Source organism: Vreelandella boliviensis LC1 (genome assembly GCF_000236035.1).
Classification (GTDB): Bacteria; Pseudomonadota; Gammaproteobacteria; order Pseudomonadales; family Halomonadaceae; genus Vreelandella; species Vreelandella boliviensis.
Window position 1 is genome coordinate 62,397 of the sequence record NZ_JH393257.1, and the last position, 189,839, is coordinate 252,235.

The following is a 189,839-nucleotide window of genomic DNA, read 5'->3' on the forward strand; positions in this document are numbered from 1 at the left end:
TAATCACAATTAAAAAAGGACGCTGGAAATGCTTCACACTCAACGTGGCTACGGCGGCAGCTGTGTCGCCCCTCATCACCTGGCCGCCAGTGCCGGGCGCGATGTGCTTAAACAAGGCGGTAACGCGGTAGAGGCCATGGTCGCTGCTGCCGCGGCCATTGCCGTGGTTTATCCGCATATGAACGCCCTGGGTGGCGATGGCTTTTGGTTGATTCATGAACCGGGTAAAGCCCCTATTGCCATTGACGCCTGCGGCCCGGCGGCTGGGCTAGCCGATGCAGGTTTCTTTGCGGGTGAAACGCAGATTCCCGAGCGCGGCCCTAAAGCTGCTCTGACCATGGCCGGTACCATTGGCGGCTGGCATGAAGCGCTGAACGTGGCATCAGCATGGGGTAAGCAACTGCCTCTCACCACGCTGCTGGCCGATGCCATTCATCATGCCGAAGCGGGTATTTCGGTCACCCAAAGCCAGGAAGCACTCACCGCCAAGCACGTTGAGCGCCTGTCTCAAAGTCCTGGCTTTAGTGACGCCCTGCTGCTTAACGGCCAGGTGCCCCGTGAAGGCGAACGGCTGCGCCAGCCACGCTTGGCCGCGACCCTTAAGCGCTTGGCGGAAGCGGGGTTAGATGACTTCTATCGCGGCGAGCTGGCCGCCAGTATGGCGCGGGATTTAGAGGCCGTCGGCAGCCCGCTGCGGTTGGCAGACTTTCATGCCTACCGCGCCCAGCAAGTCACACCGCTGGAAGTAACGCTGCAAGATGCCACGCTGTATAACCTTCCCGCACCAACCCAAGGCATGGCCTCATTAATGATTCTGGGCATCTATGAGCGTTTAAAGGCCGCCGAGCCAAACGGTTTTGACCATCTGCATGGGCTGATTGAAGCGACCAAACGCGCCTTTATCCTGCGCGACCAAAACGTCACTGATCCCGTCCGCGTACCCACACCGCTGCAGTCGTTGCTTAGCGAAGAGAATATTGGCCGTGAGGCGGCTCAAATCGACCCACACCACGCCCTGCCCTGGCCTCACGAACCTGCCCCCGGCGACACGATTTGGATGGGCACCGTGGATAGCGAAGGACGTTCGGTGAGCTTTATTCAGAGCATCTACTGGGAGTTTGGCAGCGGCGTAGTACTGCCAGAAAGCGGTGTGCTGTGGCAAAACCGCGGCATCAGTTTTTCGCTTAACCCCGACGACCTGCGCGGCTTAGCCCCTGGTCGCAAACCTTTCCACACCCTTAACCCAGCGCTGGCCAAATTTAACGATGGCCGCACCATGGTCTACGGCACCATGGGCGGTGAAGGCCAGCCGCAAACCCAAGCGGCGGTATTTTCACGCTATGCAATGCACGGCATGCCGCTGCAGCAGGCGATCACGGCTCCCCGTTGGCTGCTGGGTCGCACCTGGGGTGAAACCAGCACTAACTTGAAACTCGAAGCGCGTTTTGACGACACATTAGTGATCGCCCTGGCGACAGCAGGACATGATGTGGAAGTGCTGCCCGAGGCGTTTAGCGACACCATGGGCCATGCGGGCGGTATTGTGCACCACCCGGATGGGTTAATAGAGAGCGCCCACGACCCGCGCAGTAACGGCGGCGCGGCAAGCGTGTAAATACACCTTTGGGGTTTCGTATATGCTGAACTTGGGCAGGCGACTCGCTGTCACTCTGGGGAGTGTTAAGCTAGCCTGCTTAATAAGCCTCTGAAGAGTGGCAAACCAGAGGGAAAGGAGAGAACCCCATGGCGAAAATAGAAAAATCCCCTGACGAGTGGCAACAGCAACTAACCCCCGAGCAGTACCGCGTAGCGCGTGAGAAAGGCACTGAACGCCCGTTTACCGGCGATTATCAGGTGCGCGATGCGCAGGGTATTTACCACTGCATCTGCTGTCATGCGCCGCTGTTTGAGAATGAGCATAAGTTTGACGCTGGCTGCGGCTGGCCAAGCTTTGATCGGCCGCTGGGCACCCGCTGCGTTGAGGAACATACCGATACCACTCATGGTATGCAGCGCACCGAGGTTGTCTGTTCCCACTGCGATGCTCACCTGGGTCATGTCTTCCCTGACGGGCCGCCAGACACCACCGGATTGCGCTACTGCATTAACTCAGTGTCGTTGGAATTCCACCCCGACGAGTAATTGTCGCTAAACACTTTAATAAACACGCTCAAAAACGCTCTCAGAAAACCAGCAAGGCGGGCGCCATCTGCTAGAATGGCAGCCCGCTTTTTTGTGCCGCTTTTTTGTACTTGCAGGAGAAACCCATGCTCGGCTGGTTCCCCGGACATATGAACAAGGCCCGCCGCCAGATTGCGGAGGTGCTGCCAGAGATAGACGTCGTGATCGAGGTACTCGACGCGCGCCTGCCCTACTCCAGCGCCAACCCGATGCTGGCCGAGCTAACGCGCCATAAGCCGGTGCTGAAAATTCTCTCCCGCGCCGATCTCGCCGACCCAGAGCGAACGGCCGAGTGGGTCGCTTATTTCGATGCCCAAGAGAATATGCGCGCCTTAGCGGTGACTACCACTAATACCCGTGAACTCAAGAAAATCCCTAAGCTATGCCATGAACTGGCCGGTGCGGTGCGCGCCGACCGGGATGTGCGCGTAATGGTGATGGGCATTCCTAACGTGGGTAAATCCACGCTGATTAACGGCTTGGCCGGGCGGAAAATCGCCAAAACCGGCAACGAGCCAGCGGTAACCAAACGCCAGCAAAAAGTGCGTATCGATGGGCGTGTGGCGCTTACCGACACCCCCGGCGTGCTGTGGCCCAAAATTGAAGACCAGGCCAGCGCCTATCGTCTCGCTGCCACCGGCGCCATTCGCGATACCGCTATCGAGTACGCCGATGTGGCGATTGTCACCAGTGCCGAGCTGGCCAAGCGCTACCCCGAAGCGCTCACCGAGCGTTATAAGCTCAAAGAGCTGCCGCCTTATGCCGCGCCGGATATTCCCCACGATATTGATGCAGATGGCCCGAAAAAGCCCGATTTTCTTGCCATTGCAGGCTTCGATGGCAACGCCATCTTAAAAGATATTGCTGCCCGCCGAGGCGGCCTGCGCCCCGGCGGCGCGGTGGATCTGCATCGTGGCGCGGAAGTGCTGCTTCACGAACTGCGCGATGGCAAGCTGGGTAGGCTAACGCTTGAAACTCCTGCGGATATTCCGCCGCCGCCCGTGCAAAACGACGAAGACAATCAAGGTCTTTCCGACGCATAATGGACTAAGTGCTCTTTAGCCGACGAAGGCTTGTGGACGCTGTTTTTAAATACGCATGTTTTTGGACACTTTTGGGCCGCTAGCCACTTTTTTTTGGACAGAAACCTCATGGATACCCCGCAGTCGCAGGAATCACAACCGTTGAAGAAATCTCATAAGTTGCACAATGTCTGCTACGACATTCGCGGCCCGGTACTCGACCATGCCAAGCGCTTGGAAGAGGAAGGCCAGCGAATTCTCAAGCTGAACATCGGCAACCCTGCACCCTTTGGTTTTGAGGCGCCGGAAGAGATTCTCCAGGATGTGATGCGCAACCTGCCCACCGCCCAGGGCTACTGCGACTCCAAGGGGCTCTATTCCGCGCGTAAGGCGATTATGCAGGAGTGCCAGCGCAAGCAGATCCCCGGCGTGGGTATTGAGGATATCTTTATCGGCAACGGTGTTTCTGAGCTGATCGTCATGGCCATGCAGGCGCTGCTCAACGACGGTGATGAAGTGCTCATTCCCGCACCGGACTACCCGCTCTGGACGGCGGCCGCTCACCTTTCCGGTGGCCATGCGGTGCACTACCTGTGCGATGAGCAGGCCGACTGGACGCCCGACATGGCGGACATTCGCGCCAAAATTACCAGCCACACTCGCGCCATTGTGCTGATCAACCCCAATAACCCGACCGGCGCGGTGTATCCGCCTGCCGTGGTGAAAGAGGTGCTGGCGATCGCCAAGCAGCACAACCTGGTGGTGTTCTCTGATGAGATTTACGACAAGATCCTATACGACGGCGTCGAACATACTGCCACCGGTGCATTGGCAGACGATGACCAGTTAGTCATCACCATGAACGGTCTCTCCAAAAGCTATCGCTGCGCCGGGTTTCGCTCGGGGTGGATGATTATTTCCGGCACCCTGGCCAAGCTAAACGCTCAGGACTATATCCAGGGGCTGAATATGCTGGCCTCCATGCGGCTATGTGCCAACGTACCTGCCCAACACGCGATTCAAACCGCGCTGGGGGGTTATCAGTCGATCAATGACCTGATCCTGCCCGGCGGGCGGCTGCTGGCCCAGCGCGATATTACGGTAGAGAAGCTGAACGCTATTCCCGGGGTCTCCTGCGTGAAGCCCAAAGGCGCCCTCTACGCGTTTCCGCGCCTCGACCCTAAAGTGTTCAATATCAAAGACGATCAGCAGATGGTGTTGGATTTACTGCTGCAGGAAAAAATATTGCTGGTACAGGGCACGGCCTTTAACTGGCCCGAGCCGGACCATGTGCGCATCGTGACGCTGCCCTGGGCCGACCAATTAGGTGATGCACTCGACCGCTTTGCCAATTTCTTATCGCGCTACCGGCAGTAGCTTTGGTAATAGCTCTGGCAATTAAAGCAATCCATTGATACCGCCATGACTTGAAACTGCCATGAACAGCACGTATCTAAGCCATTAATCTAGCCATGCTTCGATAAACTTTAAGGGAGAACCTGCACCATGATGCGAATTCTGCTGTTTTTAGGCACCAACATAGCGGTTTTGCTGGTCGCCAGTATTACTCTGCGCCTGCTAGGCGTAGAGGGCTATCTGCGCGGCCAGGGCATCAACTTCACCAGCCTACTGATTTTCTGCTTTATTTTCGGTATGGCGGGCTCCATCATCTCGCTGTTTATCTCCAAATGGATGGCCAAGCGCAGCACCGGCACGGTGATTATCGAAACGCCTTCCAACTCCACCGAACAGTGGCTGCTGGACACGGTCGCTGAGCTCTCCCGCGAGGCAGGCATCAAAACCCCGGAAGTGGGTATCTTCCCGGCGCAACAGTCCAACGCTTTTGCCACTGGCTGGAACAAAGACGATGCGCTGGTGGCCGTTTCGGCAGGCTTAATGAACCGTATGCGCCCAGAAGAAGTGCGCGCGGTACTGGCCCACGAAATTGGTCACGTTGCTAACGGCGATATGGTAACGCTGGCACTGATTCAGGGCGTGGTGAACACCTTTGTCATGTTCTTTGCCCGGGTGGTGGCTCACTTAGTCGATAACTTCCTAAAAAGCCGCAGCGGTGGCGAAGGTGGTTTGGGCTTTATGGGCTACTTCGCGGTGGTGATTGTGGCAGAAATCGTGTTTGGCATTCTGGCTTCGGCTATTGTTGCGTGGTTCTCGCGCTACCGCGAATACCGTGCCGACGAAGCAGGTGCACGCTTGGCGGGCACTAATGCCATGGTCAGCGCGCTGGCGCGCTTGAAAACCGAAACTGAAATGCCCGACCAAATGCCAGACACGCTGCGCGCCATGGCCATCACCAAAGGCCAAACGCGCTCTCTGGTAGAAAAGCTATTTGCCAGCCACCCGCCCCTGGATGAGCGCATCCGCGCACTGAAAGAAGCCGCTTATCGTCAGTAATTTTTTAGCAGTGCTATACGTTTAAGGCCCGCATCTGCGGGCCTTATTGTTTTCCACAGTAAAATTTCTCTTTGCTCAGTGAAGTTGTTCAAAGACTTCCGGATGTTGTTCAACAATACGTAAAAGTGCAACCGCCGGGCCCTGTGGCTCTCTTCGACCTTGCTCCCAATCTTGAAGAGTACGTATGCTTACCCCCATAAGACCTGCAAATGCTGATTGTGTCAGTTTCAGTTTTAGCCGAATCATTTTTGGCGGTGAGGGCTCTGCTAACTGATTAGTTCGCAGAGCTACGTTGCCTTTCTTGAACTGCTTAATTTCATTAATACCGTCGAGAATCTCTGCCCCAAGATTTCTATCAATCATTTTTGATGGCCTCCGCGATTTGCTTGAGCGTATGCCCAGAAATACTGGCGCGCTCCGATTTGCTATACAGCGTAAGCATCCATATTTCGTGGTCAGACTTCTTCCAGTAGTAGATAGCTCTAATACCACCGCTCTTTCCAGAACCTTCTGATGCCCAACGTACCTTACGCACACCACCCGAACCTTTTATGAGATCGCCCGCATCCGGCTTCTGCAATAGATACGTTTGCAGCCCATGATATTCCTCATCCGTAAGGTAGCTCGGTAATAGCTTGGTGAAGGTAGACGTTTCGATAAATAACATCACTAAAATATACGGCTTTGCCGTATAAACATCAAGTTTTAGCAAAAAAGTTGCTATGCCTAATTCGCTAGTAAATTAAGAGCACTGTGAGCTATCTCGGGGTTGTTTTTTCATGTCATTGCGAGCGTAGCGAAGCAATCTGGGGAATGTGCCTCCGCGGGTGCAGATTGCCGCGTCGCTTCGCTCCTCGCAATGACAAGAGAGGGCTCCTCGTCACGATAAGGGACGGGGCATCTGGCAATGACGATAGTCAGAGACCCTCACTATGACCGCAGGGAAAACCCTGCCCCACGCAATACGCCTTCTAGTCCAATCGCCTCCCCTGATAGCTGCACGTTGAGCGTGGCGAATTCGCGCCGCAGCGGATAGTTGGCGCGGCAGTCATCAAAGCCTTTGCGCATGCCGTGCTGCAGCGTTTGGCGCTCTAGCGCATCGTGGTCGCGGCGTACGTCGTAAACTGCTCGCATGCAGAGCCGCAGGGCGTCTTCCGGGGGGAGTGCGTGCTGCAAATGCAGCGACGCCAGCGCAGGGGGTGGGCAAATATCTGCAAACGTTAGCTCGATTGGCTGGCCACAGTGGCGGGCCAGCGCTTGCTGAATCATCCAGGTGCCGCGTAGCTTGCCGTCCAGGCTATGCCCGGCAATATGCGGTGTTGCTAGAGAGACCAGATCACGCAAGCCTGCATCGATATTGGGTTCTTCCTCCCACACATCCAATATGGCACTGATATCGCCCTTGCCCGCAAGGCGGCTACGCAGCGCTAAACCATCCACGCAGTCGCCACGCCCGGCATTCAGAACAACGCAACCCGGCACCAGCTCTTCGATGCGCTGGGCGTTGAGTAGTTGGTAAGAGGCGTGAGGGCCTTCGCGGGTCAGCGGCGTATGCAGGCAGAGCACATCACAGCGTTCAATGAGGGCGTCTAGAGAGTGAAATCCTCTCACCCCCTCCTCCTCAGCCCGGGGCGGGTCACAGAGCAGCGTTGCCACGCCCATGGCAGTTAGCCGCGCCTGCAGTCGGCTGCCCACATTGCCCGCGCCCACAATTCCCACGGTACGCTCGCTAAGCAGCCAGCCGTCGCGTTCAGCCAGCGTCAGCAAGCTGCTTAATACGTAGTCGACCACCGCTTCGGCATTGCAGCCAGGCGCACTGGCGAAAGCGATATCGCGTTTAGCGAGCACCGCCTGATCGATATGATCGGTGCCGATGGTGCAAGTGCCGACAAAACCCACGGGGCTGTTGGCGAGCAAGGCGTCGTTAACCTGGGTAATCGAGCGCACGATTAGCGCGTCGGCGTCTTGTAAATGGGCTGACGTAATCTCGCGCCCTGGCACGCGGATGAGCGTGCCGTAATGGCCGAAACAGAGTTCTGCGGCGGGGATATTGGCGTCGACGACAAGTTTCATAGGCGTTTGGGTATCCGGGCTTTACAATACGCCCGCGACGGCTGATGGGCAGGCGTGTTTAAAGGCTATCTAAGGAGAATGTTGTGATCGTACGCTGGGAAACCAACCATGACTATGTGTTGGTTCATATTCACCAGGATATGTTTGGTGACTGGATTTTCAGCCGCGCCTGGGGCCAAATCGGTACCCAATTTGGCGGCCTGAAACATCAGCTAGCCGATACGCTGGATCAAGCCCATATGTGGCTGGAGGATGAGGCCACCATCCAGTCTTCGCGGGGTTTTCGCAAGGTGCTGGAGGTGGCCGACCATACCCCGGAAGGTCAGGAGGCCATGCGTCAACTTTCGCTGCTGGACGTGATTTAACCGCGCACTTTAAGCCATGCACTTTTAGCCATGCACTTTTAGCCTAAGAAACGCCGCCCGTCACGTTCATGGGCGCCTTTGGGCGGTGTGCTTTCTGGCGGCGCGGTAAACGCCGCCAGCGCGGCTTCATCCAGCCAGCCGCGTTCGCGCAGCCAAGCACTTAAGCGCTCCAGCTCAAAACCACGATCCAGCTCCTTACCGTCACTGTCCATCAACACCGGGATACGCACGCCGTAGCGCTCAACCAGCGCATCATCGTCACTAATCTCGATATGGTGCAGCCACACCTTTTGATTCGCCAGTGCGGCCACCAGAGCCTCTAACTGGCTGCACAGGTGGCAGCCCATGGTCGTGTAAAGCGATAGCTGAATCATACTGAAGCTCTCTTCATACTATGGCTCTCTTCATACTATGGCTCTCCTATGACGCCTTATGGCGAAGTAGAAACACATGGTGCAAGTTGGTGCGCCGCTGGAAATCGGGGTCGAAGCTACGCCCGGTAATGTCCTCTACCGCAAATTGCTCGCTGAGCGCTTCATCCAGTTTAAAGCGCCGCTGGTTATTAGAAAACACTAACGTTCCACCGGGTGCTAATCGCGCCATGGCGAGCTCCACAAGCCGCGGGTGATCACGCTGCACGTCGAGCGTATCGCGCATTTTCTTCGAGTTAGAGAACGTCGGCGGATCCATAAAGATCAGATCAAACTCGGCGTTGGCGGTTTCCAGCCAGCGGAAACAGTCGTCGCGCACTACCCGGTGAAGACGAGTATCAAGCTTATTCAACGCAAAGTTGTCCTTGGCCCACTCTAGATAGGTGTTGGACATATCCACGCTGACACTGTCGCTGGCCCCGCCTAATGCCGCCTGCACAGTCGCCGTGGCGGTGTAACAGAACAGGTTTAAAAAGCGCTTGCCGCTGGCCATCTCGCCCAGCATGCGCCGCACCGGGCGGTGGTCAAGAAATAGCCCGGTATCCAAGTAGTCACGCAGATTCACCCATAGTCGTGCGGCGCCTTCCTGCACCTCGAAACGCTCGCCGCTGGCGGCACGCTTCTGGTACTGGGCGTTGCCTGTTTGGCGTTCGCGGCGCTTGATATAGATCTTACTGGCGTCAACGTTGAGCGCCTCGGGCATAACTTCCAAGGCATCGTACAAGCGCTTTTGCGCCTGAGCCGGGTTGACCGAGCTGGGCGCTGCGTACTCTTGCACATGCACGCGGTCACCATAGCGATCCACCGCCAGGGCATACTCTGGCATATCGGCGTCATACACCCGATAGCTGGTTTCGCCGCTCTGCTTTAGCCACTTTTTCAAGCGCTTCTGATTTTTAATCAGTCGATTGGCAAACATCTGCGCATTGTCTGAGCCTTTCGGGGCTGATGTTTGAGGTGCTTCTTGGCGATCTTCCGTTGTCGGCTCTGCGCTACTCCCAACATTGGACAGGGACTCCTCGCTAATGGCAGGCGGTTGCTCGGTGCCACCAATCTCCATGAGCAGTAGCTTGGCATCCAAGGCGCCGTTTTTGAGCGCGTACTGTTTGTGCGCACGCATACCTAGCCGGTGGCCTAGATCTGGGTTGCCGGTAAATACCGCCAACGTCCAGCCGGGGAATAGCGCTTTGGCTTTCTCACCCAGCTGGGCGTAGAGACGCACCAGTTCCGGCAACTCGCCCAGACGCTCGCCGTAGGGAGGATTGGTGATCAGCAGGCCGCGTTCGGCGGTGAGCGTTTCCGGCCGGGTAAGCTGCGCCAGGCTCTGGCCATGCAGAGTTATCAAGGCTGGGATGCCCGCGCGCATGGCATTGGACTTCGCCGCCGTAAGCGCCGCTGGGCTCTGGTCAAAGCCGAGTAGTTGAGCCTTGCAGCGTTTGCGACCTATCGACGCGCGCGCTTCGGCTTCGCGCTTCTGTTCCCGCCACGCTTCGTCATCGTGCCCTGCCCAGCCGTGAAAGCCGAAACGTTCACGGTTCAGGTTCGGTGCCTGATCGGCGGCCATCATGGCGGCTTCGATCAGTAGCGTGCCTGCACCACAAAGCGGATCGATTAGCGGCTCACCGGCTTTTAAGCGCTCGGGCCAACCTGCACGCACCAAGAGCGCTGCGGCCAAATTCTCTTTTAGTGGCGCATGACCTACATCCCGGCGATAACCCCGGCGATGCAAACTCTCGCCTGAGAGATCCAGGCCAATGGTTAGGTTCATCCGGTGCAAGTGGGCGTAGATGCGCAAATGCGGCGTTTTGGTATCGACGTTGGGGCGTTCCTGCCCGGCCAGTTGGAGTGCATCAACCACGCCGTCCTTAACAGTTTGCGCGCCAAAGCGGGTGTGGCGAATATGTTCGCTGCGGCCGTGAAAATCGACCGCCAGCGTATTGCCCGGTGCCAAGTGCTGAGTCCAGGCAATGCGGGCGACCACATCACGCACCTGCTCGGCGGTGTCGATCATCGACTCGCGCACTAGGGTTAAAATAACCCGGTTGGCCAATCGCGACCACAGGCATACGCGGTAGGCGACGGCTTGGCTGGCGGTGAAATACACACCGGCCACCGTGGTTTTGCCCGGCGTGGCGCCCAGTGCCACTAGTTCATCGTGGAGCAGGCCTTCAATGCCTTTCGGGCAAGTGGCTAGCAGACTCAGGGGGGCGTTTTGATTCGACTCGGTCATGATAATAGCGGCGCGTAAGGGCGCGAAATTCCTATATATAGCGAATGAGTTTACGTTTTATGACAATTTGGTAGTCGACAGATGACACTATCATGGTCTAACAATAAGAGAGTAGCTACTGAAAAACGCATGCGTTGCCTGTCAGGGTCGGTTTAAAACTCGACTTATGATTTGAAAGAGATCGCCGTTCGACCCGTTCAGCTCGTGAGTGCTAGACATTTGAGTTGAGGCGGCGTCTCGCTCTTGAAGCAAGCTCTCGGAATAGCGATGTTTTCGGGCATTCTTTGTGACTACTTTCGAAAACATCCTATTTCTTATCAAAGGCTTTCGTGAAACAAAGACTTTCGAGAAAAGAGGTTAGCCAATGAAACGGCAAAAACGTGATCGCTTCCAGCGGGCTTATGTCCACGGTTACAAAGCGGGTGTATCAGGTCGTTCTCGTGATGACTGCCCCAGTCAAGATATCAATTTACGCGAATACTGGATGAGCGGTTGGCGTGAAGGTCGCGGCGACCAGTGGGATGGGATGACCGGCATCTCGGGCATCCATAAAAACCCCCTAGTCATGGCCTAACGTTTTAGTTTTCAATGTTTAAAGAAATAATTTAAACGCGAGGTTTTCAGTGAGCCCACTTTTTTAAGTGGGCTTTTTAGCGGCTGGCGTTTCAGTAGCTAAAGTCTTCAACGCTCTGGCGCACTCCCCCACCAGTTTCGGGCCTTGGTAGATCAAGCCGGAGTAGAGCTGTACTAAATCCGCTCCAGCGGCGATCTTGGCCTCGGCGGCAGCGGCACTATCGATACCGCCTACGCCAATAATCGGAAGCCGTGGGAGATGCTCACGCAGTTGGCGAATAACGCGATTGGATGCCTCAAAAACTGGTTTCCCAGAGAGCCCACCGGCCTCATCCGCATGCGGATCGCCCTGCACGGCTTCACGGGAAACCGTGGTATTGGTGGCAATCACACCATCTAGGGCGTTGCGCTCAATACTTCCCGCCATCAGCGCTACCTCTTCAGCGCTCATATCCGGGGCGATTTTAATCAGCAGCGGTACGTTGTGGCCCGCCTGGGCATTGAGTTCCGTGGCTCGTGCTCGAATCGGCCCCAATAGCGCATCCAGTTGCTCACCAAACTGTAGGCTGCGCAGCCCAGGGGTATTCGGAGAAGAGACATTAACGGCAATGTAGTCCGCATAAGGGTGCACCGCGTCTAAACACAGCAGGTAATCATCCAGGGCGTGCTCTACCGAGGTGGTGAGGTTCTTTCCGATATTGATGCCCACTATGCCGCTGTAGTGGCGCTGTTTAACCTGCTGGACCAGATGCTCAACCCCTTTATTGTTAAAGCCAAAGCGGTTGATGATCGCCTCATGCTGCGCTAAACGAAACAGCCGGGGCTTAGGGTTGCCTGGCTGCGGTTTAGGCGTGACGGTACCCACCTCGACAAAACCAAAGCCCAGCGCGCCCAGAGCATCCAGGTGGTCAGCGTTCTTGTCCAACCCGGCAGCTAAGCCTACTCGATTGGCAAACCGCAGCCCCATCAGCTCGACAGGATCATTGACCGACTTACCAAATAGCCGCGTCACCCCACCGGCACGATGCAGTGCATCCAACGCGCCCAGCGCCATACCGTGGGACGTTTCTGGATCAACGCAGAAGAACAGCGAGCGAGCGAGGTTATACATGACAAGTCTCTTGAAGCAGGGTCAAAATGGACGCGGTGCGAAAACGGGCATCAGTATAACGCAATAAAGCGCGCCCTGGTGGAGAACCAGGACACGCTTTAACTAAGGAGACTCGCTATAACAGAGCGAGCTAACTAGCGGGGTTATGCTTCGCTATCGCTCTCAGCGAGATCTACCAGCTCGCGTACCGCGACGGCGAAGAGCGCAAAGCCAACTTCACTGCCACCACGCACCTCTTCGACAAGACGACACCAGCGACGATGCAGATCAGCATGCTGGTCTAGCCACTGAGCTACCCGCTCCGGGGTATCGCGACTGCCAGCATCGAGCTTCAGCACGCTGGTAGTCAGCGCAAGCTGCTGACGTTCAATATCGTCACGGAAGGTTTCCCGTGCTTGGGCCTGCCAGGCGTCGCGCACTTCCAGCTGTGTTACCTGCTGAATCATCCACGGCAGTTCAAGGCGGCTGCCAATTTCGTACAGCACCTCCGCCACACGCTGCGGTTTTTCATTCGTCAGGCGCGCCGCTTGGATAATACCTAGCCCAGCGTAGAGGCTTGATGAAGCCGCCACGGTGGATGCCAAGGCCTCCGGCACACCCGCTTCCAGCAGCTCATCACGGCGGCTATTCCAAACGCCAAGCTCCTCACCGCCGAGCAGCTCACCAATACCTTCCTGCAACTGCGCCAAGCGTGGAGCGAAGTACTCGATGGTATCCTGCGTCGAGAGCCCCAAGTGCTGACGCACAAACCAGCGTGTGGCACGGCGGATCAAGCGCATCAGGTCGAGCATCATCGAGTACTGAATGTGGTTCGGTACCTGATTATCGAGGGCTTCAATTTGCGCCCATAGACCGGGCAAGTTAAAGCTGTCACGGGCCACAATATAGGCGCGTGCGATATCGGCGCGTCCCGCTCCGGTGGAGTCCATCAGGCGGCGTACAAAGACGATACCCATATGATCAACCAGATCGTTGGCTACCTGGGTGGCGACGATTTCGCGCTTAAGACGGTGCTCGTACATCTCGTCTTTAAAGCGCTCGACCAGCACTGATGGGAACAGCCGCTCCAGATGACGATGAATATAGTGATTGTCCGGCACCTCTGAGGCGATCAAGTCGCCCTTCAAGGTACTCTTGGCGTAGGAGATCAGCACTGAAAGCTCCGGCAGACGCATGCCTTGGCCGCTGCTGGCGCGCTCTTTTAACACCTCATCGGTGGGCAGGAATTCCAGCTCACGATCAATCTGGCCTGTGGCTTCCAGCTCGCTGATAAAGCGGCGGTAAGGGCCCATCGAATAATCTGACAGGATGGCCGACAGATCCAACGCCTGGCTCTGGCGGTAGTTATCCAGAATGACCAGATCTCCCACCTCATCGGTCATTTCCGACAGCAGCTGATTGCGCTGCTTATCGGTCATGTCGCCGCGCTTAACCACTTCATCGATCAGAATTTTTATATTGACCTCGTGGTCGGAGCAGTTCACCCCACCGGCGTTGTCAATAAAGTCGGTGTAAACGCGCACGCCTTTGGCGGCGGCTTCCATACGTCCGCGCTGTGTCAAGCCAAGGTTACCGCCCTCGCCGACCACACGGCAATTCAAGTCGTTGCCGTTAATACGCAGAATGTCGTTAGCTTTGTCGCCCACATCGGCATCGGTTTCGTCGGAGCCCTTCACGTAGGTACCAATACCGCCGTTCCAGAGCAAATCCACCTTGGATTTGATCATGGCGCGGATCAGTTCATTAGGCGACAGGCGCTCTTCCTTGATCCCAAATACCTGCTGCATTTCCGGCGTGATGGCAATCGACTTGGCGCTACGGCTGAAGATACCACCACCGGCGGAGATAAGTTCCTGGCTGTAGTCTTCCCAACTGGAACGTGGCAGTGCAAACAACCGTTTGCGCTCGGCGAAAGAGGCTTCGGCATCCGGGTTGGGGTCGACAAAGATATGCAGGTGGTTGAAGGCGCCAACCAGTTGAATCTTGTCGGAGAGCAGCATGCCGTTACCAAACACATCACCGGCCATATCACCGATTCCCACCACACTAAACAGATCGCGTTGGGTATCCACGTCGAGATTTTTGAAGTGCCGTTTAACGGATTCCCAAGCACCACGCGCAGTGATACCCATTTTCTTATGGTCGTAGCCGTTAGCGCCACCTGAGGCGAATGCATCGCCCAACCAGTGACCATACTCAATGGAAATTTCGTTGGCGATATCCGAGAAGGTGGCGGTGCCTTTGTCGGCAGCTACCACTAGGTAAGCGTCATCCTCATCGTGACGAACAACATTTTTCGGCGGCACTACATCGCCACCCACCAGGTTGTCAGTCACATCCAGCAGCGCACGGATAAAAATCTGGTAGCAGGCAATGCCCTCTTTCTGGACGACGTCGCGGCTGGCATTTTCCGGCATGCGCTTACACACAAAACCGCCTTTAGCGCCGACTGGGACGATAACAGCGTTCTTCACCTGCTGCGCTTTCACCAGACCCAGCACTTCGGTGCGATAATCTTCAAACCGATCCGACCAGCGCAGGCCACCGCGGGCAACCTTACCACCGCGCAGGTGCACACCCTCTACCCGCGGCGAGCAGACAAAAATCTCAAACATCGGCCGCGGCTTGGGCATACCGGTAACCTTGGAGGGTTCAAGCTTATAGGCAATGTAATCCTTAAAGCGACCACCCTCGGCGAGCTGGTAGTAGTTGGTACGCAGTGTGGCGAGGATTAATTCCATAAAGCGGCGCAGCAGCTGGTCGTCGTTGAGGCTGGCCACCCCCTCCAAGCGCTCATTTAAGCTCGCGATGCACTCGTCGGTGGCGTGGCTCTGCTGCTCAGGATCAAAGCGCAGGCGGAATAGTTCAACCAGTTCGCGGGTAATGGCCGGATAATTGGACAGCGTGGCAGCAATATAATCCTGAGACATGCCGAAGCGGATCTGTTTCAGATAGCGGGCATAACCGCGCAGCATTGCCACTTCGCGCCAATCCAGCCCAGCGCCGATAATCAGCCGGTTAAACGCATCGTTGTCAGCTTCGCCGGTCCAGATGCGCTTAAAGGCTTCGGTAAAGACATCGCGCATATCGCCCAGGCTGACATCCGCACCGCTGTGCTCAAGCTCGAAATCGTGGATCCAGTAGCGCTGTTCGGGGGCGTTAATATCGTAGGGGCGCTCACCAATCACTCGCAGGCCGAGATTTTCCATCATCGGCAGTACGTCAGAGAGTGGTATCTGCGATTCACGGTGGAACAGTTTCAGGTTAACGCCGCCGCCCTGCTCTTCCAGCGGGCGGTAGAGTGAAAGCGATAAATCATCGCCATTATTCAATGTCAGCAGGTGCTGAACATCAAACACTGCGGTACGCGCGGAAAAGTCTTCACGGTAGCTGGCCGAGAACGCCTCGCGGAACTGATCCATCAGGTTGTTGGCGCGCTCTTCACCGAAGCCTTCGATCATGGCGCTCTGCAGCTCGTCGCGCCAACTGCGCGACAGCCGTGACACTTTGCTCTCCAAACGCTTGAGGTCGTAGTCGCTGGGCGCGTCACCATTAAAGCGCAGAATCAATTGAATACGCGCCAGGACCGATTCGGATAAATAGGTGTTGAAGTCGCCAAAGTGGGCGTCTAACTCGTCGCACAGCACGTTTTGAATCCGCTGACGCAAATCCGTGGAGAACACGTCGCGGGGTACAAACACCAAGCAGGAGTAGAACTTGCCGCTGATATCAGCACGGATAAACAAACGCACCTGGCGGCGCTCACGGATATTGAGGATGCCCAGCGCAGTGCTGGCCAGTGACTCAGTATCGATCTGGAACAGGTCATCGCGGGGGTAGACTTCCAGCACCTGGAGCAACTGCTTGCCGTTGTGGCCTTGCGGGTTGAACCCAGCGATGTCCATCACGGCTTTAAGCTTGCGGCGCAGCAGCGGAATATTGCGCGGCGATTCGTTATACACCGTAGAAGTGAACAGACCAAAGAAGCGCCGTTCGCCAATCACATTGCCGTCGTCGTCGTAACGGTCAACGGTGATGTAGTCTGGATAGGTAGGACGGTGCACCCGGGAGTGATGGGCGCTTTTGGCAAACGACAGTAGCTGCGGTACCAGTACATAGTCGTTGTACTCATCCACCCCCTCTTCGGTGCGAATGCGTTCGCAGTAGCGCGGTTGATCCAGACGGAATACACCCAGCACGCTATCAGCATCGCGCTGCAGCTTGCTGCCTTCGAGCAGGTACTCGTCATAACCCAGGAAAGTGAAGTTATCTTTGAGCATCCACTCTAAAAAGGCAATCGCTTCTTCGTGGTCATCAGGGTCAATTTGTGGTGGGCAGTTCTTTTCAAGCTCTTGAATTGAAGCGGTAATTTGCGAGCACATGGCGTCGTAATCGCCGACGGCGGTGCGTACATCACGAAGCACGTCATCTAGATTGCTTTCAATTTTCTCAAGCAACGCCATGTCGGTGTGCCGATCAACCTCAATCACAATCAGTGACTCGCGTGCTTCAGGCGCGTTTTCTGCTCTGGGCGAGGCTAGCGCCTGCAACTGATGGCGATCATCACGGGCGACCGCCAGCACGGCGTTTTGAATGGCGTGCACGGTCAAACCGCGGCGGTTGAGTTCGATACGCACCGAATCGACCAAAAACGGCATATCTTCGTGCAGAACGGCGACAAAGGTATGCGTCGACTGCCAGCCGTGCTCTTCAAAATCTGGGTTAAATACCCGTACCTTGGGGCTTTGCGGGTCGTGGTGCTGCAAAAACTGCCAGATCGACAGCGTTGCGCCATACAGATCGTCCAGGCGACGATCCACTAGGTCTTCCACCGGCACGGTGGCATAAAAGTGCCGAGCAAAAGCTTCCACCGTGGCGGCGCGAGCGGGGTCTAACCGCGCGTGTAGCCGCTCCTGGAGCTGCTTCAAAAGATCTTGCCGACTCTCTTCAATCGCAACGTAGTGCATCCATCACCTCGACTGCCTAGGCCATTAAACGGCCAAAAAACGAAGGACAATAGGCCTTTAGGCCAACATAACGGCTAGCTTACGCTACCTATCGTCGTGTCCCTAATCACCTAACGTGTTGTTCATGACGCATACCGTTTACGCATTAGGTCGTATGCTGACTAGTATTTTTCACCCCAGCCTAGCGCCGCTTTAACAGCACCCCACATTCACAGTGGTCGGTAAACGGAAACTGGTCAAATAGCGCAAAGCGTTCTATCCGATGGGTGTTGGTCAGTATGGCCATGTTTTCAGCTAACGTAGCTGGGTTGCATGAAATATAGACGATCTGAGCGTATTCGCTGAGCTGCTCACAGCTCTGCTCGTCTAGACCGGCACGGGGCGGGTCTACCAGCACGGTGGAAAAATCGTAACCTTCCAACGCCATTTCCGCCACACGGCGCCCAGCTTTTTCGCCCTTCAGCGCCAGCGAAAACTCCTCTGCTGACATGCGACCAATTTGCGCGTTCGTTACCCCATTGGCTTCCAGGTTGACGTTGGCACTGGCCACCGACGTGCGGGAAATTTCTGTGGCCAGCACGCGGCGGAAGTTATTAGCCAGGGCAATGGTAAAATTGCCGTTCCCACAGTAAAGCTCGACCAGATCTTTCTGTAAGCCTTCCTCTTGCTGGCCGGCGGTTACTTCCCGTGCCCAGCTGAGCATTTTTTGGCAGATATGTGCATTGGGCTGGGTAAAGCTATTTTCGACCTGCTGGTAGTGCAGCGTGTGGCCATCCACCTCTAGCCGCTCCCAGACGTGGTCGCGGGTAAGCACGATGCGCTGCTTGCGTGAGCGGCCAATAATCATGATGCCTAATTCAGCCTCCAGCGCGCGGGCCTCACGCTCCCACTCCTCCCCTAGCGGGCGGTGGTAAATCAGCGTGACGAGCGCCTCACCTGAAAGGGTGGTTAAAAACTCGACCTGAAACAGCTTGCGGCGCAGTTCATCAGATTTAAGGCAGGCTTCACGTAGCTGCGGCATTAGCTGATTGATTCGTTCACTGGCGACTGCGTACTGATCTAACCGAATCACCCGCTTGTTCTTCGGGTTCTCTGGGTCTACCTCGAACATGGCGTAGAAGAGATCATTCTCTGCATGCCAAATACGAAATTCACAGCGCTGGCGGTAGTAGCCCGGCGGCGATTCAAACACCTCTAACGTCGGTGGCTTAAAAGCGGCAAAGGTACTTTCCAGGTAGTCGCGTTTGGCGGCTAGCTGCTCAGCGTAGCGTTCGGGTTCTACAACGGGGATAGCCAAGGCTGCTCCTCTTAAATTCGATCAGAAATAGTAGCGGTCAATAGTGTTCAGGCGCCCACGTTAAGCAACTGGGGCGCATTAAATCCGTAGCGGGCCAAACCAGCAGTCAGGTTAGCTGCTGAGGCGGTGGTATAGCAGCGGCCGTCCTGCTGCTCGCTATTTAGCTCATCGACTACTTGCGCAACCCGACGGGCAATCGCATCGCCGGAGTCGATCCAATGCAGCGGCACGGGAGCAAGCTGCGTCAGCCAGGGCTTTAGCAGTGGAAAATGAGTGCAACCCAGTACTACGGTATCTAGGTCTGGGGTATCTAGCTCTGGGGTATCTAGCTCTGGGGTATCTAGGCCTGGGGTATCTAGCGTCCGACAACCCGCAGATAAAGAATAGACCGGTGATGAAGGCGCAACAGCGTGCCATAACGGCGCCAGCGCCGCCTGCATGCGATCAATATTGGGGGTGGCACCTGCTAGGTATGCTTCCGCCTCAACGACCAAGGCATCGGCGGCGACACGGGTAATCACACAGTCGTTGGCAAAGCTATCAATCAAGCGCTGGGTGTAGGGCCGCCCTACCGTGGCTTTGGTGGCCAATAGCCCGATATGGCGTGTCCGGCTAATCGCCGCAGCAGGTTTGATAGCGGGCACGGTGCCCACAACCGGAATCGCTAACCGCTCGCGTAAATTTTCCAGCGCCAGGGTACTCGCGGTATTGCAGGCGACAACCAAAACACTCGGCTGGCACGCTGCCACAGCGGCGCGACACACCGCCACAATGCGGTCGGTCAGGGCTGCGTCTTCGCGTAGCCCATAGGGCAACCAAGCGTTGTCACAGGCATAGCACAGGGCAGCCTCTGGGTAGTGTTGGCGCAACGACTGCGCCACAGACAGGCCGCCGACACCGGAATCAAAAATTAACACGGGGCCTTTCATGATTCTGCCAATAAAAAACGGAGCCGCTAGTTTAGCATGCTCCGCTGTTTTATTGATTACCGTTGGGGCCAGTTGTCCACTAGCGCGCTATACCGCGGGCACGTTGGCTCCTCGCAGCTCGGCATAAAGTTCAGGGTAGTCTTGCTGCAGGCGCTCTAACTCCTGCTCTGCGCCTTCGGGGAGCGCCTGACGAAGCTCTTCCATATCTTCCTGACTAAAATGCTCGTCAATCAGCGGGAACAGCCCCTCGCGTTCGTGACGTAGATAGGCACGATGCGCTTCCAAATAAGCCTTTAAATCGTCGGCGAAGCGATCCATCGGTATGATGTTATCCATTAACACCATGTCAATGTCGTTGGAGAGGCGCTGCAGGCGCGGCTTTAGCTCACGGTAGTCATTAGCCATCTGCTCGGTGAGTTCAAGGTGCTCAGGCGCCTTGGTTTGCAGCCGTTCGACGCAGACGCGCTCAAGGGGTGCTGCAAAACCATCCATATAGGACAATATATAGTCAACCACCTCGCGCATAAGCTGGAAGTTGGGCCGCTCACCCTGAACAAGGGTTTTCTGCTTGAGCTGCAGCACATGGAGCATTCTCGCCATGTTGGCATGATCTAGACGCAGTTGGTTTAACATCGAACTGTCTCCTTTATGTTGTCATGCCTACCGTCGAGCCTTAGTAGTTGACGGCATGCGATAATAAGCGCGTGGGGGTTATCATAGACAATGCCCCTCTAGCGTTATCCTAGCAAGTGTATCTTTCTGATAGATTACGCCAAAGGTAGTTCGCTCAGGCGCGGTTTACCACTAACACTTTTTGGCGATTTATTGTTCAACGCACTGATTTGCAACGGAAGCTTACATGGATCTTTTTGATAGCGCACAGGCGACACCGGCTGACGACGCCCCGTTAGCCTTTCGTATGCGTCCACGCCAGTTGGATGATTACGTGGGCCAGCAGGCGCTGGTGGGGCCAGATAAACCCCTACGCCGCATGGCGGAATCAGGTGTCGTGCGCTCAATGATTCTTTGGGGGCCGCCAGGGGTTGGCAAAACCACGCTGGCAGAACTATTAGCCAGGGCTTCCCAGGCTCATCTAGAGCAGCTCAGCGCGGTGATGGCCGGGGTGAAAGAGATTCGCGCCGTGGTGGAGCGTGCCCAACAGACATCATCTTCGGTTATCCTCTTTCTAGATGAGATTCATCGCCTCAACAAGAGCCAGCAGGACGCCCTACTGCCCCATGTCGAGTCGGGCCTGTTGACACTGATTGGTGCCACCACCGAAAACCCCTCCTTCGAAGTCAATTCGGCGCTACTTTCCCGCGCGCGGGTTTACGTGCTGAAATCCCTCACTCAGGAGGAACTGATCACGGTGATGCGCCAAGCCCTCAACGACGTTGAGCGAGGGCTGGGCAAGCGCGATATTCAAGTTGATGATGAGGTGTTAACCGCCCTGGCACACGCCAGCGCAGGCGATGCCCGCCGAGCGCTGGGGCTTTTGGAGACCGCCTGCGATTTCGCTACACAGGAAACGGGCCACGAAGTGCTGCACAAAGAGGTGCTCGCCGATGTGATCGGTCATCAGGCCAGCGCTTTCGATAAGCAGGGTGACGCTTATTACGACCTGCTTTCGGCCATTCATAAATCGATACGCTCTTCGCGCCCCAATGCCGCATTGCTGTATATGGCGCGCTTTATGCAGGGCGGCGGCGACCCGCTGGACGTAGTGCGCAGGCTGACTGCTATTGCATCAGAAGATGTCGGCAATGCCGACCCCCGCGCCCTACCGCTGGTGATTGCCGCCTGGGATGCCTACCTGCGCTTGGGTGATTACGAAGGGCAGCGGGCGATTGCCCACGCGGCGATTCATTTGGCAGTGGCGCCCAAGAGCAACCGCATTGACCGCGCCTGGAGTGAAGCGAAGCAGTACGTGCGCCAGCAGCCCCAGGTTGAGGTGCCAACTTACCTGCGCAATGCGCCCACGAAGCTGATGGAGCAGTTGGGCCATGGCGAAGGGTATCGCTATGCTCACAGCGAGCCAGACGGCTACCCGGCAGGTAGCGCCCACGACTGCTGGCCTGAAGAGCTGCCTAAAACCACCTTCTTCAAGCCGAGTTCGTTTGGTCAGGAGAAGCGCTTTGGGGAAATCATGGCATGGCGGGAAAATCTTGACCAGGAAGCAGATCAGGCGCCCTAAGGCGCCTGATCTGATGGTTCACTCTACCGCTTGCTTACAGCACTTATTTACAGTGCTTATTTACAGTTCTTAATTAGAGCTCTTCGCGGATAACATCGGTGCCCTCGGGGATCTCGAAGTCGAACATGCCCCGCTCAATATTGCCATTGAGGGTAATATTGCTAAAGGTAATAGAGGTACGCTGCCCCGTGCTGTCCATCATCCACAGCTCAGTTAACGTGTCGGCATCGAACACCATACTTAACTCTTCGAACAGCGTATCGGCAGAGATAGGCACCAGGGTAAAGACATCTTCGCCCCCGTCCTGCTCGTAGAAAACCTCATAGCTTTCGGTTAAATCGCCCACGCTTCCCGACAGCAATAACGCAGGGGTATGGGTGACCCGGTCATCCATCTCTTGAACGGTGACTTGTTCAAGGTCGGGATCGTACATATACACATCTTCGCCGTCGGAAACCACGGTTTGAGAGTACGGCGCTTCCACTTCCCAACGCAGCATACCGGGGCGGGATAACCACATCTCGCCGCGCGCGCTTTGTAGACGCTCGCCGCTGCCATCAAGAATCTGCTGCTCAAAGGTCGCTTGATAGCGCTCAAGTGGATCCAGCCGCTCGGTCAAACGTTCAGCAGCATCCTCCGCCCAAGCGGGAGCACCAAATGTTAACCCCAAGGCGCTGGCCGCAAATGCCAGTTGTGGCGCACCCATTGATGACGGACGTTTTGTTTGCGTATCGCGCATATGATCTCCCTAGGCAACCGTTGCCAAATAACTGTTGTTCAGAACTGTTGCTCAAAACTGTTGCTCAAAACTGTTGCTCAAAAATCATGCAGTGAGGCAGTAAGGTCGGCTTAACCGTCCATGTGTCATTAAGACGTGCAAAGCGCCGCAGGGTTTCACCTGCGGCGCTACTTTCACGCTTATTGCATAATTGCGCCTTACACCAAGCGGTTAGTGGCCCACCGGGGGCGGAGCAAGCACTTCCCGGGCACCGTTAGAGCCCATGGCGGTCACTACGCCAGCGCCCTCCATGGCCTCCACCAGGCGAGCGGCCCGGTTATAGCCAATCTTAAAGCGGCGTTGCACTGCAGAAATCGAGGCTTTGCGCGTTTCGGTAACAAACTGAATGGCTTCATCGTAGAGCGCGTCCTGTTCCGCATCATCGCCATCTCCCCCATCCGCCTCAAGACCGGTTAAGGCATCGGCGGATACGCCACCAGAAAGAATCTCTTCGATATATTCAGGTGCGCCGCGGCGCTTCCAGTCATCGACCACCCGGTGAACTTCGTCATCATCCACAAAGGCACCGTGGATGCGGTTAGGTGGCCCAGAGCCTGCGGGCAGATAGAGCATATCACCATGGCCCAACAGGCTTTCAGCGCCGCCCTGGTCAAGAATGGTGCGCGAATCAATTCTGGATGAGACCTGAAACGCCATCCGCGAAGGGATGTTGGCTTTGATAAGGCCCGTCACAACGTCCACCGAGGGGCGCTGGGTAGCCAGAATCAAATGGATACCCGCGGCACGCGCCTTTTGCGCTAGGCGGGCGATCAGCTCTTCCACCTTTTTGCCGACGATCATAAACATATCGGCAAATTCGTCGATGACCACGACGATATAGGGTAGTTTTTCCAACACTGGATGGGGTTGATGCACTTCCCAGGGCTGCGGTTCCCAGAGCGGGTCGGCCACTTGAGCACCGGCGCGCTCCGCTTCATCCAAACGGCCATTGAAGCCCGCTATGTTGCGCACTCCCATGGCTGCCATCAGCTTGTAGCGACGCTCCATTTCGGCAACACACCAGCGCAGGCTGTTGGCCGCCTCTTTCATGTCGGTAACCACGGGTGCCAGCAGGTGGGGAATGCCGTCATACACTGACAGCTCGAGCATTTTCGGGTCGACCATGATGAGCTTTAGCTCACTCGGCTTGGCTTTGAGCAGCATCGAGATCAACATGGCGTTAACGCCCACCGATTTACCCGACCCGGTAGTACCAGCTACTAACAAGTGTGGCATCTTACCCAGGTTGGCGACTACAGGGCTGCCGCCAATATCCTGACCAAGCGCCATGGTCAGCGGCGAGGTCTCTTGCTGGTAGCGGTCAGAATCGATGACTTCGCGCAGGCGGATCATGGCACGGTTGGGGTTAGGTATTTCAATCCCGACCGTGGGGCGCCCCGGGATCACCTCGACCACGCGCACGCTTTTCACCATCAGTGAGCGCGCCAGGTCTTTAGAAAGATTACTGATTTTAGACACTTTGACGCCCGCGGCGGGCTTGATTTCAAAGCGCGTGATCACCGGGCCAGGCCAGGTATCCACTACTTCTGCCTTTACGCCATACTCGCGCAGCCGTACTTCCAGCAACTCGGCCATATCAGCCAACTGTTCGTCACTGTAATTGGGTTGATACGGCTCTGCCGGAGTCAGCAGCTGCAGGCTCGGCACGTCGCCTTCAGGCTCGTCCAACGTCTCAAAAGCAGGCCGTTGGCTTTGCAAATGTTCCACGGTCCACAGGGCGGGGCCTTCATCCGCCTCTGGCGTGCTTGCGTCGGGCTCGAAGCTGGGTTCTTGGCGTGCTGCTGGGGTTGGCGTGGGCGGAGGAGTGGCCATTGCGTGCGCTTCGCCATCGCGGTCTTGCGCATACAGCTCGTCGTCCATCTCTTCATCGTCCCACACCGGCTCAGGCACTACCTCCGCTACACGCTCAGGTCGACGTGCTGGCTCAGGCGCGGAGACGCGCTCTGGGCGCCAAGCAGTATCAGCTTCGCCGTTATGTGGCTCATCAACACGTGGCTCGGCCTTGTCGTTGCTGGGGTCAGCGGTGAGTGATGGCTCACTGCGACGCTCAACGGGCGCTTCGTCGTTGGCAAAGAAGCTACTGGCGGCAGGCGCCGGCGGCTCTTCTTGACGAGTCGCACGCAGCGGGAAGGAGGCGTCAGCTTCATCGGGCTCATCATCAGACGTATGCGCTTGAACCTCAGGCGCTGCCGACGGTGCCTCTGACTGGACAAAGGCATTTTCTCGCGGCGCCGGGGTGGCCGTCGTTTCTGTCTCTTCTGCCGTTTTAACCGCTGGCGGCACTGTTGCAGGCGCTGTGACCTCTGGCTCCGTAGGCGTCGTTGAGATAGGCGTCGTTGAGATAGGCGTCGTTGAGATAGCTGCGGGTGTTTTAGCAGGTACGTGCTTATTGCTTGAAAACGCCGCGGCTTCCCAGGGAATTGATGTATCCGTAGTTTCACTGTTGGAAAGTGGCACAGAGAAGCCTGGCTCACGGCGTTCGCGGCCACTGGGACTTTTGCCTACCGGCTCTGCAGCGGGCTTCACCTGTGCCGGTGCAGCTTCGGCCGCTACTGGAGACTTATCTACTGGAAACTTACTTACTGGAGACTCAGCTTCAGGTGCTTGAGGTTTGGGGGCAGGCTTGGCAGCTTTAGCAGCCGCTCGCTGAGCAGCGCGCATACGGCGCGCTTGACGACGTGCCGATAACCAGGCACCCAGGCGACATAGTCGTTTGCCGAGTTCATCTGCCACTTGCAACCACGACATACCGCTAAACAGCGGAAAGCCGCTTAAAATTAACGCCGCGGCGATTAACCCAACGCCACCACTGCCCACTAAAGGCCTTAATGCACCGACCAGGCCTTCGCCCAAAATACCGCCGGAAGCATAGGGCAGCATGCTCTCAGGGTGATAAAAATGTAGCGCCCCTAACATGGTGGTGCCAAAAATAAGTAGCACTAAGCCACCCGCATGGACAGCAATAGCCACCGGGTCGAGCTCAAAACGCACCTGGCGTGAGCGAATCAGCCACCAAGCGGCAAAGCCGAACATACCCGGCCACCACAACGCACTGGCGCCAAGTAGTGAATAGAGTACGTCCGCTAACCAGGCGCCTACTTGCCCCATCCAGTTACCCACGTCGGTCTCTGGGCCCTGATAAGACCAACCAGGATCAGAGGGTTGGTAACTAAATAGCGCTAATAATAAGAAAACACACAGCGCCAGCAGTATCACCACTACGCCTTCGCGCACGGAGCCTTGTAAGCGCAGGCCAAAACGACGAGCCTTATCCTTTGCGGCGTTAACGCGCGCAGATGAAGCCGATGATGGTGTTTGACGCGCGCTACGCTGCGTTCGCTTGTTGACTGCTTTATTCACTTTCAAGCGACTCTCCCTTTACACCTCAATGGCGTCTTTAATCCACTTGCGAGTTTGCATGATACCGAGCATCCTTCCGCCGTCACAGAGGCTATCGTATAGAGTTCAGTACAAGAACGTCGTAACAGGAGCAAGTAATGCTACCTTGGCTTTCCTCGCAACATCCTAACTTCCCAACTACCTCTAGGGCCCTGGCCTCCCCCAATGGCCTGCTGGCCGCCGGTGGGGAGCTCTCGCCCGTTTGGCTGGTAGAAGCCTATCGGCAGGGCATATTTCCCTGGTTCAGCGACGACGACCCCATTTTGTGGTGGAGTCCAGACCCGCGCATGATACTCCTACCTGAGCAATTTAAGCAGCGTCGTAGCCTTACTAAACGATTACGCCATGGTGGCTTTCATATCACCCTGGATCAACACTTCGACCAGGTGATTCAGGCCTGCGCCGCTCCGCGTGGTGAAGAGGCGGGCACCTGGATCACCGACGAGATGCGCGAGGCCTACGGCCTGCTGCACGCCCTGGGCATTGCCCATAGCATCGAAGTCCATCAACACGGCCAATTGGTGGGCGGGCTGTATGGCGTCGCCATGGGCCCGGTGTTTTTTGGCGAGTCGATGTTCTCACTCGTCCCAGATGCCTCGAAGGTAGCGCTTGCCCATCTCGCCCGGGCCATGCGTGAACATGGTGGTAAACTCATTGACTGCCAAATGCACACGCCCCATCTGGCAAGCCTGGGCGCTATTACAGTCGCTCGCGAGGCATTCATCAACTATCTTAAAAACTGGTTACCCGATAAGGCGTTTACGTTAACCACATTACCCACTGAGGCACCCACTGTACCCGCATCGCTCTGGCTTAACGCGATTGCCGCCGAGAGTAATGTATAGCGATGAATTTATTCTGTTTTACCCAGGAGGCAAGCTGTGAGTAGTAACACTCCGCGTCGGCCGGTAAGGGATTTGCGCTTTTTCCTTACCGTGCCGCACGCCTGTAGCTATTTGCCTGGCAGGGAAGCGACAACACTGTTTCTCGACCCTCAGGAGTCGCCCGTCCCTGGCGTATATGACTCGTTGGCGCTGCTAGGGTTTCGTCGTAGTGGGCGTCATCTTTACCGCCCTCACTGTGAGGGTTGCAATGCCTGCCGCTCAGTGCGCATTCCGGTTGAACAGTTTGCGGCTAACCGCACTCAACGTAAAATTTGGCGCCGCAACGCCGATATTAATGTGCGTGTTGTGGCCGCTCACTTTGCATCAACCCACTACACTCTTTACGCCAATTACATTCGCCAGCGCCATGCCGACGGTGATATGTACCCCCCCAGTCGCGAACAGTACCGTACCTTTCTCACCCTCGATGAGCCCTATGCCCATCTAATGGAGATGTACCTTGACGACGAATTGATCGGTGTCGCTGCCTTTGACCAACTGGAGCATGGGCTCTCGGCAATCTACACCTTCTTTGCCGTTAGCGAGGCCCTGGATAAGCGTTCGCTAGGCACCTTTGCTATTCTTAAGCTCATTGAACTCAGCCGAGAAAAAGCGCTGCCGCACCTTTATTTAGGGTATTGGATCGAAGAGTGCCGTAAGATGCGCTACAAGCAGGCTTTCGCACCATTGGAAATACTCGATGGGCGCCATTGGCGGTCGTTAATTCGCTAAACATGCCAGCTTTTTTGCCTTGACGGCGGGCTTACGGCACAATATAGCGCTGTTTCTTGAGCGCCCACCTTGCGGCACTCAAATTCTGACCGATTATTACATTACTAACTCATCAGTGAGGACATGCCTATATGGCACGCGAAGATCATATTGAAATGGAAGGCGTTATCGTCGATACCCTTCCGAACACCATGTTTCGGGTTGAGCTGGAAAACGGTCACGTTGTTACCGCTCATATCTCCGGCAAAATGCGCAAAAACTATATCCGCATTCTGACCGGCGACAAGGTAAAAGTAGAGCTGACACCGTACGACCTGTCCAAAGGCCGTATCGTTTACCGTTCGCGCTAAGTCGTTGCACCGTTAACGCGCTCGACTGATCTCAACTGTTGCTAAAACTTAGTTTCTGAAAATTAGTTTCTGAAAATTAGTTTCTAAAACTTAGCTCCTGCAACTACAGCGCCGTTCAGCGTCCATGGCGGTTCACTGAAAATGACAACGCCCCGTCAATGACAGGGCGATGCGTTTTTATGCATATAGCATGAGCTTTAATGAGACAGCTTTTAGCGCGGCTTAGCGCCCTTTTCAGGGCGCATCTGCCATTTCAGTCTCTGTGGAAAGGTGCAGCTCGCCCTCTTCCAGGCTGACGTGAACAATACCGCCCTGGTCCGCCAATTCGCCAAACAGAATCATCTCGGCTAATGGCTTCTTCAGCTTCTCTTGGATCAGGCGCGCCATGGGACGTGCGCCCATGTCAGGATCATAGCCTTTATCAGCCAGCCAATCCCGCGCCATGTCGTCCACATCCAGCTGAACACGCTTCTCATCCAGTTGTGCCTGCAGCTCGATCAAGAACTTGTCGACGACATTGCGTACCACTGAAACCGGCAGCGCGTGGAACTGAATGATGCCATCCAGGCGGTTGCGGAATTCCGGCGAGAAGGTGCGACGGATCACTTCCATGGCATCGGTGGAGTGGTCTTGATGCTGGAAGCCAATCGAACGGCGCGACGCCTGCTCTGCACCTGCGTTAGAGGTCATGATCAGGATAACGTGGCGGAAGTCCGCTTCACGGCCATTGTTATCCGTTAAGCGTCCGTGATCCATGACCTGCAGCAGCAGGTTAAAGACTTCCGGGTGCGCTTTCTCAATCTCATCCAACAGCAGCACACAGTGCGGCTGCTTGGTGACCGCTTCAGTCAGCAGACCACCCTGGTCGTAACCGACGTAGCCCGGAGGGGCACCGATCAAGCGCGATACGGTGTGACGCTCCATGTACTCAGACATGTCAAAGCGCACCAGCTCGATGCCCATGATATGCGCAAGCTGTTTGGCCACTTCGGTTTTACCCACACCCGTGGGGCCTGCAAACAGGAAGCTACCGACGGGCTTGTCAGGGGATTTAAGCCCAGCCCGAGACAGCTTAATGGCTGCAGAGAGACTATCAATCGCTTCATCCTGACCGAACACCAGCATTTTCAGGTCGCGATCCAGCTTCTCAAGCAGCTTGCGGTCGGAGCTTGAAACACTCTTCGGCGGAATACGCGCGATAGACGCCACCACGGCTTCAACTTGCTCGACATCGATCGTTTTGGCACGCACTTCCGGCGGCAACAGACGCTGGTGCGCCCCTGCCTCGTCGATTACATCAATCGCTTTGTCGGGCAGGAAGCGGTCATTGATGTAGCGATCCGCTAAGCGTGCTGCGCTTTCAAGCGCGCCATCGGTGTACTTCAGCTCATGGTGCTCTTCAAAGCGTGAACGCAACCCTTTGAGAATCTTGATGGTGTCGTCCACCGACGGCGCCATCACATCGACTTTTTGGAAGCGCCGCGCCAGAGCACGATCTTTCTCAAAGATGCCGCGGAATTCTTGGAACGTGGTCGACCCAATGCAGCGCAACTCGCCCGAGGAGAGCAGTGGTTTGAGTAGGTTAGACGCATCCATCACGCCGCCTGACGCCGCACCGGCACCAATGACGGTGTGAATCTCATCGATAAAGAGTACCGCGTTAGGCTGCTTGCGCAGCTCGCTCAGCAGACTTTTAAGACGTTTTTCAAAATCACCGCGATACTTGGTACCGGCCAGTAGCGCACCCATGTCCAGTGAGTAGACCACTGCATCGGCAATAACATCGGGAACGTCTTCTTCAACGATACGCTTGGCGAGGCCTTCGGCCACCGCGGTTTTACCCACGCCCGCTTCGCCGACTAACAGCGGGTTATTTTTGCGCCGCCGGGCCAGAATTTGCACCACGCGCTCAAGTTCTTGATCACGACCAATCAGCGGATCAATTTTACCCAGTCGCGCTTGCTCGTTCAGGTTGGTCGCGTAGCCAGTGAGAGGATGCGCAGCGCCCTCACTACCCCCCTCTTCCGCGTCTTCACTCTCTGATGAAGAGGGCGAGGGAGACGGCCCGTGGCCAGCCACCTTGGAGATACCATGGGCGATATAGTTAACCGCATCGACCCGTGCAACGCTCTGCTGCTTAAGGAAGTAAACCGCCTGGCTTTCTTGCTCGGAGAATATCGCTACCAGTACATTGGCGCCGGATACTTCGCTTTTACCAGATGACTGAACGTGGAAAACCGCCCGCTGCAAAACACGCTGAAAACCAAGCGTCGGCTGGGTCTCGCGATCTCCCTGGCCTTCTGGGATCAGTGGCGTGGTCGAGTTAATAAAATCCTGCAGATCGGACCGCAGCTTGTCGAGGTTAGCCCCGCAGGCCTTCAGTACGTCTACCGCTGAGGCATTATCTAGCAACGCTAGCAGCAGGTGCTCAACGGTCATAAACTCATGGCGCTTTGAACGCGCCACGGTGAAGGCCGTGTTCAGGGTCATTTCAAGTTCTTTGCTCAGCATGGCAGTCCCCTTTTCGCTACTACCTAGGGCGTATCGCCACCTAGGGCTTGCGTCGGATCAGTTTAATCGACCGGCACTCTCAACATCGGGTACAAATGGCACGGTTGCAAGCCTCACCACCAATTATTTCTCAACGCTTTTAATTGGCAGCCTCAATATCACTTATCAACGGATGCTCACACTCACGGGCGTATTCGTTTACCTGATAGCTTTTTGTTTCAGCTATATCGCGCGTAAACACGCCACAAGTGCCCTTTCCTTGGGTATGTACTGCGAGCATGATCTGAACGGCCGTCTCGCTATCCAAATTGAAAAAATCTTGCAGCACTTCAATAACAAATTCCATCGGTGTGTAATCGTCATTGTGAAGCACCACCTTATAAAGCGGTGGTTGCGCCAGCGCCGGTTCTGCTGACTGCACCGCAATATCACCATCTTCATCGGGCATATTTGGCCGCGTCATTCCCGCTTGCACGGGTAATACGGCTAAGCATGAACTATCTAGGTTGGGCATAAGCAGCACGGTTGGTTGTCTCGACACTGACCGTTGGAGGCGTCTAAATGAAGTTGTCTACTTTTCAGACGCTGCCGATCAGCAAGGGTTCATGGAAAACACAAAATTAACATATAAGATAAGCCAAAAAACCCTCGCCCACTACGGTAGGCGAGGGATATCACAGCGTTTGTATGCGCCTTGCCCAGTGGCTGCGCAGGCTGTTTATGAAGCGCCTGTTTTTAAAACCCTAGCCGTTGGCTACCATAGCAAGCGCTTCGTTGAGCGTTTTGCTCGGGCGCATGACTTGGCTAGCCAACTCGCCATTAGGGTGATAATAACCCTTAAGATCAACGGGTTGCCCTTGAACACTGTTGAGTTCATCGATAATGGTAGTTTCGTTGGCTTTCAGCGTTTCCACAAGGCGGGCAAAGCGTGTTTTCAGTTCAGCGTCTTGATCTTGAGCTGCCAATGCTTCTGCCCAGTAGAGCGCCAGGTAGAAATGGCTTCCGCGGTTGTCCAACTCACCCACTTTACGTGAAGGTGATTTGTTGCTTTCGAGAAACTGGCCGTTAGCTTCATCCAGCGCTTTCGCCAGCAGCTTAGCACGGTCATTGCTAAAGCGTTTGGCGAGGTGCTCTAAAGAGGCAACCAGCGCCAGAAACTCGCCAAGGCTGTCCCAACGTAGGTGATTCTCTTCAAGCAACTGCTGAACGTGCTTAGGCGCGGAACCACCAGCACCGGTTTCAAACAGGCCACCGCCATCCATCAGGGGAACGATAGATAACATTTTGGCACTGGTGCCTAACTCAAGAATCGGGAATAAATCCGTCAGGTAATCGCGCAGGATGTTGCCCGTCACAGAGATAGTATCGAGGCCACGAATCACACGCTCCAGGGTGTAACGCATTGCCCGAACCTGAGACATGATATGGATCTCGAGTCCATCCGTGTCATGATCCTTGAGGTACGTTTTGACCTTTTTGATCAGCTCGTTCTCGTGCGGACGGTAAGGGTCAAGCCAGAACACCGTCGGCATACCAGAATCACGGCAGCGCTCTACCGCCAACTTGACCCAGTCGCGAATCGGCGCGTCCTTCACTTGGCACATCCGCCAGATATCGCCCTGCTCCACGTTTTGGGTCAACAGCACTTCGCCAGTGTCCAGATCGGTGATATTAGCAACACCGTCTTCCGAAATTTCAAAGGTTTTGTCGTGGGAGCCGTACTCTTCAGCTTTTTGCGCCATCAAGCCAACGTTGGGTACGGTGCCCATCGTCGCCGGATCAAAAGCACCGTGCCATTTACAGAAATTGATCATTTCCTGATAAATTCGCGCGAACGTGGACTCCGGCATAACGGCCTTGACGTCCTTAAGACGACCGTCACCGCCGTACATCTTGCCCCCGGCACGAATCATCGCCGGCATCGAAGCGTCCACAATCACATCGCTGGGCGAGTGGAAGTTGGTGATGCCACGAGCCGAATCGACCATCGCCAACTCTGGGCGCTTTTCATGGCAGGCATGCAAGTCGCTGATGATTTCATCACGCTGTGATTCTGACAACGTCTCTATTTTTTCGTAAAGATTGGCGATGCCATTGTTAACATCGACCCCCAGTTCTTTGAACAACTCACCGTGTTTATCAAAGGCGTCTTTGTAAAAAATCTTGATACAGTGGCCAAACACAATCGGGTGCGAGACCTTCATCATCGTCGCTTTTACGTGCAACGAGAACATGACGCCAGATTCACGAGCATCTTCTATTTCCCGCTCGTAGAATTCGAGCAATGCCTTTTTGCTCATGAACATACTGTCGATGATCTCGCCTTCGAGTAGCGGGATATTCGACTTGAGCACCTGGGTCTGGCCACTCTTGGTGGTCAGTTCCATCTTCACATTGCGCGCACGATCCAGCGTTATCGACTTCTCACCGTCGTAGAAATCGCCCTTATGCATGTGGGAAACGTGGCTGCGTGAAGCCTGACTCCACTCCCCCATCGAGTGAGGATACTTGCGCGCGTACTCTTTGACGGCCTTCGGCGCACGACGGTCAGAGTTACCTTCGCGCAACACTGGGTTAACCGCGCTACCTTTGACTTTGTCGTAGCGCGCTTTGATATCTTTCTCTTCGTCACTGCTTGGCTCGTCAGGGTACTCGGGGAGAGGGTAGCCCTGCTCTTGCAGTTCTTTAATCACTGCGCGCAGCTGCGGCATGGAAGCGCTGATATTGGGCAACTTGATGATATTGGCTTCTGGAACCTTAGCCAGCGCACCTAGTTCGGCCAGGTGGTCCTCGATACGCTGCTCTTCAGTCAAGTAATCGGGAAATAAAGACAGAACGCGAGCAGCCAGGGAGATATCCCGGGTTTCCACTTCGATACCAGCAGCGTCGGTGAAGGCGTCAATAATCGGTAGCAAAGAATATGTTGCGAGCGCAGGCGCCTCGTCGGTGAGCGTGTAAATGATCTTCGGCGTTTTAGACATTTTGCGTTAACCTCTTTTTTCTATCGCTGTGATTATAAAGACCCTGAGCGACGCGACTCATTCAACGAGAGACCATGCCGCGAAGCAGGCTGGGCCGTTTTATTTGGCTTTTCCTGACTTTCTCGTTATGTGGCTTTCTCAACTATCAATCGATGGCTGTTGAGGATGCTTGTTGAGAGCGTCGTTGAGCGTGTTGTTAAGACAGTTTTTAAAAGTATACCAGCGCTGCATTTTAATCACATGTGAGATTGTCGACAAATCAAGGGCAACCCCCTAAAGAGATTATGAGCACTTTATATTTACTGCATAAGCCCTATCGTATGCTCTCTCAGTTTACCGATAAACAAGGGCGTGCCACATTAGCCGATGTTATTACTGTGCCGGACGTATACGCCGCAGGGCGGCTAGATTATGACTCTGAAGGCCTGCTGCTGCTCAGCGATGATGGCGAATTGATTCACCGCATATCTCACCCGCGCCATAAGCAGCCCAAAACTTACTGGGTCCAGGTGGAAGGCGATATTAGTGAGGCAGCGCTGAAATCACTGCGCCAGGGAATTACGCTGAAAGATGGCCCAACGCAGCCAGCCAAGGCACGCCAGATAGCCCCACCCGCTAGCGCACCACGCCAACCGCCCATCGACCCTAAGCGCCACCCGTCGACTAGCTGGCTGGAGCTCACCATCAGCGAAGGCCGTAACCGCCAAGTGCGGCGTATGACCGCCCATGTCGGCTTTCCTACTCTACGCTTGATTCGCACCGCCATTGGCCCCTGGCAGTTGGATGGATTAGCCCCCGGTGAATGGCGCACAGAAACCCTACACGCCCCCCGGCCAACTGATAAGCACCCCAATCGGCGAAAAGCTCCGCGAAAAGATCAGCGAGCGCGGCCCGCCGCAAAACACAGGAAACCCTAATGAGCCTTATTCGCAGCACGGCAGCCTGTGTCATTCAGCAGGGTGAGCGCTTCTTGATGGTGGAAGAGCAGCGCGGCGGCCCGCAGAGCGTGTTTAACCAGCCAGCCGGGCATATAGAAACCGGCGAAGGCCCCATCACCGCCATTCTGCGCGAGGTATTGGAGGAGACTGCTTGGCAGGTATCGCTCACCGGCTATCTGGGCCTGTACGTTTTTCATACCGGCGATGGGCAAACGTTTCATAGCCACGGTTTTGTTGCCGAGCCGCTTCATCAGCTCGGTCGCGCCATTGATCCCGAGATATTCGCTACTCACTGGCTCACAGTTGAGCAAATACGCTCGTTGGATCAACAGTCACGCCTGCGCAGCCCGCTAGTACTCAAACGTATTGAGGACGCACTCGGCGGCCCTTGTTACCCGCTTGCAGTGATTCGCGAGTGAAGCACTCGAAGCCATTACCCCCCATCGTGTATAATCCTCGCCCAATTGCACACTGTTCTTTTGCACACCGCTTTTTTGCACACTACTTCTACTGAGGATGCCTATGTCATCCAATACCGAGTCATCCAGCACTGGCTCAACCATTACCGAGCCCTCTGCTAACGGCAAAGTGATTGTCGGTATGTCCGGCGGCGTAGACTCGTCCGTTTCTGCCCTTCTCCTCATGCAGCAAGGCTATGAGGTAGAAGGCCTGTTTATGAAAAACTGGGATGAAGACGACGGCACCGAGTACTGTACGGCCAAAGAGGACCTCGCCGACGCTGAGGCGGTCTGCGCCAAACTGGGCATTAAACTGCATACTGCCAACTTTGCCGCGGAGTATTGGGACAATGTATTTGAGCACTTTTTAGCTGAATACAAAGCAGGCCGCACGCCCAACCCGGATATTCTGTGTAACCGGGAGATCAAGTTTAAGGTGTTCCTCGAGTACGCCGAAATGCTGGGTGCCGACAAAATCGCCACCGGTCACTATGTTCGGCAAGGCATGCGAAATGGCCGCCCGCGCCTACTTAAAGGCCTGGATGGCAATAAAGATCAAAGCTACTTCCTGCATGCGGTACCGGAAGCTGCTATTGCCCGCACCCTGTTCCCCGTTGGTGAGTTGGAAAAACCCGCTGTGCGTGCCTTAGCTGAACAGCACGAACTGATTACCGCCAAGAAAAAAGACTCCACCGGGATCTGCTTTATCGGCGAGCGGCGCTTTCGCGACTTCCTTCAGCAGTACCTGCCCGCCCAGCCCGGCACCATTGAAACGCCAGATGGCGATGTGATTGGCGAACATATGGGGCTGATGTACTACACCCTGGGCCAGCGCCAGGGCCTAGGCATTGGTGGGCTTGCCAACTACTCCGAAGAACCCTGGTACGTGGCGGCAAAAGATCTTGATCGCAATGTGCTGGTCGCGGTGCAGGGTAAGCATGATCAGCTGCTCTACTCCGATACGTTGACTACAGAGGCCATGGACTGGGTAGCGGGCGAGCCGCCGGTTCAGCAGGGTCGCTTTACCGCCAAGACGCGCTATCGGCAAAGCGACTGCGACTGTGAAATGCGCGCTCTGCCCGACGGCGGTGTAGAGGTTACCTTCGACGACCCACAGTGGGCGGTAACCCCAGGCCAGTCGCTGGTCCTTTACGATGGCGACATTTGCTTAGGCGGTGGTGTGATTCGCGCTACCTGGAAGAAAGCCGCGGAGGCCGCTGCATGAGTCCAATCACCCCGATTCATCGTGCCCCCGACTCCCCGGCCGCTCGCCAAGCGCTTGCCCTAGCGGGCGTGTTTCAAGCCGCCAGTCTGGTTGACGAACTCGCCCGCACCGGTCAAGTCGACCCGCGCGCCTGGGAAACGCTGATTGAAGCCACCGTGGATACCAACCCGGAGAACTTCGAAGCGATCTATGGCGGGCACCCCAATAATCTTCGCCGCGGCCTGGATACGTTAGAAGCCCTGGTGGGGCGTAAGCAGGCGAATCCGGTAGTGCTGCGTTACGGCTTTTCGCTGTTAATGCTGATGAACAAACTGCGCACCAATAACGACATGATGGATTCGCTGGGCCAAAAGCTAACCCGCATTCAGGGTCAGGCCGAACACTTCGGCCCCACTCATGAAAACGTGGTCGCCAGCCTAGGGGAAGCTTACCAGGAGACGATCTCCACGTTTAAAACCCGTATCGTGGTGCAGGGCGACCCTTCGTTACTGCAGAGCCGCATGATGCCCGAGCGTGTGCGCGCCTGTTTAATGGCCGGCATTCGCTTTGGGCTATTGTGGCACCAGCAAGGCGGGCGGCGCTGGAAGCTGGTATTCCAGCGCAAAGCGCTACGCCGGGCGCTGGACAGCCTTAGTTAAGCCACTATCCAATCGATTAACCTGCTCTCGACTAATTTTCTTTCGAACTCCCTGGAAACGATGCCATGCAACTCTCCGCTTTAACCGCCCTCTCTCCCGTTGACGGCCGCTACGCCTCTAAAGCCGCCGCCCTGCGCGAACACTTCAGTGAATTCGGCCTGATCCGCGCCCGTGTGATTGTGGAAGTTCGCTGGCTACAGCGCCTGGCTGAGCACGCACAAATTATCGAAGTGCCGAGGCTGTCCGCTGAAGCGACCGCGTTTCTAGAGCAGTTGATTCGTGAATTTTCGCTCGAAGATGCCGAGCGCATCAAAGAGATCGAGCGCACCACCAACCACGACGTCAAAGCGGTGGAGTATTTCCTCAAAGAGAAAATTGCCAATCAAGCCGAGCTGCATGCAGTCACCGAGTTTATTCACTTTGCCTGCACCAGCGAAGATATCAACAACCTCTCATACGGTGTGATGCTAAGCGACGGCCTAAACGCCATGCTGCCCACCATGCACGAGGTCGCCGACGAAATAGCCAAACTGGCGATTGCCCACGCCGCCCAGCCGATGCTGTCGCGTACTCACGGTCAAACGGCTACCCCAACCACGCTGGGCAAAGAGATGGCTAACGTGGCGTATCGTTTAAAGCGCCAGCTTAAACAGATTGAAGCGGTAGAAGTGCTGGGTAAGATCAACGGCGCCGTGGGCAATTACAACGCCCACCTGACCACCTACCCAGAGATCGACTGGGAAGCCAACGCCCGCACCTTTGTGGAAGGCTTAGGATTGACCTTTAACCCCTACACTACCCAGATCGAACCTCACGACTACATCGCTGAATTGTTTGATGCCATTTGCCGCTTCAATACCATCCTGATCGACTTCGATCGCGACGTATGGGGCTATATCTCTCTGGGCTACTTCAAGCAGCGCACGGTTGAGGGCGAAATTGGTTCCTCGACCATGCCGCATAAAGTGAACCCGATTGATTTTGAAAACTCCGAGGGCAACCTGGGCCTGGCCAATGCGGTGCTTAGCCACCTCGCCCAGAAATTGCCCATCTCGCGCTGGCAGCGCGATCTAACGGACTCCACCGTGCTGCGTAATCTGGGCGTAGGCTTGGCGTATGGTCTGATCGCTTACCATGCCAGCCTGAAAGGTATCAGCAAGCTGGAAGCCAATCCCGAGCGTTTAGACGCTGACCTGGATAACAGCTGGGAAGTGCTCGCCGAGCCCATCCAAACGGTGATGCGCCGCTACGGCATTGAGAAGCCTTACGAAAAACTCAAGCAGTTGACCCGTGGCAAACGTATTGACCAAGCGGGCTTTGCGGCGTTTATTGATACGCTTGAACTGCCCAGCGAGGTCAAAACCGAATTGAAGGCGCTCTCACCGGCCAACTATATTGGTAATGCCCAGGCCCAGGCCCAGGCGCTGACACAACAGCTAAACTCTTTATAACAACATTTTATAAAGACATTTAATAACGCCATTTTACTAACGTCAGGGCATGCCATGAAACATCACGATAAGCCGTTAACCCTGCTGGGCGACCTTACCGCCGCAGACTTTCTGGCCAATTATTGGCAGCAAAAGCCGCTGCTGATCCGTGGCGCGATGCCAGATTTCATCAGCCCTATTGAGGCTGACGAGCTGGCCGGTCTCGCCTGCGAGCCTGGCGTAGAAGCACGCCTAGTCGAAGAAGAAGGCCCGGATGGCCCTTGGCAGGTCTCCCACGGTCCCTTTGATGAAGCCACCTTTGAACGGCTACCGGAAAACAATTGGAGTCTGCTGGTACAGGCAGTTGATCACTATGTGCCCGCAGTGGCAGCGCTGTTGGACGAATTTGACTTCCTGCCCCGCTGGCGGCTGGATGACGTGATGATCAGCTACGCGCCTCCTGGCGGCAATGTGGGCGCGCATATCGATCAGTACGATGTCTTTTTACTCCAGGCCAGTGGCCACCGCCGCTGGCAGCTAGGTGGCAAACTGACCGATGATGCGCCGATTATCCAAGGCATCGATCTGCGCATTCTGAAGGAGTTCACCGTAGAACCCGACTCCGACTGGGTGCTTGACCCAGGCGACATGCTTTATCTCCCTCCCGGCTGGGCGCATCACGGCATTAGCCAGAGCGATGACTGCATGACCATTTCGGTTGGTTTTCGCGCACCTTCCGCCGACGAGGCAATCACCTCCTACGCAGACTATTTGGGCGAGCAGCTTCCCGCCTCCCAGCGTTACAGCGATGCGGGCATGACGCCTGCGCAGCAGCTCGGTGAATTGGACGACGCGGCCGTTGAACGCATGCGTCAGCTGATTATATCCACGCTGGATAACCCTACTCAGGTCGCCCAATGGTTTGGCCGGGTGATGACCCAGCCAAAATATGTCGATCAAGTGGTGCCGCTTGAAACGCCGATGGACGAAGCAGCGCTTGTTGCTCAACTACAAGATGGCGATCCGCTCTATCATATGCCTGGCTCACGCTTTGCTTGGCGTAGTGATGCCAGCGGCACCACGCTATTTGTCGATGGCGATGGCCACGCCTGCTCGGCTGAGTTAGCTAAGCGACTTGCCGACACCACCCCGCTCTACGCCGAAGACCTTGAGCTTGACGGTGCCGCTGCGCTATTCACGCAGTTGGTCAATACCGGTAGCCTGGGCTTTATGAGCGATGAAGGTGATGACGACGAGGAGTACTAATGGCGATTACCCACATTAGTACGGGTGACTGGGAAACGCTTGGTTCGACGGCCAGCGAAATCCGGCGCAGAGTGTTTATCGATGAACAGAGCGTGCCCCTGGAAGAGGAGTGGGATGGCCTGGATCCCGAGTGCGTGCACTTTCTAGCCACGCTTGACGGCCAGCCGGTAGGCACCGCACGCCTACTGCCCGATGCCCATATTGGCCGTGTCGCAGTGCTTGCCGATGCCCGCGGTACTGGCATTGGCGTGCTGCTGATGCAAGCCGCCATTGAAGCAGCCCGCTATGCGGGTCACGCCCAAGTGGCACTCAGCGCTCAGGTACATGCTCTGGCGTTTTATGAGCGGTTAGGCTTCGTCGCCCACGGCGATGAGTTTCTGGATGCAGGCATCCCCCATAGAGAAATGACGCTTTCGCTCGTGTAATAAGCTATCTTGATTGATCTCTAGCACTGCCTCGGCAGTGCTTTTTTATGCCTTCCTGACGAAAAACCACTACACAAACCCACCGTTTTCGCACCTTCCTGTAGTCGGGTTACAACGACCTGTGCCCCCAAGTGCCAATTGTTCATTGAGCCATCCTCGTAGATAGTTGTTGCATTGCAGCGCTATGGCGATGGGGTGAATGCTTCAAGCCCACGACGCTGTATCAGATGCACTTAGCTCTTATGTCTCTAGCACCCAATACGATTGGCTTAGAGACGATTGGCTTAAAGACAAAAACGCGAAATTCAATGATGCTGAACACACCTTCGCAGGTGCAGCATTAGCAAGCACTGATTGGCGAAACACCATCAGCATTTAAGAACTGCTATCACAACCGAAGAGGGTAAGCTCATGACAGGACTGCTCGACGATATCAAAGCAATGGCCCAGCTACGCGAAGCACAAGGCGGCAAATGGGAAGCCATCAAACCTGAGTATGCCGCCCGTATGCGTGCTCAAAACCGTTTTCACACCGGCCTGGACATTGCTCGCTACACCGCCAAAGTCATGCGCGAAGATATGGCTGCTTACGATGCTGATACCGCACAGTACACCCAGTCACTGGGCTGCTGGCACGGCTTTATTGGTCAGCAAAAACTTATCTCGATCAAAAAGCACTTTGGTACCACCAAACGTAGTTACCTCTACCTGTCAGGCTGGATGGTTGCCGCGCTGCGCTCCGAATTCGGCCCACTGCCCGACCAGTCAATGCACGAAAAAACCTCCGTCGCGGATTTGATCGAAGAGCTCTACACCTTCCTAAAGCAAGCCGATGCATGGGAACTTAACCACCTGTTCCGCGCCCTGGACGAAGCCAAAGAGGCTGGCAACAGCGGCAAAGAGCAGGAACTGATCAGCAAAATTGATAATTACGAAACCCATATCGTCCCGATCATTGCTGACATCGACGCTGGCTTTGGTAACGCAGAAGCCACTTACCTGCTAGCCAAGAAGTTTATTCAAGCGGGTGCTTGCTGTATCCAGTTGGAAAACCAAGTCTCTGATGAGAAGCAGTGCGGTCACCAGGACGGTAAAGTCACCGTGCCCCATGAAGACTTCCTGGCCAAAATTAACGCCGTGCGTTACGCCTTTTTGGAACTCGGCATTGAAGATGGCGTTATCGTTGCGCGTACCGACTCACTCGGTGCTGGTTTGACGCAGAAAATTGCCGTCACCAATGAACCAGGTGACCTAGGCGATCTGTACAACAGCTTCCTGGACGGCGATGTGATTGAGAACGCCGCCGACATCAACAACGGCGACGTGGTCATCAAGCAGAACGGCAAGCTGGTTAAACCCAAGCGTCTCGCTTCGGGCCTTTACCAGTTCAAACCAGACACTGGCGAAGATCGCGTGATTCTTGACTGTATCACCAGCCTGCAAAACGGCGCCGACCTGCTATGGATCGAAACCGAGAAGCCTCACGTTGGCCAGATCGCCAGCATGGTTAATCGGATTCGCGATGTCGTGCCGGATGCCAAACTGGTCTACAACAACTCACCGTCGTTCAACTGGACTTTAAACTTCCGCCAGCAAGTGTTCGATGCGTGGCAGGAAGAGGGTAAAGATGTTTCGGCTTACCAGCGCGACAAGCTGATGAGCGCCGAGTACGACGAGACCGAACTTGGCCAGCTGGCCGATGAATGGACGCGTAACTTCCAGCGCGACTCGTCTCGCGAAGCGGGTATCTTCCACCACTTAATTACGCTGCCGACTTACCATACCGCAGCCCTGTCCACCGACAATCTAGCGAAAGGCTACTTCGGTGACGAAGGTATGCTGGCTTACGTGAAAGGCGTACAGCGCCAGGAAATTCGCCAGGGAATCGCCACTGTTCGCCACCAGGATATGGCAGGCTCAAATATCGGTGATGATCACAAAGAGTTCTTCCATGGCGATGCCGCGCTCAAAGCCGGTGGTAAAGACAATACCATGAACCAGTTTGGCTAATTAGCAGGCTCTAACGCCTTAATTGACCATGTAACTCCTGCGACAGGAGGCCTCTTGGCCTCCTGTTTTTGCTTGTCTAGCGATATTTGCACACTGTTTTCTTAATACACTGTTAGACTCTCCATTAAGCTATTTTTTGGCTACCGCTCTATCAGCTTTGATCTTTTTATAAGATCGCTGGTCAAAGACATTAGCATCGGCTATCTTTAACGAACACTGTTCTTTAACTGCAATCTCTCCTTTGCCTGCCCTATCGGTGACAGGTACATGGATGACAGTTATAAAAATAGACACTCTGGAGGTTTTAATGAAACGTCTTCTTCTACCTGTTGCCGCACTGAGCATTCTCACGCTGGCAGGCTGTGCCAACACTGCACCCTATTCAGGTGATGTCTATCGCGGCAGCCAAGCGCAAACCGGCCAAAGTGTCACTTACGGTACTATTGTGGCGATTCGCCCGGTACAGATCCAAGCAGAAAGCCGTGCAGGCGGCCTTTTAGGTAGCGGCGGTGGCGCGATTATCGGTGGTCTGCTGGGTAACCAAGTGGGCGGCGGCTCAGGTCGCCAGTTGGCGACTGTTGCAGGCGCACTCGGTGGTGCAGTGGCAGGCACGGCCGCTGAAGATGCGACTAACCGCATTAATGCACTAGAAATGGAAATTCGTCGCGATGACGGCACCAACGTGGTCGTCGTTCAGAAAGCTGACCATCAATATCAAGCGGGACAACGTGTACGCATGATTGGTAATGGCGCCAGCATGAGTGTTGCGCCCTATTGATAGAAAGCGTTATTGAATAGCGCTTCATCGTCACAAAAAAAGCCCGGCCATCTATCGTGATGACCGGGCTTTTTAACTACTGCTTAGCTACTGCTTAGCTACTGCCTAGTTATGCCTGCATCTCTATGTTATTGCTGTAGGTGTCGTCAGTGGTTAGCTTTGCTGCCCGCCCAGTTAACCAACGCCATGACTGCCCAGCCAACCAGGCCCAACAGAATAACCACCAGCAGCATATCCACCGGCTTGACTAACGTCGTTGCGCCCAGCACTGCCAGCGTAATCACCCATAGATAGCGGTTGTCGCCATGAGTTTTCAAAAAACTGGGTAACACCTTATCTAATCCCTGGCTGACACCGCTATTCCAACGCTGATAAGAAAAATAAGCAATTAGGCAAAATGCGATAAGCCAAATAATCAAGATTGTCATTTCATGCTCCATAAGTAATAGGGCAAAGGAAAAAGTGATGGTCGTAGGGTATCCCTGGTCACCCTGGCGCGCAATACCGCCAAAAGTGGTGAGTAGGAAAAAGCGCCGCTACCCCCTGACAAGCCAGCCCACACGCGTTACCATATCGGTACATGCACTCCCCGAAAGGTTATTCCATGCAAATTGCGCAAAACTCAGTTGTCGCGTTCCACTACACCCTGACCAACGACGCTGGTGAAGTGCTTGACAGTTCTGAAGGCCGTGAGCCACTTACTTATCTACATGGCGCCGGCAATATTATTCCAGGTCTCGAGAAAGAGCTGGAAGGTCGCGCGGCAGGCGATAAGCTGAACGTTGCTGTATCCCCTGAAGAAGGTTACGGCGAGCTGCAAGAGCAGCTGATGCAAGAAGTACCCCGCGATGCCTTCCAGGGCGTTGAAAGCATTGAGCCGGGCATGCAGTTCCAAGCCCAGACCCAAGGCGGCCCACTGATGGTGACCGTCAAGAAAGTCGAAGGCGATACGGTCGTTGTCGATGGCAACCACCCGCTAGCAGGTCAGCAGCTCAACTTTGACGTTGAGATCGCTGAAGTACGTGAAGCCAGCGCTGAAGAAGTAGAGCACGGCCACGTGCACGGCGAAGGCGGCGTTGAGCACTAATTGCTCTCGCGCTTGCGTTCTAAAAGGGTGACCCGATCGGGTCGCCCTTTTTTATATCTAACAACAAAACTGCCTACTCATCGGGTATCAGCACTAGCTGCCCGTGGCGCACGCTCCGCGATGAGGTGACTTCGGCGGCAAACTGCTTGAGCGCACGCCCCTGGCCTTTGAGCAGCGCTACTTCCAAGCAACTGTCATGATTGATATGCACATGCAGGGTCGAAAGCGTAAGGTCATGATGGTCATGGGAGTGGCGCGTTAAGCGCTTGGACAGCTCGCGAGCAGCATGATCATAGACATACACCAGTGCGCCCATGCAGGGCGAGTCCGGTGCAGCCTCTTCTCTCACCTGCTTTAAGCCACTACGGGTCAAATCGCGAATCGCCTCTGAGCGGTTTTGATAGCCACGCTCGCGCATCAACGCGTCCACTTCCGCCACTAGCTCCTCATCAAGCGTTACTGTTACACGCTGCATTCACGCCCCCTCTTGTAATGACACGCTTTTATTGTGCTGCCGCCGCCGTTAGTATGATGTTATTGTAAAAACATCATACCAGTGACGCTAACAGCATAAAGGATAAAGCGATGGCTAAACCAACTCCGCCCATCTTACTGGGTATTGCACTAAGTTGTTTAGTCGTGGCCACCGCTGTGCAGGCAAAAGAGCAGTTGGTGCTTGCCATTGGCGGCGAACCTGAACAGGGTTTCGACCCGCTGCTGGGCTGGGGGCAGTACGGTAACTCAATGTTTCAGTCGACGCTGCTCTCCCGGGGCAGAGACCTTACGCCACAGCCAGAACTGGCCACTGCGTGGTCGCTCTCTGAAGATCGCCTGACCTGGACACTCACGCTGCGTGACGATGCCCGCTTTACCGACGGCACGCCGCTGACCGCTGAAGATGTGGCCTATACCTTCAACGCCGCGGCCAAGGCAGGTGGGCGTGCCGACCTAAGTGCCCTGGATCATGCGCAAGCCGTGGATGAGTATACCGTCAAGCTTCATCTCCGCGCCCCTCGTATCACCTTTGTTGATCAGCTAATGACGCTGGGGATTGTGCCGAGCGCCGAGCGTGACAACGGCTATAGCGAGCAGTATGGCCGCCAGCCCCTGGGTTCCGGCCCCTATCAGCTAGTAGAGTGGCAGGAAGGCGAGCAGCTCATTGTTGAACGTAACCCTTACTTCTACGGCCCTACGCCCGCGTTTGAACGGCTGGTGTTTCTATTTACCGGTGAAGACGCCTCGCTTAGTGCCGCCCATGCTGGCCAGGTTGATATCGCCTCGGTTCCCCCAGCGCTAGCCACCAATGTTCCGGCGCATATGCAGCGCATAAGCATGGAGAGCGTCGATAATCGCGGCATTCTGTTCCCCATGCAGTCTGCTAATAGCAAACACGCCGCCTCCGGCGCGCCGATTGGCAACGACGTGACCGCAGATATTGCCATCCGTCAGGCGATTAACCTTGCGGTTGATCGCGATACGCTGGTGGAGGTGGCCCTGCATGGCTACGGGCGCCCCGCTTTTGGCCCGGCGGACGGTTTGCCCTGGAGCAGTAGCGATGAACGCCTTGCCGCGCCCGACCTTGAGCAGGCGGAGGAGATACTCGATGCCGCAGGCTGGCAGCTACACGACGATGGCCTGCGCTATAAAGATGGCCTGCCCGCTAGCTTTCGACTTACCTACCCCTCCAGCGATACCACCCGACAACTGCTTGCGGAAGTCAGTGCCGAGATGGTGCGTCCACTGGGAATTGAGATACAGCCCACCGGCCGTCACTGGGACGAAATCCAGCGCGAAGCGCTGCATCAGGACGCCATTATGTTTGGCTTTGGCAGCCACAGCCCCCAAGAGGTTTACTACCTCTTCCACAGCCAGCATGCTGGTAATGGTTTCTACAACAGCGGCTTCTATGCTAATTCAAAGGTAGACACCCACTTGGACGCCGCCCAGGCAGCAGAAAGTATCGAGCAAGCCAACCGCGAGTGGCAGGCTGCGCAGTGGGACGGTGCCACCGGCTACGGTGTGCGCGGCGATAATAGCTGGGCTTGGCTGGTCAATCTGGAACACGTCTATTTTACCGATACCTGCTTAGATGTCGGCGAGCTGGGTGTGGCGCCTCACGGCCACGGCTGGCCGATCACCGCCAACTTGCTTGATTGGCGCTGGACGTGCGACTGATTACGCCTATCGCCAAGCGCTTGGCTCGCCTGGCGTTGGTGTTGCTGTGCGTCGCCCTGGTGTCCTATGGGCTGATGATGGCCTCGCCCATTGACCCCATTGATGCCTACCTTGGCCCGCAAATGGCCCAGGTAAGCCCTGAGCAGCGCGCACTGATTGCCCAGCGCTGGGGGTTTGATGAGTCACCTGCCGTTCAGTTTGGCCACTGGCTCCGCCAGTTAGTAAGCGGTGATTTAGGCTGGAGTCATGTGTATAACCAGCCGGTTAGTGAGGTGATCGGCCAGCGCTTTCAACGCTCCATTGCGCTACTCGGCAGCGCCTGGCTGCTCTCTGCGCTGGTGGGTTTTAGCCTAGGGGTTGTGGCGGGCGCCAAAGAGGGCTCCAAGCTGGATAACATCATCAGCACTTACGCCTTCATTACCGCCTCCACGCCCGCCTTTTGGATGGCGATACTTGCGGTGCTGCTGTTTTCAGTGACGTTGGGCTGGACGCCCACCTGCTGCGCAGGACCCGCAGGGGCCTTAAATCAGGAAGTCACCCTAGCCACACGGTTGCACCATTTACTGCTGCCGGTGGCTACCCTGGCATTGCTCGGCATCGCCAATATCACCCTGCACACCCGCACCCGCATGCTTGAGCTAATGCGCTCAGACGTTGCTACCCACGCCTTTGCCCAGGGCGCCAGCCGTCTTGATGTGGCCTGGCGCCACGGTCTTCGCCACGCCAGTTTACCGGCGATTACGCTGGCGTTTGCCTCACTGGGAGAGCTCTTTGGCGGCTCCATTTTAATCGAGCAGGTATTTGCCTACCCAGGTTTAGGCCAAGCCACGGTGGCAGCCGGCCTGCGCAGTGATGTTCCGCTGCTGCTGGGCATTGCGCTCTTTACCGCGCTGTTTGTCAGCGTCGGCAATATGATCGCCGATAGCCTCTACGGCGTTATCGACCCGCGCATTAAGCCTGGTGGACTATGAGGCAGACTCAACCGCGCCTGCGTGCCGCATTCAGCCTGGGTGTAACCGCCTTGCTGGTGATTGGGTTGATCGCCAGCCAGTGGCTACTCGGCGATTCACCGCAGCAGATGCAGTTTAACGCCCGGCTTGCTCCGCCTGGCGTTGACCATTGGCTGGGCACCGACGCGCTAGGCCGGGAACTCTGGGCGCGCACCCTGGCGGGGCTGGCGCTAAGCTTTTGGGTGGGCTGCTTGGCAGCACTACTGAGTACGCTGATTGCATTGAGCTTGGCAGCCATAGCCACGCTGTCAGCGCGGCTGGACGCGCTGGTGAGTCTGCTGATTGATACGCTGCTCAGCGTGCCCCACCTGATTTTATTAATGCTGATCGCCTTTGCCCTGGGCGGCGGCACCCAAGCGGTGATTATTGCCGTGGCCGTGACCCACTGGCCAAGCCTGGCCCGGGTGCTACGCGCCGAGCTATGGCAGTTGCGGCAGGCGCCCTATGTGCGCATCTCCCGCGCTCTGGGTAAATCGCGCTGGTTTGTGCTCCACGGCCACCTGCTCCCCCATCTTATTCCCCACTGCCTGGTTGGCGCCCTACTACTGTTCCCCCACGCGATTCTTCACGAAGCCGCGTTGACCTTTTTGGGCTTTGGCTTAAGCCCCAGCCAGCCCGCTATTGGCGTGTTACTGGCCGACGCCATGCGCTATTTGAGCGGCGGTTACTGGTGGCTGGGGGTATTTCCAGGTTTGGGGCTGTTACTCATGGTGCTGGGGTTCAAGCGCCTCTCCAGCCACCTACGCCGTGCGCTTTAACGCTTTTCAGAAAGCCATTAGCTGTAAAAAGCCATTAGCTGTAAAAAACCACTGGCTGTAAAACTATTGTTGGGAGGCATGCCGTGTTAACAATTGACCAATTATCGCTACAGCTACCTTTGTATACCTCCTGGTGGAAGCGCGACTGGGCCACCTGTCTGGATGAATTTTCGCTCTGGGTTTCCGCAGGCGAGGTACATGCAGTGGTGGGTGCATCAGGTGCCGGAAAAAGTCTGTTGGCTTATGCGATTATGGGTTTACTGCCAACACCTGCATACTTAAATGGTCAACTGTACTATCAAGGAAAACCGCTTAATGCGTCACACCAACGCCAGCTTCGCGGCCGGGAGCTGGCACTAATTCCCCAATCGCTAAGCGCCTTAGACCCGTTGGTGCGTACTCAGCGTCAAGTGGCCTGGGCGGCCCAACGCGCAGGCCACTCATCGGCCCACGCTCGGCACGCCTCCCAACAAGCCCTTGATCACTATCAGTTAGACGCTCGCGCACAGCAGGCCTATGCCCACGAGCTTTCCGGCGGCATGGCCCGGCGCGTGTTGACGGCCATGGCCCACGTTAGCCAAGCCAAGCTGGTGATTGCCGACGAGCCCAGCGTGGGCCTTGATCCTCACCAGCGCCAGCGGGTGCTGGATGCACTGCGCGAACTGGCCGACCAAGGCAAAAGCGTGATTCTGATTACCCACGACCTGCGCCATGCGCTGCCGATAGCCGACCGCGTCACTATTATGCGTGACGGCAAGCTGGTCGAAACCGCGCCCGTCTGCGCTTTTCAAGGTAGTGGCGCTTCGCTTACCAACGCTTATTCACAGGCATTGTGGCTAGCACTGCCGGACAACGCTTTTGCAACAACCGGAATGAGCAGGCGACAACAGGAGGCGAACGTTGCTTAAAGCACGCCAGCTTAGTTTTCACTTCTCCCCCAGCTTACCGCTACTTCAGGACGTTTCGCTAACGCTGCGCGCGGGTCAGTGGCTAGGGTTAAGCGGCGACTCGGGAGCGGGTAAATCGACGCTGGGTAAACTGCTGGCGGGCTACTTAGCCCCCCAAACGGGTGATGTCATCCTGGATGGCGAGGCGCTGCCCACCTGCGGCGTACAGCCCGTGCAGTGGCTACCGCAGTCACCGGAGCTGGCGGTTAACCCACGCTGGCGGGTAGGCAAAATACTGCGTGAAGCCTGGACACCTTCTGACGCACAGTGCCAAGCGTTTGGCGTGCAGCCAAGCTGGATATCTCGCTTTCCTCAATCGTTATCGGGGGGAGAGCTACAGCGCGTCTGTGTATTGCGGGCACTGGCGCCGGAGGTACGCTTTCTGGTCGCCGATGAGATCTCCACCATGCTCGACCCAATCACCCAGCTTGAGCTTTGGCAGGCGCTAAAACGAGAGGCGGAACAACGCCAGCTTGGCGTGCTGGTGATTAGTCACGACAGCGCATTGCTGGAACGACTTTGCCCACAGCGCTTGCACTTAAGCGAAGGTCAGCTGAAGCCATGGTAGTTGATGCGTGCAAATGGTGACGGTTAGCTAGCCGCTTGGCGACGCTCAAAGCGCCATAGGCCGAAAGCAATGATCAGTGTGATACTCAGCAGTAGCCACGAGCCAATGCTTACCCCTGCCCACCCGGCCCAACGCCAGAACGGCTCTAGCCAGAAGCCGCCCAAACTGGCCCCCACGTAGTAAAACACCAAATAAAGCGCCGAAGCGCTGCCCCGCGCCCCCTGGGCATAGCGGCCTACCCAGCTGGAGGCCAACGAATGGGCCAGGAAAAAACCGAAGGCATTAACGGTTAAGCCCACGATAATCAGCAGCAGCGAATCCGATAAAGTAATCGCCGTGCCCAGCATTAAAATCACTACTCCTACCATCATGCATGCCGCGGGAGAAAACCGCCCAGCCAATCGACCAGAAATCATCGAGCCGAATGTACCGCCGAGATAGGTCAAAAAAATCAGCCCCAGGCCACTGGCGGCTAATTGATATGGCGCTGCCGCCAATCGAAAGGTGATATAGCTGTATTGATTGATAAAAATCAGGAAGTTGATACCCCCTAAGCAGTAAGCGGCGAGCAGCACTGGGTTGCGCAAATGATTAATTAAATCGCTTGCCGCTTTGCGCAGTTCGAAGCGCTGGGGAGTAAAGGCGCGACTATTGGGTAACAGACGCCAAAACGCCACGCAACCAATTAGCGTCATGATGCCTACCGCTAGAAATGCCGCGGAGGGGCCGCCAATTTCAGCGGCGCCGCCGCCAACAATACGCCCGCTAATTCCGCCAAGTGAATTGGCGCCAATATAGAGCCCAACGGCGCTTAACAACGCAGGCTTCTCAAACTCATCGCCCATCCAGGCGATCGCCACTGCCGGCAGCCCGCCCAGCACAAAGCCCTGCACCAGGCGTAGCAGCAGCAAGCTTTCAAAGGTGGGCGCAAAGGCCAAGGCAATCGAACAGCCGCCTGCTAACAGCAGAGTGATGCGCATGATACCTTCGCGGCCAATAGCATCCGAAAGCGGGCCGAAGACCAACAGCGCAATAGCCAAGGAGAGGGTCGACGCTGACATCAGCAGACTGACGCCTAAGGTCGAGACCTGATAGGCCTCCTTTAACCCTGGCAGCAGCGGCTGCGGTGCGTATAAATTGATAAAAACAAGAAATGAGCCAAGGCAAAGCGCCAAGGTGGCGCGCCACCAGGCGCGCGTTTTGGCTTCAATCATGCCATTCCTAAAAGTGTGCGGTCTGACTACTGGAAAACACTACCGCCCAGTTGGGCCAGATGCGTTGGCTCCAGCGCGCGACGTGACTGCCAGTAGTAGCGCTGCCAGTAACTATTATCCAGGCTGGAGATAATCACCCCTTTTGAGGTCGAGGCGTGGAGAAAATAACCATCGCCCACATAGATCCCCACATGGTTATAGCGACCCGGCGGGCGGAAGAACACCAGATCGCCCGCCTGCAGCTCTTGGCGGTCGATCGAGCGTCCCTCGTGTACTTGGCCACGGGTGGAGCGCGGAAGCTCTAAATTAAAGGTGTCACGGTAAACATTGCGAACCAGGGCCGAACAGTCGATGCCTCTCTCTGAGGTGCCACCAATTCGGTAAGGCGTTCCTGCCCAGCGCTGATGTTGAGCCAACAGCGCCTCGCGAATCACTGTTGGCGGCGGTACTTGCAAACTGCGCAGATGCGCATCGATAGGATCAACCGGGGACATTTGCGGGTTCGCCCCCATCCCCGGCAACGTCATCGAGAAGTAATTCTCCGGGGCCTGCATATTGCTCTGTCGCGCAGAGCCTGCGCAGCCAGCAACCAATGTAACTATAAAACAAACACTTACAACACGGACAGCGGTCACAGCGGGGCGTGGGAACGCAACCATGCGATTAACCTCGTGACATTGAAAAGAGGATGGTATGAAAAAACTAATTTTTCTATGCACGACTATAAGCTAGTTATCATATGTTTGGCGAGCATCAATGTAACGTGCGCTGATCGCCGGGCAGAGTATCAATATGCAGTGGCGCAAAATGGCGTGGTTTATTGCCCGGAAAATCCAAGCTTACCCATGGGCCAGCCAAGACCGGCGCGCCGCATACCCAAGCCACCAGCGCCTGACGGAAACCAGCTAAAAAGCTTTCCCGCTCTGGGGTTTCGCCCATAAAAAACGAGAAGCCGGCATACATCCCCATGGCATACTCCTGCCACCCAGCATAATGGTCCGCCGCCAACTGGTAAGCACGATCCAACACCTTGGCGAAAGCAGCACTATCCAGCCAACCAAGCTGCCGGGCGGCAATGGCCAGATCGACCAGTTGGGCAATATCCCAAGCTGCCATATCCACCTCATTACAGCCGTCTTCGTTGTCACGTACACGGCGTAAGCGAAGCAGGTGGTGGCGCTCATCTTCAGCACAGTCGCCGGATTCAAGAATGGCGATCTCAGCGCTTAAGCGCTCAGTATTGAGGGTATAGGGCGCATAGTTAATTTGATACTCCTGGCGATCCCCCGACTCGAGCATGTAGGTCAAAAACTCCTGCATATCTCCAGCGTTGCTCAAGTGGTAGTGGCTCTCCACCCATTCGCGAATCTCGGCGCACTCGCGGGCACTCTCGGGCTGGGGCTCACTCCAAACCGCACTGTTCAGCGGGCCCACCAACGACATGGCAGTAAAGTGGCTCAAGGTAGGGCGACTACCCGGCTCACGCCAGGCATCGTGGCTCCAATCCAGCCAGTGAAACAGGCTGCCAGGATCTTCTATGTGCCAAATAATTTCATTCACCAGCGAGGCGTGCTCTGGCTCGGGCAGACAGCTTTCCCAAGCGAACCAAGCTTCTAACAGACGTTTTGCATCGGGATAAAAACGGCACAGACAACTTCGCAGCGCGTTGGCATACGCCATTAACGGCGCGCGATCCAATAAGCCGCTATCGAGGGACATATGCAGATAGAAGGCGAATTTTTCGGCCATATGGATAGTGGCTGCATGGCGACTCACCCCTTTAACCGCATTGCGCTGTTTAAGCTCTTCTGGGGTCGGCTGTCCAAACCAGCTTTGCGAAGGGGGCAAAACACCGTGCACCGCGTCGGCCGCCAACTGATTAAGATGGTGCGCCTGGGCGGGAAGCCAGTAGCGCGCCAGTGCATGTGCGCCTTCATCGGCATGTAAGCCAAGTGACTCCTGCAAATACAGCGCCGCGTCGGCACGCTGCTCTTCCGGCAGCGCCGCGGAGGGATCTATCTGGCGCAACATGGCGTCCGGTTCGCGGACGCTGGCCAGCGCCAACAGCCAGTGATGGGACGTATTGCGCCATAGCCGAATGCGCTCTTGGGATGTCTTGCGCGTGGGCTCATCCAATAGATCCCCCGGTGGACGCTTCCAGGGGCTGTGGGTGCTGTGCAGCAGTAACTGATGACGCTCGCTGGGTGTTTTACCCCGCCGGTCAATACCGTCAAACAGGCTCTGCCCGCGCCCGTAGGCGTTCAGCACCGCGTACCAATCGTGGTAACGGCGACTGATCAAATCGGCAGCGTGCCCCGCTAAGTCATCGGCCTCTGCCTGGTTAAGCCAGCCACAGCAGGCGCCAGCCCAGGCGAGTTCAACAATCCGCAGCCAATCCCAAGCCGCCCACTCCAGGGGCTCGCCTTGGGTGACGAATTTATTCAGCACCGGCGCATAGGGCGACTCTTCTACCACACTACGCTGCCACTCCATGCGCTGGGCATTGTCCATACTCAATAGCTCACGGGCTTCGATATCCCAGCGTTGGCGCTCGCCTTGAGCGCCTAGCCATAGCATCACGCCAATAAGCGCGTCACGGTCTTGGACATCCCACACATGGGCAAGCCACTCGGTAGCCTCGGGCCAATCGGTTTGACTGGCGGGATAGACAATAATCGGCCGAAAAAGAGCGCATAGCCGCCAGCTCTGCGCCTCAGGCTGTTGGGGCCATAACGGGGCGGGAGTCGGCAGTTTAGCCAGGGCGTTTTCGAGTGCCTCCCAGGTAATGCCTTCGCCATCGGTTTCAAGGTTGGCCAGCGCCTGGCAAGCGTCGATAAAACGGTCGTCGGCCCCCACTTCCCAACCCCGTGCACCTAACGCACGGCGTAGATCCGCTAGCCAGGCGCGTAGATCGCTGTAATCGCTGGTGATGCGACGGGTTAGATGATGCGCCCAATGGCGGGCTTGATCAGCCTCTAACCAGCCCGCCGCCCCCGCCAGCGCGGCCCACTCTAGGGCACCTAGCAAACGGTCGGCACTGCCTGCGGGCGCACCCAGGCCATGGAACAACTGCTCGGCCAGCTCGCCCCGGCTGGTAATGCCCAGTTGCAGCAGGCGCTGTTCCGCCGCCCCTGCATCGACCGCCAACGGATGAGGAGTAAACGCCCAATCACACAGCACCAGCTGTTGGGCCCACCAGGCATTTAACGCGTCGATCAAGAGGCACCTCGAAAAAGCACAATGTCACCAGCAAAAAGCCGGAGTAAAGCTGCCTAGTGTAACGGAAAGTGGCGCGAACACCGATAGCCCTGTGCAGAGGCAGGCATAAAACGACACCGCCCGGCACAAGGCCGGGCGGTGTTATACAGCTAGCAACTTAATCGCTACGCTTTTTTAACCTTACTAATCACCCACAGGAGCACTACGGCACCCACAGTCGCGGTGACCAGCGAACCGATAAAGCCACCGGATGTAAGCCCTAAAAGGCTAAACAAAAAACCACCCACGACCGCACCAACGATACCGACACCGATATTACCCAAGATGCCGAAACCGCCGCCGCGCATGATGTTGCCAGCGATCCAACCAGCTAAACCACCAATGATTAGCCATGCAATAAAGCCCATAATAGTCTCCTTACTATTTAATGACGGGTTTCAACTACGTATTTCAGCTATGTATTTCAACTACGTGTTTCAACTACGTGTTTCAACTACGTATGTTAGTAGGCGTTTTACCTACTAGTCACCCTTGTTCTACCATAGCACACAGCGTTAGTGTTCGGCGCCTATCGAAATAGATGCTTGGCAACTCTTAAAGGAAAATTCATGATCCCCGACTCGCTCAATCAACTGATTAAAAGCACTCAAGGACAGCAAACGGTTCAGTGGGAAGACCGCGAAGTAGTGCTTTTTAATATGCCGTGGGGCGAGTTGGTGATTAGCCTCCAGGGCGCTCAAGTGCTGCATTTCCGTCCAGTAGACGATAGCGACTGGTTATGGCTGACGCCAACGCCTCAGGCGCTGCCAGGCGCTATCCGGGGTGGAATCCCGCTCTGCTGGCCGTGGTTCGCCGACGAGCGCTATGCCGACGAGAGCCCCAACCACGACGGCCCCTTCCATGGCCTTGCCCGCCACGCCGACTGGCGTTTGGACGCCGTTGATGAGCACGCCGAGGGAATTGAGCTCCACCTTTCCCCAGCGCAACCCCTGCATACACTGCTCACCGCGCGCTTGGTGGTGCAAGCCAACGCCCAGCGCTTAAACGTTGAGCTGATTAGCGAAAACATCGGCGAAACACCGGTCAAAACCAGCGGCGCGCTGCATACTTACTTAGCCGTTGCCGATACGCATCAGTGCCGACTGGAAGGCCTTTCCGGCGCGCGTTATCTCGACAAACTGCGCGACTTTGCTGAGAGTGAACAGCAGGGTACGCTAGCCGTTCAGGGTGCCGTTGATCGCATTTACCATACCAATGAAGCCGTGCTGCTCAACGATGGCGAGCGTAGCCTGCGCATCGGCAAGCAGTCGAGTGATTCCACGGTGGTGTGGCACCCCAACAATGACCTGCCCAGCGACACGCCCGCCGATGTAGCACGCCACTTTATCTGTGTTGAGGCTGCCAATACACGCCTAGACCCGGTCTGGCTGGTGCCGGGCGCCCAGCACCTGTTAGGCACCACTCTCAGCCGCGGTTAATCTTCGGTTCATTAACGCTTTGTTATTATGCGCTCACTGCTATTTGAGCTAGGGAGACCCGATGGATCCGCAGCAATGGCTAGAGGCAGCCACGCTCGCCTTTAATTTAATCGGTATGGTGGTGTGCTTGGTCGGCCTTACCCTGGCGCAGAAGATGACCCGCCGCTGGCCCGGTTACACTCTGGCGGGGGTTGGCTTTTTGATTGCCCCCCTGCCGATGCTTTCGCAGCTACTATTAGTGTTTCGCTAATATGATGCCGGCACTGGTCAATCAGCCCTTTTCACTGTCGTGGGTTAGCGCTGTTAATGGATAGTGGTCAATTGCCACAAAAGGATCAACAGGATGCGCCAGCCGTTAAGTCGCGAACTGAGCAATTTATTAGAGCGCGGGCGAGATCGCCAGTTGCGCTTAGCGGTCACCGGCCTCTCCCAAGCGGGAAAAACCGCGTTTTTGACCTCACTGGTCAACCAGCTGCGCCATGCTGGCGTAGAGGCGCAGCTCGATTTACTGCCCGCCGCCCGGGAAGGTCGCCTGCTCGGCGCCCAGCGGCTTAACCAGCCCGACCTGGGCGTACCGCGTTTTCCCTACGACCCCGGTATGGCCGCCCTGCGCGATACGCCGCCGCGCTGGCCAGACCCCACCCGCGGCATCAGCGAGTTACGCTTACAACTGCGCTATCGCCCTGCCCGCAGCGGCTGGCTAACCCCTGAAATTGCTCACCTTACCCTGGATCTATTCGACTACCCTGGCGAGTGGCTACTCGACTTACCACTGCTGCAGCACGACTTTTACAGTTGGAGCCAGGCCCAAGCACTGCATGAAGGTGAACAGCGTCGCGGCCTATTTAGCGAATGGCTTGCCGCAGTAGAGCAGCTTGACCCGGCGGGCGAGGCCGATGAATCCCAGCTTGCGGCCCTGGCTGAGGAGTATGCTCAAGGCCTACGCCGTGCCAAAAAGGCCGGTTTCTCCGATCTGCAGCCTGGGCGTTTTTTGCTGCCCGGCGAACTGGAAGGCGCACCCGTGCTGCAGTTTTTCCCGCTACCTCAGCTCGACGCCTCTCAACTCAACACCTCGCGAGAAACGCTGGAAGCCCTGCCCGCCAATAGCCTTTACGCCACCCTGGCGGCGCGCTTTCGCTACTATCAACAGCAGGTGGTTAAGCCCTTTTATCGCGATCACTTCCGCCGCTTTGACCGCCAGATTGTACTAGTGGATGTGCTTGGCGCGCTCAATGCAGGGCCAGAGCGCTTTGAAGATCTTTCCCGTGCGTTGCGCCAGTTAATGCACAGCTTCGACTACGGCAAACGCAGCCTGCTCACCCGCCTGTTCGCGCCTAAAATTGACCGGCTCGCCATTGCCGCCACCAAGGCTGATCACGTGACCCCCGACCAGCACGGTCACGTGGTTCAACTGCTTGAAACGCTGCTGGCAGAGCCGCTCAAAGACCTGCGCTTTGCCAACGTGCCGGTTAAAGCGTTCTCGCTAGCGGCTATCCGTGCCACTGAAGCACGCGAGGTGACCCATGAGGGCAAACGCTCGCCCGCGCTACGTGGCACCACCCTGGAAGGCGAAGAGGTATTGGTTTACCCCGGCGATGTGCCCGCACAGCTACCCGCTGCCGATTTCTGGCAGCAGCAGGGCTTCGACTTCCCCGGCTTTCGCCCGATGCCAACCACTTCAGAAGCGCTTGATCATATTCGCATGGACGCCACCATCGACTGGCTGATTGGAGACAAACTGACATGACCACCCCACAGCCACGACGTCATTTTAATCTGGATGACAAGCCCGAAGAGACCGCAGATGTAGAGACAGCCCTGCGTCAGCGCGAAGCTTTTGCTGGCACCAGCGAGCACCATCCGCTGGCGCCCCTTCCAGAAGATAAAGCCCTGCCCGCCGCCAGTTTGGGTGCGCCGCGCAAACGCCGCTGGGGACTAATATTCGCACTGGCAGGCGGCGCTGGGTTGGGCACCGCGGAGCTTGTCACCGGCATACCCGATGCGTTGGCCCAATCCCAGTGGTTGACCATGGCCTGGCAGGCCTTCGGGATCAGTTTGATCGGTCTAGGGGGGATCTCATTGCTCAAAGAGCTGGGCCGTTTGCGTCGCCTGAAACGCCACGACAAACTACGCGGCGAGCTTGCCGAGCTGCCGCTACGCTCGCCCAAGCAGGCCCGGGCGATGGCTGAGCAGTTAAGGCGTCAGCTCAAACTCGCCGACGATGACCCGCATTGGCTGGCCTTTCAACGCGCTAGCCAGCCCCACCATAGCGGCGAGGAGATCCAGACGCTGCTGCGTTACCACCTGCTAACACCGCGTGACCGCGAAGCCCAGCGACTGATCACCCGCATGTCCGGCGAAACCGCCATCATGGTCGCGATTAGCCCGCTAACGCTGGTGGATATGGCGCTGGTGGCCTGGCGTAGCTTGGCGATGGTCGATCGGCTCTGCCGCCTTTACGGGCTGGAGCTGGGCTACGCCAGCCGCCTGCGGCTATTTCGCAATGTGCTGCATAATATGGCCTTTGCCGGGGCCAGCGAACTGGCCACCGACGCCAGCATGGATATGCTCTCGCTGGATTTAGCCGGGCGCCTTTCAGCACGCGCAGGCCAAGGGCTTGCCACCGGGCTACTGAGCGCACGCCTAGGGCTACGCGCACAGCGGCTCTGCCGCCCGGTGCCCTTCAATGCCGATGAACAACCCAAAATCGCCGACCTGCGCCAAGATTTGTGGCGACAAATCAAGCGGCTCGACAAAGAACCGGTGCCGCAAAGCCGAAAATGAAGTAACCGGCGACAAGGCTGTTTTCGGCCGCAAGATGGGATTCAACGCTATTTACCCTCATGATGGGTGTTTGACATAGCATCCTCCAATGAGGGGTCGTAGTGTATGAACAATTCCAATGATCCTGGGTCGCCTTCAGAAACGAGCGACATGCAGACCGACTATGTCGTCGGTCAGGACAATATCAAGGGGCAGCTTGGCCCCATCGGTTTTGACATCCACAACCGCGTTTTTGTGGTATCCGCGCTTGCCTCAGCCATTTTCATCATCCTCACCCTGCTTTTTCCAGAGCGTGCAGGGAGCGCTTTTCAGTCCATTGTTGCCTTCTCTACGGGAACGTTGGACTGGTACTTCATGATCTTGGTCGATTTCTTTATTCTGTTCTGCTTAGCACTGGTGGTTCTGCCCTATGGCTCAGTCAGGCTGGGCGGGGCCGATGCCCGACCGGATCACAGCTATCTCTCCTGGTTCGCTATGCTGTTCACCGCAGGCATCGGCATCGGCCTGCTGTTCTTCGGCGTACTCGAGCCGGTTTACCACGCCAATGTTTCGCTGCCTCTGGGTATCGCATCTCCCTTCGGCGCCGATGGGGTGCTGAACCCAGCGGCTATTGATGACGCCAGCGCCATGGGTCTGGCGGGCACCTATCTTCATTGGGGTATCCATGGCTGGGCGGTGTATGTGGTGATGGCGCTGGCGCTAGGCCTGTTTACCTATAACAAGGGCCTGCCGTTCTCAATTCGATCGGCGTTCTTTCCCATTCTTGGTGAGCGTGTCTGGGGCTGGTGGGGGCACGTGATCGATATCTTAGCTGTGTTTTCCACCCTCTTCGGGCTGGCAACGTCCCTCGGGCTTGGGGCACAGCAGGCCAATGCGGGGATGAACTTTGTCTTCGGCCTGGAGGTCAGCACCATGACCCAGGTCATCGTCATCATTCTGGTGACGGCGGTGGCGCTGGTATCGGTCTGGCGCGGTCTTGAAGGTGGCTTAAAGAAGCTCTCCGAGATCAACATGATCTTAGCCGTTCTGTTCTTCTTTTTCGTGCTCTTCGCTGGCCCCACGCTTTTGGCGCTAACCGGCTTCTGGTCGGGGCTTACCACCTACGTCACTGAGTTTCTGCCTCTGTCGGCGCCATTTGGGCGTGACGACGATGCCTATCGCCAGTCCTGGACGATTTTCTATTGGGCTTGGTGGATTAGTTGGGCACCTTTCGTGGGGATGTTTATTGCTCGGGTATCCCGGGGCCGTACGGTGCGTGAGTTTATACTCTGCGTTTTGCTGGTTCCCAGTCTGTTTATCTTTATCTGGATGGGCGTCTTTGGCTCAACCGCCCTTGAACAGCTCTATGCGGATCCGGCGGGCAGCCTGGTTAAAGAGTATGTAATCGACAACTACAGACCCGAGCTGTCGCTGTTCGGCATGTTGAACGAACTGCCGTTGACGGGCCTGATGTCGACCCTGGGCATCGTCCTGGCGCTGATTTTCTTTGTTACCTCGTCGGATTCCGGCTCCCTGGTCATCGATACCATCACCGCCGGTGGCAAAATCGACGCTCCGCGACCTCAGCGGATGTTCTGGGCGGTCGTCGAAGGTCTCATCGCGATTGTGCTGCTTATCGGTGGTGGCCTGACCGCGCTTCAGGCAGGGGTCACCGCCACCGCTATTCCGTTCTCGATTGTGATGTTGCTAATGTGCTATTCGATCATCAAGGCGCTCAATGGCGAGCTGCGGCTTATTCGACAGTAATACCTGCAGTTAAAAATTTAGGCAACTGTAAAAAATGCCCCCTGCTGAAACCAGCAAGGGGCATTACTATTTCACAGCAGGTTCGAACCAAGTCACTTACGCAATACGCTGCTCGGTCTCCGCATCAAATAGAATCGCCCGCCCCATATCTACACGCAAAGATAAGCGATCCCCGGCTACCACCGTGCACTTAGGCCCAACACGGGCGGTCACCTCCTGTTCGCCCAGCGGTAAGCGCAGCAAAATATCTGCCCCGGTAGGCTCTACCACCGACACACTGGCGCTGAGCAGCGTTCCTTCGGCTTGGGACGTTAACCGCTCATCTTCTTCGCTGAAGTGTTCTGGTCGTAGGCCAAGAATGACCGGCTGGTTAAGCCGCTCGGCCATATCCGTTGCGTTACGCTCTTCTGGCCAAGGAAGAACCAACTCTGCCTCCCCTGGTGTGGCAATTCGAAGTTGATAACTGCCGCTATTATTATCTTCCAGAGTAGCGCGAATAAAGTTCATCGATGGCGACCCCATAAAGCCAGCCACAAACATATCTACGGGATTGTTGTAGACCTCATCCGGCGAACCCAACTGTAGAATATGGCCGTCACGCATTACTGCTATGCAGTCGGCCAGAGTCATGGCTTCGACCTGGTCGTGGGTGACGTAAACAATGGTGGTGCCCAGGCGCTGGTGGAGCTTTTTGATCTCGGTGCGCATATCCACGCGCAGTTTCGCATCCAGGTTGGAGAGCGGCTCGTCAAACAGATACACCTTGGGCTCACGGGCCAATGCCCTCCCCATGGCCACCCGCTGGCGCTGCCCGCCTGAGAGCTGGGCGGGCTTGCGATCCAAAAGATGGGTGATTTGCAGCAGGTCCGCGACGCGCTCGACGGCGGCTTCACGCTCGGCTTTGGGCACCTTGCGCATTTCAAGCCCGAAGCTGATGTTCTGGCGTACTGTCATGCTGGGATAAAGCGCGTAAGACTGAAACACCATGGCGATATCGCGATCTGCCGGGGTGCGCCAGGTGACGTCTTCGCCATCGATATAGATATTGCCAGAGGTCACAGGCTCTAGCCCGGCAATGGCATTCATCAACGTGGATTTACCACAACCTGAGGGGCCGACAAGAATCAAAAACTGGCCGGAGTCGATCGAGATGCTGACATCTTTAAGCACCCGCTCGCTGCCGAACTCTTTGCGCACATTGTGTATTTCTAATGCTGACATATTGAAAACCCTATTTTTGTTAGGCTTTTAAAATAACTAACCTTTAACCGAGCCTGCTGTCAGCCCGCGCACGAAGTATTTTCCCGCCAGCACATACACCACCAAGGTGGGCAGCGCCGCAATCATCGCCGCCGCCATATCGACGTTGTACTCGCGCACACCGGTGGAGGTATTGACCAGATTGTTAAGCGCCACGGTCACCGGCTGGGTGTTGTGGGCCGAAAACGCCACGCCAAACAGGAAGTCGTTCCATATTTGGGTAAACTGCCAGATCACCGAGACCACGATGATCGGTGCAGAAACCGGCAGTAGAATGCGCCAGAAAATGCGGAAAAAGCCCGCGCCATCCAACTTCGCCGCCGACACCAGCTCGTTGGGAATACCCACATAGAAGTTGCGGAAAAACAGCGTGGTGAAGGCAATGCCAAATACCACGTGAACCAGGATCAACCCAGCGCGGGAGCTGGAGATACCCAGCCAGCCGAGGGTTTGCGCCATGGGCAGCAGTACCACCTGAAAGGGAATAAAGCAGCCAAACAGCATCAACGCGAAAACCAGTTCCGAGCCTTTAAAGCGCCATTTGGTCAGCGCGTAGCCGTTAAGGGCGCCGATGGTGGTTGAGATCAGCACCGCGGGAATCACAATGGCAAAGGAGTTCCAGAAGTAGCCACCGACGCCCTCGCAACGCATCCCCGTGCAGGCTTCTCCCCAGGCTTTTGTCCACGGTGCCAGGGTGGGGTTTTGCGGCAGTGACAGCAGCGACCCGGCGCTGATTTCGCTCAACGGCTTAACCGAGGTCATCAGCATGACTACCAGCGGCAGAATATAGAACAGCGCGGCGAGTATCAGCACGCTATATAGCAGACCACGGCCCAGCCGCGCAGTGGGCGTCTGACGACGAATCACATTAGCCATGCTTGCGGCTCCTTAATTCGGAGTAGAGGTACGGAATCAAAATCGCCAGCACACCGCCCAACATCAGCATGGCGCTGGCCGAGCCCAAGCCGATTTGCGCCCGGGTAAAGGCGTGGGCGTACATAAAGGTGGCAGGTAAATCGGTGGCGTAGCCTGGCCCGCCGCCGGTGAGCGCCACGACCAGGTCAAAGCTCTTAATGGCGATATGGGCCAATATCATCACCGCGCTGAACACTACCGGGCGTAGGCACGGCATCACCACGCGCAGATAAATCCGTGGCAAGCTTGCTCCATCCAGCTGCGCTGCTTTAATAATACTGTCGTCGATACCCCGCAGCCCGGCTAAAAACAGCGCCATCACAAAGCCGGATGCTTGCCAAACGGCGGCAATCACCAGGGTGTAAATGGCCATATCCGGGTCAACGATCCAGTCAAAACGAAACGACTCAAAGCCCCAGCCTTGCACCATCGCCTGAATACCCAGCTGTGGGTTAAGCAGCCACTTCCACACCACCCCGGTAACGATAAACGACAGCGCCATGGGGTAGAGGTAAATCGTGCGCAGCGCGCCCTCTTGGCGAATTTTCTGATCAAGCAATATGGCCAGCAACGCGCCAATCACCAGGCAGACCGCGACAAACAAAACGCCAAAAATCATCAGGTTGGTGGAGGCGACCCACCAGCGCTCATTGGCCATCAGGCGTGCATATTGACCGAAGCCGACAAAGTCATAGCTTGGCAGCATGCGTGAGCTGGTGAGCGACAGCACGAATGTCCAAAGCATAAAGCCGTAAACAAAGAACAGCGATATCGCCACCGACGGTGCCAGCACCAAACGCGGCAACCACGCCTGCAAACCGCCAGATGGCGTCGACCGCTTAGCGCCAGGCCCTAAGCGTGACGCAGAGGTATTTTTCATGGGGAGGGAATCTCTCATTGGAGAAGTGTCCTTGCCAAGCAGCACAGTGCTCTTGCTAAACAGAGTAGACGCCGCCGTTGCGACGGCGCCTAGGAGGCTGTCCGGCTTGGCCGATCGTCGCGAGAAGCACGGATTCGCAGTAGATCAGTGTTAAGTCGGACAGGCTCCTAGAGAACGTAAGGTCTAGAAAACCTTAGAAAGAGGCCGCTTGGGCAGCGCTCACCATCCGTTCTGCTGCTTCCTCGGCAGCCATATCGGCATCGTTGAAGTAGTTAGTCACTACATCAAAAATGGCGCCCTGGATATCCGCACGAACGGCCATGCCGTGGGCCATACTGGGAACCAAGCCGCCCTCTTCGGCGGTGCGCTGGAAATCGGCCAGGGACTGCTGGGCACAGCTATCGAATTCGCTCATATCCAGATCAGGCCGCGCCGGAATCGAGCCTTTGGCAAGGTTAAACGCTTCTTGGAAAGTAGGCTCAAGCACCAGGCGGGCTAAAGCCTGCTGGGCTTCGCGCTCTTCGTCGTCGCTAACCCGGAACATGGCCAGGCTATCGATATTGAAGGTGAACGCATCTTCAGTGCCCGGCGCTGCCGCACACAGGTAATCTTCCCCGGCGGTTAGTCCAGCCGCAGTGAATTCCCCTTTGGCCCAGTCGCCCATGAGCTGGAACCCGGCAACGCCTTGAATCACCATCGCCGTAGCGACATTCCAGTCGCGCCCGGGCATGCCTTCATCCATCAGCTCGCGGGTACGCTTGAAGTCCTCAAGCGCATCGATCATTTGTTCACCGCCCAGCGCTTCAGGGTCTAGCTCTACCAGCGCCTGCTGATAAAACTCGCTACCCTGACCACCTAACAGCACGCTTTCAAATACCGTCGCGTCCTGCCATGCCTGGCCACCGTGCGCCAGCGGCACGAAACCCGCTTCGCGAATGGCTTCACCTGCTTCGAAAAGCTCGTCCAGCGTGGTGGGCATCTCAACACCTGCCGCTTCCAGCACTTGCGGGTTGGCCCACAGCCAGTTTACCCGGTGCACGTTGACAGGCACCGCCACGTATTGACCATCGTGGCGCATAATGTCGGCGACGACTTCAGGGAGTAGTTCATCCCAACCTTCGGCATCGGCAACGCTATTCAAGTCACCGAGCAAGCCAAGCTCACCCCACTCTTGAATTTCGGGGCCTTTGATTTGCGCTGCAGAGGGAGGATTGCCCGACATGGCGCGAGATTTCAGTACCGTCATGGCGGTTTCACCACCGCCACCGGCCACGGCGAAGTCCTGCCAGCCGTAGCCTTCGGCTTCCATTAACTCTTTGAGCACATTGGCAGCGCGAGCTTCGCCGCCGGACGTCCACCAGTGCAGCACTTCGACTTCATTAGCTTGAGCGGTAGTGGCTAGCGTGGCGCCTGCCAGAGCAAGCGCGAGGGTAGTCTTCTTTAGCGTCGACATGGAGTCACTCCTTATATTGTTATTGTCCTCTCGGACGTGCGACATCTAAGAGGTTACGCCAAGGCGAGCGTCAACGTGAGTTACCGAGTAATGCATAGTGTTGGGGTTTTATTACAAGCCTGTAATAGTTTCCTGACGGGGAAGCGTGAGCGTTACCACTAGCCCACCATCGGCATGGTTGGCGAGCGTAATATCACCGCCGTGGGCACGCGCAATATGCCGAGCGATACCTAGCCCCAGGCCGCTACCGCCGGTGTGCCGGCTGCGTGAGGGCTCTAGACGGACAAAGGGCGAAAACACCCGCCCTAGCTGCTCTTCTGGAATGCCGGGGCCATGATCACGAATATGCAGTGTGACCGCTCCCCCCCGGTCAATTAGCGCTACATCGGCCTGCTTGCCATAGAACACCGCGTTTTCTAGCAAATTGGCCAGACAGCGCTTGAGTGCCATCGGCTTGGCGATCAGTGGTGCTAATGGAGGGCTGTTTTTCTCAATAGTCACTTGCCCGCCCTGCAGGCTTAGTTCTTCCCCCAGTTCTTCAAGCAGTGACGCCAGCGAGACGGGAGCTGGCTCTTCGTGCAGATCCAAGCCTTTTACTGAAGCCAAGGCGCCCTTTACCAGGCTATCCAACTCATCCAGCGAGGCGCAAAAGCGCTCCCGCTGGTAGTCATCATCGAGCATCTCGGCGCGCAGGCGCATACGGGTTAACGGCGTTTTCAAGTCATGGGAAATCGCCGAAAACAGCCGCTCACGCTCCTCTATCTGCTCGCGAATGCGCCGCTGCATTCGATTAAACGCCGCTGCAGTGGCAGCGACCTCTTTTGGGCCGCTCTCTTTTAGCGGCGGCATATCCAGATCATCACCCAACTGATTCGCCGCCCGAGAGAGCCGTGCCAGCGGTCGAGTCACGCTGGTGATGCCCAAAAACGAGAGCGCTAGCACGCTTAGCAGCACCAGCAGCCCGACCAGCAAGCGCTCTTCAGAGAGCCAGCGATAACCGCTAAAGATATCCGGCACGCCCAGCAGCGTGGCCACATACAGCCAAGTGTCTGGGGCAAGCTCCAACTGAACGACTAAAATCGGCGGTGAGAGCGGCTCCATTAGCAGGCTGTGCTGCCCCCAACGGGGCGGCAAATCGTAAAGCAGCACTTCGTTATTGAGCACCCGCAGGTTTTCCGGGCGGGAGAACTCGACAATCACATCATCGATATTAAGCTGCTGGGTGAGCACCGAGCGCACATTATTGACCACTACCTGTTTTTCCGGCCCTGAACCGATATCGTCGATTGCGAGTCTGCGTTCGTTGACGCTAACAAAAAACCGCGTGCCGCCCATATTACGCAGTTGATCCAACACGATATGACGGTAATCCACGGGCAGAGAGCGGAAAAACTTCATAGTGGAGGCGATGCTAAACGCCATATTAGTGGACAGCTCATCCAACTGGGCCAAATGGCTAGAGCGCACCTGGGATGTCCAGATCGCATAGCTGGCCCCTTGGGCGACCAATACACCGGCGATCATGATGATCACAAAGCGCCCACGCAGCGAAGCGGGTAGCCAGCGAGATAAGCGGCGCCTAGTATTTGCCCACCACTTATTTGCCCACCACTCCTGACTCACGTTAATGCGTCTACCTGGGCGGTTAATACGTAGCCTGCCCCGCGCACCGTGCGAATCAGCTGCGAGTGCTGGGCGTCTTCACCCAACCGTTGGCGCAGGCGGCAAACGTGGACATCAATGGAGCGATCAAGCGGCGGCGCATCACGCCCGCGGGTAAGCGCATAGAGATCGTCCCGGGTGAGCACCTTGGCGGGGTGCGCTAAAAACACCTGCAGTAACTGAAAGTCAGCTCCCGAAAGTGCGGCGCGTTCGCCTTGCAGGTCTATCAGCTCGCGGGTCATGCGGTCGAGCTGCCAATTACCAAAACTGACCCAACGTGCCTGCCCGGCGGGCAGCGTAGGCGGCACGCTTCGGGTGCGGCGGAGTACCGCCTTTATGCGCGCCAGCAATTCACGAGGATTAAATGGCTTGCCCAAATAGTCATCAGCACCCAGCTCAAGGCCAAGGATACGGTCTGTCTCATCGGCACTGGCGGTAAGCATTATTATCGGAACATCGCTGTGCTTTCGGACGTCGCGGCAAATAGTAAAGCCGTCATCACCAGGGAGCATTAAATCGACAATCAGCAAGTCGGGGGCGTGTTCTGAGCGCAGTGAATGCAGCGCTTGGGCACCGTCCGCCGTGAATACGCGGTAGCCGTGGCGCCCCAGGTAGTCAGCGAGTAGTTCACAAATTTCCGGGTCATCGTCGACCACAATCAAAGTAGCAGGGGGTATCGTCATCGCAGCGGGTTCAGCCCTACACTATTGTCATCATCGGGCCTTGATGATGGTCGAGGGGCTAAGCAGTAGCAATAGCGCTACGACCAAGGTTGCATCAGCATCGCGGCCTATAGCGCTTAAAGCCCAAATCGCTTTTTCAACCACTCGGCAACGGCGGCTTCACCATGGTGGCCGATACGCTCAGCGCCCTTTACACGATCAAACAGCGCCGGGTGGGCGTTGGCCATTACCTGGGCCTCCCCTGCTAAATTGAGCATTTCGGTATCATTAAGATTGTCACCAAAGGCTAAACACTCTGCGGGCGTTAAGCCCAGCCGTTCCAGCAGTGAGGATAGCGCCACACCCTTGTTGACCCCACCGGCCATGATTTCCAAAGAATCGATCGTAGAGTAAGTAATATGCAGGTTGTCGCCGTGGGCCTCTTGAGCCTGTGCTTCTAGTTGTTTTAGCGCCTTTGGGTCGCCTAGATAGAGTACTTTGCCTACGCCGTTAGTATCCATTTCCGCGGGCGACACAACTTTATAGCTAAACCCTGTAGAAGCGTGAAGTGATAATAAATGCGGGGCCTCAGCATCAATATGCCAGCCGCTTTCGCGGTAGATATTAAGCCGCACCTGGGGCGGGCGCGGAAGATCGATCAGCGTCTTTGCATGTTCAGGATCAACGTGGATAGCCGCCAGCAAGGCATCTTCTGGATCGTGAACATAGGCGCCATTAGTGCTGATCAGGTGTGCGGGGACATCCAACTGATCACGAAACACCTTCATATCGTGGTAGTGGCGACCAGAGGCGAGCGCTACATGATGGCCTTGCTTCACCAATGCTCTCAGCACCTCTACGGTACTTTCGTGTAGGGAATGGTCGCTTCCTAATAAGGTGCCATCCAGGTCAGAAACAATCAGGCGAGGTGTCATAACGCGCTCCATGAATATGAAAGTTTAGCTTAACCGATTACTTTGAGCGCATGTAATCCTTTGACTCGTCGTCCTAAGCGCCAACTTCCCATAGCGACAATTGGCGCAGCCCTTGTGAATCCGTATAGTAGCACCCTAACTCTCGCCAACTGATTGAGCTCATGCTTCAGAATAACTCCATGCTTGCCCAGCTCAAGCAACAGATTCGTCAAACCACCCCCCGTGCTGAAGGGGTGATCAAAGCCACCGACAAAGGTTTCGGTTTTCTCGAAACCGACGACGGTGAATCCTATTTCGTGCCACCGCCCGCCATGAAGCAAGTGATTCACGGTGATCGCGTGGAGGCCGTTATCCACGAGAATGGCGACAAAAAATCCGTTGAGCCTGAAAAGCTGATCGAAGCTGGGCTGGATCGGTTTGTTTCCCGCGTGCAGAAGCGCGAAGGCCGACTGGCCGTGGTGCCTGATCATCCGTCGATTAAAAATGTGATCAAGGCGCGGATTAAGAACAGCCTTGATGAAGACAGCATTGCTGACGGAGACTGGGTCGTTGCCCGCTTGGTACGCCATCCTTTAAAAGCCGACGACCGCGCTTTCTTTGCCCAGATTGATGAGCTGGTCGCCAAGAGCGACGATCCGGCGGTGCCGTGGCGCGTCACGCTTGCTCGCCATGCGCTGGAACAAGAGTGCCCCGATGCAGGCACCGACTGGCCGCTGATGGATGAAGGCCTGACGCGCGAAGATTTATCCGCAACGCCCTTCTTCACCATCGATGGTGAGAAGACCCGTGATATGGATGACGCCCTGCACGTCGCTACTCGCGCTGAAGGCGGCTGGCGGTTGAGCGTAGCAATTGCCGACCCCACGGCTTACGTGGCAGAGGGCCATGCGGCGGATTTAGAAGCTCGCACCCGCGCCTTTACCGTTTACCTGCCCGGCCAGAACGTCACCATGCTGCCAGAGCAGTTAGCGGATGATCTCTGCTCGTTGTGGGAAGGCAAGGATCGCCCCGCGCTGGCCTGTACGTTGGATATCAATGCCGACGGCAGCATGGGCGATTACCGCTTTTTTGCCGCCAACGTCAAATCCCATGCCAAGCTTGCCTATGACAACGTCTCCGACTGGATCGAAGGTCAAGGTGATTGGGCGCCCGCCGATGATATTGCCGAGCAGCTCACCGCACTGCGCGATTTGACCGAGGCACGTACCGCCTGGCGTAACGAGCACGCGCTGGTGTTTAAAGACCGCCCCGACTACGTGTTTGATCTCGATCCCGCTGGCAACGTATTGGCGGTGCGCACCGAAGAGCGCCGGATTGCCAACCGCATGATCGAAGAGTCGATGATTGTGGCCAACGCCTGCTGCGCGGACTTCCTTGCCCAGCATATCGGCCACGGTATCTTTAATGTGCACCGCGCCTTTGAGCCGGAAAAAGCCGAAGCTGCGCAAGAGTTTCTGGCAGGCCAGGAGATTGTGGTCGAGCGCGAAGCATTGACCGAGCTTGCCCGCTACACCGAGCTCAAGCGTGCGCTGGAAAGCCGCGATGACGCCTGGCTGGATGCGCGCCTGCGCCGCTTCCAGGGTTTCACCATGATGTCTGCCCAGCCCGGCCCGCACTTTGGCCTGGGCTTAGCTGCCTACGCCACCTGGACCTCGCCGATTCGTAAGTATGGCGATATGGTCAACCACCGCTTGATCAAGCGCGTGTTGAAGGGCGAGCAGGCACCTGCCGAAGCTACCCAGCAGCTCACCGAGCAGCTAACGGAGCGTCGCCGCCTGAATCGTATGGCCGAGCGCGATGTGAAAGATTGGCTCTACGTGCGTTACCTAACGCCCTCCGCGCAGAACCAGGACACCTTTGAGGCCGAAATTATGGCTATCAACCGTGGCGGTATGCGCGTTCGTCTGCTGGAAAATGGCGCCACGGCGTTTGTGCCTGCGCCCTTGATGCACAGTGACCGCAGTAAAGTGGTCATTGACGATAAAGAGGGGCGTATCCAGATCGAAGGCGAAGAGCGTTTTAAGCTTGGCGATCCGCTACGCGTAGTGCTCACCGAAGCTCGCGAAGAGACTCGCTCGCTGGTGGCAAAGCCCGCTGAGTAAATCAGTTGGTTACACCATAGCAGTAAAAAACAACGGCGCCTTAGGGCGCCGTTGTTGTGTCTGTCGTGTAGACATTTGGCTAGTCTTCATCAAGCCTGCCGATGTTGCATGAAGAAACGCAGCATTTCCTTGGTGGCATCGGGGCCCTTCGGATCGGTATAGCTTCCTTTGGTGCTGCCGCCCGACCAGGCGTGGCCCGCCCCGTGTACCTGCCACTGCTCCAGATGGGTTTCGCCTTTCGCATTATGGTGCGTGGTACAGGTATAACCGTGGCCATTGGCTACTTTCCCCTTCTCTACCGACGCCCCAGCTTGACAAGATGTGCTGTACTGGGCGGCTACGCGATCCGCATTGCTGGGGTGCACGGTGGTGTCACGATCACCATGAAAGATAATCGCTGGCACATCCGAGGCCCATCCGATTCCTTTTGCTTGGTTACCGCCACCGAGGGGCCCTGTCCCCCCCTGCATTGCGCCCAAGGCATCGGGAAGACTCTTGGCCACGCCATGGGGTAGTCCGGAGTGCACGCCCACCGCGGCAAAGAGATCCGGGTAGGTCATCGCCAGGGTGGTTGCCATGGCGGCGCCTGCCGAAAGGCCTGCCACATAGACCCGAGACCCATCAAGGCCATGGGTATCAATGATCTGGCGGGTCATGCCCGCAATAATCTCCGGCTCACCGCCCTCGCGCTGCTGGTCTTCGGCTTTGAACCAGTTCCAGCACTTAGAGTGGTTGGCGGTCATCGGCTGGGCAGGATAGAGCACGCAACATTGCTGCTCTTCGGCCAGTCGGTTCATCTCGGTTCCGGCAGCAAAGTCATCAGGGTTCTGCGTGCAGCCATGCAGCATAACCACCAGCGGCAGCGACTGACCGGTATAGCCGCTAGGGATATACAGCTTGTAATCACGCGTGCCCACTTGGTTGGTAAACCGACCGGCAGTGAACGCACCGGGCTGTGGTTCCTCGCTCCGTGCATACTCTGGCGGCGCTTGCTCGGTTTGCGCCATTCCACCGCGAAACTTCATCCACTTATCGCGCCATGCAGCAGGTACCTTAATATCGCCGGGCGTGAATGCTCCCGTTGGCGAGTCAGCAGGCTCTGGCTCCGTTACCGTGTCTTCTTTATCGAGAACCTGCCAGGTTCCGTCGAAGGTATTGCCACCTTGGTAAGCGTTTTTCGGTGTTTCCTCACGCCCAGCTTCGGACACGCCGCTCTGGAGGAGGGCCATGGCCTCGTGGAGTTTCCCAGCACGGGTGAGTCGCGTTGCTTCTTCCATTCGTTTCGACATAGTGGCGTCAATCATGATCAATGTCCCTATTTAGTAATTCAGTGGTGAGTGCTTCAGTGGATTCGATCCGCCAGAGCGGCCTTAACCGCTTTGCTGGCATTAAGTGCGCCCAGCACCACCACCGACTCGATGGTGGCAAGAGCAAGCTCTGGTGTGACGTCGTCGGCAATACTGGCCATGCCCAGCACCTGAATCTGCAACATCTCCCCTGCCGACTGTAAAGCCTCCAGATCCGTGCGACTGTAGTGCTCAAGCCCGAGTACAAACGACTTGCGAGTGACAGTTTCTCTGACGACATCAGCATGTTTCGCTAATTGATTGCGAATGGCTGTTCGGATCAGATCGGTACGGTTGGAGTAGAACCCTTCCTGTACCAGCAGATCGATCTGCCCCAGATCAACCACCCCCAGATTGATAGTAATTTTCTCACTAGAGTCGCCGCTCTTGCGGCGCAGTTCGTGAACGCTCATGTGTGAAGCCTCGTTGTGCTCGTCATTGAACATCTTATTGGCACTATAACACTTAAATAAACTCCACACACCATCCATATGGATGTTATTTATGCTGGTTGAACTTCAGAACTAGCCCTGCACACCGGTTCAAGTGTCGTCGAACTGACTTATTTCTCCTTTATGGTGAAACGATGACAATCTTTAGGGTTGGAGGTTAGCTTGCACATTGCCGATGTGACGATGTTTCATGCCCCCGCCAGCGGCGGTGTGCGCACCTATTTACAGGCCAAGCATCGCGTTTTTTCGCGCATTCCACAGCTGCGTACCAGTCTGCTGGTGCCGGGAGCGGAGCGCGATAGCCTCGGTGATCACCACACCTTACCGGCGTTACATCTGCCCTTGGGTCAGGGCTATCGTTTTCCACTACGAGGATCACCCTGGCGCGATACCTTGATTGATTTAAAGCCTGACCTTATTGAGGCTGGCGACCCGTACGTAACGGCATGGGCAGCGCTGGCTGCGGGTCAGCGCCTCGGAGTGCCGGTGGTGGGTTTCTATCATTCCGACCTCCCACGTTTGATGGGCGATCGTTTTGGGCGCTACGTTGAGAAGCGCTTAACCCGCTATGTCACAGAGCTTTATAGCCAGTTTGATAGCGTACTGGCACCCTGCAACGCCATGGCTAACCGGCTTCGGGATTGGGGCGTCGATAACGTTCGCGTTCAGCCACTGGGTGTCGATTTAGCGCAATTTAACCCCCAGCAGCGTGATCCGACTTTCCGACAGACCATGGGCATACCCAGCGATAAAAAGCTGCTGATCTTTGTGGGGCGCAACTCCCGCGAGAAAAATATTGATGTGCTGCTTTCAACGATGCGTCAGCTAAGCAGCGATTACCATTTGCTGCTGATGGGCCCGGGCATGCCGCATCACGTACCCAGCAATGTCACCATTGTGGACCGCTGTTGCGGCGTCCATGAGGTAGCCAAAGCACTGGCCAGTAGCGATGCCCTGCTGCACGCAGGCACCCGTGAGACCTTCGGCTTAATTGCCCAGGAAGCCATGGCCAGCGGTATCCCGGTGATAGCCGCCCGCGCTGGGGCGCTGGCCGAAAACGTACCGTTGGGGGCGGGTATTTTATGCAAGCCACTTGACCCCTTTGCCATGGCAGAGGCGTGTGTGGCGCTGTTCAGCAACGACGTCGCCGCCAGCGGGCACTATGCGCGCCGCCATGTGGAGCGGTATTTCAACTGGGATGGCGTTATGCATTCACTGCTTGAGCACTATCAGCAGCTTTGTCACGGCAGCCAACCCTATGCACTCCACCAACAGCACTAGTCGTCAACTACTCAAGTGGCGCCCCATCCACGGCGTGATGATTGCCTTGGCGCTCATTGCGCCGCTGGTACTCACCGCCTGGGTGGGCGGCGCAGAAGCATTACAGCACGTAAGGCACTTTCCACTCGAATTGTTGCTATTGATGCTTTTGCTAGCGTTTCTATGCTGGAATCTTAATGCGATGAGAATGCGTTTGATGCTGGGTGGCCGGGCAGGCAGGCTCGGTCAGCGCGGCGCACTGGGCATCGAGCTGGCGTCCAAGTTTGCCCTATGCGCCACCCCAGGTGGCAGCGGAGGCCCTGTCACCCTACTGATGCTGCTTGCCCAGCGCGGCTTTCCGCCTGCCAAAGGCGCGGCAATGTTTCTGATTGATCAAGGCTGTGACCTACTGTTCTTTATGGCCATGCTGAGCGGCCTGGTACTTTTTTCGCTGCTCAGCGACACCCAGTGGCCACATCAATCATTGGTGCAATGGGCGCTGGTCGGTTTAGCCTTAATGGCAACAGTGGTGATTGTGGTAATGCGCTATTTACCCAGCCTATTGCGCTCAACCAGTGTCAACACGCCATGGCCAAGCCAGTATCGGCGGCGCTGGCTTGCACGGCGCCTATTACGCTGCCGTCATGCGCTCAAGATGACGCTTGAGCTGCCGCGCGCTACGCTACTCGCGATGATGCTGCTGACCACCGCCCACTGGCTGATGCGCTATAGCTTGCTCTATTTGGCAGTGCTGGGGGTAGGTGGGCATGCGGATTGGATGTGGACATTTCTAACTCAAATGCTGGCCATGGCCGCCAGCCAGTTCAGCTTTCTGCCCGGCGGCGCAGGGGCTGCTGAAGTCGGCGTGGGCAGCCTATTATTACCTTTGATGGAGCGTGACCAAGCCGCAGCGGCAGTATTAGTGTGGCGGCTAGTGAGTTACCACCTCTACCTAGCAGCGGGCGCACCGCTGTTTATTCTGTATAGCTACCGAATGCTGCGCCGCTCACCAACGGCATAACGGTGGACCACCAGGGCCAGCAAGGCGTAGGGCTTCTAAGGGCGCAGGGTTGCCAATAGTGCTCAAATATGTGTAAATACATTGATAAACATATTTATATATTTATATATGTATAGAGGATAAACAGCATGTCTACACCTGAGCAAACATTAGCCGCACCCCTTTTTGAGTCCTTTGCCATGGGCCCTGTCACCCTGCCTAACCGCATCGTCATGGCCCCCATGACGCGCAACCAGTCACCCAATGGCGTGCCGGGTGACAATGTAGCGGCCTACTATCGCAGTCGTGCCGAAGGGGGTGTTGGGCTGATCATTACTGAGGGCACCTACATTGATCATCCCGGTGCCAACGGCTACCCCGACGTACCGGCCTTTCATGGCGAGCAGGCACTGGCCGGCTGGCAGCGCGTTGTAGAGGGCGTTCACGCCGCCGGTGGGAAGATTGTCCCGCAGTTGTGGCACGTAGGCCGTGAACGCCGCCCAGGCGTCGAGCCGGATACTCGCGTACCCGGCTTTGGTCCGATGGCTATCAGTGAAGACGGCGTTGAAATTGTCCGCGCCATGAACGAACAGGACATGCTTGACGTAGCTGCTTCCTTTGCTCGTGCCGCAAGCGATGCTCAACGCCTTGGCTTTGACGGTATCGAGCTACACGGCGCCCACGGCTATTTGATCGACCAATTCCTATGGTCTGAGAGCAACCAGCGCACGGATGCCTATGGCGGTAGCCCGGAAAATCGACTGCGCTTTCCTCGCATGATCGTACGCGCCGTGCGTGAGGCGGTGGGCCCGGAATTCCCGATCATCTTCCGCTTCTCTCAGTGGAAGTTATCTGATTATACGGCCATTATTGCTGAAACGCCCGAGGCGCTGGGCGAGCTCCTCAAGCCGTTAGCCGATGACGGTGTCGACATCTTTCATGCCAGCACCCGCCGTGTCTGGGAGCCTGGTTTTGCAGGCAGTGAAAAAACGCTGGCAACCTTGACCCGGGAACTGACCGGTAAGCCGGTAATCGCCGTTGGCAGCGTGGGGCTGGATAAGACTTTCCGCACTGGCCACTTTACGCGCACGGAAGACCCAACCTCGAAAAGCCGTGTCAATGTGGAAGAACTAGCGATGTGGCGCTCACGCAATGATTTTGATCTGATTGCGATTGGTCGCGCCCTCCTCTCTGACCCTCAGTGGGCCAACAAAGTGCGTGATGGGCGCCTTCAAGAACTCTCAGATTTTGACAGCAGCGCCCTCGAAGCACTGGTGAGTTGATACACACTAGGCAGGCTGCCTCGGCAGCCTGCCCGTTACAGCGTATACTGGTCAGGCTCTCAACGCCTGGACGTGTTTATGGATATCAATACCGTTTTAAGTGCGCTTGCTAACCCGGTGCGCCTCGACATTCTATCCTGGCTCAAGGAGCCAGAGCGCTACTTTCCACAGCAGAAGGATACCGCGCCGGAAGGCGGAATCTGTGTCAGCCACATTTGTGAAAAGACGGACCTTTCCCAACCGACCATTTCGCTGTATCTCTCCACGCTATCCCGTGCCGGCCTCGTCTCATCCGAACGCGTTGGACAGTGGACCTACTACCGTTATGAGCATGACGTTGCCGAAGCCTTTTTAAATGAACTCAGCCAACGGCTATAGAACCCCGCCGTTGGCGTTGCTTCGCCAGCACCGACTAGACAGGTTCAAGATAAACATTGGCCAACGAATAAGGGCGCCCCGAGGGGCGCCCTTATAGCGTGCGGCTAACGTCAATGGCTGACTTACCAGCCAGTGACTTCTTTCAGCGCATCGCCGATTTCTGCCAAAGAGCGCACGGTTTTAACACCGGCGTCTTCAAGAGCAGCAAACTTCTCGTCAGCGGTGCCTTTACCGCCAGAGATGATCGCGCCCGCGTGGCCCATACGCTTGCCAGGAGGTGCAGTCACACCGGCAATGTAGGAAACCACGGGCTTGGAAACATTAGCTTTGATGTAAGCTGCCGCTTCTTCTTCAGCCGTACCGCCGATTTCACCGATCATAACGATGGCTTCGGTTTTCGGGTCCTTCTCAAACATCTCAAGGATGTCGATGAAGTTAGAGCCCGGAATCGGATCGCCGCCGATGCCCACACAGGTAGACTGACCGAAACCGTGATCAGTGGTCTGTTTAACGGCTTCATAGGTCAAGGTACCAGAGCGAGACACGATACCTACGCGGCCCGGCTGGTGAATGTGACCTGGCATGATGCCGATTTTGCATTCGCCTGGGGTGATAACACCTGGGCAGTTCGGGCCGATCAGACGTACGCCCAGCTCGTCGCACTTCACTTTTGCTTCGAGCATGTCTAGCGTGGCGATGCCTTCGGTGATGCACACAATCAGTTTGATACCGGCATTAGCCGCTTCAAGGATTGAGTCTTTACAGAACGGCGCCGGTACGTAGATAACGCTGGCTTCCGCACCGGTTTTCTCTACCGCTTCTTTCACGGTGTTGAAAACGGGCAGACCGAGGTGCTCCTGGCCGCCTTTGCCCGGTGTAACACCACCGACCATTTGCGTACCGTAGGCAATCGCCTGCTCGGAGTGGAACGTGCCCTGGCCACCGGTAAAGCCCTGGCAGATGACCTTGGTGTTCTTATCGATCAGGATGCTCATTACTTGCCCTCCGCCGCTTTAACGACCTGCTGAGCCGCGTCGGTCAGACTAGTAGCCGCAATGATGTTCAGACCGCTAGATGCTAGTTTTTCAGCACCCAATTCGGCGTTGTTCCCTTCCAGACGTACGACAACCGGTACGTTGACACCCACTTGCTCAACGGCACCGATAATGCCTTCAGCAATCATGTCGCAACGTACGATACCGCCGAAGATGTTAACCAATACGGCTTTAACATTGTCGTCAGACAGGATGATTTTGAACGCTTCTGCCACGCGCTCCTTGGTGGCGCCGCCGCCAACGTCCAAGAAGTTAGCCGGCTTGCCGCCGCTCAGGTTGACGATGTCCATGGTGCCCATGGCCAAACCTGCGCCGTTCACCATGCAGCCGATGTTGCCATCAAGCGCGACATAGTTAAGTTCCCACTTCGCCGCATCGGCTTCACGCTGGTCTTCTTGAGACGGGTCGCGCATCGCCTGCAGGTCTGGGTGACGGTACAACGCATTGCTGTCTAAGCCCAGCTTGGCGTCGAGGCAGTGCAGGTTGCCTTCGTCAGTGATAACCAGCGGGTTAATTTCTAACAGCGCCAAGTCTTTGTCGTGGAACAACTGAGACAGACCTAAGAAGATCTTGGTGAACTGCTTGATCTGATCGCCTTTCAGGCCCAGCGCAAACGCCATCTCACGGGCTTGGTACGGCTGTGCGCCGACTAGCGGATCGATTTCGGCTTTCAGAATCTTTTCCGGCGTCTCTTCTGCAACCGTCTCGATCTCTACACCGCCTTCGGTAGAGGCCATAAAGACCACACGACGAGTAGTACGGTCGACTACAGCACCGAGATACAGCTCGTCGGCGATGTCGGTGCAGGTTTCAACTAGAATCTTGGCAACCGGCTGACCTTTTTCGTCAGTCTGGAAGGTGACCAAGTTCTTGCCTAACCACTTTTCAGCAAAGGCTTTGGCTTCAGCCGGGTCTTTAATCAGCTTAACGCCACCCGCTTTACCACGGCCACCGGCGTGCACCTGGGCTTTAACCACCCACATGTCACCACCGATTTTTTTGCAAGCCTCTTCGGCTTCTTCGGGAGTGTCGACGGCAAAGCCTTTAGACACTGGTAAACCATAATCGGCAAACAGCTGTTTACCTTGATACTCGTGAAGATTCATCGATTCATGCCATTGGTTGCATGTGACTCGAACGATGATCAGTTTTCTTTTAAGAACCGTTTTACAAGAACGGTCTTAAAAGAACTGGTCATCCCCGTTCTTTCGATCTTTGTGGATTAAGACAAAGCCGAAAGTTTGCGCCACCCTTAAAAGGTGGCGCTTCGTTGTTGCTGACTGAATTATTTACGCTTTTTGCGATTGGCCATATGAATCGCGTGGCCATCAACCGCTAGCGCTGCTTCGTGAACGGCTTCCGACATGGTCGGGTGCGCGTAGCAGGTAAGCGCCAGGTCTTCGGCGCTAGAGCCGAATTCCATGGCAATCACGCCTTGGGCGATCATCTCGCCAGCGTGTTGACCCACGATATGCATACCAAGAATACGGTCAGTTTCCGCATCGGCGATAATTTTGGCACTGCCTTCGGTGGCGTTGTTAGCCATCGCGCGGCCGCTGGCCGCAAACGGGAAGGTGCCGGTTTTAACTTCGATACCTTTCGCTTTGGCGTCTTGCTCGGTCATACCGACCCACGCTACTTCCGGGTAGGTATAGATGACGCTCGGAATAGTGTCGTAGTTCATCTCGGCTTTATGGCCAGCGATGATATCGGCCACCATAATGCCCTCTTCAGAGGCTTTGTGCGCCAGCATCGGGCCGCGTACACAGTCACCGATGGCGTAAACGCCCGGGACGTTGGTACGGCACTGGTCGTCGACAAAGATAAAGCCACGCTCATCCAGCTCAATGCTGACACCGTCAGCGATGACACCTTTGGTGTACGGACGACGGCCAACACAGACGATGAGCTTATCAAAGGTCATCTCTTGTTCGCCGTTGGCATCGCTGTACTTCACTACGACTTCTTCGCCTTTGACTTCAGAACCGGTGACGCGAGCGCCCAGTTTGATATCCAGGCCCTGCTTCTTAAGCAGTTTCTGCGTCTCTTTGGCGACAGTGGTGTCGACCATCGGCAGGAAAGCGTCCATGGCTTCGAGTACGGTGACTTCTGAGCCTAAACGGTTCCATACGCTACCTAGCTCAAGACCGATAATACCGGCACCGATGACGCCCAAACGCTTCGGCGTTTCGGTGAATTCAAGCGCGCCAGTAGAGTCTACAACCAAGCCTTCGGTCAGCGGGGTCGGCGGAATTTCCACCGGCACTGAGCCCGCAGCGATAACAATATTATCGGCATCATAGGTGGTGGTCTTGCCATCGTGGTCGGTGACTTCAACCTGCTTGCCGGACACCACTTTACCGGTGCCTTCAATAGAGGTAACGCCGTTGGCCTTGAACAAGCCAGAGATGCCGCCGGTCAAGTTCTTAACGATCTTGTCCTTGCGCGCCATCATTTTGGTAACGTCCATGGAGACGTCGCCAGCCTGAATACCCATATCGTCGAAATCGTGCTTGGCCTCAACGAACTTGTGGGAGGCTTCAAGCAGCGCTTTAGACGGGATACAACCAACGTTCAGGCAGGTGCCACCGTGGACAACGTTGCCTTCTTTACCAATCCATTTTTCAATACAGGCCGCTTTTAGGCCCATCTGTGCAGCGCGAATGGCGGCAACGTAACCACCAGGGCCGGCACCGATAACGATCACATCAAACTTATCAGCCATGTTGGCTCCTTTAGCTTGCTGGCCTCCCGCCACGATAACGCAAACCGGGCGAGAGGCTGTGTGCAATTGCAGATATATCCTGGTTAAGCCGTAGCGTAATCAATCACTATTACAATCAATACGACGCTTATGCTTTTTAGATATCCAGCAGTAGGCGCGCCGGGTCTTCCAGCAATTCTTTGAGCGTGACCAAGAATTGAACGGCGTCTTTGCCGTCGATCATACGGTGGTCGTAAGAGAGCGCCAGATACATCATCGGGCGAATCTCAACCTTGCCGTTAATGGCCATCGGACGATCCTGGATTTTGTGCATGCCCAGAATGGCGGTTTGCGGCGGGTTGATGATCGGGGTCGACATCAAAGAACCGAAGGTGCCGCCATTGGTGATGGTAAAGGTGCCGCCGATCATGTCGTCCATGCCCAGCTTACCGTCACGACCACGCTTACCGAAATCGACAATGGTGCGCTCGACATCGGCAATTTTCATGCTGTCGGTATCGCGCAGTACCGGTACGACCAGACCACGGTCGGTGGAGACAGCAACGCCGATATCCTGGTAGCCGTGATAAACGATGTCGGTGCCGTCGATAGAGGCGTTCACATCCGGGTAACGCTTGAGCGCTTCTGAGGCTGCTTTTACAAAGAAGCCCATAAAGCCTAGCTTGATATCGTGAGCTTTTAAGAACGTCTCTTTGTATTGCGCACGTAGGGCCATGATCTCGGTCATGTCCACTTCGTTGTAAGTGGTCAGCATCGCAGCAGTTTGCTGCGCCTGAACCAAGCGCTTGGCGATAGTCTGACGCAGGCGGCTCATTGGCACGCGCTTCTCAATGCGCTCACCTTCGGCAGCCGGAGCAGCGGCAGCTTTCGCCGGAGCAGCCGATTTCGCTGCTTTCTTGGCGGAACCGTCTTTGACCGCTTTCTGAACGTCTTCTTTCAGGATACGGCCGCCTTTGCCGGTGCCCTCAATCTTGGCAACGTCCAGATCGTGCTCAGCAACCATTTTACGTGCGGCCGGAGCGAGGATTTTGTCGCCAACTTTCTCATCGGCACCATCATCGCTGCCGCTGTCAGCTTTAGCGGGTGCTGAATCGCTACCGCCATCTCCAGAACTATCGCCACCGGCACCTTCGGCAAACACGGCCAGAATCGCTTCGGATTCCACCTGGCTACCCTCTTCGGCTTTAATTTCAGCCAGGGCGCCATCGGCCGGAGCAACGACTTCCAGCACGACTTTGTCGGTTTCGATATCGGCCAGCACATCATCGCGCTTCACCGCTTCGCCGACTTTTTTGTGCCAGGTCGCTACCGTGCCTTCCTGGATAGACTCCGGGAAGCTGGGGGCTTTAACGTCGTGCTTTTTGCCACCACCGTTACCGCTGCTGGCCGGCTTGTCTTCGGAAGGTTTGCTTTCTGCTTCTTCTTTCTTGCCGCTGTCGCCAGAGGCACTGCCTTCACCAATTTTGCCTAATACCTGCTCTGACTGAACAGTATCGCCCTCTTCGGCCATCACGTCCGTCAGGGTACCCGCTTCCGGTGCGACAACTTCGAGTACTACTTTGTCGGTTTCGATTTCAACAATCAGCTCGTCACGCTCAACGCTGTCACCCGGCTTTTTATGCCACGCCGCCACTGTGCCTTCGGCAACGGATTCCGGAAAGGTTGGCGCTTTGATCTCAGTAGCCATGTCGTTTCCCTTATGTGTTCTTTAAATCCGGTGGTCGCTTATAAATTAAAAGCGTCTTCCACCAGCTGGCGCTGCTGTTCAGTGTGGACGGACATATAGCCAGCTGCCGGAGCAGCAGAAGCAGGACGTCCTGCAAATTTCAACTCTCGACCGAGGCCATCTTTCAGCATATCGGCCACTGCACGCATATTGTGCTGGCTAGAGTACCAAGCGCCCTGATTAAGCGGCTCTTCCTGGCACCATACAATGTCCTCTACGTTGGTATAGTCTTGCAGCGCTTCCAGAAGCTCTTCTTTCGGGAAGGGGTAGAGCTGCTCAACCCGTAAGATTGCCGTGTCATGACGCTCATTCTCTGCGCGCCAAGCGGCTAAGTCGTAGTAGACCTTGCCAGCACATAGTACAACGCGGGTGACCTTCTCCGGCGCGAGATCTGCCTGGTCGGCGAGCACCATGTGGAACTTGCCGTGGGCAAGATCTTCAAGGCTCGAAATCGCTTCTTTATGACGCAGCAGCGATTTAGGTGTCATCACCACCAGCGGCTTACGCAGCGGACGAATCACCTGACGACGCAGTAGATGATAAATCTGCGCGGGCGTAGTGGGTACGCAAACCTGCATATTGTGCTCAGCACACATTTGCAGGAAGCGCTCCAAGCGCGCCGAAGAATGCTCGGGGCCCTGGCCTTCGTAGCCGTGCGGTAACAGCATGGTTAAACCACAGACGCGGCCCCACTTCGTTTCACCCGACGAAATGAACTGATCCACGACCACCTGGGCGCCGTTAAAGAAGTCACCAAACTGGGCTTCCCAGATCACCAAGTCATTCGGTGCGGTGGTTGAGTAACCGTACTCAAATGCCAACACTGCTTCCTCGGAAAGGAAGGAGTCATGAATGGTGAAACGCGGCTGACCATCAGACATGTTCTGTAGCGGAACATAAGTAGTGCCATCTTTCTGGTTATGCACCACCGCATGGCGGTGGGAGAAAGTGCCACGCCCCACGTCTTGCCCGGTAATCCGAATCGGGTGGCCCTGCTCTAGTAGCGTGGCGTAAGCCAGCGTTTCCGCAAAGCCCCAGTTAAGTGCCAAACCACCGGCTTGCATTTTACGGCGATCTTCATAAATCTTGGCCACTTGGCGCTGTACGTCGACGCCGTCAGGCACCTCGCACATGCGAGCTGCTAACTGCTGCAGACGCTTCATATCAAAGGTCGTGTCGGCATCGCCAGACCATTCGTGACCCAGGTAAGGAGCCCAGTCAACGAACAGCGAAGCATTGGGCTCTTGTACCAATGCATTGGCAACGTGGTTGCCCGCCACTAGATCATCACGATAAGTTTCAACCATCGCTTTAGCGGACTCTTCAGAGAGTACGCCCTGCTCAACTAGACGCTTAGCATACAGCGAGCGTGCAGAGGGATGATCCTTAATCTTGGCATACATCATCGGCTGCGTGCCTGACGGCTCGTCAGCTTCGTTGTGACCACGACGACGAAAACAAACCAGATCAATCACCACGTCCTTTTTGAACTGCTGGCGATAGTCGAGAGCGACTTGAGTAGCGTGCAGCACTGCGTCCGGATCATCGCCATTAACATGGAAAATAGGCGCTTGAACCATCTTGGCAATATCAGTGCAGTATTCGGTGGAGCGTGCATCCAGCGGATGCGAGGTGGTGAAGCCCACTTGGTTGTTAATCACAATGTGGACCGTCCCACCGGTTTTATAAGCACGGGTCTGGGACATCTGGAATGTCTCCATCACCACGCCTTGACCGGCAAACGCCGCATCACCGTGGACGTTGATCGGCAGCACTTTGCTACCCTCTTCGTCGTTACGGCGATCCTGGCGGGCACGCACCGAGCCTTCTACAACAGGTGCGACAATTTCCAGGTGCGACGGGTTAAACGACATCGCCAAATGGACTTCGCCGCCCGGGGACATGACGTTTGAACTGAAACCCTGGTGGTACTTCACATCGCCTGAGCCGCGCTCGATGACTTTCTTGCCGTCGAACTCATCGATCAAGTCAGCTGGGTTTTTACCCAAAATATTGACCAACAGGTTAAGTCGCCCACGGTGGGCCATCCCGATGACGACTTCCTTGGTGCCATAACCGCCAGCACGTTGGATAAGCTCGTCCATCATCGGCACAAACGATTCACCGCCTTCAAGACCAAAACGCTTGGTACCTGGATACTTGGAGGCCAGGTAATTCTCCAAACCTTCGGCGGCCGTCAAACGCTCCAGCACGTGCTTACGCACATCAGGGCTTAAATCAGGCGCACTGCGTACCGACTCAAAACGCCGCTGTAACCAGCGTTTCTCTTCCGTATCGACGATATGCATGATTTCGCAGCCGATGGAGCGACAGTAAGTGCGCTCCAACGCATCCACGATGTCACGCAGTGGCGCTTTGTCGATGCCTAAAAAGAAAGAACCGGTTTGGAACTCGGTGTCCAGATCAGCCTTTGAGAGCTGATGAAAGGACAGATCAAGATCGGGTACGGGGGTGGGATTACGCAGTCCTAGCGGGTCGATATTGGCCTTTTGATGGCCACGGAAGCGGTAAGCGTTAATCAGCTGCAGGACTTTTACCTGCTTTTTGTTTTCACCGCTATCGGCAGCGGCGACTACACGGCCCGGGCGACTTTCGCGCCCCAACTGGTAGAACTGATCACGCACGGGGCTAAGTGGTACATCGTGGGAGGCACTGCCCTCGGGGCGCGGCAACTGGTCAAAGTAGCTGCGCCATTCGTCAGGGACAGACTCAGGATCGGCGAGGTACTGCTCGTAAAGCGCTTCCACGTAGTGAACATTGCCGCCACTAACGTGAGAGGAACGCCACATCAACTCCATTATGCCTTGTTGCATCTCTCGGTCACCCTGCACTGATGGGGTGGTATCGGTATCGTCGCAAAGCTGCGGCGACATCGCTATTGCCCTGCCGGCGGGGCGGGACATTTGCCGGCGGCGCCGGCCAACGGCCGGAAACCCTGTTCGTCTAACACTTCATTCTCTAACACTTCACCATCTAACACCTCATGCCACATCTAGCGGTCATACTGTGTATCTAGCGGTCATACTGCGTGTCTAACGGTCATACGGTGTTTCGTCTTCAGTTCATGCTCGAAAGCCGGTACCCAGGCACCGGCTTTCAAACTTGTCTGATCAGCGGTGCGACGTGACGCCGCACCGCGTGACAAACCCTATGATAACAAGCGAAGCGCCATGATTTAAGTGGCATTACCACCCAACTTAAGTGGCAGACGCTTTTTTACTAATATGTCATAGGCTTAGGTAGCATCAGCGAGTAACATTTCGCGAATTTTACCAATCGCCCGAGTAGGGTTAAGGCCTTTTGGGCACACCGCTACACAGTTCATGATGCCACGGCAACGGAACACCGAGAACGGATCTTCCAAGTTGCTCAACCGCTCGCTGGTGGCCGTGTCACGTGAATCGGCCAGGAAACGGTAAGATTGCAGCAGCCCCGCCGGGCCCACGAACTTCTCTGGATTCCACCAGAACGACGGGCACGACGTTGAACAGCATGCGCATAGAATACACTCATACAAGCCATCTAGCTTGTCTCGCTCTTCCGGCGACTGCAGGCGTTCAATAGCGGGCGCAGGCGTGTCGTTCTGCAGGTACGGCTGAATACGCTCGTACTGCTTATAGAACAGCCCCATATCCACGACCATATCGCGAATAACTGGCAAGCCCGGCAGCGGGCGTAGGGTCAGCTTGTTGTTTTTGACAACGTCTGACAGCGGCGTGATACACGCCAAGCCGTTTTTGCCGTTCATGTTCATGCCGTCAGAACCGCAGACGCCTTCACGGCAGCTGCGACGAAACGCCAAACCGCTGTCTTGTTCCTTCATCATATGAAGAACATCCAGCACCATTACATCGCGGCCTTTGGTATCGACCTGAAACTCCTGCATGTAAGGTGCGGAGTCGGTTTCCGGATTGTAGCGGTATACGGATACCTGAAGATTGGACATAGTGACTCCCTCTCGTCTATGCGGCGTTTAGTAGGTACGAACCTTAGGCTCGAACGTATCCATGGTTTTCGGCTTGAAGTTTACGTCGCGTTTTTTCAGCTCTTTCGTCGCCGGGAAGAACAATGAGTGCTTCAGCCAGTTGACGTCATCACGGTCTGGATAGTCGTAGCGCGAGTGGGCGCCGCGGCTCTCTTTGCGCTCAAGGGCAGCGATCGCCGTCGCTTCAGCCACTTCCATCAAGTTATCAAGCTCAAGCGCTTCGACACGGGCAGTGTTGAAGGCATTGGACTTGTCAGGCAGATAGGCATTAGCAATGCGCTCACGCAGCAGTGCTAGCTTATCGACGCCTTCCAGCATGTTTTTCTCTTCGCGGAATACGCCGAAGGAGGTCTGCATGATTTCCTGAAGCTCTGCTTTCAGCTCAGGAATGCTTTCGCCACCTTCAGACTCATTCCAACGCGTGATCCGCTTCATGGCCGACTCGATGTCAGACTCGGAAGCATCCAGGTACTCAATGCCTTCGTTCAGCGCGCCTTCGATAAACATGCCAGCAGCACGCCCAAAGACCACCAGATCCAGCAGTGAGTTACCGCCCAAGCGGTTGGCACCGTGAACAGACACACATGCTGCTTCACCACAGGCAAACAGACCGTTAACGATATGATCGTTACCGTTTTCATCCATGGTAATCGCCTGGCCATGGATGTTGGTCGGGATACCGCCCATCATGTAGTGACAGGTGGGTACAACCGGGATCGGATCTTTCGCTGGATCGATATGCGCAAAGGTCTTAGAAAGCTCAACGATACCGGGTAGGCGCTTGCCAAGTACTTCTTCACCCAGGTGATCGAGCTTCAGGAAGACGTGGTCGCCCTTCTCGCCGCAGCCGCGGCCTTCCAGAATCTCCATGACCATCGAACGAGCGACAACGTCACGGCCCGCCAAATCTTTGGCGTTGGGCGCATAACGCTCCATAAAGCGCTCGCCATCTTTATTGATCAGGTAGCCACCCTCACCGCGACAGCCTTCTGTGACCAGCGTACCCGCACCGTAGATACCGGTCGGGTGGAACTGCCACATTTCCATGTCCTGCATCGGGAAGCCAGCGCGCAGCGCCATACCAATGCCGTCACCGGTGTTGATCAGCGCATTGGTCGTAGAGGCGTAAATACGGCCTGCACCACCAGTGGCCAATACCGTGGCCTTGGACTTAACGTGAACCACTTCGCCCGTCTCAATGCACATGGCGATACAGCCGACCACGTCACCGCTGGCATTTTTGACCAAATCAACCGCGTACCATTCGTTCAGGAACACGGTGTTATTCTTCAGGTTGTTCTGGTAAAGCGTGTGCAGCAGCGCGTGGCCGGTACGGTCAGCCGCTGCACAGGTACGTGCCGCCTGGCCGCCTTCACCAAAGTTCTTCGACTGGCCACCAAACGGACGCTGATAGATACGGCCATTGTCTAAACGAGAGAACGGCAGACCCATGTGCTCAAGCTCAAATACCGCTTTTGGGCCTTCAGAACACATATACTCAGCCGCGTCCTGGTCAGCGATATAATCGCCGCCTTTAACGGTGTCATACATGTGCCAGCGCCAATCGTCGTTCGGGTCATCGGACGCGATTGCGCAGGTGATACCACCCTGGGCAGAAACAGTGTGAGAGCGGGTCGGGAAAACTTTCGATAACACGGCCGTCTTTTTACCGGACTTTGCCAGCTCCAGAGCGGCTCGAAGGCCAGAGCCACCGCCACCAATAATAATGGCGTCAAACGTCAGGCTACGCAGATTAGACATGTAATCAAGCTCCCCACAGAATTTGAATGCCCCACACCAAGTACACGAAAATGCCCAGGATGATGACAGCTTGGGCACCCACGCGCAGGCGAGTGGACTTGAGATAGTCGGTGGTCACGGTCCACAGACCGATCCAGGCGTGTGCCGCTATGGCGACAAACGCCAGTAGCGAGAAAATCCGCATCCACGTCTGACTGAATAGACCGCTCCACGCGTAGTAATCGAGGTTTGGATTAAACAGCAGGAAGGCAACGATAAAGACCGTATAGAGGGCCAAAATAACAGCAGAAAAGCGCTGCATCAGCCAGTCAGAAAGCCCACTACGGCCAAAACTTGTAATATTAGTTACCATACCCAAACTCCTGCCAGAATAATCAGAACGGCACTGACCACGATGGTGATCTGCGCTTTTTTAACGCCACCCTCAAGGGTTACCCCAATGTCGGCATCCATCAGCAGGTGCTTGATACCCGCTACAAAGTGAAATGCCAGTGCGGATAACAGTCCCCAAGCAATCAACTTGGCCAAGAAGTTATTGGCCAGTGCATCGCTAACGGCGTCGAAACCCGCTGGTGATGACAAAGATTTGCCCAGCGCCCAAAAAGCGAAGATCAGGCCAACGAACAGGATGACACCCGTGATGCGGTGGGTAATCGACGTCAGTGCTGGTAGTGGAAAATGTATGGTGGAAAGGTCTAGGTTTACGGGTCGTTTACTATTCACGGCTTTGTACACACTCTCTTGGTCCGCTCTGAGACAGATCGGGCATGGCCCGAGCGGGCGGTGGTTTCGGGAAGGGGCTCGGCCGTTGCCAAGTTGGGCACGACCTCCTACCTGCCGGTCGCGCGCCGTAGATTATAAGAACCTTCGCCCTCGCTTACAAACCGAACTCAGGCCTAACTCGACTATGGTGCAAGAAAATTGTCTTCGTCCTGAGTCGATTTTGCGCTGCAGCATGGTTATAGTGACAGTAGATTAGCAACTTGCTAAGCCTGTTAACATATCACATTAGCCTATCGTCAATCCTCTGGCGCATGGTCATAATGCAGGCTCACTCATCATATACAAAAATTATTCATAACAACAATATTTGTACAACCCGTGACTAGCGTTTAGGCTAATTGACAAAATGTCGCACACTTCTATAGTGGGCAAGCCTTTTCGCCGGCGCGGTATGCGCAGCAATGACTTTACGTCCCAACCCGAATTCGAAAGGAGGCCAGCATGGCTGACAGGAAAGCGACATTGACGGTAGACGGTCTGGATAAACCGATCGATCTACCTATGTACTCCGGCACACTTGGCCCCGACGTCATTGACGTCCGCGGCTTAGGCGCTGAAGGCCTGTTCACCTACGACCCCGGCTTTATGGCCACCTCTTCCTGCCAATCTGCCATCACCTACATTGATGGCGGCAAAGGTGTGCTGCTTCACCGCGGCTACCCCATTGACCAATTGGCCAAAGAGTCTAATTTCGTTGAGATGTGCTACACCCTATTGTTTGGTGAGTTACCTAACGACGAGCAGTACGCGGATTTTGAATCGCGCATTCGTAACCACACAATGGTTCACGATCAAATCAACAACTTCTTTAAAGGGTTCCGTCGCGATGCGCACCCGATGTCTATCTTGTGCGGTGTAGTGGGCGGCTTAGCTGCTTTCTACCATGACCACATGGACATCACTCAAGAAGAAGATCGTGTGATCAGCGCAATCCGCCTGATTGCCAAAATGCCTACGCTAGCGGCAATGTCGCATAAATATAATGTCGGTCAGCCCTTTAACTACCCGCGCAACGACCTGAGCTACGCAGAGAACTTCCTCTACATGATGTTCAGCAACCCGTGCGAAGAGTACAAAATCAACCCGGTATACGCGAAAGCCATGGACCGCATCTTTATGCTGCATGCGGATCACGAGCAGAACGCCTCTACCTCGACTGTACGCTTGGCAGGGTCTACGGGCGCCAACCCGTTCGCCTGTATTAGCGCAGGTATCGCGGCACTTTGGGGCCCCGCTCACGGCGGCGCCAACGAAGCCGTACTGACCATGCTTGACGAAATCGGCGAAGACTCTGAAGAGAACATCCAGCACTTTGTAGATAAAGCCAAGGACAAAGACGACCCGTTCAAGCTAATGGGCTTTGGTCACCGCGTTTATCGCAACTTTGACCCGCGCGCCAAGGTGATGAAAGAGACCTGTGACGAAGTGCTCGCAGAACTCGGCATGGCCGACGACCCGCAGCTCAAGATTGCCAAGCGTCTTGAGCAAATTGCCCTTGAAGACGAGTACTTCATTGAGCGTAAGCTGTACCCGAACGTAGACTTCTATTCGGGCATCATCCTGAAAGCGATGGGCATCCCTACCAATATGTTCACCGTAATTTTCGCGGTATCGCGCACCATTGGCTGGATCTCGCATTGGCACGAAATGCTCAGCGAAAGCTACAAAATCGGTCGTCCGCGTCAGCTCTATATTGGCCACGACCAGCGTGACTATCCGAAAAAATAAGTCACCCCGCTTGATAGTATGAATAAAGGCCACCCGAAGGTGGCCTTTTGCGTATGGGCTGATTAACGCTATGCATTTTGGGCCAACAACGCACCATTCACACACCAATAATCATGCTACAACACATTTAGATAGCTCAAACAAGCTTGCTCCTTAGAGGCCAGCCTCTGCCCTTGCAGAGCTGAACATAGGCCGAGTCGATAGTCAGCCGCGCCAGCGGTTCAATTTGCTAGCGCTTTACTTCGCCCCTTCTGAATCACTCTTTCGCCTATACCGCTACCATTAAAAATGCCTAATCAGACCCTAATAAAGCTTGACTTTTCTGCTCCTGGGCCTTGAACAGGGTTTTCCACACTATCTGTGGATAACCCTGTTCACAACCACTTTAAAACGTCCCGAAATCGCCATGGGCAGTGGGCCAGCCTTAAATTGGTTATTTTTTGATCTACAGCAAGTCATTGTTTTTAAACAATTTAAGTTCTGTTAAAGATTTTTTACGTCAACAACAAGGGGTTGTGCACAACCTTAGAAACAGATTCGCAAAAGTGGACAAGTCAAGCACAAAATCGACCAAAAATTATCGATTTGTAGCTCTTTTGTGAATGTCAGGAATACAAAAAGCCAGCAGATGAGAGAGCTCATTGCTAGAGAAATAAACGTTAGGAAGGATACTGAAGTAGTGGCGTCCCATAGGGGGTTCGAACCCCTGTTACCGCCGTGAAAGGGCGGTGTCCTAGACCACTAGACGAATGGGACGTATAACACTAACTAAAAGACGCTAAAAAGCGCGACCTATCGAGCTTCTATTCATACGCCATTTCTAAATAGCTATACGAATTGGTGGAGCCTAGCGGGATCGAACCGCTGACCTCAACACTGCCAGTGTTGCGCTCTCCCAGCTGAGCTAAGGCCCCACATGTCGCTGAGTCGGAGCGTATAATACTGATTCCACTGACCTTCGTCAACATGAAAAACGCCAATTCCTTAAAGATAAGAAATTGGCGTTAACACTATATCAATTGTGGTTAGCTGATTTTACTTAGCTATTTCACAAAGCTATTTCACGAAATTCTTTCTCAAAGCGCTTCGTCTGTTTTTTAGATACGCCGCCTAAGACCTCTATCGCACTACGCAGCCGCGCCCGGGTAACGTCAGAGCCAAGAATTGCCATGGCGTCCATCACAGAGGTACTTGAGGTGCTGCCGGTAATGGCAATAAATACGGGTGCCAGGAACACTTTCATTTTTAAATCAAAATGCTCGGCCAGCAGCTTAACTTCGCTCAGCAGCGCCTCTTTATTCCAAGCCGAAACGCCCTCGAACCGCCAGACAAGGAACTGTAGCAGCTTGACCAGCTCTTCTTCCTCAAGCTTCACGCTTTCAAACGACTCTTTTGTTAGCGTCGGAAGACCCGAGAAGAAGTGCCCTGCCAACGGCATCACCTGAGAGAGCGTTTCTACCCGCGGCCTTACCTGCGGCAGTATCTGCTTAACATAGGCTTCATTGAAGGCCCAGTCACGCAGTGCGCTCAACAGTGCATCGTCATCCAGATCTTCACGGATATAAACACCGTTCAGCCAGGTTAGTTTCTCCAGGTCAAATACCGGGCCACCTAACGAGACACGCTGAACATCGAATTCCGCCATCATTTCCTGGAGGCTGAATTTCTCGCGCTCATCGGGCATCGACCACCCCATCCGCCCCAAATAGTTGGTAACAGCCTGGGGTAAAAAACCCATCCGACGATAATAATTGATGGAAGTCGGGTTTTTGCGCTTAGAAAGTTTGGACTTGTCCGGGTTGCGCAGCAGCGGCATATGGCAAAGTTGCGGCATTTCCCAACCAAAATACTCATACAGCAGTTGGTGCTTTGGTGCTGAGTTAATCCACTCCTCCCCACGCAGCACATGAGTAATCGCCATGAGATGATCGTCGACCACATTGGCTAGATGATAAGTGGGCATACCGTCTGATTTAAGCAGTATTTGCGCGTCCACCTGCGCCCACTCGACTTCAATGGTACCGCGCAACATGTCATTAACCACACACACGCCTTCAGCGGGCACGTTCATGCGCACCACGTAAGGCCAGCCTTCCTGCTCACGGCGTGCTTGCTCTTGGCTTTCCAGCGCTAAATCAGCAGGTTTCAATGCCAGGTGCAGGCCCGCTGCCTTGCGGGTTTCACGAAGTTCATCCAGTTCTTCACTGGTGCGATAACACTTAAATGCATGCCCAGCATCCAACAGTTGCTGGGCGTATTGAGCATAAATATCACCCCGCTCGCTTTGCCGATATGGGCCGTAGGGGCCGCCAACATCCGGGCCTTCATCCCACTCCAGACCTAACCAACTTAGCGAATCGAGAATCATCTGTTCCGACTCAGGTGTAGAACGCACCCGATCAGTGTCTTCAATACGCAGAATAAATTGGCCACCGTGCTGACGCGCAAAACAGAGGTTAAAAAGCGCGATATAGGCCGTACCAACGTGGGGATCTCCTGTTGGAGAAGGTGCGATGCGAGTACGTACGGTCATGAAAACGTCCTATTGGCAAAAATGCATGGCGATATTATACGCACCTTAGGCGCAACCAACAGCGTCACGCAGGGAACAACTAGCGTAAGAAAGCGTCAGAGAAATTAACTCAACGTTATTTGTCCACTAATGCGCGCTAAAGCACAATCGCTTAGTATGTCTCTGCAGCAACTCTTTGGGCGAATACCCCAAGCTTGAGACAGACCGATAATGTGTGTTTATAGAGCCACTATCTATATTAGCAAAGATTATTATAGTGGAAGACATTCAACGAGCTTGTTAGCTCATCATCAGGAAGACGAAATGGAATCGCTAGGCTCACGTATCAAGCAACTGCGGCTTAGGGCCAAGCTCAACAAAGCTGCCCTCGCACGCAAAGTTGGCGTGTCAGATGTCACCATTTCTTATTGGGAATCTGGGGCGATCAAGCAGATCGGTCACGAACGCCTTGTCGCGCTCGCTGATGCACTCGACTGCTCCCTGGCAACACTATTGGAAGGTGACAGTGCACCCGAGCTATTAACGTTGACCCACACTGGTCCCCTCCCCTGGGAACAGGTACAGGCAACGACCATTAAAGTGCCCAGTCATCTCCCGCTGAACATTGACTGGAAAGCACCGTGCGTGATGGCAACACCTGGCCAAGGTACAGACTTTTCGCCCGTTAATGCTGGTGACCTGCTGTTGCTCGGGCCGACTCATGTGTTTCACAAAGCGGGCCACTATGTAGTGCAACGCGACGATCGTTTCGTCATTGAGCACTTCGCCAAAGCCCCAAGCGATACTTCGATTCATGCAGTACTGTTAGCCCATTGGCATCCTGCCTAAAGCGTCTACCTCCCCGGACTCTCTAGCACCTCCACCTGGTCACGCGTTTGCCTTGGCTCACTCCCCACCAAGAAGCGTCGTGAGTAGGTGGCCACTTGGCCCAGCCCATGGCGGGATTGGCTTACCAGCTCTCCTGCCAGGTGCTGGCCTTTGTGGCCAATCCGCGCCTGAACGGCTTCCGGCTGCACACTGCCTTCGGAAACCTCAACCTGCACTGTATAGCCGCCATCGGGGAAGCCACTACCAGGGCCAAATGGCCCCGCTGCAAACACACCATTCTCTACACGTGTCCGCTCCCGCCAACGCCCGCTGCTGAGCTCGCGTTCGACAATAATCTGCACCAGCGTCTCGTCAGGTAAATTGCTTTCGCCCTCGACCATTAAACGTCGATCGCTGCGCAGCGATACATGCGCCGTTATCTCGACGACAAGCGGCTCAACGTCTTCCGCCTCGGCAACTTCTGTATCGGCAGCTGTCGGCTCGGGGGCTGACGTTTGTTCTGCGGTTGACACCGATTCACTCGGCTCGTCTGTTTCGCCACAGCCCGCCAGTAGTGCAACGGTTATCATCAACACGCCAACACTGCTTATTACATTGCGCATACACACTCCAAATATTACTTGTTCTGCAGCTTACCACTGCATAGCTGCCACCACAGTGGAATACTTGTTTTGACCCCGCTACATGCGCCGCTTCCGGTACAATGTGCTTATCATGCTAACAAGACATTTTAGGAGCAGCGGCTTTGGACATCATTTGGTGGTTGGCCTATGTAGCACTGGGCGGTTTTGTAGGCTTAATGGCGGGGTTATTGGGGATTGGCGGTGGCGGCATTATGGTGCCGATTCTCACCTCCCTTTTTGTACTCCAAGGCGTGCCCCACGAACACCTGGCCCACTTGGCCTTAGGCACCGCCATGGCGGCCATCATTCCCGCCTCTACCGCTAGCTTGTTCTCCCACCACCGGCACGGAGCCGTTCGCTGGGACATCGTGCGCTTTATTACCCCTGGCATATTAATCGGCACTTTTTTGGCGACCTTTATCGCTGCGCTGATTCCCACCCGTGGCCTAGCCATCTTTTTCGCCTGCTTTATGGTGCTAATGTCACTCCAGATGCTGGCAAACATCAAGCCCAAACCCAGCCGCGGCCTACCCAGCCCTATCGGCGTCAGCGGTGTGGGCCTGGGCATCGGCGGTATTTCCGCGCTCGTCGCCATTGGCGGTGGCTCACTCACAGTGCCCTTTCTCACCTGGTGCAACGTCAAGCTACCCCGCGCGATTGGCACCTCTGCAGCCGTGGGGCTACCGATTGCCGTTGCCGGTGCACTTGGCTACATAATCAACGGATGGTCTACCCAAGGGCTGCCTAGTGCAACGCTCGGCTACGTTTACCTGCCCGCGCTACTGCTCATGGCACCGTTCAGCATCCTTACCGCCCCCATAGGGGCAAAGTTAGCGCATAGGCTACCCGTCAAACTCCTCAAACGGGTATTCGCTTTTATGCTGATGGGGTTGGCACTGCAGATGGTCTATGCGGTGTTTACGGCTTGAATGCCATGTACCTCTTACAGAAGAACGGGTTACGCATTTATACACGAATGATCACACTGTAAAGCAGCAATGAGCAGCAAGACTCAGGCTGCCGGAAAACGTTACACTGCCGGAAAACTACCGGGCCATGTTAAAGTTTGTTGAGAGCAGAGGGAGGATAGAATCACAAAGTAGTCTGTTTTCCGCTTGTCTTGTTATTCCTATCGCCTAAGCCTTTATCCCCAACCATGGCAAATCGCCGAGTTTTAGTTTAATAATAATTTTCCTTCCGCGCTAAGTAGAGAAAATTTAAATATCATTATCGAAGTAAGAAGTGAGTTTTTTATTTTTCGGAGTTAGCGCTCGGCATTAACTGTCTTCAGCCATTGCCTTCCTGGAGAATGTTTTTGATTCTGAGTAGTCAGGTTGACCAGTACGCGCAATGCGAATACGCGCTAGATATGAGAAACTGCCGTCCTTTTTACGGCGCTTGCGAATCGTTGCCATACTTGCCCCTCAGATGTACCAAATCAAAAGCGGCTCACGTACCAAATATGTACCAACGAACCATGAAAAACGCCGCTCAACCACTGTAAATATGAACAGTTATGAATGATACCACAACCGCGCAAACCCGCATAAAGTCTGGCATTGTCCGTCCTGAGCTGGATAGAACTTTCTCCGTCGCGCCCATGATGGATTGGACGACCCGCGATTTTAGAGCGCTAGCACGCACGTTAACCAAGCGGGCGCTCCTGTATACCGAGATGGTCACTACCGGTGCGATTTTGCACGGAACGCCCCGTGAGCGCTTTTTGGGCTATAGCGAGGTGGAGCATCCGCTTGCGCTGCAGTTAGGCGGCAGCGATGCTGGTGAGCTGGCGGAGTGCGCGGCAATTGCTGAGGCCTGGGGCTATGATGAGGTGAACCTGAATGTCGGCTGCCCAAGCGACCGCGTACAGAATAATATGATTGGCGCGTGCTTGATGGGTTACCCCGAAAAAGTGGCCGAGGCAGTGCGGGCGATGCAGGCAGTGGTGTCTATTCCGGTTACAGTGAAGTGCCGTATTGGGATTGATGACCAGGATGAAGACGCCGACCTTGAGCGGTTTATCGCTATCGTTGCCGACGCAGGCTGCGAGGTATTTACCGTTCACGCCCGTAAGGCGTGGCTGCAGGGGTTGTCGCCTAAACAAAATCGCGATGTGCCGCCGCTTAACTACCCTCGGGTTCACCGTCTAAAGCAGAGCCGCCCTGAATTGCATATCGGCATTAACGGCGGGATTAAAACGCTGGCTGAGTGCCAAGCGCAGCTCACCCATGTGGATAGCGTGATGGTGGGCCGTGAGGCGTATCAAAACCCTTGGCTGCTCGCCGGTGTCGATGAGCAGCTATTTGGTGAGCAAGGGCCGGCGGCAAGCCGCTTGGATGCAGCAAAGGCTTTCCGTCCGTATATTCAGCAGCGCTTGGATGAAGGTGCAAAGCTGAACCACATTACCCGCCACCTGCTGGGCTTGTTTCAGGGTTGCCCCGGCGGCAGGCGCTTTCGGCGGCATTTATCAGAACACGCCCATAAAGAAGGCGCAGGATTGCGCCTATTTGATGAAGCATTGAGTTTGGTGCGTGAGCCAGAGACTCAAGACACACAGCCCGCCTCCCTTTCTGCCACCCTTCCCGCTTAAACGCTAAAGGTACAGGCGGCGCGCCGTATACTTAAAAGCCGCGCGTTAGCCGCCTTTCACACATTTAGCGATGCGGTCGCCGACTTCTTGGTCGATATTGCGCCAGTACTCGAACGCACGCTGAAGCACCGGCTCCGTAACGCCATCCGATAGGTGGCCAATAACGTTTGAAACCAAGCGGTCACGCTGGGCGTCACTCATCACTTCCCGCACCAGGGTATGGGCCTGCCCCCAATCGTCGTCATCTTTGCGCAGTGTGTAAGCTGTGCGTACAAAGTCGCCGCTCACTTCCCAAGTGTTATCCATGGGATAACGCTCGGCATCGGCAGAGGGGCCACCTTTCGAATTGGGCGCATAGACCGGATCGGTCACATTATGCATCCGCATCGCGCCATCCTTGGTGTAGCTATGCACTGGCGATTTCGGCGAATTCACGGGGATCTGCTTATAGTTCACCCCTAGCCGCGCACGGTGGGCATCGGCGTAGGAGAACCCTCGCGCCAGCAGCATTTTATCAGGGCTTAAACCGGTACCTGGCACCATGTTATTGGGCTCGAATGCCGCCTGCTCGATCTCGGTGTGATAATCCGTGGGATTACGATCCAGAATGAGTTTACCCACTTCAATCATCGGGTAGTCCGCATGGGGCCACACTTTAGTCAGATCGAAGGGGTTATAGCGATAGGTTTTCGCCTCTTCAAACGGCATGATCTGCACTTTCAGCGTCCAACTGGGGTGATCGCCATTTTTAAGAGCTTGGTAGAGGTCGCGGGTATGGTAGTCAGCGTCGGCGCCGGCCATTTTGTCCGCTTCTTCTTGGGTGAGGAAGTCGATGCCCTGATCGGTTTTGAAATGGTACTTGACCCAAAACCGCTCGCCCGTGGCGTTAATCCACATATAGGTATGGCTGGAGTAGCCGTTCATGTGGCGCCAGGTTTTCGGAATACCCCGGTCGCCCATTAGCCAGGCTACTTGGTGAGCCGATTCAGGCGACAGCGTCCAGAAGTCCCACTGCATGTCGTGGTCGCGCAGGTTGGTATCCGCACGGCGCTTTTGCGAGCGGATAAAGTGCTGAAACTTCATCGGATCACGCACAAAGAACACCGGGGTATTGTTCCCCACCATGTCGAAGTTGCCTTCCGTGGTGTAGAACTTGATCGAAAAACCGCGCGGATCGCGCCAAGTGTCTGGGCTGCCCCGTTCGCCTGCCACGGTTGAAAAGCGCATCAGCGTTTCAGTCGTTGTGCCCGGCTGGAACACTGCTGCTTTGGTATATTTGCTTACATCGTGAGTCACTTCAAAGTGCCCAAAACCGCCGCCGCCTTTTGCGTGAGGCTGCCGTTCGGGGATACGTTCACGGTTGAAGTTTGCCATCTGCTCAATCAAATAGTGATCGTTGAGCAGAATTGGGCCGTTGGGCCCTATGGTAAGTGAGTGTTCATCACTAGTAGCCGGTATGCCCGCATCCGTTGTGGTGTGCTTAGGTTTATCGCTCGTCATCGCTTTTCCTCCATGTCACGGTAGACGTGGCATTTGACCGCCACTCGTTCGAGTACGATGAAAGCTTAGCTATTTGTTTTAGTTGTTATCATTTTAGCAGCCGCTAACAAAGCCCAGTTTTAGGTATAGTCAAACGGCTGCTAACTTGCCATTTACAGTAGCTAATCCTTAACTCTCATAGCGATAGCTTTTAATTATGAATTGCGATTAATAAAAAGAATCAGGCGGCGGCACCAAGCTAGAGTTAAAGCTCTCGACAGCCGTTTCAGCCTCATCAATTTCATCAAAGCGGGCAATATGAAAGAGCGCCTCGCCTTCGTTGGCCAGCGGCAAGCGACTCATGCCAATAACAATACCATCAGCTACGGCGCGCACTTCACCCTCGTCATTACCAAAGGGGTCAGCGACTTTGCCCAGCACCTCACCTTTGGCAACGCGGGCGCCTAGGCGCACCTTGGGACGCATAATGCCGTCAATGGGAGCTCGCGCCCAGCTTGACCCTTTAGCCAGTTCAGCGGGTGCTGGCGTGCGGTGGCGCTGCTCACCGGACAGCATGCCTAACCGGCGCATTACTCGCAGAACCCCGCGAACACCTGGGGCAATCGCCCACTCGTCAAAACGCAACGCCTCACCGGCTTCATAGGTTAGCACTGGAATCCCGCGCGTCTGGGCGTAGTGGCGTAGGCTACCTTCACGCAGTTCCGCATTCAGCACTACGGGCGCACCAAAAGCATCGGCCATGCGCTCGGTTTCGCTTCCAGGACGGAGTTGGGCACGAATTTGCGGCAGATTAGTGCGATGGATTGCGCCGGTATGTAGGTCAATAATATGGGTAGCGTGATCGACAATTTGTTCGCGAAACAGATTTGCAATACGGCCGCCTAATGACCCCGACTCGCTGCCTGGAAAACAGCGATTGAGATCACGCCGGTCGGGCAAGTAGCGGGTTTGCTGCAAGAAACCAAGTACATTCACAACCGGTACAGCGATCAAGGTACCGCGGATGCTACTAATCGCTTTCGAGCGCAGCACTCGACGGACAATTTCCACCCCGTTGATTTCATCACCGTGAATACCGCCGCAGACCAACAGCACCGGGCCATCCTTGCGGCCATGAACGACCTCGACAGGAATATGCAGCGGCGTATGGGTATATAAGCGCGCCACCGGCACATCAACTTGTAAGCGTTGGCCGGGCATAATGGTATGTTCGCCCAGCTGAAAAGGAGCTCGCGCCATGCTTTCTATCCTGTTTTTTTAATCGGGTATGCTCACGACATTAGTACGCTGTGGGCCAGTCTCATTGCCTGTTTATACGCTTTCAGTCGCGAAATGACGAATTTGTTAATCCACGTTATGAGATGGGACATTTATCCATACAGTTTTGAATGTAAATGTTCTGCTGCTTAGGTTAAAATGTGACCATACTGTGTCGATTATGAGGTTGCATTTCCATGGCAAGAAAGACCAAAGCAGAAGCGGCTGCTACACGAGCAGCACTGCTTGACGCTGCTGAAGAGGTATTCTTTGCCAAAGGCGTGGCGCGCACTTCCCTTGAGCAAATTGCTCGCCATGCAGGCCTCACCCGCGGTGCCGTTTATTGGCATTTTAAAAATAAAGGCGATCTTTTCATGGCGCTGGTTGAACAGGTGCGCATGCCCTTTCAGTCATTGATGGATGAGGTCGACAAAGCTGACGCCGAACTATCACCGCTGGAGTCTATACGGCTAGCCTGTCATGCGGGCTTGGTGCGCCTTGAGCAGCCCTCTTACCAGCGAATACTCTCCATCTTGCTGCATCGCTGCGAGTTCTTCAGCGATATTAACCCGCTCGACATGCAGGAGCAGATCGGCAACGAGTGTTTTGAAGAGATGCTGAATGTCTTTGTACTCGCTGAACAGCAGCAATTGTTGCGTGAAGATCTTAGCCCCGAAGTAGCAACGCGCCTAATGCAGTCCATGTTGGGTGGCCTTTTCCACGACTGGCTACGTAACCCCGAGGCTTTTTCGATTAGTGAACGCGGTGGCGAGCTGATTGATACCGCTATTCGTTTGATGCAGCGTTAAACAGTTAATCCAGCTCTCGCTGCAATGCAGCAAGTGTGTTAATACTGGCGTTATTGTTATAGCCGTGTGAGCACACTATGGATGCCTTGGAGTTTGTCCGCGTACGCGAATTAGAAGTGGCCGTACGCATCTGGAACCCTACCGCCCCCCGCACCCTGATCGCTTGGCATGGCCTTGCTCGCCACGGTGGTGACTTTAGTGCGCTGGCGCGGGAACTCGGCAGTGAATGGCGGATTCTCGCCCCAGACACCCCAGGTCGCGGGTTATCAAGTTGGTCGCTGTTCCCTGCCCACGACTACCTTTATAGCCATTACGTAACCGTTGCGATCGCGTTACTCGACCACTTTGAACTCGAGTACGTTGATTGGCTGGGCACCTCAATGGGTGGCCTGCTTGGCATGTTGATCGCTGCTGACCCACAGTACAGCGCGCGTATTTCCCGGCTGATCCTTAACGACGTTGGCCCCGAGCTGAACACCCAGGGCCTTATTGGTCTTTCCAGCTATTTCGGCGTTACCCACCGTTTCTCTACGTTTAGCGAACTCCAGCAAGAGCTCAACCTGCACTACGCTAGTTTCGGTATTACCGGTGAATCCGCACGGCGCGAGCTAGCGCTAAACAGTGCCCGTCGGCTACCGGATGGCAGTTGGACGTATCACTTTGATCCGCGTATCGGCGAACAGTTTGTGCATGATACACCGCGAGACATGTGGGCGGACTGGGTGGCCATTCGTTGCCCGGTGATGGTGATACGCGGTGAGGAGTCGACGCTACTAGACCCAGAAACACTGCCGCGGATGGCCGAAGCACATCCTAAACTTGTGACGCTTAGCGTACCTAACTGTGGTCATGCACCCATGTTGGATAAACCAGCACAAGTTGATCCCATTCACCACTTTTTAACCCCACCCGCACCTCGCCCAACCCCAGTTTATAAAATGCAAAATGCCACTCGCTGGCAGCGTGCCGTACAATGGCTGGCGCAGCAGTGGCGGCGTTGGTGGAAATAACCGGGATGCCTAAGGTGTGTGCTTCCCGGTGGCTAGCCTATGTAAAAATATCGTGTCAGTGAGAGGTAGAGTAATGGGGTGAATGGCGGTTTTTCTGATTTAGCCGCAGCCTTTTCAAACGAACCCGTGTTTCGAGATACGCCTGCTCAGAGACGCTGCGGTAAGCCCCCTCCTCAGCTAAATACTTCACCAGTACTCGGCGCTCCCCCTGCACAGGCAGTGCATCATGCTTGCTAAGCAGTTTGACCGTGCTACTGGGCTCATTCTCGATCACTGCGAACGCCTGCTCACCTGTACCTTGACGCTCAGTCACTACGACCGTTTGGCCCAGCAGGCAACGCCGGGTGAAGGGCCGGTACCGGTGCAGCCCACGGTGCAACGCTTGGCAGAGCATCGCCGCCACGGGCGATGCAACCACCAGCGCACCCCATAGCACCAGCACTCCTACCGGGATACGTATCAAGCCGAGTGGCAGCCAACGCAACACCAACAGTTCGATCGCCAATGTAAGAACTGCTGCAATGGTCAGAATCACCGTTAATGCCAGCGTGGCGGGAACCCCCGCGAAGCCTAAAGAAACCAACGTGCTAGCGAGATGATCTTCTTTGAGGCTATCGCGCTCAAACAACTCTAAAGGGACTAAGCGGATAATCACTAATAGCCAGTAAAGGGCTAACAGCCCAAGTAGAAACGTAAAGACGATGGTCGGAAATTGCGTAGCAGCGTGCAGCAGATCGTTCATGGCGACTCCTCCCCGGTACTTAGCCGGTGATGTATTGTTGCTACCAGCTTAGTCCAGTTTAGCTTTTGGGCGCCACCTCTACCTTGATCTCAGTCATCACAATAAAAAAACGGGTGCCACCCGAAGATGACACCCGCCTGTTCTCACCTTTTGTACAATTCACACTGCATAAATCGCTAAGGGGTAAAGTTAACCGCTAAGCGTCAATGCTGGTCGTGCTCCAGCGCTGTCTGATTGGAATCATGCTTTTTCCCCTTCATTTTGCGGCCCAACCAATCAGAGGCTGTCGCAATCATGGCGTAGAAGCTGGGAATAAACAGGCTACCCAAGGTGGCAACAGAGAACATGCCCATGGCTACCGTGGTACCGATATGGTGGCTACTCACATCGCTGGCGCCGGTGGCTAAGGCCAACGGCAGGGTACCGAAGATAAATGCCAAGGAGGTCATTACAATCGGCCGGAAACGCAGCTCTGCTGCAGTAATCGCCGCTTCACGAATCGTTTTACCCTGCTCTTTACGCTGAAGTTCGGCGAATTCTACGATCAGAATAGCGTTTTTCGCGGCAAGTCCGACCACCACCAGCATACCGATCTGCACATACACACTGGTATCCAGCCCGCGCAATACAATGCCCCCAATACCTCCCAGGAAAGCAAAGGGTGTTGCGGTGAGTACCGCAAGCGGTAACGACCAGCTCTCATACTGAGCTGCCAAAATCAGGAACACCATCAACAGCCCGAAGACAATAGCCAGCGTCGCGGCACTGCCCATGTTGGACTCCTGATAAGCTGTACCGGTCCAACCCATCCCCCAGTTATCGCCCAGTGTTTCTTGCACCACCTCGTTCATCGCTTCTATCGCCTGAGCGGAACTGTAGCCAGCAGCGGGTTCTCCCTGGAACATAGCGCCAGCGTAAACCCCAAAGCGCGATACGACTGATGGACCGGTTTGGCGCTCAAGCTCGACAAATTCAGAAAGCGGTATACGTTCGCCATTTCCACCACGAACATAAACGCTGTTGATGTCTTCTGGCGTTTTGCGGAATTCAGCTTCGTTTTGCAGATACACCTGGAAATTACGGTTTTGATAGCTGAAGTAGTTAACAAAGCCGTTACCAAATGTATTGGACAGGGCCGAGTTAATATTTTCCAGTGCAACGCCGTAACTTAACGCTTTCTGCTGGTCGATATTGGCACGGTAGGACGGCACATTAACGTTAAAGGTGGTGAACACCCGGTTCAACGCTGGATGTTGGTTGGCCTTCTGCATGATTTGCAGCGAGGCTTGATAGAGTTCACGAGTCGATGCACCATCAAATGATTGCAAATACCCCGTAAAACCACCCGTGGTCGAAAGCCCCATGATCGGTGGCAAATTAAAGGCCATCGCAGAGCCACCATCAATACTGGCCCCCAGCCCCATAATGCGCCCAACGAGTTCGGTGGCAGTCAGTTCACGCTCAGACCAAGGGCTTAGGTTTATAAACATAACCCCCCGAGCAGTGTTAACGGCACTCGACAAAATGTCATAGCCCGCCACCGCTGAGGAGTATTCCACACCGGGGATATCTTCAATCGCCGCACTGAGTTTCGACATATAGCGTTGGGTGCGATCCAGTGACGCGGCATCAGGCAGTGAGACGCTTACCAGCACGACCCCCTGATCCGTCTCTGGCACCAGTGTTGAAGGCGTATTAGCGTATAGCCAATACGAGCCCACCCCGGTGAGTACCGTGAGTGCCAGCGCCAACACCCAAAACCTCACCAAGCCTTTCACTAGCCACATGTAAGCAGCGGTGATGCCCGCAAACAGCCGGTCAAACAGGCGTAGCGGTGTATTCAAGGCGCGTTTAAACTTGGTTTGACCGGCCCCGGCAATTTTATGTTTGATAAAAATCGCAGATAGGGCGGGCGTAAAGGTCAACGCCATTAACGCCGAGATGGCCACCGAGATCGCCACGGTGATCGCAAACTGCTGGTAAATCTGCCCAGTAAAGCCACCCAGAAAAGCCACCGGTACAAACACCGCAGCCATGATCAGTGAGGTTGCAATGACCGGTCCACCGACTTCTTTCATCGCCCGGATGGTGGCGTCACGCACACTGATATCTTCCTCTTCGCTCAGCACGCGTTCGACGTTTTCTACGACCAGGATAGCATCGTCGACCACGATGCCTATCGATAGCACCAGCGCAAATAGCGTTAACAGGTTAATCGAAAAGCCAAACATGTAGAAACCGGCAAAAGTGCCCACCACTGCGACCGGCACCACCGACATGGCAATCACGGTGAAACGCCAGTTCTGCAGGAAAATAAACAAAATGACGATAACGATCAGGAAGGCTTCAACAAAGGTGTGTAGAACCGTCTCAACCGATGCATCTATAAACAACGTAGTGTCGTAAGGAGCAACATATTCAAGCCCAGGCGGAAACCTCTCGGCCAGCTCGTCCATGGTGGCTCGCACGCCTTCAGCCGTAGCCAGCGCGTTGGCACCGGGCTGCTGGTTGATAATAATCGGCGTCATGGTGGAGCCGTTCAAACGTGCGTCAACGCCGTAGAAAGAGGCCCCAAGCTCAATCCGCGCTACATCTTCCAAGCGCAATGAAGAACCATCGCTATTGGTACGTAGGTAAATATTACGGAAATCGTCGACATCATTAAGACGGCCGCCTGCGGTAATCGTATAAGTGTACGCGCGCGGCTCACTTTGCGGCGTCGATGCCAAATTGCCTGCAGGCACTTCCGTATTTTGCGCCCTAATCGCGCTGGCCACTTCACTGGGCGTCAGGTCGTACTGGGCCAACTTGTCCGGATCCATCCAGACTCGCATGGCGAACTCCCCGCCACCTAGCACTGCGGCGTTACCCACCCCCGGCACCTGACGCAGTTCGTCGAGCACGTTCAGCGTGGCGTAGTTCTGCATATAGATGTTGTCGTAGTCGCCACTAGGCGAGGTCAACGCTATAAACATCAAAATAGAATCCGAGCGCAGCTCAACGGTGACACCTTGTGACTGCACGGCTTCAGGTAACTGCGAAAGCGCCCCCTGAACCCGGTTGTTAACATTGATGGTGTTAATGTCACCATCCGTGCCGATGTTAAACGCCACACTCAGGCTCATAGTGCCATTATCAGCGCTGTTTGAGGTCATATAGAGCATGTCCTCAACGCCGTTAATGGCTTCTGCGATGGGTGCTGCCACTGTTTGCGCCACGGTTTCCGCATCCGCACCAGGGAACTGCGCCTGAACCGAGACCGTGGGCGGCACCACGCTGGGGTACTGCTCAATGGGCAGAATGCGCATCGACATCACGCCCACCAGCGTCACGATAATCGCCAGTACTGTGGCAAATATCGGGCGGCTGATGAAGAAGTTAGAGAAATTCATTATTGCGCACCCTCTTCCCCTTCAGCGGGCTGGCTATCGGTAGCCCCCTCTTCCATCTGTTGCGCCGCTTCTGCCTGCTCTTGCGCTTCTTCTTGCTCGGCCTCTTCGACCACTGCCTCCGCATCGCCACTAAACGGCTGGGGATCAATCACCATGCCCGGTTGCAAACCCGCCGGGTCGCCGACAATTACCCGATCGCCTGGCTCAATGCCTTCACGAATCAACTGCCAAGGGCCAGCAACTTCGCCTAAGGAAACAGTCCTTTCGCGGGCTTTGTTATCTTCATCCAGGACAAACACTTGCGGGCCCATCAATCCTTGCGTCACCGCGATCTCAGGCACTGCTATTACGTCAAAGCGCTTTAGGCCCTCAATACGCACACGCACAAATTGCCCAGGCAGTATGCTTGTGTCGGGATTTTCAAAGGTGGCTGACGCTTGTACGGTGCTGGTGCCGCTATCGACCCGCGAGCCCAGGAAGTCTAAATGCCCTTCCAGTTCAGAATCGCTGCCGCCACTTACGCCTGGGATGCTCAACCGCGCACGAATATCCGAGGTATCACCGCCGTCACTCAATTGGCGACGTAGCTCAAAAGCATCACGCTGGGGCAACTGGAAACGCACTTCAAGCGGATCCAGCGGGGTGATCGTGGCCAGTTCCGTTCCGGAGGTAACCAGATTACCTACGTTAATTTGGCTCAACCCGATCATGCCCGAGACAGGGGCAGTCACCTGGGAATAGCCTAGATCCAGATTGGCGCTGGTTAAGGCAGCCTCTGCTTGCGCAACGCTCGCCTGGGCGACCCGTTGGTCGGCCAACGCCTGGTCATACTGCTGACGACTGACCGAGTTTTGGCTTAGCAGCTGTTCGAAACGCTGGGCATCGCGTTGGGCGCGAGAAAGTTCAGCACGGGCGCTTTGCAGGTCAGCTTCACGCTGATTAACAGTTGCCTGGTAAAGATCTGGCTCGATGGTATAAAGGCTATCGCCCTCCTCCACCAACTGGCCGGGTTCGAAGTGGCGCTCCTCCAGAAAACCGTTTACACGGGCAACCAAGGTGACTTCATCATCACTGCGCAGCAACGAAGGGTACGATTTATTTAGCGGGATATCCTGACGGACCATTTCCGCCACTTCGACTTTGTGGGCCGGTGATTCTTGCTGGGCACCTTGTTGGGGCGCCTCTGTTTGCTCTTGACCACAGGCCGCGAGTGCCAGCGCGGCTAACAGCGTCACCAGACTCGCTCGGTGTGAGTGAATCATTTTCATCATACGTTGAGTTCCCATATATTTTTTAAGGTGACCGATAGCACACATGCGCACCTGGATCATTTCCAACCGACGGGCAATTACGTGCCAGGCTGGGGCGGCGCACCGATGTTGAGCGCGGGTTCATAGCGGTCATTGCCGCTGGTTTCGGGCAAGGTAAAGTTCACCTCATCACCGGTTAACCACGCATTGACTTCCTCAATGGCGTCTACATCCAGGCGACCGGCCTGCTGACGCAGCGAGAGCAGATTCACCACATAGTCGTAGCGAGCCTCGGCGTAGTTGGCGATAGCGTTATACAAATTCTGCTCAGCGTTCAAAACATCGACAATATTGCGGGTGCCGACCTCGTAACCAGCTCGGGTGGCTTCCAACGCACTTCGGTTAGACACGATGGCTTGCTCCCGAGCCTCGACGGTTTCCACATCGTTGCTGACTTGGGTATACAGCGAGCGTACCTGCTGAATTGACGAGCGACGCTGAGACTCGAAATTATACTGGCTGCTTTCCAGTTGATAAGTCCCTTGGCGGATGCTGGCGCTGGTACTGCCGCCGGTATAGATCGGTAAATTGGCGCTTATACCCACCTGGCTAGAGGAATCATTCCCGGTGGTGTTATCAATATCACTGTCGCCATATTGATATTTACCAAAGGCTTGCAGGGTAGGCAAACGACCCGCGCGAGCAATGTCTACGCCGCTACGGGAAACCTCAATGCCCGCCTGCTGGGCCAATACTTGCGGATTAAGCTCAAGGGCTTGCTCTACCCAGTAGTCGCGGCTGCTTGGCTCGGGGAGGGCAACCGGCATGCTGTCACCCAGCGCTTCGATGCTGGCATAGCGCTGGCCGGTCAACTGCTCTAGGGCCTCAAAAGCCACCTGTAGATTGCTCTCAGCGGCAATCCGGTCAGCACGCGACTGGTCAAAGGTAGCGCGAGCCTCTTCGACTTCGGTAATCGCAATCAAACCCACCTCAAACTGCTCGCCCGCCTGCTCAAGCTGACGACCAATGGCCCGCTCTTGAGCAAAACGCGCTTCTAGGACTTCGTAAGCACGCAGAATGTCGAAATAGGCGCTGGCCACATCAATTAGCAACTGCTGCTCGGTAGCCGCTAGTAGATATACCTGCTGGTCAATCTGGCGCTCGGCCTGGGTGACTTGTCGGCGGGTCACTTCATCATAAAGCGCCTGGGTGGCTTCCAAGGAGAGCGATACGGTGTTGTAACGGTCATCACCGGCACCCGCATCCTGGCCAGCATTTGCTCCCGCCCGGGTTGAACCCTGACTTTCATACTGTTCATTATGCGCCACGGTGCCCGACGCGTTGATTTGGGGGAGCAAACCACCTCGAGCAATATCTCTGCCAGCTTCAACGCCCAAATACTCTGAACGCGCAGAGGCGAGCTCAGCGTTATTGTCCAACGCATCACGGGTAATCGTGATGAGGTCGGCAGCTTGAGCAGGCAAAACAAAGGAAGCGGCGAATACCGCTAACATTAGGGGTCGTAAAGGGGCATTGACTGCCCAGTGTGCCAGTCGCATGGGATTGCCTCTAGGTATCAGCGTCAGGATGGCGCAGGTGCTAAATTAATTAGCGCATTAAACCATTCAGAAAGATGGGCATTATAGTTACATTCATGTATGTATGCTAGCCTTGAACAATCTAAAATTGTGTGTACAACCTATTGTCAAGTCGCTTCCAGCTTACCTTAGTCCAAAGCATGATAGGTTGGCGATAAATCGAACTTTCTTTTGCGAAACTCCCGCGTATCGATGCCCCATTTATTCAGACGCGAGGCAAGCGTAGTGGGCTTGATGCCAAGCAGCTCCGCCGCACCTCCTGCTCCTGAAACTTTACCTCCCGCCCGCTCCAGAGCGGCAATCGTGCTCTCCCGCTGGCGCTGGCCCAGCGCATGTTCGGTCATCAGCGGTGTTTCACTTTTCTCCACGCTGGCCTGGGCTGACACGGGCGCCGGACGAGTACGACCTATCGTACGCGGAGGCTCACCCAACAGCAGGTCATCAAACATCAAGCGCCGATCCTGGGTCACGATCACTTGGCGCTCAATGATGTTCTCCAGTTCTCGTATGTTCCCCGGCCATGGGTAGCGCTGAAGAATTTCCAATTGGGCGGGGGGAATGCGCACTCCCGGCTTATTAAATTTCAGGCAGGCACGCTGTAGAAAGTGACGCGCCAACAGCGGTACGTCTTCTATTCGTTTGCGCAACGGTACCGAATCAATCGGGAACACGTTGAGCCGGAAATAGAGATCCTCACGAAAGTGCCCCTCGTCGATCATGTCACGCAGTTCGCGGTTAGTAGCAGCAATCACCCGAACATCTACCTCGCGGGTACGGTTATCGCCCACCCGCTCAAACTGCTGATCCTGCAATACCCGCAGCAACTTACTCTGCAACTCCAGGGGAATTTCACCGACTTCATCCAAAAATAGCGTGCCGCCGTGAGCAAGCTCGAAGCGCCCTGGACGATCCTGTACCGCGCCGGTAAAGGCGCCTTTGACATGGCCAAAAAACTCGCTCTCAAAAAGGTCTCGGGGAATAGCCGCACAGTTCACCCGGATCAGCGGTCGATCACTGCGCGAGTTACCGGCATGAATGGCGCGGGCAATCAGCTCTTTGCCGGTACCCGACTCGCCGCTGATCAGCACGTTGGCGCTAGTCGGTGCAACCAGCTCAATCTGTTGGATCAGTTTTGCCACCGCCGGGCTATTGCCGACAATATCGCGATGGTTAAGCTCCGCTTTTATCTCTTCTTGAAGGTACTCATTCTCCAGCTCCAGACGCTGCTTGAGTGACTCCACCTCTGCAAGGGCATCACGCAACTGCTGCTCAGCGCGCTTGCGCTCGCGAATATCGCGAAATAGCACCACTGCCCCAACCAAACGACCCATTTCAAAAATGGGGGTGCTGGTGTACTCAACAGGAATCGCCTCGCCATTTTTATGCCAGAAGACTTCGTTATCGACATGATGCACCTGGCCGTCGCTAAACGAGGCGTGAATAGGGCACTGCTGCACTGGAAAATGGCTGCCGTCAGCGTGAGTATGGTGGAACATGAGGTGTGCGTCGTGGCCCACCATATCCTCGGTACTCCAGCCCAGAATGCGCTCAGCGGCGGGGTTAACAAAGGTGGTTTTACCCTCGGCATCCAGACCATAAATGCCCTCACCGGCCGCGCTAAGAATCAGCTGGTTCTGCTTCTCAATGCGCTCAAATACCTGTTCGACTCGCTGCCAGCCCACTTCACCCTGGCGGTGCTGGCGGCCCAGCTCTGCTTTTGCCCGCCGCTGTTCGGCTTTATTACGATCAATCAGCGTTAATAGCAGCTGTTCAGTATCGTCGATGCACTGGGCATAAACCTCCACCCGGTAGGGCTGGCGCAGCATATCGAGTATCACCAAGTCATCCGTCCAGGCGGTTTTTTGGTCCAACGCCTCATCGGTAAAGCTGACCCATAGCGGCAGTGAAGCACTCAAACGATGACTAAAAGGCGCCTTTAGAGGGAGTGCTTCATCAATATTGAGCATCTCGCAGGCGGCAGGGTTAGCACCCAGTAGCTGATCGGCAAAAGGGTCGACCACGATCATCGCCAGGGGTGAGAAGCCGCCCATCAAGGCTGCGGTGTGAGTGCGTTCTTGCTCATCCATTGGCATACCTCATGGCTCAAGGTGTTCTCTCCTTAACCATTCAATTCCCGCGCCACTTACGGCATTTCGTAAATAAAACAACGAAATATCGTTAATTACGATTTTCCGTAACACGGTGAGCACCTCAAAACATCTTCGAATAAATTAATTAATCCATTAAAAACAGATAATTAAAAACATTACGCGCGGGTTGGCACGCAAATAGCAAAGGTTAGGTGGATAGTGCGATAGCGCCACACGCTTAATCTCTTTTGCACCAGGACGGCGCAGCCATCGGTTCTATTGCTCCTATTTATTGCTCTTAGCAGGAAACACTAAAACTCTTGGGTTAGGCGTTAATTAACCGAAATGACACAGGAGACATACTTATGTCTTATCTAATGCCCAGTGAATTTGTCACCAAGCTGGTGGACCAGGGTGAGTCCAAAGTCTATATGGGCACCCGGGATACGCTTATCCGTTCCTTTATGGCGGGGGCGACCCTTGCGTTGGCGGTTATTTTTGCCATCACTATCGCGACCCAAACAGGCAACTTTCTGATCGGGGCGCTGCTCTTTCCGGTCGGCTTTGTGATGCTTTATCTGATGGGATATGACCTGCTCACCGGGGTTTTCACGCTGGTGCCTCTTGCATGGCTCGACAAGCGGCCTGGCGTCACACTACCCCGAATGCTCAAGTGCTGGGCGCTGGTGGGGCTCGGTAATCTCGGGGGCGCCCTGTTTATTGCAACCTTCGGCTACCTGAACTTCACCATGGGCGGCACTGAAGAGATCAACGCTGTCGGCCAAACGATGATGACCGTCGGTGAAAGCCGCACAGTGGGTTACCAGGAGGCGGGACTTGCCGGTTGGATCGTGCTTTTTCTGCGGGGCATGTTCTGTAACTGGATGGTATCCATGGGCGTGGTGGGCGCCGCCATCTCCACAACGGTTTCCGGCAAAATCATGGCCATGTGGATGCCGATTATTGTCTTCTTCTATCTCGGTTTTGAGCACTCCGTGGTCAACATGTTCTTGTTCCCGATTGGCCTCATGATGGGCGCTGACTTCACTCTGTACCAATACATTATGTGGAACGAAATCCCCACAGTACTGGGTAATCTGGTAGGCGGCCTGACCCTGGTTGGTTTGGTTCTCTACACCACCCACGTCCGTACTCAGCCCAAAAAAGTCTTTTCTTGAACCAAATCTAGTAGTCGAAAAAAGGGCGTCTCTCGCCCATCCACTCTAAAGGAGAACCATCATGGATAAGCTCGAAATGCGTTATACCCTGCTCGCCGCCAAAGCACGTAAAAAAATGAGCTGGGATGATATCGGCAACGCGGTGGGCATGTCGCCGGTATGGGTGGCCTCCGCCTGCTACGGCATGAACAGCGCCAGCCAAGACATTGCCGATAAGCTTTGCGACACCCTCGGCGTAGAGAGCGATGTCGCCGAAGCCTTGGTGGCCTTCCCCACCAAGGCCTGGGATGAAGCAATCCCCCAAGACCCATTCATTTACCGCTTGTACGAAGTCGTCGGCGTTTACGGAGAGACTTTGAAAGACGTGGTACAGGAGAAGTTTGGCGACGGCATTATGAGCGCCATCGATTTCAGCATGGAAGTCGAAAAAATCGAAGACCCCAAAGGCGACCGGGTACTATTAACCTTGAATGGCAAATTTTTGCCTTATAAATCCTGGTAAAACGTAAGCCCTGTTAGGACTCAGGTGAAGGACTCAAGCCTCGCCACACTGCGTTCAACTGCCGAACGATAACCGGCACCGAATAGCAGCAGATGATTCAAAAGTGGGTAAAGCTGAAACAGGGCTTCACGCCTCGGCCAATCGGTCGGGGCGTCGCCGTTCCAGTAGGCGTCAAAAAATGCCTGTCCCGGCGAACCAAATAGCGTCAGCATCGCCAGGTCTACTTCCGGGTAGTGGCGATACACCGCTGGATCGATAATCGCTGGCCCCTTTGTCGTGAAGAGCACATTCCCGGACCAACAATCACCATGCAGCAAGCTGGGCGGTGCATCCGGCAACCAGTGTTCTAAATCCTGGGCTAAGCGCTCGATACGCCCTCGCAGTTCGCTATCTAACAGCCCTTGCTGGTAACACGCTTCACATAGAGGAAATAAACGCCGCTCGCGCTGGAAGGCCCGCCCGTCACTGAGCGGTGCATTGGGCTGGGGCGTGCGCCCAGAGGCATTATCCTGATGCCAGCCGTGGGCATCGCCAATCACACCGTGCAAGCCGCGCAGCCCTTCACCAAGCGCTGCAGAGCTCTGCGGCCCACAGGGCACTGTGTCCAGTGACTCAATGACCAGCCAACCCTCCGATAAACCTAGCACTTCCGGCACCGCAAGCTTTTCGCAGGCGCTGCGCAAAGCCTGTAGCCCCTCGGCTTCACCGCGCAGCCGCGCCGCATCGTCGTGCTTAATCACCACCTGCCCCTGTTGGGTCTCCAAGCGATAAACGGCAGCAATGTCACCCCCACTGAGCGACTGCAAATCGCCAGCGGGGGTTAAGTCGATAGATTCCAACAGTTGGCTCAGGGTGGCATCCATGAGACTTTCTCCCTGTACCTAAATGCATCACAGCGTCGGGGGTAGGGCGAACCCTAACCCCGACGCGCTTCAGCCATGGATTCGCTCAAATTTCAGCCTAACCGCTTATCGATCAGGCTCTCTAACTCAAGCTGGTCGTCGTGGAAGCGGCGGATGCCATCGGCCAGCTTGTCGTTGGCCATGGCGTCTTGATTGTGGCCCCAGCGGAAGGCGGCTTCGCTAAGCGGCTCAGTAGGTTTGCCACTCCCTTCGCCCGCTTTGATTTGCGCAGCAACGCTACCTTCGGTGGCATCCAGTTCTTCCAGCAAGGCAGGCGAAATGGTCAGCCGTGGGCAGCCTGCCAGGGCAAGTACCTGCCCGGTATTACGGAAACTGGCGCCCATAACCACAGTGTCGTAGCCACCTTGGTTGGCACGCTCACAAACGCCTTGAACAAACTGAACGCCCGGATCGTTTTCCGGCGTGTAGTCGTTGCCGGTCTCTTTTTTATACCAATCGGTCACACGGCCGACAAAGGGAGAGATCAGAAACACTCCGGCATCAAAGCAGGCCTGGGCTTGGGCATCGCTGAACAGTAGCGTCAGGTTGCACTGAATGCCCTCACGCTCAAGCACCTCAGCGGCACGAATGCCTTCCCAGGTGGAGGCCAGCTTAATCAGCACACGGTCACGTGACACGCCGCGGGCGTCGTACAGCTCGATTAACTCATGGGCCTTGGCAATGCTAGCCTGAGTATCAAACGACAAACGGGCAGCCACTTCGGTGGAGACACGGCCCGGCACCACGGCGGAAATCTCACTGCCCATCGCCACCGAAAGGCGGTCAACGGCATGCTTGACTTGCTCTTCACGGCTGCCACCAGAGGCTTTGACGCTGCTCAGCTCTTCCTCAATCAGTCCTTGGTAACCGGCCAAACCAAACGCTTTGAGAATGAGCGAAGGATTGGTGGTGGCATCCTGAGGCTGATAACGACGAATAGCGTCAAGATCACCGGTGTCGGCGACGACAAGCGAATGTTGCTTTAACTGTTGCAGCTGGCTGGTCATAAAATCTCCTTGGTATTCGATTAATGCTTAATAATCACTTCACGCCGCCATGACGTTGTTCAAGTGCTGCGCAATAACGCGCATAAATGGGTTGGTAGGCGGCCACACTTTCTGGTTGTGGGTCGGCCAACGACTTGGCATCCAAATGGACGAGCCGCTCACACAGAGCCTCCAGAGTGACGCCCTCTGAACGCTGGTCACACCAAGCCGCCTGTATTGCCGCGCCAAGCGCGGCCGCATCGGTAATCTCTGGGCAAATCACCTGGGTACCGGTAATGTCCGCTACCATCTGCCGCCATACGGGGCTGTTAGCGCCGCCACCGATCAAACGAATCTGGCTGGCCCCGGCGGTTAAATCACCCAACAGTTCCAGCCCATAGCGTAGCCCGAAAGTGGCCCCTTCCACCACGGCCCGACACACATTAGCCTGGGTGGTATTCAGACTGGTCAGGCCAAGGAAGTCCGCTGCGGCGTCGGGTAGCATCGGCACTCGCTCGCCGTTGAAAAACGGCAATACGGTCACGCCTTCGGCGCCTATTGGCGCGCTGGCTACCTTCTCGCCAAACGCCGCCAAGTCTAGGCCAAACAGCTCGCGTACCCGCGTAGTGGCTGAAGTGACATTCATCGTGCAGATCAATGGCAGCCAGCCGCCGGTGCTGGAGCAGAAATTGGCAACCATGGCGTTATCGCACTCAATAGGGGCAGCCGAGTAAGCGCACACGGTGCCTGAAGTGCCTAAACTCAGCGTGATTAGCCCTGGGGTAATATTGCCGGTACCAATGGCACCCAACATATTGTCGCCGCCGCCGGAGGAGACGACAACCTGTTCGCCCAGCCCAAGTTCGCGGGCCACCGCCGGGCGCACAACACCGACCGACTCCTGGGCTTCCAGCACGCGAGGGAGTACCCGCTTGGGGTCTAGTTCTGGGGCTATCTCTGCAAAAACATCCAGCTGCCAGCAGCGCTTACGGGTATCGAAGTAGCCAGTGCCGGAGGCATCGCCCGCCTCGGTGACGCGTTCGCCGGTGAGCCAGAAATTAAGGTAGTCGTGAGGCAGCAGTAGGCTCTCGATGCGTCGATACGCATCCGGCTGCCGCTCCCGCAGCCAAGCGACTTTAGACGCGGTATAGCCGGTTTGCAGCACCAGCCCCAGCTTTTCTAAACAGCCTGCCTCGCCACCCAGGCGGGCAACTAAATCAGCGTTCTGGGCGCTGGTCTCGGTATCGCACCACAGTTTGGCAGGATAGACCGGTACACCTTCGCCATCGAGGGCGACCATACCGTGCTGCTGGCCAGAGACTCCGATGCCGCGAACTTGGCTCGCCGAGACACCGGCTTTGTCCAATGCAGCAAAAAAAGCCTCTTTTAGGGCGGCTAACCACTCGGCGGGCGCCTGTTCGCGGCGACCATTTTCACCCTCTTCCAGGTGATGGGGGCGGCTTGCTTCAGCCAGAATCTTACCCCGCTCAACGTCTACCACCACTACCTTGGTACTCTGGGTACCGCAATCTACCCCGATATACATCACAGTGTTCCTTTTGATGACGCCAGACCCTCTAGCGTAGCGCGTGCGCCACGTTCGTGCAGGGAACTTAGGGCCGCTAAATAGGCTTCAACAAAACGGGTGCTGTCGATTAAGTCGCCAAACAGCTCGCGGTTTTCGATAAAGGCCGTTGGCCGCTGGCGGTTCTCGGCGGCTATCGCCATGAGCGGCGCTTTCAAGCGATCGACAATTTCAATGGGCTCGCCTTGCTCGTCTACTCCTTCAGCGTAGCGCGCCCAGCTGGCCACCACCGCGGCGCTGCGCTCTATCTCGCCACCTTGGGACAACTGCTGGCGAATCACCGGTACTAGCCACTTAGGAATACGGTCAGAGCTCTCGGCGCAGAGCCTTGCCAGGGTATCTTTGATTTGCGGGTTGGCGAAGCGCTCAATCAGCGTTAAGCGGTAGGTTTCCAAATCAACCCCCGGTACTGGCGCCAGGGTCGGCGTGCCCTCTTCGCGCATATAGCCCAGTAAAAAATCAACGAATAGAGGATCTTGGCACACCTCATGGGCGTAGCGGTATCCGGCTAAATAGCCAAAATAGGTTAGCGCCTGGTGGCTGGCGTTGAGCAACCGCAGCTTCATCAGTTCGTAGGGTTCGACATCCTCCACCACTTGGACACCCACTTTATCAAACGCCGGACGCCCAAGGGGAAAGTGATCTTCCAACACCCACTGGGTGAAGGGTTCACAGACTACCGGCCAGACGTCCTCTAATCCAAAGCGCTGACTCAGTTCATCAATATCGGTGGGCGACGTCACCGGAGTAATACGATCCACCATGGCGTTGGGAAACGCCACCTCGCTGGCAACCCAGGCGCCTAACTCCGCATCCCGCGCCTGGGCATAGGCGCCAAACATACGTTTGGCCACATCGCCATTACCTTGAATATTGTCGCAGGACATCACGGTGAACGGCGCAATACCTCGCGTACGGCGGCGGGCGAGCGCTTCCACCACGAGTCCAAAGCTGGTGGAGGGCTGGGTAGGATTGGCAAGGTCGGCGCGCACCTGGGGGTTATCGAGGTCGAACTCGCCGCTCACCGGGTGAAAATTGTAGCCGCCCTCGGTCACTGTCAGCGACACAATGCGAATCTCTGGATCGGCCATCTGCTCGATCACTGCCTCGGTCTCTTCCGGTGCAAACAGGTAATTCACCATACTGCCAATGACCCGCGGCTCATACTGACCATCAGGGTGTTTCACCACCAGGGTATAGAGGTAATCCTGCGCTGCCAGCGCCTGTTGCATGCGTTTGTCGCCGGGCATCACGCCTACACCTACAATCCCCCAATCCAGCGCTTCGCCCTGGTTCATCAGCGTATCCAGGTACATCGCCTGGTGAGCGCGGTGAAAGCCGCCTACCCCAATATGCACAATGCCGGGTGTGAGCGTCTTGCGGTCATAGCTAGGTACGCCAACATCGGCGCTTAGATTGCCCAAGTTGTGGTTATTGAGTTGGGTCATTGGTGCTCTCCGGACAAGGCCTACTTGGCGCTATGGGTATATTGGCAGGCAGGTAAACAGAATCGGTATTCGAGTCGTGGCTTAACCCTCAACTCATCCAGTTTCCGCCATCGACATTGAGTGTCTGGGCGACCACGTAATCACTGTCGTGGCTGGCCAAAAACACCGCCGCGCCAGTGTGATCTTCGGGAAGCCCCATACGCCCAAACGGAACTGCCTCGCCCACTAGGCGCTTCTTCTCGCCGAGCGGGCGGTTTTCAAAACGAGCAAACAGCGCATCAACCTCTTCCCACATCGGCGTATCCACCACGCCTGGGGCGATGCCGTTGACGTTGATTCCGTGTTTGATTAGATCCAACCCGCTGGATTGGGTTAGGCTGATCACCGCGGCTTTGCTGGCGCAGTAAACGCTTACCAGGGCTTCACCGCGGCGACCTGCCTGGGAGGCCATATTGATAATTTTGCCGCCTTGCCTGTGGTCCACCATCGAACGGGCAACCGCCTGCAGGGTAAAAAACATGCCCTTGGTATTAACCGCAAACTGCTTATCATAGCTTTCCTCGGTCACCTCAAAAACTGGCGCCATATCGAAAATCGCAGCGTTATTGACCAAAATATCGATGCTGCCAAAACGGCGGGTTACCGCGTCCACCATGGCGTCAATCGAGGCTTGATGGCAGACGTTCAGCTCAATGCCCATGACTTTTTCAGCGGGGGCCTGCTGGCCCAGAATTACCACGGCAGCTTCAATGGCTGCACCATCGATATCTGCCACCACCACGCTGGCACCTTCGCTTAAATAGCGCTGGGCAATGGCCAAGCCGATGCCCCGAGCACCACCGGTAATCACCGCGATTTTGTTGTTTAGTTTCATCGTTCTCTCCGGTTTACTCTGCGAAGCCTTGATCAATTAGCCGAGTGGCCTTCGGCTTGCCACTCATCTATCAAAGCTTCAAGGCCGTGCATATGTTCTAAAATGCGCCAGGCGCCTGCTTGAGTAAGGCGCGCCGATTGATCGGCATCCACATGGCTGGCGCCGACAAAACCAATGACACACATCCCTGCGGCATGGGCGGCGGTTACTCCGGCCACGCTGTCTTCCACTACCAAACAGTCCTGCGGCACCTGACCTAACTGTGAGACTGCCAAACGATAGAGCGCGGGGTCGGGCTTGGGGTTGGCTACTTGCTCAGCGGTAAAGATGGGTACCTCGCCCAATGCATCGGCCAGGCGCGTGCTCGCCAAGGATGCCAACACGCGGCTGCGACGGCTGTTGGAAACCACCGCCTTTTCCAGGGCAATGTTGCGAATCGCCTTATCGGCCCCCTCAATGGCTTTAAGCTCCCGTGCTAGTCGCGCCTCAATGGCAGTATCCACCTGTTCGGTGGCATCCAATGGCAGCGTGTGAGCGCTTAACGCTTCGAGATGAGCGAGAATAGCCGCCGTGGTCATACCCAGGGCTTGGCCAAGTTCCTGGTCGATATTGAGATCAGGCAGCCAGCGGGAGAGGTACTCCACCAGCGTGCCTTCAGCAAGGGCCTCGCTGTCGACCAGCACGCCATCACAGTCAAAGATCAGCGTCCTCATGCAGGCTCCTCAGAAGACGAGCCGGGGGCGCGGTTATCGTGGCGGGTTAGCCCCGCTAGCGGATGCTGCTGTAGGCTAGAAAGGGCCTGCCCGCCTGCGTCAAACAGGTGAGCGCGCTCGGGGGCAAAGCCGAAACGCACGGTATCGTTGACCCGATAGGCCACGTCGCCATCGGCCATAATCGTAATCAGTTCATCGTCCATTTGAACGTAGAGCGAGGTTTGACCGCCAAGGCGTTCAAGCACTTTGATCTCGCCGCTCAGCGGGCCCTGCTCTTCAAGCACTAAGTGTTCAGGGCGCACACCCAACTCAAGAGATGCGTTGGCTTCCAACTGCTGGCCGTCGACCAGTACGCTACGTTCACCGCCGCCGGGCATCCGAATAACAACTCCTTCAGGTGTCACACGGGTCAGCGTCACCGGTAGAAAATTCATTTTCGGAGAGCCAATAAAACCCGCTACAAAGCGATTTCGCGGATGATGGTAGAGCGCCATGGGCGAGCCCACTTGTTCGACCACGCCGTCGTGGAGCACGACGATTTTATCCGCCATGGTCATCGCTTCGATCTGGTCGTGGGTGACGTAGATCATGGTGGCGTCCAGCTCATCGTGCAGGCGCGCCAGCTCGATGCGCATCTGCACACGTAGCGCGGCATCCAGGTTGGAGAGCGGCTCGTCGAACAGAAAGATGCTGGGGTTACGTACAATCGCACGGCCTATCGCCACCCGTTGGCGCTGACCGCCCGAGAGCGCTTTGGGCTTGCGGTCTAACAGCGGCTCTAGCTGCAGAATTTTGGCCGCCTCCAGCACCTTGGCGCGCCGCTCTTCCTTGGGCACACCGGCCAGGCGCATGCTGAAGCCCATGTTGCCCTCGACCGTCATATGCGGGTAAAGCGCGTAGCTCTGGAACACCATGGCGAGACCGCGGTCTGCTGGGCCGACGTCATTGATACGCTGGCCGTCGATTAAAATATCGCCGTCAGTCGCGCTTTCCAGCCCGGCGATCATGCGCATCAGGGTCGATTTACCGCAGCCGGAAGGGCCAACGAAAACCACAAATTCGCGGTCATTGACCTCAAGGTCGATGCCTTTGATCACCTCGGTGTCGCCGAAACGCTTGGTAATATTGTGCAGTTGTAGTGTTGCCATGAGGAAAATCCTTTACTTGACGGCACCAAAGGTCAGGCCACGTACCATTTGTTTTTGGGTCATCCAACCGAGTATCAAAATTGGCGCAATCGCCATGGTGGAAGCAGCGGATAGCTTGGCCCAGAACAGCCCTTCAGGACTTGAGAATGAGGCAATATAGGCGGTTAACGGCGCGGCTTTTGAGGTCGTCAGGTTGAGACTCCAGAACGCCTCGTTCCAACTTAAAATGATTGACAGCAAGCCGGTAGAAGCGATGCCTGGAAGAGTCAGCGGCAGCAGTAGAAAGAATACTTCCTGGAGGGTCGAGGCACCGTCCATACGCCCCGCTTCAAGAATGTCTTTAGGCATATCTTTAAAGAAGGTGTAGAGCATCCATACCACAATCGGCAGGTTCATCAGGGTATAGATGATGATCAGCCCGGTGCGGGTGTCGAGCAGGCCGACGTCGCGGAAAATCAGATAAATCGGTACCAGAACGCCCACCGAGGGCAGCATCTTGGTGGATAGCATCCACAGCAGGGTGCCTTTGGTGCGCTTCGTGGGTAAAAAAGCCATAGCGTAGGCTGAAGGAATCGCAATCAGCAGCGCGAAGAACGTCGAGCCAAACGCCACCGCTACGCTGTTGAGTGCAAAACGGGTATATCCTGAACGAGCGTGTACCGCCTGATAGCTTTCCAGGGTGGGCGAAAAAATTAGCGTGGGGTCGGCAATCGCTGCGGTTTCGGTTTTAAAGCCGGTCAGGATCATCCAGAAAATCGGAAAGAAGATCACCAACGCCACCGACCAACCCAAGAGCGTCAGTAAGATGCGTTTGCTTTGCGCCGACCGCCACCCGGACACCGAACGTGGCGCTGTCGTTTTGGAACTTAGTGTTGTCATCGAAGTACTCCCAAGACACAAGTGCCGGTCTAGTCTTCCAAGTTTTTGGCCACCATGCGGACCAGGAAGATCGCCACAATATTGGCGAGAATGATCGCGATCACCCCACCGGCGGAAGCAGTGCCTACGTCAAAATCCAGCAACGCACGAATGTAAATCAGGTAAGCCAGATTGGTAGTCGCCAAGCCAGGCCCACCGGATGTGGTCACGAAAATCTCGGCGAAGATCGTCAACAGAAAGATCATCTCAATCATGATCACCACACTGATGGCACGCTTTAAGTGCGGCAGGGTGATAAAGAAGAAAATCGCTATCGGCCCTGCCCCGTCCATGCGTGCCGCTTCCACCTGATCTTCATCCAGCGACTGCATGGCGGTGAGCAAAATCAGTAGTGCAAAAGGCAGCCACTGCCACGCCACGATGATCACAATCGAGGTCAGCGGCAGCGATGAGAACCAATCCACGGCGGGCAGCCCGATGGACTCAGCCAGCCACGCTAACACCCCGTTAGAGGGGTGCATCATCATGTTTTTCCACACCAGAGCACTAACAGTGGGCATCACAAAAAACGGCGAGATCGCTAGCACACGGGCGATCCCGCGTCCCGCGAACTCCTGTTGGAACAGCACCGCCAGCAGGGTGCCGCCTACCACGGTAATCGCCAACACCCAACCCACCAGCAGCAGCGTGTTGCCCATGGCGGCCCAAAGGGCTGGGTCGGAGAGAAGGTATTCATAGTTTTCCAACCCGGCAAAGCCGGTCATGCCAGGCATTAACAGGTTGTAATACTGAAAGGAGAACCACAGCGTCATGCCTAACGGCACAATCATCCATAGCAGCAGTAGCGTCACGGCTGGCGCTTGCAGTGACAGCGTTCTCAGCCCACCGACGGTACGGCCGGAAGCACGTGTTTTAGTCATGGGAATACCTGCAGAAACAGTGTGGGGGCAATGCCCGCCTGGCTAGCCAAGGCAGGCATTGCGGCCATCAGTCTAGATATCCAGCCCGCTGCATGGTGCGTTCGGTGGCACGCTGAGCACTGTTTAGCGCCTGCTCCACTGTGGTGTCACCGGTAAGCGCCGCAGCAATGGTTTGGCCTACCTGGGTGCCGATCGACTGAAACTCTGGAATGCCGACGAACTGAACACCCACGTAGGGGGTAGGTTTCAGGGTGGAATCGGTGGGGTCGGCGTCCTGAATAGCCTTTAGCACGAAGTCAGCAAAGGGGGCTGCTTCGGTGTACTGTTCATTGGCGTAGGTCGACTCACGGGTGCCTGGCGGAACGCTGGTCCAACCTTGGGTTTCACCGACCAGTTCTATGTACTCTTGTGAGGTAGCCCAGGTAATAAACTCAAGCGCCGCCTCCTGGTTCTCTGATGAAGCTGGGATCGCTAACGCCCAAGACCACAACCAGTGTGAACCTTTAGGGGTTTGTGCCACCGGTGCCGGGGCAAAGCCTAAGCTGTCGGCCACATCGGATTCATTGCCGTCATACAGCTTGCCCGCTGCCGAGGTGGCATCCACCCACATCGCACAGTTACCACGGGAGAAGAGCGCCAAATTTTCGTTAAAGCCGTTGGAGCTTGCGCCTGGCGGGCCGTAGTCGTTGAGCAAATCGACATAAAACTGGATAGCGTTAACCCACTCCTCAGAGTTGAGTTCAGGGTTCCACTCTTCGTCAAACCAGCGACCACCGTAGGTGTTCACCAGGGTGGAAACAAAGGCCATGTTTTCGCCCCAGCCTGGTTTGCCACGCAGGCAGATACCGGCTAAGCCTTCTTCGCTGCCGTGCAGCTGGCCTGCCCACTCACGCACCTCTTCCCAGGTGGGCTGCTCGCTCATTTCAATACCCGCTTTCTCAAACAAATCCTGGCGGTAGTACATCATCGAGCTTTCAGCATAAAACGGCAGCGCGTGTAGCCTATCCTCGTAGCTTAAGCCGTCACGAACCGAGGCTAACAGGTCGCCTTCGTTGTAATCGTCGGGCAGGTTATCCAGCGGGGACAGCCAGCCACGCTCCGCCCAGATAGGCACTTCGTAAGTACCGATGGTCATAACGTCAAATTGGCCGCCACCGGTGGCAATATCGGTGGTCATACGCTGACGTAGCACGTTCTCCTCAAGCACCACCCAATCCAGGGTGATATCGGGGTGAGCGTCTTCAAATGCATCGGTGAGGCTCTGCATGATGACCATGTCATTGTTGTTAACCGTGGCAACGGTAATTTCGGTTTGCGCCTGGGCATGGCCCGACATGGCAATGGCGGCCGCTAGCGTGGTGACGGGCAAGTGACGTGCGAGTCGCATAAAAAACTCCTATGGGCTTGTATTAGCATTGTTGTCGCCTTGATCTTATTGATCATCTATCGAACAAATGATCGTACGTAAGTCAAAAAAAAGCAAAGCCGATCAGCTTAGACTTTACGCTAACTTATAACCCCTAACGCATGTTGCAGTGCATGCACCTAAGTTCTGAAGTCCTAGAGCGCCTCAACAATCTGCCGAGCGGCCACTTCGTCGGTGACCAACCCTTTCAGCCAGCCACCGCGCAGCGCGGCAAGAATCGCCGGGGCTTTTTCATGTCCTCCCGCAATGGCCACCATATGGTGCTTACCAAAGCGCTCCAGGGGAAGACTGGTGACCCGCCGCGTAATCGAACAGTCGATCACCTCGCCGTCACGGTTCAGCGGCCAGCCAAGCAACTCCCCTACCGCTTTCAGACCCAGCAATTCATCCAGTTCGCTTTCACTAATAAAATGGTCTTGAAACAGCGTGGCTTGGCGGTCGATGCGCCCAATGCCGATAAACGCAGCTTCTGACTCCCGCGCCACATCGGCAATCGCTTTAAAGAGGCGCTGGGTCAGCATCGCCTCTTTTTCAGCAAGCGTCTCGGCTACCACTGGCGCGGGCAGAAGAAAACGCTCACCGCCAGTTTTATCCGCCATTACCATCACTGCATCATAACGGTTAGCCGAGCCATCCCGGGCGACATTACCTACCAGCGACACAAAACGATGCTGGGGCCGCTCAACGCGACTAAGCGCTTCTACCGCTGCCCGCACCGAACGCCCGGTACCTAACGACAGTGTCAACGGCTCGCTGCGCTCAATCAGTTGGGCAATGCGCTCGGCGGCAGCGACTGCCAAGTAGGAAGCGGCACTGTCGGCGGCGTGGTTATCGGCGGGTACCACCTCACAGTAGGTCAAGCCAAAGTAATCGCGCAGCGTGCTACCCAGCGCCATACAGTTAGAGATTGGGTGATCAATATGCACTTTTACAAGCCCTTCCTGGCGAGCCAACGCCAATAAACGCTGCACGCCAGGACGTGAAACACCCAACTGGCTGGCGATCTCATCCTGGGTCATTCCACCTATGTAAGACATCCAGGCGGCTCTGGCCGCCTGATCCAGCTTTACCTCAAATTTATCCATAGGGCGGCTCACATAAAAGACGTAGATAACATTCATAACAGCATCATACAAAGCTAAGCCCGCGACCAGTAGTCGCCTATCCGCTAACATAGCCTGAGTTCAGCGTTTCACAATGGATAGTCCGCTTGGAGATACAATATGTATAAGCTCGCTTTTTTTGTCCCCATAGAAGATGCCGAAAGCGTTAAGCAGGCGGTGTTTGAAGCCGGTGCCGGCCGTATGGGTGCATACGAGAATGTCTGTTTTCAAACCCGTGGTACGGGGCAGTTTCGCCCAACCGAGGGCGCCCACCCGCATATCGGTTCAGTGGGCAATTTGGAAAAGGTCGAAGAGTTCAAAGTCGAGCTGCTGTGCGATGAAGCGCATATTCACGGCGCCATCGCGGCCTTGAAACTTGCCCACCCCTACGAAGAAGTCGCTTATGATGTGTGGCAGTTGGCCGATATGTAAGTGGTTTTTCCGCCGGGATGCTAATGACTCACGCGCTGCCAAAATAGCGCTCGCGGTCTTCGGGGGTCACCATGCTGATATGCAGCGGAAACTCATTGAGGGCGCGGTCAGCGTAAAAGTGACGTAGCGTGCGCTCGATGGTGGTGAAGGCTAATTCATCCCAGGGGATTTCATGCTCTTCAAACAGCGCGACTTCCAGGCTCTCCGGCCCGGCACTGAAGCCACCGATTAATTCGGCTCGAAAAATCATATACACCTGATTGATATGCGGCAGGTCAATTAGCGTGTAGAGGTTGGCTAGCTCAACCTCAGCACAAGCCTCTTCACGGGTCTCTCTGGAGGCCGCCTGCTGAGTCGATTCGGCATTTTCCATATAGCCAGCAGGCAGCGTCCAGTAGCCTTTGCGCGGTGAAATAGCGCGCTTACAGAGCAGCACTTTACTACCGCTAACGGGTAGCGTACCGGCCACGATGCGTGGATTTTGATAGTGAATCGTGCCGCAGGCATCGCACAGGTAGCGTGGGCGGTCATCGCCTTCCGGGACGGCAAAACGTACTTTATCACCACACTGGCTGCAAAAATTCATCGCGTATTCTCAACGGCTGGTGAATAGAAGCCTCGACGCGCTTGACGTCAACGACCGCTGCTGGGTAAAAGAGAACAAAGTAACTGGATGCCCCATGTTAGAGAAACTGCGTAAACAGCTGCAACAGCTAACTCCTCAACGCTTGGATCACATCGTGATGCCCGAGGCCGCCGTGCTGTTGCCGATTGTCGAGCGCCCAGCGCCTACTTTACTGTTTACCCGCCGTGCCAGCCATTTGAACACCCATAGCGGCCAGGTGGCGTTCCCAGGCGGCAAACGCGAGTCCTTTGATGTCGACCTTTACGCCACGGCACTGCGCGAGGCAGAAGAAGAGATTGCCCTCGACCCCGGCCTGGTGCAACCCCTGGGGCGGCTGTCGGATGTCATTTCGCTACATGGTATTCGCGTTACCCCCTGGGTAGGCATTATTCCGCCAGATTTACCGTTGATTGCCGACCCCGGCGAGCTAGACGCCATTTTTGAAGTACCGCTGAGTCACTTTCTGAACGATCACCGTACCCACACCGATGTGATTACTGTGGATGGCGTTGCCCACTACGTGCCCAGTTATCACGTAGAAGGCCATGTGATTTGGGGCCTCTCGGCGATGATGCTGGTGGAATTGCTGGCCGAGGGCTTCGGTATGCCGATTGATTTATATCAGCGCCCTCAAGGGCCGCTGCGCCACTATCCAGAACGTAAAAGCCGACTCTCTAAACCCTCCCCGGCCGCTACCGGCTCAGCGCCATCGAGATCCAACCAATGACTCCCAGTGTTGCAACGTCGTCACCTGCGCTTCAGCCCGCGACGCAGGTCGCACTTGTCGATGCGCTGGTCGAGCAGGGCTGGTATGTGGGGCGCGGGGTTATTGACCTGACACTATGCAACGCGCTGAATAATGAGCTTCTACACCGAGCGGCCTATAACGGACTGGATGAAGCCGGTATTGGCCGCGGCCAACAGCACCTGTTGCGTAAAGATATCCGCAGCGACGCTATTCACTGGCTTGATCGGGAAAGCGCCGCCCAGAGGCGGTACCTGGACGCCATGAGCGAACTGCAGCAGGCGCTTAACCACGCGCTGTTTTTGGGCTTATTTGAGTACGAAGCGCACTTTGCCCACTACCCACCGGGCGCTTTTTATCAACGCCATCTGGATAGCTTTCGCGGTCGTGCCAACCGTGTCATCTCAACCGTTGGCTATCTGACGCCCGACTGGCCCAGCGACGGTGGCGGCGAAATGGTGATTTACCACCCTGACGACCCCAGCCAAGAGGTCGCACGCGTGGTACCCGAAGCGGGCACCTTCGCCTGTTTCTTATCTGAAACCATTCCCCACGAAGTGCTACCTACCCGCTGCCCACGTACTAGCATCGCGGGCTGGTTTCGGCGCAATGCCTCACTGGGTGGCGTGCTTGATCCAGCACGCTAGCATTTTCAGCGCCCTAACAGGCTAACCCCAACAGGCTAACTAAGCGGGACAATTTGCCCATTCGCCCGCTCCAGCACTTCGCGCACTTGCTCGTAGTCAGCGCTGCGCGTGTTACCACCTTCATGCTGTTCAATAAGCCCGACAACGTTTAATAGCGTGTCCATCCCATAGGCGTTTTCATCCGTGGCAGTAAACGCCTGGATATAGCCTTTACCGCTGACATCCCAGCCTACTTTGATCGGCGAATCGATAATATTGACCTGCGTGCCTACCGGCACCCGCCAGAACACCGATTCGATATCTTCAGGGAGCATGCGAATACAGCCCCGGCTAGCGCGCATACCAATGCCATCGGGCTGGCTGGTGCCATGAATCAGGTAACCGGGAATATCCAGCAAAATAGCGTACTGGCCTAGCGGGTTATCGGCACCGGGGGGAACAACCGCAGGCGCCGGGTCGCCGCGTTCGGCGGCTTCACGGCGAATCGATTCAGGCGGATACCAGGCCGGGTTTTCAAGCCGCATGGTGGTTTCGGTAATCCCCAACGGGGTGTTATAGGCATCCCGCCCAATACCAATGGGGTACGTCTCTACCCGCGGCGCCTCGCCCTGTCCTATCTCGGGGTAGTAATAGAGGCGCAGTTCCGCAACGTTAATAACAATGCCGGTACGCGCTTCATCGGGCAAAATAAACTGCCCGGGGATCGTCACCTCGGTTCCTTCTCCTGGGACCCACAGGCTGGTATCTGGATTGGCCATACGAATTTCTTCATAGCCCACGTTGTTTGCCCGGGCAATATCCAGCAGCGTATCGTTTTCGGTCGCGGTGACGGTATACACTTGGCCCACCATATTGCCCTCTTCGGGCAGCAGGAAATGCCCTTTGGGCAGTTCGCTGTTATCAGCGGCAACACTCGTGGCTAATAGCCATGCACCTAGCGCAACGCTGCTGACACAGAGCTGTTTAATAGTCTGCAAAGGGCAGGACGTCATGGTCAGGGGTTCTCCTTTTTATGCGACCTACGCCGATGAACAGCGGGCCATTTGGTTAGGAATATGAACACTGGATTGGGACAGGTCAACTCGACAGACTGTCGCACGGCAGCAGCGAAGCAGCTGCCTGGCAATCAACCCAACCCGATTCCACTACCCAAAAGTTTCAATGTAACAGTTGTATTTCTGAAAAAAACGTCTAACCTGATAGTTATCTTAGCGCAGTGAAGCGCAAGATAGCGTTAATCACACTAATGTATTAAATACAGTATTTAATACTGCATTAAATTCTGTAATAAATACTTAGGGTAATTAACACATTTAGGAGTAATAGTACGGGCATTGACATCGCTTATTTTTAAACGAAGCCGATACCGTCGCTATTGATTTATTTGGGTTGTTACGCGGAGTCGTTAAGCCCCAATAAAATCGCAAGGAGCAAGTAAAATGAAAATCATCAAACCCGCTATTCTAGGTACTCTCATGGTTCCGGCCTTTATGTTTGCCGCTGGCACGGTAAATGCCGAAGAGACTACCACCACCATGGAAGCGACCTACCTGACTGAAACACCAGCAGGCACTTTCCATGCTGACGCCCTAACCGGCAACCAAGTCAAAAGCAGCATCGAACATGACGAAGATATCGGCACCATCACAGACTTAGTGATTGACGAAGATGGTCAAATTAATGCTGTCGTTGTTGGCGTTGGTGGCTTCCTCGGTATGGGCGAGAAAAACGTCGCTATCGAATGGGATTCACTTGAACTGACCAAAGACGAAGATGGCGAAGATTACGTCATCACCGTTAATGCTTCAGAAGATGCGCTTGAAGCAGCGGAAGAGTACAACCGCACTACAGACAAGTAAGTGCTAGCTAGAAACACAAAAGCCTTGGCAAATGCCAAGGCTTTTTTAATGCTAAGCATTAAAAATACCAAGCATTAAAAACACCAAGCAATAGACTTAAAGGCGAGCATTAATCCAAACAATAAAATGGCTCACGCACACTATCTATGCGCGAGCCATCTATCTTTAGGTATACTATCTACAAGCAAACCATTGCCTAGATCAAGTTTAGGCTTTAAGTTTAGCCGTCATACTAATATCAGCATTAAGGACTTTGGAAACTGGGCAATTGGCTTTAGCCGTTTCCGCTGCTTCCTGGAAAGCGGCTTCGTCTGCGCCACTTATCTCAGCAACAACATCCAGGTGAATGTTCGAAATATCAAACCCGGCGTCGCTTTGGGAAAGCGTCACTTTGGCGCTGGTCTCAATAGAGTCAGCGGTATAGCCTTTCTCACCCAAAATCATTGACAGCGCCATTGAGAAACAGCTGGCGTGTGCCGCGCCAATCAGCTCTTCGGGGTTGGTACCTTTTTCATCTTCAAAGCGCTTGCTGAAGGAGTACTTGGCATCTAAAACGCCACTTTCGGTTGAAACGGAGCCTTTACCATCCTTGAGACCACCTTCCCAACGTGCGCTAGCTTTACGATCCATGAACAACTCCTTGTGTGTGCCAAAATGCATAATAGACATGTCGTCAGACAGGGCCTAACGACAGTTGCCGCTCGACCACCTAACCAGCGTAGCTGATTTTCTACTGTTCTGCTGCCCTCGCGTTCTCAATAGCTTCCATCCCCCTCTATTCAGCCGTAAGCTAGTTAGCTACCTAACCGCATTACTTATTGGACGTTAAGGACTCACCATGTCGTCGGCTGATTCACTGCGCTTGATACTGCTCTCTTCACTGTGGGGTCTGTCGTTTATCTTTATGCGTGTAGCCGCCCCAGAGTTCGGTGCAGTGCCGTTAGTGATGGTACGTATGGGGATTGGCGCGCTACTGCTGATGCCGCTACTGATCAGCCTGCGCTATCTGCGACTCATCTGGCAGCATAAAGGCCCATTGCTGTTTTTAGGGGTGGTCAATCATGTACTGCCTTTTTCACTGCTGGCGCTCGCCACCACTCAACTTGAAGCCGGCTTCACCTCACTGATTAACGCCACCACGCCAATTTTCACAGCGCTACTTGGCGCGCTGTTTTTCGCTACCGCGATACAGCGTCAGCAGTATTTGGGGCTCGCCTTAGCGTTGCTGGGTGTTTACGTACTGTCTGCCAATCGGCTCGACTTCACCTTGGGCGGGGACGGTTGGTTTATTTTGGCCGCACTGGGGGCGACCTTTTGCTACGGCATTGCGAGCAACTACTCCAAAACACGCCTCAGTCATCTGCCAACGCGTGTACTGGCCGCGGGCAGTAGCGCCATGTCGGCGCTGGTGCTGCTGATTCCGGGCATCTTGCTATGGCCTAGTGATCCCATCACGCCACTGGCCTGGGGAAACGCCCTGGCGCTGGCCGGTCTCAGCACCACGCTGGCTTTTCTGCTCTACTTTGGTTTACTCGCCAGCGCGGGCGCAACCGCCACCTCAACGGTGACCTTCCTGGTGCCGGTTAGCGCGCTAATGTGGGGCTATTTGTTGCTTGGCGAAACCCTGAACCTGCAGATTATCGCCGGGATGGTGATTACCTTGATCGGCACGGCCATCGCCACCAAGTTACTGCGCATCAAGCGTCACGAGTCACCGCCACCAGTCTATCCCCCACACGAATAACACTGCCTTCGCCGTTAAGCAGCGTAGCATTTTGACCAAAGTGGGCGCCTTTTTGGTTGGGTTGGGTATTGAGTTCAATCAAGGTTTTCAGCGGCTCTGCAGGAGCAGGCACTGCCGCCGTATGCTGATCGATTGTGGTGATTTTGCAGCGCTTACAGGGCTTACGCAGCGCCAGCTGAAAAGTGCCGCTCGCCTCGGTGAGGGTAGCCCAGCGGTCTTCAGCCCATGCCTCATCGCTCTTTACCACGATATTAGGCCGAAAGCGGTTCATGGGGATAGGTGCCTGCCCCTTCGCTATCAAGGCCTGATTAAGGGCATCTAATGAGCCCGTGGTGGTGATCAAAAAAGGATAACCGTCGGAGAAGTAGGTATGCGCTGACCCGCCGTCGAGAAAATCCTCTTCAACGGCTCGGGTAAACTCGTTGGCAAAGCGAACCATGCTAAGCCCCTGGGCCTGCTCGCCCAGGGCGGCAACCAGCCAGCGCGAGACTTCATCGCTCTCTGGCAGGGCTTTGCAGTGATCATTCCACACACTGACCAGGCGCAGATTCCCCTTGGGCTCGGCCAGCGGCACGTTCAGCGGCTCGACGTTGGGATGCGACAGCACCAAGTGCTCATCGGTCAGCGCAACCTCAACGGTGGCAAGCGCCGGTAGTTGACGCTGGGTAACAAAACGCTGTTGCGCATCTACCAGCATCCAGCGCCGATCCCAGGCTAGCCCGTGCTCCTGCAGCTCGCTGTGATGAACGCTGATGCCTTTTAGCGATTTAACGGGATAAATATTGAGTTGAGTAATCTGCACGGCGGCCTCGTGACGATGTAAAAGCGCTACTTTAGCCATTCTCGCCGCGTGCGGCTACTCGAAAACACGCCCTATAGCGTCATACCGGCTTCGATCCGATAGCCTAAATCAACCACTTTCTGGGTCAGCGACTCCCCGCGAATGCGCGCCAACAATTCTCCCGCCGCCGCTTCTCCAATGGCCTGACGTGGAGTGACGACGCTGGCAAGCCGAGGTGTCATCACCTGCCCCACATCGTGGCCATGGAAGCCAGCCAAGGCCATACGCCCAGGCACATCAATGCCCCGCCGATGGCACTCGAAGTAGGCTCCAACAGCAACATCATCATTGGTACAGAACACGCCATCAGCCTGAGGATAATCGGCTAACACTTGCCCGAGCAGTGCCGCCCCAACGCTGTAAGACGAGCGCTGGGTGCTTTGCAGCGTGACAGGCGTTAATCCGTGCTCTTCCATGGCATGACGGTAGCCCCGCTCACGCTGGAGGGTACGCTCATCCAAGCGCACCGCCAGATAAATTACCTGACGTCGCCCACGACGAATCATCTCACTCACCATGTCATACGCGGCTTGAACGTTATCGTAGCCCACCACCTGCTGCAGCGGCGGGCGGTGGGTATCCATGATCTCAACAATCGGGATTCCGGCGGTTTCCAGCATACGCAGGCTGCGCGGGGTATGGTCACGGTCAGACAGAATCACCCCATCGACGTTATAGGAGAGCAAAGATGCCAGGCTGCGCTCTTCAAGCTCGGGGCTATAGCCATAGTGAGAAAGCATCAGGTGATAGCCCGCCGGTTCCGTCAGCTTTTCGATACCGAGGATGACATCGGCGAACACCTGGTTGGTGAGCGACGGCACCAGTACCCCTATGGAGTGACTGGTCGCTCTGGAGAGCAAATCCGGTGCGCGATTGGGAATATAGCCAATCTGTTCGGCAACCGAGAAGATGCGCTCGCGCAGGCCTTCTGAGACCGTTTCAGGGTCGCGCAGGCAGCGGCTTACCGTCATTTTGGTAGCCCCTACATGATCGGCAATATCCTGTAGGGTGGGGCGTTTTTTCTTCAAGTTATCTCAACTAGCAAGAAGCTGGGGAAGCGTTAGACGAAATGAGCGCATCGAGACAGCCCTGTAAAACCATCTCTGGTGGCTGATCGATTGATATAGTAACGGCTTCGTCTTCGCTGGGTGGCTCTAGCTGAGCAAATTGGCTTTGCAACATATCATCACCTTTGAAATAGTGATCTTCCCTTCCTGCGAGGCGCTTGCGAATCGTTGCAAAGTCGCCCTCAAGATAGATAAACACGACATTTGGCTCATCACGGCGCAAACGCTCCCGATAGCGACGTTTGAGAGCAGAACAGCCAAGTACCAGCGCTGTTTCTTGTGACAACAGTTGCGCTAAATCGGATAGCCAGCCAATGCGATCTTCATCGTTCAAAGGAATACCCTCGGCCATTTTATTGACATTGCTTTGGCTATGAAAATCATCGGCATCATAGAAAGGAATGCCAAAATAGCTTGCCAACTGGTCGCCAATTAAGCTCTTACCGCAACCTGACACACCCATAACTACAATTTTGTAATGCTTGGGCACGTTATGCATTTTTAACCTCTTTTGCAGCAATTTTTTCCTTATGGCGCATGCGAATGACCACCAGCAGCATGATAACGACCAACGCCACCAAACCTTTGGATAGTGGCGTCGCCAGCAAATACTCCCATAACGGCATATTGCGGGCACCGGCAATACGCATTGCTCTTGCCAGGTTGGTCTCAATTAACGGCCCGAGTACCACCCCGATAATAATGGGGGCCAACGGAACATGCATTTTTTTGAAAATAGCGCCTGCTATCCCGAGGATAATTGCTATAAAGACATCAAATAGGCTATTACGCAGGCTGTAGGCACCAAACAAGGCAAATACCAGTACCGTCGGTACGATGTATTCCATTTTAATCTTTAAAATATAAGAGAAGTACTTGATTCCTATCGCACCGATGATGGTCATCGCCACCACTGTCAGTAACATGCCATATAAAAAAGTAAATGCTACATCTGGACGATTAACGAATAGGCTTGGACCCAGCACTATGCCATGGATAACCAACGCTCCCGCGATAATTGCGCTAGTGGGGCTACCCGGAACACCAAGTGCCAAAAGCGGAACCATAGAGCTACCTACGGTGGCATTATTGGCGCTTTCGGCAGCGATAATTCCATCAGGGTTACCTTGCTCAAACGGTATGTCGCGACGCGATGCACGCTTGGCATCTCCATAAGACATAAACACGGCAAGCGTAGTACCTACACCAGGCAGTAGCCCTACCACGGTGCCAATCAAGCCTGATTTCCAGACCAAAAACCGTTGGCTCAAAATATCCTTTATTACCGTCATCCGCGAAATTTTCTGATCACGGTACTGCACTTGTTCACTAGGCTTTTTACCTATGTTCAGGAACATTTCAGCAAAGCAAAACAGCCCCAGCACAACGGGCACCACGGAAATACCCGAACGTAATCCTAGGCTATCAAAGGTGAAACGTTCAGATCCGGTGATCATATCCACCCCAACCGTGCTGATAAATAACCCTAACAGCACAGCTAAAGCCGCTTTTAAAATGCTGCCGCTTAGGGCACCGACAATGATTAAACCGCTTAACGACACAAAAAACATTTCCGCAGGGCCGAATTGAAGCGCAAAACGAGCTAGCGGAGGCGTAAATAAAATCAACACCAGCACGCCGATAAAGCCACCGAACATGCTGGAAAAAATAGAGTAATAGAGCGCTTCTTTGGCGCGCCCCTGCTGCGTTAATGGATAACCCTCCATCGCCACAGGCGCTGCAACAACATCCCCAGGCACATTTATCAAAATAGCGGTGATCGAGCCACCGTACATACCGCCCATGTAAATACCACCAAGCAACAATAGGCCGATTTGCGGCTCCATTGTGAAGGTCAGTGGTAACAACAGCGAAATACCAATAGCACCGTTTAAACCAGGAATAGCGCCGACGACAATGCCGACCAGCACACCAGCAAACACCACTAAAAAAACGCTAGGGGTAAATAAATTGAGCAGGATTGAGAAAATATCCATGGGCACTACTCGGGTATTAGCAAAATGAAACCGGGGCTGTTAAACCCCGGTTATGTGTCGGTATCAGTTACCGTTGATTTGATCTAAATTGCTTTCGATAACCGGCATCAACACGCTGTTGGATTTTTCCAGCATTTCGTTGACGGCACTATCGTCTAGGTAGCGGTAAGGAATTGCCGAGTTTTCAAAGTTAGTGATCATTTCTTCGTTGGTACTAATCTTATCCAATGCGGCGACAAGCGCTTCACGAACGTCGTCAGGCAACCCTGCTGGAGCAACCAGCACCCGTGATACACCCATCACAAGATCAAGGCCTTGCTCTTTAAATGTGGGCACGTCAGGAAACATCTCCATACGCTCTTCCGCTGCAAAGCCAATCGGTTTGCCGTTTGAATCAACAATCGGATCATGGCTCATGGAGGAGGTCGATGCTAAGTCAATATGGTTGCCTAGCAAAGCGTTCATCAGTTCACCACCACCGGAATACCGGATAGGGGTAATTTGCATGTCGGAGCGTTCAGCAAAGGCCAACGCATGAAGCAAGCCAAGGGCGCCAGACTCACCAATAATCATTTCGCCTGGATGCTCCTGACCGTAGCTGACTAACTCTTCCAGCGTATTGTGCTGACTATTTGGCGAGGCAAAAATCCCCATAGGCATATCGTCAAAAGCAGCCAAGTAGTCGAGGCTATCAAAAGTAAAACTGGTATCACGAGTATGTTCTAGAACAAAGTTATCTGGGTAACCAAACACACCCAGGGTATAACCGTCCGCATCACTACGGGCAATCTCGTCAATGCCGATTTCACCGCCTGCACCCTCGCGGTTAACAACATTAATTTGTTGCCCAAGCTCTTCACCCAAGCGGTCAGCGACAATACGCGCAACCGTATCGCCACCACCTCCGGCACTATAAGGCACTATAATTTGAATATTTTTTGTAGGGTAATCCTGTGCCTGGGCTGTGCCCGCCGCCGCTAGCAGAAACGGTGCACTAAGTAGTAAAGTTAGGTTAGTTTTCATTGTCATCACCTTGGTTATTTGGCGTGCATGGATGAACTGGCGCTGCTCTTCTGTTGTTGGGTTTACAACTGTTAATCAAAAGAGTGCGCCTGAAGGTGCTGGGAGGCCCAGCAGAAGAGTAAAGACGAGATACATAAATAGTGTGATTACAAATGCGAAAATGACTGCGCGCACCCACAGGGCTCGATTTAGGTTTTCTGCATCAATACGAAAGGCATGGTAGCTGTATATGGTGAAAACCAAAAAAGCGGACGCTGGGTAAAACCCAACGGATAGTAACAATCCATACGCCACCAGCATCAGACCACCCGGCACCATCACTTGAAAAATCAGAATATCGTTAAATTGAACACGCGCTTCTCGACGTGCTTCTAACTCTTCTTTTGCCGCCTTTTTACGCCCTTCAAGCAACGCTTGAAAAATTAATAGCACACCGACAATGGCCAACCCCCACAAAATATATTGAGGAAACAGCGCTGATCGGTCGGGTAGATCTGTCGTTTGCAGATAAAAGAATATCGAACTAAGAAGAACAATAACGCCGAGAATAAGATTTGAAAGCATTTGAGCACACGCGTTAGTCGGTAAAGGGGCTACCGTTAACATCATCAATGTTACCGGTAACTTTTGATATGCAAAGGCTAACGACCTGATCTGAGGGTGTCAAAACAAAACTGATAACTTACGACCAATGTCTAGGGCTCGTACAAAAAGTCGGCGAGCGAAGGCTAGAGAAGGTAAAAATCGACGTAAAAAGGATCGGGCTCGTGTTCGAGTTTAGGGGGTGTAAATGAGCATTTTGATGGTGACGCCGAGTTCGGACTCGCACACGAGATGATTTTTAACGCTGTATTGGCAAGCGCAAGCAATTTTCGTACAAAGTCTAGAACAAGTTCGGCACGCATATGAGATATAGCCAATCTGTTCGGCAATATCCTGTAGGGAGAGGCGTTTTTCTTCAAAAAGTGACTGCTTTATACCAGGTGTAAGCGTTAGGGCCTCCCCTAACCAAGGGGAGCACCCAAATGCTCTTTCTTGTAGTTCGCTTCCCTTTAACCAGGCGAGTGGCTGGGCGTCCGGCGCTCCTATTAATTACCGCGCACGGCGGTGAGATCAGGCAGCCAAGTAACAATACTTGGGAAGGCAATCAGGACTACCAGCACCACGATGAGCGCCGCATAGTATGGCAGCATGGCTTTGACCAACGACTCCATAGAGACTTTACCCACACCACAGCCCACATAGAGGCAGGTGCCCACCGGCGGGGTTAATAGCCCGATGCCCAATACAAACGCCATCAGTACACCGAAGTAAGCCGCATCGACGCCTACCGAGGTCACAATCGGAGCCAACATGGGTGCCATGATCACCATTGCCGGGGTTAAGTCCATTACAAAACCGACCAATAGCAGCAAGAAGGCCACAATCAATAACAACAAAAATGGATCTTGGGTAATAGCCTGTACTTGGCTAACCAGGGTTTGCGGCACCATATTGATGGTAAGGAACCAGGCGATAACCGTTGCAAATGCCAGAAGCATCATGACCATGCCGGTCAAACGAGCAGTGCGGATCAACATGCCGATTAGCTCTTTGAGTTTGAACTCGCGGTAGACCACCAGCGAAATAGCCAGCGAGTAGAGCAGAGCTGCCACAGCGGCTTCGGTGGCGGGAAATACGCCGCCAATAATACCGCCAATCACAATCACCGGCAGCACCAGCGCCAGCCAGGCAGCTTTAAAAGCTTTCCAAAGGCGATCCCAGCGGAACTGCTGCACACCACCGCCATCTTTTTTAGCAAGAATATAGGTGGTCACCATCAGTGCAAAGCCAATCAACAGGCCAGGGATAATACCGGCGATAAACAGGCGGCTAATAGAGGTTTCAGTAACAATGCCGTACAGAATCAGCGGAATAGAGGGCGGAATAATGATACCGATCACTGACGAGACGGTATTAATCGCGGTGGCATTGGCCGCCGTGTAGCCCTGTTCTTTCATTGAGGGAATCATCATTGCGCCGGTAGCGGCCGTATCGGCCACTGCAGAACCACTGATACCGCCAAAGAACATCGAGCCGGTAATTGCGACCTGTCCCAACCCGCCGCGCATAAAGCCGACCAAAGCAGCCGCCAGTTCCATCAAGCGACGCGCGATGCCGCCATTGCTCATCACCTCGCCGACTAAAATAAAGAACGGGATCGCCAGCAACGGAAAACTGTTCACCCCACGAATAGACTGCTCGATCATGATCGACAGTGGAATATCAGAGAGTACCGCCATCACCAACGCCGCCACGCCTAAACCAAAGGCAATCGGCAGCCCAATAACGATGGAGGCCAATAAAATAGCCAGAAAAATCCATAGCATGATTAGTGCTCCCGCTCAGGGTGGCGAATAACGTTCAGGCTGACCCACATCCGCCAAATCGATACCACAGCAATAAAGATAACGCACAGCACCAGCGAAAGGCTGATGAAGCTCAGCGGTACGTCCATAATCGCCGAACGACCACTGGAACGTGACAGCACTTGGTAGCCGCCCCAAATCATCACCACCATCAGGCCGGTAATAATCAGGTGCTGGAGCAGATATAGCATGTGTGCAATGCGCAGTGGCAGGCGCCGCACCAGGGCGTCAACGGCGATATGCTCGTAGCGGGAAAACGCTGCTGCAGCACCTATAAACACCAGCCATACAAATAGCATACGCGCTAGTTCATCCGCCCAGGGCAGTGAATTATTGAACAGAGCGCGCCCCACCACGTTGCAGGAAACGGACACAATCAACGCCACTAAAATAACGCCGATCAGATACTCCATGCCTAAGGTCAGCCATCGAAAAATCACCGGGCCTTGGCGGGTATCGGTATCGATTTCCAGCAACTTGCGATTGGGGTCATCCAGATACAACGATGGATCCTCAATCGGCGTGGGGGAATTTGAGGGAGTAGAGGAGAGTGACATAGGAGCTCCAAGGGCACTGACACGTCGGGCAGGCTCAATGGCCTGCCCCAGTAGTGCGCTAAACGTAAGGTTTAGTTGCTGCTCTCTTCAACAATCTTTTGAATGTCGGCGATCAGATCTTCACCAATGCGCGGCGCCCACTCTTCATAGACCGGCTGAACTGCCTCTTGGAAAGCGCCTAACTGCTCGTCGTCCAGGCGGGTAATTTCCATACCACGCTCTGCTAGCTGGTCACGTGACCAATCATCGTATTCAGCAGAGAGCTGAATTTCGTACTCCGCAGACTGACGCGCAGCTTCCTGCACAAGCTCTTGATACTCAGGCGCCATACGCTCCCAGGTGCGTTCGGAAAGCATCATGATAAAAGGAGTATAGACGTGACGGGTTTCGGTGCCGTAATCCTGCACTTCGTTAAAGTTAGAGGTCAGGATGGTGCTCCAGGGATTTTCCTGACCATCAACAACGCCCTGCTCCATCGCGGAGAACAACTCACCAAAGGCCATCGGCGTTGGGTTGGCGCCTAAGGCTTCCCAAATCGCCAGGTGCACTGGGTTTTCCATGGTACGTACACTTAAACCGCGCACATCAAGTCCGGCAACATCATCCGGGCTGGCCACAGGGCGAGCGCTGTTAGAGAGCTGACGATAGCCATTCTCAGAGAAGGCGAGCGCTTTCAGACCGGTACCTTCAAAGGCATCCAGCATATCCTGAGCAACATCGCTCTGCATGACGGCTACGGCAGCTTCACGGCTAGGCAGTAAGAACGGCAGATCAAAGGCAGCCAGCTCTTCAACGTAACCGGTGGTGGCCGAGCTAGACGGATAGGTCATATCGAGCGTACCGGTTTGCAGCATTTCCAGCATCTGCACGTCGTCACCCAACTGGCTGTTAGGAAAAACGCTAACCTTAATGCGACCGTCGGTGCGCTGCTCCAGAATCTCACCAAAGTACTGGCTGGATAGGTACTGCGGAGAGCTTTCCGCAAGGCCGATGCCCATGCGCAAAGTATGCGAACCATAATCAGCGACTACCTCGCCTTCGATCTCAGGCGGATCAGAGAGCTCAGGGCTCTGAGCATGAGCCATACCCAATGTCAGAGTGGTCGCGCCGACGAAGGTCAGGGTGTTGCGCCAAATAGCGGTCATAGCGTTATCTCCAAATACTCATTGTTTGTAGTGAATTGTTATATGCAGCGAACTGTTTTATAGCGAACTTTAAGTCCGGCAACTTGTTACCGGTAACATTCGGTAAGCGAAGGCTAGCCACCTACCCGGGGCGTGTCAAAACAAAACTGCCCACTTACGACCAACGTCTAGGGATAGCCACTTACTGCTTCCCGCGCTACATTAGGCTACGTATTTCAGATCGGAACCCATACTTGTGCAACCATCTTGTAGCGAATTAGAGCTCGATCACCAGCTTTGCTTTGCGCTCTATTCAACCTCGTTGATGATGACCAAAGTTTATAAACCTCTGCTCAAAAAGCTGGGGCTTACTTACCCGCAATATCTTGCCATGCTGGTGTTGTGGCAAAACGATGGCATCACAGTAGGCACAATGAGTAAGCGCCTACTAACCGACCCTGGCTCGCTTACGCCGCTGCTTAAGCGCCTTGAAGCCGACCAACTGCTGAACCGCAAACGCAGCCACGAAGACGAGCGCGTGGTAGAGCTTTATCTTACTGACAAAGGCACAGCGTTGCGTGAACTGGCGTTCGATATTCCTAGCTGTATGGTGCATGCCAGCGAGCAGTCGATTGAATCACTGACCACCCTGAAAGAGGACTTGGTGCGGTTGCGTGATAGCCTGCAAAAGAACCAGTAGCCCTTCACTTTTTGGTGCAGAGCATCAGAATTTATTTGCCATTTATATTGCGCGCAAAATAAAGCTGCGCTAAGTTAATAACACAGGTTCATAATTAATAACGCTGACAGGAGATACAGAATGACAACCACTATCGAAAACGTTGTTTATCGCGCCCACGCCTCTGCTACCGGCGGCCGAGAAGGCCACGCCAAGTCATCCGACGGCGCGTTAGATGTTAAACTCAGCACGCCCAAAGAGCTGGGCGGTGCAGGCGGTGATGGCACTAATCCCGAGCAGCTTTTTGCCGCTGGCTACTCGGCCTGCTTTTTAGGTGCGCTGAAGCACGTGGCGAGCCAGGAAAAAGTAAAGCTTCCCCAGGATACGAAAATTGATGGACATGTGGGTATCGGCGCCATTCCTACCGGCTTTGGCATCGAAGTCGAGCTGAAAATCAGTTTACCCGGCCTTGAGCAAGACGTAGCCCAGCAGCTGGTTGATAAAGCCCATGTTGTCTGCCCCTACTCCAACGCTACCCGTGGCAATATTAATGTCACCCTGACGTTGGTTTAGGCGTCATAACCTAGTTTATTTATTTCTTGGTTTAAACATTACTGGGGTTAATCATTACTGGGTTTAATCATTAGTTGGCTTGATCATCTGATGCCCACGCCACCGCTTTTTGGGCATGCAGAGCGGTGGTGTCATAAAGGGGGACTGCGGTATCGCACTGGCCCACCAGCATGGCGATTTCTGTACAGCCTAAAATCACCGCCTGGGCGCCTTGGGCATGCAGTGAATCAATGATGGACAAATAGCGCTGCCGCGAGTCATCTTCGATTCGGCCCTGGCAGAGTTCCTGGTAAATAATCTGATGAATGACATCGCGCTCAGACTGATCCGGCACGACGACCTCAATACCGAACTGCTCTTCTAAGCGGCCGATATAAAAGTCCTGCTCCATGGTAAAGCGCGTACCTAATAGCCCGACGCGAGTAATGCCGTCGGTCTGTAACTGCTCGGCAGTGGCATCGGCAATATGCAGCAACGGAATAGTAATAGCCTTTGCGATAGCGGGCGCAACCTTGTGCATCGTATTGGTGGCAATCAGCAAGCAATCGGCACCTGCGCGCTCAACGCTTTGGGCGGCGCTGGCCAGCAGATCCCCGGCGGCATTCCAGTCACCCTGTTGCTGCAGTGCCTCAATGTCGGCAAAGTCGACACTAACCATCACGATCTTAGCCGAATGAAAGCCGCCTAACGCCGCTTTGACGCCTTCGTTTAACGCCCGGTAGTAGCCCTGGGTAGACTCCCAGCTCATACCGCCTAGCACACCAATAACACGCATCCGCCACCTCTTTTAGGAAAATGAACTACTTTATTACCAGGCTAATTACTAGCTAGCCGTTTTGTCACCGATAACCTATTTATAGCGAGGATACGAATGAGCGACAACACCTATACGCCACCGAGTATTTGGAAGTGGGAACCAGGCAACGGCGGTAAATTTGCCAATATCAATCGCCCCATTGCGGGCCCTACCCATGACAAGATGTTACCGGTGGGTAAACACCCGCTGCAGCTGTACTCACTTGCCACGCCCAACGGTGTCAAAGTCACCATGATGCTGGAAGAGCTGCTGGAGAAAGGTGTAACAGCCGCCGAGTACGACGCTTACCTGATTCAAATTGGCGAAGGTGATCAGTTCAGCAGCGGCTTTGTCGAGGTGAACCCCAACTCCAAAATTCCCGCGCTAATGGATCACTCCACGAGTCCGCCTCAACGAGTATTTGAGTCTGGCGCCATCCTGCTCTATTTGGCTGAAAAATTTGACGCTTTCCTACCCAGTGACCCGGCGAAACGCACCGAGTGCCTCTCCTGGCTATTCTGGCAGATGGGCAGCGCACCAATGCTGGGCGGTGGCTTTGGCCACTTTTACGCCTACGCGCCAGAGAAATACCAGTACCCGATTGACCGCTATACCATGGAAGTAAAGCGCCAGCTTGATGTACTTGACCGCCACCTGGCCGAAAACCGTTTTATGGCAGGCGATGAGTACACCATTGCCGATATGGCGATTCACCCCTGGTACGGCGCGCTGGTGAAAAACCGCGTTTATGAAGCAGCCGAATTCCTTGAGGCACACACCTACAAGAATGTTCTGCGTTGGACTCAAGAGATTGACGAGCGCCCCGCCGTTAAACGCGGCCGCATGGTCAATCGCAGCTTTGGCGAACCTCACGAGCAGTTGCACGAGCGTCATGACGCCAGCGACTTCGAGCTCAAAACGCAGGACAAACTGACTGACAGTGAGTGATCGTGGGTAAGTAGCCACCAAAAAAGGGCCTACGCTTAATCTCTCAACGTAGGCCCTAAGGGATGCTAAATACAGCTTTTCACGCTTAAACGCTATTCAACCCGTGAGTTATTCAAAGCGTAGTTCCAAACCCGATAGAAGTAGAAAATATACCCTAAACCGAAGGTAACCAGCGAAATCAGCATCCATAGAATGATATGGCCGATATTGCTGAACAGATTTATATCGCAGATCATTTTTCGCTCGACACCAGCAGCGTCAACGACCGAGGTGCGGTTAATAACAAACCGTGAAAATGAGTAGGGGAAGAAAAATAGCGCTATACCAAAGGTAATAATGCTCAATACCACCCAAATAATCAGATGGCCAATAATATCTAGAATAGAGAGATCCGCTTTGATTTTCACAAATTGCCCTTAGCATGCGTGGAAAGCAGCATAGGTTAACACCACCGACCTCAAACGCGAATGGCGGGGTTAACATTATTTAGGTATCTGAACGATGCGGCCCACGAACGCCCTCTAGGCTTGAATGACGGCTCTCCGCCTGCCGTTTGACGACACTTAACGAACCATCGGTTTCTAAAACAACAGCTTCTACTCCAGTCACGTCACTAAGCCCACTACTGCGGATGGCTGAAAGAACTTCGTCTTGGGTTACCCGCGCTTGCCGCAGTGACGTTAACAGAAACTCCCCCTGATAGAGCAGCATCAGTGGCTCGCCAGTGACTAACCGACGAACCCAAAGGAATCGAACGCTTGTCCAAGTAATCGCAAACTGCAGCAGAATCAGTAACGCTAAAGCGACCGCTCCATCCATCAAGGGTACATCTTTAGATAACAGTACGGTTGCCAGCGTAGAACCCAGCGCTACCGTCACGATTAAGTCGAAAGCATTCATTTTCGAAAGAGTACGATTGCCTGACAGGCGCAGGAAGAGAACGAGCGTTGCGTATGCCAGTAGCCCAATAATCACAATGCGTAATAAGCTGCCCCAGCTATTAAAAAAAACCAGCTCCATAGACTATTTCTCCTAGACGCCAAGCGATATGTGATCATCACACACCTCTGCATAGGCTAGCAGCCCAGAGTCTGTTGTATACGCTAGGAGGGTATTGAGTGCTGGCTCTCCCACCATTCGGTGTGGTGGGCTGGGTGGGTTTAGCCAGTTAGAAGCGCTTAGATAGCGTGATGGAACCAAATTTATCCTGCTCTTCCTGACCATCAAATTCACGCGAGCGCTGAATGGCAGCGTAGCTAACCTGCCAATCTTCCCAGGCCAACGCCAGCCCCGCTGAGAGGTCGCCTATCCACTCTTTGCGATCAACCGAGTGGCTATTTCTGAATGTATTGCCGTCAAGCATCAGGTTTTGCGCCATATAATAGCCGTCCACACTAGCAAACAGGTACCACTGCCATCCCTCTTTACCGGTCATGTGGTGGCGGCTGCCGGGGTTTGGCGCCAGCGTAGGTATGCTGGAAGCTTCATCGCCCCAGCGCACGCTATACCCAGCGCTTGCGTAGCTGTAGAGGTTGCCCAAAGCGGCGCTGACGCTAGGGCCATGGGCAAGCTGCTTACCGATCAATGGGGAGCTATGCCACCACTGGCGACGCATGGTGACGTTGACGATGGCTTCATCACCAAGTTGATTATTCCAGCCTCTGGGGCGATCGCTATTAGTGATGCGGTGCACTTCGCGTTGGATACTATCGGCAAGCGACGAGGGCCCTACCAAGCCGATATCCAGGTGCAGGTCCGTGGCTTGGCGCCAGTTACCCATCGGCACATCTTCGTAGAGCGAAATGCCGCCGTAAACAATCCCGGCATAGGGGCGATCGTCTTCAACCAACCCACGCTGCTCAATATTGTTTGGCGTATAAATCTGATGCACCAGCCTGAATGCTGCCATATCAGCACTTCCAATGATGCTATCGGGCAAAGCAATGGCTAGGCGCTGTGTCCAGCTTTGCGCTTCGGGTTCAAATGTCCAATCAAGCTCAAAACCACTGGTAAAGTGGCCATCATCACTACTGGCCATGCCATCATTGGCGTGCTTAATCGAGAGGACGCTATCGTCGGCTTGCGCCAACGTTGGCACAAAGCTAATAGCGGCTACCAACGGCAGCAGCTGCCATCGTAAGGAGGTATTTCCTTTCATTACTCGTTCCTTGAGATTGAACTTGAAACTATCTTTTTGAGACTGCTTTTTTTAAGAACAGAAACAAACATTGTTGATTGTATGTAATTTTACAAAAAGATAGCAAGCATACTTTTTCTGTCTTCTACAGAAAACGGCTTAGCCACAAAAAAATAAGAGGTGGTCCGTAGGCCACCCCTTATGCTATTGATTGCTTAAAATAATAGCGTAGCAGAATAGACGAAAGTTTGAAGGCTAACGGTCGAGATTAATCACTATCTATCGCGTAGCAGCCACTGCGGGGTAATTTCATGCTGGCCGTTTTCATCGGTAATAAACAGTGATCCTTCGCTGATCATAGCCGCCCAATTGATAGCCCTTGGTAGGTCTTTAGCAATAGTCGCTAGGGCCTCTTGCGGCAGCCCCGCCACATGTACATTTTTCAGCGATGCCACGCTGGGCAGTACCTTGCTCTCCCAAAGGTCTACACGACCGTAAGCGAGCAGCGACACGCGTTCAGCCCGCCGTGAGCACCAAGTGATACGTTCAGCATCCGGCAGACCCACTTCGATCCAGTGCAGCAAGCGCCCGTCTAAGCTTTTCTCCCACAGCGCCGGCTCGTCCACATCGGAAAGCCCGCGCCCGAAGGCCAGCGTTTCGCTATACCACAGCACATAAGCGAGCAAACGCGCTGTCATGCGCTCTTCTGTCTCTGACGGATGGCGGGCCACGGTAAAGCGCAGCGTTTCATACACCCCGCGATCCAGATCGGTCAGATTAATATCAACTTTGTAGGGCGTTGCGCTAAGAGCCATGGAAGTTTCCAAACGAAATTTGCGTCAGTGTACTCGATGCAGGGTGTCCCTGGTGAATTGCCAGATAGGTTAAGCTTTACGATGATCGGATGTTACTGCGCCATTTTTCAGCGTATCGGCCTCGTGCATGGGCTCGCGCCATGGCTCTTCAAGCGCGGCTTGGTACCACGCTTGCATGGCAGGCAGCGCTAGCAAGCGCTCGACATATACCTGGGATTTCTCACTAACAGGCAGGTTGAATGTCTGCACGCGAAAGGCTACAGGGGCATAAAACGCATCAACCGCTGAGAAGTGTTCACCCGCTAAAAATGGCCCACCAAAGCGCTCAAGCCCCTGCTGCCATAGCGTATCCAAGCGAGCCAAATCGGCATTGAGATTGGCAGATAAGCTATTCAATTCCACCCGCATACCGCAATTCATCGAACACTCGTCGCGCAGAGTGCCGAAGCCACTGTGCATCTCAGCAGTGGCTGAGCGCGCCCAGGCACGTGCGGTCTTGTCACTCGGCCAGACGCTGGTGTACTGCTCGGCCAGATACTCGACAATCGCCAGAGAGTCCCACACCGCCAGCTCGCCTTTGTCCGTCACATCCACTAAACAGGGCACTAAGCCTGAAGGCGAAAAGCGGGTAAAGGTGGCATGACTCGCACCAGTGCCCCCTTCAAACGGCATCAAATGTTCGTTAAACGGAATCTCCAGCACTTTCATCAGCACCCAAGGGCGCAGCGACCAGGAAGAGTAATTCTTGTTGGCAATGTAAAGATCAAACATGCAGCGCTCCTTATGTGAGGAATTGAATTAGCCCATGTAAGCAGACACCCTTAACGTGCAGCCTGAGCCAGCGTATTACCGCCTAATCCCATTAATACGCCACCACCGATGCGCTGAATGAGCCGAGAGGAGCCATGGGATTTTTGTAACCACTCGCGCAGCGGGCTGGCAAGTAGCACTACCATGACATCAGCAGATGAGAACAGCACATTGGTGGCGAGCCCCAACCAGAGCAGTTGCCATGCCACCGGCATAGCGCTTTCGGGCTGCACAAATTGGGGCAAAAATGCCACAAAGAAAAGTGCGGTTTTAGGGTTGAGCACCTCCACTAGAAAGCTGTCGCGCAGCACGCGTTTAGTGGTCGCCAGCGGCACCTCATCGCCATGGGCACGAATGCCCTGCTGCCATAGCCGCAGCCCCATCCAGAGCAAGTAAAGCCCACCGATGATTTTCATGGCGATATAGGCAGGCGGAATCGCCGCAAATAGTAGCGCCAAGCCTAGTGCAGCCGCCACTACATGAACGTAGCAGCCCATATGCACACCCATGACCGCTAACCATCCTGCTCGTCGGCCGCGACCCAAAGTTTGCGCTGCGGTATACAGCATCGCAGGCCCAGGTAAATAGGCAAAACCAAGCGCGGCGAGGATAAACGCGGCCCATTGCATCGTGGCAGCTCCGAAGTGAGTAGTAGGAAGTCTTTGAGAATAAAACGGGGGTGACGCAAGCGCCACCCCCTAAATAAGTAAAACCGGAATGAGTAATAGTTTAGAAGTTAGGTTTGCGCTTCTCAACAAATGCCGCCATACCCTCTTTCTGCTCGTTACCGGCAAAGCAGAAGGCGAACAGGCTGGTTTCCAGCGCCAGTGCGCTGTCCAGGTCTTGATCCATACCATCGTGAACGGCCATCTTAGCACCGCGCACCGACTGCGGGCCGTTGCCTTTAAGCTGCTTGGTGAGCTCTTCTGCGTAGCTCTCCAATTCAGTTTGCGGCATTACCCGGTTCACCAAGCCGATACGCAGCGCCTCTTGGGCGTCAATTTTGCGCCCGGTGGTAACCAGATCAATCGCCATCGCAGGGCCAACGCGGCGTGGCAGGCGTTGTGTACCACCAAAGCCAGGAATTACACCCAGCAGCACTTCCGGTTGACCAAATACCGCGTTGTCGCTGGCTACGGCCCAGTCGCAGGCCAGTGCCAGTTCGCAGCCGCCGCCAAGGCAAAACCCGTTCACCAGCGCGACCACCGGCACGGGCAGTGTCTCTAGGCGTTTAATGGTACGTAGCGCTTGGCTGGCGAAAGCCCGCGCTTCTTCGGGTGTTTTTTCACGCATTTCAGTGATATCAGCACCCGCTACAAAGGACTTCTCGCCCGCGCCTGTAATTAGTACAGCACGTAGGTTCGGTTGAGCTTCAAGCTCTACTAAGTGCGCTTCCAACGCGGCTAATACATCGCTGTTTAAGGCATTCAGCGCTTTAGGACGATTGATGGTGAGCCGTACCATCCCATCGTTATCAACCTTCTCGATCACTGCTTCGCTCATGGTGGACTCCTTATTTGATTTGTTATGGAATATTAAAGTGAACACCACTCAACCCTAGCGAACGCTTGGTTGAGTGGCAATGACTTCTTTACGCCGCGCTACCCTGTTCAGCAAAAGCTAGTCGTAAGAGTAGAAACCGCGTCCGCTTTTACGGCCTAGGTAGCCCGCTGCGACCATGCGCTTAAGCAGTGGGCAGGGGCGATATTTCGGGTCGCCAAAGCCCTCTTGAAGCACTTCCATAATCGCCAAGCAGACATCCAACCCGATTAAATCCGCCAGCGCTAGCGGCCCCATGGGGTGAGCCGCGCCTAGTTTCATGGCCTCATCTATCGCTTCGGGGGTCGCGGTGCCCTCTTGAACAATAAATGCTGCTTCATTGATCATCGGCACTAGCAGGCGATTCACCGCAAAACCAGGCGCATCGCCCACCGGTACGGCGGTTTTACCTAACGCTTTAGTCAGTTGCTCAATATGCTCGACGGTGGCATCTGACGTCTGCTCGGCGCGAATCACTTCCACCAGTTTTAGCACCGGCACCGGGTTAAAGAAGTGCATACCCACCACGCGCTCGGGGTGCTCGCATACTGCCGCCAAGCGGGTAAGCGATAGCGACGAAGTATTAGAGGCCAGAATCGCGCTACTGCTCAAGTGGCTTAGGTCGCGAAACAGCTTCTCTTTGAGCTCGGGCTGTTCGGGGGCGGCCTCAATAATTACCGCGCAGTCGCTCAGGGTATCCAGCGTAGTGGTGGTAGACAGGCGCGCTAAGGCAGCGGTTTTATCCGCTTCGCTGATCTTTTCTTTCGCCACCAGCTTTCCCAGGCCTTTGTCGATATTCGCTTTAGCACGGCCAAGTTGCTCCTCGGCCACATCGTAAAGGTGCACCTGATAGCCACTAGCAGCCACTACTTGGGCAATTCCCTGCCCCATGGTGCCAGCCCCTACAACGCCAATTAGTTGATCACTCATACATGCTCCCCTCTGTCGGTTATGAATGCTGCTTGGCTTCTTCACGCAAAACGAATTTTTGGATCTTGCCCGTTGACGTTTTCGGAAGTTCGCTGAATATGACCGTTTTGGGGACTTTGTAGCCCGCCAAGTGTTCGCGGCAATGGGCGATAATATCGGCATCGGTGACTTCGCCGTAACCGACTTTGAGCTTCACAAACGCACAGGGCGTTTCGCCCCACTTCTCGTCGGGCTTGGCCACCACCGCCGCCTCTTCAACCGCAGGATGACCGTAAATAGCGTCTTCCACCTCGATAGTCGAGATATTTTCACCGCCGGAAATAATAATATCTTTAGAGCGATCTTTGATCTCGATATAGCCATCTGGATGCCATACCGCCAAATCACCGGTGTGGTACCAGCCGCCCTCCAGCGCCTGTTCGGTGGCCTCCGGGTTCTTTAAATAGCCCTTCATAACGTTGTTGCCGCGCATGAGTATTTCACCCATGGTTTGGCCATCTTTAGGCACTGGCTCCAGGGTCAGCGGGTCGGCCACGCAGAGTGCTTCGAGCATGTGGTAGCGCACCCCTTGGCGGGCTTTGATTTTGGCCCGCGCTTCCAGCGGCAACTCATCCCATGTTTCGCGCCAGGCGCACACGGTCACTGGACCGTACACTTCGGTTAGGCCATACACGTGGGTTACCTCAATGCCCAGCTTCTCCACCCCAGCAATTACCGAGGCAGGCGGCGCGGCACCAGCGGTGGTGACTTTGACCGGATGATCGAATTGATGCTTATCTTCCGCAGGCAGGTTCACCAAGCCATTAAGAATAATCGGCGCCCCGCTGAAGTGGGTGACCCTCTCTTCGGCAATTAGCTGCATGATCTTCTTGGGGTCGACGCGGCGCAGACAAACGTTTACCCCGGCGTTGGCGGCAATCGTCCACGGGAAGCACCAGCCGTTGCAGTGGAACATCGGCAGCGTCCAAAGGTAGATCGGGTGGTGGGGCATGGCCCACTCCATGATATTGCTCACCGCATTGAGGTAGGCACCGCGATGGTGGTAAACCACCCCTTTAGGCTTGCCGGTGGTACCAGAGGTGTAGTTGAGCGAGATCGCATCCCACTCATCGGCAGGCAGCTGATAGGCAAAGTCAGCGTCGCCCTCGTTGAGCAGCGCCTCGTACTCAAGCTCGCCAATGCCATGGGTTTCGCCGAGAAACTCCACATCGGCGACATCGATGATCAGCGGCTTGTGAGTAAGCTTGGCAACGGCTTGTTGGATGACCTCGGCAAACTCGGGGTCAACAAGAATGGCTTTAGCCTCGCCGTGCTCCAGCATATAGCTGATCGCCTCAGCATCCAGGCGAATATTAAGGGTGTTCAATACACAACCCGCTAGCGGCACGCCGAAGTGCGCTTCAAACATCGCCGGGATATTGGGCAGCATCGCTGCCACTGTCTGACCCGGTTGAATGCCCCGCTTTTCGAGCGCAGAGGCAAGCTGGCGGCAGCGCGACCAGGTTTCGCTCCAGGTGCGTCGCGTACTGCCATGTACCACCGCCGGGTAATCGGGATAGATCGACGCCGAGCGCTCGATAAAGGTCAGCGGTGAAAGCGGCACGTGGTTGGCAATGGTTTTGGGTAAGCCTTGCTCAAAGATAGCGGTCATAATCAGCTCCTGAACTTTGTTGATATTATTGAAAGCGTTTGTTTTAAGGGTTCGTTTAAAATAGTTGTTTTGATAGCTTAGAAACAACACCGCCGCCCAAAGGGGCGGCGGTACTGGCTGAAACATTAGCGTTAGTGAACCTCAAATTCGCTTAAACACTGCATACCTGCCTCAATCACCGCGAGCTGGGCGCGCCCAACCGGCAGCCATTGCGTGATGGCAAATTCGGCGCTGCGCATCTTGGCAGTATAGAAGGGATCATTGCTGCCGTTGTTAAGGGCGGCCTGGGCGCTAAGCGCCGCCTGCCCCATCTGCCAAGCACACAGCACGTGCCCCGCCAAGTTAAGGAACGGCGTAGCATAAGCCTGCACCGCATCTGCGCCTTTTTCAGGGTCGCGGCCTTGTTCTAGCACAATCGCTTGGGCGGCTTTTAAATCGTCAAGCCCGGCGGCCAAGCCGCTGCCCAGCGCCTTCAGTGCGGGGACGGCGTTGAGCTGCTCAACAGTGGCAGCCACATCGTACAGCAGCGCGGTAAGCGCTTCACCGTTGTCACGCTGGAGCTTACGGCCTGCTAAATCGAGCGCCTGGATACCATTGGTGCCTTCATAGATGGGCGCAATACGCGCATCGCGCAGCAGCTGGGCGGCACCGGTCTCTTCCACATAACCCATGCCACCGTGCACTTGAATGCCCATGGAAGCGATATCCACCGCTTGATCGGTGGAGAAGCTTTTGATTACCGGAATCAAAATATCCGCGCGGGCCTGAGCGGCTTGGCGGGTATCGTCACTTTCAGCTTGGCGGGCGGTGTCCAGTTCGGCTGCGCAGTACAGTGCCAGGGCACGCAGCGCATCGGTACGCGAACGCATGGAGAGCAGCATACGGCGCACGTCTAAATGATCGCTGATGCTGCATTCTGCGCCACCCCGCGCTTTTGGAGCACGCCCCTGACGACGCTCAAGCGCGTAGGCAAAGGCGTGCTGGCAGGCACGCTCAGCCACACCAATGCCCTGAATACCGACTTTGTGGCGCGCCTCGTTCATCATGGTGAACATATGGTTCAGACCACGCCCCTCTTCGCCGACCAAGTAGCCAATCGCGCCGTCGTTTTCGCCAAAGCTCAGGGTACATGTCGGCGAGCCGTGAATGCCCAGCTTGTGTTCAATAGAGGCGCAGATGACATCGTTGCGCTCGCCCAAGGAGCCATCGTCATTGACTAAGAACTTGGGCACCAGAAATAGGGAGATGCCTTTGTTGCCTTCCGGCGCATCAGGCTTACGGGCCAGTACCAGGTGAATGATGTTTTCGGCGGCGTCGTGCTCGCCCCAGGTGATATAGATCTTCTGCCCACTGATGCGGTAGTGGTCGTTTTCAGGTACCGCGCGGGTGCGCACTTGGGAGAGATCCGACCCTGCTTGGGATTCGGTAAGGTTCATGGTGCCCGTCCAGGTGCCTTCCACCAGCTTGGGCAAGTAGGTCACTTTGAGAGCATCACTGCCGTGATGGGCCAGCGCCTCGATGGCACCGGCGGTCAGCATGGGGCAGAGCCCCAGCGCCATATTAGCGCCGTGAAGCATCTCTTGAACTGAGCTGGCAACCACCTCTGGCAGGTTCTGGCCGCCTAGCGCCTCAGCAACGCCAATACCGTTCCAGCCGCCCTCGACATAAGCCTGATAAGCCGCCGCGAAGCCTTCCGGCGTCGTCACGCTGCCATCGGAGTGGCGTTTGGCCCCCTGCTGATCACCACTCTTATTGAGCGGCCCCCAGACGTCACCGGCCAGTTTTGCGGCCTCTTCGAGTACCGCTTCGACCAAATCAGGCGTGGCTTCTTCAAAGCCCGGCAGGCTGAGCGAACGGTGCGCTAATAGCTCTTCAAGCACAAAGCGCAAATCGCGTACCGGTGCGGCGTAAACATTCATGGCGAACCTCGGGCTGAAAAATTAAACAATTGTTTGAAAGTGTGCCCTAGATAGTAGTAATACTCTCTCACGTACACCATTAGCCCAAGGTATCACCCGTTACCGATAACGTCTCCGCCCCGTTTTATTTTCGCTCGCCAGCTTGATCCACATCATCATAGTAAGCGATATGGCTTTCATCTTCCGCGGGTGGCCCCACCACCGGCTCGGCAGCATCGACATCCCATACGGCATCGGACAGATCCTCCAAGTGCTCGTGCTCCAGCGCACCCTGCATCAACTCTTCGGTGACCACTAGTTCAGCACCTGCAGTGGTCATTGGCGTTGTCGGTGTAAAGGGCGCCACGGGCACCGGCGCTGGACGCATGCTACGCCGCCAGGAGAAGAACATTAAGAAGAATAGGCTTAGTGAACCGAAGGCCCAGAACAGGCCCGCATCGCCCATCACGGTCATCACCGGGGAAATCATCAGCGGGCTGATCGTCGCGCCAATCGAGTTGATTAGTAGCAGGCCCTGGCTCATGCGCACAAGTGCCCCTGCGGGTGCACGGTCAGCAGCGTGACTCACCGCCACCGGGTAGAGGGCAAACACGCCACCGCCAAGCAAGAACAGCAGCACTGCCAGCATTGGCGTCGAAAGCGGCAGCCACAGCATCGCCGCCGAGATGAGTACACAGAAACCGCTAATGCCGATCAGTACCATCTGTCGGTCATGGCGGTCCGACCAGCGGCCAATCGGGTACTGCAATAGCATGGCACCCAGAATCACCACCGCCATCATCTGGCCTACCTGACTGACGCTCATGCCATTGCGCTGTAAATAGAGCGGCAGCAGCGTATACGCTGCTGCTACCACCATCCCAGAGCCTAAACTACCCATCACGCCGGTAGGTGTCAGGGTAATCAAACGGTGCGGGGGAAGCGGTTCAGCGTACTCCATAATCGGCGTTACACGGGGAATCATCGCCATAGGCAGCACAGAGAGCGAGGCCAGTAGCCCAATCACCATAAAAGGCGCGGTGACACCCATGGCGTTGGTCACCCCCAGCAGCAGTTGACCCAACACACCGGCCGCATACAGCGAAATCATATACAGTGCCAACAGGCGGCCGCGAACCTTCTGGTCGCCTGACGTAAGCAGCCAGCTTTCAATGACCAGATAAACTCCAACCGTGGCCCAGCCGCCAATTAGGCGCAGTACAAACCAGGCCCAGGGGTCGAAGAACAAGCCTTGTAGCAGCACCGTGACGGCCACTAATGAGGCAAAACTGCCGTAGGCACGAATATGACCAATTCGCAGCAGCAGGCGGTCATTCACCAACGCGCCTAAAGCTAAGCCGATAAAGTAAGCCGACGAGACGATACCGATCACCGTGGCCGACTCACCAGCGGCATCCAGACGCACGGTAATTAAGGTGGCAAGAAAACCGTTGCCAATCCCGAGAATGAATAGCCCTAAAAGGGGCGCCAGCGCCATGGCTAGCAGTTGCCGTGACATATTTCTATCTTGCCTCTTAGAATTTAAGCCCGTCCGGGATCAACACTCGACTGAAGTTAACTTCAACCGCAGAATCGGGCAGCGAATCTACACCCGTTGCACTGGTTTCACCAGGCTTTTCGCTGTTCACCACCAGCGTAATCGGCAATAGCGAGAAACGCACATGCAACTCTGCGGGCGGAGGTAATATTGATAACGACCGATCCGTCGTTAGCCATCTTGCTCTACATCAATATGTGTCCGGACAATTAACGCCATACTCATTTACATATATTGCTGGGATGCTCGCGCTGTATCGACTCAACACAAGTCCGGCCCACCCCCTTTGCAATCGACTTGGCCAACTAGATGTTAAATATGCCCGTTTCTTTGCCTAAGCTGAAATATCGACATCAGCGCGCCCCCATGAAGAAAGAAAAGGCGGCACGCCTAGCGACAATGCTGCTGGTTCTGGGATTATCCGGTTGCACCTCGCTGGCACCGCCCCATTCCACGCCGGAGGCGGCACTGCCCGATGCCTATTCAAATCAGGTTGCGCCAACAACGGTAGCTGATGCTGATAATGGTTGGCGCAGCTACTTTACCGATACCAGGCTGCAAGCGCTGATAGAACAAGCACTCACCACTAATTACGACCTACGTAGCGCCCTGCTGCGTGTTGAACAGGCCCGGGCCGCCTATGGCATTCAACGCGCTGAGCGGCTGCCCACCCTTGGTGTAGAAGCAGCCGGTGAGCGCTCACGCACACCTGCTGACCTGAGTCCCAGTGGTCGCACACGGATCGGCAACCAGTTCCAGGCTGGTGTTGGCTTCAGCACCTGGGAACTAGATTTCTGGGGGCGGGTACGCAACCTCAATGAAGCCGCCCTCGAGCAATATCTAGCCACCGACGAGGCGCGTCGTGCCACCGAGATCAGCCTTATCGCCCAGGTCGCCGACAGTTATTTTCGCCTTCAGGAATTGGATGAGCGCCTGGATCTTGCCCGCCGCACCATCGATAGTCGCCAAGAATCACTGCGGATATTTACCCGGCGTGTTGAAGTAGGAGCAACATCGCCGCTGGAACTCACCCAAGTTGAAATGTTGCTGCAGCAAGCCAAGGCGTTGGGCGCCCAGTTGGAGCAGGCCTATGCTCAACAGGCGAATGCCCTGGCACTGCTAGTAGGCTCGCCCATCGAAACGGTAGCGGGCGACGAACATAAAATAGCTGCGGATGCTCTGGCCCCTCTCGCGCCGGGGCTGCCTTCGGAACTCCTGATCCGCCGCCCCGACATTCGCTCGGCCGAGCACCTCCTGCGCTCTGCAAACGCTAATATTGGTGCGGCGCGGGCGGCTTTCTTCCCGCGTATTGCCCTCACCGGCAACCTGGGCACAGCGAGTGCCGACTTGGGTGGCCTGCTCGGCTCCGATAGCCAGGCGTGGAATTTCTCGCCAACGCTGTCACTGCCCATTTTCGATAGCGGACGCCGGCGCGCCAACCTGACACTGGCCGAGCTACGCCGCGAACAGGCCGTGGTGGAATACGAACAAACTATCCAACAGGCCTTCCGTGATGTCGCCGATGCCCTGGCAGCCAACCGCTGGCTAGCAGAGCAGCTGGAAACCGCCAGTGCCATGCTGGCGGTGCAACGCGAACGCACACGTCTGGCTATGCTGCGCTATGAAAGCGGTGCGGTGCCCTACCTGGAAGTTTTGGATGCCCAGCGTGACCTGCTCTCAGCCGAACAACAGCGGGTAGAAAAGCGCCGCCAATTGCTGTCGGCTAGGGTGGCCTTATATACCGCTCTGGGCGGCGGACTAATTTAGCTTACAAATATTCCTGAACCCACCCACCTTACGCTGAATGACATTAGGGCCTAGCCATATGCATCTTCCGCTCAAGAAACTGATCCTTGCCGCTGGGGTAATCCTGATCGCTGCCGGAGGCTACTACTACTGGTCTGAACTGCGCGGCGAAGGCCTTGGGGAAGGCTTCGCCAGCGGCAATGGCCGCATCGAGGCCACTGAAATTGATATCGCCACCAAGCTTCCCGGACGCGTTGACGCGGTATTGGTTGATGAAGGCGAGTTCGTCACCGTCGGCCAACCCCTGGCACGCATGCAGATTCAGGTGTTGGAAGCTCAGCGCGACGAGGCCGCAGCCCATCATCAGCAGGCACTCAACACCGTACTCAGTGCTGAAGCGCAAGTCGCCCTGCGCCAAAGTGACCACCTCGCCGCCCAGGCCGTGGTAACTCAACGCGAAAGTGAGCTTGATGCCGCCCAGCGCCGCTTGGCACGCTCGGAAACCTTATCGCGGGAAGGAGCTGCATCGGCACAGGAACTCGATGATGACCGTGCTCGGGTCAATAGCGCACGGGCAGCGGTTGCCGCCGCCAATGCCCAGGTTGATGCCGCCCAGTCCGCCATCGAAGCAGCTCGCGCCCAGGTAACCGGTGCCAACTCAGCGGTTGCCGCCGCGGATGCCACGATTGCGCGGATCGCCGCCGACATCACCGACAGTCAATTGGTTGCGCCTCGTGCTGGCCGCGTGCAGTTTCGCATTGCCCAGCCAGGCGAGGTGCTTCCGAGCGGGGGGCGGGTGCTCAACCTGGTCGATCTGGGCGATGTACACATGACATTCTTCCTGCCTGCCGAACAGGCAGGACGCGTGGCCCTGGGTAGCGAGGCGCGCATCATCCTGGATGCCGCACCAGACTTGGTCATACCGGCACGCATCTCGTTTGTCGCCAGCACCGCGCAATTCACCCCAAAGACGGTGGAGACGGCATCGGAACGGCAGAAGCTGATGTTCCGAGTAAAGGCACAGATCGACCGTGACCTCCTTCAACGTCATCTTGAACAAGTCAAGACCGGCGTACCCGGCGAAGCCTGGGTCAAGCTTGACCCCGACATCGAGTGGCCCGCCGAGTTGGCTATTCGGGTACCGCAATGATAGAGGCCCCGCTCTCTTCGCTTCCATCGGTGGTGGTGAAACTTTCCGCAATCCAACTGCATTATGGCAAGCGGATCGCTCTGGAGGGCATCGACCTGGAGATCCCCGCTGGTGGGATGGTCGGCCTAATAGGGCCTGACGGTGTCGGAAAATCCAGCTTATTGGCGCTAATTGCTGGAGCACGCGCCGTCCAAGAAGGGCAGATTGAAGTGCTCGGTGGCGATATGACCAGTAAGCGCCATCGCGACAGCATTTGCCCACGCATTGCCTACATGCCCCAAGGGTTGGGCAAGAACCTCTACCCGACCCTCTCAGTGGAGGAAAACCTGCAGTTCTTTGCCCGCCTTTTTGGCCATGGGCATGCCGAACGGCGTCGGCGTATCGACGATCTGACCCGTAGCACCGGGCTGCACGGCTTTCTGAACCGTCCAGCTGGCAAGCTTTCCGGCGGCATGAAGCAAAAGCTCGGTCTGTGCTGTGCGCTGATCCATGACCCCGACTTGTTGATCCTCGACGAGCCGACCACCGGTGTCGACCCATTGGCCCGCGCCCAGTTCTGGGAGTTGATCGCACGTATACGTCGCCAAAGGCCACAAATGAGCGTGGTGGTAGCGACTGCCTACATGGATGAGGCCCAGCGTTTCGACTGGCTGGTGGCCATGGATGACGGCAAGGTTCTTGCCACCGGAACGCCAGAGGCGTTGCTCGAACGCACCGACAGTGACTCTCTGGAAACCGCCTTCATCGCCCTGTTACCGGAAGAGAAAAAACGCGACTACGCACCGGTGCATATCCCGCCCCTGGCCCAAGACGACAATGAAATCGCCATCGAGGCTAAGGATCTCACCATGCGTTTTGGCGACTTTGTCGCCGTCGACCATGTCAGCTTTCGCATCCGACGTGGCGAGATTTTCGGCTTTCTCGGTTCCAATGGTTGCGGCAAGTCGACCACTATGAAGATGCTCACTGGACTGCTACCGGCTAGTGAAGGCCAGGCACGGCTGTTCGGCAAACTGGTCGATACCCGCGATATCGATACCCGCCGCCGCGTGGGTTACATGTCTCAGGCATTCTCGCTTTACGGCGAACTGACCGTCGAGCAGAACCTGGTATTGCATGCCCGTCTTTTCCAGGTACCGGAAGCCGAAATAGCCGCTCGCGTGGATGAGATGGTGAACCGTTTCGGCCTACAGGATGTGTGCGGCAGCCTGCCAGAAAGCTTGCCACTGGGAATCCGCCAGCGTCTATCCCTGGCGGTGGCGATGGTCCACAAACCCGAACTCCTGATCCTGGACGAACCGACCTCGGGGGTCGACCCCATTGCCCGGGACAATTTCTGGCGACTCATGATCGAGCTGGCTCGCCGCGACCGGGTGACCATTTTCATTTCCACCCATTTCATGAATGAAGCTGAGCGTTGCGATCGCATGTCGATGATGCACGCTGGTCAGGTGCTCGATAGCGACACCCCAGCGGCACTGGTGGAAAAACGCGGGGCGGCGACACTGGAAGAGGCATTCATCGGTTATCTGACCGAAGCAGGCGCCGACGAGCAGGACCCAGAAGCGCCCGAGGCGACCTACACTCCTGCTACCACCACACCTCAGAACGCCATAAAGCACCACGCCTTCAGCCTCCAGCGGCTACTCAGCTACACCTGGCGAGAGTCGCTGGAGCTTCGCCGCGACCCTGTGCGCGGCACCCTTGCCCTACTTGGCTCGCTGATCCTGATGTTGGTAATAGGCTACGGCATCAGCCTGGATGTGGAGGATCTCAGTTATGCCATCCTTGACCGAGACCAGACAACCCTGAGCAATAGCTACGCTCTGAATCTGTCCGGTTCCCGCTACTTCATCGAACAACCGCCGTTGACCGATTACGCGGATATGGACAAGCGCATGCGCAGTGGCGAGCTCGCCCTGGCCATTGAAATCCCCCCTGGCTTTGCTCGTGAAGCGAAGCGGGGCCACCCGGTGGAAATCGGAGCCTGGATCGATGGTGCGATGCCCCAACGTGCCGAGACCATCCGTGGTTACGTACAGGGCATCCACCGGCAGTGGTTGCAGGAGCAGGCCGGACAGGCCACGAACCCAAGTAGTGTCGCCGCCAGTGTCGAGACGCGCTTTCGCTACAATCCCGATGTACAGAGCCTGCCGGCAATGGTGCCGGCGGTGATCCCGCTGCTATTGATGATGCTGCCGGCGATGCTGACTGCCTTGGCCGTGGTGCGGGAAAAGGAGCTCGGGTCGATCATCAATCTCTACGTCACGCCGGTAACCCGCAGCGAATTCCTGATCGGGAAGCAACTCCCCTATATCGTGCTCGCCGTCATCAATTTCCTGCTGATGGCGATACTCGCGGTCACGCTGTTCGGCGTCCCCATCACGGGAAGCTTTATGACGCTGCTGCTGGCCGTAGTGATCTACAGCATTATCGCCACAGGCATGGGGCTGCTCGCTTCGACCCTGACACGCAGTCAGATCGCTGCGATGTTCTTCGCCATCATCGGCACGCTGATTCCTGCGGTGCAGTTCTCTGGGATGATCGACCCTGTCAGCTCACTGGAGGGCGCAGGGCGTTTCATTGGCAATATCTACCCCACTTCCTACATGCTGACCATCACCCGCGGCGTATTCAGTAAGGCTTTGGGGCTAAGCGACCTCTATACCCTGTTCGTGCCGCTATTGATCGCGGTGCCGACGATTATGGGGCTTTCCATCTTCTTGTTGAAAAACCAGGAGCGCTAAGATGCATAGTGTCCTGACCATCTACCGGCTGGGCGTCAAAGAGCTATGGAGCCTGATCCGTGATCCGATCATGCTGATACTGATCGTCTATGTATGCAGTATTTCGGTCTACACCAAAGCCACCGCCTTGCCCGAAAGCCTGCACATGGCCCCTATCGCCATCGTCGATGAAGACAACTCGCCACTGTCGTCCCGTATCATCACAGCCTTCTATCCTCCCCAGTTCGCCACCCCAGCTAGAATATCGCTCCCCGAGGTCGACCCTGGGCTTGACGCCGGCCACTACACCTTCGTGCTTAATATCCCACCCGACTTTCAGCGCGACGTGTTGGCCGGCCGTAGCCCCCAGATTCAGCTCAATATCGATGCCACTCGCATGAGCCAGGCCTTCACCGGCAACGGGTATATCCAGCAGATCGTCATGGACGAAATCAACGAGTTCACCCAACGTTACCGCAGCCACAGCGCACCGCCGGTCGACCTGACACTACGGGCGCGCTTCAATCCAGGACTTGAGAAAGCCTGGTTCGGCTCGCTGATGTCGATCATCGATAACATCACTATGCTGTCCATCATCCTTACCGGCGCGGCATTGATACGCGAACGCGAGCACGGCACCATCGAGCACCTGCTGGCGATGCCGGTCACCCCGACGCAGATAATGTTGGCCAAGATCTGGTCGATGGGCCTGGTTGTGCTGGTCTCCGCGTTACTCTCGCTTTACCTGGTAGTCAGTTGGGCCTTGCAGGTACCCATTGCGGGTTCGGTAGCACTGTTCGCTGTAGGGGCGGCATTACATCTCTTTGCTACCACCTCTATGGGTATCTTTCTGGCCACCCTGGCGCGCAACATGCCACAATTCGGCATGCTGATGGTACTGGTGCTGCTGCCGCTGCAGCTGCTCTCGGGCGGTGCCACACCGCGCGAGAGCATGCCAGAAACTGTCCAGCACATCATGCTCCTCGCCCCGACCACTCACTTCGTCGAATTGGGTCAGGCGATCCTCTACCGCGGCGCCGGAATCGACGTGGTGTGGCCGCAGTTCTTTTTTCTAATGCTGATCGGGAGCTCCCTATTCGCCTTCTCCCTGTCTCGTTTTCGCAAGGCTATCGGACAAATGGCGTGACAGTCATTTCAATGTCCGTTTTCGGGCCTGGAAACGACCGGCCGATAAACGAGGCCGCCGAAGCAACGGTGAGCGCTATGATCACTCCCCGACACACACTTCTTCCGAGACACCGAAGCGCCGGCGTTTACCCGTAGAGGTGCGAAAGGAACAGATGCTTGATGCCACCCTGGCCGATAATGCACCCTTATTGTTCGCCCCCTCGCTCTATGCAGTGCTTAGGCGAATGATCTTCAAGGAGACCATGCCACAGGATTTCCTGTCGTTGCGCAGGGCACATGCCGGCATGTTTCTCGAGCTTCTCCGCCCCCGCCTAAAGGTGCTTCCGGCTTTGCTGATCTCGACAGCAACTGATACAGCATTTCTGACGTAGCTCATCAATCCTCTCGACAGCGCAGCAACACTACATCTGCCCCTGGGAACTCCACCGCCATGTTCCAGTGTTCTCCTATCCAGCGAAACGTCGCTTCACTAAAAAAACTAACGTGGGTAGGGTCGCTAATATAGTGCCAGAGGGCAAAGGCCTCGGGCGAAGTGACGCGCTTGGTCATAAGTCCCAGATAACCATTTGGCGCGAGTTGTGCAACCAATTGAGTCAGCACCTCACCAGGCTGCGACAAGTGCTCAACCACTTCTGTGGCGGTGATAAAATCAAACGTCTGGGTGAGAACCGAGGCATCAGGGGCATAAAAAGGGTCGTAGATGGCCATCGTGAAGCCTTGCTCTGCGAACATCACCGACAGCGTTGGCCCAGGCCCGGAACCAAAATCGAGGCCGCGGGCGTTAGGTTCGAGCTTCGCTAGCAGCGGGGTAAATAAACGCCCTAAAAAGCGCCGGTATCCCGTATCATGCGGCGAGTTTTGATGTTTATCGTATTCGGCCTTTTCTGCAGCGGCGTTCAAATGCTGCTCGGGGGGGACAAATACCAGCTCGCACGTGGCACACTGGTAGTAGTCACGACGCCGATCCCGGTGGTAGAGCGCAGTAGTGGATTCCGCGCAGAGCGGACAGCGACGCATCATCGTATTCTCTGGCTTATCGTTAGGTATTAAGGAAGGTGGCATGCTATCAGGTCTGGATCATCTTGTTGTTACCGTGACCGACATGGGTCGCGCTGTCGATTTTTATTCACGTGTGCTTGGCTTAGACGTCCGCTATCGCGATGCTCAACGGGTCGATTTAATGCTCGGCGATACGGCGCTACGCCTGCATCAAACCGATACCGACATTGCCCCTATTTCAGCAACGCCCACGCCTGGCAGCCTGGATCTATGCCTGCGTTGCCAACTGCCGTTGGATGAATTCAAGCAGCACCTGGATGCACTGGCTATTGATGTAGAGCTGGGCCCCGTGGCTCGCCAAGGCGCCAATGGCCCGATTGAGTCAATTTACCTGCGTGACCCGGATGGCAACCTGTTAGAGATTTGCCGCCCCGCTGCGCGTTAATGCTATGTCTAATGAACCAAGATATTATATATCGCACTTAACAGTGCGTCCCGAGACGCACTAGTCATCAACACCCACGACAGCACTTCATACAGATTTTGCGAAAGGAAACGTTATGCGTGATAACGAAAGTGATTCCCCACTCGAAGGCAACGTAGCCAGCGAAGAGCAAAGCCTTCAGCCCGACACTACCATGGCGATGGTTATCTATGCGCTCTATCTGGCCAGTTTTATCCTTGGTTTTACTTCGATTATCGGTGTAGTTATCGCCTACGTCTATAAAGGCAAAGGCCCTGCGTGGCTGGAAGAGCACTACCGCTACCAGATTCGTACGTTCTGGATGGGCTTGGTGTACGGCGTTGTTTTTTCGCTGTTGACTCTGATATTGATCGGTTTCCCGTTGCTGTTAGCGCTCGCGGTCTGGCTGATTATCCGCTGCGTTAAAGGCTTTAAAGGGTTACAAGAAAAACGCGCCCCTTCTAACGTAGATTCCTGGCTGTTTTAGCTATGACGCAACCAACGGATAACACCAGCGGACGTTTTTCAAAGGCCAGTGCCATAAGCTGGCTATGGCGTCAGCTGTCACGTTGGCCGCTTGGCCTGCTATGGCGTTTTGCTTCACTGCTAGGCCCGTTGGTCTATCACTTCAGTCAACGCGAGCGCCGGGTAACGGAAGCCAATCTTAACGTCGTAAACCCGAACTCCACAGTTGACGAGCGCAAACAACTCGCCAAGCAAAGCCTGAAGCATTCAGCAGCTACCATGTTGGAGTTAGGCCACGCCTGGATGGCGGAACCTAATAAAGTGGAAGCAAGCATTTTGGCAGTGCACGGTCGCGACAAACTCGATAACGCCCGCACCGAAGGCCGCGGCGTAATTGTGCTTGCACCTCACTTCGGTAACTGGGAAGTACTGAACTTTTGGCTATCGAGCCATTTTCCTTTCACCGCCATGTACGAGCCACCCAAAATCAGCGCCCTCGACCCTGTGATTCGTCATGGCCGCGAGCGCATGGGGGCAAGCCTAGTGCCCACCAACCCCCGCGGCGTGGCAGCACTGCTTAAAGCACTGAAACGCAGCGAAGCGATTGGCATACTGCCTGACCAGGAGCCCGATTGGGGCAGTGGCGTTTTCGCGCCTTTCTTTGGCCGCGATGCCTACACCGCCACCCTGCTGCCGAAACTGGTCGCGCGCACCCAGGCACGGGTGGTCACAGGCGTCGCTCTACGACTCCCTGGCAAAGGATTTGAAATCCATTTTTTAGATGCCGACGAGTGGGTCTATAGCAACGATGATGTGCAGTCTGCCACCGGTGTCAATGCCAGCGTCGAGAGTGCGATTGCTCTGGATCCGGCACAGTATCAATGGGAGTACAAACGCTACCGTAAAGTGGTGCAAGAACAGCAAAAACTGGCCAATTTCAGCGATTTCCGGCTTTATTGATAAGAGTTTACTGATGACCCAAAAATATATACCTCGCGATGAGATACGCGCGCCACAGATTATTTATGCGCTTTACTTAGCAGGCATAGTCACAGCCAATATCACTCTGCTGATTGGCGTTATCATTGCCTATGTTTATCGTAAAGAAGCAGCACCCTGGCTGCAGCAGCACTACCGCTACCTGATCCGCACCTTCTGGATCGGCACGCTGTATGCCTGCATCGCCTTTTTGCTCAGCATTGTGATAGTCGGCACCCTGCTCTGGCCACTGCTAGCGGTATGGCTAGGCGTGCGCTGCCTGCTCGGCTGGATTGTTGTACGCAAAGGCCAGCCCCCGGCACGCCCGACTAGCTGGCTTTGGTAAGCGGCGTGTCACTCCGTCCTTCACTCATCGCTATCACGGGCGTAAACATCGTCTAAGCGCTCGATATCGTCTTCGCCCAAGTAGCTACCCGACTGCACTTCGATCAGTTCAAGGGGTATTTTGCCGGTATTTTCCAGCCGATGCAGTGCCCCAATGGGAATATAGGTGGACTGGTTTTCGGTTACCAGGAAGCTACGCTCATCAAGTGTTACCTGCGCGGTTCCTCTTACCACAATCCAGTGTTCAGCGCGATGATGATGGCGCTGCAGGGAGAGCCGCCCACCGGGCTTCACGGTAATGCGCTTAACCTGATAACGCTCGCCGCTGTCCATCGCTTGAAAACTGCCCCAGGGGCGCTGTACTTGGGGTGCCGAGCACGGCTCGCTGCGCCCCGCCTGGGAAAGTGATGCCACCAGTTGCTTCACGGCTTGCGCCTGATCACGGTGGGCCACCAGTACGCTATCCGAAGTCTCCACTACGATGAGATTATGCACGCCCAGCGTAGTCACCAAGCGGTGTTCGGCAAATACCAGCGAATCCTGCGTATCGGTCAGCCATGTATCGCCTTTGGTGGCGTTGCCCGCCGCGTCAGGCTTAACGGTTGCCAATAGCGCATCAAAACTACCGATATCGCTCCACGCGGCGGCTAAAGGCACCACAGCGGCGTGGTTGCAGTGTTCCATCACCGCGTAGTCGATAGAATCCGCTGGGCAGCGGCGGAACGCCACTTCGCCCAAGCGCAGAAAATCCAAGTCGCGATGCGCACTGCTAACCGCCTCTTCGCAGGCTTCAAGCATGGCTGGCTGTAGCTGTTTTAGCTGGTCTAAATAGCGGGAGGCACGCAGCAAAAACATGCCGCTATTCCATAGGTAATCGCCGCTGTCGATTAACTCTACAGCACGCTTGGCATCGGGTTTTTCTATAAAAGCGGCAAGATGGTGGCCGCCTTTCAGCGGGGCGCCACAGGCAATATAACCATAGCCTGTTTCAGGCTGCGTCGGCACAACCCCAAAGGTGACTAGGTAACCCGCTTCGGCTAACGGCGCGGCAAGTGAAACGCTGTGTTGAAACGCCTGAACATCGCCAATCACATGATCAGCCGGAAGCACTAGCAGCAGCGGATCATCTCCAGACTGTCGCGCCAGCAGCGCCGCACAGGCAATCGCTGGGGCGGTATTGCGGCCTTCGGGCTCAAGTACTAGGGTCGCGGCTTGATCCATTTCGCGTAGTTGTTCGGCCATTAAAAAACGGTGGCTATGATGACCCATCAGCATTGGCGCTGCGTCGGTTAACCCGACTAAGCGGCTTAAGGTTTGCTGGAGAAGGCTCTGGGATGAGGTTAAGCGCAAAAACTGTTTTGGCATCTGTTCCCGAGAGAGCGGCCAGAGCCGCGTGCCGCTCCCCCCGCTCAAAATCACTGGCTGAATCATTGCTGCGTCCTTGTCATTGTCTTTGAACCAGAGGCTGACCTTGAATCAGTGATTTTCCCTGTTTCCGAGTCAGCGCCTACGTCATTCGCTAACTCTCCAAAATCGGCCTGTAGCCAGTGGCGTAACTGGCTCATTCTAGGCGCATTGCTCGACTCTTCGAGCGTAGGCAATGTGCCGGGAACAAAGCCACGCTTTATAAAGGGCGCTAATAGCTCCGGATCGCCGCTAATAATATGCACCGGTACTGCCGCACTGGCATCATCGCCGGTAATCAACGGCGCGGCTTGATGGTCACCCAGCACTATCATCAGGGTATTGTTATCCACTACGCGCTCGGCCCAGCGGCCAGTGACTTTCACAGCGTAGTCCACCGACCAGGCATAGTGATCGCGAATACGCTCAATCTCCTGCCACAACACTTCTGGCGGGTCGCCAGCGTCCTCCCAAGGGGCAAAAATACGCCCATCGCCAATGGATGACCAATCATCCAATACAGGCAGAATGGGTGTCCAGGGAGCATGGCTGGAGATCAGTGCTAATTGGGCAAAGACCGGCGTCTCACCCAGCAAGTAACGCTGGGTGTAATCGAGGGTAAATTGATCCGGCATGGTTACCCAATTGAGAGCAGGTCCGGCGTAGGCGATATCTTTCGCTGCGGCAATTTCATCGAAACCGTAGGCCTCCCCTTCCGGCCACGCCATGGTAATCGCGGGCATCACACTAAGGGTGCGCTGCCCAGTGGCACGAAAATCATCGATCAAAGTGGAGTGTTCGCTGTCCAACATCAGCTGATACCACAGCTGATTGTCGATCCACCGGCCACTGAGTGCGGTCGCGTGGGCCAGCCAGGATTGGCCACCGCGAATGGGTGATTTCAACATGCCAGAGACCACGTGGAGATCACGCGCTGCTAACCGCTGCTGCATATCGGCCAGGGTGGGAAGCAGAACATCCGCATAACGCGGATCCTCCAGTGCCGAGATACCGTAAGACTCAATAAAGGTGAGCAGTACATTGTGTCCTTCAAGCCCCGGTAGCGACTGGGCTTCCAGCGGCGCGGCTTCCAATTGGGCAGTAAAGGACAGACGAGCGGCATGGGTATCGGTAATTTGCTGCCACTGAAAACGCGTGGTGTTCACCATCGGCAAACGCGCGCTATCTACCAGTCGCACACCATTGAGTTCAAGCGCTGCGCTGGTGGTGGCAACGACCATCAGCATTAATGCGGCCGCTCCAGGCAGACGCTTAACAGAGTAGGTGACGGGTGGCAGCAGCAGGCGTGCTAAACCCACGGTGATAGCAACTAACACGGCGGCCCCCGCCAGTAGTGCGCAAACTGCCAGCAGTTGGCCTACATTACCTACAAGCAGGTGATAAATTGAGCGCAGCAAGGGTACGTCAAGATAGAGATTGAGTGGCCGGGCAAAGGCCATTTGGGTGGCAGCGTCACCTAGGTTGGCGGCTGTTACCAGCACGATCCAACTGACAAACCCGACCCCCACTATGCGGCGCGCTTGGCCAGCAGGAAGCAGCAGCATAAGTGGCGCAATGATGAGCGCCTCCCAAGCGAGTAAATAGGCGCTGATCTCGCCAAAACGCCACCATAGCGGTGCAATGAGTAAGAGATTCAGCATGAAAAACATTAGTAATAATCGACTCATCGCATCCTCATAGGCGCCTGCTTTAGCTTAAAGTGTCAAAGGTACAACCTGTCAGCGCCCAGATTCGAAGTGAGTCTGTACCCAATCGCAAGACAAGAGAGCAAGGAATAAGGCTGCTGAAACACACAATAATCATGTACTGTAATATTTTATCGTATAGTTATTGTGTAAACATTTCACGCTTTGCTTGGCATAAGGTCATGCGTTTTGCAGACCTTCACCGGAAAGGAATTCGCCCATGTATTGTAACCATGTTGATAGGTGGCAAGTTCGTAGGTGGCGGGCTGGTAAGTGGATGGTATTAATAGGCTGTGCGTTCGCCTTACCGGCGTTTGCCGAAGACGATAGACACTTTAGTGCTGTCATTGAACGCGCCCAACAGCTTGCAGAAGAAGCCTATCAAGCTCCCGAAGAGACATTGCCCGAGGTTTTGAGTGAGCTTGATTACGATACCTACCGGCAAATTCGTTTTGATCCCGCCCAAGCCTATTGGCAAGACGAGAGCCCTTTTAGCCTGCAGCTATTTCACAGCGGCTTTATCTTTCAAACCCCGATTGCGCTGAATGTCATTGAAAACGACACGGCAACCCCCCTGCCCTTTTCGGCAGAGAACTACTCCTATGATGGCAATGCCGAAAAGCTCAAAGAGTACGATTTGTCCGCTAGTAATCACGCCGGATTTCGCCTCCACTACCCCTTAAACAGCGATGACTACGCCGACGAGTTTGTCGTTTTTCTTGGAGCTAGCTATTTCCGCCTAGTCGGGCGCGATCAGGCTTACGGGCTCTCCACCCGAGGTCTGGCGATCGATACGGCCTCTTCTGAAGGCGAAGAGTTCCCGGCATTTCGCGAGTTTTGGCTCTACAAACCCGACGCTGATGGCGAACAGATTGAGCTGCTGGCATTAATGGACAGCCCCTCGGTCAGCGGTGCCTACCGGTTTATCATTCAGCCGGGGGAGAATACCCAGGTAGAGGTCGAAGCGGAGCTGTTTGCTCGCGAAGATGTTGCCAAGCTGGGCGTCGCCCCGCTCACCAGCATGTTCACTTACGGTGAGGCAAGCCGCGAGCGGCCGGACGATTTTCGCCCCCAGGTGCACGACTCCGACGGCCTGCTGATGCATAACGGCAGCGGCGAGTGGATCTGGCGCCCTCTGAGTAACCCATCTCACGTGCGTACCTCTGCCTTTATAGACGACTCTCCCCAAGGCTTTGGGTTAATGCAGCGGGAGCGTGACTTTAACCGCTATCTTGATACCGAAGCCCAGTACCACCGTCGCCCCAGCCAGTGGGTTGTCCCGCTAGATGAGTGGGGGCCGGGCCGAGTAGAACTTGTTGAAATCCCTACCCCCGATGAGACTCACGACAATATTGTCGCCTACTGGGTGGCGGACGATACGCTGGACTCAGGCGACTCCCTGCGCTTGCACTACCTCACCCATACGCTGAATAGCCAGCCAGACGCACACAACCTTGGCCGAGCCATTCGCACTCGCCATGGGAGCGCAGGTGTGCCGGGGCAAGCGGACTCTCCCTCGCAAGATCAGCGTCAGTTTATCGTCGACTTTCAGGGTGGTGCCTTAGACAACATCGCCGCCGACCAGCCCGTCGAGCTCGATATCAGTTCCCAGCAAGGCAAGGTACTGCTACCTCAGGTCACCGCGCTGCCCAATAATGGCTGGCGGGCGAGTTTCCGCCTGCCCGCTAGCGATCAACCCAGCGATGTTCGCCTAAGACTGACCTTAAACGGCGAACCGGTTAGCGAAACCTGGAATTATGTGTGGTATCCCGATGCCTAATACACTGGAGATAACGCCATCGATCCCCTGGTTGAAAACCCGCCGGGGCATTCTCGCCATCATGGTGCTAATTTCCAGCGTGGCGGGCTGTATCGCCATGAACCGGGTAGCAGCAAGCCTCTCCATGGGCTGGCAGATCACCATGCTGGTGCTGTTTTCGCTGACCTTTACCTGGATTGCCCTGGCCTTCTGGGGAGCCGTATGCGGCTTTGTGGTGTGCGCGTTGCGGCGCGACCCGCTAAGCCTGCGCAAGCTGGATATGGAGGCGCCCAGCGCACGCCTGCTGGTGAGCCGCACCGCAATCGTGATGCCGATTTATGCCGAACCGCCCATCCCTACCTTTGCCGGGCTTGAAGCCACCTGCCATTCGCTGCTGAGTTACGCTATCAACGATAGTGATAAGAGCAGCGAGAATGGCGAAGCTGCGCGCCCTCTGAGCGAGCACTTTGAGGTGTTTATTCTTAGCGACACCCAAGACGCCACTATGGCCGAAGTGGAGGAGACCCACGTGGGGGCGCTACAGCGCCGTTTTGCTGACAAGCTCGCTATCCACTACCGGCGGCGCCCCAATAATGATGGTCGTAAAGTGGGCAATATTGCTGATTTTTGCCGCCGTTGGGGGCGCAATTACGATTATATGATCGTGCTGGACGCCGACAGTTTAATGAGCGGTGCTACGCTACTGCGTATGGTGCAACGCATGCAGCGCCAGCCTAGCATTGGCTTGATCCAGACAGTACCGATCCCAGTGGGGCAAAAAACCCTGTTTGGGCGCTTTACTCAGTTTGCGTCAGCGCTGTATAGCCCCATGCTGGCGGCTGGTCAGAGCTTCTGGCAGGGCGACGCCGCCAACTATTGGGGGCATAACGCCATTATCCGCACCCGTGCGTTTATGGATCACGCGGGCTTGCCCACCCTGCCCGGCAAACCACCGCTGGGTGGTGACATCATGAGTCACGATTTTGTTGAGGCTGCCCTACTCAAACGCGGCGGGTGGCAGGTGATACTGGATACCACCATTACGACAGCCGTATCCCGCCATGACCCTTACGCCAGCGCCTCCCATAATAGTTTTGAAGCGATGCCGAGTAATCTGCTCGACTTTGCCAAGCGTGACCGCCGCTGGCTGCAAGGCAACCTTCAGCACCTGCGTTTACTGGACGGCACAGGCCTGCACCCACTTAGCCGTATACACTTCTTCTATGGCGCTTTTGCCTATTTATCGTCGTTAGTGTGGCTAGGGCTTCTCGTGTGTACCAGCATACTGGTCTCTTACCACGCGCTCAGCGATGTTTCCGTAAATGGCCTACCCAAGCCACTCTCGTTGGGCTTACTGTCCGTCACTTTGGCGATGTTACTGGCACCTAAACTGCTCGGTTTTACACTGGCCTTCTGGCAAACACCCCACGCCTTTGGTGGTCGTCTTCGCTTACTGGCAAGCACCTTTCTGGAAATGCTGTTTGCTGCCTTGCTAGCCCCACTGATGATGGCGTGGCACAGCCTGTTTATTATTAACGTACTGCTGGGACGCTCTATCGACTGGCAAACCCAGCCCCGTGGTGAACGCTCACTGACCTGGCGTGAAACCTGGCAGCACGTGGGTTGGATGACGTTCACAGGCGTGGTTTGGGCAGGTGCTATGGTGACCTTTTCGCCGACAGCGTTTGGCTGGCTAACCCCGGCCTGGTTAGGCCTTGTGGGCGCAGCGCCGCTGGTTAAATATACCAGCAGCGGTACCTGGGGCGGCGTTGTGAGCCATCGTTTTGGGCTGCTTAAAACGCCTAGCATGTGTTTGAAACCGCCGCTGCTGGATGACTTCACCACCCTTGTAACCAGCAGTGATCCTCAACCACTCGACCCAGCTACTCAAGCGCCCTTCGCACTTCAGTTGCCCCCCGCTGAGCGTTTTGGCGAAATGCGCTGCCAATCTTTTCGGCAGTTTGATCGTCAGGGATTGGCAGCAGCGTCCACAACGATACCTACTTCAGCGTCCAGGGAGCCTAACTAATGCGGCGCATGGCGCTACAACGACTGCGTAGCGCGGGTGGGCTAGCCCGCTCGCTGTTTATTTATTGGCGGCCGGGGCGTCAACGCGGGCTCCAGCGCCTGTATCAGCCTTTTATTCAACCCGGTACCGTTGCCTTTGATATTGGTGCTCACTTAGGCGACCGTAGCGCGGCTTTTCATGCGCTCGGCGCCAAGGTGGTGGCGCTAGAGCCCCAGCCCGGACTGGCCAAGTGGTTTAAGCGCCTGGTGAAGCCGCCGACCATCACCTTGCTACCGATGGCTGCAGGCCCGACGAAGGGCTTTGCCGAAATTGCTATTAGCCCCGGCAACCCAACGCTTGCCACGCTTGCCACTGAGTGGCGAGAGAAAATAGGCGAACGCAACGCAGGCTTTAGCCAGATACGCTGGGAGCAACGCTTGCAGGTGGCGGTGACCACGCTGGATACGTTAATTGAAGAATATGGCGAACCGAGCTTTATCAAGATCGACGTCGAGGGCTTTGAAGCGGAGGTACTGGCGGGGCTAAGCTCCCCGGTGCCCGCGCTTTCGGTGGAGTTTGTTAGCGGTTCGTTAGAGGGTAGTCACGCCTGCGTGAGACATCTAAGCCGCCTTGGCGAATACCGTTATAATGTGGTGGTCGGTGAGCAGCGCCATTTCCGCTGGGCCGAGTGGCAAACGCCGCAAGCGGTTAGCGAGTGGTTAAATGCCGGAGCCGAACAATTGCCATCTGGCGATATTTACGCTTGCCGCTCAGACCATCCGCTACTGCTAGGTTCACTTTGATTTTTTTTGAATATTCTAATAGGCACGTCACGCAATGATTCACCACTGGCAAACCCTCACCGCACCGCAGTTAGCCGAGCTCACTCAGCACGACCCGGTAGCGGTACTGGTACTCGGGGCAATTGAACAGCACGGCACTCACCTCCCTTTAGCCACCGACCTCACCATTGGCGAGGGTCTCCAGGCAGCTATGCTGGAGCAACTAGATCCCTCCCTTAACGTGATCTGCCTACCGCCGATTGCGGTGGGCGCCAGCGATGAGCACGCCAGCTTCCCCGGCACGCTCAGCCTGCCCGCTCCGCTGGCGATTGCCACTCTAGAAGCCTACGGCGACAGCTTAGCCCGCACAGGCATTCGTCGCCTGGTGCTGCTTAACAGCCACGGCGGCAATAAGGCGGTGATGGATTTGGCAGGGGTAACCCTACGGCGGCGGCATGGCATGCGTGTAGTCAAAGCTACCTATACCCGGCTGCCGCCTTTAGAGGGCGCGATGGCCTTTGAAGAGTTGCGTTACGGGTTACACGGCGGGTTACTCGAAACCGCGATGATGCGCTATTTGGCGCCAGCGCTGGTAAAACTTGACGGCTACCAGGCCACCCCGCCGGCAGCGCCCCAAGGCGATGCCTTGGTTAGCCCAGAAGGTGCCGCAGCCTTTGCCTGGTTGGCGGAGGACTTAAACGCTCAAGGTGTCGCAGGCGATGCCAGCCACGCCAGCGCTGAATTAGGCGAACAGCTGGTTCAACACTACGCCCGCCAACTGGCAGCCGTGGTGACGGAAACCGCCCGCCTGCCGCCACTCACCAGCTAGCGAGGTCCTGTCATTAGGTTAGCGCCGATCGCTTAATACGGTTTAGCGCTGGCCGCTTAATACGTCTTCCAACAAGTGCCCGCCACGGGTTGCCTTGGCATTAAGGTAACGCTGATTATGGTCGGTAACGCTGCCGTACAGCGCTTGGCGTGATACCACTTCGATACCACCCTGGCGCAACGCTTCCATCTTCAAGGGGTTGTTGGTCAGCAGTTGCACCTGGTCGATGTTGAGCGCATTGAGCATATCCACCGCCACCGCATACTGTCGCTCATCGTCACCAAAACCGAGTACTTGATCCGCATCCACGGTATCCAGTCCACCATCCTGCAAGGTGTAGGCGCGTAATTTATTGGCTAGGCCAATGCCCCGGCCCTCTTGCGCCAAATAGAGCAGCACGCCGCCGCCCATGGCTTGAATATCCGCCACGGCGTTGCGCAACTGCTCGCCGCAGTCGCAGCGCAGGCTGCCAAACAGGTCGCCGGTTAAACACGCCGAGTGTAGGCGCAGTGGCACCGCGCCTTCCCAGCGCTCCGGCTTACCGATCACCACAGCAACGTGTTCACGCAGGCCGTCCGGTTCCCGGAAGAGTACAAAGCGGCTGTCAGCAGCACCCTCAAGAGGAATATTCGCTTCACTCACCCGCTTGAGCATACCCGACGACCCGGCAAGGCACTGTTCAGCATCTTTAGCGGTGACTTCCAGCAGCCGCCCTTCTGCCAGCTGCCGCTCAATATCCGCTGCGGCCTCTTCACTAACAAAGGCGCAGAGCGCTGCGGGGATTAGCAAGGCGCGGCGCATTAGGGTAACCGCGCCTAGTTCGGCTAATCCTGCCGGTTTTAAGCTGTTTAGTAGCCCACTAGCGGGTTTCGAAAGCATTTCCGCAGTGGCCAGGTTCTGCAGCTCACTGGTCGTAATGGGGGCCACTAGCGGCAAGCTGGCGGCCTCGGCGGTTAAGCTCATGCCCAGCGCTGCTAGGCGGTGACGGGTAAGCACCAGCGAAGGCCGCTCGCCTGCCAACTGGGCAAGCGCTTCGACTGACTCGCTACCTTCCAGCGCCTGCACTAGCAAACGTTTCTCACCAGCATTCACCACCACTGGCAATCCACGACGGATATCGAAAATAGCGCGTTCAATCTGGTACATGTAGGCCTCCTGGCTTCCTTACGAGGGGGATGGTGCACGCTTGCACTGAGTTGTTTGCTCTCAACTGCACAACTTCTTGCTCTGAGCAACTTGCTCTCAACTGACCAGAGCCCGCATGATGGAGCGGTTTTTTTAGCACGGAGGCGTCATGCCCGAATCCCATATCAACATTATTGCGCTGGAAGATGCCTGGGAATGGCTGCTGGCGTTGCGTCATCAGCGCTGTTGCGATGTGGCGATCACCTTGACGCCAAACGGCGAGTGGCAAACAGACAAACCGGTCGCCGCTGAGGCGCGTGAACTGCTCGATTGCCTGACCCCACTGGCCAGCCGACCGGCGTGGGTGGTGGCTCAACTGGGGCAGAGCTTGGATGGCCGCATTGCCACAGAAAGTGGTCACTCTCACTACATCAACGGTCACGAGAGTTTGGTTCACCTGCACCGTCTGCGCGCCATGGTCGACGCGGTGGTCGTCGGCGCGGGTACCGCCAGCGCCGATAATCCGCAGTTGACCGTGCGCCACGTTAGCGGCACTAACCCGACGCGGGTGGTGCTGGATCCACGAGGCCGCATTCCCAACGACTTGGCGCTGCTGAACACCGATAGCGCCCCGACGCTGCATATAGTCGGCTCTGCCGTGGGGGCTGAGTCGCAGGCGACGACGAGCTTGGCCCACGTTGAACGTTGCGTGTTGCCGCTGAATGCCAGCAGCCAGTTCAACCCCGATGATGTTGTCACCCTGCTGGCCGAGAAGGGCCTGCCGCGGGTACTGGTAGAAGGCGGCGGCATTACGGTTTCTCAGTTTATCGAAGCGGGTGCCGTTGACCGGCTGCACCTGCTGGTCGCCCCATTGCTGATCGGTTCCGGCAGGCCAGGACTTCAGATGACGCCCATCGAGACGCTTGAGAGTGCGCTGCGCCCGCCCACGCGAACCTTCCGCTGCGGTGACGACACGCTGTTCGACCTGCGACTGCGGGATACCACCGCCTGAGGACTGGGCTTTTTCACGACGGCTAAGCGCCACCCAAATGCCGGGTAGACTCGCCAGCAACACCAGCACACCGTAAGCCAACGACACTGCGACTCCTTGGGCAGAAGGCAGCCCAACCATCGCCCAGACCCCAGCCGCGGCGCCTTCACGCAGCCCCCAACCGGCCACCGAAAATGGAATCAGCATGGCCAGCAGCAGTACCGGTGTGAGCGCAAGCACTTCCAGCGTCGGTAGCTCTACGCCAATCGCCCGGGCCGCACAGACCATTACTAAGCCATAACTCAGCACAATCACTAGCGACGACAGCAACTGCCGAGGCCATACGCCGCGCTGCAATAAGCCACGCTTTACATCACGAGCCAGGGCTTGGCACCAGTCCGGAAGCCTTGCCAACCAATGGCTAAAAAGTTGACGCAACAACAGGCCGCTGACGATAACCAGCGCAAGGCCTGCCATCACGCTTAAGCCCACTGCAGTGATCACGGCCCCACCCAACGCGGCATACCAGAGCGGCGATAACAGCAGCGCCGTTAGTGTTAGCACCACCACTGCGACCTGCCCCGAGGCGCGTTCAATAATGACCGCTCGCCACGCGCGGCCCCTGGACTGCGCTTGCGTGGCATGGCGGTGCGCCCGCCCGGCGTCGCCTAATACACCGCCTGGTAGAAGTTGATTGACCAGCAGAGCCAAGTAGTACTCACGCAGGGCGTAAGCAAACCGCAGCGGCACATCAATAAGTCCGGCGGTAAACTGCCAGCGCCAGGCGCAAAGCATGATCTGTAGCGTGCTGATGGCTAACGCCAGCATGACCCATTCAGCGGAGAAGCGCTGCACCTCTGCCACGATAGCCTGAGGCTCAACCCATAGCGCTACCGCACCCAGCAACGCCAAGCTAACCACCACGCGTCTAAGCCATGGGCTTTGCAAGCCTATGCTTTTAGTACAAACGCTTAGCCGAGTGAACATCCCTTGAACAGGTCCCATAGGCTTAGGCCTCTTTCCTGGGCTTGGCAAACTGGGGCTTGGCAAACAGAGGCTTGGCAAACAGATCGCGATGCCCCACCCAAATACCCAGTTCGCCATTGGCCACCGCTTGCTGGCGCTGCTGCAGCCAGGTGGCAATGCGCGCCGCGGCTTCCGGGGTTTGCTCGGTGGCGGCTTCGGCCCAGCCTTCAAGCAGCGCCATCATCAGCGGCTGCTGAGCATGGTTGCCAGCGGCAAGCTGCCAAGGCGTTTCGGCTTGCTCGACGCGATAGTGCGCCCCCTCTAACGCGGCGACTAACGCCTGGTGGGCCAGACCGCCCAACGCATCGCCCAAGCCTTTATCGCGCTGCTGATGGGCAATAAACATCGCCAGCAGCCAGTGGTCTTCGTCATCCAGCACCGGCGCGCCTTGAGAGTCTATAAAGTGCCATTCGCCGGTCACGCTAAGCGCTATCAGCAGCGCTTGCTGCTGCCCGGCAATACGGGTCACCAAGGCGTCAATCCACTGCTGGGAGACCAGGTCCAGCAGCGCCGATGCGGTCACCAAATGCGCATCGTCGAGCGGCACATCGGCAAGCGGCTCCAGCGATACGCAGTGCGTCTCAACGGCCACGGGCTGCCCTCGGCTATCGCTTAGGCCAGCGGCGCGCTGGCGCGCCTGGGCTAACAAAAGGGCATCGTGATCGATCAGCTTCCAGCGCTGATGCCCGCTTAGGCGCGGCGCCAGAAAGCGCATATTACTGCCCCGGCCACAGCCAAGATCCGCTATCAACGGCGTTGGGGCGCGCGCGCTCAACCACTCTGCGGCAAACTCGGCAAGGCGCTGGCTGCGCGAATCAACATCAGCTGCCTCACGCAGCGTCAGCCAGTCGGACTCAAATTGGCTCCCTGCACGCAAGTGCGAGGAATCGGCTAGTGAGTTTGTTGTGGAACTGCTTGATAGGTTGGCTGGCGCAGTTAACGCCGCTGCAAAATTAGCCCCGGCTTCCTGCCAGTCGCTTAACCCATCGCGGGCCTGGGCAGCTCCCTGGCGCAATTGGTGGCGCAGCGCGTCTTCATGGCAAAAGCGGCTCAAGGTGTCTTGAAGCGCGTCGGCATCACCCGGCTCAACGCTCAACCCGGCGCCTGTAGGTAAGGTATCGCGTAGTGCACCGCCGGTGGTGGTAATCACCGGCAGGCCGTGGGCCAAGGCTTCGGTGACCACCATGCCGTAGCCTTCATACCAGGAGGGCAGCACCAGCGCGTGGGCGCTGCGATAAGCCGCTTCAAGCGTCTCGCTATCGCACTCGCCGTGAAGCTGCACGCTACCCTGCAAGCCGTTCTGATCAATCAATTGCTGCACGTGCTGGGTAAAGACGGTATCTCGTGCGCCGCCGTAGCAGTCGCACTGCCAGTGGTTACCGGCAACGCCCGACAACGCTTGAATAAGAATATCCTGTCCTTTGCGCGGCGTTAGCGTTGCCACACATAGCAAACGGAGTGTCTCACCAGACTCTGCTGCGGGGCTAATCGGCGCCTGGGCAACGCCCGGCTCAACCACGGTGATACTGGTATTGAGTGGTATGGCGTAGTGGGCCGCCAGCTCCGGTAAGCGCCGAGCGGTAAAATGGCTGGTGACGATAATCCGCGCCACGGGGGCAAGCGCGGTTAACTCACTACGATGAAAGCGCTGCTGATCGGCCTCGTTAAGGCCCAGCTCATCGCCTAGAGGGTGGTGCAGCAACGCTGTGATTTCCAGCCGCTGGCCATGTTGAGCAACTACCTCGGGCAGCGCCCCCATGGCTAGGCCATCAATTACCACCGACGATTGAGCGGGAAGCGACTCAAGGGCCTGGGTGAGCGCTGCTGCCGCCTCGGCATCCGCATCAGGGAATGTACCCGCCAAGCCCACAACGTCAATTTCCCAGCCCTGGTCACGCATGGCTGAGACAATCTGGGCATCGTAGATATAGCCACCGGTACGCTGAGCTGGGTCACCGGCAACGATAAGGGTAAACCGCTTACTCATAGCGCGCCTTCGTAGCTTGCCCAGGCCACATGGGATTCATGCAGCTTGACCTCCAAATGGGAAATCCCCTTGGCGGTGATGCCCATTTTGCCTTCACCAATCGCTTTGGCGAGCTGGTCAAAGATCACCTTAGCCATAAACTCGGTAGTCGTGTTTTTACCAGCAAATTCAGGCACTTCATCCAGATTACTGAAGTTGTAGTTTGCTAGTACCGATTTCACCGTTTCGCTGGCAAGGCCGATATCGATCACTAGGCCATCCTCATCCAGTTCAGGCCGCTGAAAGACCACATCGACAACATAGGTAGCGCCATGGGTACGCTGGGCAGGGCCAAAGATCTCCCCATTAAAGCTGTGGGCGATCATAAAGTGGTCACGGACACATAAACGGAACATAGAGACTCCAACTGATAGGTAAGTAGGTTATGAGGAGTAGCGCAGGCGGTGGCAGAGTTCAACACTGCCGGGGCCAAACAGCTTAGGGGCAAGCGTGGGCAATTGGGCAAAGTCACTTTCCCCGCTGATCAGTGCATCCAAGCGCTCGTCCACCAGCAGGCTCAACGCTAGCCGAAGGCGGCGCTGGTAGTCCCAGCGGGGGCGTAGTTTCGGCGACAGTTGGCCTACTTGGCTGGCCTTGAGCGTCAGCCGCTGGGAGTGGAAAGCCCCCCCCAACGGAATCGCGACATCCCCCTCGCCAAACCAGCTCATTTCGATAATGCGCCCTTCACTGCCGACTAATTCAAGGGCATGGCGTAAACCCGCTGATTGGCCACTGGCATGGATCACGCAATCTTGGTCGTAAGTAGCTTGTTCGGGAGTGCAGAATGCCACGCCCAACTGCTCGGCCAATTGGCGACGCTCTGGGTTGGTATCGACTAACTGGACGGTAACGCCGGGTATCTGGGCGCATAGATACGCCACCAAAGCGCCCACCACCCCCGCGCCAATCACACTGATCCGCTCACCCAGCATCGGTTCGGCGTCCCACACGCCATTAATGGCGGTTTCCATATTGGCAGCTAATACGGCGCGTTTGGCAGGTACGTTGGCGGGCACTTCCAGCACTGCCGAAGCAGGCACGATGTATTGATCTTGATGGGGAAACAGGCAGAAGATGGTTTTATTTAACAGCGTGTCCGGTCCTTGTTCTACGCGGCCAACGCTGCAGTAACCGTACTTGACCGGTGCAGGGAATTCACCCGATTGAAAGGGGGCTCGCATGCGTGAAACTTCGCTTTCGGGTACGCGACCATTAAACACCAGCGATTCGGTGCCGCGACTGATACCGCTGTACAAGGTGCGTACGAGCACCTCATCCTGGATAGGGGGGATAAGTTGTTCACGCCGCAACTCGCCTTGTGATGGGTTGATTACCCAGAAGGCGGTGGCCGAGGTTTCTTTGGCAACATAGCTGTTTCTGCCAACATCGTCAGGCGCCGACATGAGCGTTCCTTTTCGTTACGAGCCCCAATAAACCGGGCTCTTTTTCATTCCGTTGAAAGTGGCGTGGCGCCAATCGTCTGCAAGTTAAGGCGCTGCTAGTAAAGACGCTGCTAGTAAAGGCTAAGTTACACGCTGCGTTCCGTGGCCCCTGACCATAATGGAGGGCCACACACCGGGTGACTCCATGCAGAACAGTTTTCAATGGCTCACCTCCTTCAGCGTAGCGGGTGAAAAGAAAATATTCGATTAACCATTTGCAACAGCTGAAACTAATTCAACTATTATTTTGATCATATGGACAACCCTACCTTCTTCTACAAGAATGGTACATATAAAAATAGTTGCATCATTTATTTCAACTGCGGACAGCGACGCCGCTTCGTGAGCACCCATGCCGCTTTTTTCCAACACCTCTTCTTTTACCCTGCCTAAGCGGCTTTACAGCGCCGCTGAGTTACTGCTGGGTGGCTTACTGCTTATAGCTGTGGGAAAGGCCCTGCCGCTTTTAATGGCGACCCCCGCTAACTGGTGGGTGGCCATAGGCTTGTACACGTTGATATCCACCCTAGTTATCATCTTCTGGCCTTTCGGTTCATTGGGTTGGGCAAACCGGGTCACGCTGGCCCGTGCAGTATTGGTTGCACTAGTGGCGGGCGCGCTCGCCGCCAATGTCTTTGTAGGGGCAATATGGCAGTGGCTGGCTATCGCGGTAATCGCCCTGCTGCTGGATGGCGTCGATGGCTGGATTGCCAGGCGCACCAAAAGCCACTCCCGGTTCGGCGCGCGTTTTGATATGGAGTTGGATGCCCTGCTGATTTTGCTACTGTGTGCGGGATTGCTGCGACTGGAGTCATTGGGCCTTTGGGTGCTAATGATTGGCGGAATGCGCTACTGCTTTATCGCTGCCAGTTGGCAGTTCCCGTGGCTCTCACAACCGCTGTTTGATAGCTTTCGCCGCAAGGCCGTTTGTGTCTGGCAGGTGGTGGCGCTGTTGCTGGCATTAACCCCGTTGACCTCTCACTTTATGGCCAACCTTCTCGCCATCAGTGCGCTGATATCGTTAACGTATTCGTTTGGTTTTGACGTTTGGTGGCTATATCGCAAAGCACAAAGAGACTAGCGCTCCAACCCCTGGCGCTGGTGCCATTCGGCCAGGCTTTCATCCGGGTATTCATCGAAGCATTTATCTTGGAACTGCGCATTTACCTCGACCCAGTCGGCACGGCTTCCCAGCATCATGTGCGTTCGTTTGGGCGGTGTGGGTAAAGGAGTATCGACCGCTGAGGCGAAGGGATGCACAAGATCGGGCCAATCGGGGTCGTAAACCCACAATGATGTGGCGCAGTGCTTGCAGAAATGCCGCTCTCCCGTGCTTTGCACGCCGTTGATGACCGCGCGATAGACTGAGATGTGCTCATTTCCACTCACATTGAGGGTTTTACTCTCTCCACTGAGATTGATGGCGTAGCCACCACCGCCCGCCGTTTTGCGGCATACAGAACAGTAACAGCGATTGAAAGGATAAGGGTGGTGAGACTTCACACTGAACGTCACTGCCTGGCAGTGGCATGATCCTTTGAGCAACATAGTTACCTCCGTTTTCAGCGGTTACCCAAGACGAATATCAAGGCGCGACTGCGTGAAACGAGTGCGATCTTAAGCTCCCTCTTTAGTACTCTCTTAAGTTCTCTCTCAGGCCCTGTCTTAATATCTTAGCTTAGCGCATAGGATCTAGGCCGCTTTCAACGGGGATAATTATGAGTCAAGGCGTCAACGCTCAGCCTTTAAGGCTCGAAGCAATGCAGCAACGGCCACCTCCCCTTCGGGCTCGTCAAACGCTTGTGCCAGCGAACCTTGTACATGGCTCAAAAAACGAATGGCGGCGGGAGGTAAGCGGCGTTGTCTTCTGATCACAAAGTGCCAACGACTTTTCAGGGGAAAGCCCTGCAGCGGCAGCTCTTGGACGCCGTTGGGCGAGTCCGCAACAACGTGGCGAGACAGCACCGCTAGGCCCATGTTTGACGCTACCGCAAGCCGAATCGCCTCGTTACTGGCGATCTGCTGGGTTGAGCGCAGCTCAATACCCGCACTGTACAGCCAGGCATCAAAAGTATGCCGAGTCGCAGAGCCCGGTTCGCGCAGCAGAAATCGCTCCTCTTTGAGTGCGTCCATGCTGAGACCCTCTACGCTTGCCCAACGACAATGCTGCGGCCCGACCACTACCAATGGATTACTCAGAAAAGGCGCGGCTAACACATCGTCATCAATGGGCGGGTGGCTAAATACGTAGATATCATCCTCATGACGCTCAAAACGATTGAGCATCTGTTGGCGATTACCTATCTCCACCGTGACATCTACCTGGGGGTTAGCCTGACTAAACGGCCCTAACAGCCGTGGCAGTACATATTGCGCGGTGTTCACCAAGCCGATACTGAAGTGCCCGCGCCCTCCGCGGTTGTACTCTTCCAAGTACTGACTAAACACATCGGCACGGCTAAGCAAGTCTTGGCTAAGGTGATAAAGCGCCTGACCAACCTCGGTGGGCACCAAGCGACCTTCCTCGTGGCGCACAATCGGTTCACCGACAATCTCTCTCAACCGCTTTAGCTGCTGAGACACCGTGGGCTGGGTCAGGTGAAGCCGATTTGCTGTGGCCGTCAGTGAGCCTGTGCGAACCACATCGGCATAGACCTGTAGCAAGCGAAAAGTGAGTTGCCGTACTTTCATAATCAACACCATAGATAATCATCTATGACTATATAAAGTTTATTTGTTTTCATCAATCACTTTGAATCGCTAAAGTAGCCGCTTTGAAACCCCCTCAAGGAGTTTGTCCGTGCCGGATATTGTGGTGATGTTTTTTGTACTAGGCGTGGTTGCCGGTGTGGTGCGCTCCGATCTCAGTATCCCCAAAGCCGCTTATGACATATTGAGCCTGCTGCTGATGCTGACCATTGGTCTTAAAGGCGGCATGGCGCTAAATGGCAGTTTGAGCTTATCGCTATTGATTGAGTTGGCTGGTGTTACCCTGCTGGGGATCATCATTCCACTGATTATCTTTCCGGTGGTTCACTATTGGGTGAGGCTATCCATTGCCGACAGTGCCAGCCTTGCGGCCCACTACGGCTCCGTTAGCGCCGGCACGTTCGCCGTGGCCCTGGCGTATACCGAAGCGCATAGCCTAATAACAGGTGGGCAGGTAACGCTTTACCTGGTACTGCTCGAACTGCCCGCCATCATGCTGGGCCTGTTGCTCTACCGGCGCTTCAGCCGTAAGAAGACCGCTGATACAACGTCAGAGCCAATCAAAACTTCCGGGCTGTGGCACGAGACTCTGACCAATCGCGGCGTGATCCTATTGGTGGGCGGTGTACTTATTGGCTGGCTATATGGCCCCGATGCCGGTGAGTCGGTGACTGGCCTGTATACCAAAGCCTTCCATGGCATTCTGGCGCTGTTCCTGTTGGAGATGGGCCTGGTCGCGGCAGAAACACTGCGCAGCCTGCGGTGGGGGCACAGCCGTCTGATTATATTCGCGCTAGCGGCACCTATCGTGCTTTCCTGCTTTGGCCTGCTAATGGCGTACTGGCTAGGACTACCCGCTGGCTCAGCGGTTATTCTGGCGAGTCTTACCGCCAGCGCCTCTTACATAGCCGCCCCCGTCGCCGTTCGCGCCGCGATTCCAGACGCCAACATTGGCCTGGCCATGTTGGCGTCATTAGGACTTACCTTCCCCTTTAACGTGCTAATCGGCATTCCGCTCTATCATCAACTTTGGGCATGGCTGGTAGGATGAGGTGAAGCATCCAACGTAGCGCTGTGATGGCTGACCAATGGGCCAGACAGTTTACGCAGCGCCACGTAGAACACCGGCGTGAGGAACAAGCCAAACAGGGTGACGCCAATCATACCCGCGAACACCGCCGTACCCAGCGCCGCCCGTACCTCGGCTCCCGCGCCGGTGGCAACCACCGATGGCAACACTGCCGCCGTGAAAGCGATCGACGTCATGATGATCGGCCGCAGCCGCAGCCGGCAGGCTTCAAGGGCTGCTTCCACTGTGCCCTTGCCCTGCAGTTCAAGCTCGCGGGCGAATTCCACGATCAGGATAGCGTTCTTACACGCCAGGCCAATCAGCACCACCAGCCCCACCTGCACGAAGATGTTGTTGTCACCCCCGCCAAACCAAACACCAATCAGCGCCGCGAGCATCGACATGGGCACGATCAGAATCACCGCCAGCGGTAGCGTCCAGCTCTCGTAGAGGGCCGCCAGCACCAGAAATACCAGCAGGATCGACAGCGGGAAGACCACCAGCGCCGCATTCCCTTGAGTGGATTGCTGATAGCTTAAGTCAGTCCACTCCAGCGCCATGCCCGGAGGCAGCACCTCTTCCGCCAGAGCGTTGATGGCGTCCATCGCCTGGGCGGAAGAAAGCACGCGTGGGTCAAATTCTCCGGCTAGGTCTGCTGCTGGGTAGCCGTTGTAGCGCAGCACTGGGTCTGGCCCAAAGGTTTGCGTGATGTTCACCATCGTGCCGATAGGCACCATTTCTCCCTGGTCGTTGCGGGTGCGCAGGCGGGCGATGTCCTCGACGCTGGCCCGGAAGGGGGCATCCGCTTGGGCGATCACCTGCCAAGTACGCCCAAAGCGATTGAAGTCATTCACATAGGTCGAGCCAAGATAGGTCTGCAGGGTGTCGAACAGCTCGGTCAAGGGCACGCCCTGAGCCTTGGCCCTCAACCGATCCACCTCGGCATCCAGCTGCGGCACGTTGGATTGATAGCTGCTGATCGGAAAACCCATTCCCGGCGTTTGCGAAATCGCGCCCTGGAGTTGGGTAACCGCCTCCTGTAGCGCCCCATAGCCAAGATTGCCGCGGTCCTCGATAAACAGCTGAAACCCGGAACCATTGCCCAGCCCGAGAATCGGCGGTGGCATAAACGAGAATGCAAACCCCTCTTTTAAGCCGCCAATGCCTTGATTGATTCGGGCATTTATCTCCGCAGCACTCAGGCTGCGCTCACCAAAGGCGCTGAGGGTAAGAAACGCCACACCGGTGTTGGAGGTGTTAGTGAACTGCAGCGCGTTCAGGCCGGGAAAGGCAATGGCGTGCTCCACGCCCTCGGTCTCCATGGCAATATCCACAACGTCCTGAAGCATCTCGTCGGTTCGCTCCAGAGACGCCCCTTCCGGCAGGATGACGCCGGCAATCAGGTAAAGCTTGTCCTGCACTGGAATAAAGCCAGGCGGTACCGCCTTGAACATCACGCCGGTGCCCAGCAGCAACAGCGCGTAGATCACAAAGACCGCGCCACGATGCTTCAGGGAACGGGCGACGCCGCCCTGGTACTTGTTGGAGCTGGCGTTAAAGAAACGGTTGAAAGGACGGAAAACCCAGCCAAAAAGCTTATCGATTACGCGGGTGAGTCGATCTTTGGGCGCGTCATGGGGCTTGAGTAGCATCGCTGCCAACGCAGGCGACAGGGTCAGCGAGTTGATGGTGGAGATCACCGTGGAGATGGCAATCGTCACCGCGAACTGACTATAGAATTGACCGGTCACCCCCGACAGGAAAGCCATGGGAATAAACACCGCACACAGGACTAGGCCCACGGCGATGATAGGGCCGGATACCTCTTGCATAGCCTGATGAGCAGCGGCCTGGGGCTTCAGGCCCTCCTCGATGTTCCGCTCCACGTTTTCCACCACCACTATGGCGTCGTCCACCACAATGCCGATGGCCAGCACCAGCCCAAAAAGGGTCAGCGTGTTGATGGAGTACCCAAGCAGGTAGAGCGCCCCAAAGGTGCCGATCACCGATACCGGCACCGCAAGCAGCGGGATAATAGACGCTCGCCAGGTCTGCAGGAACAGCGTGACGACCAGCACCACCAGCAGCACGGCTTCCAGCAGCGTCTTCACCACGGACTCAATCGAGTCATTCACGAAGATGGTAGTGTCGTAAACCGCTTCATACTCCACGCCTTCCGGGAACTGTTCGGACAGCTCGTCCATGGTGGCGACCACCTGCTCTCGGATATCCAGCGCATTGGCGCCCGGCGCCTGGAATATCCCCACACCCACCGCGTTATTGCTGTCCAACTGCGAGCGCAGCGTATAGTCCCCGGCGCCCATTTCCAGCCGGGCCACATCCGAAAGCCTGAGTATCTCGCCACCCTCGCCGCGCTTCAGCACGATGTCGCCAAACTCCTCCACCGTTTCCAGCCGCCCACGGGCGTTGATCAGGGTAAGAAAGTCACTATCTTCAATGGGTTCGGCACCCAATTGCCCCGCAGAGACCTGCACATTCTGTTCGCGCATGGCCCCGACCACATCACTGGCCGTCAGGCCACGAGCGGCTATTCGATCAGGATCGAGCCACGCCCGCATGGCGTAGTCCCCTCCGCCGAAGATTTGCGCGTCCCCAATCCCTTCGAGCCGGGCGAGACGATCGCGGACATTCAGCCGCACATAGTTGCGCAAATAAAGGGTGTCATATTCACCGCTGGGCGAGGTTAGGTGAACGACCATCAGAAACGTCGGCGACTGTTTCTGGGTAGTGACACCTTGACGACGCACGGCTTCCGGCAACCTAGCCTCTGCCTGGCTAACGCGGTTCTGTACGCGAACGGCCGCCTGTTCAGCATCGGTACCGGGACGGAAGGTGACGGTCATCTGCAGTACGCCATCAGAACCCGCAACAGACTTGAGGTACATCATGTCCTCGACGCCATTGATGGCTTCTTCCAACGGCGTCGCCACGGTCTCTGCGATCTCCTTTGGGTTAGCGCCGGGGTAGACCGTGCGAACGACCACCGATGGCGGCACCACGTCCGGGTACTCGCTAATGGGCAGGTTGGGAATAGAGATCAGCCCCACCGCAAGAATAATGATCGACAGCACCGCCGCAAAAATCGGTCGGTCAACGAAAAAACGGGAGAAATTCATGGCGGTTTACTCCTCCCTGGACGCAATGGTGGGCTGGGCCTCGGCAATAGGGACAGCGGAAATAGGGGTATCGACAGCTGGGGCGGCCGCTACGCTTTGCGGGCTCACTTCCATTCCGGGGAAGAACACTTTTTGCACGCCATTGACGATCACTCGATCACCCGCTTGGAGCCCATCGGTAATGACTGTTTGTTCTGCCACCTGCCGCCCTGTGGTTACCTGGCGCTGCTCTGCCAGGTTATTCTCATTGACGACATAGACGTAGCGGCGATCCTGATTGGTCAGCACTGCCTTGCGATCCACCAGTAATGCTTGCTCTAAACGAGCGACCGGCATTTCGACCCGTGCAAACTCTCCAGGCCGAATGCGGCCATCTGGATTGGCCAGCACCGCCCGGAATTGCAGGGTGCCCGTATTGGGGTTTAAGCGGTTGTCGATAAAGTCCAGGGTGCCCGTGTACTGCCGCTGCGGGTCGCCGCCCAGCTCGATTGTCAGGCTATTCGTCGCGTCAACGGTCAATAATGCCTGGCTGGCAAACGCGGCCTGCTCATCTGCCTCAAAGTAAACGTGTACCGGATCAATGCTTACCAGCGTGGTCAGCAGGCTCTGATCGGCATTGGCCAGATTGCCGCGGGTCACCATTGCCCGACCGGCACGGCCACTGACCGGCGCCGTAATACGGGTATACTCAAGGTCTAGCTCGGCGGTATCTAACGCCGCTTGGGCGGCATCCACCATAGCCCGCGCACTGTGCAAAACCGCCTGACGCTGGTCATGCACCTCCTGGGATATGGCCTGGCGACCCAGCAGCACCCGGGCACGCTCGGCTTCACTACCCGCCTGAGCCAGTTGGCTCCTGGCTTGAGCAAGCTCCGCTTGGGCGGCACCTATACGCGCCTGGTAAGGCCGCTGGTCGATTAGGAACAACAGATCTCCTTGCTCTACCAGCTCGCCCTCTTCGAATGCCACCTCTTGAATATAGCCGCTAACCCGAGCTCTTAACTCCACCGTTTCTGCGGCTTCCACACGCCCGGTGAATGACTCACTCAATACCAACGGCTGAGCGACGATTTGCGCTACTTCAACCTCTGGCGGCGGCGTAGGCGCTGCCGCCTCCTCGCTCTTGGCCTCACAGCCAGCTAGTAAGACCATTATTAGCAAAAACGGGATCACCGCTCGGCTGCTTGCAAAGCGGGCTCTTTGAGACAAACTTCCCATGATGACTTGCTCCCCTGGCTATCGGTATTCGATAGCAGCGTTCGTTATATAGATGGGTGTCGCGTTGGCAGTTATGTAGTCGGTTAAGCAACGCCAGATTCGACCAGAGACCAAGCACCGACCGGATATCAGCTAACATAGGTGAAGTGAGAGCGTGGGAGGTATCAGGTTCCTGCGGGAAGATTGCCTAATTCTGTCGTGGCGAGTGAAAGCCTAAATAGGAGTGTGAGGCGAGATAACGACCTATTTCAGTGCATAGGCACAATGACAAGGTGATGACACTGAGTGCGAATTGTCGGTTTCTACGGAGTGCTTGCCTAATTCTGCAAAACAAGCCGAAAAGCCTTCGATTCCTCAAGCAAGGGCATATACTGCAAACTGTTAAGGAGAAGAGCCCGTGACCGTTATCGCACCTGAACAGATCACCCATTTCAGCGACAGCCTGCCGCAGCAATTGAGCCACATCGTCCGCCGCTGGTCGCCCCTGGAAACACTTCAGGACACGGCGATTGCCGAAGTTCAACTGGTGCGCACTGACGCCCCTTCCAGTTTTCACTGCGCCGTCTATGAACCGTGCCTGTCCTTTGTCATTCAGGGCAGCAAGACCGTGTTACTGGGTGACAAGGAGATCGTTTACACCGGCCCCAGCTACATGGCGAGCGCCGTTCACTTACCGGTGGTAGGCAGGATTGACCATGCCTCTCCAGAAAAACCCTTCCTGGCGGTAAAAGTCTCTGTGGATCCTCAGGAAGTAGCGGGGCTGATACTGGAACTGGGTGATAAGGCACCGCTTGGGGGGAATGATGCTATCTGCCCCGAGATGGACTGCGGATTAACGTCGGCTCCCATGGATGCCCGTATGCAGGGCGCGCTCTTTCGCTTATTAAGCCTGCTCGACTCCCCGGAAGATATTAAGGTGCTTTCGCCCTTGGCCCGGCGGGAGCTGATCTACCGGGCATTAATGGGCGCACTGGGGCCACATATGCGCCGATTTGCCGCCTCTGACTCCCAAGCTAGTCGGATTGCGCAGGTTATCTACACCCTTAAAGAGCACTATGCCCAGCCGCTTAAGATCCGTGAGCTGGCAGACGCGGCCAATATGAGCGAATCGACGCTTTATCACAGTTTCCGTCAAGTCACTCGCATGTCGCCCCTGCAGTACCAGAAGAAGCTTCGCTTGCATGAAGCCCGGCGGCTAATGCTGGCCGAAGGACTGGAAGCGGCCACCGCCAGCTATCGTGTGGGTTACGAAAGCCCTTCCCACTTCAGCCGCGAATATAGCCGCATGTTTGGCGCGCCACCTCGCGCTGACGTTAGCCAGTTGCGAGGTGCACACGCTTTATCACAGCCCGCCTAGGTGCCAATCTTTTAAGCGGGCATTCTTAAATATTTAAACCGTTACCCCTTCGTTTCAAATCACTCAACAACACCACTTTTAAAAGGTAAAAAAAACGCTAAAAATCATTAAACATTAAAATCCCAACAAAATAAGCTAACACACACATTGTTAGCCACGGCTATATTAGTTCGCATCTACAAACTTTATTTTTCAACCAGCCTGCTTATTTAAGCATTAAAGCATGCTAGCATTCGTCGCTATTAACCACCCTATATTTACACTCAGACATGGTTTTTTAATGCCATGTTCTTGGGTTTATATACTCGGTACTTTTCAGCGAGAGAATGTATCTTTTATGACTCCCATCACCCTGCTATTCCTGGCTGTTTCTATGTCAGCGGATGCCTTTGCCGCCTCTATCAGCAAAGGCGCTGAGCTGCAAAAGCCCCGGTTCCGCCATGCAGTGGGTATTGGCTTGGTATTTGGCATAATCGAAGCTATAACGCCTCTACTAGGCTGGGCGGCTGGCAAGGCGGCACAACAGTATGTGCAGGCCTGGGATCACTGGGTAGCCTTTACCCTGTTGTCGGTGATTGGCCTACATATGATTTATGCCGGGCTCAAAAAAGAGAACAAGATAGAGCACCGTAAGCAAACCTTCTGGCTATTAATCCTAACCGCCACCGCCACCAGCATCGATGCCATGGCCGTCGGCGCTAGTCTTGCGTTTATCGATGCCAGTATCATCGCCACCAGCCTGGCTATCGGCCTCGCGACTACGGTAATGGCATCTATGGGCACACTCCTGGGCAATAAGCTTGGCAAGTTTGTTGGTCACTGGGCAGAGCTTATCGGTGGTGTTGTGCTGATCGGAATTGGCTTAGCAGTATTGGCAGAGCATACGGCGTTTTTTTGAATAATTCCCGCCCCGCCAACCTTCCTATTGCCCCAGTCCATTAGGGCTTCAACCTGTACTGTTCGAGTTTAAGGGAGTAGGGTAGCCCTCTGGATCGACTCCCCCAGCGCTTTGTTTGGATTCACTGTGGAAGTCCATCTGCCTCCCTATTTAAGGCGTTTCCAACGCCTGACACTTGCACGACCAGATCGCCAACCGTGATCTCATCTCGCTACAGACATAACTAGGAAGTTGATCTGTTTTTTGCTTACGTCCTTTGGCGGCCACTCCGTAATGGAATGCTGGTTGCTATTTAGGATGCTAAGGCTGCAAAGCCTATGGGTATTCAATGAACGAAGAAAGTTTCTATCAATTCTCGACCGTGACTGTCCTCGCCTTGTTGGCATTTTTTTACGGCGGCACTTATCTGCTGACCTTGCTGATCAAGAAGAAAAAGGAAAATACCGACGCCTTTATGGTGTCCAATCACCAGATCGGCTTTGGCCTTGGCGCCGCCAGCATGACCGCCACCTGGATCTGGGCAGCCTCGTTTTACGGCGCCGCCACCTCGGGTTATACCTACGGCATTTCCGGCCCTTTGCATTACGGGCTATGGGGCGCGCTGATGATTCTGTTCATCTACCCCTTTGGTCGGCGCTTTCGCAAACTGGCGCCCAATGCGCACACCCTGGGTGAGCTTATCCACGCCCGCCATGGCTCTTCAAGCCAACTGATTCTTGCCTCCTCCAACATCCTGGGCAGTATCATCAGCCTGATGGTGAACTTCACGGCTTCCGGTGCGCTGGTCTCGGTACTCTCGCCACTCTCCTTCCAGGCCGGGGTGGTTATTGCGGGGGTCGGGGTACTCGGCTACACGCTGTGGTCGGGTTTCCGCGCCTCGGTGCTGACAGATTTTGCCCAGCTAATGGCAATGATGGCCGTCGCCATTCTGATTATTCCAGCGGTGATGTTCGCCCTCGGCGGCCCGCAAACGCTATCCGACGGCATGAGTCTACTGACGCCCGAACAGGCGAATCTGTTCTCGATGGACGCTATCCTCAATCAAGGTGCGCCCTTCTTTGTGGCAGTGCTGGCCTACGCCATTGGCAACCAGACCATTTCCCAGCGGCTATTCGCCGTGCGTGAAGACCACATCAAGCCGACCTTTATTACCGCGACCATTGGTTACGGTGCGATCGTTATCGGCCTGGGCATGATTGGTTTGATGGCGCTGATGACCGGTATGGAGCCCATCGGTGGCGACATGAACAACCTTATCCCGCAGATGGTTTCGATGTACCTCTCGCCGGTGTTTATCGCACTGTTCTTTATCCTGGTGATCGGCTCGCTCTCCTCTACCGCCGACTCGGATCTTTCCGCCATGTCAGCGATTGTGATGGCCGATGTATATGGCAAGAACATCGCTAAAAACAAACCTGATCCCACCAAGATGCTGTTTATCGGCAGACTGACCATGGTCGTCGCGACGCTGATTGGGGTGATTCTCGCCAGCTTCTCCATGGATATTCTGATCATGCTGGTCTTTGTTGGCGCACTCTGGGGCGCAATTGTGTTCCCGGTCATCGCCAGCTGCTTCTGGGACCGAGTCACCAACACGGCCTTCACATCCGCGGTCATCGCGGGCCTGGTGATGTTCTGCGTCGCTCGATTTGAGTTGCTGCCCTTGGTCGGCGTGGTCGGCGGGCTATTTGAATTACTCGCCGCCGTAGGCGGTGGTGTGGTGCTCGGCCTGATGGCCTTTGGGTTCTGCGGGCGCCGGGTTGGTTTGGTTTTCGGCACACTCTGCGCGATCGTGCTGGCCTACTTCAGCGTTGGATTCCTGCGGGACTACACGGTGCTACTGGCTTCATTAATAGCCTACGGCGTCAGCACGATTGTCTGCATCGCTGTCAGCCTGATGAGTTCCAGCAAGTTCGACTTCTCGCAGATCGATCAGAAAGTGATCAACTACGACCCGGCCAAGCCTGCTACGCAAGCCTAAGCCGCGTATCACGCTAAAGTCACTTCATCCGCTGGTGTGCCACCGCGCACCAGCCAGATAAAAGGAAAGCACATGCAAACCTTTATATTGGCGTT

165 protein-coding genes, 2 tRNA genes and 1 pseudogene are annotated in these 189,839 nt (G+C 55.6%); 71 read left to right on the forward strand and 97 right to left on the reverse strand.

Translation table 11 applies throughout. The features are described from left to right. Window positions 1–28 precede the first annotated feature (28 nt). The 5 genes from KUC_RS00270 to htpX all read left to right on the forward strand — a co-directional run bounded on the left by KUC_RS00270 (window position 29) and on the right by htpX (window position 5,615). Window positions 29–1,615, forward strand: a complete 1,587-nt coding sequence (locus tag KUC_RS00270) for a gamma-glutamyltransferase family protein (RefSeq protein WP_007111046.1) — start codon at window positions 29–31, stop codon at window positions 1,613–1,615. A 128-nt stretch (window positions 1,616–1,743) separates the two neighbouring features. Further along, entirely contained in the window at window positions 1,744–2,142 is a 399-nt protein-coding gene (msrB, locus tag KUC_RS00275) for a peptide-methionine (R)-S-oxide reductase MsrB (protein ID WP_007111047.1), read from the forward strand. Window positions 2,143–2,267: 125 nt separating this feature from the next. Continuing rightward, complete coding sequence (ylqF, locus tag KUC_RS00280) at window positions 2,268–3,224, forward strand: ribosome biogenesis GTPase YlqF (protein ID WP_040479045.1); 957 nt, start codon at window positions 2,268–2,270, stop codon at window positions 3,222–3,224. Window positions 3,225–3,332: 108 nt separating this feature from the next. After that, on the forward strand, window positions 3,333–4,580 hold the full coding sequence (locus KUC_RS00285) for a pyridoxal phosphate-dependent aminotransferase (RefSeq protein ID WP_040479048.1): 1,248 nt from the start codon (window positions 3,333–3,335) through the stop codon (window positions 4,578–4,580). 129 nt (window positions 4,581–4,709) lie between these two features. Further along, window positions 4,710–5,615, forward strand: coding sequence for a protease HtpX (gene htpX / locus KUC_RS00290; RefSeq protein ID WP_007111050.1), 906 nt, complete (start codon window positions 4,710–4,712; stop codon window positions 5,613–5,615). A gap of 75 nt (window positions 5,616–5,690) precedes the next feature. Here htpX and KUC_RS00295 read toward each other — a convergent pair whose 3' ends face one another. The 3 genes from KUC_RS00295 to pdxB all read right to left on the reverse strand — a co-directional run bounded on the left by KUC_RS00295 (window position 5,691) and on the right by pdxB (window position 7,688). Beyond that, window positions 5,691–5,978 carry a helix-turn-helix domain-containing protein gene (locus KUC_RS00295; RefSeq protein WP_007111051.1) on the reverse strand — a complete coding sequence of 96 codons (288 nt, stop codon included), beginning with the start codon at window positions 5,976–5,978 and terminating at the stop codon, window positions 5,691–5,693. Continuing rightward, window positions 5,971–6,327, reverse strand: coding sequence for a type II toxin-antitoxin system RelE/ParE family toxin (locus KUC_RS00300; RefSeq protein ID WP_007111052.1), 357 nt, complete (start codon window positions 6,325–6,327; stop codon window positions 5,971–5,973). Before KUC_RS00300 ends, KUC_RS00295 begins: the two co-directional genes overlap by 8 nt. A 218-nt stretch (window positions 6,328–6,545) precedes the next feature. Next, window positions 6,546–7,688, reverse strand: coding sequence for a 4-phosphoerythronate dehydrogenase PdxB (gene pdxB / locus KUC_RS00305; RefSeq protein ID WP_007111053.1), 1,143 nt, complete (start codon window positions 7,686–7,688; stop codon window positions 6,546–6,548). A gap of 83 nt (window positions 7,689–7,771) precedes the next feature. Between pdxB and KUC_RS00310 the strand changes: the two genes are divergently transcribed. Then, a complete protein-coding gene (locus tag KUC_RS00310; protein ID WP_007111054.1) occupies window positions 7,772–8,053 on the forward strand; it encodes a hypothetical protein in 282 nt (93 codons plus the stop codon). Window positions 8,054–8,091: 38 nt separating this feature from the next. Here KUC_RS00310 and KUC_RS00315 read toward each other — a convergent pair whose 3' ends face one another. Together KUC_RS00315 and rlmKL are read right to left on the reverse strand one after the other, a co-directional pair. Next, a complete protein-coding gene (locus tag KUC_RS00315) occupies window positions 8,092–8,427 on the reverse strand; it encodes a glutaredoxin family protein (RefSeq protein WP_007111055.1) in 336 nt (111 codons plus the stop codon). Between the two features lie 46 nt (window positions 8,428–8,473). Continuing rightward, window positions 8,474–10,714: a bifunctional 23S rRNA (guanine(2069)-N(7))-methyltransferase RlmK/23S rRNA (guanine(2445)-N(2))-methyltransferase RlmL gene (rlmKL, locus tag KUC_RS00320; RefSeq protein ID WP_007111056.1), complete on the reverse strand. Its 2,241-nt coding sequence runs from the start codon at window positions 10,712–10,714 to the stop codon at window positions 8,474–8,476. Between the two features lie 364 nt (window positions 10,715–11,078). Between rlmKL and rmf the strand changes: the two genes are divergently transcribed. Beyond that, complete coding sequence (gene rmf / locus KUC_RS00325) at window positions 11,079–11,288, forward strand: ribosome modulation factor (protein WP_007111057.1); 210 nt, start codon at window positions 11,079–11,081, stop codon at window positions 11,286–11,288. A gap of 63 nt (window positions 11,289–11,351) precedes the next feature. Here rmf and KUC_RS00330 read toward each other — a convergent pair whose 3' ends face one another. The 5 genes from KUC_RS00330 to KUC_RS00350 form a co-directional block, all read right to left on the reverse strand. Continuing rightward, window positions 11,352–12,398, reverse strand: coding sequence for a quinone-dependent dihydroorotate dehydrogenase (locus KUC_RS00330; RefSeq protein WP_007111058.1), 1,047 nt, complete (start codon window positions 12,396–12,398; stop codon window positions 11,352–11,354). Between the two features lie 143 nt (window positions 12,399–12,541). Further along, window positions 12,542–17,365 carry an NAD-glutamate dehydrogenase gene (locus KUC_RS00335; RefSeq protein ID WP_007111059.1) on the reverse strand — a complete coding sequence of 1,608 codons (4,824 nt, stop codon included), beginning with the start codon at window positions 17,363–17,365 and terminating at the stop codon, window positions 12,542–12,544. 181 nt (window positions 17,366–17,546) lie between these two features. Then, window positions 17,547–18,662, reverse strand: a complete 1,116-nt coding sequence (trmA, locus tag KUC_RS00340; RefSeq protein ID WP_007111060.1) for a tRNA (uridine(54)-C5)-methyltransferase TrmA — start codon at window positions 18,660–18,662, stop codon at window positions 17,547–17,549. A 47-nt stretch (window positions 18,663–18,709) separates the two neighbouring features. After that, window positions 18,710–19,591, reverse strand: a complete 882-nt coding sequence (locus KUC_RS00345; RefSeq protein ID WP_007111061.1) for a glutamate racemase — start codon at window positions 19,589–19,591, stop codon at window positions 18,710–18,712. Window positions 19,592–19,678: 87 nt separating this feature from the next. Further along, window positions 19,679–20,224, reverse strand: coding sequence for a hemerythrin domain-containing protein (locus tag KUC_RS00350; protein WP_007111062.1), 546 nt, complete (start codon window positions 20,222–20,224; stop codon window positions 19,679–19,681). A gap of 226 nt (window positions 20,225–20,450) precedes the next feature. Between KUC_RS00350 and KUC_RS00355 the strand changes: the two genes are divergently transcribed. After that, complete coding sequence (locus tag KUC_RS00355) at window positions 20,451–21,785, forward strand: replication-associated recombination protein A (protein ID WP_007111063.1); 1,335 nt, start codon at window positions 20,451–20,453, stop codon at window positions 21,783–21,785. A gap of 73 nt (window positions 21,786–21,858) precedes the next feature. On the opposite strand, the gene lolA is transcribed toward KUC_RS00355, so the two are convergent. Both lolA and KUC_RS00365 read right to left on the reverse strand, forming a co-directional pair. Beyond that, window positions 21,859–22,524, reverse strand: a complete 666-nt coding sequence (lolA, locus tag KUC_RS00360; protein WP_040479053.1) for an outer membrane lipoprotein periplasmic chaperone LolA — start codon at window positions 22,522–22,524, stop codon at window positions 21,859–21,861. Window positions 22,525–22,734: 210 nt separating this feature from the next. Beyond that, window positions 22,735–25,950 (reverse strand): DNA translocase FtsK, encoded by a 3,216-nt coding sequence (locus KUC_RS00365; RefSeq protein ID WP_040479055.1) that lies wholly within the window; start codon window positions 25,948–25,950, stop codon window positions 22,735–22,737. Between the two features lie 131 nt (window positions 25,951–26,081). Here KUC_RS00365 and aat point away from each other — a divergent pair, with 131 nt between their 5' ends. The 3 genes from aat (at window position 26,082) to infA (ending at window position 27,949) form a co-directional block, all read left to right on the forward strand. Continuing rightward, window positions 26,082–26,828, forward strand: coding sequence for a leucyl/phenylalanyl-tRNA--protein transferase (aat, locus tag KUC_RS00370; RefSeq protein WP_007111066.1), 747 nt, complete (start codon window positions 26,082–26,084; stop codon window positions 26,826–26,828). 36 nt (window positions 26,829–26,864) lie between these two features. After that, complete coding sequence (locus KUC_RS00375; protein ID WP_040479059.1) at window positions 26,865–27,599, forward strand: arginyltransferase; 735 nt, start codon at window positions 26,865–26,867, stop codon at window positions 27,597–27,599. Window positions 27,600–27,730: 131 nt separating this feature from the next. Continuing rightward, the gene (gene infA, locus KUC_RS00380; RefSeq protein ID WP_007111068.1) at window positions 27,731–27,949 is read left to right on the forward strand and encodes a translation initiation factor IF-1; all 219 of its coding nucleotides are present in this window, start codon (window positions 27,731–27,733) and stop codon (window positions 27,947–27,949) included. Between the two features lie 234 nt (window positions 27,950–28,183). Here the strand turns inward: infA and clpA are convergent, their stop codons facing one another. The 3 genes from clpA to KUC_RS00395 all read right to left on the reverse strand — a co-directional run bounded on the left by clpA (window position 28,184) and on the right by KUC_RS00395 (window position 33,441). Further along, on the reverse strand, window positions 28,184–30,460 hold the full coding sequence (gene clpA, locus KUC_RS00385; protein ID WP_007111069.1) for an ATP-dependent Clp protease ATP-binding subunit ClpA: 2,277 nt from the start codon (window positions 30,458–30,460) through the stop codon (window positions 28,184–28,186). Between the two features lie 139 nt (window positions 30,461–30,599). After that, on the reverse strand, window positions 30,600–30,908 hold the full coding sequence (gene clpS / locus KUC_RS00390; protein WP_007111070.1) for an ATP-dependent Clp protease adapter ClpS: 309 nt from the start codon (window positions 30,906–30,908) through the stop codon (window positions 30,600–30,602). Window positions 30,909–31,203: 295 nt separating this feature from the next. Continuing rightward, complete coding sequence (locus KUC_RS00395) at window positions 31,204–33,441, reverse strand: NADP-dependent isocitrate dehydrogenase (protein ID WP_007111071.1); 2,238 nt, start codon at window positions 33,439–33,441, stop codon at window positions 31,204–31,206. A gap of 284 nt (window positions 33,442–33,725) precedes the next feature. On the opposite strand from KUC_RS00395, the gene KUC_RS00400 reads away from it, so the two are divergent. From KUC_RS00400 to KUC_RS00445, 9 genes are all read left to right on the forward strand, one after another. Then, window positions 33,726–34,358, forward strand: coding sequence for a pseudouridine synthase (locus KUC_RS00400; protein ID WP_007111072.1), 633 nt, complete (start codon window positions 33,726–33,728; stop codon window positions 34,356–34,358). Next, the gene (locus tag KUC_RS00405) at window positions 34,358–34,798 is read left to right on the forward strand and encodes an NUDIX domain-containing protein (RefSeq protein WP_007111073.1); all 441 of its coding nucleotides are present in this window, start codon (window positions 34,358–34,360) and stop codon (window positions 34,796–34,798) included. The genes KUC_RS00400 and KUC_RS00405 overlap by 1 nt, the downstream gene beginning before the upstream one ends. Window positions 34,799–34,901: 103 nt before the next feature. Continuing rightward, complete coding sequence (gene mnmA / locus KUC_RS00410) at window positions 34,902–36,062, forward strand: tRNA 2-thiouridine(34) synthase MnmA (protein ID WP_050804793.1); 1,161 nt, start codon at window positions 34,902–34,904, stop codon at window positions 36,060–36,062. Continuing rightward, on the forward strand, window positions 36,059–36,700 hold the full coding sequence (hflD, locus tag KUC_RS00415) for a high frequency lysogenization protein HflD (RefSeq protein WP_007111075.1): 642 nt from the start codon (window positions 36,059–36,061) through the stop codon (window positions 36,698–36,700). Before mnmA ends, hflD begins: the two co-directional genes overlap by 4 nt. A 65-nt stretch (window positions 36,701–36,765) precedes the next feature. Further along, entirely contained in the window at window positions 36,766–38,151 is a 1,386-nt protein-coding gene (gene purB / locus KUC_RS00420) for an adenylosuccinate lyase (protein ID WP_007111076.1), read from the forward strand. A 54-nt stretch (window positions 38,152–38,205) separates the two neighbouring features. Next, window positions 38,206–39,396: a cupin domain-containing protein gene (locus KUC_RS00425; RefSeq protein ID WP_007111077.1), complete on the forward strand. Its 1,191-nt coding sequence runs from the start codon at window positions 38,206–38,208 to the stop codon at window positions 39,394–39,396. Further along, a complete protein-coding gene (locus KUC_RS00430; RefSeq protein ID WP_007111078.1) occupies window positions 39,396–39,821 on the forward strand; it encodes a GNAT family N-acetyltransferase in 426 nt (141 codons plus the stop codon). The genes KUC_RS00425 and KUC_RS00430 overlap by 1 nt, the downstream gene beginning before the upstream one ends. Window positions 39,822–40,232: 411 nt before the next feature. Further along, the gene (locus tag KUC_RS00440) at window positions 40,233–41,831 is read left to right on the forward strand and encodes an isocitrate lyase (RefSeq protein ID WP_007111080.1); all 1,599 of its coding nucleotides are present in this window, start codon (window positions 40,233–40,235) and stop codon (window positions 41,829–41,831) included. 307 nt (window positions 41,832–42,138) lie between these two features. Then, window positions 42,139–42,609 carry an outer membrane lipoprotein gene (locus KUC_RS00445; RefSeq protein WP_007111082.1) on the forward strand — a complete coding sequence of 157 codons (471 nt, stop codon included), beginning with the start codon at window positions 42,139–42,141 and terminating at the stop codon, window positions 42,607–42,609. A 146-nt stretch (window positions 42,610–42,755) separates the two neighbouring features. Here the strand turns inward: KUC_RS00445 and KUC_RS00450 are convergent, their stop codons facing one another. Continuing rightward, complete coding sequence (locus tag KUC_RS00450; RefSeq protein WP_040479065.1) at window positions 42,756–43,037, reverse strand: hypothetical protein; 282 nt, start codon at window positions 43,035–43,037, stop codon at window positions 42,756–42,758. Between the two features lie 176 nt (window positions 43,038–43,213). Here KUC_RS00450 and KUC_RS00455 point away from each other — a divergent pair, with 176 nt between their 5' ends. Next, a complete protein-coding gene (locus KUC_RS00455) occupies window positions 43,214–43,696 on the forward strand; it encodes an FKBP-type peptidyl-prolyl cis-trans isomerase (RefSeq protein ID WP_007111084.1) in 483 nt (160 codons plus the stop codon). Between the two features lie 73 nt (window positions 43,697–43,769). Here the strand turns inward: KUC_RS00455 and nikR are convergent, their stop codons facing one another. Further along, window positions 43,770–44,171, reverse strand: a complete 402-nt coding sequence (nikR, locus tag KUC_RS00460) for a nickel-responsive transcriptional regulator NikR (protein WP_007111085.1) — start codon at window positions 44,169–44,171, stop codon at window positions 43,770–43,772. 110 nt (window positions 44,172–44,281) lie between these two features. On the opposite strand from nikR, the gene KUC_RS00465 reads away from it, so the two are divergent. The 5 genes from KUC_RS00465 to KUC_RS00485 all read left to right on the forward strand — a co-directional run bounded on the left by KUC_RS00465 (window position 44,282) and on the right by KUC_RS00485 (window position 49,154). Beyond that, window positions 44,282–45,871, forward strand: coding sequence for an ABC transporter substrate-binding protein (locus tag KUC_RS00465; RefSeq protein WP_040479067.1), 1,590 nt, complete (start codon window positions 44,282–44,284; stop codon window positions 45,869–45,871). Then, on the forward strand, window positions 45,862–46,842 hold the full coding sequence (locus KUC_RS00470; RefSeq protein WP_007111087.1) for an ABC transporter permease: 981 nt from the start codon (window positions 45,862–45,864) through the stop codon (window positions 46,840–46,842). Before KUC_RS00465 ends, KUC_RS00470 begins: the two co-directional genes overlap by 10 nt. Beyond that, the gene (locus KUC_RS00475; protein ID WP_007111088.1) at window positions 46,839–47,639 is read left to right on the forward strand and encodes an ABC transporter permease; all 801 of its coding nucleotides are present in this window, start codon (window positions 46,839–46,841) and stop codon (window positions 47,637–47,639) included. Before KUC_RS00470 ends, KUC_RS00475 begins: the two co-directional genes overlap by 4 nt. Before the next feature lie 83 nt (window positions 47,640–47,722). After that, window positions 47,723–48,547 (forward strand): ATP-binding cassette domain-containing protein, encoded by an 825-nt coding sequence (locus tag KUC_RS00480; protein ID WP_007111089.1) that lies wholly within the window; start codon window positions 47,723–47,725, stop codon window positions 48,545–48,547. Then, a complete protein-coding gene (locus KUC_RS00485; RefSeq protein WP_007111090.1) occupies window positions 48,540–49,154 on the forward strand; it encodes an ABC transporter ATP-binding protein in 615 nt (204 codons plus the stop codon). The genes KUC_RS00480 and KUC_RS00485 overlap by 8 nt, the downstream gene beginning before the upstream one ends. Window positions 49,155–49,177: 23 nt before the next feature. Here the strand turns inward: KUC_RS00485 and KUC_RS00490 are convergent, their stop codons facing one another. From KUC_RS00490 to KUC_RS00505, 4 genes are all read right to left on the reverse strand, one after another. Continuing rightward, window positions 49,178–50,368 (reverse strand): MFS transporter, encoded by a 1,191-nt coding sequence (locus KUC_RS00490; protein ID WP_007111091.1) that lies wholly within the window; start codon window positions 50,366–50,368, stop codon window positions 49,178–49,180. A 26-nt stretch (window positions 50,369–50,394) separates the two neighbouring features. Further along, window positions 50,395–50,922 (reverse strand): C40 family peptidase, encoded by a 528-nt coding sequence (locus KUC_RS00495; protein WP_050804794.1) that lies wholly within the window; start codon window positions 50,920–50,922, stop codon window positions 50,395–50,397. A 199-nt stretch (window positions 50,923–51,121) separates the two neighbouring features. Beyond that, window positions 51,122–53,587, reverse strand: a complete 2,466-nt coding sequence (locus tag KUC_RS00500; protein WP_007111093.1) for a DUF1266 domain-containing protein — start codon at window positions 53,585–53,587, stop codon at window positions 51,122–51,124. Between the two features lie 164 nt (window positions 53,588–53,751). Beyond that, window positions 53,752–53,994 carry a GlsB/YeaQ/YmgE family stress response membrane protein gene (locus KUC_RS00505; protein ID WP_007111094.1) on the reverse strand — a complete coding sequence of 81 codons (243 nt, stop codon included), beginning with the start codon at window positions 53,992–53,994 and terminating at the stop codon, window positions 53,752–53,754. 201 nt (window positions 53,995–54,195) lie between these two features. On the opposite strand from KUC_RS00505, the gene KUC_RS00510 reads away from it, so the two are divergent. From KUC_RS00510 to KUC_RS00530, 5 genes are all read left to right on the forward strand, one after another. Beyond that, a complete protein-coding gene (locus KUC_RS00510; RefSeq protein ID WP_007111095.1) occupies window positions 54,196–55,065 on the forward strand; it encodes a D-hexose-6-phosphate mutarotase in 870 nt (289 codons plus the stop codon). Window positions 55,066–55,126: 61 nt separating this feature from the next. Beyond that, on the forward strand, window positions 55,127–55,315 hold the full coding sequence (locus tag KUC_RS00515; protein WP_007111096.1) for a hypothetical protein: 189 nt from the start codon (window positions 55,127–55,129) through the stop codon (window positions 55,313–55,315). A 93-nt stretch (window positions 55,316–55,408) separates the two neighbouring features. After that, complete coding sequence (locus tag KUC_RS00520) at window positions 55,409–56,812, forward strand: YcjX family GTP-binding protein (RefSeq protein WP_007111097.1); 1,404 nt, start codon at window positions 55,409–55,411, stop codon at window positions 56,810–56,812. Further along, window positions 56,809–57,849, forward strand: coding sequence for a YcjF family protein (locus tag KUC_RS00525; protein WP_007111098.1), 1,041 nt, complete (start codon window positions 56,809–56,811; stop codon window positions 57,847–57,849). Before KUC_RS00520 ends, KUC_RS00525 begins: the two co-directional genes overlap by 4 nt. Before the next feature lie 105 nt (window positions 57,850–57,954). Further along, window positions 57,955–59,595 (forward strand): BCCT family transporter, encoded by a 1,641-nt coding sequence (locus tag KUC_RS00530; protein WP_040479071.1) that lies wholly within the window; start codon window positions 57,955–57,957, stop codon window positions 59,593–59,595. 96 nt (window positions 59,596–59,691) lie between these two features. Here the strand turns inward: KUC_RS00530 and KUC_RS00535 are convergent, their stop codons facing one another. The 7 genes from KUC_RS00535 to KUC_RS00565 form a co-directional block, all read right to left on the reverse strand. Further along, window positions 59,692–60,816: an ABC transporter ATP-binding protein gene (locus KUC_RS00535; RefSeq protein ID WP_007111100.1), complete on the reverse strand. Its 1,125-nt coding sequence runs from the start codon at window positions 60,814–60,816 to the stop codon at window positions 59,692–59,694. Window positions 60,817–60,852: 36 nt separating this feature from the next. Then, a complete protein-coding gene (locus KUC_RS00540; RefSeq protein WP_007111101.1) occupies window positions 60,853–61,731 on the reverse strand; it encodes a carbohydrate ABC transporter permease in 879 nt (292 codons plus the stop codon). Then, window positions 61,724–62,650, reverse strand: coding sequence for a carbohydrate ABC transporter permease (locus tag KUC_RS00545; RefSeq protein WP_007111102.1), 927 nt, complete (start codon window positions 62,648–62,650; stop codon window positions 61,724–61,726). Before KUC_RS00545 ends, KUC_RS00540 begins: the two co-directional genes overlap by 8 nt. Before the next feature lie 193 nt (window positions 62,651–62,843). Continuing rightward, the gene (locus tag KUC_RS00550; protein WP_007111103.1) at window positions 62,844–64,103 is read right to left on the reverse strand and encodes an ABC transporter substrate-binding protein; all 1,260 of its coding nucleotides are present in this window, start codon (window positions 64,101–64,103) and stop codon (window positions 62,844–62,846) included. Window positions 64,104–64,214: 111 nt separating this feature from the next. Next, complete coding sequence (locus KUC_RS00555) at window positions 64,215–65,627, reverse strand: ATP-binding protein (RefSeq protein WP_244264770.1); 1,413 nt, start codon at window positions 65,625–65,627, stop codon at window positions 64,215–64,217. Between the two features lie 95 nt (window positions 65,628–65,722). Beyond that, window positions 65,723–66,448: a response regulator gene (locus tag KUC_RS00560; RefSeq protein ID WP_040479073.1), complete on the reverse strand. Its 726-nt coding sequence runs from the start codon at window positions 66,446–66,448 to the stop codon at window positions 65,723–65,725. 116 nt (window positions 66,449–66,564) lie between these two features. Beyond that, window positions 66,565–67,362 (reverse strand): Cof-type HAD-IIB family hydrolase, encoded by a 798-nt coding sequence (locus KUC_RS00565; RefSeq protein ID WP_040479075.1) that lies wholly within the window; start codon window positions 67,360–67,362, stop codon window positions 66,565–66,567. Between the two features lie 161 nt (window positions 67,363–67,523). Between KUC_RS00565 and KUC_RS00570 the strand changes: the two genes are divergently transcribed. Further along, entirely contained in the window at window positions 67,524–69,464 is a 1,941-nt protein-coding gene (locus KUC_RS00570; protein WP_007111108.1) for an exoribonuclease II, read from the forward strand. 89 nt (window positions 69,465–69,553) lie between these two features. On the opposite strand, the gene KUC_RS00575 is transcribed toward KUC_RS00570, so the two are convergent. Beyond that, the gene (locus KUC_RS00575; RefSeq protein ID WP_083825729.1) at window positions 69,554–70,768 is read right to left on the reverse strand and encodes an extracellular catalytic domain type 1 short-chain-length polyhydroxyalkanoate depolymerase; all 1,215 of its coding nucleotides are present in this window, start codon (window positions 70,766–70,768) and stop codon (window positions 69,554–69,556) included. Window positions 70,769–70,806: 38 nt separating this feature from the next. After that, window positions 70,807–71,223, reverse strand: coding sequence for a ribbon-helix-helix domain-containing protein (locus tag KUC_RS00580; RefSeq protein ID WP_040480059.1), 417 nt, complete (start codon window positions 71,221–71,223; stop codon window positions 70,807–70,809). A gap of 201 nt (window positions 71,224–71,424) precedes the next feature. Here KUC_RS00580 and gpgS point away from each other — a divergent pair, with 201 nt between their 5' ends. The 4 genes from gpgS (at window position 71,425) to KUC_RS00600 (ending at window position 75,183) form a co-directional block, all read left to right on the forward strand. Continuing rightward, complete coding sequence (gpgS, locus tag KUC_RS00585; RefSeq protein WP_007111111.1) at window positions 71,425–72,543, forward strand: N-acetylglucosaminyl phosphatidylglycerol synthase; 1,119 nt, start codon at window positions 71,425–71,427, stop codon at window positions 72,541–72,543. Next, window positions 72,521–73,543 (forward strand): glucosaminyl phosphatidylglycerol flippase, encoded by a 1,023-nt coding sequence (gpgF, locus tag KUC_RS00590; protein WP_007111112.1) that lies wholly within the window; start codon window positions 72,521–72,523, stop codon window positions 73,541–73,543. The genes gpgS and gpgF overlap by 23 nt, the downstream gene beginning before the upstream one ends. Window positions 73,544–73,671: 128 nt before the next feature. Continuing rightward, a complete protein-coding gene (locus KUC_RS00595) occupies window positions 73,672–74,805 on the forward strand; it encodes an NADH:flavin oxidoreductase (RefSeq protein WP_007111113.1) in 1,134 nt (377 codons plus the stop codon). 78 nt (window positions 74,806–74,883) lie between these two features. Then, window positions 74,884–75,183, forward strand: coding sequence for an ArsR/SmtB family transcription factor (locus KUC_RS00600; protein ID WP_208854479.1), 300 nt, complete (start codon window positions 74,884–74,886; stop codon window positions 75,181–75,183). Window positions 75,184–75,305: 122 nt separating this feature from the next. On the opposite strand, the gene sucD is transcribed toward KUC_RS00600, so the two are convergent. The 9 genes from sucD to sdhC all read right to left on the reverse strand — a co-directional run bounded on the left by sucD (window position 75,306) and on the right by sdhC (window position 87,179). Further along, on the reverse strand, window positions 75,306–76,178 hold the full coding sequence (gene sucD / locus KUC_RS00605; protein ID WP_007111115.1) for a succinate--CoA ligase subunit alpha: 873 nt from the start codon (window positions 76,176–76,178) through the stop codon (window positions 75,306–75,308). Then, a complete protein-coding gene (gene sucC / locus KUC_RS00610; RefSeq protein WP_007111116.1) occupies window positions 76,178–77,344 on the reverse strand; it encodes an ADP-forming succinate--CoA ligase subunit beta in 1,167 nt (388 codons plus the stop codon). Before sucC ends, sucD begins: the two co-directional genes overlap by 1 nt. 179 nt (window positions 77,345–77,523) lie before the next feature. Then, window positions 77,524–78,963, reverse strand: coding sequence for a dihydrolipoyl dehydrogenase (lpdA, locus tag KUC_RS00615; protein ID WP_040479077.1), 1,440 nt, complete (start codon window positions 78,961–78,963; stop codon window positions 77,524–77,526). 136 nt (window positions 78,964–79,099) lie between these two features. Further along, window positions 79,100–80,650, reverse strand: coding sequence for a 2-oxoglutarate dehydrogenase complex dihydrolipoyllysine-residue succinyltransferase (gene odhB / locus KUC_RS00620; RefSeq protein WP_007111118.1), 1,551 nt, complete (start codon window positions 80,648–80,650; stop codon window positions 79,100–79,102). Between the two features lie 38 nt (window positions 80,651–80,688). After that, a complete protein-coding gene (locus KUC_RS00625; protein ID WP_040480069.1) occupies window positions 80,689–83,523 on the reverse strand; it encodes a 2-oxoglutarate dehydrogenase E1 component in 2,835 nt (944 codons plus the stop codon). 422 nt (window positions 83,524–83,945) lie between these two features. Beyond that, window positions 83,946–84,656, reverse strand: coding sequence for a succinate dehydrogenase iron-sulfur subunit (locus tag KUC_RS00630; RefSeq protein WP_009287296.1), 711 nt, complete (start codon window positions 84,654–84,656; stop codon window positions 83,946–83,948). A 27-nt stretch (window positions 84,657–84,683) separates the two neighbouring features. Continuing rightward, the gene (gene sdhA, locus KUC_RS00635; protein WP_007111121.1) at window positions 84,684–86,456 is read right to left on the reverse strand and encodes a succinate dehydrogenase flavoprotein subunit; all 1,773 of its coding nucleotides are present in this window, start codon (window positions 86,454–86,456) and stop codon (window positions 84,684–84,686) included. 4 nt (window positions 86,457–86,460) lie between these two features. Further along, the gene (gene sdhD, locus KUC_RS00640) at window positions 86,461–86,808 is read right to left on the reverse strand and encodes a succinate dehydrogenase, hydrophobic membrane anchor protein (RefSeq protein WP_040479082.1); all 348 of its coding nucleotides are present in this window, start codon (window positions 86,806–86,808) and stop codon (window positions 86,461–86,463) included. Further along, complete coding sequence (sdhC, locus tag KUC_RS00645; RefSeq protein WP_205634159.1) at window positions 86,802–87,179, reverse strand: succinate dehydrogenase, cytochrome b556 subunit; 378 nt, start codon at window positions 87,177–87,179, stop codon at window positions 86,802–86,804. Before sdhC ends, sdhD begins: the two co-directional genes overlap by 7 nt. A gap of 501 nt (window positions 87,180–87,680) precedes the next feature. Between sdhC and gltA the strand changes: the two genes are divergently transcribed. Further along, on the forward strand, window positions 87,681–88,967 hold the full coding sequence (gltA, locus tag KUC_RS00650) for a citrate synthase (RefSeq protein WP_007111124.1): 1,287 nt from the start codon (window positions 87,681–87,683) through the stop codon (window positions 88,965–88,967). Window positions 88,968–89,647: 680 nt separating this feature from the next. Here gltA and KUC_RS00655 read toward each other — a convergent pair. The 3 genes from KUC_RS00655 to gltX form a co-directional block, all read right to left on the reverse strand. Beyond that, window positions 89,648–89,723 (reverse strand) — tRNA-Glu (locus KUC_RS00655). A gap of 82 nt (window positions 89,724–89,805) precedes the next feature. Continuing rightward, window positions 89,806–89,881: transfer RNA gene (locus tag KUC_RS00660), tRNA-Ala, on the reverse strand. Between the two features lie 134 nt (window positions 89,882–90,015). Then, entirely contained in the window at window positions 90,016–91,500 is a 1,485-nt protein-coding gene (gene gltX, locus KUC_RS00665) for a glutamate--tRNA ligase (protein ID WP_007111126.1), read from the reverse strand. Between the two features lie 303 nt (window positions 91,501–91,803). Between gltX and KUC_RS00670 the strand changes: the two genes are divergently transcribed. Beyond that, the gene (locus tag KUC_RS00670; RefSeq protein WP_035563045.1) at window positions 91,804–92,328 is read left to right on the forward strand and encodes a helix-turn-helix domain-containing protein; all 525 of its coding nucleotides are present in this window, start codon (window positions 91,804–91,806) and stop codon (window positions 92,326–92,328) included. A 5-nt stretch (window positions 92,329–92,333) separates the two neighbouring features. On the opposite strand, the gene KUC_RS00675 is transcribed toward KUC_RS00670, so the two are convergent. After that, window positions 92,334–92,930, reverse strand: a complete 597-nt coding sequence (locus KUC_RS00675; RefSeq protein ID WP_007111128.1) for a hypothetical protein — start codon at window positions 92,928–92,930, stop codon at window positions 92,334–92,336. A 143-nt stretch (window positions 92,931–93,073) separates the two neighbouring features. Between KUC_RS00675 and KUC_RS00680 the strand changes: the two genes are divergently transcribed. Then, a complete protein-coding gene (locus KUC_RS00680; protein ID WP_007111129.1) occupies window positions 93,074–93,880 on the forward strand; it encodes a sulfite exporter TauE/SafE family protein in 807 nt (268 codons plus the stop codon). Window positions 93,881–94,467: 587 nt separating this feature from the next. Beyond that, window positions 94,468–95,541 (forward strand): tRNA dihydrouridine(20/20a) synthase DusA, encoded by a 1,074-nt coding sequence (dusA, locus tag KUC_RS00685; RefSeq protein WP_007111131.1) that lies wholly within the window; start codon window positions 94,468–94,470, stop codon window positions 95,539–95,541. A 45-nt stretch (window positions 95,542–95,586) separates the two neighbouring features. On the opposite strand, the gene KUC_RS00690 is transcribed toward dusA, so the two are convergent. Together KUC_RS00690 and KUC_RS00695 are read right to left on the reverse strand one after the other, a co-directional pair. Then, window positions 95,587–97,041: a catalase gene (locus KUC_RS00690; RefSeq protein WP_007111132.1), complete on the reverse strand. Its 1,455-nt coding sequence runs from the start codon at window positions 97,039–97,041 to the stop codon at window positions 95,587–95,589. A gap of 207 nt (window positions 97,042–97,248) precedes the next feature. Then, window positions 97,249–98,280: a succinylglutamate desuccinylase/aspartoacylase family protein gene (locus KUC_RS00695; protein ID WP_007111133.1), complete on the reverse strand. Its 1,032-nt coding sequence runs from the start codon at window positions 98,278–98,280 to the stop codon at window positions 97,249–97,251. A 215-nt stretch (window positions 98,281–98,495) separates the two neighbouring features. Between KUC_RS00695 and KUC_RS00700 the strand changes: the two genes are divergently transcribed. Together KUC_RS00700 and KUC_RS00705 are read left to right on the forward strand one after the other, a co-directional pair. Beyond that, window positions 98,496–99,107 (forward strand): TetR family transcriptional regulator, encoded by a 612-nt coding sequence (locus KUC_RS00700; protein WP_007111134.1) that lies wholly within the window; start codon window positions 98,496–98,498, stop codon window positions 99,105–99,107. A 77-nt stretch (window positions 99,108–99,184) separates the two neighbouring features. Further along, window positions 99,185–100,117 carry an alpha/beta fold hydrolase gene (locus KUC_RS00705; RefSeq protein WP_007111135.1) on the forward strand — a complete coding sequence of 311 codons (933 nt, stop codon included), beginning with the start codon at window positions 99,185–99,187 and terminating at the stop codon, window positions 100,115–100,117. Between the two features lie 55 nt (window positions 100,118–100,172). Here the strand turns inward: KUC_RS00705 and KUC_RS00710 are convergent, their stop codons facing one another. From KUC_RS00710 to KUC_RS00730, 5 genes are all read right to left on the reverse strand, one after another. Beyond that, complete coding sequence (locus tag KUC_RS00710; protein WP_007111136.1) at window positions 100,173–100,859, reverse strand: hypothetical protein; 687 nt, start codon at window positions 100,857–100,859, stop codon at window positions 100,173–100,175. Window positions 100,860–101,062: 203 nt separating this feature from the next. Next, a complete protein-coding gene (locus KUC_RS00715) occupies window positions 101,063–104,251 on the reverse strand; it encodes an efflux RND transporter permease subunit (RefSeq protein ID WP_007111138.1) in 3,189 nt (1,062 codons plus the stop codon). Further along, a complete protein-coding gene (locus tag KUC_RS00720; protein ID WP_040479084.1) occupies window positions 104,251–105,522 on the reverse strand; it encodes an efflux RND transporter periplasmic adaptor subunit in 1,272 nt (423 codons plus the stop codon). The genes KUC_RS00715 and KUC_RS00720 overlap by 1 nt, the downstream gene beginning before the upstream one ends. A 77-nt stretch (window positions 105,523–105,599) precedes the next feature. Then, a complete protein-coding gene (locus KUC_RS00725) occupies window positions 105,600–107,060 on the reverse strand; it encodes a TolC family outer membrane protein (RefSeq protein WP_040479085.1) in 1,461 nt (486 codons plus the stop codon). Window positions 107,061–107,227: 167 nt separating this feature from the next. Continuing rightward, window positions 107,228–109,186 carry a sigma 54-interacting transcriptional regulator gene (locus KUC_RS00730; RefSeq protein WP_007111141.1) on the reverse strand — a complete coding sequence of 653 codons (1,959 nt, stop codon included), beginning with the start codon at window positions 109,184–109,186 and terminating at the stop codon, window positions 107,228–107,230. Between the two features lie 368 nt (window positions 109,187–109,554). On the opposite strand from KUC_RS00730, the gene KUC_RS00735 reads away from it, so the two are divergent. Both KUC_RS00735 and cynS read left to right on the forward strand, forming a co-directional pair. After that, a complete protein-coding gene (locus KUC_RS00735; protein WP_007111142.1) occupies window positions 109,555–110,367 on the forward strand; it encodes a formate/nitrite transporter family protein in 813 nt (270 codons plus the stop codon). Between the two features lie 61 nt (window positions 110,368–110,428). Beyond that, window positions 110,429–110,869 carry a cyanase gene (cynS, locus tag KUC_RS00740; RefSeq protein ID WP_007111143.1) on the forward strand — a complete coding sequence of 147 codons (441 nt, stop codon included), beginning with the start codon at window positions 110,429–110,431 and terminating at the stop codon, window positions 110,867–110,869. A 20-nt stretch (window positions 110,870–110,889) separates the two neighbouring features. On the opposite strand, the gene KUC_RS00745 is transcribed toward cynS, so the two are convergent. From KUC_RS00745 to KUC_RS00795, 11 genes are all read right to left on the reverse strand, one after another. Continuing rightward, window positions 110,890–111,732, reverse strand: coding sequence for a fructosamine kinase family protein (locus KUC_RS00745; protein WP_007111144.1), 843 nt, complete (start codon window positions 111,730–111,732; stop codon window positions 110,890–110,892). Between the two features lie 92 nt (window positions 111,733–111,824). Beyond that, a complete protein-coding gene (tal, locus tag KUC_RS00750) occupies window positions 111,825–112,778 on the reverse strand; it encodes a transaldolase (RefSeq protein ID WP_007111145.1) in 954 nt (317 codons plus the stop codon). A 34-nt stretch (window positions 112,779–112,812) separates the two neighbouring features. Continuing rightward, the gene (gene xylB, locus KUC_RS00755; protein WP_007111146.1) at window positions 112,813–114,303 is read right to left on the reverse strand and encodes a xylulokinase; all 1,491 of its coding nucleotides are present in this window, start codon (window positions 114,301–114,303) and stop codon (window positions 112,813–112,815) included. Beyond that, the gene (locus KUC_RS00760; RefSeq protein ID WP_007111147.1) at window positions 114,303–115,790 is read right to left on the reverse strand and encodes a mannitol dehydrogenase family protein; all 1,488 of its coding nucleotides are present in this window, start codon (window positions 115,788–115,790) and stop codon (window positions 114,303–114,305) included. Before KUC_RS00760 ends, xylB begins: the two co-directional genes overlap by 1 nt. Before the next feature lie 88 nt (window positions 115,791–115,878). Further along, window positions 115,879–116,664 (reverse strand): L-iditol 2-dehydrogenase, encoded by a 786-nt coding sequence (locus KUC_RS00765; protein ID WP_007111148.1) that lies wholly within the window; start codon window positions 116,662–116,664, stop codon window positions 115,879–115,881. 32 nt (window positions 116,665–116,696) lie between these two features. Further along, the gene (locus KUC_RS00770) at window positions 116,697–117,377 is read right to left on the reverse strand and encodes an HAD family hydrolase (RefSeq protein WP_007111149.1); all 681 of its coding nucleotides are present in this window, start codon (window positions 117,375–117,377) and stop codon (window positions 116,697–116,699) included. Further along, window positions 117,374–118,525, reverse strand: a complete 1,152-nt coding sequence (locus KUC_RS00775) for an ABC transporter ATP-binding protein (RefSeq protein ID WP_007111150.1) — start codon at window positions 118,523–118,525, stop codon at window positions 117,374–117,376. Before KUC_RS00775 ends, KUC_RS00770 begins: the two co-directional genes overlap by 4 nt. A 12-nt stretch (window positions 118,526–118,537) precedes the next feature. Further along, window positions 118,538–119,404, reverse strand: a complete 867-nt coding sequence (locus KUC_RS00780) for a carbohydrate ABC transporter permease (RefSeq protein WP_040479087.1) — start codon at window positions 119,402–119,404, stop codon at window positions 118,538–118,540. Window positions 119,405–119,433: 29 nt separating this feature from the next. Continuing rightward, window positions 119,434–120,324 (reverse strand): carbohydrate ABC transporter permease, encoded by an 891-nt coding sequence (locus KUC_RS00785; protein WP_007111152.1) that lies wholly within the window; start codon window positions 120,322–120,324, stop codon window positions 119,434–119,436. Window positions 120,325–120,391: 67 nt separating this feature from the next. Then, window positions 120,392–121,711 (reverse strand): ABC transporter substrate-binding protein, encoded by a 1,320-nt coding sequence (locus KUC_RS00790; protein ID WP_007111153.1) that lies wholly within the window; start codon window positions 121,709–121,711, stop codon window positions 120,392–120,394. Between the two features lie 173 nt (window positions 121,712–121,884). Then, the gene (locus KUC_RS00795) at window positions 121,885–122,835 is read right to left on the reverse strand and encodes a sugar-binding transcriptional regulator (protein ID WP_040480073.1); all 951 of its coding nucleotides are present in this window, start codon (window positions 122,833–122,835) and stop codon (window positions 121,885–121,887) included. Between the two features lie 138 nt (window positions 122,836–122,973). On the opposite strand from KUC_RS00795, the gene KUC_RS00800 reads away from it, so the two are divergent. Next, a complete protein-coding gene (locus tag KUC_RS00800; RefSeq protein WP_007111155.1) occupies window positions 122,974–123,285 on the forward strand; it encodes a YqfO family protein in 312 nt (103 codons plus the stop codon). A 28-nt stretch (window positions 123,286–123,313) separates the two neighbouring features. Here the strand turns inward: KUC_RS00800 and KUC_RS00805 are convergent, their stop codons facing one another. Next, entirely contained in the window at window positions 123,314–123,871 is a 558-nt protein-coding gene (locus KUC_RS00805) for an NUDIX hydrolase (protein WP_007111156.1), read from the reverse strand. A 94-nt stretch (window positions 123,872–123,965) separates the two neighbouring features. On the opposite strand from KUC_RS00805, the gene KUC_RS00810 reads away from it, so the two are divergent. Next, a complete protein-coding gene (locus KUC_RS00810; protein ID WP_176459033.1) occupies window positions 123,966–124,637 on the forward strand; it encodes a CoA pyrophosphatase in 672 nt (223 codons plus the stop codon). After that, on the forward strand, window positions 124,634–125,302 hold the full coding sequence (locus tag KUC_RS00815; protein WP_007111158.1) for a 2OG-Fe(II) oxygenase: 669 nt from the start codon (window positions 124,634–124,636) through the stop codon (window positions 125,300–125,302). The genes KUC_RS00810 and KUC_RS00815 overlap by 4 nt, the downstream gene beginning before the upstream one ends. A 35-nt stretch (window positions 125,303–125,337) precedes the next feature. Here the strand turns inward: KUC_RS00815 and KUC_RS00820 are convergent, their stop codons facing one another. After that, entirely contained in the window at window positions 125,338–126,294 is a 957-nt protein-coding gene (locus KUC_RS00820; protein ID WP_040479089.1) for a L,D-transpeptidase family protein, read from the reverse strand. Window positions 126,295–126,741: 447 nt separating this feature from the next. Between KUC_RS00820 and KUC_RS00825 the strand changes: the two genes are divergently transcribed. Then, window positions 126,742–127,161: a PRC-barrel domain-containing protein gene (locus tag KUC_RS00825; RefSeq protein ID WP_007111160.1), complete on the forward strand. Its 420-nt coding sequence runs from the start codon at window positions 126,742–126,744 to the stop codon at window positions 127,159–127,161. A 207-nt stretch (window positions 127,162–127,368) separates the two neighbouring features. Here KUC_RS00825 and KUC_RS00830 read toward each other — a convergent pair whose 3' ends face one another. Further along, complete coding sequence (locus KUC_RS00830; RefSeq protein ID WP_007111161.1) at window positions 127,369–127,791, reverse strand: OsmC family protein; 423 nt, start codon at window positions 127,789–127,791, stop codon at window positions 127,369–127,371. Window positions 127,792–127,999: 208 nt separating this feature from the next. Between KUC_RS00830 and KUC_RS00835 the strand changes: the two genes are divergently transcribed. After that, window positions 128,000–128,905: a DMT family transporter gene (locus tag KUC_RS00835; RefSeq protein ID WP_007111162.1), complete on the forward strand. Its 906-nt coding sequence runs from the start codon at window positions 128,000–128,002 to the stop codon at window positions 128,903–128,905. On the opposite strand, the gene KUC_RS00840 is transcribed toward KUC_RS00835, so the two are convergent. The 9 genes from KUC_RS00840 to KUC_RS00880 all read right to left on the reverse strand — a co-directional run bounded on the left by KUC_RS00840 (window position 128,859) and on the right by KUC_RS00880 (window position 137,943). Further along, window positions 128,859–129,707: an MOSC domain-containing protein gene (locus KUC_RS00840; protein WP_040480075.1), complete on the reverse strand. Its 849-nt coding sequence runs from the start codon at window positions 129,705–129,707 to the stop codon at window positions 128,859–128,861. The two genes, KUC_RS00835 and KUC_RS00840, sit on opposite strands and share 47 nt — an antisense overlap. A gap of 71 nt (window positions 129,708–129,778) precedes the next feature. Continuing rightward, window positions 129,779–130,774, reverse strand: a complete 996-nt coding sequence (gene gntR / locus KUC_RS00845; protein ID WP_007111164.1) for a gluconate operon transcriptional repressor GntR — start codon at window positions 130,772–130,774, stop codon at window positions 129,779–129,781. Window positions 130,775–130,784: 10 nt separating this feature from the next. Further along, on the reverse strand, window positions 130,785–131,312 hold the full coding sequence (locus KUC_RS00850; RefSeq protein WP_007111165.1) for a gluconokinase: 528 nt from the start codon (window positions 131,310–131,312) through the stop codon (window positions 130,785–130,787). Further along, a complete protein-coding gene (locus KUC_RS00855) occupies window positions 131,305–132,810 on the reverse strand; it encodes a tripartite tricarboxylate transporter permease (protein WP_007111166.1) in 1,506 nt (501 codons plus the stop codon). Before KUC_RS00855 ends, KUC_RS00850 begins: the two co-directional genes overlap by 8 nt. 63 nt (window positions 132,811–132,873) lie before the next feature. After that, window positions 132,874–133,833 carry a Bug family tripartite tricarboxylate transporter substrate binding protein gene (locus tag KUC_RS00860; RefSeq protein ID WP_040479092.1) on the reverse strand — a complete coding sequence of 320 codons (960 nt, stop codon included), beginning with the start codon at window positions 133,831–133,833 and terminating at the stop codon, window positions 132,874–132,876. Between the two features lie 75 nt (window positions 133,834–133,908). Further along, complete coding sequence (locus tag KUC_RS00865) at window positions 133,909–134,442, reverse strand: tripartite tricarboxylate transporter TctB family protein (protein WP_244264715.1); 534 nt, start codon at window positions 134,440–134,442, stop codon at window positions 133,909–133,911. 479 nt (window positions 134,443–134,921) lie between these two features. Continuing rightward, a complete protein-coding gene (locus KUC_RS00870) occupies window positions 134,922–136,202 on the reverse strand; it encodes a TRAP transporter large permease (protein ID WP_007111169.1) in 1,281 nt (426 codons plus the stop codon). Between the two features lie 2 nt (window positions 136,203–136,204). Next, window positions 136,205–136,798, reverse strand: coding sequence for a TRAP transporter small permease (locus tag KUC_RS00875; protein ID WP_040479093.1), 594 nt, complete (start codon window positions 136,796–136,798; stop codon window positions 136,205–136,207). Between the two features lie 71 nt (window positions 136,799–136,869). Further along, the gene (locus tag KUC_RS00880) at window positions 136,870–137,943 is read right to left on the reverse strand and encodes a TRAP transporter substrate-binding protein (RefSeq protein WP_007111171.1); all 1,074 of its coding nucleotides are present in this window, start codon (window positions 137,941–137,943) and stop codon (window positions 136,870–136,872) included. A 235-nt stretch (window positions 137,944–138,178) separates the two neighbouring features. On the opposite strand from KUC_RS00880, the gene KUC_RS00885 reads away from it, so the two are divergent. Continuing rightward, window positions 138,179–138,622: a MarR family winged helix-turn-helix transcriptional regulator gene (locus tag KUC_RS00885; protein WP_040479095.1), complete on the forward strand. Its 444-nt coding sequence runs from the start codon at window positions 138,179–138,181 to the stop codon at window positions 138,620–138,622. A gap of 120 nt (window positions 138,623–138,742) precedes the next feature. Then, on the forward strand, window positions 138,743–139,174 hold the full coding sequence (locus tag KUC_RS00890) for an organic hydroperoxide resistance protein (RefSeq protein ID WP_007111173.1): 432 nt from the start codon (window positions 138,743–138,745) through the stop codon (window positions 139,172–139,174). Window positions 139,175–139,244: 70 nt separating this feature from the next. On the opposite strand, the gene KUC_RS00895 is transcribed toward KUC_RS00890, so the two are convergent. After that, window positions 139,245–139,949 (reverse strand): aspartate/glutamate racemase family protein, encoded by a 705-nt coding sequence (locus KUC_RS00895; RefSeq protein ID WP_007111174.1) that lies wholly within the window; start codon window positions 139,947–139,949, stop codon window positions 139,245–139,247. Between the two features lie 96 nt (window positions 139,950–140,045). Here KUC_RS00895 and yghU point away from each other — a divergent pair, with 96 nt between their 5' ends. After that, window positions 140,046–140,918 (forward strand): glutathione-dependent disulfide-bond oxidoreductase, encoded by an 873-nt coding sequence (gene yghU / locus KUC_RS00900; RefSeq protein ID WP_007111175.1) that lies wholly within the window; start codon window positions 140,046–140,048, stop codon window positions 140,916–140,918. 92 nt (window positions 140,919–141,010) lie between these two features. Here yghU and KUC_RS00905 read toward each other — a convergent pair whose 3' ends face one another. The 11 genes from KUC_RS00905 to KUC_RS00955 form a co-directional block, all read right to left on the reverse strand. After that, window positions 141,011–141,325 carry a DUF6693 family protein gene (locus KUC_RS00905; protein WP_007111176.1) on the reverse strand — a complete coding sequence of 105 codons (315 nt, stop codon included), beginning with the start codon at window positions 141,323–141,325 and terminating at the stop codon, window positions 141,011–141,013. A 79-nt stretch (window positions 141,326–141,404) separates the two neighbouring features. Next, entirely contained in the window at window positions 141,405–141,938 is a 534-nt protein-coding gene (locus KUC_RS00910) for a DUF421 domain-containing protein (RefSeq protein WP_007111177.1), read from the reverse strand. Window positions 141,939–142,086: 148 nt separating this feature from the next. Next, window positions 142,087–143,076 carry a lipid A deacylase LpxR family protein gene (locus KUC_RS00915; protein ID WP_007111178.1) on the reverse strand — a complete coding sequence of 330 codons (990 nt, stop codon included), beginning with the start codon at window positions 143,074–143,076 and terminating at the stop codon, window positions 142,087–142,089. A 254-nt stretch (window positions 143,077–143,330) separates the two neighbouring features. Then, entirely contained in the window at window positions 143,331–143,870 is a 540-nt protein-coding gene (locus KUC_RS00920; protein ID WP_007111179.1) for a YaeQ family protein, read from the reverse strand. A gap of 69 nt (window positions 143,871–143,939) precedes the next feature. After that, complete coding sequence (locus KUC_RS00925; RefSeq protein ID WP_007111180.1) at window positions 143,940–144,641, reverse strand: glutathione S-transferase family protein; 702 nt, start codon at window positions 144,639–144,641, stop codon at window positions 143,940–143,942. Between the two features lie 50 nt (window positions 144,642–144,691). Continuing rightward, the gene (locus KUC_RS00930) at window positions 144,692–145,309 is read right to left on the reverse strand and encodes a LysE family translocator (protein ID WP_007111181.1); all 618 of its coding nucleotides are present in this window, start codon (window positions 145,307–145,309) and stop codon (window positions 144,692–144,694) included. A gap of 100 nt (window positions 145,310–145,409) precedes the next feature. Then, the gene (locus KUC_RS00935) at window positions 145,410–146,183 is read right to left on the reverse strand and encodes an enoyl-CoA hydratase-related protein (RefSeq protein ID WP_040479098.1); all 774 of its coding nucleotides are present in this window, start codon (window positions 146,181–146,183) and stop codon (window positions 145,410–145,412) included. Window positions 146,184–146,300: 117 nt separating this feature from the next. Beyond that, the gene (locus tag KUC_RS00940) at window positions 146,301–147,149 is read right to left on the reverse strand and encodes a 3-hydroxybutyryl-CoA dehydrogenase (protein ID WP_007111183.1); all 849 of its coding nucleotides are present in this window, start codon (window positions 147,147–147,149) and stop codon (window positions 146,301–146,303) included. 19 nt (window positions 147,150–147,168) lie between these two features. Continuing rightward, window positions 147,169–148,800: an acyl-CoA synthetase gene (locus tag KUC_RS00945; RefSeq protein WP_040480077.1), complete on the reverse strand. Its 1,632-nt coding sequence runs from the start codon at window positions 148,798–148,800 to the stop codon at window positions 147,169–147,171. Window positions 148,801–148,931: 131 nt separating this feature from the next. After that, window positions 148,932–150,719 (reverse strand): acyl-CoA dehydrogenase, encoded by a 1,788-nt coding sequence (locus tag KUC_RS00950; protein ID WP_007111185.1) that lies wholly within the window; start codon window positions 150,717–150,719, stop codon window positions 148,932–148,934. Between the two features lie 124 nt (window positions 150,720–150,843). Beyond that, complete coding sequence (locus KUC_RS00955) at window positions 150,844–152,217, reverse strand: MFS transporter (protein ID WP_007111186.1); 1,374 nt, start codon at window positions 152,215–152,217, stop codon at window positions 150,844–150,846. A 405-nt stretch (window positions 152,218–152,622) separates the two neighbouring features. On the opposite strand from KUC_RS00955, the gene KUC_RS00960 reads away from it, so the two are divergent. From KUC_RS00960 to KUC_RS00980, 5 genes are all read left to right on the forward strand, one after another. Further along, on the forward strand, window positions 152,623–154,023 hold the full coding sequence (locus tag KUC_RS00960; RefSeq protein ID WP_040480079.1) for an efflux transporter outer membrane subunit: 1,401 nt from the start codon (window positions 152,623–152,625) through the stop codon (window positions 154,021–154,023). Between the two features lie 58 nt (window positions 154,024–154,081). After that, on the forward strand, window positions 154,082–155,152 hold the full coding sequence (locus KUC_RS00965) for an HlyD family secretion protein (protein WP_040479100.1): 1,071 nt from the start codon (window positions 154,082–154,084) through the stop codon (window positions 155,150–155,152). Further along, complete coding sequence (gene rbbA / locus KUC_RS00970) at window positions 155,149–157,899, forward strand: ribosome-associated ATPase/putative transporter RbbA (RefSeq protein ID WP_007111190.1); 2,751 nt, start codon at window positions 155,149–155,151, stop codon at window positions 157,897–157,899. Before KUC_RS00965 ends, rbbA begins: the two co-directional genes overlap by 4 nt. A gap of 1 nt (window position 157,900) precedes the next feature. After that, window positions 157,901–159,025: an ABC transporter permease gene (locus KUC_RS00975; RefSeq protein ID WP_007111191.1), complete on the forward strand. Its 1,125-nt coding sequence runs from the start codon at window positions 157,901–157,903 to the stop codon at window positions 159,023–159,025. Window positions 159,026–159,179: 154 nt separating this feature from the next. Continuing rightward, entirely contained in the window at window positions 159,180–159,398 is a 219-nt protein-coding gene (locus KUC_RS00980; RefSeq protein WP_040479102.1) for a hypothetical protein, read from the forward strand. Between the two features lie 4 nt (window positions 159,399–159,402). On the opposite strand, the gene KUC_RS00985 is transcribed toward KUC_RS00980, so the two are convergent. Further along, complete coding sequence (locus tag KUC_RS00985) at window positions 159,403–160,047, reverse strand: class I SAM-dependent methyltransferase (protein WP_007111192.1); 645 nt, start codon at window positions 160,045–160,047, stop codon at window positions 159,403–159,405. Between the two features lie 40 nt (window positions 160,048–160,087). Here KUC_RS00985 and KUC_RS00990 point away from each other — a divergent pair, with 40 nt between their 5' ends. The 4 genes from KUC_RS00990 to KUC_RS01005 all read left to right on the forward strand — a co-directional run bounded on the left by KUC_RS00990 (window position 160,088) and on the right by KUC_RS01005 (window position 162,278). After that, a complete protein-coding gene (locus tag KUC_RS00990) occupies window positions 160,088–160,471 on the forward strand; it encodes a VOC family protein (RefSeq protein ID WP_008958233.1) in 384 nt (127 codons plus the stop codon). A gap of 115 nt (window positions 160,472–160,586) precedes the next feature. Then, entirely contained in the window at window positions 160,587–160,976 is a 390-nt protein-coding gene (locus KUC_RS00995; RefSeq protein ID WP_007111194.1) for a DUF4870 family protein, read from the forward strand. A 2-nt stretch (window positions 160,977–160,978) separates the two neighbouring features. Further along, entirely contained in the window at window positions 160,979–161,914 is a 936-nt protein-coding gene (locus tag KUC_RS01000) for a lysophospholipid acyltransferase family protein (RefSeq protein WP_007111195.1), read from the forward strand. Between the two features lie 13 nt (window positions 161,915–161,927). Next, window positions 161,928–162,278, forward strand: coding sequence for a DUF4870 family protein (locus KUC_RS01005; RefSeq protein WP_007111196.1), 351 nt, complete (start codon window positions 161,928–161,930; stop codon window positions 162,276–162,278). A gap of 20 nt (window positions 162,279–162,298) precedes the next feature. On the opposite strand, the gene KUC_RS01010 is transcribed toward KUC_RS01005, so the two are convergent. Together KUC_RS01010 and KUC_RS01015 are read right to left on the reverse strand one after the other, a co-directional pair. After that, entirely contained in the window at window positions 162,299–163,708 is a 1,410-nt protein-coding gene (locus KUC_RS01010) for a mannose-1-phosphate guanylyltransferase/mannose-6-phosphate isomerase (RefSeq protein ID WP_007111197.1), read from the reverse strand. Beyond that, entirely contained in the window at window positions 163,705–165,369 is a 1,665-nt protein-coding gene (locus KUC_RS01015; RefSeq protein WP_040479107.1) for an alkaline phosphatase family protein, read from the reverse strand. Before KUC_RS01015 ends, KUC_RS01010 begins: the two co-directional genes overlap by 4 nt. 295 nt (window positions 165,370–165,664) lie before the next feature. Between KUC_RS01015 and KUC_RS01020 the strand changes: the two genes are divergently transcribed. From KUC_RS01020 to KUC_RS01035, 4 genes are read left to right on the forward strand one after another with little or no spacing between them, the layout of a single operon-like run. Further along, on the forward strand, window positions 165,665–167,167 hold the full coding sequence (locus KUC_RS01020) for an OpgD/OpgG family glucan biosynthesis protein (RefSeq protein WP_007111199.1): 1,503 nt from the start codon (window positions 165,665–165,667) through the stop codon (window positions 167,165–167,167). Beyond that, window positions 167,160–169,175: a glucans biosynthesis glucosyltransferase MdoH gene (gene mdoH / locus KUC_RS01025; RefSeq protein WP_040479109.1), complete on the forward strand. Its 2,016-nt coding sequence runs from the start codon at window positions 167,160–167,162 to the stop codon at window positions 169,173–169,175. The genes KUC_RS01020 and mdoH overlap by 8 nt, the downstream gene beginning before the upstream one ends. After that, window positions 169,175–169,957 (forward strand): FkbM family methyltransferase, encoded by a 783-nt coding sequence (locus KUC_RS01030; protein WP_007111201.1) that lies wholly within the window; start codon window positions 169,175–169,177, stop codon window positions 169,955–169,957. Before mdoH ends, KUC_RS01030 begins: the two co-directional genes overlap by 1 nt. Before the next feature lie 34 nt (window positions 169,958–169,991). Next, complete coding sequence (locus KUC_RS01035; protein WP_007111202.1) at window positions 169,992–170,765, forward strand: creatininase family protein; 774 nt, start codon at window positions 169,992–169,994, stop codon at window positions 170,763–170,765. A gap of 42 nt (window positions 170,766–170,807) precedes the next feature. On the opposite strand, the gene ribA is transcribed toward KUC_RS01035, so the two are convergent. Continuing rightward, window positions 170,808–171,911 carry a GTP cyclohydrolase II RibA gene (gene ribA, locus KUC_RS01040; RefSeq protein ID WP_007111203.1) on the reverse strand — a complete coding sequence of 368 codons (1,104 nt, stop codon included), beginning with the start codon at window positions 171,909–171,911 and terminating at the stop codon, window positions 170,808–170,810. 148 nt (window positions 171,912–172,059) lie between these two features. Between ribA and KUC_RS20260 the strand changes: the two genes are divergently transcribed. Continuing rightward, complete coding sequence (locus KUC_RS20260) at window positions 172,060–172,902, forward strand: RibD family protein (RefSeq protein ID WP_007111205.1); 843 nt, start codon at window positions 172,060–172,062, stop codon at window positions 172,900–172,902. A gap of 60 nt (window positions 172,903–172,962) precedes the next feature. On the opposite strand, the pseudogene KUC_RS20265 reads toward KUC_RS20260, so the two are convergent. The 4 genes and pseudogenes from KUC_RS20265 to KUC_RS01060 form a co-directional block, all read right to left on the reverse strand. Then, window positions 172,963–173,985 (reverse strand): annotated as a pseudogene (locus tag KUC_RS20265) (lysylphosphatidylglycerol synthase transmembrane domain-containing protein); the annotation flags it as partial. Next, window positions 173,891–175,894, reverse strand: a complete 2,004-nt coding sequence (locus KUC_RS01050) for a glycosyltransferase (protein WP_007111206.1) — start codon at window positions 175,892–175,894, stop codon at window positions 173,891–173,893. The pseudogene KUC_RS20265 and the gene KUC_RS01050, both read right to left, overlap by 95 nt. After that, entirely contained in the window at window positions 175,891–176,289 is a 399-nt protein-coding gene (locus KUC_RS01055) for a 6-pyruvoyl trahydropterin synthase family protein (RefSeq protein WP_007111207.1), read from the reverse strand. Before KUC_RS01055 ends, KUC_RS01050 begins: the two co-directional genes overlap by 4 nt. 27 nt (window positions 176,290–176,316) lie before the next feature. Further along, window positions 176,317–177,336, reverse strand: coding sequence for a zinc-dependent alcohol dehydrogenase (locus tag KUC_RS01060; protein WP_007111208.1), 1,020 nt, complete (start codon window positions 177,334–177,336; stop codon window positions 176,317–176,319). A 391-nt stretch (window positions 177,337–177,727) separates the two neighbouring features. Between KUC_RS01060 and KUC_RS01065 the strand changes: the two genes are divergently transcribed. Continuing rightward, the gene (locus KUC_RS01065; protein ID WP_007111209.1) at window positions 177,728–178,456 is read left to right on the forward strand and encodes a CDP-alcohol phosphatidyltransferase family protein; all 729 of its coding nucleotides are present in this window, start codon (window positions 177,728–177,730) and stop codon (window positions 178,454–178,456) included. On the opposite strand, the gene KUC_RS01070 is transcribed toward KUC_RS01065, so the two are convergent. Next, window positions 178,453–178,923: a GFA family protein gene (locus KUC_RS01070; protein WP_040479113.1), complete on the reverse strand. Its 471-nt coding sequence runs from the start codon at window positions 178,921–178,923 to the stop codon at window positions 178,453–178,455. The two genes, KUC_RS01065 and KUC_RS01070, sit on opposite strands and share 4 nt — an antisense overlap. A 183-nt stretch (window positions 178,924–179,106) precedes the next feature. Continuing rightward, window positions 179,107–180,066: a LysR family transcriptional regulator gene (locus KUC_RS01075; RefSeq protein ID WP_141243466.1), complete on the reverse strand. Its 960-nt coding sequence runs from the start codon at window positions 180,064–180,066 to the stop codon at window positions 179,107–179,109. A 109-nt stretch (window positions 180,067–180,175) separates the two neighbouring features. Between KUC_RS01075 and KUC_RS01080 the strand changes: the two genes are divergently transcribed. Beyond that, a complete protein-coding gene (locus KUC_RS01080; RefSeq protein WP_007111212.1) occupies window positions 180,176–181,135 on the forward strand; it encodes a sodium-dependent bicarbonate transport family permease in 960 nt (319 codons plus the stop codon). Here KUC_RS01080 and KUC_RS01085 read toward each other — a convergent pair. Further along, window positions 181,108–184,290 carry an efflux RND transporter permease subunit gene (locus KUC_RS01085; RefSeq protein ID WP_007111213.1) on the reverse strand — a complete coding sequence of 1,061 codons (3,183 nt, stop codon included), beginning with the start codon at window positions 184,288–184,290 and terminating at the stop codon, window positions 181,108–181,110. The two genes, KUC_RS01080 and KUC_RS01085, sit on opposite strands and share 28 nt — an antisense overlap. A 6-nt stretch (window positions 184,291–184,296) precedes the next feature. Beyond that, entirely contained in the window at window positions 184,297–185,508 is a 1,212-nt protein-coding gene (locus KUC_RS01090) for an efflux RND transporter periplasmic adaptor subunit (RefSeq protein ID WP_040479116.1), read from the reverse strand. Window positions 185,509–185,905: 397 nt separating this feature from the next. Here KUC_RS01090 and KUC_RS01095 point away from each other — a divergent pair, with 397 nt between their 5' ends. The 3 genes from KUC_RS01095 to KUC_RS01105 all read left to right on the forward strand — a co-directional run bounded on the left by KUC_RS01095 (window position 185,906) and on the right by KUC_RS01105 (window position 189,744). Next, a complete protein-coding gene (locus KUC_RS01095; protein WP_007111215.1) occupies window positions 185,906–186,865 on the forward strand; it encodes an AraC family transcriptional regulator in 960 nt (319 codons plus the stop codon). Between the two features lie 337 nt (window positions 186,866–187,202). Next, window positions 187,203–187,763 (forward strand): manganese efflux pump MntP, encoded by a 561-nt coding sequence (locus KUC_RS01100; RefSeq protein WP_007111216.1) that lies wholly within the window; start codon window positions 187,203–187,205, stop codon window positions 187,761–187,763. A 328-nt stretch (window positions 187,764–188,091) separates the two neighbouring features. After that, the gene (locus KUC_RS01105) at window positions 188,092–189,744 is read left to right on the forward strand and encodes a sodium:solute symporter family protein (RefSeq protein ID WP_007111217.1); all 1,653 of its coding nucleotides are present in this window, start codon (window positions 188,092–188,094) and stop codon (window positions 189,742–189,744) included. Window positions 189,745–189,839: the final 95 nt, after the last annotated feature.

Bases quoted from the DNA above. Each gene is read 5' to 3' on its own strand.
- KUC_RS00270 (WP_007111046.1), top strand. From the start codon at position 29: ATGCTTCACACTCAACGTGGCTACGGCGGCAGCTGTGTCGCCCCTCAT.
- msrB (WP_007111047.1), top strand. From the start codon at position 1,744: ATGGCGAAAATAGAAAAATCCCCTGACGAGTGGCAACAGCAACTAACC.
- ylqF (WP_040479045.1), top strand. From the start codon at position 2,268: ATGCTCGGCTGGTTCCCCGGACATATGAACAAGGCCCGCCGCCAGATT.
- KUC_RS00285 (WP_040479048.1), top strand. From the start codon at position 3,333: ATGGATACCCCGCAGTCGCAGGAATCACAACCGTTGAAGAAATCTCAT.
- htpX (WP_007111050.1), top strand. From the start codon at position 4,710: ATGATGCGAATTCTGCTGTTTTTAGGCACCAACATAGCGGTTTTGCTG.
- KUC_RS00295 (WP_007111051.1), bottom strand. From the start codon at position 5,978: ATGATTGATAGAAATCTTGGGGCAGAGATTCTCGACGGTATTAATGAA.
- pdxB (WP_007111053.1), bottom strand. From the start codon at position 7,688: ATGAAACTTGTCGTCGACGCCAATATCCCCGCCGCAGAACTCTGTTTC.
- KUC_RS00315 (WP_007111055.1), bottom strand. From the start codon at position 8,427: ATGATTCAGCTATCGCTTTACACGACCATGGGCTGCCACCTGTGCAGC.
- rlmKL (WP_007111056.1), bottom strand. From the start codon at position 10,714: ATGACCGAGTCGAATCAAAACGCCCCCCTGAGTCTGCTAGCCACTTGC.
- rmf (WP_007111057.1), top strand. From the start codon at position 11,079: ATGAAACGGCAAAAACGTGATCGCTTCCAGCGGGCTTATGTCCACGGT.
- KUC_RS00330 (WP_007111058.1), bottom strand. From the start codon at position 12,398: ATGTATAACCTCGCTCGCTCGCTGTTCTTCTGCGTTGATCCAGAAACG.
- KUC_RS00335 (WP_007111059.1), bottom strand. From the start codon at position 17,365: ATGCACTACGTTGCGATTGAAGAGAGTCGGCAAGATCTTTTGAAGCAG.
- KUC_RS00345 (WP_007111061.1), bottom strand. From the start codon at position 19,591: ATGAAAGGCCCCGTGTTAATTTTTGATTCCGGTGTCGGCGGCCTGTCT.
- KUC_RS00350 (WP_007111062.1), bottom strand. From the start codon at position 20,224: ATGTTAAACCAACTGCGTCTAGATCATGCCAACATGGCGAGAATGCTC.
- KUC_RS00355 (WP_007111063.1), top strand. From the start codon at position 20,451: ATGGATCTTTTTGATAGCGCACAGGCGACACCGGCTGACGACGCCCCG.
- lolA (WP_040479053.1), bottom strand. From the start codon at position 22,524: ATGCGCGATACGCAAACAAAACGTCCGTCATCAATGGGTGCGCCACAA.
- aat (WP_007111066.1), top strand. From the start codon at position 26,082: ATGCTACCTTGGCTTTCCTCGCAACATCCTAACTTCCCAACTACCTCT.
- infA (WP_007111068.1), top strand. From the start codon at position 27,731: ATGGCACGCGAAGATCATATTGAAATGGAAGGCGTTATCGTCGATACC.
- clpA (WP_007111069.1), bottom strand. From the start codon at position 30,460: ATGCTGAGCAAAGAACTTGAAATGACCCTGAACACGGCCTTCACCGTG.
- clpS (WP_007111070.1), bottom strand. From the start codon at position 30,908: ATGCCCGATGAAGATGGTGATATTGCGGTGCAGTCAGCAGAACCGGCG.
- KUC_RS00395 (WP_007111071.1), bottom strand. From the start codon at position 33,441: ATGTCTAAAACGCCGAAGATCATTTACACGCTCACCGACGAGGCGCCT.
- KUC_RS00400 (WP_007111072.1), top strand. From the start codon at position 33,726: ATGAGCACTTTATATTTACTGCATAAGCCCTATCGTATGCTCTCTCAG.
- KUC_RS00405 (WP_007111073.1), top strand. From the start codon at position 34,358: ATGAGCCTTATTCGCAGCACGGCAGCCTGTGTCATTCAGCAGGGTGAG.
- mnmA (WP_050804793.1), top strand. From the start codon at position 34,902: ATGTCATCCAATACCGAGTCATCCAGCACTGGCTCAACCATTACCGAG.
- hflD (WP_007111075.1), top strand. From the start codon at position 36,059: ATGAGTCCAATCACCCCGATTCATCGTGCCCCCGACTCCCCGGCCGCT.
- purB (WP_007111076.1), top strand. From the start codon at position 36,766: ATGCAACTCTCCGCTTTAACCGCCCTCTCTCCCGTTGACGGCCGCTAC.
- KUC_RS00425 (WP_007111077.1), top strand. From the start codon at position 38,206: ATGAAACATCACGATAAGCCGTTAACCCTGCTGGGCGACCTTACCGCC.
- KUC_RS00430 (WP_007111078.1), top strand. From the start codon at position 39,396: ATGGCGATTACCCACATTAGTACGGGTGACTGGGAAACGCTTGGTTCG.
- KUC_RS00440 (WP_007111080.1), top strand. From the start codon at position 40,233: ATGACAGGACTGCTCGACGATATCAAAGCAATGGCCCAGCTACGCGAA.
- KUC_RS00445 (WP_007111082.1), top strand. From the start codon at position 42,139: ATGAAACGTCTTCTTCTACCTGTTGCCGCACTGAGCATTCTCACGCTG.
- KUC_RS00450 (WP_040479065.1), bottom strand. From the start codon at position 43,037: ATGACAATCTTGATTATTTGGCTTATCGCATTTTGCCTAATTGCTTAT.
- KUC_RS00455 (WP_007111084.1), top strand. From the start codon at position 43,214: ATGCAAATTGCGCAAAACTCAGTTGTCGCGTTCCACTACACCCTGACC.
- nikR (WP_007111085.1), bottom strand. From the start codon at position 44,171: ATGCAGCGTGTAACAGTAACGCTTGATGAGGAGCTAGTGGCGGAAGTG.
- KUC_RS00465 (WP_040479067.1), top strand. From the start codon at position 44,282: ATGGCTAAACCAACTCCGCCCATCTTACTGGGTATTGCACTAAGTTGT.
- KUC_RS00475 (WP_007111088.1), top strand. From the start codon at position 46,839: ATGAGGCAGACTCAACCGCGCCTGCGTGCCGCATTCAGCCTGGGTGTA.
- KUC_RS00490 (WP_007111091.1), bottom strand. From the start codon at position 50,368: ATGATTGAAGCCAAAACGCGCGCCTGGTGGCGCGCCACCTTGGCGCTT.
- KUC_RS00495 (WP_050804794.1), bottom strand. From the start codon at position 50,922: ATGCAGGCCCCGGAGAATTACTTCTCGATGACGTTGCCGGGGATGGGG.
- KUC_RS00505 (WP_007111094.1), bottom strand. From the start codon at position 53,994: ATGGGCTTTATTGCATGGCTAATCATTGGTGGTTTAGCTGGTTGGATC.
- KUC_RS00510 (WP_007111095.1), top strand. From the start codon at position 54,196: ATGATCCCCGACTCGCTCAATCAACTGATTAAAAGCACTCAAGGACAG.
- KUC_RS00515 (WP_007111096.1), top strand. From the start codon at position 55,127: ATGGATCCGCAGCAATGGCTAGAGGCAGCCACGCTCGCCTTTAATTTA.
- KUC_RS00520 (WP_007111097.1), top strand. From the start codon at position 55,409: ATGCGCCAGCCGTTAAGTCGCGAACTGAGCAATTTATTAGAGCGCGGG.
- KUC_RS00525 (WP_007111098.1), top strand. From the start codon at position 56,809: ATGACCACCCCACAGCCACGACGTCATTTTAATCTGGATGACAAGCCC.
- KUC_RS00530 (WP_040479071.1), top strand. From the start codon at position 57,955: ATGAACAATTCCAATGATCCTGGGTCGCCTTCAGAAACGAGCGACATG.
- KUC_RS00535 (WP_007111100.1), bottom strand. From the start codon at position 60,816: ATGTCAGCATTAGAAATACACAATGTGCGCAAAGAGTTCGGCAGCGAG.
- KUC_RS00540 (WP_007111101.1), bottom strand. From the start codon at position 61,731: ATGGCTAATGTGATTCGTCGTCAGACGCCCACTGCGCGGCTGGGCCGT.
- KUC_RS00545 (WP_007111102.1), bottom strand. From the start codon at position 62,650: ATGAAAAATACCTCTGCGTCACGCTTAGGGCCTGGCGCTAAGCGGTCG.
- KUC_RS00550 (WP_007111103.1), bottom strand. From the start codon at position 64,103: ATGTCGACGCTAAAGAAGACTACCCTCGCGCTTGCTCTGGCAGGCGCC.
- KUC_RS00555 (WP_244264770.1), bottom strand. From the start codon at position 65,627: ATGATCGCCGGTGTATTGGTCGCCCAAGGGGCCAGCTATGCGATCTGG.
- KUC_RS00560 (WP_040479073.1), bottom strand. From the start codon at position 66,448: ATGACGATACCCCCTGCTACTTTGATTGTGGTCGACGATGACCCGGAA.
- KUC_RS00565 (WP_040479075.1), bottom strand. From the start codon at position 67,362: ATGACACCTCGCCTGATTGTTTCTGACCTGGATGGCACCTTATTAGGA.
- KUC_RS00570 (WP_007111108.1), top strand. From the start codon at position 67,524: ATGCTTCAGAATAACTCCATGCTTGCCCAGCTCAAGCAACAGATTCGT.
- KUC_RS00575 (WP_083825729.1), bottom strand. From the start codon at position 70,768: ATGATTGACGCCACTATGTCGAAACGAATGGAAGAAGCAACGCGACTC.
- KUC_RS00580 (WP_040480059.1), bottom strand. From the start codon at position 71,223: ATGAGCGTTCACGAACTGCGCCGCAAGAGCGGCGACTCTAGTGAGAAA.
- gpgF (WP_007111112.1), top strand. From the start codon at position 72,521: ATGCACTCCACCAACAGCACTAGTCGTCAACTACTCAAGTGGCGCCCC.
- KUC_RS00595 (WP_007111113.1), top strand. From the start codon at position 73,672: ATGTCTACACCTGAGCAAACATTAGCCGCACCCCTTTTTGAGTCCTTT.
- KUC_RS00600 (WP_208854479.1), top strand. From the start codon at position 74,884: ATGGATATCAATACCGTTTTAAGTGCGCTTGCTAACCCGGTGCGCCTC.
- sucD (WP_007111115.1), bottom strand. From the start codon at position 76,178: ATGAGCATCCTGATCGATAAGAACACCAAGGTCATCTGCCAGGGCTTT.
- sucC (WP_007111116.1), bottom strand. From the start codon at position 77,344: ATGAATCTTCACGAGTATCAAGGTAAACAGCTGTTTGCCGATTATGGT.
- lpdA (WP_040479077.1), bottom strand. From the start codon at position 78,963: ATGGCTGATAAGTTTGATGTGATCGTTATCGGTGCCGGCCCTGGTGGT.
- odhB (WP_007111118.1), bottom strand. From the start codon at position 80,650: ATGGCTACTGAGATCAAAGCGCCAACCTTTCCGGAATCCGTTGCCGAA.
- KUC_RS00625 (WP_040480069.1), bottom strand. From the start codon at position 83,523: ATGCAACAAGGCATAATGGAGTTGATGTGGCGTTCCTCTCACGTTAGT.
- KUC_RS00630 (WP_009287296.1), bottom strand. From the start codon at position 84,656: ATGTCCAATCTTCAGGTATCCGTATACCGCTACAATCCGGAAACCGAC.
- sdhA (WP_007111121.1), bottom strand. From the start codon at position 86,456: ATGTCTAATCTGCGTAGCCTGACGTTTGACGCCATTATTATTGGTGGC.
- sdhD (WP_040479082.1), bottom strand. From the start codon at position 86,808: ATGGTAACTAATATTACAAGTTTTGGCCGTAGTGGGCTTTCTGACTGG.
- gltA (WP_007111124.1), top strand. From the start codon at position 87,681: ATGGCTGACAGGAAAGCGACATTGACGGTAGACGGTCTGGATAAACCG.
- gltX (WP_007111126.1), bottom strand. From the start codon at position 91,500: ATGACCGTACGTACTCGCATCGCACCTTCTCCAACAGGAGATCCCCAC.
- KUC_RS00670 (WP_035563045.1), top strand. From the start codon at position 91,804: ATGGAATCGCTAGGCTCACGTATCAAGCAACTGCGGCTTAGGGCCAAG.
- KUC_RS00675 (WP_007111128.1), bottom strand. From the start codon at position 92,930: ATGCGCAATGTAATAAGCAGTGTTGGCGTGTTGATGATAACCGTTGCA.
- dusA (WP_007111131.1), top strand. From the start codon at position 94,468: ATGAATGATACCACAACCGCGCAAACCCGCATAAAGTCTGGCATTGTC.
- KUC_RS00690 (WP_007111132.1), bottom strand. From the start codon at position 97,041: ATGACGAGCGATAAACCTAAGCACACCACAACGGATGCGGGCATACCG.
- KUC_RS00695 (WP_007111133.1), bottom strand. From the start codon at position 98,280: ATGGCGCGAGCTCCTTTTCAGCTGGGCGAACATACCATTATGCCCGGC.
- KUC_RS00700 (WP_007111134.1), top strand. From the start codon at position 98,496: ATGGCAAGAAAGACCAAAGCAGAAGCGGCTGCTACACGAGCAGCACTG.
- KUC_RS00705 (WP_007111135.1), top strand. From the start codon at position 99,185: ATGGATGCCTTGGAGTTTGTCCGCGTACGCGAATTAGAAGTGGCCGTA.
- KUC_RS00710 (WP_007111136.1), bottom strand. From the start codon at position 100,859: ATGAACGATCTGCTGCACGCTGCTACGCAATTTCCGACCATCGTCTTT.
- KUC_RS00715 (WP_007111138.1), bottom strand. From the start codon at position 104,251: ATGAATTTCTCTAACTTCTTCATCAGCCGCCCGATATTTGCCACAGTA.
- KUC_RS00720 (WP_040479084.1), bottom strand. From the start codon at position 105,522: ATGATGAAAATGATTCACTCACACCGAGCGAGTCTGGTGACGCTGTTA.
- KUC_RS00725 (WP_040479085.1), bottom strand. From the start codon at position 107,060: ATGCGACTGGCACACTGGGCAGTCAATGCCCCTTTACGACCCCTAATG.
- KUC_RS00730 (WP_007111141.1), bottom strand. From the start codon at position 109,186: ATGGATGAGCAAGAACGCACTCACACCGCAGCCTTGATGGGCGGCTTC.
- KUC_RS00735 (WP_007111142.1), top strand. From the start codon at position 109,555: ATGTCTTATCTAATGCCCAGTGAATTTGTCACCAAGCTGGTGGACCAG.
- cynS (WP_007111143.1), top strand. From the start codon at position 110,429: ATGGATAAGCTCGAAATGCGTTATACCCTGCTCGCCGCCAAAGCACGT.
- KUC_RS00745 (WP_007111144.1), bottom strand. From the start codon at position 111,732: ATGGATGCCACCCTGAGCCAACTGTTGGAATCTATCGACTTAACCCCC.
- tal (WP_007111145.1), bottom strand. From the start codon at position 112,778: ATGACCAGCCAGCTGCAACAGTTAAAGCAACATTCGCTTGTCGTCGCC.
- xylB (WP_007111146.1), bottom strand. From the start codon at position 114,303: ATGTATATCGGGGTAGATTGCGGTACCCAGAGTACCAAGGTAGTGGTG.
- KUC_RS00760 (WP_007111147.1), bottom strand. From the start codon at position 115,790: ATGACCCAACTCAATAACCACAACTTGGGCAATCTAAGCGCCGATGTT.
- KUC_RS00765 (WP_007111148.1), bottom strand. From the start codon at position 116,664: ATGAAACTAAACAACAAAATCGCGGTGATTACCGGTGGTGCTCGGGGC.
- KUC_RS00770 (WP_007111149.1), bottom strand. From the start codon at position 117,377: ATGAGGACGCTGATCTTTGACTGTGATGGCGTGCTGGTCGACAGCGAG.
- KUC_RS00775 (WP_007111150.1), bottom strand. From the start codon at position 118,525: ATGGCAACACTACAACTGCACAATATTACCAAGCGTTTCGGCGACACC.
- KUC_RS00780 (WP_040479087.1), bottom strand. From the start codon at position 119,404: ATGACAACACTAAGTTCCAAAACGACAGCGCCACGTTCGGTGTCCGGG.
- KUC_RS00785 (WP_007111152.1), bottom strand. From the start codon at position 120,324: ATGACTAAAACACGTGCTTCCGGCCGTACCGTCGGTGGGCTGAGAACG.
- KUC_RS00790 (WP_007111153.1), bottom strand. From the start codon at position 121,711: ATGCGACTCGCACGTCACTTGCCCGTCACCACGCTAGCGGCCGCCATT.
- KUC_RS00795 (WP_040480073.1), bottom strand. From the start codon at position 122,835: ATGGATAAATTTGAGGTAAAGCTGGATCAGGCGGCCAGAGCCGCCTGG.
- KUC_RS00800 (WP_007111155.1), top strand. From the start codon at position 122,974: ATGTATAAGCTCGCTTTTTTTGTCCCCATAGAAGATGCCGAAAGCGTT.
- KUC_RS00805 (WP_007111156.1), bottom strand. From the start codon at position 123,871: ATGAATTTTTGCAGCCAGTGTGGTGATAAAGTACGTTTTGCCGTCCCG.
- KUC_RS00810 (WP_176459033.1), top strand. From the start codon at position 123,966: ATGTTAGAGAAACTGCGTAAACAGCTGCAACAGCTAACTCCTCAACGC.
- KUC_RS00815 (WP_007111158.1), top strand. From the start codon at position 124,634: ATGACTCCCAGTGTTGCAACGTCGTCACCTGCGCTTCAGCCCGCGACG.
- KUC_RS00820 (WP_040479089.1), bottom strand. From the start codon at position 126,294: ATGACGTCCTGCCCTTTGCAGACTATTAAACAGCTCTGTGTCAGCAGC.
- KUC_RS00825 (WP_007111160.1), top strand. From the start codon at position 126,742: ATGAAAATCATCAAACCCGCTATTCTAGGTACTCTCATGGTTCCGGCC.
- KUC_RS00830 (WP_007111161.1), bottom strand. From the start codon at position 127,791: ATGGATCGTAAAGCTAGCGCACGTTGGGAAGGTGGTCTCAAGGATGGT.
- KUC_RS00835 (WP_007111162.1), top strand. From the start codon at position 128,000: ATGTCGTCGGCTGATTCACTGCGCTTGATACTGCTCTCTTCACTGTGG.
- KUC_RS00850 (WP_007111165.1), bottom strand. From the start codon at position 131,312: ATGCATAACGTGCCCAAGCATTACAAAATTGTAGTTATGGGTGTGTCA.
- KUC_RS00855 (WP_007111166.1), bottom strand. From the start codon at position 132,810: ATGGATATTTTCTCAATCCTGCTCAATTTATTTACCCCTAGCGTTTTT.
- KUC_RS00860 (WP_040479092.1), bottom strand. From the start codon at position 133,833: ATGAAAACTAACCTAACTTTACTACTTAGTGCACCGTTTCTGCTAGCG.
- KUC_RS00865 (WP_244264715.1), bottom strand. From the start codon at position 134,442: ATGATGTTAACGGTAGCCCCTTTACCGACTAACGCGTGTGCTCAAATG.
- KUC_RS00870 (WP_007111169.1), bottom strand. From the start codon at position 136,202: ATGCTATGGATTTTTCTGGCTATTTTATTGGCCTCCATCGTTATTGGG.
- KUC_RS00875 (WP_040479093.1), bottom strand. From the start codon at position 136,798: ATGTCACTCTCCTCTACTCCCTCAAATTCCCCCACGCCGATTGAGGAT.
- KUC_RS00880 (WP_007111171.1), bottom strand. From the start codon at position 137,943: ATGACCGCTATTTGGCGCAACACCCTGACCTTCGTCGGCGCGACCACT.
- KUC_RS00890 (WP_007111173.1), top strand. From the start codon at position 138,743: ATGACAACCACTATCGAAAACGTTGTTTATCGCGCCCACGCCTCTGCT.
- KUC_RS00895 (WP_007111174.1), bottom strand. From the start codon at position 139,949: ATGCGTGTTATTGGTGTGCTAGGCGGTATGAGCTGGGAGTCTACCCAG.
- yghU (WP_007111175.1), top strand. From the start codon at position 140,046: ATGAGCGACAACACCTATACGCCACCGAGTATTTGGAAGTGGGAACCA.
- KUC_RS00910 (WP_007111177.1), bottom strand. From the start codon at position 141,938: ATGGAGCTGGTTTTTTTTAATAGCTGGGGCAGCTTATTACGCATTGTG.
- KUC_RS00915 (WP_007111178.1), bottom strand. From the start codon at position 143,076: ATGAAAGGAAATACCTCCTTACGATGGCAGCTGCTGCCGTTGGTAGCC.
- KUC_RS00920 (WP_007111179.1), bottom strand. From the start codon at position 143,870: ATGGCTCTTAGCGCAACGCCCTACAAAGTTGATATTAATCTGACCGAT.
- KUC_RS00925 (WP_007111180.1), bottom strand. From the start codon at position 144,641: ATGTTTGATCTTTACATTGCCAACAAGAATTACTCTTCCTGGTCGCTG.
- KUC_RS00930 (WP_007111181.1), bottom strand. From the start codon at position 145,309: ATGCAATGGGCCGCGTTTATCCTCGCCGCGCTTGGTTTTGCCTATTTA.
- KUC_RS00935 (WP_040479098.1), bottom strand. From the start codon at position 146,183: ATGAGCGAAGCAGTGATCGAGAAGGTTGATAACGATGGGATGGTACGG.
- KUC_RS00940 (WP_007111183.1), bottom strand. From the start codon at position 147,149: ATGAGTGATCAACTAATTGGCGTTGTAGGGGCTGGCACCATGGGGCAG.
- KUC_RS00945 (WP_040480077.1), bottom strand. From the start codon at position 148,800: ATGACCGCTATCTTTGAGCAAGGCTTACCCAAAACCATTGCCAACCAC.
- KUC_RS00950 (WP_007111185.1), bottom strand. From the start codon at position 150,719: ATGAATGTTTACGCCGCACCGGTACGCGATTTGCGCTTTGTGCTTGAA.
- KUC_RS00955 (WP_007111186.1), bottom strand. From the start codon at position 152,217: ATGTCACGGCAACTGCTAGCCATGGCGCTGGCGCCCCTTTTAGGGCTA.
- KUC_RS00960 (WP_040480079.1), top strand. From the start codon at position 152,623: ATGAAGAAAGAAAAGGCGGCACGCCTAGCGACAATGCTGCTGGTTCTG.
- KUC_RS00965 (WP_040479100.1), top strand. From the start codon at position 154,082: ATGCATCTTCCGCTCAAGAAACTGATCCTTGCCGCTGGGGTAATCCTG.
- rbbA (WP_007111190.1), top strand. From the start codon at position 155,149: ATGATAGAGGCCCCGCTCTCTTCGCTTCCATCGGTGGTGGTGAAACTT.
- KUC_RS00975 (WP_007111191.1), top strand. From the start codon at position 157,901: ATGCATAGTGTCCTGACCATCTACCGGCTGGGCGTCAAAGAGCTATGG.
- KUC_RS00980 (WP_040479102.1), top strand. From the start codon at position 159,180: ATGCTTGATGCCACCCTGGCCGATAATGCACCCTTATTGTTCGCCCCC.
- KUC_RS00985 (WP_007111192.1), bottom strand. From the start codon at position 160,047: ATGATGCGTCGCTGTCCGCTCTGCGCGGAATCCACTACTGCGCTCTAC.
- KUC_RS00990 (WP_008958233.1), top strand. From the start codon at position 160,088: ATGCTATCAGGTCTGGATCATCTTGTTGTTACCGTGACCGACATGGGT.
- KUC_RS00995 (WP_007111194.1), top strand. From the start codon at position 160,587: ATGCGTGATAACGAAAGTGATTCCCCACTCGAAGGCAACGTAGCCAGC.
- KUC_RS01000 (WP_007111195.1), top strand. From the start codon at position 160,979: ATGACGCAACCAACGGATAACACCAGCGGACGTTTTTCAAAGGCCAGT.
- KUC_RS01005 (WP_007111196.1), top strand. From the start codon at position 161,928: ATGACCCAAAAATATATACCTCGCGATGAGATACGCGCGCCACAGATT.
- KUC_RS01010 (WP_007111197.1), bottom strand. From the start codon at position 163,708: ATGATTCAGCCAGTGATTTTGAGCGGGGGGAGCGGCACGCGGCTCTGG.
- KUC_RS01015 (WP_040479107.1), bottom strand. From the start codon at position 165,369: ATGAGTCGATTATTACTAATGTTTTTCATGCTGAATCTCTTACTCATT.
- KUC_RS01020 (WP_007111199.1), top strand. From the start codon at position 165,665: ATGGTATTAATAGGCTGTGCGTTCGCCTTACCGGCGTTTGCCGAAGAC.
- mdoH (WP_040479109.1), top strand. From the start codon at position 167,160: ATGCCTAATACACTGGAGATAACGCCATCGATCCCCTGGTTGAAAACC.
- KUC_RS01030 (WP_007111201.1), top strand. From the start codon at position 169,175: ATGCGGCGCATGGCGCTACAACGACTGCGTAGCGCGGGTGGGCTAGCC.
- KUC_RS01035 (WP_007111202.1), top strand. From the start codon at position 169,992: ATGATTCACCACTGGCAAACCCTCACCGCACCGCAGTTAGCCGAGCTC.
- ribA (WP_007111203.1), bottom strand. From the start codon at position 171,911: ATGTACCAGATTGAACGCGCTATTTTCGATATCCGTCGTGGATTGCCA.
- KUC_RS20260 (WP_007111205.1), top strand. From the start codon at position 172,060: ATGCCCGAATCCCATATCAACATTATTGCGCTGGAAGATGCCTGGGAA.
- KUC_RS01050 (WP_007111206.1), bottom strand. From the start codon at position 175,894: ATGAGTAAGCGGTTTACCCTTATCGTTGCCGGTGACCCAGCTCAGCGT.
- KUC_RS01055 (WP_007111207.1), bottom strand. From the start codon at position 176,289: ATGTTCCGTTTATGTGTCCGTGACCACTTTATGATCGCCCACAGCTTT.
- KUC_RS01060 (WP_007111208.1), bottom strand. From the start codon at position 177,336: ATGTCGGCGCCTGACGATGTTGGCAGAAACAGCTATGTTGCCAAAGAA.
- KUC_RS01065 (WP_007111209.1), top strand. From the start codon at position 177,728: ATGCCGCTTTTTTCCAACACCTCTTCTTTTACCCTGCCTAAGCGGCTT.
- KUC_RS01070 (WP_040479113.1), bottom strand. From the start codon at position 178,923: ATGTTGCTCAAAGGATCATGCCACTGCCAGGCAGTGACGTTCAGTGTG.
- KUC_RS01075 (WP_141243466.1), bottom strand. From the start codon at position 180,066: ATGAAAGTACGGCAACTCACTTTTCGCTTGCTACAGGTCTATGCCGAT.
- KUC_RS01085 (WP_007111213.1), bottom strand. From the start codon at position 184,290: ATGAATTTCTCCCGTTTTTTCGTTGACCGACCGATTTTTGCGGCGGTG.
- KUC_RS01090 (WP_040479116.1), bottom strand. From the start codon at position 185,508: ATGGGAAGTTTGTCTCAAAGAGCCCGCTTTGCAAGCAGCCGAGCGGTG.
- KUC_RS01100 (WP_007111216.1), top strand. From the start codon at position 187,203: ATGACTCCCATCACCCTGCTATTCCTGGCTGTTTCTATGTCAGCGGAT.
- KUC_RS01105 (WP_007111217.1), top strand. From the start codon at position 188,092: ATGAACGAAGAAAGTTTCTATCAATTCTCGACCGTGACTGTCCTCGCC.